Below are 227,066 nucleotides of genomic sequence, written 5' to 3'. Positions count from 1 at the left end.
TGTTGTGGACATGTACCGCCGCCACGTAGCCGGAGACGCGCGGAGAAACCGGCGTCACCACGCGCATCACGGTGGAGTCCGGCGTCAGCGGGATCCAGATATCCGCGACGACAAAATAGATAAACATCAGCAGGAAAGAGGCAATACTCACCCTTACCCAGCGGGCAAACTTTTGTTCAGGGGTCATTATTTTTCGGTCTTGTTGTCTTTTTCGCGGATTGTCCGCAAATTGCAGGCGATTTGATTCAACGTAGCGCTGAAAATCTCGATATGTTCCGGCGCGATGTGTTGCGATACGCGCGCCTGATAGGTCTCAATCACCTGAGTGAGCCTTTTTAATATGGCTTTTCCCTCAGGCGTCAGCGTCAGAAGCCGGATGCGCTTGTCATAAGGCGATGTGGTGCGCAGCAGGTAACCCTGTTTTTCCAGCTGTGTCAGGGTGCGCATCAGCGGCGGCAGTTCAATACCCTGCACCTCCGCCAGCTCACTCATTGAAACGTTATCCCCGAGCTGATGAAGCTGCATCATCACCGTCCAGCTCGACTGGGTTAACCCGGTATCGAGAATGGCGTCATCGATCACCGCACGCCACTGGCGCACGATCATCGCCATCCGCATGCCCATCGGCCTGCGGCTAAACAGTTCTTCTTCACCCATGGGGAAACCTCTCGTCACACGCGGCCAAGATAATAGTTATCAGGGTAAGCATCAAGAAACGAGAGGTAAAAGCGCAGGAATTGCGAAAAGGATGTTCCCGCTCTCCCTGTGGGCTGAGGGATCCCCACAAAAGAATGCCAGCACGGACGACCCCCTCTCCCTTGAGGGAGAGGGCTGGGGTGAGGGGGAACATACGGCTCTGGTGGTCATTCCGTTCACCTTATGTTCCTTGCTACTCTTTGATTCCTGTATCGGTGAACGTGCCAGGGCGGCTCAATCGCCGCCGCCCTGGCGACCCGGGCTCCCGGCGGTAAATCGCCGCTTCGCGGTGCCCTCGGCTTATTCCTTTCGGCTTATCGGGGACGGGCGGAGGCAACGTCCATGTAAAGCCCGCCCTCTCGGCGCATCCCTGCGCCTCGCCCCGGCCTGCAGGAAACGCCTCAGCGATTTACAGCCGGACCAGGGCGTCGCTGAAAGCCATTCATTTTCCTGAAGCAACATCCATCGCTTCAGGTAGAGAAATTACTGGGGATTCCTCAGCCCGCAGAGGAATTTAGCGGCTAAAATACTTCCTGACAGCAACCTTCCCCGACGCCGTCACTACCACCTCCCTGTACCCCGGCACCCGCTGTATCCACCCTTTACTTTCCAGATAAATGAGCAGCGCCGCACCCGCCTCGCCGCCAAGGTGAAACCGCCGCTCGCTCCAGTCCAGACAGGCGCAGCAGGCCTTGCGACGCGCTTGAGAATTTATCGGAATCCCAAGCTTCAGAAACTGCTCCCGGCCATACAGCGTGAGCGCTGAACCGTCTGCCTCCAGCCAGCCTTCCGCCTGCATGAAATCGTAGATCTGCACCGCGACCGTTCCGGCAAGATGGTCGTAGCAGGTCCGCGCTTCGCGCATGGCTTTCGGCGCGGTGGTTTCCAGCGGCGTAATGCGGCTCCAGGAGAGTCCCATCATCTGCTCGACCAACTCCGCCACGTCGTGCCCCGCCAGACGATAGTAGCGGTGCCGCCCCTGAGACAGGCAGGTGATCAACTTTCCCTCCACCAGCCGGGCGAGATGCCCGCTGGCGGTCGACGGCGCAACGTCTGCCGCGGTGCTCAGTTCGGTGGCGGTCCACGCCCGCCCGTCCATCAGCGCACACAGCATCTTCACGCGCGACGGATCGGCCATTGCCGCCGCCACCGCCGCAATGGCCTGCTCCAGCGCCGCGCTGTTATCAGGAGGTAGGCTCGTTTTTAACATATGTCGCCCAGGGTTTGGTGATCTCTGCGGCCAGCTTATCATTATCCGTCAGCAGAATAAGGTGAACGTCATACATCCGCGTGCCCTCCGGTTTCGGAACTGTACTCCCGCACCAGCTGCGCCACCCGAATACGGTAGAAAGTAAAAATCGACTCCCGCCCTTCGGCCTGCGCCGCCTGATGGAAAACGTTCTGCTTCCAGCGGCGGACGGCCTCTTCATCCCGCCACCAGGAAAGGGACAGGATTTTGCCGTCGGTCGTCAGGCTCTGGAACCGTTCGATATCAATAAAGCCGTCGATGTCGGCCAGCAAAGGCTTAAGCTCTGCGGCAAGCTGCAGGTAGCGCGCCTGATGGGCAGGCGCGGCTTTGGCTTCGAAAATGACTGCGATCATGAGGGTCTCTCCGCTGTGATGTTGAGGAGAGAATGCAGGATGGAAAAGCACAATGCTTCGGTAAAGAGCGAAGTTTTAGCCCAGGACCGACCTCGGCTCCATAAACGCCCTAATCCCCCACTCGCCCATCTCGCGCCCCACGCCGGAGTGCTTAAACCCGCCGAACGGCGCTTTCGGTTCATGGGCAAGGGTGTTCACCAGCACGCGACCGGAGACAATCTGCTGCGCTACGCGGCGCGCGCGCTCCGCATCGCCGCCCAGCACCATCGCGCTCAGGCCGTAGTCCGTGTCGTTGGCAATCGCAACAGCCTCCGCCTCGTCACGATAGGGGATGACGCACAGCACCGGGCCAAAAATCTCGTCACGGGCAATCGTCATCCGGTTGTTCACGTCGGTAAACAGCGTCGGGCGCACAAACCAGCCGTCTCGCGTCCCGTCCGGTCTCCCTTCACCACCCGCCAGCAGATGCGCCCCCTCTTCGATGCCTTTACGGATATAGCCCTGCACCCGCTGCCACTGCTTTTCGCTGACCATAGGGCCGACGTCCGTCGCGCTGTCGCGCGGGTCGCCGGATTTCACCGCCGCCACGGCCTGCGCCAGCGCGGTTTCAATCTCCGCCTTACGCGCCTGCGGCACCAGAATGCGCGTTCCGGCCACGCACGCCTGCCCGCTGTTCATAAACCCGGCCTGAATCACCAGCGGGATCGCCTGCGCCAGATCCACATCATCCAGCAGGATGGTCGGCGATTTACCGCCTAACTCCAGCGTTACGCGCTTAAAGCTCTCCGCCGCATTGCGCAGGATCGCTTTGCCGGTATTCGTGGAGCCGGTAAACGAGATTTTTGCCACGTCCGGATGGCGGCTGATGGTCTCACCTACCGTCTCGCCGCGTCCGGTGACGATGTTAAACACGCCCGGCGGCAGTGCGGCGTCGCGCAGCGCTTCGGTGACAATCTGCGTTTGCAGGGCGCTCATTTCGCTCGGCTTGATGACCGCCGTGCAGCCCGCCGCCAGCGCGGCCGCCAGCTTGCCGCAGATAAACCCGGCGTCGCTGTTCCAGGGTGTGATAAGCCCGGCCACCCCAAGCGGCGTCATCTGCACCGTTGCAGCGCCTGCGGAGGTGACGAACTCAAACGCCTCCAGCGCCTCGATGGCCTGAGCAATCACTTCCGCCGGATAGCTGGCCATCCACGCCGAGCGCGAGGCGGGGGCGCCGTACTCTTCGATGACCGCTTCCAGCAGATCGTCGTGACGAGCGGCCACGGCGGCGTGCATGCGCTTCAGCGCCGCGATGCGTTCCTGCTTTGTGGTCTTCGACCACGCCGGAAACGCCGCTTTTGCCGCCGCAACGGCGCGCTCTGCGTCAACCTCATCCGCCAGACGTACCTGCCCTATAACCTGCGCCGTCGCCGGGTTGTACAAATCAAACCACTCGGTGCCGTGCGGGGTAACAAATTCGCCGTTAATAAAGATCTGTTCGATGGTGTGCATATAAACCTCCTCAGGCTGTGTGAGCACAGTCTGGCACGGCTTCTCCGTTGCGATAATCCACGCTATGCTGCAAGGGTTGTTTCGATTTTCAGGATAATCTATGCATCGTTCAGGTCTGACAGAGCTGGAAGTGGTCATGGCGGTGGTGCGGCGCGGCAGCTTTCGCGGCGCGGCGCAGGAGCTGGGCATGTCCGCCACGGCGGTAAGCAACGCCATCGCCGGGCTGGAGAGCCGCCTTGATACCCGCCTCTTTAACCGCACCACCCGCAGCGTGGCGCTCACCGACGCCGGACAGCGCTACGTGGCGCGTATCGGCCCGGCCCTGCAGGAGATCCGTCTCGCCGGCGAGGAGATCCACAGCGACACCGGGGAACCCGCCGGCACGCTGCGTCTGAACGTGCCGAACCATATCGGCACCCTGTTTCTGGACCAACTGCTGATCGACTTTATGATCCGCTATCCGAAGATGCGCGTGGAAACGGTGAGCGAAGCGAAGATGATCGACATCGTCGCGGAAGGCTATGACGCGGGGATCCGCCTCGAAGAGTCCGTGCCGCAGGATATGATCGCCGTGCCGCTGACCGGAGAGATCCGCCAGCTGGTCACAGCCACGCCGGACTATTTTGCCCGTCACGGCATTCCGCAGACGCCGGACGATCTGCTTTCACATCAGGGGATCGGCATGCGCATGGCCCACGGCGGGATCTACCGCTGGGAGCTGGCGCGTCGGGGGGAAACGTACGCCCTTGCCGTACCGCCGCGCTTTGCGACATCCGATCTTTTTGCCTCGATCCGCGCTGTAAAAGCGGGATTAGGTGTGGGATTTTTGCCGGAACTGTATATCCGGGAAGAGCTTGAGCGTGGAGAACTGGTTAGCGTGTTAAACGACTGGGCGCAGCCCTTTGCCGGGCTGCGCCTCTATTACCCCGGCCATCGCCACGTCCCGCCTGGATTACGGGCGCTGGTGGCGATGATCCGCGAGCGCGGAACTATTCCAGGTTAGCCTTATTCAGCCCGTAAGCCGCGTCCAGCGAGCCCGGCGCCATGCGGGAGGTGATCCCCAGACGGTTCCAGGCGTTGATCGCCACGATGGCGAAGTTCAGTTCTGAAATCTCCACGTCCGAGAAGTGCTCCGCCACGCTGCGGTACAGCGCGTCGCTCACGCCGTGAACGCCAATCTGGGTCAGCGCTTCAGCGAAGGCCAGCGCTGCTTTCTCCCGGGCGCTGAACAGCGGGGACTCGCGCCAGGCCGCCAGATGGTACAGGCGCAGCTCGCGCTCGCCGGCAATTTTGGCCTCTTTCGAGTGCATATCCAGGCAGAAGGTACAGCCGTTCAGCTGCGATACGCGAATGTCGATCAGATGCTTCAGCGCCGGGTCGATGGAGGTTTTTGCTACCTCCATGCTCAGGGCAGACAGCGCGTTGGCGAGGGCAGGTGTAACTTTATGGTGGTTAACGCGAGTGCTCATTGTCTTTCCTCTTTTTGTGCGGCATGTGTCATGCGATGAAGCAAATCTACGCCGTTCATGACATAGTAAAAAGATACAAAAAGCGTGAAATGAGGTAGGACATGAAGCCGGGCTATCACGAGATTTATACCCGCTATCGCGACAACATCACGCGTGGGGTGCTGAAGCCGGGCGATAAGGTGCCTGCCATCCGCGTTCTGGCGGAAGAGTTGAAGGTGGCGCGTAAAACCGTCGAAACGGCGTATGCCATTCTGACGGGTGAAGGGTATCTGGTGAGCCAGGGCGCGCGCGGCACGCGGGTTAACCCCGATTTACTGCTGCCAGATAAGCCTGCCCCTGCGGAACAGCCCACCGGAGCGCTTCCGGCATCGCTCATTAGCCAGCGAGAGCGGGCGGGGTTTCTGCGCCCCGGCATCCCCGCCCTCGACAGCTTCCCGTATAAAAAATGGCTGCTGCTGGCGGGCCAGGCGACGCGCGCCATGCGTCAGGAAGAGATGCTCAACCCGCCGGTGCTGGGCTGGTATCCGCTGCGCCAGGCCATCGCCAGCTATCTCAACATTTCACGTGGGCTGTCCTGCAGCGCCGAACAGGTGCTGATCACCAGCGGCTACAGCGGCAGCCTGCGGCTGATCCTCGACACCCTCGCCAGCCGTAGCGACAAGGTGGTGTTTGAGGATCCGGGCTATTTTATGGGCCAGCAACTGCTCAAGCGGATCGTGCCGCGCCTGCACACGGTGCCGGTCGATCGTTCGGGTATCGATACCGAGTACCTGCTCCGTCACCATCGCGACGCGCGTTTTGCCATCGTCACCCCGTCGCACCAGAGCCCGCTGGCGGTGACGCTCTCGCTGCCGCGCAAGCAGCAGTTGCTCGACTGGGCCAGCCAGAACGAAGCGTGGATTATCGAAGATGATTATGACGGAGAGTTTCACTACACCCGCAAGGTGCTGCCGTCGCTGAAAAGCCTCGACCGGCATGACCGGGTGATTTTTATGGGCACCTTCAGTAAAACCATCATGCCGTCGCTGCGCATGGGCTACGTGGTGATGCCCGCCAGCACCGTCGGGGCTTTTACCGACTGCGCGGACATTACCACAAGCGGCCAGCCGGTGCTGACGCAAAAGATCCTCACCGCGTTTCTCAACGAAGGGCATTTTTTCCGTCATTTGAAAAAGATGCGCGCGCTGTATCAGACCCGCCGCGACTGGATGATTGCCGCCCTGCGCGAGGTGTATGGCGATCTGTTTTTCACCGAGCAAAACGACGGCGGAATGCATGTTGTGGCGTTCCTGACCAAAGGAAGCTGTGACCGGGAAGTGGCGCGCTGCTGGCAGGAACAGCAGCTGCAGGTGAACGCGCTTTCGGAGTGGTATCGCGGGTCGGGCAAACGCTACGGGCTGGTGATGGGCTATAACAACGTGCGGTCGTATCAGGAGGCGCTGGATTTGCTGGAAAGGCCGAAGCGGCAGACGCTTGCGCTGTTGAGCTGAACGTCGCCGGGTGGCGGCTACGCCTTACCCGGCCTGCGGTTTAAATATCATTGCGGGATAACCCAACGTCCTTGAGCTGCTCGTCGCTCATCTGGCTCAGGATGCGGCGGGTGCGGTTGATGCGATACCAGCTGCAGATCGTTTTGCCGATCCAGACAAACACAATAAACGGACGTTTTGAACGGTTTTCGTAGAATTCCATGATGCTCTCCTCGCTGTGCCAGTAGGGTTATCATCCTGGAAATCGGCCCGTGCAATACAGACTCAAAAACAACTTTTTTTTAACATACAGATCCGCTAAAACAGTATCTGCATGCCAATTTTTACGGCAATCTGTACTGGTTTTATAATCTGTATGGTGAAAACAAAGGATACAGCATGACGCGCTATCAACATCTGGCCAACCTTCTGGCAGAACGCATTGAACAAGGGCTGTACCGCAGCGGCGAACGTCTGCCGTCGGTGCGCGCGCTGAGCCAGGAGCACGGCGTGAGCATCAGCACCATACAGCAGGCCTACCAGATCCTCGAAAACCTCCAGCTCATCACACCCCAGCCGCGCTCCGGCTATTTTGTCTCGCAGCGCAAGGCCCAGCCGCCTGTCCCGGCCATGACCCGCCCGGTTCAGCGCCCGGTGGACGTCACCCAGTGGGACGAGGTGATGATGCTGCTGGACGCCCGCGCCGACAAAGAGATGATCTCCTTCGGCGGCGGCTCGCCGGACGTGAATCAGCCGAGCCTGAAGCCCCTGTGGCGCGAGATGAGCCGTATCGCGCAGCATAACCCGAGCGAGATGCTGAGCTATGACGTGCTCGACGGGCGCCTGGAGCTGCGCGAGCAGATCGCCCGCCTGATGCTGGACAGCGGCTCTACCGTGGCGGCGAACGAGATTGTCATCACCAACGGCTGCCACGGCGCGCTGTCGATCGCCCTGCTCTCGGTGTGTAAACCGGGGGACATCGTGGCGGTAGAATCGCCGTCTTTCCACGGCACCATGCAGATGCTGCGCGGGTTTGACATCAAGGCGATTGAAATTCCTACCGATCCCGAGACCGGGATCAGCATCGAGGCGCTCGAGCTGGCGCTGGAGCAGTGGCCGATCAAGGCGGTGATCCTGGTGCCCAACTGCAATAACCCGCTCGGCTTTATCATGCCCGAAGCGCGGAAAAAGCAGGTGTTAGCCCTCGCCCAGCGGCACGATATCGTGATTGTGGAGGATGACATTTACGGCGAGCTGGCGGCGGAGTACCCGCGCCCTCGCACCATTCATTCGATGGATATCGACGGCCGCGTGATCCTCTGCAGCTCATTCACCAAAACCGTGGCGCCGGGCCTGCGCGTCGGCTGGATCGTGCCGGGGCGCTATTACGACCGGGTGATGCACATGAAATACGCCGCGGGCGGGTTTAACGTGCCGGGCACCCAGATGGCGGTGGCGGCGTTTATTCGCGACGGGCATTATCATCGCCACGTGCGCCGTATGCGCCAGATTTATCAGCAGAATATGGAAACCTACACCTGCTGGGTGCGGCAGTATTTTCCGGCAGAGATTTGCGTCACGCGCCCGCAGGGTAGCTTCCTGCTGTGGATTGAGCTGCCGGAGAAGGTCGACATGGTGTGCGTCAGCAAGCAGCTGTGTCGGCTGAAGATCCAGGCCGCGGCCGGGTCGCTGTTTTCCGCCTCCGGGAAGTACCGCAACTGTCTGCGGATCAACGTGGCGCTGCCGCCGACGGAGAAAAATCGCGAGGCGTTGAAGAAGATGGGCGAAGCGATTGTGATTGCGATGGAGGAGGGCTAGTGCGGCCTGGTGCCCTCACTCCGACCCTCTCCCACAGGGAGAGGGATCCCCACAAAATAATGCCAGCACGGACGACCCCCTCTCCCTTGAGGGAGAGGGCTGGGGTGAGGGGGAACATACAGCTCTGGTGGTCATTCCGTTCACTTTATGTTCCTTGCTACTCTGTAACGACATGACCGGTGAACGTGCCAGGGTGGCTCAGTCGCCACCACCCTGGCGACCCGGGCTCCCGGCGGTAAATCGCCGCTTCGCGGTGCCCTCGGCTTATTCCTTCCGGCTTATCGGGTACGGGCGGAGGTAACGTCCCTGTAAAGCCCGCCCTCTCGGCGCATCCCTGCGCCTCGCCCCGGCCCGCAGGAAACGCCTCAGCGATTTACAGCCGGACCAGGGCGTCGCTGTAAGTCTTCAATCTTTCTGAAACAACGTTATTGCTTCTGTTTAATCATTACTGGGGATTCCTCAGCCCACAGGGAGAGGGAGAAAACCGTGCCGTACTACTCGTCGAAGTACCAGTACCCCTGATTAATCAGCCCGGTGAGTTCTTCAACAAACGCCGGGTTATTCAGCGCATCGCCCAACTCGGCCTGGCCGAGTTCGGTGTAGCGGCACAGCGCATCCGCCGCCTTCGCGTTCACCGTCTCCAGCTGCTCGCTGTTGATAAAGAAGCTGCCATTGACGTTCAGCACGCGCAGGCCGCTCAGGCGAGACAGCGTTTCGCCGCCCTGCAGCGCGTCCAGCACCTCTTCCGGCGCGTACGGCGGCTCGGCGGCAGCAATGTCCAGCTCGTGACGCGGCGTGGAGACAAAGCTGCCGAACCATTTTGTGAAATCTTCCGGCTTGCCGATCATGTCGATCATCATCTGACGAATGCGATCAAGCTCGTACTGCTCCACGCGGCCCGGGTGTTCGCGACAGGTCAGATCCGGATCGCTGTAGTGCTCGCCGCCCAGATCGTTTTCCAGCGCGTAATCGGCGAAGCTGCTGATCAGATCGCGACCATTCGGCCCGCGGAAGCCGACGGAGTAGTTGAGCGCTGTCTCATGGGTAAAGCCGTCGTGCGGGAATCCAGGCGGGATGTAGAGGATATCGCCCGGGGCCAGATCTTCGTCAATAATCGGCTCAAACGGATCGACATGCAGCAGCGCCGGATGCGGGCAGAACTGACGCATCGGCAGCTTGTCGCCCACGCGCCAGCGGCGGCTGCCCATCCCCTGAATAATAAACACGTCGTACTGATCGATATGCGGACCCACGCCGCCGCCCGGCACGGAGAAGGAGATCATCAGATCGTCCAGACGCCAGTCCGGCAGGACGCGGAACGGACGCACCAGCTCCGCCGCGGGCATATGCCAGTGGTTCACCGCCTGCGCCAACAGCGACCAGCCAGTTTCGCCCAGATCGTCAAAGTGCTCAAACGGACCATTGCTGGCCTGCCACTTGCCGTTGAAATGGCTCACCAGGCGACTATCGACTTCCGGCTCCATCGCCAGGCCAGCCAGCTCGTCCGGGGTAATCGGGTCGACAAAATTTGGGAAGGCATTTTTCAGCACTACGGGTTGTTTTTGCCAGTATTTCTCAAGAAATTCCGGCCAGTTCAGGTTCAGTTGATACGCCATGGGTAGCACCAGTGAGAGGGGAAACAGGCGCGATTATAGGCAAGAAGGCAGAGGGGGAACTTGTCATGGGTCAAACGAGGGCGTGTAGGTCGGGTATCACCCGACCTACACGCCGCGAAAACTTAATCCAGGTTCAGCTCGTCATAATGGGTAATCAGTTTACCCACGATGCCGTAGTCCAGCGCTTCTGCCGGAGACATCCAGTAGTTGCGGTCGGTGTCTTTTTTCACTTTTTCCAGCGGCTGGCCGGTGGCGTCGGCGATCAGCTTGTTCACGCGATCCAGCATGCGGATGATCTCGCGCGCTTCGATCTCAATATCCGTTGCCTGACCGCGCACGCCGCCCAGCGGCTGATGGATCATAAAGCGGGTATTCGGCAGCGAGTAGCGGTGCTCTTTTTTCGCCGCCAGGAAGATGGTGATCCCGGCGCTCGCCACCCAGCCGGTGCCGATGACGTGCACTTCCGGGCGAATGAATTTGATGAAGTCGTGGATGGTATCGCCCGCTTCCACGTGGCCGCCCTGGCTGTTGATGTACAGCTTGATTGGATCGTTGCTGACGCTTTGCAGCAGGATCATCTGGGTGATCACTTTCTGCGCCAGTTCCTGGTTGATCTCACCGGAGATAACAATCGAACGGGACTCCAGCAGTTTTTGCTGCAGAGCGCCCGCGCCGCTTGACCCTTCCGCTTTATCCTTGTCGCTTTCTTTCAGTGTGTAGTGCATTGTTACGTCCTCAGCATTTAGCGCTCAAAACCAGAGTGTAGCCTGTTTTACCCGTGAAAGTCCTCAGGCGCACACAATGCGAACATCCTGCGCCGCCAGCGCGTCAAAAACGCCCTGCTCCATCCCCTCTTCCACCACCAGCACGTCAATGTCGCGGCTCTTCGCTACCACAAAGCGCGCGACGCCAGGAAGCTTGTCTGCGGTCAGGGCCACAATGGTCTGGGTGCTCCGGGCAATCACGGCTTTTTTAAACTCGCAGTCGGCAAAATCAAACCCCGTAAGCCCCGCCTCAGGATCCATCGCACAGCCGCCGATAAAGGCCTGATCGAAGATAATGTCCTGAATCTGGCTCGCCGCCGTGGCGCCAACCGTTCCGCCGGACGCTCGCTGGATCTGCCCGCCGGTGACAATCACCTCACACAGAGGATGATGCAGCAGCTCCGCGGCAATCGCCGGAGAATTGGTCACCACCGTGACGTTAAGATCCGCCGGAAGGGCTTTTGCCAGCGCCAGGTTTGTTGTCCCTGCGTCGATAAAAATGCACCCACCTGCCTGAACCAGCGTTGCTGCTTTCTGCGCGATTGTGTGCTTTTCTGCACTTATTTTCTGCTCACGGCTGAAAAAACTGCCCGCATCCGGAAGCTGAAGTACCGCGCCGCCGTAGACCTTTTTACAATAGCCCTCTTTGCTAAGTTCATGTAAATCACGGCGAATAGTGTGCTCGGACACGTTCATCTGGCTCGCCAGCTCGGTACAGACCACCCTTCCGCTCTCCTGAAGGATCTGCCGGATCCGCTCTTGTCGCTGTTCAGGAAAAGCTGCATAATCGAGCATTTAAAGTCCTTTGAAAAGTCTAATCGAGTATCAATGCGCATAATGTTGCATAACCGCGCAACACAAACAACGAGGGTAACTATGAATATTGCACATGTCGCACTCTGGACCCGCAGCCTGAACGCACAGGTTCAGTTCTGGGAAACGGTTTTTAATGGCCGCAGCAACGAACGCTACGTCAGTAAAAATCGCCCCGGTTTCGAATCACACTTTATTACCCTGGATGACGGACCGACCATCGAGCTGATGACGCTGCCGGACCTGCCGGACGCCCCCGCGCACCCGGAGTTTATCGGCTGGGCGCATATCGCCATCAACGTCGGCAGCAAAGCGCAGGTGGACCGCATGGCAGCGCAGGCGCAGGCAAACGGCACGCTGCTCAGCGCCCCGCGCATGACCGGAGACGGCTTTTATGAAGCGGTGATCGCGGACCCGGACGGCAACCGCATTGAGCTTGTCGGTGCATAAAAACAGCGTTTCGCTCCTTCACCGCCCCTGCCCCGGCTCGCTATACTTCATATGGTTATCATATTGTTAAATGATAATGATAGTTAATGTGTTAAGATGAAAGGCAGCATAAACAGTCCCTTACGTACCCACCGGGACGGTTTGCATCCTCGACATTTAAATCTGCACCGGGGCGGTGAATGGAACACATTGTGTATGTGGTTGATGACGATGACGCAGTCAGGCAGTCCGTAATCGGGCTGCTGGAATCAGCGGGCCTGAACGCCGTCGGCTTTTCATCGGCAGAAACGTTTCTTCAGCATCGCTTTGAGGATCTGCCGTCGTGCGTGATCCTCGACATGCAAATGCCCGCCATCTCGGGCTTTGAGGTGGCTGACGCGCTCAAGGACAGTGGGCGCGAGATCCCGATTATTTTTCTCACCGGCCACGGCACTATTCCGATGTCGGTGCGCGCCATTAAAGGCGGCGCGTACGAATTTCTCACCAAGCCCGTCGAATCCACTGCGCTTATCGACGCCATTGAATCCGCGCTTCAGCTGGCGGAACACAACGCCGCACGCAATAAAGAGCACTACGCCCTGAAGCAGCGTCATCTGTCCCTTACGCCGCGCGAGCACGAGGTGCTTGAGCTTGCCATCACCGGCAAGCTCAACAAGCAGATTGCCGCCGAGCTGGGCGTAAGCGAGATCACGGTGAAGGTGCACCGCCGCCGCGTGATGGAAAAAATGCAGGTACGCTCCGTGGCGGAACTGGTCAGGGCCGTTGAGCGCCTGACCAAAAGCCAGCCCGCGGAGTAACGTTTACCCTTCCTGCGCCGCCAGCGGCAGCGCGAAGGTAAACACCGTGCCGTGCGGCTCCCGGCGGCGCGCGCTCAGCTTCCCGCAGTGGCGCTCGATGATGCTGGCGCTGATGGTCAGCCCCATCCCCATCCCCTGCGGCTTGGTGGAGTAGAACGAGTCAAAAATCTGCTCCAGCCGCTCGGGCTCAATGCCGCTGCCGGTGTCAGCGATCTCGACGATCACTTTCCCGTCCGCGTTGCCGGTGCTGAGGGTAATGGTGCTGGCGCGATCCTTCACCTCGGCCATCGCCTCTACCGCGTTCATCACCAGATTCAGCAGCACCTGCTGGATCTGCACGCTGTCGCCGGTGATAAAGCTGTCCTGCGCCTTTAACAGATAATCAACGCTAATGTGTCGCTGCTCCAGCTCGCTGCGGGAGAGCGTGAGGATATGGCGGATCAGGTAGTGCATGTCGATGCGCGAGAAGGTGGGATCCTGCTTGCGCGTCAGGGACTGAATGCTGCGAATGATCTCCCCCGCCCGCGCGCCTTCCGCGGCGATCTCCTCCAGCCCTTCACGCACTTTATCCAGCCGGGCGGGCTCGCGGCTGAGCCAGCGCAGGCTCGCCCCGGCGTTCGAGACGATGGACATCAGCGGCTGGTTGATCTCGTGGGCGATGGAGGAGGTCAGCTGTCCGACGGTGGTGGCCCGGGAAACGCGCGCCAGATCCGCCTGCGCGACCCGCATGGCATCCTCCGCGGCGCGCTGGCTGGTGATATCGGTGATGATGCCGTAGTACTCGTTCACCTCGCTGCCCACGCCCACCGGATCGCCAATGCCGAGGATGTAGCGCGTTGAGCCGTCGGGACGCTTAACGCGAAACTCCGCGCGCATGGAGAGCCCGTCGCGCACGCTCTGGGTAACGATGGCGCTTATGCGGGCGTAATCGTCCTCGTGAACGAAAGTCAAAAACTCCGCCATGGAGATCATCTTTTGCTGCTCGGGCAGGCCGAGAATGCGGGCGTACTCTTCCGAGACAAACATCAGATCCTGCTCCAGCTCCCAGCGCCAGCTGCCAGTGTGGCTGATCTGCTCGCCCAGCATCAGCGAGGTCTGGCTGGCACGCAGCTCTTTTTCCACCCGGCGGCGCTGGATGTTCTCCGCAAGCAGCTCGGCATAGAGCCGCGCCGTCTCCAGGGAGACCGCGGCCTGCGCGCCCAAGAGGCTCACCACGCGCGAGTGCTCGGCGGTGAAGACCTCCGGCATCAGGCGGTTTTCCAGGTAGAGCACGCCCACCAGCCGCGCCTGCTTGAACATCGGGACGCACATGACCGCTGCCCCCGAGGTCACCAGATAGGGATCCTGGCTGAAGGGATGAAACTCCTCCGGCTTACCGGTGCGGATCTCCTGCCCGGTGCGGATCACCGCTGCCAGCACCGACAGTGGCATGTCGGTCGCCGTCGGCACGTCTTTCAGGATCCGCACCCGCACGCCGTCGGTGCTGGTCCAGGCGCTGGCCTCGATCTCCGGGATCAGGTTATCGCTCACGCGAAGCAGCAGACCGCGCTGCGCCCCGGCGCGTTCGAGCAGGATCGTCATCAGGTTTTCGATCAGGCGCTCAAGATTGATCTCTTCCGACAGCGCGCGGGAAGCTTTGATCACGCTCTGCAGATCGCGGATCGTTTCATTCTGGGCGAACGCCACCGTGTCGTAGGCGCTGGCCTGCCCGGAGGCCAGCAGGTGCGGGAAATCCTGCTCCAGCTGGCGCACCTTAGCCTGCGCGCCCGCGCGGCCCCAGGCGGCAATCGAGCCGCGGAAGTGGGCGTCCGACGCGGTCGGGTAGCCGCAGGCCAGCGCGAAGCGGCCCGCCAGCTCGTGGGCCAGGGCGTTGATCGGGTTAAACCCGCCCTCGCGGGAGAGCCGGACCGCCTTCTCATACTGCTCAAGCGCAATGCTGTTCATCCCGTCCAGACGGACGATTTCGGCGTAGATCAGCGCCTCTTTATCCGCGAACGTGCCGGGATTAACGCGTGCCCAGAGGGCGATTTTGTCGTAGTGGGCGTGAATGCTGCGGCGGTGATTCGCCGAAAACGTCTCCGGCGTCAGCTGGCGGGAGAGCGCCAGCGCGCTGTAGAGATGGTAATCCAGCAGATGAATGTGCCCCGGCGCAGACCACGCGTACCAGCCCGCCATCTCGAGATCCGCCTGCGCGTCGGCATACTCGCCGCAGGTAAAGTGCGCCATGCCGCGGTAGAGCCAGTACCAGAACAGCATGGTCGAGGTCTGCTCCGGGGCCTGCTCCGGCGACGCGGGAAGCAGCGTCTCGGGCAGCGCCTGCGACGCGGTCCAGGTACCGATGACAGGCGTGCGCAAAAACTCCACGAAGGTGCGCTGGAGCATCAAAATGGTCTCAACGTCCTGGAAGTGGGTTTTACGCACAAACGCCAGGCCACGATCGATGCTGGTCAACACCCCGTCCAGGTGATCGCCCCGCGAGAGGAAGTTAATGACCTGATGGCAGGCCGCAAAGCAGGCTACCGTCATATCCCCGTGGGTCACTGCGGCGGTGAAGCAGGCCTTTGCGCACTCGATGGTAAACGATAAAGGCTGGGTCCAGACGCTGAGCTGGTCGAGGGGCAGCAGGGTTTTGGCTTCGAACGCGTCGTAGCCGTGGCGGTTCACCATCTCGCGGGCCAGGGTGCCGTACTGGAACCCGAGGCGATACTCGGCGTAGCGGTGGCCAATCAGCACGCCAAACCAGGCCATCGCCGTGGTGGAGGCGCCGGTGATGCCGTGGTCGAGCGTCAGGTGCATCATGCGGCAGAGCAGCAAAAAGTGCAGACGCGGGCAGATGAAGCCGGCGCAAATGCTGGCGCTGTAGAGCAGGTTCATCACCGCTTCGGTTTCCGGGTTATCCATCCGCGAGAGCTGGGCAAAAAGATTTTGCGGCGCGTCGCCCGTGCGGTTGCAAAAGAGCGCCCAGGCCTCGTCACAGTCGGCATCTTCCGGATAACGGCCAATCTGAATACCAAAAATCCCCAGCCAGCAGAGCGCCGCCTCCAGCGCCAGACGGCTGTCCGACTGGCGAGTGTAGACTTCCACCAGCAGGTTGGCCGCCAGCGCCTTTTCGGTCAGCCCGCCGGGGCAGCCGAGAATGGCGTCACACAGCTCGCGGGTCCGCTCCAGATGGCCCAGCGCAAACTCGCAGCCCGCCTCTTCGATATCGAGCATGAAGTCTGACACCGCCCCGGCGTTGCCCAGCGCTCTGGCGGTCTGGATATAGCCGAGCGCCGAAAGATAATCCCCCGTGCGCTTCGCCCGCCGCGCGGCCAGCAGGCTCAGCTCGCGGAACATCTGCCGCTGCGGCGCGGGCTGAATGCTGTCCAGCGCGGCCGTGACATGGTGAACGGCGCGGAACAGCAGTTCGTTCCCCGCCGCCTGACGCGCGGCGTCGGCCAGCAGGCTGGCTGTGGTCAGGTGAAGATGGCTTTTCTCATGCTGATCCAGCAGCGCAAAGGCGGCCTCCTGCACCCTGTCATGGGTGAAGGCGTACTCTTTTTCCGTTAGCACGATGAGCTGGGCCATCACCGCCGGGTGCAGCGCATAGCGCATTTCCGCCATCGACATGCCGACCACGCGGCATATCATCTCCATCTCACCCGTGCCGCCGAGGCAGGCGAGGCTGCCCAGCAGACGGCGCGTCTCGTCGGGCAGCTCTTCAAGCTGCTCCAGAACCAGAGTCACGACGTTCTCGGTGTAGTGTCGGGCGCGGATCGCCTGCAGATCGTAGTGCCACTTATCCTGATATTTGTTGTGCACCACCAGCCCGTCATCCACGATGCGGCGGAAAAACTCGTGCACAAAGAGCGGGTTGCCCCCGGTTTTTTCATGGATCAGCGTGGCGAGGTCGGTCGTCGCCGCGCTGCGGGTGCGAAATATCGTCGCCAGCCAGCGCGCCACCGCCTTCACGGACAGCGCCTGCGGGACAATTTCAGTCGCGTTTTGCGCTGCCTCCGGCAGGCTCGCCAGCTGCTGTTGCAGTGTCGGTTCGGACAACGAACCGATATCGCGGTGGGCGACTACCAGCAGCAGCGGGATAGCGCCGCAGGTCACCAGCAGATGTTTCAGCGTATGCAGGCTGGCGGCGTCGCTCCACTGAAGATCGTCAAGCACCAGCACCAGCGGGCAGCCCTGAGTGGCAAAGGTTTTGACCAGGGCCAGCACCATATGGCTGAAGCGCGCCCGGGCATCAATGGAAAACGTATCCGCCGAGAAGCGCGGCTTGCTTTCCAGCAGCAGGCCCAGCTCGGGCACCAGGCTGACGGCCAGCGCTTCGTACCCCTCAAGGGCGCGGGAGAGGCGGATTTTCCACTTCGCCACCTCGTCTGCGGGCAGCCCCAGCAGGTGCAGCGTCAGGGTGCGGAACGCGGAGCTTAATACGCCGTAGGGCAGGGACGGCGAAAACTGATCGACTTTCCCCACCGCCAGCAGCACCTTACGCTGCTGCAGCGTTTTGAGCGCCGTCGCGATGATCGACGATTTGCCGATCCCCGACGGCCCGCCGATCGTTACCAGCTCCGGCACCAGGCTCTGCCCCACCCGCTCAAACGCGGCAATGACGTCATTCGCCTGCGGATGCGTCGCGAACAGCGAGTCCGCCAGATGGATTGCCGGGGTGCGGTCCTGCTGGCCGGGGGTAAAGGCGACGATCTCGCCCTCGCAGGTCAGCGTCGCCTGGCAGCGGCGGAGGTCGGCAATCAGCCCGTCGACCGTCTGGTAGCGGTTATCGGGGTGCTTTTCCAGCAGCTTCAGGATAATGGTGGACAGCATTCCCGGCACGTCCGGGCGAATCACGTCCGGGGCCAGCGGCTCCGAGGCAATATGGTAGTGCGCCCAGTTGGTCTGATCGTCCTCCCCCAACTCAAACGGCAGGCGTCCGGTCAGGAGTTCATACAGCACCATGCCGAGGCTGTAGAGATCGCTGCGGCCGTCAACGGGGCGCCGGGTGCGGGTGGTGTGCTCCGGCGACATGTAGGCGGGCGTACCGCCTGAAACGGCAAGCCGGGTCTGGGAAAAGGCGCCGGAGAGGCTGCAGGAGAGGCCAAAGCTGCCCAGACGGCAGGCGCCATCGTGATGAACAAATATCGAGCCGGGCTTGATATCACCGTGGATCAGGTTTTGCAGGTGCATCTGGCGCAGGGGAGCGCAGATCTGGATCGCCAGTTCGATAAAGCGCGAGATCCCCGAGATAGCCCTGCCCGCGCGCCGCGCCAGCAGTTCAAACGAAAACGGCGCATACACCAGCGCGAAACGCCCCCGGTACTGGGTGGACGCGACGGCGCGGATGGCCCAGCTGTCCTGCAGCACATCGCGCAGGGCAAACTCATTTTTGAGCAGCCGTGTCGCCCGCTCCTCTTCTTCGTCACTCACCGCGGTGGCAATGATGAACGAGCCGCCGGAATGGGGATGGCGCGCGTTCATCCAGGAGATACCGCCCTCCTGCGCCAGCACGGTAAAAATCACATCCTCTTTAAGGACAAAAACCCGCCCCTGGTGAAGATTCCCCTGGGCGGGCCAGAATGCAGGCTGCTCGTGTTCGTTCATCCGCGATCCTTATCGTCGGCGGGCCAGCTCCCGCTGTATATGATCCAGCAGAATATCGATGTTAATGGGTTTACGCAAAAATGCAGCGGCGCCCAGCCTGAGAGCGTACCGCTGCATATTTTCATCAGCATGACCGGAGATAAAGATCACGGGCGGCGGGGGGACGGCCAGCAGCCGCAGCGTTTCAAACAGCTCCAGGCCGCTCATGCCCCGCAGCTTGATATCGGCGATCACCATCGCCGCGCCGGACAGGGCGAGCGGATGACTCAGAAATACCTCTGCCGAATCAAACGTGTCGGCGGCATAGCCTTCCGACTCCAGGAGATTACTCAGCCCGCTGCGGACGGAACGTTCGTCATCAATGATGGCAATGCGCCACGGCAGCGTCATGCTGTCTTTCCTCTAAAAATCATTAAACGTCGCGATCGTCCTTCGCGGGCGCAGGAGGCGCCGTGCCGCTGATTTTCGGTACGCATTCGTGACGAAACCAGGCGAGGGTAAGCGGTTCGCGACTCAGTAAACGCCGTCCCACCGGGATGAGCTGTTCGCCCACCAGCATGCCAAACAGGCCAAGCAGGGCGACAACCGGCGGCGCCGGGGAATGGACGTCGAGCAGAGCGTAAATTACCCCAGCACCCACGCCGCATACCAGAGAAATTATCCATGCTTTCATGAGGTCGCTCCCGTCTGCGATTTGGCCTGCGGAACCGTCACCTGAGGCGGCGGCGCGCCGTCGCGGGATAACAGATGGCGCGTCGCCTGTTCACCCGCCAGCATCCCCAGCAGGCCAATCAGCGCCAGCGCGGGCGGCGCGGGGGAGCGCACCTTCAGCACGGCATACATCAGGCCAATCAACACGCCTGCCGCAAGGGATATCAGCCCAGTACTCATTGTGAACTCCAGAGAAAGAGGCAGCGGCGAGCCGGATGAGGGACCAGCCCGCCAGCGGAACTTAGCGTGCCGGAACAGGCGCTAAGGTGCGGTGCTCGCTCTTCTGGCGAGACGGCGCTTTGTGCACCATGGTGTAGGCGTAATCTACGCCCATGCCGTACGCGCCGGAGTGCTCGCGCACGATATCCATCACCGCGGTGTAGGTCTCTTTACGCGCCCAGTCGCGCTGCCACTCCAGCATCACCTGCTGCCAGGTCACCGGGATCACGCCCGCCTGGATCATGCGCTGCATCGCGAAGTCGTGGGCTTCTTTGGAGGTGCCGCCGGACGCATCCGCCACCATATAAATTTCGTAGTCGCCTTCCAGCATCGCGCACAGGGCAAAGCTGTTGTTGCACACTTCGGTCCACAGGCCGGCAACCACCACCTTCTTCTTGCCGTTGGCCTTCAGCGCGTCACGTACCTTCTGGTCATCCCAGGAGTTCATGGAGGTACGCTCCAGGATGTCCTGGCCCGGGAAGACGTCCAGCAGCTCCGGATAGGTGTTACCGGAGAAGCTTTCGGTCTCAACGGTGGTGATGATGGTTGGAATGTTGAACACTTTGGCCGCTTTCGCCAGCGCCACGGTGTTGTTTTTCAGCACCTGGCGGTCAATAGACTGCACGCCAAACGCCATCTGTGGCTGGTGATCGATAAAGATTACCTGACAGTTCGCAGGGGTTAACACTTCGAGCTTTGAAGAGGTCATAGCATTTTCCAGTGGTTAAGGGTAGAAATCGCCGTGAGTGCCACGACGATAAAGTCACCCTCATCCTGCGGTTTTCCGTCGCCGCGCGTAATTATCTCTTCGTATAGTTAACCTTAGGTATAGTTATACCTTGGTATACCTATCCTATTGTATAACTGGATCTTTGCCGAAACCGGTTCCCATAATCCTGACCATTCCCCCTCTCAGTCAGGAGCAGTTATGGTTACCCTCGGTAAAGCCGATCTCATTCTGGTTAACGGCCAGTTTCACACCGTCGATCGCGAAAATCCTGTCGCGGAAGCCGTTGCCGTGCGCGACGGAAAATTTCTGGAAGTGGGTACCGTCGCCGAGGTGATGCAACACCACTGCGACGGCACCAAAGTGGTGGACCTGAAAGGCCACACCGCCATCCCCGGCCTGAACGACTCGCACCTGCACCTCATTCGCGGCGGGCTGAACTACAACCTTGAGCTGCGCTGGGAAGGCGTGCCGTCCCTGGCCGACGCCCTGCGGATGCTGAAAGAGCAGGCCCTGCGCACGCCATCGCCCCAGTGGGTGCGCGTGGTGGGCGGCTGGACCGAGTTCCAGTTTGCCGAGCGCCGCATGCCGACCCTGGACGAAATTAACGACGCCGCGCCGGATACCCCGGTCTTCATCCTGCACCTGTACGACCGCGCCCTGCTCAACCGCGCCGCGCTGAAGGTGGTCGGCTACACCAAAGACACGCCAAACCCGCCGGGCGGCGAGATCCAGCGCGACGCCAACGGCAACCCGACCGGGATGCTGATCGCCCGTCCGAACGCCATGATCCTCTACGCCACGCTGGCCAAAGGGCCGAAGCTGCCGCTGGAGCAGCAGGTCAACTCCACCCGTCAGTTCATGCGCGAGCTGAACCGCCTGGGGCTGACCAGCGCCATCGACGCGGGCGGCGGCTTCCAGAACTACCCGGAAGATTACGAGGTGATTGCCGAGCTGCACGAGAAAAAGCAGATGACCATCCGCATCGCCTACAACCTGTTTACCCAGCGTCCGGGCCACGAGCTTGAAGACTTTGAAAAATGGACCGATATGCTCACGCCGGGCCAGGGCAGCGACTTCTTCCGCCACAACGGCGCAGGGGAGATGCTGGTCTTCTCCGCCGCCGATTTTGAAGACTTCCTCGAACCGCGCCCGGACCTCGCGCCGGGCATGGAGGACGAGCTGGAGCGCGTGGTGCGCCATCTGGTGGAGCACCGCTGGCCGTTCCGCCTGCACGCCACCTACAACGAATCCATCAGCCGCATGCTGGACGTGTTCGAGAAGGTGAACCGCGACATTCCGTTCAACGGCCTGCACTGGTTCTTCGACCATGCGGAAACCGTTACCCAGGCCAACATCGACCGCATCAAAGCGCTGGGCGGCGGCATTGCCGTGCAGCACCGCATGGCCTTCCAGGGCGAGTACTTTGCCGAGCGTTACGGCATCGAAGCCACCCGCCACACGCCGCCGGTGGCGAAAATGCTGGAGACCGGCGTGCCGGTGGGCTTAGGAACGGACGCTACCCGCGTGGCGAGCTACAACCCGTGGACCGCGCTCTACTGGCTGGTCTCCGGCCGCACCGTCGGCGGAATGCAGATGTACGACCACAGTGCCCGTCTGGATCGCGATACCGCCCTGATGCTCTGGACTCAGGGCAGCGCGTGGTTCTCCAGCGAGCAGAACCAGAAGGGGCAGATCAAGGTCGGCCAGCTTGCCGATCTGGCCGTGCTGAGCAAAGACTACTTCCGCGTGCCGGAAGAGGAGATCAAGGGCATCGAGTCCGTCCTGACGGTGGTCAACGGCGACATCGTCTACGCCGCAGGCAGCTTTGGCCCGCTCGCGCCGCCGGCCATTCCGGTTCTGCCCGAGTGGTCCCCGGTGGTGAAGGTGCCGGGCCACTACCGCAGCGCGCCGCCGCAGGCCGCACGCGTCGGCTTGAGTGTGGCTCACCACTGCAGCGGCCCGTGCGGGGTTCACAGCCACCAGCATGATTTCGCCCGCACGTCAGAGATGCCGGTGTCCGACGATAACGCTTTCTGGGGGGCGCTGGGCTGCAGCTGCTTTGCATTCTGATGAAAAACACCACTATGCCGCCCCGGGTCGACCTGGGGCTGTTCTTCCTGCGCCTGACCGGCAGCCTGCTGCTGCTCTACGTGCACGGCCTGCCGAAGGTGCTGCACTTCAGCGAAGAGCTGACGCGCATTGAAGATCCGTTTGGCTTCGGGCCTTACGCCAGCCTGATCCCGGCAATATTCGCTGAGGTGATCTGCCCGCTGTTTATCATTGCGGGCGTGTACACCCGCCTGGCGTGCCTGCCGATTATCGCCGTGCTGCTGGTGGCGATGCTGGCGGTCCACCCGAACTGGTCGATTGCCGAAGGGCAGTTTGGCTGGCTGCTGCTGATTATCTTCACCGCCCTCGCCCTCACCGGGCCGGGCCAGTGGCGGCTGCAGCGTAAGGCAACGGAGAGGTTCGCATGACCCAGGTTAACGACGTTCGCGACGCACACGTCGAGACGACGCCCGCGCAGGCGGTTTCGCCGTGGCAACCGCTGAGCCAGCCGGTGTTCCGCATGCTGTGGATCGCCACGGTGGTCTCTAACGTCGGCTCATGGATGAGCGACGTCGGCATCAACTGGAGCATGCTGACCCTGAGCGCCGACCCGCTGGATATCGCGCTGGTACAGGCGGCCAGCAGCCTGCCGATGTTTCTCTTCGCCCTGCCGTCCGGGGTGATGGCGGACATCGTCGACCGACGTAAATACCTGCTCTTCTCCCAGCTGTGGGTGTTCATCGCCGCCGCCGTACTGACGGTGCTCTCCTTCACCGGACACGTCACCCCCACCGTGCTGCTGGTGGCAACGTTTCTGCTGAGCGTGGGCGCGGCGATGAGCTCGCCGCCGTTCCAGGCCGTGGTGCCCGATCTGGTGAGCAAGCCGGAGCTGGGTGCCGCCGTGGCGCTGAACTCGCTCGGGGTGAACATCAGCCGGGCGATTGGCCCCGCGCTGGGCGGTTTTCTGCTGTCGCTCGCCGGGCCGTGGATGGTGTTTGCCCTGAACGCGCTGTCCGTGGTCGGCGTGGCGTGGGTGCTGTGGCGCTGGCGTCCGGCGCCATCCGTGCAGCGCCTGCCGCCGGAGCACTTCTTCTCCGCGGTGCGCTCCGGCATTCGCTACGTGCACGCCGCCCCGGTGCTGCGCAACGTGCTGGTGCGCACCGTGGCCTTCTTCGTTTTCGGCAGTGCGGGCTGGGCGCTGCTGCCGCTGGTGGCGCGCCGCGAGCTGGGCTTAGGCCCGGCGGGCTACGGCGTGATGCTGGCGTGCATTGGCCTGGGGGCGATTGCCGGGGCGATCCTGCTGCCGCGCCTGCGCCAGCGGCTGGACGCCGACCGCCTGATGGTGGCCGCCAGCCTGACCTTTGCCCTCACCATGCTGGCGCTGGCGTTTGTGCGCCACGTCTGGCTGCTGAACCTGTTTGAGTTCTTCACCGGCTTCGCGTGGATTGCGGTGCTCTCCACCCTCAACCTCGGCGCGCAGCGCAGCGCCGCCCGCTGGGTGAAGGCCCGCGCGCTGGCGGTCTACCTGACGGTGTTCTTCGGCTCGATGACCACGGGCAGCGCCATCTGGGGGCAAATCGCCTCGCAGTTCGGCACCCCAACCTCGCTGGTGGTCGCCACGCTGGGGATGGTGCTGGCAAGCGCAACGGTGTTCCGCTGGAAGCTGGAGAAAGATCCGGACCTGAACCTCGACCTGAGCGGCCAACCGCTGGACGGCGTGGAGATTGAGCTGCCCAACGAGCGTGGCCCGGTGCTGGTATCGCACGAGTACATCATCGACCCGCACAACGCGAAGGCCTTCCTGGAGGCGGTACACGAGCTGCGCCGGGTGCGCCGCCGCGCCGGGGCGATGAGCTGGGCGGTGTACGAGGATATTGAGCGCCCCGGTCTGTTTATCGAGACCTTCCTGATGGGCTCCTGGATTGAGCATCTGCGCCAGCAGGAGCGCCACACCATGAATGACCTCCTGCTGCAGAGCCGCGTTCTGGCTTTTCATCAGGGCACAACATCACCGGCAATTCGCTATCTGGTCGCGCCGGTTTAAACATAACAATCACCTGTAGAGGAAGACACTATGGCAACGTTTAAGGCAAAAGACGGCACGCAGATTTACTACAAAGACTGCGGCGCGGGCAAACCAGTTCTCTTCAGCCACGGCTGGCCGCTGGACGGCGACATGTGGGACAGCCAGCTGAACTACCTGGCGGAGCGCGGCTTCCGCGCCATCGCCTTTGACCGTCGCGGCTTTGGCCGCTCGGATCAGCCGTGGAACGGCTACGACTACGACACCTTTGCGTCCGACATCAACGACCTGATTACCACTCTGGATCTACGCGACGTGACGCTGGTGGGCTTCTCCATGGGCGGCGGCGACGTGACGCGCTACATCAACAACTACGGCAGCGCGCGCGTGGCCGGTCTGGCGCTGCTGGGCGCGGTAACGCCAATCTTTGGCAAATCCGACTCCTTCCCGCAGGGTGTGGATCAGAGCGTGTTCGACGGCATTCGCGACGGACTGCGTAAAGATCGCGCCCAGTTCATCAGCGACTTCGCGACGCCGTTCTACGGCACCAACGCCGGGCAAACCGTCTCCGCCGGTGCCCTGACCCAGACGCTGAACATCGCCCTGCTGGCGTCGCTGAAGGGCACCATCGACTGCGTGACCGCCTTCGGCGAAACCGACTTCCGCCCGGATATGGCGAAAATCGACGTGCCGACGCTGGTTATTCACGGCAGCAACGACCAGATCGTGCCGTTTGAAAGCACCGGCAAGCTGGCGGCGGAGATGATCAAAAACGCCACGCTGAAGGTGTACGACAACGCGCCGCACGGCTTCGCGCTGACCCACCAGGATCAGCTCAACGAAGATCTGCTGGCGTTTGTGAAGTCGCTGTAATCCTTTAAATGCGAAGCCTGATGGCGCTTCGCTTATCAGGCCTACAAGGGCTGATCCTGTAGGCCGGGTAAGGCGCAGCCGCCACCCGGCGCTTTCGCAGACGCGTTCCGCTCCGCCAGCAGCCGACAAATCTCCGCATGCTTCTCCTCGGTGAAGGTAAAGCGCGACATAAAGCCCATGCGGATCAGCGACCCAATCGCCGGTAACAAACAAATCCCGAAGAACAGCCCCGACAGCACGCCTTGGCTCTGAATTTGCGCCTGCGGCACGTAGCCGATCATCGTCAGAAACACGCCGATTAACCCGCCGCCTACCGCCACCGACATCTTGCCGGTAAAGGTCTGCCCGGAGAAGGTAATCGCCGCGCAGCGCTTGTGGGTGTGGTACTCCGCGTACTCGATGGTGTCGGCAATCATCGACGAGGTGAGGATGTTAGTCATCATCACGAACAGCGTGCTCAGGCCGAGCAGAATAAACAGCATCGTCACCTGCTGATAGCCGACAAACCACATCACCACGCGCACCGCCACGTCCAGCCCGCAGAGGATCATAAACAGCTTCCGCTTCTGCATCCGGCGCGTCAGCATCGGGGCAACCAGGCACAGCACCGCCGCCACGATCCCCATCACACCAATCGCCATCTGCAGGCTGCCGTCGCCCAGGTTGTTGATAAAGAAGTAGATATACAGCCCGCCCGCCACGTTGTGGAACACGCAGAAAAAGAACGACAGCAGGACGATAAACAGCGGCTTGTTCTGGCGCAGGTTGTGGAAGGTGTCGCGGATGGTCACCTTCTCCGGGCTCGGCGGCACGCGCTCTTTGATCTGCATAAAACCGTTGAGCATCAGCGGCAGGCCCACCAGCATCATCACCAGCGCCGCCATAAAGTAGCCTTTATCGTTGCTGTACTGGGCGAAGAACGCCGCCAGCTTCGGGAAGAAGATGTTGGCGCAGGCAATCCCCGCGTTCACCCCGAGCATCGCCGCCGTCACCGCGCGGGTGCGCTGGGCGGAGTCATTGGTCATCACCGACGACATCGACCAGAACGGGATATCGGAGATGGCGTACAGCGTCCCCCACAGGATGTAGGTCACCCCGGCGTAGAGGATTTTAGTGGTCATGTCTGCTTCGATTTTATAGAACGACAGCAGCGTGACGCCGGTGATCAGCAGCGGCGCGATCAGCAAAAAGTGGCGAAACTTGCCGAACCGGCTGTTAATGGTGTCCATAATGCTGGCAAACAGCGGATCGTGAACCGCGTCCCACGCGCGGGCAATCAGGAAGATGGTGCTCGCCGCCAGCGCCGAGATCCCCAGCACGTCGGTGTAAAAATAGTTAATAAACGAACCCACTAAACCAAAGCTAAAACACTGACCTAAACCATAGCCAAAATAAGACCACAACTCGCGAGACGGTATTTTCATTGTCGTTGCCATTGATATATGCCTGCCTGGTTGCCCGGCGGTCGGCCGCCGGGTCGATATTATTAACCCTGAACTTTCGGGGCGATCTTGCGCAGCTGCTGCATTAATGCGATTTCACGGCGCGAGAACGGAATGCCGTTCTCCTCAAATACGTCGTGGAACCACAGGCGGCAGTAGTCCGTGGACTCCTTCATCACCACCGGCCACGGCAGCCACGTCTGGGTTTTGCCGCGCACCAGCCCCCACTGGTACGGCGCGACCTTCGCCGCGTACATCAGTGGAAGCTGCTCTTCGATGGTGCTGCCCACGTGACGCGCCAGCCATTCGGTGCAGAACAGCGGCCGACCGAGCTGTTGCAGCTGCTGGATAATCGCCGTCATCCGCCCGGTGTGGGTGTAGGCGTGGAAGCTCACCACGTCCGAGAGCGCCAGCGCGGTCTGGTCCAGCGGGTGCTGGAAGAACGTCTCGCCCTCCTCTTCCTGCGGCAGACGCCACGCGCAGACGGTGAGCGGCTGGGTTGGGTCTTCTTCACGCACCCACTGGAACGCCAGCTTCATCAACTCATGTGCGCAGGTCTCCAGCTTCGCGTCGTACTGCACCTCCTGCGTGCCCGTCGCGAAAATGCCGCGGTTGCCCGGCTCGTTGTAGAGATCCCACAGCAGCACGCGCTTATCGTCGCGGAACTGGCGAACAATGTCGCGGATATAACGCTCAATGTCTGCCCGGCAGTCGGGATCGCACACCCTGTCACGCCCCGGGCTCGCCGCCGCCTGGCTGTTGTGCTTGCCCGGCACCGGCGGCTTTTGCGGGCCGAGGTACGGCTCGTCGCCGGAGAAGCCGCAGTCGTCCATCAGAGTCAGCATGGTGCTGAACCCGTGACCGTCGGCAATCGTCAAAAACTGGTCGATGCGCGCCATCAGCCCGTCACGGTCGTGCTCCCAGACGATAAACGGCAGGTTGATGCGCAGGGTGTTATAGCCCGCGTCCGCCGCCCAGCCCAGCTCGCGCTCGATGGTTACGGCATCGAAGGTCTCTGCCTGCCAGATATCGGTCCAGTTCACCGCCGTCGACGGCAGATAGTTGAACCCGCACAGCCAGCCTTTTTGCTCGTACCACGCCTGTGCCTGCTCCCTGCTCCACTGCTCTTTCATTACGCGTCCTCTTACTGATAATATTTAGCTAATAAATATTAGTTGCGGGATAAATGCGCAAATCACGGCGCACCGAAAAGCGACGGCTCTCACAAAGTTCACGCTTCGATGAATGAGAAACGTGATCGACGGCGCTAAAGCGTGCGGTTAGGGTATGATGCGAAATCGCGAAAGGGAGAGGACGGATGAAGCGAAAAACGAAAGTGACGATGAACGATATTGCGCGGGCGGCAGGGGTGTCGCAGGCGACGGTATCGCTGGTGCTTAACCAGTCCCGCAACATCAAGCTCAGCGACGACACCCGCCAGCGGGTGATTAGCGTTGCCACCGAGCTCGGCTACGACCGCCTCCCCGCCGTTCACGCCCCGCGCAACCAGGAAGAGATCGCCCTGCTGGTCTGCTCCATGCAGAGCTTCGACCCGTTTATCGACGCCATCAGCCAGGCGCGGGAAGCGGCGTGGCGCAACGAGACCCTGCTCACCGTCTACGACTACGGCGACGACATCGAGCTGGCGCTGAACATCATCCGCCAGCTCGAGAAGCGTAACTGCATCGGGATTATTCTCGCGTCTCCGGTCACCACGCAGGTGGACATGACGGCCTTCCAGGACTGCACCCGCATCCCGCTGGTGCTGCTCAACCAGCGCGACCCCGGCTCGCCGCTGCTGCCGTCGTTTATCCCGGACGACTACGCCAACGCTTTTCAGGTGACTAAACACCTCATCGCCTGCGGGGCCACGCGCATCGCCCACATCACCGGGGAGAGCTGGATGGAGGCCTCGCGCCAGCGTCTGGCGGGCTACCAGGCGGCATTACAGCAGGCCGGACTGACGTGCGACGACGGCCTGGTGCGCCAGACCAACTGGCAGTTCAGCGAGTCCTTTACCGCCACGACTTCTCTGCTGGAGCTGACCGAGCGCCCGGACGCCATCTTCTGTGCCAGCGACTGGCTGGCGATTGGCTGCTATCAGGCGCTGGCGGTGAACGGCGTGCGCATCCCGCAGGACATGCTGCTGGCGGGCTACGACGACCAGAAGATTTCCGAGCAGCTCACCCCGCCGCTGACCAGTATCCAGCTGCCCTACAGCGAGCTGGGACGGCTGGCGGTGGAGTACCTGTGCAATCAGGAAGATGCCGCCACGCACGTGACGCTGGCGGGCAGGCTGAAGGTGCGCGCTTCAAGCCTCGTCTGAGGTAAACACCATGCCCGCATAGGGCTTCTCGCGACACGCCGCCAGCCGCGCGGCGAGGCTGCCCACGTGCAGCTCCAGCTTGTGCCCGTCCGGGTCGAGAAAATAGAACGACGCCCCCTCGCTTTTATTCTGCTTCCAGACGGTGACGCCCGCCTGCTCCAGCCTTTGCGAGAACGGTTCAAAATCCGCTTCCGCCACGGTAAACGCGTAGTGGGTATAGTCGCTCTCCTGCGGCGGCACGTACTGGCGCGCCTCGTCGTACGACAGGCAGACCCACAGTTCGCCACAGGTAAGATAGGCCCCGGTATTCCAGCGGGCGTGCAGCGTCAGGCCCAGCAGCTCGTGCCAGAAGGTGACGCTTTTTTGCAGGTCGCTGACCGCGAGGGTCAGGTGGTTGAGTGATTGCAGCATGACGTGCCCTTTTGTTTTTCGCGCCGGACGTGGTACGGTAAAAGCATGAACATAAACCACGCCGTGCTCACCGTAAACCGCTGGTGGCTGCCTTCTTAAAGGCGGCACGGAGTAGTTTTCCCCATTTTCAGATAGCCGCCGAAAGGCGGCTTTCTCACATCTAAGACCCCTTTCGGCAACTGCACATTAAGGAGTCTTTATGAACGCACCAACTATCCTCACCGGCGACCGCCCAACCGGCCCGCTGCACCTCGGCCACTTCGTCGGATCGCTGCGCCAGCGCGTGGCGCTGCAGCAGACGCACAACCAGTTTGTGCTGATAGCCGACCTGCAGGGGCTGACCGACAACGGCAGCAACCCGCAAAAAATTCGCGACAACATTCCCGAAGTGCTGGCCGACTACCTCGCCGCGGGCATCGACCCGAACCTGACCACCGTCTGCCTGCAGTCCGCCCTGCCCGCCCTCGCCGAGCTGACGATGCTGTATATGAACATCGTCACCGTCGCCCGCGTGGAGCGTAACCCGACGGTGAAAAACGAGATTGCCCAGAAAGGCTTTGCCCGCTCGCTGCCGGTCGGGTTTATGGCCTACCCCATCAGCCAGGCAGCGGACATCACCGCGTTTAAGGCCGAGTGCGTGCCCGTCGGCGACGACCAGCTGCCGATGATTGAGCAGACCAACGAGATTGTGCACAAGATGAACAGCCTGCTGCCCGCCCCGGTGCTGCGCCACTGCAAGGCGATGCTGAGCGACACCAGCCGCCTGCCCGGCATCGACGGCAGCGCCAAGATGTCAAAATCGCTGGGCAACACGCTGCACCTTTCGGCCAGCGAAGAGACCATTCATCGTGCGGTGAGCGCCATGTACACCGACCCGAACCACCTGAAGGTGAGCGACCCGGGGCAGATTGAGGGGAACGTGGTGTTTACGTATCTCGACGCGTTTCATCCGGACAAGGAGAAAGTGGCGGCGATGAAGGCGCACTATCAGGCGGGCGGGCTGGGCGACCGGGTTTGTAAGAACGAGCTGGAGGCGTGCCTGCAGGAGCTGATTGCGCCGATGCGGGAGCGGAGGGCGATATATATGCAGGACAAGGGGGAGCTGATGGCAATGCTGAAGCGCGGGACCGAACGGGCGCAGGGAGTGACGCAGGAGACGTTGAGGGAGGTGAAGGTTGGGCTGGGGGTGCCGGTGTTTAGTTAAGTTAGATTTAGCGGTGGAGTGCGTGGGATTGGCATGAAACCGCTGATTATCTCATTAAAGATGAAATTGATACCTCTAACAATTCTTAATTCCATATTTAGATAAGATAAATTGCTTCAATCACATTAATATTACATTGATAAATCCTTTATTGCGTATTTAAAGGATTATTATGGCTGATGTAGAAGATATAGCCCGGAGATTATGCAACATTATCGCTTCTCCTGATACAGTTACTGGGCTTATAAATGGAGGGTTATCTGTACCGCTAGATTATGGATATCTGGTTTATGGTATCTTTGACACGGATACCAGATATGCTCGTGAAACTCAACGCATACGAATGATTACTGCCATAAAAAATGACAGTTTGAATTACGAGAATATTGTCAGCGCCGTCAAAGTTATACTTAAAGAATTCAACAGATATTTAACGGAAGCGGAGCAGGATAAAATATACAGATCTGTAATGACTTCAATTGCAGGTAGAGTATCAACCAATTTTATTGCATCCACTATCGCGAAGCATGTTATTGAAAGAACATCTTTTACGTTTGTTGTTTTTAAAGGGAAAGGTAACCCAATCACAGCACTGAGCACACTTCTTTTATTTGGGGGAATGGCTGAACGATCAATTAGGACATCTGACAGACTCAAAGCAGAAGCCCCAGAGGTATATCAACTTCTGAGGTCCAGAGACTATGACCTGCTTTATTTTCTTTTCGCTGATGCCGTCCAGCCTTTCGTAGATGCTATCCATGCAGGTTATTCAAAAGGCAAACCTGTATTTAATCAGATCATGAAGAAAGTTAATGAAAAACTAACAACACACACTATGGCAGGCGCGTATGAGTAAGTTTATCATCCCAATTATAAATCTGCTTCTTTGCTCATATTTAGTTTTAGCCTATATCCTTTGCTGGGTAGAATTCGAAACCTGGCATGATAAAACAATCGCCTTTTGCATCATTACCATAAGTGCTTACATTATTTCATTTGTAATGAATAAATTCCTGCCAGGAAAGATACATATTTTTGGCGGGATCCTGGATGTGTTATCAGGTCCCTTACTGATCATCGGTGCATTTGCTTGTATAGCTGTCCTTGAACCATGGCCGCTGAAAATCATTGGTTTATTCATATGGGTCGTGGCGATGTTACGCCTGTCTTCTTTTGTAAATATAGATGAGGAATAATCATGTCAAATCCAGCATATCTTTGGTTAACCGATGCTAATGGCTCACCAGTCGTAGGAGGTTCCATGGTGTCCGGTAGGTTAGGCGCTATTGAATTAAAGGCGGTCGCTCATCACCTCACCATTCCTGTGAGTGGAAACACAGGCCGACTAACAGGTACCCGTGTACATACACCAATTGCCGTTCAGAAAGAGTTTGATAAAACAACACCGGTTCTCATCAGGGCACTGTGTGAAAACCAAACGCTAAAATCGGCTACGATAAAAATGTATCAAATTGATGATGCAGGAATCGAGAGAGAATATTTCAACATTATCCTGGAGAATGTAAAAATCACGGGTATCACGCCAAATCTTTTCCCGGGTTCTGGAACAGGAACGCATACAGAGACGATCGAGCTAAGATATGAGGCAATCACCTGGAAACATTGTGATGGGAATATAATTTACAGAGATGCCTGGAATCATATGGCAATAGCTTGAATCGACTTATAATTTCGCGGGCCAGTATATCTTTGTTCTTGCTGGCTCACACAAGCGGAGCACCGCCGGGAAGCGCTGGCGATTATTTCTACCGCTTTAATGGAGAGCATCATGTTGGAACCTACTCTCTCACAAGTCATTGAGGTTGTTCGAAACTCCTCAGGTGAGCATCGTAAACCTATCGATAGCAACACCTGGATTGAGGCCGATTTGCATATTTGCGGTATGGACGGCGAAGACCTACTGGAAGACTGCGAAGAAGCGTTTGACGTTCAGCTTGCCACGGAAGAAGATGGCTATATGAAAACATTCTCTCTCGCAGAGAATGAGTATCTGTTTACGGGTGAAGGTATAGACTTTTTTGGCATCTGTCGGTTTATCCGCTGGGTACGTGGCATACCCGAACCTGTTATACGCGATTTAACCGTCGGCGAACTTCATGCTGTGCTGGTTAAGGCTGTGAAAGAGCAGGTAAAGCACGAGTGATTTTTACTTACAACGGGCATGGGATGACATGCCCGTTTTATTACTTAAGAGTTACATTAGATGGGAAGCTTGGTTACTCCGACATCGCCTTCCCTGTTCCACGCTTAACAGCCGGTATATCACCGGTATTATTTAGCGCTCCCGGAAACGTCTTCAACCACTGCGCGACTTTCTGCTTATTTATATTCACCACGCTCATACCTTCCAGGCAACCCCATAATTCTCTTGTATGCTGTGGCGTAATCACAATGCAGTCTTTCATGGCGCGGATTTTTACCGGCATACCGTTGATAAAGCCCGCGCGGGTTAACCACTCGCCGCCCAGGAGAAGGTATTTCATGTCTATTCGTGCATACAGCTCGCAGCAGGCGGCACTGTCCTGCGGCGTTTCCGCGCGGGGATGGACGGGGGCTGCGTTGGGCTGGTTGCCGTGAAGACGGCGGGCGCTGTTTTTGCGTACCAGCTCGCGGTTTTCAATCATGCCGGTGAAAGCATCTGATTCTGTTTTGCAAACAGTAAACTCTGGCTTAAAATTCGTCGCAGCCATTTTCAACTCCTCGATAGTTGGTTGTGGTTAGCGGTATGGGGGTGTTGCAGCACCTTCATATCGCGAATTGTTCATTAAATATTCTTCAATATTTCCTTTGCCGTTCGGCGTAATTTCTGGTGCTCATTATACCGTGCTGAATATAAATACAGCGGTTTGGTGCGGGGTAAATTTAGAATTTGCAAGGGAGATTCAGGAAAAGGGTTGGGTCAGAGAAATTACGCAGCGAGGACTATCAGAATATAAGGTGAGCGCCCGCATGAACCTCAGAGCAACCATTCGCCGATCTGCGGGCTGGCAATGAGTCGTTTTATTATCAAGTTCGGTGACCGACTGAGCGATCACCTTTAATACAATGGCAGTTACACAGCATTACGGACAGGCTCCTTTGAGAGGATAAGCGTTAATAAAGAGGAGGCACTCAATGCCTCCTTTCTATTTGTTACGCTCTTACGTTCCAATCGTCCGTATACTGGACATTACCATCAACATAACGCCAGGTGATTTTGTCATACATCAGGGAAACAGATTCCATGTGGTTGATCTGCGAGTTTCCTGCCATTTTAGCGTTTGGCATCCCTGGGTTAATGCCCGTCACTTTCACACCCTCAATGGTCATGACGAAGTAGCACTCTTCTTGTCCTGCATGGTTAATGCGATACCAGCGAATCTCCGCACTTTTCAACGTTTGACCGGTGGCAACGGCTTTGTATAGGTACGGGCTGGAGCTATCAAACTCCTTTTCAATCATCATCGGAGAATGTGAACGCTTGCCAGTAATCTTGCCGTTGGCACTGTCTACTGGAATGTTCAGACCATGACTAAAGCCAACAATCTCTATACTCCCCTCATGATCCTGAACGTCTAAGGCTCCTTTGATGTCTGCGCCGCCATCGTCAGCCACATGTAAGCCGGAATAGGCATTTTACAAACTCCTTTTAGTTGTGATTTTCTTCGTGATGAACCAGTAGCAAACAATCGTTAAGAGCAACTGAAAGCCCACAATCGCCGCTATTGTGAAATTTGAATACGTTTGATCCGGGAATAAAGACTGATAAGGCAGTAAGCGAAATAACGCCCAAAACAGGAAGGTAAACCCGAAGATTTTAGCTAACCGTCGCAATGTTGAACTGAACCACTCTCTGGGGATACCAGCTGGACTAACTTTGTGAGTCGCGCCACGGTACGCCGTGGTAATAGCGCTCATGACAGGTACGCTGATTAATGTATTGATTAAGATGCTAAAGTAGCCGTCTAACGATTCCCAAACTTCTGAATCAGGTTCACCTAAAATGAAGCGGGTAAACTTGTCGGCGCTTTGGAAATCGAAAAGCTCCGTAATAGAATTAACTAATCCATCATACGGAACCATTTCAGCAACGATCAGCACAACAACAGCGAACAGCACTATCTTGATGAATAAACTAAGGGCATGTTTTGCCATTGGAGATCACCTCAATCGTGCCGTATGCCTGTAGCTTCCTCATGCAAGGAACATCTATTTTTTGGCTTCTCAACAGAGCATTACGCAACATGGCAAAATCAGAATCATGTGGGAGAGTGATACAACCTTCTGATAGTACGCCTGGATGCAAACGGAAATTGCCACGCTTAACGCTCTCAATCCATGTGTAATCATCGCTCCCCCAATCATCACGCCATAATGCGAACCATTCAGAATGTTTGAATGTTGCACCATTGGCGAAGTGATTATAAATGTCTCTTCCCACTGCGTTTAGCTGTGACTTGAGTCCACCCTGAGGGCGGTCAACAATCCAGTATTTACCGCTGGTACTGGCCCCTCTTTGGGGATCATTCCACATGCCCCACGATTACGGTAAGCACCATTACCAGAGAAAGCTAAAAAAGTGCCTATACCAGGAAACGATAACGGGGAGTAGTACGCATCATTAATTACAAACTTTCCATGTAGAGCCATAGATAACCCTTTTATCTATAATGACTTGTTGGCTTATCGTACTCCTACGCAATCGGACATAAGAAGGTTTTCTTCCGAGAGACTTCTGATTTTCAGATAATAGCCCGTTGGTGGTAAGACAACGTGTAAGGCCGTTAAGCGGTAACATCAGAGGTGTATTAGGAAGCTAAGTTTATCAAGTTGACCATGTGCCCTCAGGGGCGAGACCGAACCGCTGGCAGTGTAAGTATCCCGGCAAAAACGAACCATTCACTTTTAGAGATCTTCCGACATACTGATTATGTCCGCCTGAGGAGCCCGCCTTGCGTAAAGCCCGATTCACTGACCACTAGTTCATTGCCGTTCTGAAGTCCTTCGTAGCCGGACGTGCCGTTAAGGATGTCTGCCGCGAAGCCTGTATCTCTGAGGCCAGCTATTAAAATTGGAAAGCAAAATATGGCGGGATGGAAGTAGCTGATATTTAAAAAACCAAAGATCCGGAGGATGAAAATCGTCGCCCAAACAGATGTTTGCCTGTTTCAGCCTTGAATGCCGGGCTCTGAAAGACGTTACCAAATAAAAGCTTTAAAAACCGCGATAATCCGTGAACTCGCCAGCTATCTGACGGCGCAATTTGCCATGAGTTTACGCTAGGCCTGCAGAACATTATCGCTGAGCAGGAAGATTTATTTTTACCAGCTCGATGTCCGGGTGATGGAGCGGTGATCCAGGCACTGACTGAGCTGGTAGAGCGCTATCCGCGCTACGGTTTTAGAAGTTGTTTCAACTGCTGCGCAGGCGAGGCAATACCTGGAACCATAAACGCGTTCATCTGCATTACATTGAATATAAATACAGCGGTTTGGTGTGGGGTAAACTTGGAATTTGCGAGGGGGATTCAGGAAATAATGTTATGTACGGTAAGGTCATGTTTTTGTTGATTGCGAGTTGATTGGTCTGGGTTTTGCGATCATCATCGCAATTATTTACCTTCTACCGTAACGCGATGGCTTCCAGCACAACTCTCGAACAGGCAATTGACGACATCACCATCTGGCGCAAAGGCGAACAGCGGGCGCCACATAAGCCTTTATTGCTTCTATACGTGCTGGTGAACTATCAGCAGGGGCATGCGCGACTGTTTGATTATGGAACCGAGGTCCACGAGCAGCTGCTTGGCCTGTTAGAACGCTTTGGCCCATAGAGGAAAGCGCATTACCCGAATATGCCTTTCTGGCGGCTCAAAGGCGACGGTTTTTGGGATCTTCAGAATACTGAGTTCTACTCGACTACTGGCAGTAAGCAACCGCCTGTTAAAGAACTTGTAGAACATAACGTCGCAGGCGGATTTGATGAAGAACACTTTTCGCTACTGAGTAAGAACAAAAACCTGATCGGCTCGCTGGAGCAGCAGATCCTTGAAGCGCACTTTCCTGAAAGTATTCAGGAAGAGCTCGTGGATGAGATGGGTTTTGATATCCAGCAGATCCGTAAGGTTCGAGATCAGCTGTTCCGCTAGCAGGTGCTGCGAGCCTATAACTATGAGTGTGCAATCTGCGGGTTTAACATGCGACATGATAACGCCTCTGTTGGACTTGAAGCCGCGCATATCAAGTGGAAGCAGTCTGGTGGACCGAGTGAGATCCCGAGTGGACTGGCCCTGTGTGCAATTCATCATAAGGAGTTTGAAAAGGGATCGATTGGGCTGGATGAGAGTATGCGGGTACTCGTATCTGAGGCGGTGAAAGGGAATGGGATCGTTGGGCGGTTGTTCTGGGATTTTGCCGGGAAGCAAATTGCGCTGCCGGTGGTGAAAGGGAATTATCCAAGAGAAGGATTTGTGGAGTGGCATAGGAAGGAGGTGTTTAGAGAATGAGTGCGAAGGCCGGACTCAAACATCGCACTTACCTCATTGGTTTATATGCCATTTTATGAATACAATATAATCTATACCATCATAAATACCATCACGCAACATAGTCATTTAACCTCATAACGCAATTTTTTAGTGAAGTAAAGATAAAAATTGAACCGATACCCAAATGATGGTATTCTACAGGATGGTTTTCAATTCTAACATGGATTTAGGAAGCACTAATGCTTAACTTTGAACAAGTGCTAAACGACATCGAAAATCTTCTCTTTGGCAAACAGTTACAGCCAATAAACCCTGCCACGCCTCCGTTATGCATTATAAGCATTGATCGTGAAAACGGTAAATATAAAGTCTCCTCTAATTCTGAAACTAAGACACGTTCATTATCAGAGCTTGAAGCTATTTTTGCTAATTTAAATATTAGAGGTTTTTGTAATGTAGAACAGGTACTTTACGGTAGTTCTTCGAGCAGGAACCAACCAGAAACAATTTTTGCTAACTTACCTTACATTCAACATTTTAAATATGAAAAGAAAAAACATCTTTTATTACGTAACCATAATGTCCATGATGCAGCAACCTTGTCAGAAATTCAAGGTTCTGAGTTTAGAACAATAAGAAAAAAAATTGATAATTTTCTTAAACTGAATCTTGGAAAGATCTACGAGCAACAAATTTATTTAGTCAAAAGCCTTGACGAAGCTTACGAAACTGTTTTGAAAAAATATCCTTCAGAATTGGCATCAAGAAAGGTTGAGAGCACTCTAAATAGATTTAAAGAGCTATCAGCTGAGATGGCAAATTCAGTTGTTACACTTGATAATAATATTCAATTGCCAACATACAATGCTACCAACAATTCCACTCTGGAAGAGATTCTTGAGTCGTCTGAAACATATGGAGTTGATGATGGTGATAATAAGACAAGTTCATCTGAAATAAAAACACTACAAGCTAAATTAGGCGTAGCAAGAATAAGTTCAAAAACACCTGTTTTATCTTTAATATTTGATAGAGTTCAGTTTGGCGATATTGAACTACAACCTGATTTCCAAAGGAAAGATCGAATTTGGAATGATGAGAAAAAATCCAAATTGATTGAATCAATCCTTTTGAAACTACCATTACCAGTCTTCTATTTTGGGGAGCGAGTTTCAGATGAAAAATGGGTTGTTGTTGATGGTTTGCAACGTATTACTACAATCTACGATTTTATCAGTGGTGAATTTAAGCTTTCAAAGCTTGAAATCTTGAATGATTTAAACGGTAAAAATTTTAGAGAACTATCACGGACTGAACAGCGATCAATAAGAGAATATGAAATCACGGCATACTTTATTGAAATGAATAAAGATAGCACAGATCTCATAGTTGAATTATTCCATCGTATAAATACATATGGAGTAAAATTAAGTGATCAAGAAATACGTTCTGCCCTTAATCAAGGATCAAGCGTAAAATTCTTACGTTACTTGGCTTCTAAATATGAGTTCAAACAAGCAACCCATGGAAAAGTGAAGCCTGATAGACAGAAAGATATGGAGCTTTGCCTCTCGGCTCTTGCATTTATAACTATTGGTTTTGAAAATTATACCTTCAATTCTTACGATAAGTTTTTATCAAGAGCAATGGAAATACTGAACACCTACAAGTTAGATCTTTTGAATGAAAAAGAGATAGATTCAGGCAATGCATCTATATCCAAGGATAATTTTGAATATTCAAATATCGAAAAACGATATTTGAGAGCTTTAAACCTTGCATCTGATGTTTTTGGCGATTTAGCCTTTATTAAAGATCCAGGCTCAAACTCTTCTCCCATAAGTAAACAACTTTATGAAGTAATAATTTATTACTTTTACAAACTTTCTGATGAACAAGAAATGATGCTTCTTAAAAATTCGGAAAAATTAGTAGATACTTTATATTCTGCTATTGAACGAAATGCAAGGGAATATGCCCATTGGGACTCTCAAACTTATATTGAATTAGGGCGAGGTTTCAAAGATTCCATTTCTACTTCAACCGGTAAGAAAATCACAATACTGTATAGATTCAACTCCTTTGCGAAAATTCTCAAACAAAGCACTGGTATTGTTATAAAAGATATTAATAAGGACATCATGTAATGAATCAAATCAAGTCCATAAAACTGGAAAACTTCAAATCTTATAAAAATCAAAATTTCAACATTTCTGGACTCAATGTTTTTTGTGGCAATAACTCTGTGGGTAAAAGCACAGTTATGCAAGCTATAGCTATGATATTACAGTCTGATTTCGGTAGTAAAAGTGACTTAAAATTAAACGGTGACTTAATCAATATTGGTCGAATTGACGATATCTTCAATGATTTTACCTCTGCCGAAGACAAGTTAAGCATAACAATTTCTACCAGTAACTGTGAAGTGCGTTGGGGTATCACAAAAGAAGACTCTACAATTATACGTAATGAACTCCCTTGTATTTCAGGTTTAGAGGATATTATAACACTAAAAGACTTCGTAACCATAAGCAACTTCCAATATATTGAGGCTGAACGTATCGGCCCACGAGATAATATTCCCTTATCACAACATAATTTCCATAGTGATTGGTTAGGAAAAAAAGGGGAATATGTTATTGAAGTATTAGATACTATAATGAATAAACAAGATAGACTGATACTGGACAATGAAAAACCCAATAAAGATGATCCACGAATTCATCATAAATTAAATAGTGTACGAGTTGCGAGCAACATTCAGGCATGGATGGACGAAATATCTCCAAATTATAAAATCCAGCCTAAACTAGAAGTTAATGCAAACATTGCTTATAACACAATACAGGCTGAGTCTGGAAAACAAACTAAACCCAAAAACATTGGTTTTGGTTATAGCTATGCTTTGAGTATTGTTTCAGCATTACTATTAGCAAAACCGGGCGAATTAGTAGTATTAGAAAACCCAGAAGCACATTTGCACCCCAGAGGACAAAGCTATATGGGTAGATTGATAGCTTACACTGCTCAAGCGGGAGTACAGGTATTGATAGAAACTCATAGCGATCATCTCCTCAACGGAATTCGTGTCGTAGCAAGAACATCTCATGACTTTTCACCTGAACTAATTTCGTTATTTTATATTTCCCATGAGAATAATGAATCTACTGCAGAAAAGATAGCTATTGGCAAAGATGGAAAACTTTCAAGTTGGCCGAAAGGATTCTTTGACCAGCAATCAATTGATATGTATACAATTATGACAGGCTCTTTTGATACCCCTGACTCAATGAAATAAGGATATTCCATGAAAGCTGGCGTCTGCTTATTTTTAGAAAGTTTTTCTCTGGATAAAGATGAATATATTATTATCCAGCAGATTTCAGATTTAAAAAATTTAATGAAACGGATGAACTCTGAGTTTACGAAATTCTGCAAATCTAATGAGTTTGACTCAAAACTCGCACTTTCAATATGTTCGACCTCATCAGATATTGGCGGGTTAATGAGTCAATTTTATGATATGGGAAAAGTAGAAGTTTTATCTTTGGGTTGTGATGATTTGCTTAAAGTTATAAATAGAACTCCTCCGTTGTATAATAATAGGATGTTATATATGTACAATAGTAAGGATAATCTAATTTTAACTACAAGGCGTGATTCAACAGTAATTAATGAAGAAGAATTAGTCATGCATTGCCGTAAAATACTTGACGATTATCCCAGAGATAATGTCGAATACGGTAAAAACATTCAAGATATATTTAAAAATATTATATTCATGAATAATAAGGATCATGAGGAGTTTAAAACATTCAACTCCATGGATAAAATAGATGGTGGGTTTGAAAATTTCCATAAAAGTATAACTGAATTTCTTTTTTTCTGTAATAACTATGAAGTGATTCCTGGGGATTCTGCTCAAAATTTAAAAAAAATGAATTCAGCATTAATATATATTGTGTGTGAGGAAGGTGGTGGTAAGTCAGGCCGAAAGGCGGGAGAGCTAAATAGAGACTTCGTTATTGACAAAGTCAAATACACAGACATTAATTGTGAGTTCCATTATAAACTATTATATGAAGATGGCCAGAATAGAAAAGGTAAAAGATATAGTGGCAATCGCATATACTTTGGTTTCTTTAATAAAATTGTCGGTCAGCCCACCAGAATAGCCATTTCACATATTGGCAATCATCTTTGAAATCACATAAACTACCCTATTGGTGTTTTTATAAAGGAATGAAATGAATAATCATGATTGGTTGAACCATTATGAAATAGTATATATGAATGAGCTATTATCTGAAGAGTATATTAACAGGAAAGGAAAATGCCGCTTCTGTAATGGCATTGAACCTATAGCTCAGTTTAACCATATTTCACATGTTGTTCCTGAATTCTTAGGCAATAAATTCTTATTCTCCAATGATGAATGTGATGAATGCAATCGTAAGTTTGGAAATACTATTGAAAACGACCTTGCGAACTTCGTCGGCATACACAGGACATTAACGGCAATCAAAGGGAAAAATGGAATACCATCTAAAGAATACCAAAAAGAAAGAGAGAAAATTTATTATAACAAAGATAATATATTATCAATAGTAGCTCATGCTAATAGTGAGGCTATCAGCATAAGTTTAAAAGAAAAAACATTACGAATTGAATCACAGAAAGAGCCATATTACCCCATTGGTGTTTTCAAAGCCCTAACAAAAATAGCATTATCTGTCATGCCAGAAAATTATTTATCTGACTTTTCAAAAAATTTAAATTGGCTTAATGAAAGCAATGAAATAAATACTTTTTTACCCCCCCAGGTTATACGTGCATTGTATACATTTATCCCTGGATTTACGCCTTTTCCAGCCATACAGACTCTTCTTATCAAACGAAAAGACGGTATATTTGATATGCCGTATATGATATTTAGAATAGCTTTTAAAAATTTCATATACCAAATACCATTATTTCGAGATATTAATGATTTACCTCACATAGGAGAATCACATGATAAAATGATAATGCATTTGATACCAAACTATCATGATTATTGCGGCCGTAAGCATTTATTCGGAAGTTCGGAAAGCATAATATTAGATTTTTCTCTGTGTGAAAAATTAAAAGCGCAAAAAGAGAAATTTGAATTTTCATTCGGTGAACAGCTTTCTCTTGATACGACAGGAATGGCCTTCAATCATCGCAATGAAGTTACATATGCGAAATTAAATCCCTTTAGAGATGCCTAACAAATAATTATAATGTATTGACTTTTTGGAAAATAACCTGTACTGTTGCTGTGTTACTGAGGCACTCCTTTATAGGGTTTATAGCTGTTGGCTTTACGCCATTGGTTATAACTTACTAATAAAGGTGATCTTAATGAATCATTCTAATAGCCTCAAAGCTGTTGCTGTTCGTCAGTATCAACGTTATCGTTTCAATAAATGGGAAACGGTTTGCAAACATTTCCGTTCTCCTCCGAAACGTTAATGCCTCAGTGTCTCAGTAACCCTAATTATTATAATTATATCTTTTAAACCATATAAAGCCTCTAACTTCGCAGTGTTTTTCATTGACATTACCAAAAAAATATAGTATAAGAGTTGTGATAGTACGCAAAAGAGAGGAGATAAATTATGTTTAGAGAAGAAGATTTCGGGTTTTAACAACAAATTTTTTAATGGAGGCCTTCGGCCTCCATTTTTTATGTGGAATAGGTATGGAAACTACTTTAGCTTTCGAACTGCTCAAAACTTTTGCCACACCAATTACGGCTGGTTCAATCGCAATTTGGGGTATCTTATCTCAAAGAAAATCGGCCAGAGAAAAAAACACTTTAGATTTTGAAACAGCTTACCAGAATAATGAAAAGCTTCGAAAAGCCTCTTCAAATATAAGAAAAATTTACAACTTAAAAAAAAGTGAAAGAATAGATGTTTTTAATCGAATAGCAAGCAACGATTCAGATGATCCACTTCTCAATGACATAATTTATCTTTTAAATGTATGGGAAAGAGGTGCCAATGGTGTACGTAAGAATATATTAGATGAACAACTTATGTATAATATTTATGGCACGATTGTCATTTATCACTTCGAGCATCTTTCCGACTTAATTGATATTAGACGGGCAAGTAACAAAGGGGTAAATAAAAACAAAGTATGGATCAACTTTGAATGGTTAGCTGTCCGCTGGAAAATCCGTCGATACCAAGAAGATAAATATACAAGAAAATATAAAAGCCGCTCTGACATGATTGTGGAAGAAAGGAATAAAATTTTCGATAAACTCAAAGTTGAGGTTAATAAATCACAACTTGACGTAGATATAGAAACAACTCGCAGAAAGCTTGAAAGATTAAAAAAACCAAATGATAAAATCATAAGATGGTAAATTTACATGAAAAATGAAAAACTAGAATTAATTAAAAATATAGTAAGTACTGAGGTTGTGAGTGATGATATGACGATAGCTATAATGGAGGCGATGTCAAAATTAGGGGGGCAAGAAGCCCTTGATTTACTAATTCAGTTCTATAACAAAAGCTCGAAATCAGAAGATATTAGAATATCAGCTATTAAATCAATTGGTGAACTACCACTTCCGCATAAGCAAGAGCTAACCAAAAGAAGCGGAGCTTCTTTTGGTCGCCTTGCTTTTTCTGCTCTTCGATTGAAAAAGAAATAAGTAGAATTAATATGACTTGACCTCTTAACCATTCAATATTTGGTTCTAATTTTCATCGAAAACGGATCAATTCAGTTTGTATTATTTATCAAAATGAGATAGAGCCGTTTTACTATCATTACTATTGTAAGGACGATATTTGCAGTTACAAATATTATCAATGGAGATATTATTGTTGTTGCCCATGTAAATGTAAAACTAAAGTTTATACTAAAACCTCTAATTTTGTAATCTATAAAAACCCGGCTGTTATCTATTATTTCTGGAGTCACTGGTGGAAGAGTTGAATGTATAAAAGTTAAAACTACCAAGGCGAGTGAGCATAGAATCGCATAAGAAATGTTATGATATAGTTCCTTCAATAAAAGTAATTTATTTTGAGAAACCTCACCAACACTATCGGCATTATTTCTAACCTTTTCTATAGTTCTATTCTCTTGATCATAAATCAATACAATAACAGAAAGCAATAAAGCCGTAAAAATAGCTCCAAAATTCACTAAAAGGGAATCAAGGTCTTTATTAAGATTGAAGTTTTTATAAGCCGAAAAGAGAGACAGTGATATTGGCATAATAATAAACGTAGTAATATCTAACTTTGATATTCCTTTCTTTGAAATATCTTTCAATGTATTGAAGTGTGCTTTCACAATACATAATATGTTAATTTTATTACTCATTATAGAAGCCCTTTATAGACCAATTTGTTTACGTAAGTCTTTTATTAAATCAGATGCCCAGGAATCCAATGAGTCAAACTCAGGATTACCCGCAATTACTTTAACCTTTTCTAAATCAATCTCAATTTGGCACATAGTGCTTCTTTCTGATTTCCCAACATTGAAAGTTTTAGTTCCCCCTTCCATAACAACTTTAACTTTAATTTGAGTTGATTCTTCACTCAACATCTCGATCAGTTTGCCTTGCTCACTCCCTTTATTTTTGAACTTTTTAAATTTACCAAAGGTACCATTCTTTTTCGGTTTTAAAACATATTCTCTATCAATGTCACCAAGCGATGAAATACTATCTTCAATAGACCTGGGGGCAGTAAATCCAATAACTCTTATTTCTTTTGTTTCGGCTTCCAGCCAGGGAAGCACGGCTTTATCATATGTAAGTGGATTTATTTGAATGTTTTTATTTGTCATGGCATTGAAAAACTTAGAGAATTCTGTCTGGAAAATCGATTTTATACCATCCTTCTTATAAGCATATAATAGACAGATACCCTTTCTTGACTCTAAAGGAATATAAAACCGGAAATAATAGTTTTTGACATCAGCATGATTTTCTTCCTTAGAGAAAGCTAATTGATTATCATCAGTATTAATAATATCATTTTTAATACCATAATGGCCTAAACTCATCCAGCCCGAAATGAATCTTTCTTTAGGTTTCGAAGTGACATGATGAAACTTATATGTTTCTTTGCTATCGTCAATTTTTTCAAAATCTTTATGCAACAACATAAATTGTTCGAGTAAAGAGAATAAATCATACTGGCCTATTCTGTTCAAAAAATCGTAACGTTCTTCAACATTTTTCGATTCATTATTCTTGTTGTAGCAACGGATAAAGTAAGGGGCTAATGAGTACATTATATATCCTTGTAGAAGGTCATAGCTTGATAAGCACAACAATAAGCAAGCTAATAATTACCAACGAGAAATATTGCGTAGTCTTTTTCGATCAAAGTATGTCAATTTTCATCCAGAGGATTATTTATAACATCATTAAGATCAATGGTAAACATTTTTACTTGTACTAACCTTATCGATTGCTGTGATATGTCTCTATTGTGAATAACATACTATGAAAATAATTATGTGCTTAATTCGAAATCATTACTAAGTATAATTAATTACACATTATTGACAAGCTATTATTTAAACTATACTTTATATTATCATCACAATTAATTAGGATTATTGAAAATATAAAAAGGAGTTTATATAATGAGACAAGATAAAAATAATAAAAGCAGTAATGGAAAATTTCACTTTGATAAAAAAGATAAGGATATTGAGACTCAAAGCATTAGAAGTTTGAGAACTCACTGTATTAGTGTAAGGTTGAATGAAAAAGAATTAGATATACTCAACTCTCAGCGTAAAATATACAGTAAAGGTGAATGGCTCCGTATGGTATTACTTCAAAAATCACCTCCTGTTATACCAACTATCAATACCGAAGCCTGGAAAGCTTTAACTGACATATCACAAAAGCTAAATCGAGTTGCGATCCATATCGATGGTAAGAGCAAAGATAGCCAGCTTACTCATACAGAGCTTTTCGCAGTGAAGCGACTACTCGTAGAGCTTCGCAATAACCTTCTAAGAACTGATTTTGGGAGTATATATCGTGAAGGGTATGCGGAAGATCAAGAGGGGTAAGAGCTTCGCTGGTGTTGTTCGTTATGTATTGCAACCGGGAGCACATCATAAAAGCGATCCAGTCGTAATTGGCGGTAACATGTTAAGTGGATCTGTTCTTGAACTGATTTCCGAATTCAATGACACAAAACAGCTTCGGCCAGATGTTCAGAAACCGGTTTGGCACAACTCACTTCGCTTACCTGATGGTGAATCATTATCGAATGACCAATGGGTAACCATAGCTGACGACTATATGAAGAGGATGGGGTTCAGTGATACTCATCTTCGTTGCTATGTGCTACATGACGACGGAGGCCAGCATATCCACATTATCGCAAGCAGAATCGACATGCTCGGTGGTAAGCTTTACCTTGGCAGGAATGAGAACCTTATCAGTACTAGGATCATCACTGAACTCGAAATCGATCATGCTCTTACAGTGACCAAGGCAGCATCATCCCTCTCAAATACAAAACCAAAGCGGAAGAGAATCTCTCGCAACGAACAGATGTTATCAGAACGAACTGGCCTTCCCTCCCCCAAAGAAGCTCTCCAACAGATACTTGATAAAAGTTTGGCAGATACACCTGATCTTTTAACTTTTATCAAGAGGCTGGAAAAAGCAGAAGTCGGCTGGACGGCGAATGTCGCTTCTACCGGTAAGATGAACGGCTTCTCATTCGAATACCGCGAGATAGCTTTCAAAGCTTCACAGTTAGGCAAGGGTTACTCTTGGGCAAATCTTCAAAAGCAACTTAACTACAACCCCGACCACTTAGAAGCTTTACGAACCAACACACCGGCAAAAGACCACCCTGCTCCTGCTCCTGCTCCTGCTCCTGCTCCTGCTCCTGCTCCTGCTCCTGCTCCTGCAACAGTTTTGAAAACCGCTGAGAGAAAGGAAAGTATCGGTAAAAAAATTGCAGAACTGGAACTACGGCTCAGAGAAGACAAACGGAACGAAATCGTAGAAAAGATTCTTCAAAAGAATGCAGTCAAACAGCAAAAGCATCTCAGGCTCACCGGCTGGATTCCCTTTTTACAACGGCTCATAGAGCTTCTCAGAAAATATGGAAGGAGCATCCTCCACAAGGTTCCTACAAACTTCTCAGAAGTCTATTCAACACATCATCTGAAACCCGCAAGAAAAATTCGTTTATAGACAGCTAGTTGTAAACACCTTTCGTAACCACACTCTATTCTCTAGTAATAAATTTGTGTTTAGTCAAAAAAATATTGATCGTTATTACAGATCGATAAAGTAGTTATGATAGATATAAACTATCAAGCAACAACCATCGATCGGTACAAGCAATTTTACTAAAGCGAGCCGGTCATCGAGAATCTCTGTAAACGCACCATTTAATCTTCCACCCTGGGGTTGATATGAAAGACGAAACAATAAAGTGCCCGTTCTGCTTTACACAAAGTCCTCATGGTGTGCGGATTTGCAAAGGGTGTCATGCAAAGGTTGCTTACGGTGAAAGCCCGCTCAGTGTGGCATTCCTGTTTCAATTCGTGGCATTTGGTCTCGCGTGGTTAGCATTTTCGTGGACCGACAGCACTCTTGTATCAGTCATTACGTTTTTCGTAAGCATCATTATTCTTATCTATAAAATCAAAAGAATGTATGTAGACAGAGTTGTTTTTATACGGTGAAATTAATTTCACACAATCGCAAACATAAAATGAGAAAGTAAATGAACCGATTTATAACGTCCTCTTTTTTTATTATTGTCTTCCTGCTTTCTGGCTGTTCAACATCAGGGAACCAGAACCTTAAAAACGAAACACCACAAAGCCTCCAGTCAAAGATCATTAAAAACAAAACAACTAAGACGGAATTACTCTCTAAGTTAGGTGAGCCTGATACAAGAACCACACTCGATGACGGAAATGAGCAGTGGAAATATTTCATGACTAACAATCAGTTCAGTGCAACGACTTTCATTCCAGTTGTGGGGCTGTTTACTGGCGGTTCTCAGACTCAGTCTAAAACTCTTGAGATCGACTTCAAGGGAGAGACCGTAAGTAAATGGACTTTCTCCTCTGATAACAACAACACCAAGACTGGTATTCTTAATTAATTATTTCTGGATAAGAAAATGAAAATATACTCAATCCTCACAGTTTTCCTTACCACACTTCTTTTAACCGCATGTAACAGTGAGCCATCCCAAGACGATATATACACTGCTTTCAAAAGTGTCGTAGATAGATCAAATGCAAGTATGAAAGCTCTGAACTCAAGTATTCCCGAAAAAGACCTTTTGAAAATTGATTATGTAAAAAAAGTTAGTTGCACAGAAGAAGCAAATAATGTTTATAACTGCATTGTCGATGCCTCAATTAGCAATATGAAACAGACAAAGCCTGTTAAGCTTGTGAAAGCTGATGGTATCTGGAAAGAAGTTCAGTAGTAGCCTATATCAAGAAGTCTCTTTTAGCCCCTGCATAGGGGCTATTTATTGCCTATAACCTGACGGTTCTTACGCGAACTTCATGGGTTAACTCTTTCTCAATTACTTTCATTTCATATTGTGCTCTGACAGTAGCATAGATTTCCTCTGCTTTTTCTTGATTGTTATCTATGTAATTAACAAGCGAGTTTAGTTCCCTAATAACTCCTTCTTTATTATTTAATCGTTGTAGAAGATTGCTTGTCAGACTTTTGTATACCGAGCTAAACATAGTCATTATGTTATCAATATTACGATTGGATTTGGAATAAATCCTTTTAGGGTAGAAATACTTCAAATGGTATCCCACAAAAATTAAGTAAAGCTGGTATGAGAAATTTTTATCACCTGGCTGGTATCGTTTTGAGATATATTTATCGACGATAATGATAAGTTGCTCTTCCAGAGTAAACTCTGGATAGATAATGTTCTTGTCCATAAAATGCATCCTTGCATTAGTTAAATAGTCTTCCTGACCATATATTTATATTTATCGCATTTATTTAACTTGTCAATAGGTGTAACCTATCAAATATTATTTTTTATTAAATGGCCTATTCAACTGTTCCATAGTAAGACCGTGTCTATAAGCATTATACTGCCAATAGCTAAATTGCTCTTTGTATCTATTGTTCTGTTTTTTCAAAATTTCGTTTTCGGCTTTAAGGTTTATTATTTGTTGTGCCGCAATAGTTAAGTTAGCTGGTTTCTTTAGACCAGATTTTTTCAAATTGGACAAACTTTTCTTTATTCTATATGCTTCAACAACTTCATCATGAGCACTTAAAGATTGCCTTGTGATAGTTCTGTTTAGATTCTTATACACTGATTCACATAAATCACTCCATGTGATTTTACCGTCCCAAGTCAGTATAATGTGTTTAATTGCCTTTATTTCACTCCTGTTCAAATGTTTTGCCATAAGTATCTCCTGTTTTAATTATTCAAAAGCTTATTAATTCTTTCCAAATTTTTTTCATGGTGTTGCAACCATTTGTCTGCACCATAATCACCATTTTCATAAGCGATCTGAGTTATTCTCTTTAATTGCATTACTTTCTCTCGGACAGATTGCAGTCTAATTCTATCTACTGAGTTAATATCCGGTGTTTCATTATCACATTCAATAAGATGATTAATTTTTGCACAAGGCTTGATTAAATAGTTATGTACACAGTAACCAAATTCAGTTAAGTGTATTGCACCTTGATTAAGGTTATCAAAATCAATTGTCAATTCATTTGTGGATATTGACTCCCTTTGACAGTAATTACTCCTATTCAATTTAATAGCTTTGATTTTATCTAACATATCTTCTTCTGACACATGGTTATAAACTCTGTTCTGATTCGCATTGATACGACCAGACCATTTAGCTATATCCAGTTCAGGCATTTCACCATAATGGGCTATTGTGTTTAAAAGGTGCCGTGGCTGGTGTGAGCGAATAAGTAGTGGTTTACCTTCATTATCATAATACCCATATCGGGAAAATATATTTTTATAATTCATCTCATAGCTTTTTTTACTTTGTATGTCACTGAAAAAGAAACTTTTAGTAGGTTTGTAAAATGTGAAAATTGAAGTCATTCTTGATAAAGAAAATTGATCAGTATTGAGCAAGCATAAAGCATTACTAAATTTTATGGATTTTTCTTTATCATACCATGGAAAGTCTCTGCTAAAATTAGAACTAATAATTTCCCACAAATTACTCAATGAATAGTTGTAATCATTGTGGTTTAAGAAACTTTTCCCACCATCCAAACTCGTTCTTTTAATTTTTAAAACACATGATTTATGATCAAATAAATTATACCCCAGTGCCTGGCAAACTTGTACAACGGTCAATTTAGCTTTTTCATCGACTGTCGGGCAAAGCTCATGTCGGTAAAATTTATCCGGGTACTTTTCGCACCAGTAAGCAAGTGCTCTTGCATTTTGTGATAAGGAAAGTAATCTTCTAATTGCTTTCTTTGCAACTGGTATCATAACCCGTGGAATCCATTTGATATTAGGGCCATACCCTTTTACCGAATAAAATCTCAACCCATATCTTTCGATACCCTTGCCATCTATTTGTGTAATCTCACAATCAGCAGGTAAGGCTAAAATCTCAGAGATTCTGCTCGGACAACAAAGTAGAAGTGCAAATACTGAACTTGTGAACTTATCCCTTGGACTCAGTAACTCATCATTTTGAGAAAAAATATCAGCAATAGCGAGCAATGCCTCTTCATCTGGTAACTTATCGCTTCGGTGATAATCCTCAATCTCAGGAAGATAATTGTTTTTGACTTTCTGTTTTACATGGTTTTTCCATGAGATATATCCTGACTTCACAAGATTATGTTCATATAGAAACTTTGATATTTTTTCAAGCTGTATTCCACATTTAGCCAAAACGTTACCTTCAAAATATTTACTCCCGATCTGCATTGCCTCATCGAAAACAACGGCTGTAACATTATAAATGAGACCAGTGTTCTGAACCTGCAAAAGGGCCTGTTCGAGGCATCGCAAAGCCATCATAATAACCCCATAGTTTTTTAATGGTTTCAATGAGTGTTGATATCTGATATATGCTTTCGCAAAATTGATATAATCTTCGTGCATTGCATCAATGGAATCAAAGACTTTATTTCCAACCCCTATTTTTCTAAATGTGACATATCCTTTCCATGCATACTGCTCCCAATCCTGAGTTTGGGTTAGTCCGGGCAGTTGATAGCGACAAAATTTTATGAACTCATTATAATTTTCTTCTACAAGAATATGCTTTTTTGATTTGAACAAAATAATATTATTCATAGTTGATTCACCTCACTGCACTCAATCGGAATAAAAAACATACATTGATTGCAAGGAAATCCTGAATTCTGACTCTGGCATCTACTTGAAGAAAAAAATTTGAAATGACTACTCTTTTTAGATTTGATTCCGTTCATAAAAATATCAGCGACAAATGACAATTGTTCTGAAACAGCGGAATCAATCCTTTCAACACTGTCAGCATGATTTTTAATATAAATACCCGCACTTGAAGTAGAGGAATGATCCAATAACTCAGCTATAGTATTAACATTATGCCCATCCTTAGCCAGCATAGTTGCTATTGTATAACGAAGCCTACGAGGAGTAATATTTAGTATCGAACCGGTACGGTTGGATATTATATTCCCATTATTAACAATACCTTTCAATGCTACATTAGCAATTATAGGCTTCGCATATAATTTATTATATTCCAGAATAATTGAACCTGTTATGGATAAATCTGAGAGTTTTTCCTCATTTAAGAAAATAGGAACTTCTCGTTTAGAATAATCATCAAGAGTTTTTCCAAGAGCTTGCTCAACGAGTTTCACTGATTGATTAGCTTGCAATTGAACAATTGATGCAACCTCTGATATTATTGCAAGTTCTCGATATCGTAGTTCTTTACCCCGTTGTTTAACTCGTGGCACTGAAATTACATATTCTACTTTGCCATTATCTAAGTTCTTTTGAAGAAGGTCTTTATATTTCAACATAACTAACTGCTGAGGTCTTCTACCTGTAAGGCTGATCAATAGTGATATTGCATAATGTGGCAGTGACAGTTCACCTTTTCTATATGCATGATTCATAGCCTTAATCAAAGAAGTATGTTCTTCTTTAGTTAGTGGTCCCTCTGTTGGATCATCTTGAAGCACAGACTGACCAGATTTTTTTATCTTTAGGTCCAAATGCTTTAACAGTTCTACCGCACTTTCATCTATTCCTGGATATCCTAACTCAAACCATTTAATCAAAAATGGTCGTAAAACGCGAAGTGATGCTGGGGCTTTTGATAATTTCTTATTTTGATATTCAATTAGAACCTTATCATCAATATGAGTAGGAGATACTTTACAGATAAGACTCTCCATATTTCTAACAATATTTTTCACATACAAATAGCTGTTGCTATTAAAATAATATTGTACTGTATATACAAATCCACAAACCAAATTTTCGTTCATAGCATATATTAAGTTTGTAAGATTGATTCCATTGCTTTCAATCGAACTGACGATTTTATGCTCATGCAAAGACATTTTATCAGAGTTATATTTAATTAAATTATTCATCAAATTCTCCTTTGAATAGTTGCTCTTGTTGTTGAAGTGCAGTTTTTTTCGATAGCTCAAAAATATGCCTGCGATTATAAATCATTGAAGTTTCTGAACCCGGTTGCCATCCCATGAGATAAGAACGGATTTGTTGCTCTTTTTCATCGGATATGTCCTGATTCTTGTCTATTGCTTTCGAAAACTCATAATTCCATGTATGTCTGAGTTTGTGACCTGTCAATCCCCCTAGAAGTGAGGAGGATTGACGAACAACACTCACCACTTTGTGATATGAAGAAAATGAAATAGGTTGCCCTTGAGTTTTTCCTTCCTTATAAGTAATAAACAGGAAATCATGTTTGTTAGAATTTTTTATCTTTCTTCGATCATTCATAATATAATCTGAAATTTCAAACATGAGCTTTGTATCAGCAATTAATTTCCTCTCACAAGTTTTAACTAATGGCTGATACACTCGCGGATCTGTTTTATCATTTGCTCTTCTTCTTATTGCAATTGTCGATTCTGCAAAATCTATATCACCAATTCGCAGATTCAAAAGTTCACCTGCTCTCAGGCCAAAGCAGTATAATAGCAGGAATATTAGATTGTTTCTTTTTTGCACTTTTTCTGAAAAAGGATTTAATTTACTACCCGGTGCAAGAGTGCTAAACAAAGAATCCAATTGTTCTTTATCTAAGCTTTTTTCTATATCCATATTATATTTATCATTGTTTCTCGGTTTCTTTCGTTTTATGTTGTTAATGAAATCTAAAATATATTTGAGAGTATCCTTCTGTCCTGTATGAGAAAGATGTATTTTGCACAGCCATTCCAGATAGTTAGCTATGGTTGTAATCCGAAAGTACTTAGTTGGTTTTTTGACATTTGAACTCCTAAAATTATCATCATCGCCATCTCGGAAATTGAATGAAGTGAATTCAATCAAATCTTCAATTTCATGAGGAGCCAGAAATATTTTTTCCTGAATTCTTTCATCAATATTGATCTCTTTCCTCATAAAGAATCGATATAACAATGAAATGCTACCGGCAATAACCTTCATTGTTGATATAGACTCTGACCGATTCCTGACCTGTGTTGTTATATACAAGTTAGGATAATACAATGGTTCACCAGTATTTTTATTTACAATATGACAATATCTCTCACCATTTTCGAACATAAAAGAATCCACACAAATACTACGCATATTTTCCTCCTAAACTTTACAAAAAGTATAATTCCAATATATTAATAATAAGCATTTCGTAGATTTACAAATTTATTTGAATCGATTAAGTCATTTAGTTAAATTAAAACAGTGAGATAGACGATTATTCCTGTCAAATTATCATCTGGTAGATCTAGTTATTATTATGTACACCTAATACTTCGAAAACTATCTCACTGCCTTGCTAATAAACGGCAACCAAAATAATGTAAGTTATTTTGTAAGGTTTTAAGCCAAAATATGGGACCAAACTTTACATTTTTACAAAAGAGTTTTCAGCCCAATATGGTATTGGATTATTCGCTTTGAAAGACTTTTCATTTCTACAGGGCATTTAATTAGAGAGAACCATGTCTCGTAAACATAAAACTGCTCGAAAATATCAAGCTCAGAGATCGCGTCTAAAGGTTGTCTCAAATTTCCGACAAGATACTGACTGAGCCAGTAAATGATTTCTTTATTAAAATCGCTATTCGGCAAATCATAAATCGCTCCGGGTTCGAAGATCTTGCAAAAAAGATCCTCGCCTAAATTGCACATATGGTTTTCTTCATTCATAAATTCTTCGATATTCATAAAAATCTCTCCCAGGTTTAATTAAGCAACTTTAATTCTGTTTGTTTCGATAACTGATAGAATCCACTCGTCAACTTCACTCTCGACAAAAGCAACGGCACGAATTCCGATCTTAACGGGTGCCGGAAACCGACCTTCACTGATCAGACGATAGATCCAGGCCTTGCCGAAACCAGTTCGTTTCAAGACTTCTGGTAAACGAATTAAGCTTTGATTGGTTGTATTCATTTGGCTGTCTCCTCCGCTTCCGTTAAGGAGATATTAGCCACACAGATTTGTATCTATGAAGGGAGTGCTGATAACTGAAAATTTAGATGAGGGAAGAATGGAGAGAAATTTAGGGGAAGAAAAATATTTTCACCATCCCCTTGACAATTGCATGATGATTTATAGCTAGAGAGATCCGAGTTCTGAAATCGGTATGTTGGTGAGATGACTGTTTTTACTAAGAAAGTACTCCAAACTACGAGTTATCTCTCCATTTAAAGCCTTCTCAGCAATGGGCCTGTCTGTATCTTTAATGTGATCTTCGCCTCTAATCTCGTGAGTGAAATCAGGATACAACACACGAGACAAGACCATATTTGAGATTTTTGCTTTTTTGAATTTTGACCAAATTAGTAAGTCCATCATAGGAATAATGTTGTAATCGACAAGTTTTCTTATTTTTGCGAGCCCTATCTTTTCTGTTTTTACTGGGTCAATCTCGTATTCTTTCCTTAGAGTTGGAAGCATAGTTTGCAGGGCTGATATAATTTCCTCATCACTAGATAACCCCAAATCAAATGATACATACATCTTGCTGCTATTTTTGTTGAGAAAAAAGTCTCTCATGGTTTGTGTTATGGGTTTATTTTTTAATTCTTTCTTGAAATCACCATTCTGTTCAAAGAAATCCATATCAAACATTATTAGTTTTTTCTCTAATTTTTCTATATCACCGAAACTTATCTGTACAACATGTTTTTGTCCCTTAACATAGGGATCATAATAATTGTCTTGTCTACTTAAAATGGGATTACCGTCAAGAATTGACTTCAAATTTTGATTTTCATCTTCCCATTCAAAATTTATGCTATCAAAAATCACTTCTCTAAAGACAATTTCTCTATGTAGTTCCTTGATTGTAAACGATTTTATCGGTTCGTAGTTATCAAGATTAAACCAGTTCTTCAATTCCTCAAAGGGGCTAATTGCTCTCATAAACCGCTCTTAGAAATAATTATTGAAAATAACATTACATTTGATATTTATTTATAAAATAAACACCTTCAGATTTTAATACTAATTTTCAGTTAATCAACCAGAGCAAAGTAATTTGCTCCGGTAACTGATTATGGAGTACTAATGTGTCACACACTTTTCCATGAATGCATCGAGGAAATCGTCTGTAATTCCTTGAGGATTCCTTCTTGCACATAATGAATAGAGTTCCTCTACAGCAGAATAGGGGAAGAATCGAGTATCTAATTCTTTAAATTGTGGCATATTAGAAAACTCTATAACTTTATTTCTATATTCGTCAGGTGCCACAACGGTCCAACGTATATTTTTTAACTGTGGTGCATAATCATAAAATTGTTTCATCCTTACCAAACCACTTTTAATACCAGTGCTATGCTCAATCTCCATAACTGCAGGCATTAATTTTCCATTTCGAAACCAAATACAATCTATAAGCCGAGCTTCTTTGATAGCTTTATCATATGATTGAAGCACTTGTTCATTTCTTAAATTATCTATGACCCCATCCATTTGGGCTATAGATTTTCCATTATATTGGAGGCCTCGATCATTTGCTGCAACCCATGTCCGATAACCTAAGTAATGACCTATTTTTACTAATGAGATTTGAATTTGTGCATGACGTCTTTTTTCCTCAATCGTCATTCCTTTAGTAGGTAAGATTGTCTCTATATCAACTGATTGATGGACAACATCTAAATTCATTTCAGAAATTATAACATTAGTAGTATGTTCTATTGCTACACCATTTTCATGTGGGTCATTTGGTCTATAAATAAGGTGCTTGTGACCTTTTTTAATATTTTTCTGAGTGTTCATTACCTCAAGGCGATCAAGCTTACACCAATAAAACTCAGGAGTATGGGCCAAAAGGCTTTCGAGAACAGCACGTGTATTATAGCTTGCACCAAAAATACGATCCAAATTGACAGGGACATCTTCCTGTAAAGCATTAGCCAATCTCCACAACATTTGTGTGGAGATGCTTTCCGATTTAGAACTATGCAGTGTCTCACCCTTTTTTGGATCGAATCTTTTGAATTCTATTGGGCCTTCGGGAAGTTGAACATTCGTTACAATGATTCTTCCCGAATTTCGCACATTTACATAATTAAACTGCGTGTTTCTTGGTAGATTGGCAATCGCCTGTGCTAAGTTCGCCGCAGTTACTCTCATATTCGATTCCTAAATGCTCTATAATAGATTTGGCAATACCGGCCGCTGCTAAGTAGGGTACACCGTTACCGACAGTTTTAAACATATTAGACAGAGTCATATAAGCAGGTAATTCAAATTCTTTTGGTAAAGACTGAATTGCTAATGCTTCGGCAACAGTAATTCTTCTTGGTTTATAAGGATGTAAATGTACCTCATTATTACCGTAAGCAGCAGTTGGTGAAAATCTCCATCTATGCAACCTTTTATAGGATTTTTTACTATCATCCCCTTCTTCGACAGTCAAAAACCTCGCAAGCCCTGCTCTTGCCGCGAATACATGCTTTGCATTTGGATGATTATCAACCTGGTTTTTCTTGAACCAATGCTCTACTGTTAACTCTTCTGGGATACCCTTTGGTTTTATAACAGAAGTGTTTTCTGAAAATTGGTTTGTCGTCGGCCATTTATATTCAAATGCAGTTCTTTCAGGGTAGACTCTTTGCCCCCAATTGAATTGGCTTGCATATTTTTCATCAAGGAAACCAATCAATATGATTCGTTGCCTATCTTGAGGAGCACCATATTCAATAGAATTTATTAGTTTTTCATGCAAACAATAACCAACCGATTCTAATTGAGTTTTTAAATGGTCAAAAAATTCCCTATGTTTACTGGTACGGTATAGACCTTTAACATTCTCAAAAAGAAAGAAATCTGGTTTCATTTCAAGAATGATATCAATATAGCTTTGTGAAAGCCGACCGTTTTCACCATCTCGACCTTTATTTTTACCCGCTACAGAGAAATCCGGGCATGGTGGACCACCAATAAATCCAGTCAATCGCCCCTCATTTTTAAGTTGAAGCATAGAAGACTTAATTTTTTCATGTTCTACATCTTCAATACTGCACTCTGCATACCCAAAACGAGGTGGTGCTATATTTAATTTTTTCCTGGAATGTTTATATGCATCCATAAACGGAGCATGGTATTCATTCACGAAAACCACTTCATAACCATTTTTTTCAAATCCAAGATCAAGAAATCCTGAACCAGAGAAAAAAGAAAAAATTGCGGGGTTAATTGTGGACATTTTTTACCTATTAAATTTAAATTAAAAATATAGCCATTGTAATCATATCACACGGCTATGCCAGTGGATAGTTAATCGTTGATCAAGCTACTTTGTTGTAAAATCAAAGGGACTGATAAACCTATCTTTCAAGGCATTAAGGTAATCAGCCCACCACTGCAACATAAGCCTTCTTTCATCAAGGTGTTCTGCTTTATGAATGTAGGCAGCACGAACGGAGTTTCGCTCTTGGTGGCTCATCTGCCGTTCAACAGCATCCCTTGACCATTTTCCCGATTCGATCAACGCACTACATGCCATCGCACGAAAACCATGTCCACATACTTCAACCGTAGTGTCGTAGCCCATAGACCTTAAAGCCTTGTTTACCGTGTTTTCACTCATAGGCTTTCTAAAATCATGATCACCAATGAACACAAGTTCACATTCACCGCTGATTTCTTTGATAGCTTTGAGGAGTTCTATAGCCTGGCGACTTAACGGCACGAGGTGTGGGGTCTTCATTTTTGAGCCTCGATGAGAATGTTTGACCCCTGGCAATGGCTCACGTTCCCCAGGGATAGTCCACATGGCATTGTCGAAATCTATCTCTGACCAACGAGCAAACCTAAGTTCACTTGAACGAATGAAAATGAGCAATGTGAGTTTCACGGCTAACTTCGTGAGTTTTCTACCCTTGAAACTATCAATTCGTTCTAAAAGTTCTGAGAATCGTTCGAATGGCAAAGCTGGCCTGTGGACTCTTTTAGCTACCGCAATAGCTCCTGCCATCTCCTGAGCAGGGTTGTAATCTATCAGCCCGTTCTGGACAGCATATCTCATTACTGCCGTTGTTCTTTGCTGTAATCGGGAAGCAACTTCCAATCGCCCGGAAGCTTCAACAGCCTTGATAGGGGCAAGAAGATCTCTGGTATTAAGTTCAGATATTTTTCTTTTACCAATAGCAGTAAAGAGACCATCTTCCATGCTTTTTAGAACTCTCTCGCTGTGGGAATCAGACCATTTCCTTTTACAGGCAGTATGCCAGTCCCTTGCGACAGCCTCGAATGTCAGAGCTTCGCTCTGCTCGATCTTGTCTGTTTTTTTCTTCTCGGAAGGATCGATACCATCAGATACCAACTTTTTGGCCTCATCTCGTTTCCTGCGAGCTTCACCAAGAGAGACTATTGGATAAACTCCCAATGCTAAAACTTTCTGTTTGCCATCGAAACGGTATTGGAGTCGCCAGTATTTTGAACCATTGGGGTTGATCAGCAGGTGCATACCCTGCCCATCTGTAAGTTTGAAAGGTTTGTCGGAGGGCTTGGTAGTCCTAACTTTGATATCAGTAAGTGCCATCAGTTGATACCTCCGCTGTTGGTATCAAAATCAATCGAACCGAAGATACCACCAGTTATACCATCATTCGTTGGTATATGTGGATAGAAGTAAGTAGACGTGGACAGACTAAGAAAAGCAAAAAACCTGCTTAATTTACTGTTTTTATGGACTAAAGTAGACGTGAGTAGACTTGAAAAAAACTTTATATGGTGCCGAAGGCCGGACTCGAACCGGCATGTATTTCTACGGTTGATTTTGAATCAACTGCGTCTACCGATTTCGCCACTTCGGCACTGAAGGGGATGCGGAAACGTTGTGGATTATACCTGTCGCGCGCCGCCATGCAAGCGACGACGCGCTAAACCCGCGCTAAGTGCCCAAAAAACCAGCGCCCTTTCACTCCAGCTCAGACACCGCCAGACGAATCACCCCCGCCGCCTTCTGCTCCGGCAGCGCCAGCACCTTCGCCCACATCTCCTGCACCATATCGCAGGAGAGCTTCTCTTTGCCCGCCGCCTTCTCCGGCATCTGCAGCAGCTGGATGTCCTCGCCGTACTTATCGGCCAGCGCCTTCATAATCGGCCGCACGTCCTCGACAGCCGCCTCGCGTTCGGCCGGGGTCACGGTGTGGCGTTTTTTGCCGTAGGCCGCGCGCATCATGTCGGCGTCGGCCTGCATGCGCCGCGCCATCAGGTCTTTATCCAGCATGCGCATCGGGTTCACGCCGCCCTTCACCGTCGGGTAGAGGAAGCGGAAGCAGGCGTCGTCGCTCACCTTCTGGATGGCGGCGGTCTGCTCCATGTTGATGGTCATGTAGTTCACCACGTTGGCGTCCGGGGCGTTTTGCAGGCGCGACATCTGCAGATGCAGGATCTGCGGCTGGATGGTGTCGATAATCTGCTGCTCCGGCTCGCCCGCTTTTTGCAGGGCGGCCATCTGGTCGAGAATGCGCTGATGCAGCACAGGCTCCTGCTCCTTAATCACCTGCCAGGCGGGCATCGCGTTAAGGGCGTTATCCATCTGCTGTTCAGGAGCGCGCTGCCTGTCGAAGAACACCCAGAACGCCACGGCGGCGACCGCGACAACAACAATGACCGTACTGATCCACGATTTTTTCATCTCGCATCCTTATCCTTGCGTTATGCCGGTTTACACCGGCACGCCGCTGTGGAAGCGAAACTCGTGGTCCGGTGTCGAGATAAGTGTGGCTTCAATTTCACCAAAAAGCTGTATGCGCGGTGAGATATCGTCGTCGCTCACCTGCTGAGCCAGCGTCAGGTAGTCCTGATAGTGGCGCGCTTCCGAGCGCAGCAGCGAGAGATAGAACTTCTGCAGGTCGTCGTCGAGGAACGGGGCCAGCGCGGCAAAGCGTTCGCAGGAGCGGGCTTCGATGTAGGCGCCGCAGATAAGCTTGTCGATCAGCGTCAGCGGTTCGTGGGTGCGCACTTCCTTCAGCATCCCTTTGGCGTAGCGGCTGGCGGTGATTTTGACGTATGGAATGTCGCGGGCCAGCATCGCCTCGCGCACCTGCCAGAAATGGTGCAGCTCCTCTTTAATCAGCAGCACCATGCTGTCGATAAGCGCCTGGCCCCACGGGTCGTCGGTTTTGGGCATCACGCTTTTGCCAATCTGCCTGTGCAGGGCGATGAAGTCCGGCTCCGGGCCGTCGCGGAAGGTGAACTGTTCGTAGGGTTTGAGCCAGTCGAGCAGCGCGTCGGCACCGCTTTCGTCGGCGACGTATTTGCGCACCAGCAGCAGCGCGGTCTGGGCGGCCTTGAGCTCGCACACCATGTGGTCGGTAAGCAGCAGCGGCAGGTTCGCCGGGTCGCGGGCTTTATCAATCCATGCTTGCGGGGTCGGGCACTGGAGGAAGTTGAGTACGGGGGCGAGTATCTGCGGGTAATCCATGGTTCTGCCTTGAAAAAGCGGTGGCGCGCGCCACCGCCTGAAACGCTTAGTGACGCACGCCGTCGTCGTCTTCGTCGACGTAATCTTCGTCGTCGCCTTCTTCGCCGTCTTCACCGTTCGGATCTTCGAAGTAGGTTCCCCAGCCGTCGTATTCCACGTCAAACTTCTCGGCCAGGTTCATCAGCTGTTCTACCTGCGCGTCGATAAGCTCCGCCTTCAGCGCGCCTTCGCTCAGGATGTCGCAGCAGATGACGGTGTCGCCCTCTTCCACTTCCAGCTCTTCCGGCTCGGTCACTTCGTAACCCAGCTTGAAGGCTTCCACGGCCATTTTTTCCAGCGCGTCGAAATCATCCGCAGAGAAATGGTGCTCGATGGTGTACAGCGCGTCCGGATCGCTACCGTCTTCCAGCAGCTCTTCAATAATCAGACGCGTCTCTTCGCGTTGCTCTTCCAGGTGTTCCGGGTTTGCCATGGCTCAATCCTCTTTAAAGTGCGGCAGATACTTCTATTTTCACACACGGACGGGTTTGCCTCCACCTTTGTTGGAAAGATTTGTGAAACGGGGTTGCAAATGAATAATTACACATATAAAGTGAATTTTAATTCAATAAGTGGCGTTCGCCATGTGAGGATAAAATGTCCGATTTATACAAAAAACACTTTCTGAAACTGCTCGACTTTACCCCTGCACAGTTCACTTCTCTGCTGACCCTTGCCGCACAGCTCAAGGCCGATAAAAAAAATGGCAAGGAAGTACAGAAGCTTACCGGTAAAAACATCGCGCTCATCTTCGAAAAAGACTCGACCCGTACACGTTGCTCTTTCGAAGTTGCCGCATTTGACCAGGGCGCGCGCGTCACCTATTTAGGGCCGAGCGGCAGCCAGATTGGGCATAAAGAGTCAATTAAAGACACCGCGCGCGTGCTCGGGCGGATGTACGACGGCATTCAGTATCGCGGCCACGGCCAGGAAGTGGTCGAAACGCTGGCGCAGTACGCGGGCGTGCCGGTGTGGAACGGGCTGACCAACGAGTTCCACCCGACCCAGCTGCTGGCGGACCTGCTGACCATGCAGGAGCACCTGCCGGGCAAGGCGTTTAACGAGATGACGCTGGTCTACGCGGGCGACGCGCGCAACAACATGGGCAACTCGATGCTGGAAGCGGCGGCGCTGACCGGGCTGGATCTGCGTCTGGTGGCCCCGAAAGCCTGCTGGCCGGAAGAGAGCCTGGTGGCGGAGTGCAGCGCGCTGGCGGAGAAGCACGGCGGGAAGATCACCCTGACCGAAGACGTGGCGGCGGGCGTGAAGGGCGCGGACTTTATCTATACCGACGTGTGGGTGTCGATGGGCGAAGCCAAAGAGAAGTGGGCGGAGCGGATCGCGCTGCTGCGCGGGTATCAGGTGAACGCGCAGATGATGGCGCTGACCGGCAACCCGGACGTGAAGTTCCTGCACTGTCTGCCTGCGTTCCATGACGACCAGACCACGCTCGGCAAGCAGATGGCGAAAGAGTTCGATCTGCACGGCGGGATGGAAGTGACGGACGAGGTGTTTGAGTCGGCGGCAAGCATCGTGTTCGACCAGGCGGAAAACCGGATGCATACGATTAAGGCGGTGATGGTGGCGACGCTTGGGGAGTGATTGGGTCCTCTGCGCGTTGGTGCCCTCACCCCGGCCCTCTCCCACAGGGAGAGGGAGAACATCGGCTCCATTTCATTGATTTTTCACCCCGAAAAAGGTACGTTTTCGCCTTAATTCCAGCGTGGACATGCCAGCATTATGCCGATTATTCAGTCTGTTGAACGTGCGTTGCAGATCCTCGACCTGTTCAACGAGCAGGCCACCGAGCTTAAGATCACCGACATCAGCAAACTGATGGGGCTGAGCAAGAGTACCCTCCACTCGCTGCTGAAAACCCTGCAGCTTCACGGCTATATCGATCAGAACCCGGAGAACGGCAAGTATCGCCTCGGCATGAAGCTGGTCGAGCGCGGCCATTTTGTCGTGGGCTCCATCGATATTCGTCAGAAGGCGAAAGGCTGGCTGACGGAGCTGTCCCAACGTACCGGGCAGACCACCCATCTGGGGATCCTGGACGGGCGTGAAGGGGTCTATATCGAGAAGATTGAAGGCAAGCTGGCCGCCATCGCCTATTCGCGCATCGGCCGCCGTCTGCCGGTTCACGCCACCGCCATTGGCAAGGTGTTGATTGCCTGGCTGGGCGAGGCCGAGCTGAACGCCCTGCTGGAAGGCTATCAGTACACCACCTTTACGCCCGCTACCCTCGCCTCTCGCGAAGCATTAATGACCGCCCTGGCACAGACCCGCGAGCAGGGCTACGCCCTGGACCGCGAAGAGAACGAGCAGGGCGTGCGCTGCGTGGCGGTGCCGGTGTGGAACCACGAGTCCCGCGTCATCGCCGCCCTGAGCCTGTCGACGCTGACCTCACGCGTGGACGACGCCGAGCTGGCCCGCTTCCGCGAGCAGCTTCAGCAGGCCGGACTCGCGCTCTCACGCGCGCTGGGCTACCCGGCCTGAGCCGCTAGACAGGCTCGTAGGTGAAGTAGTCGAAGTCTGCGTGGCAGCCGTCGCCGCTGATGTCCTCGCAGTGCAGCCCCACAAACGCGCCGGTGAAGAAGCCGCGCCCACCGATGTAGTCGTCCGACAGCTTCCACGCCTCATACGTGACTGGCACGGCGTGCCACGTCTCCCCGTCGAACGAATAGCTGTAGCGGTAGACCAGCCTGTCCACGTCCACCCGCAGCCAGACGCTCTCCGCATGTTCCGGCACCGGAATGGGCTGCTCGTGCAGCGGCCACGACGGCACGTTGTGGTCGAGCTGAATAACCTTGATGGTTCTGCCCTGCCCCTCCTCGTAGTCCACAAAGCAGTAGCTCCAGTTTTTGCTGTTGTAGTAGCAGGTCAGCCCCGCGCTCTGCTGGAAGTGGACCGGCGAGAACTGCATCCGCGTCTCCGCCCGGAAGGCGAAGTGCTGCCAGCGGCGCGCCACGGTCGACTGGGTAAAGGTCGAGTTGAGCGAGTCGTTACCGTAGAGCCGTAAGTAGCCCGGGCGCGCGGTGAGCGAGCCGAGGGTGTCGTCGAACGGAATGCGCAGGGTCTGCAGCTCAGGGTCAAGCGTGTTGCCGTCGAAATCGTCCCGCCAGGTGGCCTGAACGGCTGCAGTCTGCTCCTCCACCTGCGGTCCTTTCACGGTCAGCAGCGCGTGCTTGCCGCCTTCCACGTACGGCCAGCCGTCGCGCCATTCAATGCGGGCGATGCCGGTCTCGCGCCCCAGCGGACAGTAGCCGCGTCCGCCGGAGGCCAGCAGCGGCACGCCGGGCAGGCGCAGCGGGCGGCTGGTGAGGTAGGCCATGTACCACTCCCCGGTGTGGGTCTGCAGCAGCGAGCCGTGGCCGCTCTTCTGCAGCGGGTTCTCCGGCAGGTGCCAGCTGGTCATCATCGTTACGTCCGGGTGCAGCTCGTATGGCCCGTCGATATTTTTGGAACGCAGCACCACGACGGCGTGCTCGTAGCTGGTGCCGCCCTCGGCCACCATCAGGTAGTACCATCCCGTGTGGCGATACAGATGAGCGCCTTCGGTGTAGCAGAGCGGCGTGCCGGTAAACAGGGTTTTGCGCTCGGGCGAGAGGGTGCCGGTCTGCGGGTCAAACGCCTGCAACACGATGGTGTTGTGCGGGTTGCTGTGGTGACGCGGCCCCCACGGGCGGTAGATATAGTATTTGCGGCCATCGTCGTCGTGGAACAGGGACGGGTCAAACCCGCCGTTGCCCATCGGGATCGGCTCGCTCCACGGTCCCTCAATCGAGGGCGCGGTAACCAGGAAGTTGCGGCCGTTTTTCCACGGCGAGTCGACAATCTTCACGTCGGTGTAGAGCAGCCAGAATTTGCCGTCGGCGTAGCTCAGGCACGGCGCCCAGATGCCGCCGGAGTCCGGGTTGCCCTTCATGTCCAGCATCGACACGCTGTCCAGCGGGGTGCTGACCAGCGACCAGTTTTTCAGGTCGCGGGAGTGGTAGATGCGCACACCCGGGAACCACTCGAACGTTGAGGTGGCGATGTAGTAGTCCTCGCCCTGGCGGCACAGGGACGGGTCCGGGTTGAAGCCGGTCAGGATTGGGTTAGTGATTTCCATATTGCCTCCGGTTAATGGGATGCGGCTGTCGCGGCGTCGGGAACGGCCTCGCCCTGCGCCGCGCGATGCTTGATCAGCTGCTGGCTGATGGCCTCCACGCGGGCGTCGGTGAGCTTGTAGAACGACAGCATGATGAACATGCCCGCGTAGAGCACCACCGGCACCACGCAGAACAGAATTTTGATGGTGGTCAGCACCTCAACCGGCTGCACGCTGCTGCTGGCGGAATAGTTCACGTACGCCAGGATCCAGCCCACCACCGCCCCGCCAATCGCCAGGCCAATCTTCAGGCTGAACAGGTAGGTGGAGAACACCAGCCCGTCGAGGCGGCGACCGCTGCGGCTCTCCTCGTAATCCACCACGTCAGAGGCCATCAGCCACTGCAGCGGCGTTGTGGTGTTGAAGACGAACAGGAACAGGATGTTGAGGGCAAAAATCAGCGCGATGTGCTCAGCCGGGGTGACGAAAATCAGCAGACTGATCAGCGAGTAGGCGACGATGATCCACTTGAAGGCGGTGACGCGGTCGAAGCGGCCCAGCAGGCGGGAGGAGCAGAGCGAGCCGAACATGGTGGCGAGGCTGCCGTAGAGTAAGAACTGGGTCGCCATCTCCGGGTGATCCATCACGTATTTCACGAAGTAGAGCGTCGCCCCGCCGCGCACCACGTTGGAACAGGTCGCCATCATCTTGAACGCGCACATGATGCGCCACTGGCCGTTGCCCAGCAGCAGCCTGAGATCTTTCGCCACCGACGAACCCGGCTGAACCTCAAAGGTGTAGCGCTCTTTGGTGGTGAAGAAGCAGACGTAGAGCAGCACCACGCCAACAAGCCCCAGCACGCACATGGCGCCGAAATAGCCCACCTGCTCATCCCCCTTGCCGATGATGCTCACCAGCGGCAGCGCGATGCCGCTGATGGCGAGCGAGCCCGCCGCCGCCAGGAAGAAGCGCCAGGACTGCAGGGCGTGACGCTCTTTCGGGTCGGCGGTGATGACGCCCGGCATGGCGCAGTACGGCACGTTAACGAAGGTGTAGACCAGGGTCAGGAGAATGTAGGTCACGCAGGCGTAGATGATTTTGCCCTGCGCGGAGAAGTCCGGCGTGTAGAAGGTCAGCACGCAGACGATGCCGAACGGGATGGCGCCCCACAGCAGGAACGGGCGGAACTGGCCGTGGCGCGTGCGGGTGCGGTCCACCAGCAGCCCCATCAGCGGGTCGGTGACGGCGTCGAGCACGCGGGAGATTAAAAACAGCGTGCCCATAATCCCCGCCGACAGGCCGAAGACGTCGGTGTAGAAGTAGGCCAGCAGAAACATCGTGGCCTGCCAGACGAAGCCGCAGGCGGTGTCACCCAGCCCGTAGCCAATTTTGTCTTTCATGGTTAATTGCGTCATCAGAATTACACCCTTATGTAGTGTGCTGAATTACAACATCGTGTTAATGGAGTGTAATGAGCTGTTCAATTAACCAGCAATGGTCATATCTTATTTCTGAATTACGTTATTTTGCTTTTGTGACGCCGACGATATATCTCAACCTATTGTTTATATTATTAAATAACAGAAATGGAAAAGCCGTCCGCGGAATATTTTCCGCAGACGGTTTTATCTCTGAAAATAATTAAATGCCGAGCGCTTTTTTACCGGCGTTAATTACCTCAATGATTTTATCGGTGTCATAAATACAGCCTTTCCAGGTGCCGCCGCTTACCGACTGCAGCGCCGCCCACAGCCGGGTATCGTCCGGCAAAAAGTCGTGGGCGTGCAGGTCCGGGTGCGTCTGCCGCCGCGCCAGCTCGCGCGCGCCCTCCTCCGGCGTCAGCGGGTTGTGCGCCGTGCCGATGAAGTTCACGCTGCCCGTAAGGGTCAGGCGGTCGACGCCGATCTCGATGATGTCATTATCGCGCAGCTTGCCAATCGGCCCGCCCGCCAGCGCCTCCGGCGACACGTGGCCGAAGCAGGCGCCCGTCGACACGCCCGAGAAGCGCGCATCGGTGATTAACGATACCGTCTTGCCCCACGAAATATGCTTCAGCGCGGAGGTAAGCTGGTAGGTCTCTTCCATGCCGGTGCCGGACGGCCCGCCGCCGATCACCACCATGATATCGCCCTGCGCAATTTCTTCCCGCTTGATGGCCTTGATCGCCTGCTCTTCCGAGACAAACACCCGCGCCCGGCCGGTGTGGCGGTATACGCCATCTTCACCCACCACCGACGGGTCGATCGCCGTGGCCTTGATCACCGACCCTTCCGGCGCGATGTTGCCCGTCGGGAAGCAGACCGTCGAGGTCAGCCCTTTCGCTTTTGCCTTCTCCGGCGGCAGGATCACGTCATCCGGATCCACGCCGTCCTGCTCGCGCAGGCACTGGCGGAAGCGCTCACGGCGCTCGGACGCCTGCCACCAGTCGAGGTTCTCACCCACCGTCTGGCCGGTCACGGTCATGGCGTCCAGATGCAGCAGGCCGAGATCGCGCAGGTGGAGCATGACTTCCGGCACGCCGCCCGCGAGGAAGGCGCGCACGGTCGGGTGATAGTCCGGGCCGTTGGGTAGCACGCTGACCAGGCGCGGCACCCTGCGGTTGACGCGCGTCCAGTGTTCAACGTCCGGGATCGTGCAGCCCGCCGCGTGGGCGATGGCCGGAATGTGCAGCAGTAAATTGGTGGAGCCGCCGAACGCCGCGTGGATCACCATCGCGTTTTCGATGGCTTTATCGGTGAGGATATCGCGCGTGGTAATGCCGCGGTTATCCAGCTCGCTGACCGCGCGCGCCGCCTGACGGGCGATCTCCAGCCACACCGCCTGCCCGGACGGCGCCAGCGCGGAATGCGGCAAAGCCAGGCCCAGCGCCTCCGCGACCACCTGCGAGGTGCCCGCCGTGCCGAGGAACTGACACCCACCGCCCGGCGACGCGCAGGCGCGACAGCCCAGCTCGGCGGCCTCCTGCAATGAGAGTTCGTGGTTGGCGAAGCGCGCGCCGATGGTCTGTACCTTGCCCGCGTCTTCCCCCACGGTCGGCGGCAGCGTCGCCCCGCCCGGCACCAGAATGGTCGGCAGGTCGTGCATCGAGGCCAGCGCAATCATGGTGGCGGGCAGCCCTTTATCGCAGGTTGCCACGCCGATCACCGCCCGCCGCGTGGGCAGGGAGCGGATCAAGCGGCGAAACACGATCGCCGCGTCGTTGCGGTACGGCAGGGAGTCGAACATGCCGTGCGTACCCTGCGAGCGCCCGTCGCACGGATCGCTGACAAAGGCCGCAAACGGGATCCCGCCGCTGCGGGTAATCTCCTTCGCCGCCGCCTGCATCTGCATGCCGATCTCCCAGTGGCCGGTGTGATAGCCCAGCGCGACCGGGCGCCCGTCTCCGGCGCGGATGCCGCCCTGGGTGCCGATGATCAGCACCTCTTTGCCGGTCAGCCTGTTGGCGTCCCAGCCCATCCCGGCGTTCTGCGTCATGCCGAACAGGTTGCCGCTGGGGGATTCCATCAGCATCTGCGGGGTCAGCGGCAGCGCGCCCTGCGGCCCCGCCGCGTGGGTGATCACCGCATAAAACGCGTCGTCCTGTGGGGTGAAAATTTTCTCAATGGTCATCGTTATCGTCCGGCTCAGCAGAGCTTGAGCTGTTGCAGCAGGGTTTTCAGCTGCGCCTTGCGCGGCTCGTCCAGCGGCGATGCGGGCGGCAGCACGTGCGTGGAGATCGGGCGGCCGCAGAGCACAATCGCCTCTTTAATCACGTTCACAAACGGCGTATCCAGCTGATACATCTGCGGTATTTGCAGTAAGGTCTGATGATACTCAGCCGCTTTCGCCACGTCCCCGTCGCGCCACGCTTTCAGAAGATTCACCGACACCTGCGGTGCAAAGTTGCCGCTGGCCGAGATCGCCCCGTCGCCGCCGAGCAGCAGGGTATTAAAGAGGTGATCGTCATAGCCGCAGAGCACGGTGAAGTGCGGATGGGCACCTTTGACGGTATGGATCATGCTGCGCAGGTGGGCGACGGAGTCGATGGTGTCTTTGATGCCGATAATATTGCTGCGCGAGTCGGCGAGTGTTTTCACCAGCGCCGGGGTCAGATCCTGCCCGGTCAGCGCCGGGAAGTTATAGAGCATCACCGGCAGCGTGACGCTGTCCGCCACCTGCTCGAAATAGCGGATCAGGTTCGCTTCCGACACCTTCCAGTAGTAGGGGTTAATCACCACGATGCCGTCCGCGCCCGCCTGCTGCGCGTGCTGGCTGAGCTCAATGGTTTCCCGGGCGTTGGTGCCGCCGGTGCCGATCAGAACCGGCACACGACGATCGACATGATCGATAGCAAAGCGGGCAATGGTTTTACGCTCTTCGGCACCGAGCTGGGAGAACTCGCCGCCGCTGCCCAGGAAGAACAGGCCGTCAACGCCTGCTTTGATCAGATCGTCGATCAGCGCGGCGGTGCCCGGCTTATCGAGCTGACCGTCGGCGGTAAAAATGGTGGAGACAGGGGGAATGATTCCCGTGAACAACGCGGACTGCGGCATGAGATCTCCTTGCTGAATCATTTTGTTCTACATTATAGAACAGCGTTCATTAATTTAACGATCATACTATGACGCAGAAAAAGGAGAGGTAAATGGGAAGGGAAGAGGGAGTGCGGGAAATTTAAGCTGGATCACATATTGCCCCTCACCCCGGCCCTCTCCCCAAAGGGGCGAGGGGGAAAAGATGGCTCGGTGCAGTCCCCTCTCCCCTGTGGGGAGAGGGTTAGGGTGAGGGGTGTGGGGTTACTCCATTAACATCTTAACCACAACTTTCCTGACCTTAGCAGGCGCCCCCACCGCGCACAGCGGCTTATGCACTTCGCCCGGCCAGAACACAACAAAATCCCCTTCGCTCAGCACCACGGTTTTCTCCTGCTCGCCTTCTGGCAGGAACGCGATGTCTTTGTCCGCCAGCCAGTCGGTGTCAGGCGCGCCGTGCGGCAGGGTGCTAAACGTCATCCCTTCCTGACCCTTCATCACGATCTGGATGTCCAGATAGCGCGCGTGGTACTCGGCGCGGCGCTCGGCGAACGGCTGGGTCATGTCCTCTGAGACCAGATAAAATAGGCTGTTGCCGTTGATGTCGTGTTTCCCGAGCGGCGTGGCGTCAGTGACGTGGGCTTTAACGTGCTCAATGGCCTGACGCAGATCGTCAGTCAGCCAGGACTGCAAATGGTGGATGTTGCCGATAATCATGTTTCAACCCTCAATATAAAACAATGTTTCATTTTTATATTTTATACGAGAATCCCCGCTGCCATACCAGCCCTTTTTCGTTGAGATTTGCGCGAGCGCATGTTTATCGGGAATGGTGTTAATTTGCTGTTAATCCTGCTCAGGCATTTATGCAGGGGTTATGCATAACATTGGCAAGTGCATATCGCACGGCTGAACTAACCCTCTGATCATTCAGGTTAATTAACAAAACTCGTTGCCACCTCACACTTTACCGTTCTGATAATGTGCTCAAAAAAGCCATAATTATTTAAGGATTTTTCTTAAGTCAAAAATAGTTAATTACGTGAATTGCATAGCCATTCCTACAGGCATAATTAAGCATTAAAAATCAGCAACATAACGGAATGTATCAAAAGATTAAAATCTACAAAATAATAACAACCTCAAATAATGCAACCGGATCCTGCTTAGTTATTCACCCTTCAATAATATGAAATTAATCATTATCTGATGCGAATCATGCAAATGGAAACAAACTCCTTAATATCCGATTTCGCGTGAGCAGCATCACAATAAGGATTATTTAACTGCCTAGTATGAATCACGAAATCAATTGAGCTTAGCCGCCATGTAATTAAACACAACGCATGGCGCATGCCCTTTTTATTCTGAAAAACAGTTAAAGGAATAATTATGGAAAAGCATTATGTCGGTTCTGAAATTGGTCAATTGCGTAGCGTTATGCTGCACCGCCCAAATTTAAGTCTGAAACGTTTAACGCCATCGAACTGTCAGGAGCTGCTTTTCGATGACGTGCTCTCGGTTGAGCGGGCGGGTGAGGAGCATGATATCTTCGCAAACACGCTGCGCGATCAGGGTGTGGAAGTCCTGCTGTTGACCGACCTTCTGACACAAACCCTTGATATTGCAGAGGCGAAAGCCTGGCTGCTGGATACGCAAATCTCCGACTATCGCCTCGGCCCAACCTTTGCCGGCGACGTACGCGGCTGGCTGGCGGATATGCCGCACCGCGAACTGGCGCGCAGACTGAGCGGCGGATTAACCTACGGTGAAATTCCGGCAGCCATTAAAAATATGGTGGTGGATACCCACACGGCGAATGATTTTATTATGAAGCCGCTGCCGAACCATTTATTTACCCGTGACACCTCGTGCTGGATTTATAACGGCGTCTCTATTAACCCCATGGCCAAACCGGCGCGTCAGCGTGAAACCAATAACCTGCGAGCAATATATCGCTGGCACCCGGCGTTTGCCGACGGCGATTTTATTAAGTATTTCGGCGACGAGAATATTAATTACGACCACGCCACCTTAGAGGGCGGCGACGTATTAGTAATTGGTCGCGGGGCGGTACTGATCGGCATGTCCGAACGCACGACGCCGCAGGGAGTGGAGTTCCTCGCCAACAGCCTGTTCAAACACCGTCAGGCCGAGCGCGTAATCGCCGTTGAGCTGCCCAAACACCGCTCCTGCATGCACCTCGACACCGTGATGACCCACATCGACGTGGACACCTTCTCCGTTTATCCGGAAGTGGTGCGCAAAGACGCCCAGTGCTGGACGCTCACCCCGGACGGACGCGGCGGCCTGCTGCGCACCCAGGAAACCGACCTGCTGCACGCCATCGAGAAAGCGCTCGGCATTAGCCAGGTGCGCCTGATCACCACCGGCGGCGACGCCTTTGAAGCCGAACGCGAGCAGTGGAACGATGCTAACAACGTCCTGACCATCCGCCCGGGCGTGGTAATCGGCTACGAGCGCAACGTCTGGACCAACGAGAAGTACGACAAAGCGGGCATCACCGTGCTGCCCATCCCTGGCGACGAGCTCGGACGCGGCCGCGGCGGCGCTCGCTGCATGAGCTGCCCGCTGGAACGCGACGGAATTTAAAGGAGCCATCATGGAACGAAAACCCACTCTGGTTGTGGCCCTGGGCGGCAACGCGCTGCTCAAGCGCGGCGAGCCGCTGGAAGCGGAGATCCAGCGCCAGAACATCGAGCAGGCCGCCCGCACCATCGCCGGACTGACGGCGCAGTGGCGCGTGGTGCTGGTTCACGGCAACGGCCCGCAGGTCGGGCTGCTGGCGCTGCAGAACAGCGCCTACGACAAAGTGACGCCCTACCCGCTGGACGTTCTCGGCGCCGAAAGCCAGGGAATGATCGGCTACATGCTCCAGCAGGCGCTGAAAAATAATCTGCCGCAGCGCGAGGTGAGCGTCCTGCTCACGCAGGTCGAAGTGGACGCCGCCGACCCGGCCTTCAGCAACCCGACCAAGTACATCGGCCCGGTGTACAGCGAAGCCCAGGCGAAAGCGCTGGCCGCGGAAAAAGGCTGGGTGTTCAAGGCCGACGGGAGCTACGTCCGCCGCGTGGTGCCGTCGCCGCAGCCGAAGCGCATCGTCGAGAGCGACGCCATCACCGCGCTGATTCAGCGCGACCACCTGGTGATCTGCAACGGCGGCGGCGGCGTGCCTGTGGTGGAAAACGCCAACGGCTATCGCGGGATTGAAGCGGTGATCGACAAAGACCTCTCCGCCGCCCTGCTGGCGAGGCAGATCGAGGCCGACGCCCTGCTGATCCTCACCGATGCCGACGCGGTGTACCTCGACTGGGGCAAGCCGACCCAGCGCCCGCTGGCGCAGGTGACGCCGGAGCTGCTCAGAGATATGCAGTTCGACGCCGGATCGATGGGGCCGAAAGTGGCCGCCTGCCGCGAGTTTGTTGAAGCCTGCAACGGCATTGCCGGGATCGGCGCGCTGGCCGACGGCGCGGAGATCCTCGCGGGCGAGAAAGGCACGTTGATTCGTAACTGAGAACACACACACCCCTCACCCTAACCCTCTCCCCAAAGGGGAGAGGGGACGATTACACCCTCTCCCCTTTGGGGAGAGGGCCGGGGTGAGGGGAAAGGTTTTTATAATTTTCAAAAGGATTTACCCATGACCATCAACCTGAAAAACCGCAACTTCCTGAAACTGCTGGACTACACCCCGGCGGAGATCCAGTACCTGATCGACCTCGCCATTGACCTGAAGGCGGCCAAAAAAGCCGGGCGTGAGAAGCAAACCCTGGTCGGGAAAAACATCGCCCTGATCTTTGAAAAAACCTCCACCCGCACCCGCTGCGCCTTCGAAGTGGGCGCGTTCGACCAGGGCGCGCAGGTCACCTACCTCGGCCCAAGCGGCTCGCAGATCGGCCATAAAGAGTCGATGAAGGACACCGCCCGCGTATTAGGCCGTATGTATGACGGCATCGAATACCGCGGCTACGGCCAGGCCATCGTCGAAGAGCTGGGCGAATATGCGGGCGTGCCGGTGTGGAACGGCCTGACCGACGAGTTCCACCCAACGCAAATCCTCGCCGACCTGATGACCATGCTGGAGCATTCGCCGGGCAAAACCCTGCCGGAGCTGAGCTTTGCTTATCTCGGCGACGCGCGCAACAACATGGGCAACTCGCTGATGGTCGGCGCGGCCAAGATGGGGATGGATATTCGCCTCGTCGCACCGAAATCCTTCTGGCCGGAAGCCGGGCTGGTTGAGCAGTGCCGCGCCATCGCCAAAGAAACAGGCGCGCGCATTACCCTCACCGACGACGTGGAAGAAGGCGTGCGGGGGACCGATTTCCTCTACACCGACGTGTGGGTCTCCATGGGCGAGCCGAAGGAAGCCTGGGCCGAGCGCGTCAGCCTGATGAAGCCGTATCAGATTAACGCGGACGTGATGAAGGCCACCGGCAACCCGAACGTCAAGTTTATGCACTGCCTCCCGGCGTTCCACAACGAGCACACCAAAGTGGGCCGAGAGATCGAGATGGCGTACGGCCTGAAGGGGCTGGAGGTGACGGAAGAGGTCTTCGAATCACCGAACTCCATCGTTTTCGACGAAGCAGAGAACCGCATGCACACCATTAAAGCGGTCATGGTGGCGACACTCGGCGACTAATCACCGCCCGGCGCGCCGCGGGGTGCGCCGGGTTTCAGGAGAACATCATGGGCAAGTTTAAGTTTCCCTCCGCTTACACCATTCTCTTTTTTCTGATTGCCGTGGTTGCCGTGCTGACGTGGATTGTGCCAGCCGGGCAGTACCATATGGCGATGAACGAGGCGCTCGGCAAGGACGTGCCGGTTGCCGGCACCTACGCGCACGTGGCGGCGCATCCGCAGGGGCTGGTTTCGGTGCTGATGGCGCCGATTGCCGGGCTCTACGATCCGGAATCCGGCCAGGCCGGGGCGATCGACGTGGCGCTGTTTATTCTGATCATCGGGGGCTTCCTCGGGATCGTCACCAAAACCGGGGCGATTGACGCCGGGATCGAGCGCGTCACCACTAAGTTGCGTGGCCGCGAGGAGTGGATGATCCCGATCCTGATGGCGCTGTTTGCCGCCGGCGGCACAATTTACGGCATGGCCGAGGAGTCGCTGCCGTTCTACACCCTGCTGGTACCGGTGATGCTGGCGGCGCGGTTCGATCCGGTCGTCGCCGCGTCCACGGTCCTGCTCGGGGCGGGGATCGGTACCCTCGGCTCTACTATTAACCCGTTCGCCACGGTGATCGCCGCCAACGCCGCCGGGATCCCCTTCACCAACGGCATCATGTTGCGCATCGCGCTGCTGGTGATTGGCTGGGTTATCTGCGTGGCGTGGGTGATGCGCTACGCCCGCAAGGTCCGCAAGGATCCGTCGCTGTCGATCGTGGCGGATAAGCAGGAAGAAAACCTCGCCCATTTCCTCGGCAACAAGGGCGAGCAGTCGCTGGAATTTACCCCGGTGCGCAAACTCATCCTGGTGATTTTCGCCCTCGCCTTCGCGGTGATGATCTACGGCGTGGCGGTGCTGGGCTGGTGGATGGCGGAGATCTCGGCGGTGTTTCTCGCCAGCGCGATTATCGTCGGGCTGATTGCGCGGATGAGCGAAGAGGAGCTGACCTCAACCTTTATCAACGGCGCGCGAGATTTGCTGGGCGTCGCGCTGATTATCGGCATCGCGCGCGGTATCGTAGTGATCATGGATAAGGGCATGATTACCCACACCATTTTGCACAGCGCCGAGGGGATGGTCACCGGGTTGTCGACGGTGGCGTTTATCAACGTGATGTACTGGCTGGAAGTGGTGCTGTCGTTTCTTGTGCCATCTTCGTCCGGCCTGGCCGTTCTGACGATGCCGATCATGGCGCCGCTTGCCGATTTCGCTAACGTCAACCGCGACCTGGTGGTAACGGCTTACCAGTCGGCGTCCGGCATCGTTAACCTTGTCACTCCCACCTCTGCCGTTGTGATGGGCGGGCTGGCTATTGCCCGCGTGCCCTACGTGCGCTATCTGAAATGGGTTGCGCCGCTGCTGGGGATATTAACGGTGGTGATTATGGTGGCGTTAAGCCTGGGTGCCATGTTGTGATTTGCCGGATGGCGCTGCGCTTATCCGGCCTACGGATCGGTGCAGTGCCACCGGTTATTTCGGGAACTGATATGGGAACTATGATGGATTACGAAGAGTACTCTCCCAAAGAGCAACTACAGCTAACGGTCTGCCAGCGTCTGATCGCGGAAAAGAGCTATCTCTCTCAGGAGGAGATCCGCCGCGACTTGCAGGAGCGGGGTTTTGAGACCATCAGCCAGTCCACCGTTTCACGTCTGCTCAAGTTGCTTGGTGTCATAAAAATTCGAAATGCCAAAGGTCTAAAAATTTATTCGCTGAACCCCCAGCTGCGCCCTGCCCCCGATGCCGCGCGCACCGTATCCGAAATGGTGGTGAGCGTGGAGCACAATAGCGAATTTATCCTTATCCATACCGTTGCCGGATATGGCCGCGCGGTGGCGCGTATTCTGGATTATCACCAGTTACCGGAAATTTTAGGCGTGGTGGCCGGAAGCAGTATCGTCTGGGTCGCACCCAGGGTCGTGAAGCGCACCGCGCTGGTGCATAAGCAAATTAATTATTTACTCAGAACGCATTAATATTCATAAAGAACCGTTTGCATTGAGTAAAGCGTGCATTAAATCGCTTGATCCGCAAAGCGAGCTGCGTATAATGCCCGACAATTTGCCGGGAGGAAGCATGGTCAAGCGTGTACGACATAACGTCTTACCGCGTCTGAAATCAGACGCTGGCCTGCCGTTTTTCTTCCCGTTGCTAAACCTATTCCCAGAGCCCCTCATTTGAGGGGCTTTTTTTTGCCCGGCGTCAGGAGATAAACATGAATCCGCTTTATCAAAAACACATCATTTCCATAAACGACCTCAGCCGCGAAGAGCTGGAACTGGTTCTGGAAACCGCGGCAAAACTGAAGGCCAATCCGCAACCGGAGCTGCTTAAGCACAAGGTGATTGCGAGCTGCTTCTTCGAAGCTTCAACCCGTACCCGCCTCTCCTTTGAAACCTCCATGCACCGCCTGGGCGCGAGCGTGGTGGGCTTCTCGGACAGCAGCAATACGTCGCTGGGTAAAAAAGGCGAGACCCTGGCGGACACCATTTCAGTCATCAGTACCTACGTGGACGCGATTGTGATGCGCCACCCGCAGGAAGGCGCGGCGCGTCTGGCGACGGAATTTTCCGGCGGCATTCCGGTGCTGAACGCCGGTGACGGTGCCAACCAGCATCCGACGCAGACCCTGCTGGATCTGTTCACCATTCAGGAGACGCAGGGCACGCTCGAGAACCTGAACATCGCCATGGTCGGCGACCTGAAGTACGGCCGCACCGTCCACTCCCTGACCCAGGCGCTGGCGAAATTTAACGGCAACCGCTTCTTCTTCATCGCCCCGGACGCGCTGGCGATGCCGCAGTACATTCTCGACATGCTGGACGAAAAAGGCATTCAGTGGAGCCTGCACGCCAGCATCGAAGAGGTGGTGGGCCACGTGGATATTCTCTACATGACCCGCGTGCAGAAAGAGCGTCTGGATCCGTCCGAATACGCCAACGTGAAGGCGCAGTTCGTGCTGCGCGCCAGCGACCTCGACGGTGCCCGCGACAACATGAAGGTGCTGCATCCGCTGCCGCGCATCGATGAAATCGCCACAGACGTGGACAAAACGCCGCACGCCTGGTACTTCCAGCAGGCCGGAAACGGCATCTTCGCCCGCCAGGCGTTACTGGCACTGGTTCTGAATCGCGAATTGGCACTGTAAGGGGAAACGACAATGACACACGATAACAAACTCCAGGTTGAAGCCATCAAGCGTGGCACCGTGATTGACCACATCCCTGCACAGGTGGGCTTTAAGCTGCTGACGCTGTTCAAACTGACCGAAACCGACCAGCGCATCACCATCGGCCTGAACCTGCCGTCGGGTGAAATGGGCCGCAAGGACCTGATTAAAATTGAGAACACCTTCCTGACCGACGAGCAGGTTAACCAGCTGTCGCTGTACGCGCCGGACGCCACGGTCAACCGCATCGACGAGTATGAAGTGGTCGGAAAATCCCGCCCGAGCCTGCCGGATCGCATCGAAAGCGTGCTGGTCTGTCCGAACAGCAACTGCATCAGTCACGCTGAGCCGGTTTCCTCCAGTTTTGCAGTGAAAAAACGCGCCGATGACATCGCGCTCAAATGCAAATACTGTGAAAAAGAGTTTTCTCATTATGTGGTGCTGGCCAACTAATTGAGGTTGGTAAAGGATCCCGGCCTCCCTATAATGGCAGGGAACATTTAATCAGCTGTTATTCTGGAGAAATCATGACCAAAGTACTCGCGACGGAAAGTGCACCAGCGGCTATCGGCCCTTACGTTCAGGGCGTCGATCTGGGCAGCATGATCATCACCTCTGGGCAGATCCCGGTGAACCCGAAAACCGGTGAAGTGCCGGCCGACGTAGCGGCACAGGCGCGTCAGTCGCTGGAAAACGTGCAGGCGATCGTTGAAGCTGCCGGTCTGAAAGTGGGCGATATCGTGAAAACCACCGTTTTCGTGAAAGATCTCAACGATTTCGCAACCGTTAATGCCACGTATGAAGCCTTCTTCAACGAGCACAACGCCTCCTTCCCGGCGCGCTCCTGCGTTGAAGTGGCCCGTCTGCCAAAAGACGTGAAAATTGAAATTGAAGCGATTGCCGTACGTCGCTAATTTATTTCAATAAAGAGAAGGCAGCTCCGGCTGCCTTTTTTATTTCGACCATTTTTACTCTCTGCAGGAAATGACGCATCCCCCACTCCATTAATAGACTGACGCTGCCTTGTTATATTCTAATTAATGGACAAAGAATGAAACTCTCAAAAATTGCGTTGGCCGTTGCCACACTAACGGCTGCGTCTTCAGCACTTGCACACGGATACATAGAATCTCCTGCCAGCCGCGCTTATATGTGTAAGCTAGGCCAGAATATTGACTGCGGCTCCGTTCAGTACGAACCGCAGAGCGTAGAAAAAGCTTCCGGATTCCCGACCGGCGCCATGCCCCCTGACGGCCAGCTCGCCAGCGCAGGCATTGCCAACTACTCCCAGCTTGATAAGCAGAGCCTGAACGCCTGGACCAAAACCCCCATGACGGCGGGGCCGCATGAATTTGTCTGGCACCATACCGCGCCGCATAAAACCACCAACTGGCGTTATTACATCACCAAACAAAACTGGGACCCAAATAAGCCTCTGACCCGCGACCAGTTTGAATTAACCCCGTTCTGTACCATTAACGGGAATGGTCAGGCACCGGCGATGACGAAATCCATGACCTGTAATGTGCCCGCACGCACGGGCTATCAGGTTATTTACGGCGTATGGGAAATTGCGGATACCGCAAACAGTTTCTATCAGGCCATTGACGTCGATTTCGGCAACGGCGGCAACGTTACGCCGGACGACACGCCTGCGGTGGTGTCCGAATGGAACAAAACGCTGAGCGGCCAGATTGCCGGTAATAACCTGAATGCAGGCGATAAAGTCATCGCGCGATTCTTCGATGCCAACGGCGAAGTTGCCGCTATGCGCACCGAGATGACCATTAGTTCAGCAGCCCAGGGGGATGCAAACCAGTGGGCATACGATCTGGCGCAGAAAATCAACGCAGCGCACAGCGACGTACGCGTCGGCGTGAAGGATGAAGCGGGTGAAATCAGCCCGGTCCACGGCGCGAACAGCGTCTTCGTCAAAGACGGCAGCGCCCTGCAGTCCGTTGCGATCTCGTATGAAGAGCAGAAGGCGGAAGTGCATGAAACCATTGCCGTTTCTAACCTGCAGTACAGCAAAATCGAGAACGGCAAGGCAACCGTCACCTTCCACGTAAACACCAAAGGTGACGTGAACCTTGAAGCACACGTGATGAACCACAGCGGTGCGGAAAAAGGCTACCTGAAGCAGGACATGAACAATGCCAACCAGGACGTGACCATGACCCTGAATGACGTGACGGCGGGTCACCACATGCTGAAATACTACGCGACCAACAAAGACGGCACGATGTTCGCCCAGGACGTGCTGAACCTGATGCTGGAAGGCGATTCAGCCGCAGACGGCACCGGTCAGCACGATTTTATCTTCCCGGACAGCATTGCGTCTTACAAAGCGGGTACCGTGGTACTGCAGCCTAAAGACGGTAAGACCTACGAGTGCAAGCCGTTCCCATACAGCGGTTACTGCGTGCAGTACAGCCCAACCGCAAACCAGTATGAGCCAGGCGTTGGCGCACACTGGAAAGAGGCGTGGATTTTGAAGAACTGAGTAGTCTTTTCCCCTCACCCTAACCCTCTCCCCACAGGGGAGAGGGAACCGATCGAGCCCCTCGCCCCTATGGGGAGAGGGGTTGGGGTGAGGGGTTACTGATTCCGCGTCGCCCGCAGCAGCGTCTCCAGCGGATATACCGCCGCAATCACCACCTCGTCCTGCACCTTCGCCGCGTTATCCAGCTCGCTCTGAATCGACGCGATCTCTTTATCATCCAGCGTGCCCTGGCGCGCCACCAGATCCGTCAGCCTCAGCCCAATCGAGGCCAGCTTATCCACCTCCTGAATCACTGGCTTCATCGCCTTTAGCTGATAGCTGTTTTCGCTTAGCGCCAGCGCGTCACTGGTGTTGCCCTGCCAGCGGTTAAAGACGTGGCGCAGCGCGTCGGCACTTTCTGTGTCTTCCGCGTCGCTCACCAGCCTGTCGGCCCATTTGTTCATCTGCCGCACCGTGGCGCTTTCGGCGTTCAGCGCATCCGCGAAGCGGTTGAGCGGTTCGAACTGATGATAATTTCCCGCCTGGAACTTCAGGTGCTGGCGGGTGTAATACTGCGCGGGCTCCACCGCCTGGGCGAGGATTTGCAGCGGCAGGGTGTCGGCACTGTTAGAAAGGCGCGTGAACTGCACCTGCTGCTGGGTATGCTGCTGCAGCCCGACGGACACCGTCGACCAGCTGTCCATCGCCTGCAGGCGGGTATACATGTTGTCGACATCGTTGACGTCCTTCGCTGACCACAGCCGCTCCGCCACCGCAAAGGCGCGCGGCCACAGGCGGATATCCAGCACCGGTGCGACCACGTTCTCCGCCCACAGCGCGGCTTCACCGCCGAGCAGGTTGGCCTGATTCGCCACGTCCGGCACGACGGGCGGAATGCCTTTCGGTACCTCGTCCAGACGCGAGCCGCTAATCGGGTAGCGCGTATTCCCCACCAGGAAGTAACCGGAAAGCTTGTCGTTATCAACGTTGACGACCGGGCGCGTCTCGCCCATCCATGTGTCGACGGTGAAGGTCACCTGATTGTCGTCACGCCATTCAATGTCCTGCACCGCGCGGCGGGATTTCCCGGCAAAATCAATAAATCCGCGCCAGCCGGCATCCCCTTTTACCAGCGTAAAGCTTCCCTCTACCGGCTTGCCCTTCAGGCGAGGCATGGTGAAGGCCCAGCTCTGGACGCTGTCGGTGTCTGCAATCACATCCACGCCGTTCAGCCCCTGCGGGACGATTTCATTGCGGTAGTGGTAGGCGGTGGACTGGGGCTGGTCGAGATAGAAGCCCGTCGAGAGAATGCCTTTGTAGCCGTTCTGCGCCACCTGCCCCAGCGCGTCCTGCCCCTGCCAGGACTGGATCAGAATGCTTTTCGGCAGGTCGGGATGGTAGATCTCGTCCCAGCCGACCATCTGCCGGTGATGCTTCTCAAGGATCGTTTCCAGCCTGCGGTTGAAATACGCCTGCAGCGCGTGGCTGTCGGCAAGCTTCTTATCGCGCATAAATTGCTGAATGGCCGGGTTCGCTTTCCACTGGCTGTCGTCCACCTCATCACCGCCGATATGCAGATACGGATCGGGGAAGATCGCCGCCAGTTCGCTGACCATCGCGTCGGCAAAGGCGTAGGTTGCGTCTTTTGTCGGATCCAGCACCGGCTTCAGCACGCCCCAGCTGCGCTCCATGCTGTATGGCCCCGGCGCGCTCATCAGCTCCGGATAGGCCACGGCAATCGCCGAGGCGTGGCCCGGCATGTCGATCTCCGGCACCACGCGAATGCCGCGCTCGGCGGCGTAACGCACCACCTCGCGCATCTGTTCAGGGGTGTAGAACAGCCCGTCGCTGGCAAGCTGCGTCAGCTTAGGGTAGCGCTTCGAGCTGAAGCGCCAGCCCTGATCGTCGGTCAGATGCCAGTGCAGGACGTTGAGCTTCGCCGCGGCCATACCGTCGATCTGGCGCTTGATATCCGGCAGCGGGATAAAGTGGCGCGCCGAGTCGAGCAGCAGTCCGCGCCACGGGAAGCGCGGCGAATCTTCAATGGTGACCCACGGCAGCGAGGTGTTTTCCGCGCCGTTCTGCATCAGCTGGAGCAGCGTTTCCATGGCGCGCAGCGCGCCGAAGCGGGTGTTTGCGGAGATATCGACGCCGTTGGCGTCCACCGTGAGCCTATAGCTTTCATCGCTGTCCGGCAGCGGCTGCGGCTTGACCTTTTTGGCAATCGCGATGCGGATGGTCGGTTTGTCTGGCTTTTCAGCCTGAGGCTGCAGCGTCCAGCCGGTTTGCAGGGCAATGCGCTGGCGCAGGCGGTTGACGGCGTCACCGAGATCGTCCCCGGTGACGCTAATGGATACGTTGTTGCTGAGCACCAGCGCGCCCTGGGTGGTCGGGCGTTCGACCTTAGCAGGCCAGGGCATCAAAGGGAGATCGCCTGCCGGAGCAGCAAAGGCAGAGGCGCCGAGCATCAGCCCGGCGGTTAAGAGACTGTACCGTAACATGAATGTTCCTTATCTGACGGGCCAAATAAAGGCAAAACATTCTGTTAACATGCGCTCAATTTGTCGTCAAGCGAATGCGCCGACGGAGATCACAGGTTGTTGAATTTGGGAGGAAAGCCAGTCCCCTCACCCCGGCCCTCTCCCCAAAGGGGAGAGGGTGAAAAACTTACTGCCACCCGTACCGACGCGCATAGAACCCTTTCACCATCTGCGTCAGCACCATGTAGCCCGCGAGGATCGCCACCAGCCACGGGAAGTAGCTCAGCGGCAGCGCCTGCAGCTGCAGGTAGCCTGCCAGCGGCGAAAACGGCAGCGCGATGCCGAGCGCCATCACAATCCCCGTCATCACAATCAGCGGCCACGCGGCACGGCTCTGGATGAACGGAATGCGGCGGGTGCGGATCATATGCACAATCAGTGTCTGCGACAGCAGACCTACCACGAACCAGCCGGACTGGAACAGCGTCTGATGTTCCGGGGTGTTGGCGTGGAATACAAACCACATCAGGCAGAAGGTCAGAATGTCAAAGATGGAGCTGATCGGCCCAAAGAACAGCATAAAGCGCCCCAGATCGGCGGGGTTCCAGCGCTGCGGCTTCTGGATCTGCTCGTCGTCCACGTTATCAAACGGAATCGCTACCTGAGACACGTCGTACATCAGGTTCTGGATCAGCAGATGCAGCGGCAGCATCGGCAGGAACGGCAGAAACGCGCTCGCCACCAGTACGCTGAAGACGTTACCGAAGTTGGAGCTGGCGGTCATTTTGATGTACTTGAGCATGTTGGCGAAAGTGCGGCGCCCTTCGATAACGCCCTCCTCCAGCACCATCAGGCTCTTTTCCAGCAGGATGATATCCGCCGCTTCGCGGGCGATATCCACCGCGCCATCGACGGAGATACCGATATCCGCCGCACGCAGCGCGGGCGCGTCGTTGATGCCGTCGCCCATAAAGCCCACCACGTGCCCTTCGCGACGCAGCAGGGTGACGATGCGCTCTTTGTGCATCGGGGTCAGGCGGGCAAACAGCGTGGTGCGCTGGGCAAGCTGCGCCAGTTCGTCGTCGGTGAGGTGCTCAATGTCGCTCCCCACCACCACGTCGCCCGCGTCAAGGCCGACCTCGTGGCACACTTTGGCGGCCACCAGCTCGCTGTCGCCGGTGAGGATTTTGACGGTAATACCGCTTGCCTTCAGCGCCTTCAGCGCCGGCGCGGTGGTCTCTTTCGGCGGATCGAGGAATGCGATGTAACCCTCAAGGATCAAATCGGATTCGTCGATACGCTGATAGTCCCCCTCACGCGCGGGCAGGAACTTGCTCGCCACCGCCACCACGCGCAGCCCCTGACGGTTCAGGTTATCGGTGACGCGCTTAATGCGGCGCAGCATGGTGTCGTCCAGCGGGACGATCTCACCGTTATAGCGAACCTGCGTCGATACGTTGAGGATCTCCTGCAGCGCCCCTTTGCAGATCAGCTGGTGCACGTCTGTCTGCTCGCTCACCACCACCGACATGCGGCGGCGCTCGAAGTCGAACGGGATTTCGTCCACCTTCTGCCAGCGGCCGGAGAGCGTGCGGGCGGCTTCCTCGTCCACGCCTTCCAGCACCGCCACGTCGAGCAGGTTTTTCAGCCCGGTCTGGTAGTGGCTGTTCAGCCACGCGCTGTGGAGCACGCGCTCGCTGGTTTTACCGGCGATATCGGTGTGGTTCTCCAGCACGATTTTGTCCTGCGTCAGGGTGCCGGTTTTATCGGTGCAGAGGATGTCCATCGCGCCAAAGTTCTGAATGGCGTCCAGGTGCTTGACGATCACTTTCTGTTTAGAGAGTTTCACCGCCCCGCGCGCCAGCGTGGAGGTGACAATCATCGGCAGCATTTCCGGCGTTAAGCCAACGGCCACGGAGAGCGCAAACAGCGCCGCCTCCCACCAGTCGCCCTTGGTGTAGCCGTTGATCAGCAGCACAATCGGCGTCATCACCATCATAAAGCGGATCAGCAGCATGCTGACGCGGCCAATCCCTTTCTGGAAGGCGTTCGGCTCGCTCTCCTGCTCGCTGACGCGCCCGGCAAGCTGTCCAAACCAGGTGTTGCCCCCGGTGGCGGTGACAATCGCCTGCGCGGTGCCGCTCACAACCGTGGTGCCCATAAAGCACAGGGTATCGCACTCGAGCGGGTTCATCTGCTGCGGGTCGCGGCTGCGCGCCACCTTTTCAACGGGCAGGGATTCCCCGGTCAGCGAGGCCTGCGCCACGAACAGATCGCGCGCCTGGATGATGCGTAAATCCGCCGGGATCATGTCCCCCGCCGCCAGCTTCACCAGATCGCCCGGCACCAGCTGGTCGATAGGCAGCTCCACCCAGGCGTTTTCGCCGAGATCGTTAATCACCCGCGAGACGGTCGCGGTGTTGCTGACCATCGCCTTCAGGGCATCCGCCGCTTTGGTGGAGCGAGCTTCCTGAATAAAGTTCAGCAACGTGGAGATGCCCACCATCAGGGCGATGACGCCCGCGGCGAACAGATCTTCCGTCGCGTAGGAGATAATGCCGAGCACGGTCAGCAGCAGGTTGAACGGGTTGCGGTAGCAGAGCCACAGGTGCACCCACCACGGAGAGGGCTTCTGCGCCGGGATCTGGTTATCGCCGTGCACGGCGCGGATTTTTTCCACTTCAGACGCGTTCAGCCCTTCAGGATGACCGCCAAAGGCGCGCCAGACTTCGTTTTCATCCATCGCCGCCACGTTCAGGCAGCGTTCGGTCAGGGACGCGGGGATCGCCGCCCCCGCCATGTTTTTGGCATTGGGCAGCGGGTCGCGCTGAACAAGACGGTGTGGCAGGTGGCGGCTCAGCAGCGCCTGCAGCTGCCGGGTGATATTTTTAAACATAGACATTCCTCCGCATCCGCCTGGGCGGACGCAGCATTCCCTTCAGGCGTGGCAAAGCCGTACCTGTCAGGCACTCAATTTTTCAAGCAGGAACGTTTGGGACGTTGCTGCCTCACATTACCGGTGAGACAGCAAAAGCTGGCTTACCGGAAAGAACGTGTTCTCCCGTTCAGGAGAGGTGTGGGATCGGGATCCATAAAGCCTCCGGTAAGTAAAAAAACAGGGTGTCGCCGCGCAGTATAAGGATTTAAGCGTACCCTTTGTGGCGATTCGGGCGATATTATACCCGCCTGCAAATAAACAGTACGTAAACCAGACTTTGCCCATAGCGAAATCGCGCTATAGCATTAGGCTCAATTGACCATTTTGTCGTTGTTACAGGGAAAACAGCATGCAGAACCGCCTTACGATTAAAGACATCGCGCGTTTAAGCGGTGTGGGGAAATCCACCGTGTCGCGCGTGCTGAACAACGAAAGTGGTGTCAGCGAACGCACCCGCGAACGCGTTGAGGCGGTCATGAATCAGCACGGTTTTTCCCCTTCCCGCTCCGCGCGCGCCATGCGCGGGCAGAGCGATAAAGTGGTCGCGATCATTGTTTCGCGTCTGGATTCACTCTCAGAGAACCTCGCTGTGCAGACCATGCTGCCCGCCTTCTACGAGCAGGGCTATGACCCGATCATGATGGAGAGCCAGTTCTCGCCGCAGCTGGTGGAAGAACATCTGGGCATGCTCCAGCGACGCAACATTGACGGCGTGGTGCTGTTTGGTTTTACCGGCATCAACGAAGAGATGCTGAAACACTGGCAGCCCTCTCTGGTGCTGCTGGCGCGCGATGCCCACGGTTTTGCCTCCGTCTGTTATGACGACGAGGGCGCGATTATCACCCTGATGCAGCGCCTGTTTGACGAAGGCCATCGCCACATCAGCTTCCTTGGGGTACCGCACGCAGACGTCACCACCGGCAAGCGCCGTCACGAGGCCTACCTGGCCTTTTGCAAAAAGCACAATCTCCCGGCCGTGGCCTCCCTGCCGGGGCTGGGCATGAAGCAGGGCTACGAGCAGGTCGCCAGCGTTCTGACGCCGCAGACCACCGCGCTGGTGTGCGCCACCGATACCCTGGCGCTGGGCGCCAGCAAATATCTGCAGGAGCAGCGCATCGATAGCCTGCAGGTGGCGAGCGTGGGTAGCACGCCGCTGATGAAGTTCCTGCATCCGGAGATCATCACCGTCGATCCGGGCTACGCCGAGTCCGGCAGACAGGCCGCCGCCCAGCTGATCGAGCAGATCAACGGGCGGAGCGAGCCGCGCCAGATCGTTATTCCCGCTCACCTTTCGTAACCCCTCTAAAACGGATTATTGTGATCTTCGCCTGATTTCGGGAACGTTCCCATTTTCGCCGTCACGCTGAAGGAGTAGGCTTGCGCTCAGGTCATTACACCCCTCTCACCATCTGTCATGAGGTTTCATGATGAGTAAAGTCAAACAAGCAGATATCGATCGGCTGATCGTCCTGGTCGGCGGCCGCGAGAACATCGCAACCGTCAGCCATTGCATTACCCGCCTGCGCTTCGTGCTGAACGATCCGGCCAAAGCCAATCCGAAGGCCATTGAAGAGCTTTCCATGGTTAAAGGCTGCTTCACCAACGCCGGACAGTTCCAGGTGGTTATTGGTACCGAAGTGGGCGATTACTATCAGGCTCTGCTGGCGACCACCGGGCACAGCGCGGCGGATAAAGAGCAGGCCAAGAAGGCCGCGCGCCAGAATATGAAATGGCACGAGCAGCTGATTTCCCACTTCGCGGAAATTTTCTTCCCACTGCTACCAGCGCTGATCAGCGGGGGCTTAATCTTAGGCTTCCGTAACGTCATCGGCGATGTGCCAATGAGCGACGGCAAAACCCTGGCGCAGATGTATCCGGCGCTGAAAACCATTTACGACTTCCTGTGGCTGATTGGCGAGGCGATCTTCTTCTATCTGCCGGTCGGGATTTGCTGGTCCGCGGTGCGCAAGATGGGCGGTACGCCGATTCTCGGTATCGTGCTGGGCGTCACGCTGGTCTCTCCGCAGTTAATGAACGCTTACTTACTTGGTCAACAGGTGCCTGAGGTGTGGAACTTCGGCCTGTTTACCATCGCCAAAGTGGGCTATCAGGCGCAGGTCATTCCGGCATTGCTGGCCGGTCTGGCGCTGGGCTTTATTGAAACGCGCCTGAAGCGCATCGTGCCGGATTACCTCTATCTGGTGGTGGTGCCGGTCTGCTCGCTGATTCTGGCGGTGTTCCTGGCGCACGCCTTTATCGGTCCGTTTGGCCGCATGATCGGCGACGGCGTGGCCTTCGCGGTCCGTCACCTGATGACCGGCAGCTTCGCGCCAGTCGGTGCCGCGCTGTTTGGCTTCCTGTACGCCCCGCTGGTGATCACCGGGGTGCACCAGACCACGCTGGCTATTGATATGCAGATGATCCAGAGCCTCGGCGGCACGCCGGTCTGGCCGATTATCGCCCTGTCTAACATTGCGCAGGCGTCGGCGGTTACGGGCATCATCATCGTCAGCCGTAAGCACAACGAGCGTGAGATCTCCGTTCCGGCGGCCATCTCTGCCTACCTCGGCGTCACCGAACCGGCGATGTACGGTATCAACCTGAAATACCGCTTCCCGATGCTCTGCGCGATGATCGGCTCCGGTCTGGCGGGCCTGCTGTGCGGCCTAAACGGCGTGATGGCAAACGGGATTGGCGTCGGCGGCCTGCCGGGCATCCTCTCCATCCAGCCCGCTTTCTGGCAGGTGTTTGCCCTGGCGATGGCGGTAGCGATTATCGTCCCCATGGCGCTCACCACCGTGGTTTACCAGCGTAAGTTCCGTCAGGGCACGCTGCAGATTGTTTAACTTCATCTTTCGGGGCGCAGTTGCGCCCCTTCGCATTTGCAGGAACGCACTATGAATACCCTTCCTCACTGGTGGCAGAACGGCGTCATCTATCAGATTTACCCAAAGAGTTTCCAGGACACCACCGGCAGCGGCACGGGCGATCTGCGCGGCGTGACCCAGCGCCTGGATTACCTGAAATCCCTCGGCATCGACGCCATCTGGCTGACGCCGTTTTATATCTCCCCGCAGGTGGATAACGGCTACGACGTGGCGAATTACACCGCCATCGACCCGTCCTATGGCACACTGGATGATTTCGACGAGCTGGTTGCCCGGGCGCACGAGCGCGGCATTCGCATTGTGCTCGATATGGTGTTTAACCACACCTCCACGCAGCACGCCTGGTTCCGCGAGTCGCTGAACAAAGCGAGTCCGTACCGACAGTTCTACATCTGGCGCGACGGCACGCCGGAGCAGCTTCCTAACAACTGGCGATCCAAGTTTGGCGGCAACGCCTGGCGCTGGCACGCCGAGAGCGAGCAGTACTACCTTCACCTTTTTGCCCCAGAGCAGGCGGATCTCAACTGGGAAAACCCGGCGGTGCGCGAAGAGCTGAAAAAGGTGTGCGAGTTCTGGGCCGATCGCGGCGTGGACGGCTTGCGCCTGGACGTGATTAACCTCATCTCTAAAGATCAGGATTTCCCGGACGACAGCATCGGCGACGGCCGCCGCTTCTACACCGATGGGCCGCGCATCCACGAATATCTGAAGGAGATGAGCCGCGACGTCTTCACCCCGCGCAACCTGATGACGGTGGGCGAGATGTCCTCGACCTCGCTGGAGAACTGCCAGCAGTACGCGTCGCTCGACGGTCGCGAGCTGTCGATGACCTTTAACTTCCATCATCTGAAGGTGGACTACCCCGGCGGCGAAAAGTGGACGAAGGCGAAGCCTGACTTCGTGGCGCTGAAAACCCTCTTCCGCCACTGGCAGCAGGGGATGCACAACAAAGCCTGGAACGCGCTGTTCTGGTGTAACCACGACCAGCCGCGCATCGTGTCGCGCTTTGGTGACGAAGGGGAACATCGTGTGGCTGCCGCGAAGATGCTCGGCATGGTGCTGCACGGCATGCAGGGCACGCCGTATATCTATCAGGGCGAAGAGCTGGGGATGACCAACCCGCACTTCAGCCGCATCACCGACTACCGCGACGTGGAGAGCCTGAACATGTTCGCGGAACTGCGGGCCAGCGGCCGCGAGCCGGATGAATTGCTGGCGATTCTGGCGAGCAAATCCCGCGATAACGGGCGCACGCCAATGCAGTGGGACGCGTCGCACAATGCGGGCTTTACCGAGGGCGAGCCGTGGATTGGTGTCTGCGACAACTACGAAACCGTGAACGCCCGCGCGGCGCTGGACGACCCTGATTCGGTGTTCTACACCTATCGGTCGCTGATTAGCCTGCGTAAAACCCTGCCGGTGCTGACGTGGGGAGACTATGACGATTTGCTCCCGGAACACCCTTCCCTGTGGTGCTATCGCCGCCGGTGGCAGGGCCAGACGCTGATGGTAGTGGCGAACCTGAGCGGCGAGCGCCAGCAGTGGCAGCCGGACCCGGTACAGGGCGCATGGCGGGTCGCCCTTAGCAACTATGAGGACGTCCCCTCCCGTCCCGATACGCTGCTATTGCGCCCGTTTGAAGCCATCTGGTGGGTGCAGGAATAAACGTCAGGAGATACAGCATGCTGTATCTCCTTTTTTATGTTTAGCGATACGCTAAATGTACGACGATAACTTTTACATCACGACGTACCCAAAATAAAAATAGCCCTGCCAATTAAATAACCTCGGCAGGACATTATGAAAAAGACAATTATTAAAGCAACGTGTATTAGCGCATTATTATTAAGTACGCAGGGATGGTGCGGAAATACGTCCGTCGACCTTCGTTTTGGGCATAATACGCGCTCAGACGTCAATGATTCACGTATTAAAGTGATGCACCAGGCGAATAACGGCTTTTACTTCTCCGTTGAAGCCGCACAAAACCACAACGATACCTTTTTTGGTGATACCGACCGTTATAATTCCGACGACAAGGGGTTAACGGAGGCGGCGCAGGAGATTGAAACGCGCTGGCGCTTCGATCTGGGAAATGGCTTCGCCGTTGCGCCTGGCATGGTGACGGTTTTCACCGCCAGCAATACCCATTACCGCCCCTTCATTCAGGGGTGGAAAGCGTTCGATAATGGTCTGAACCTCTCCGCCCGTTACCGTTACAACACCATCAATGACGCGCACAGCGACAAAGAACTCGACGGCAGCGGCTACACCCGCCGCCAGTCACACCAGTTCGACATTTGGTTCGCGTACAACATTGGCAAATTCGGCATGTCCTACAACCCGCGCTTCCGCTGGCAGGATAATGTCGATCAGGGAACCGGGGATGATACCTACTGGGAACATACCGTCGCATTCAACTACAAGCTCGACGATGGCTGGACGCCATACGTCGAACTGGTTTCGCTGGATAAAACCTATATCAACGATGACGGCAACCATGAAAATGATTATGCCGTACGTCTGGGGATAGTGAAGCAGCTCTGACGACCTGACTACACCGTATCGTGCTGCAGCAGCCTGCAGCCGATACGGTCCACGGCGCTTAACAGTTCAAGCTGGCCCTCCCGCTGATACAGCGACACCGCGTTAATGTCGATCGGTAACGGCCAGCATAGCGTTGAAATTGCCGCCAGTGCCGACCCCTCGCGGGTAATGGCAATAATCTTTAAGCCTTTACGCAGCGCGTTACGCGCCATTTCAATCAGCGACTGCGTCTCCCCGGATTTACTGATCAGCACCAGCGTCCCCTTCGATACCCGTGTCAGCTGGTGCATGTCATTCAAAATAAGGTGCGGCAGGCTCGCCAGCGATAAAAAGCGCGACAGGTAGTTGAGGCTGGTGAGCGAGGCGCCGCGCGCGTACAGATAGATATGGCTGGAATGGGCGAGCAACCTGGACACCTCCGCCACAATATCGTCCGCCTGTGGCCCTACGTCGGGCGCTACTGGCGCAGGGCTAAAATGATCGCGCAAAAAACGGTACCGGAGCTCGGTATAACTTTTATACCCCATTTTTTTACACACACGATTAACGGATGTTGTCGTTGTAAAGGTATCACGGGCAATCTCTTTTGCCGATATATTAGAAATATTACACGCGTGATGCTGAATGTATTCAAATATCAAACGTTCACTTCCCTGAAATGAATTCATAAATTACGCCCTGTTTAATCCCGACATGATATTAACACAACGGAAAAATAGTCTCTGGAAGGCGCTTCACACATTGCATTTACGCGTATCACGATACGTAATTAGTATTAGCAAACGTTAAAAACTGTTTTAGGTTCTCTTTATACTTTCCCTGTTTTCACATCCAGGGAATTATGACAATGACGAAACAAAAAGTTGTCGCGGTAACAGCCTGCCCGACGGGCATTGCACATACCTTTATGGCGGCGAATAAAATTATTGCATGGGCTAAAGCGCACAATATTGAGGTTAAGGTCGAAACGCAGGGCAGCGACGGCGTTAAAAACCGCTTAACGAAGCAGGACATCGCCTCCGCCACGGCCATTATTCTGGCAACCGACGTCCCCATTCAGGATGCCGAGCGCTTTGAAAACATTCCTCACCTTCAGACCCGTACGCAAGAGCTGATCAAGCATACCGATCGATATCTGCGCCAGGCGCTGGCCATGGAAAAAAGCGTCACCACTGTCGTACATGAAGACGATCTCCAGCGTTCGGCTTACCAGATTTTTATCGGCCATATCATGGCAGCCATCAGCTATATGCTGCCGGTGGTGGTCATGGGCGGGCTGATGATGGCAACGGCTAAAATTACCGGCCAGTTTATTAACATCGAACATTCGCCGTTCAGCGTGCTGGATAAAATGGGCTTTATGACCATCAAGTTCATGTATCCGGTTTTCGCTATGTATCTGGCATTTTCCATTGCCGGCAAACCGGCGCTGATCCCCGGGCTTATCGGCGGCATTATGTCCGACGAAGTCTACAAGCGCTTCTTTGATATCGAAGGTTTTATGCCGTCCGGCTTTTTCGGCGCGATCGGCATCGGCTTTTTTGTGGGCTATCTGGTGCGCTGGCTGAACGATGCTATTCACGTCCGCCAGCAACTGACCACCATTAAGACCATGCTGATCGTCCCGCTGATCACCGGCATTACGCTGGTGATGGTCATGGAGTATTTGATTAACCCCATTTTTGGCTCACTTAACCAGCTGATGGTGGTCTTTTTTACCTCGGCAGGTGACACCGGGCGCGGGTTCTATTCTGCGATGATAGCCGCAGGCACCGCGTTCGACCTGGGCGGCCCGGTTAACAAGGCGGCAGGTTCCGTCGCACTCGGCCTGAATGGCATGAGCGAGACGTTTGATTTAACCGCCCGTGAACTCTCCATCGTCATCCCCTCTATTGGCGTTGGCTTTGCCGCGTTCCTTAACGGCCGCTTTGGACTACCGGATGTCTTCAGCCGGGAAGAGAAGACCGTTGGCAGCACCTCGCTATTGCTGGGCGTTATTGGGATCTCGGAAGGTGCGATCCCGTTCATCCTGAAAAACCCACGCCTGATCCCGGTGTTCATGACCGGTGCCGTCGCTGGCGCGCTGGTCGCCATTGCACTCGGCGTGAAGCAGACGCTGCCGCTACCGGCCATCTGGGGCTGGCCGCTGGCAACCAACGTGGCGGGCTACCTGGCGAGCGTCTTTATTGGCGCACTGATTTGCGCCCTGGGCGTGCTTTACGTCAGCCCAAAGAACGCCAGGTAAGGGGAACGTCATGAATCAGATCCACGTCATTGCCCACACGCACTGGGATCAGGAGTGGTATTTCACCCGTCAGGACAGCATGGTACTGGCGTCATATAACTTTGCGGAAGTCATCGACACGCTGGAGCAGGACCCGGCATATAGCTGCTATCACCTTGACGGCCAGATGGCGGTGGTGGAGGACTTTCTCGCTATCAATCCCGATTATCGCGCCAGGCTGGAAACGCTGGTCAGAGACAAAAGGATCTTCGTGGGGCCATGGTATACCCAGACGGACACCTACAACGTGCATGGCGAATCCATCATCCGCAACCTCAAATACGGCATCTTCGCCGCCCGGACGCTGGGGCACGCCATGCAGGTTGGCTATCTTCCGGATACCTTCGGCCACAATGCGCAGATGCCGACGATCTTGCAGGGCTGCAATCTCGACAGCATCGTCTTCTGGCGCGGTATCGATCATGACAGGCACGCCAAAAGCAGCCAGTTCCTCTGGCGCGCGCCGTCAGGGGCGACCGTTATCGCCTGCGCGATGGCGTTCGGTTATGGCGCGGCGAAAAACATAGGGTCAGAAGCGAGCCATCTGGAGGACAAAATCTTTCCGATGGTCAATCACCTGCGTTCACGCGCCGGTATCAACGACCTGCTCCTGCCCTGCGGCGGGGATCAGGTCAGCATCGACCCGGCGCTGCCGAAAATCCTGGAGCTCGCCAGCGCACGCTCCCCAGACGAGGACCGGTACGTCCTCAGTTCGCTGGAGCGCTACGTCGACACCCTGCGCGCGCAGCGTGAGCAGTTTGAACTATGGGAAGGAGAGCTGAAATCACCGCGCTACACCCGCATTCATAAAACGATCGGCTCCGTGCGCTACGACATCAAAAAGAAAAATGATGAGGTTGAGCAGTTCCTCCTGCGACAGCTGGAGCCGACAATCGCCATGGCGCGTCATCAGGGCATCCCGGTCAACCTCTCAGTGGTCGATACCCTCTGGAAGAAGCTGTTGCGAAGCCACGCCCACGACTCCATTGGCGGTTGTAACAGTGATGCCACCAACCGCGACATCCTGCATCGGCTGGAGCAAACCGAACAGCTGTGCCACAGTCTGTGGAATCTGGTGGTGAAAACCCTGGCCGCCTGCATTCAGGACGGCGACCTGCTGATTTTCAACCCGCTGGCCGCGCAAACGCAACGCGTGGTGAAAACCACTCTCTACAGCCGCGCTGACAATATCGCGCTGACGTATCAGGGCCAGCCTATCCCCTTCGACGTCCTGAAAAGAGACGTGTTGCCCGGCGGAACGGCGATCTCCCTTACCGCTGAAGGCGAGTGTGAAACGCCCCTTCCCCCTTATTTCCGCTGGCAGGTTGCTTTGCAAACCCCGGTTCTGCCGTCGGTCGGCTACATCACGGTTAACGTGGAAGATGACCCTGCGCCGTTCCGCCAGCATGTACAGACAAAGGGAAGCGAGATAGTGAATGCGCACTATCGACTGTCGCTGGACGCCGGAACGCTAACCCTGGAAGACAAACGCAGCGGCAGGCGTATCCCCTCTCTCTTTACCCTTGAAGACTGCGCGGATGCGGGCGACAGCTACGATTTCTCGCCGCTTGCGGGCGACGTACCGACGCGCTGTTCGCATTTTACGCTCGTCGACAGCCTGAAAACGCCACTTGTTGAAAAGCTGATCGTTGAGGCCACGATGCTTCTTCCGCAGGATCTCGCAGGCCGTCAGAATACGGACCGAACGCCGCTATCCATTCGTCTGGTGTGCGAATTACGCCACGACGATCCGAACCTGTATGTCGAGAGTACGCTTGAAAACAGCCACTGCGATCACCGGCTACGTTTACTGATCGGCAGCGATATTCACACCCGTCACGCTATCGCCTCCCAGCCCTTCGCGATAATCGAGCGCGAAACGGGATGTGCCGGAGAAAACTGGCAGGAGCGCTATCGCGAGAATCCCGTGGATATCGAAACCACCGAAGGCATTATTGCCGTCGCGGAAGCGGGCAAAGCGCTGGTGGTGAATAGCCGAGGTATGAAAGAGTTTCAGATTATCGGCAGCGAACCGGCGGCGATTGCCCTGACATTGTTTAAAGCGACGGGCGTGCTCGGGCGCAACGATCTCGACTGGCGGCCAGGCCGGGCGTCCGGCATTAATAATACGGTGGTTGAAACCCCCGATGCCCAGTTGCTGAAACCGCTGCACTTTTCATTCACCGTCGCGCTGGCCGACAGCGCCGACCATCTCACGCTTCGTCGGCTGGAAAATCAGGCCGCCGGGCAGCCCTTCACCTATCAGCGGCAATCGTTGCACACGCTCGATCACCGTCTTGAGCGATTTTCGTTGCGCCTGCCCGACCGCCAGCTTCCGGCACAATTCTCACTATTGACCCTGCCGGAACCGCTCATCCTTTCTGCCCTGCCCCATGCGCAGCAGTCCCGCGGCACGATCGTCCGGGTGTTTAACGCCGGGACGCAGCCGGTTCCCGTCCCAGAAAGTCTGGCAGAGCTCCGTCAGATCAACTATCTGGAAGAGCCAGTGCAGTCGGTAACGGCGATCCCCCCTTCCGCGACCTGCGATTTTTTAATGGAGGCTTAATATGAACTTGCTTGCATTGACGCACCCCGATCTGGTTTTTATCAACCCGCCGCACCGTACGCCTGAAGCGCTGATCCGCTGGCTCGCCGAACCGCTCGCCGGGCGGAAAATCATCAGCGATCAAGAAACGTTTATCCAGAGCGTTTTACAACGCGAAAGCGAAGGCCCTACCGCGCTGGGTGAAGCGCTCGCCGTTCCGCACGGTAAAACCGAGGCGGTGCAGCAGGCGGCGTTTTGTCTGGCGCTCTTTGACGACCCGATACGCTGGCCGGGTCTGGAAGGGGATGAAGAGGTGAGAATGGTTTTTCTGCTCGCCATTCCGCCCGCAGAAGCAGGCAGTACCCATATGCAGCTGCTGACGACGCTGACCAGTTTATTGACGGAAGATCGGGTACGTGAGCAGCTTCTGGCGTCGCGCACCCGGGAAGAGGCGATGTCAGCCCTGAGTGCTAAAGAACCGCAAAAACAGGCTGCGTCCCTCGACCGCTCCCTTCTCATTCCGGTGATACTGGGCAGTATCGCTACCGCAGCCTTTATACAGGCAGGATTGAGCTGGGCCTGCGGAATGAGTTAACCGAACAGCGCTCAGCACGTACCGTGCTGAGCGCTTGTTTTTGTTGAATAATTAATCAGATTTTTCCTCTGCGTCTTTACAAAGGCTGAAGCGCCCGCCGTTTGTACTCTCGTCTTTTTACTTTGTTCTGCGTCAAATAAATCGCAAACTTGTTTGATGCAAATCACTATATGTAGCACTTAAAATGCACGCCGACCCAACATCTTGTATTTTTCGTCTACTATTCCAACAACAAGACGGCGCTGACGCTGGCCGGAACTGTGGATAACACGAGCTGGGAACGCGGGAAGTCTTTGGCCCGGCGGGGAATACGCCCGGTGAATACTTCTCCACCTCTGTGGATAACCTGTTTTCAAAAAATGGAGTGATCATGACACCGCATGTGATGAAACGTGATGGCTGTAAAGTGCCGTTTAAATCAGAGCGCATCCAGGAAGCCATTCTGCGTGCAGCTAAAGCAGCGGGAGTCGATGACGCAGATTACTGCGCCACCGTCGCAGAAGTCGTTAGCAGCCAGATGACTGAACGCAGCCAGGTCGATATCAACGAGATCCAGACCGCGGTTGAAAACCAGCTGATGGCGGGGCCTTACAAGCAGCTGGCGCGCGCCTACATTGAGTACCGCCACGATCGTGACGTGCAGCGTGAGAAGCGCGGTCGCCTGAACCAGGAGATCCGTGGCCTGGTGGAGCAGACCAACTCTGCCCTGCTCAATGAAAACGCCAACAAAGACAGCAAAGTGATCCCGACCCAGCGCGACCTGCTGGCCGGTATCGTCGCCAAACACTATGCCCGTCAGCACCTGCTGCCTCGCGATGTGGTGTCTGCGCACGAGCGCGGCGAGATCCACTATCACGATCTCGACTATTCGCCGTTCTTCCCGATGTTCAACTGCATGCTGATCGACCTGAAAGGCATGCTGACCCACGGTTTTAAAATGGGTAACGCCGAGATTGAACCGCCAAAATCCATCTCCACCGCCACCGCGGTTACGGCACAGATCATCGCCCAGGTGGCGAGCCATATTTACGGCGGGACCACCATTAACCGCATTGATGAAGTGCTGGCCCCGTTCGTAACGGCGAGCTTCAACAAGCACCGTAAAACCGCCGAAGAGTGGCAGATCCCGGACGCGGACGGCTATGCGCACTCCCGCACCGAAAAAGAGTGCTACGACGCGTTCCAGTCGCTGGAATATGAGGTGAACACGCTGCACACCGCCAACGGCCAGACGCCGTTTGTAACCTTCGGCTTTGGCCTGGGCACCAGCTGGGAATCACGCCTGATTCAACAGTCCATCCTGCGCAACCGTATTTCCGGCCTCGGCAAGAACCGCAAAACGGCGGTATTCCCGAAACTGGTGTTCGCGATTCGTGACGGCCTGAACCACAAGTTTGGCGACCCGAACTACGACATCAAACAGCTGGCGCTGGAGTGCGCGAGCAAGCGCATGTACCCGGACATCCTGAACTACGATCAGGTCGTTAAAGTGACCGGCTCGTTTAAAACGCCAATGGGCTGCCGCAGCTTCCTCGGCGTGTACGAAGATGAAAACGGCGAGCAGATCCACGACGGGCGTAACAACCTGGGCGTGATCAGCCTGAACCTGCCGCGCATCGCGCTGGAGGCCAAAGGCAATGAAGCTGAATTCTGGAAACTGCTGGATGAACGCCTGCAGCTGGCGCGTAAGGCGCTGATGACCCGTATTGCTCGCCTTGAAGGAGTGAAAGCCCGCGTCGCGCCAATCCTCTATATGGAAGGGGCCTGCGGCGTGCGCCTGAAGGCGGACGATGACGTGTCCGAGATCTTCAAAAACGGCCGCGCGTCGATTTCGCTGGGCTATATCGGCATCCACGAGACCATCAACGCACTGGCTGGCGATACGCATATGTACGACAGCGAGGCCCTGCGCGAAAAAGGCATTGCGATTGTTCAACGCCTGCGCGACGCGGTTGACCAGTGGAAAGAGGAAACCGGCTACGGATTTAGCCTCTACAGCACGCCGAGCGAGAACCTGTGCGACCGCTTCTGCCGTCTGGATACCGCCGAGTTCGGGATTGTGGAAGGCGTGACCGACAAAGGGTATTACACCAACAGCTTCCACCTCGACGTGGAGAAAAAGGTGAACCCGTACGATAAGATCGACTTCGAAGCGGCCTATCCGCCGATCGCCAGCGGCGGCTTCATCTGCTACGGCGAGTACCCGAACATTCAGCACAACCTGAAGGCGCTGGAAGACGTATGGGATTACAGCTATCAGCACGTGCCGTATTACGGGACCAACACGCCAATCGACGAGTGCTACGAGTGCGGCTTTACCGGTGAGTTCGAGTGTACGAGTAAAGGCTTCACCTGCCCGAAATGCGGCAACCACGATGCGGCCCGCGTCTCCGTGACCCGTCGCGTGTGCGGCTATCTCGGCAGCCCGGACGCGCGTCCGTTTAACGCCGGCAAGCAGGAAGAGGTGAAGCGCCGCGTGAAGCATTTGGGGAATGGGCAGATCGGGTAAGTTCTGCGCAGGGTTCTCCCCCTCACCCTACCCCTCTCCCTCAAGGGAGAGGGAACTCTTCTCCCTCTCCCTGTGGGAGAGGGCCGGGGTGAGGGCATCCGCGCGCACATTCTCTGGACATTTTCTATGCGATACCATCAATACTACCCCGTCGACATCGTCAACGGCCCCGGCACCCGCTGCACCCTGTTCGTCTCAGGCTGCGTCCACGAATGCCCCGGCTGCTACAACAAAAGCACCTGGCGTCTGAACTCCGGCATGCCGTTTACCGCTGAGATGGAAGACAAGATCGTCAACGACCTGAACGACACGCGCATTCACCGTCAGGGGATCTCACTTTCCGGCGGCGACCCCCTGCACCCGCAAAACGTGCCGGATATCCTGAAGCTGGTGAAGCGCATTCGGGCAGAGTGTACGGGAAAAGATATCTGGGTCTGGACAGGCTATAAGCTGGATGAGCTGAACGCGCAGCAAATGGAAGTGGTGGAACTGATTAACGTGCTGGTCGACGGCAAGTTCGTACAGGATTTAAAAGACCCGGCGCTGATTTGGCGCGGCAGCAGCAACCAGGTTGTGCATCATTTGCGTTGATAAAAGGCGGATGTTATCCGTCCGCCCTTACCTCAAAACCGGCTCAAACTCTCCATTGCCACCGCCTTAAACCCGGCAAAATCTCCGCACTGGCACAGGCGCGCCATCGCCCGTTCACGCAGGAAGGTGACGAAGATATCGTAAATCGCCATCGCCTCTTCGTACTCGCTTTTGCTGATGGCGAGCAGGAAAATGACGTGCGCGGTTTCATCCCCCCACGGGATGCCCTGCGGAGCCAGAACCGTGTAGACCACCGTTTTCTGCGCCAGCAGGCCGAGGGAGTGCGGCAGCGCGATGCCGTCGCCGAGCATGGTGCTGACGATAGCCTCACGCTCCACGACCGAATCCAGAAACTCCGCGCCAACAAAACCTTCGCGTTCAAGTTGGTCACACAGCTCGCGGAACAGCGTTTGCTGGTCAACGGGCTTGTCGAGAATGCGGAAATGGGCCGCGTCGAAGTATTTCTCCAGCATCCACGGACGGGTGCGGTCCACCAGCACCAGCTTGCCGATCTGCTCTAACTGATAGTCGGTCGGGAACGGGGCGATCGTCACCACCGGTTTGGATTTTTCGCTGACGCGGGCGGTAGAGATAACAAAGTCCTCGCCGATGGCATCCGCCAGCTCGTACTCGCGCAGGGTGAGCGTGCGCGTCACCTCGATCTGCGGATACTTGCGCTGAAGCACCGCCTCGATCATGCGCACCATCGCGTTACCGGCGTCGCACACCAGCAGCACGCGCGGCTGGCGCTGGTAGCCGATGTTGTAGTGGCGCTCCAGCCCGACGCCGATATGCAGCACCAGAAAGCCAATCTCGTTTTCGCTGATCGCATACGGCGTGTATTTGCCCCAGCTCGACACCGCCGCTAGCGTCATATCCCATGCCATCGGGTAATGCTGCTTGATGTTTTCCAGCAGCGGATTGGGGATCATGATTTGATACCGCACGCGGGTGATCATGGTTTTAATGTGCGTGAGCAGATCCGCGTGCAGCTGTGCGTCGCTGAGCAGGTTGTAGTTATAGTGGGTGTTGATGTAGCGCAGGATGTAGTTGACCAGCGCCTCGTCGTCGTCGGCGTTAATCGCGCTTGGGGCGATCTCCTGAATCTGCCGCGCCGCAATGTGCACGCACAGCCAGCTCTCTTCGGACGGCGACAGCGCTTTGCCCGCCAGCTCCTGAATGACCACCGCGATATCCTTCGCCGCCTCGCGCACGTTCTCTTCCACGTCTTCCGCATGAAATTCCGGCAGCGGAAAGCCTTCGCTGATACGACGCACCGACACCGCACAGTACAGACGCAGGAACAGCTCGCCTTCGTCAGTCAGGCGGATGTGGTGCCGGGTAAGCGCGTCGTGCAGCACGGCTACCATCTGCTCCGGTACCCCGGCGTTGAGCGCGACCTCCGTCACCAGCGGGTTGAGGCTGTCCTGCTGCGCCAGCTCCCACAGGAGATCGGTGAGGCAGGCGCGCACCGACATCTCGCTGCCAAACAGCTTCATGCCGTGGCGCGGGCGGGTTTCCAGCGTCAGGTTATAGCGCTGGAACCACTCGCGCACTTCCACCATGTCGCTTTGCAGCGTGGCGCGGCTGACAAACCACTCGTCAGCCAGATCTTCAAGCTTAAGCGAAAACGCCGACGTCAGAAAACGCACCACCAGATAGTGCACGCGCTCCGCTCCCGTTCGGGGAATTCGCAGCGCGCGCGGGTGCGATGCCTGCAGCTGCTGATAGCGCTCGGCATCATCAATTTTTAGCTGGTAGCCGTTGCCCCGGCTCAGAATAAACTGCGCGCCGTGGCTTGCCAGCAGCGCGTTCAGGGCGGTGATATCGGCGCGGACGGTTCGCGTGGAGACCGACAGCCGCTGCGCCAGCTCGTCCTGTGGCAGCGTCTCGTTTTGCAACAGATCGAAAAGTTGCGCTAAACGTTGGTTCGGAAATCGCACGGGTTTGTCCTCTTACAGCTTAAGGTGAAATGACCATCTGGGATGGGCTGCCGACCGGGGTATAGTCTGGCTCGAAGCTCAGCTTGCCATCCTGCGCCACGCGGAAACGGGTAATGTTGTCGCTGCGCTGGTTCATGACGTACAGCCAGCGTCCCTGTTTATCGAGCGTCAGGGTGCGCGGGTAGTCGCCGCGCGTCCACACGTCGTCCTGATGGGTCAGCGTGCCCTCCGCTGTTACGGTAAAGTGCCCGATGCTGTTATGCAAACGGTTAGCCACATACAGCTGCTTACCGTCGGCGCTTAATGCGAGCCCGGCTGCAAAGCTGGTGCCTTTATAGCCGTCCGGCAGGGCAGAGACCGTTTTGCCCTCTTTCAGTCTGCCGCTGCTGTCCAGCGCATAATGGGTGAGCGTAGACGCCTCTTCGTTAATCAGCCACAGGGCGTCCCCCTTTGGCGTAAAGACAAAGTGGCGCGGGCCGGCGCCTTTTGAGGAGGCGCTGATAAACGGCGGATCGTTCGGCGTCAGCTTTCCGGTTCGATCGTCAAAGCGGTACTGATAGATACGATCCAGCCCCAGATCGGTAGAAAAAACATATTTCCCGCTCGGATCGGCAGCGATCATGTGCGCATGGGGGCCGTTGTGATCGCTGATGGCAAAGCTACCTTCGACAGCCGCTTCCGGCTTCGCCGCGCCCGGTTCCCCCTGATCCTGATGTTTGTCCGTAGCGTCACCCAGGCTGCCGTCCGCGTTGACGGGCAACACGGCAATCGATCCGCTGACATAGTTCGCCACCAGCAGATGCTGGCCGCTCGGCGTCAGCGACAGGTACACCGGCCCCGCACCGCCGGAAGCCACCTGATTCAGTTCGCTTAGCTCGCCGTTATCCCCCACCCGCAGCGCCTGCACCACGCCCTGCTCCACTTCGCTTGCCAGATAGAGCGTTTTGCCGTCGTGCGAGACGGTCAGCTGCGCGGCGTTCGGCAGCTTGCTCACCAGCGTTTTATTCGCCAGCGCGCCGGTTTGTGGGTCAACGGTAAAGCGGTACAGCCCTTCCCCGTTGGGGTTGTAGGTGCCCACCCAGGCGTATTGCGTCTGGGCGACAGCGGCAGTGGCGAACATTGAGAGTGAAGCAACAAGCAGGGTACGGGTGTGCATGGTGGCTCCTTCAGGTGTGTGCGGTAAGGTTTTGTTCTACTTAACCAGCTTCTTCGTCATTTCCAGCAGCGTACGCACATCTTCCGGACGCGTATCGCCGCTGGCCTTGTCGATAATCGAGCTGTAGATATGCGGGATGATTTTGCTCACGCCCGCGTCGAGGGCGATCTGCAGGATCTCCTCATAGTTTTCCAGATCGATACCTCCGGTTGGCTCCAGCCAGAAGTCGTGACGGGCGCAGGCTTCCGCCACCGCTTTGTACTCGTCACGGCACTTCAGGCCGCCCATCGGGAAGTATTTGATGGAGCTGCCGCCGAAATCTTTCAGCAGGGCAATCGCCGTTTCAACCGGCACGATGCCGTCCGGTGCTGCGCTGCTCAGCGGACCGGTGGAGATTTTTACCATGCCGACGGTGCCGGTCGGAGAGACCAGACCGTTGACCACAGACTCATTCTGCCCCAGCAGCGCGCGGCTGGTGGCCACGCCGGTAAAGACCTGGTTGACGTGCTGCGGCTGCACCTGACGGGAGATTTCACTCACCATCGCCGACTGGTTCGGATCCCCCGCGCCGAGGCCGACGGAAAGCGCGTTATCAATCAGCGCGGCATATTCACGCATATCGGCAACGGCGCTCGCCACGTCCGGGTAATTTTTGGAGAGCACGCCCACCAGCACGTGGCCTTCCGCCGCCTCGTAAATGGCGCTGGCGTTAGCCTTTGAGCCGGCCAGCACGTTCAGACAGACGCGGTCACGGTAAAAGTTGGGGGTCAGTTTCATGCGTTTTTCTCCTGTCCTAATACTTCGCTAATGCGGCGGTAGACGATGTTCAGCTGGTCAGCGCTCACGCTGCGCACGTCCGCCTCGATAATCCCTTCGTTGGCCTTGTAGCCGCGGAAGTAAATGGCGTATTCCCCCTGCTTCAGCTTCGCCACCAGGTCACCCGTGCCGACGCCCGTTGCGGCTTCGTCGAACTTAATCTCGGTGCGCGCGATATCGCGACCGGCGCTGTCCCAGACCACGCGCGCGGTCACGCCATTCAGGGTATTGAGCGCGTCGATAAACGGCGTCATCTTCGCCACCATCTCGGCCCCGCTCTCTTTGGTCGCCGTCAGGTAATGTTCGATGGCGCAGGTCAGGCCGAGGATCCCCTCTTTACCCACCTTCATCGCGCGGCCAATGCCCGCGGTCTGGCGCTTCACCCACTCAACGTACTGGGTTTTGCCGATCACCAGCCCGCTGGTTGGGCCTTCAATCGCCTTCGCGCCGCTGTAGATCACCAGATCGGCACCGGATCGGTAGTAAGCGTGCAGATCTTCTTCCGCCGCCGCATCGACGATCAGCGGGAGATCGTGCTTGCGTGCCACGACCGCCGCCTGCTCGACGCTGAGCATGCTTTTCTGCACGCAGTGGTGTGATTTGATGTAGAGGATCGCCGCGGTGCGCGGAGTGATCGCCGCCGCCAGCTGATCGGCAGAGCATTCGTTGGCGTAGCCCGCCTCCACCAGCTTGCCGCCGCCCAGCGCCACCATGGTGCCCACCGGCGCGCCAAAGTTCACGTTGTGGCCTTTCGGCAGGACGATTTCGTTATTCTCAATCGGGGTCACGTGCAAGTTTTCCAGCAGCCAGTCGCTGTCTTTCACCAGCACCGCCGCCACGGACTGGGCAATGCCCGCCGACGCGCAGGAGACCACCGTCGCGCCCTCCACGTCCAGCAGCTTCGCGATGTACTCCCCGGTTTTGTTAACCAGATCCTTCATCTCGAAATAGTGATTCATGCCGTCCATCGCCGCCTGCACCACTTCCGGGCGCGGCGTGGAGACGCCCAGCGCCGTCATGCGGCCAGAGGTGTTGATAACCTGCTTTAAATTATACTTCTCATAAATCGAAGGCATGTTCCGTGCTCCCTTGTTCGGTCATGTAGCCCTTGCCCGCGCGGATCGCGGCAAGCGGCACCAGAATGTGTTCAGCCTGCAGGCTGTCGTTTTCAGCGTCTGTCAGCACCGTTGGCTGGCGTTTAATCGTGAACAGCGTCAGGTCGGCGTCGAGACCCTGCTGGATGCGACCCTTGCGCGTCAGGCGCAGGCCGTCGGCGGCGTTGGCGGTCACGCAGTCAATCACCTGCGGCAGCGACATGCCGATGGCGAGGAATTTCGACATCACGCTCGCCAGCGAGCCCACCGGGCCGTTGATGCGGTTGCGGCAGTAGATATCCGAGCTGATGGTGTGCGGCAAAATGCCCATGGCGATGGCGCGTTTCGCCACCTCAAAGCTGAAGCTCGCCGTGCCGTGGCCGACGTCCAGACGCACCCCGCGCTTCAGGGCGGAGATGATGGAGGCGCGCAGCTCGCCGGAGGGCGTCAGAATGCGGTTTGGCTTGCCGTTGTAGCAGTGGGTGATGATGTCGCCCGAGCTCAGCAGCTCGGCAATTTCGTCGAGGTTCGGCGGGTTGTTGCCAATGTGCACCATCAGCGGCAAGTCGCCGTTCTCTTTCTGAATGGCTTTGGCGCGCTCCAGCGGCGTAATGCCGTTTTCACCGACCACGCTGCTGCTCATGCGCGCCTTCAGGCCGACGATAAAATCAGGGTGGCGCTTCAACGCCTGCTTCACCGCCTCGGCGTCAATATTCGCCATGTTGGCCAGCTCGTTCTGGGCAATCAGCCCCACGCGGGAGATGTTCAGCAGGGCAAAGACTTCTGTGGAAGCTTTGCGGGTGATGTCGTAGAAATCGTCCACGTCGTCGGCCCCGGTACTGCCCGCGTCCACCACGGTGGTAACGCCGGTGGCAATGCCCACGCTGTCCGGCTCGTCGTGGTAAATCGGGGAGTTCGGGTAGCAGTGAACGTGGGAGTCAATCCAGCCTGCGCTGACGAACACGTCGCCATTCAGCTCAACCGTTTTATGCGCAGGGGCATCAATGTCGCCCGTCGCGGCGATCTTTCCGTCCTGAATGGCGATATCGGTCAGGGTATCGTCGGCGAGGCGCGCACGGCGCAGGAGTAAATCAAACATGAGGATCTCCTGATAAGGCGGGCGCCGGAGCGCCCGCGGGTATTAAAGGGCGACCGGGAACAGCCAGCCCAACAGCATTGCGCCGAGGATGGCGCCACCGGTAATCGGCTTCTGCCAGATGTAGAACACCAGCGCGCCCAGCAGGGAACCGACGCCGATAGGAATGGAGGCGGTCATGGCGCTGAGGATAATCAACGGCCCGAGGAAGCGGCCGGAGGCGTTGCCCGCGCCCATCATCACGTCTGCACCGTAGGTAGAGTTGCTCTGGTTGATGGTGAACTTACGCGCCAGGATGATGACGTAGCCGATCGCCAGACCAATCACCAGGCCGGTAATCAGCGAGGCGATGAAGTTGGTCACCGGGAACATGATCCCCGCGCCCAGCAGCAGCGCCGGAACGCCGAGGCCCACGCCGGTCTGGATCGCACCGCCGATATCAAGAATACCGACCAGCGACCCTTCGATAATGCGGGCGAACAGGAAGCTTGCGCCGAACGCCGCCACCGCGCCGTAGACGCCGGTATCAATCCCCGCTTTCAGCATCGCCACGAAGGCCACTTCGTTAAACGCGCCGATACCGTAGAGGTAGTACATGTGCGTCCCGGCGAAAACGCCGGAGGAGAGCAGGCCAACGAAGATCGGGAACGACCAGTCGGCATACCAAAAACCTTTATTCTGTTCCATGTAGAGGCTCCTGTTATTTACCGCTGAGCGAGTTGTGGATCATATCGAGCCAGTTCGGCACGGTCAGATGGAAGGATTCGATCATCTTCATGTCGAAGCCGCGGAAGAAGCCGCTCAGCACGAAGAGCAGGACGATAGCCGCCATCATCACTTTGGTGACGTGGTTCCAGCCGCTCTCTTCCACGCCTTTACCGATCAGGATCCCCAGCACCAGGCCCGGTACGGCGTTGCCCATAATCAGCTGCGCCGCGCCGCCGAAGATGGTGGCCCAGAAGCCCGATTTTTTACCCGCGTCGATAGCCGCCAGCCAGAAGATCACCGGCATGACGGTGTTCACCAGTAGGTTCGCGGCAGGCACCAGTACCTTCACGGCGGTGACCTGAAGCGCGGCCGGAACGGAGGAGGCGGTCAGGTTCAGGAAGGTCACGACGATCATGCCGATCACGCCGCAGGCAATCGCCATTTTGCGGGGATCGTGCAGCGTTTCGCCGACGTTACGGTTTTTGATCATCAGTGCAGCAGCACCCCAGTTCGGGATGATGCGGTGGTCAACGTCCTGTGTGAAGGCGCCTGCAGCCACGGAAGAGGCCCAGGCGTTAAAGAAGAAACCTAACCCAAAGGAGAAGTGAGAAGCCGGATCCCCTTCGCAGGAGTTCAGTTCCCCCAACGTACGAAACGCGCCCATACCCTGAGTGGTAGGCGCATGAAACATGCGTGCAGCCCCGGCGCCAACACCGACGCCTACCAGGCCGCCGATGATGAGCGATTTTATTAATATAATTAAGAACATCAGTCTGCCCTTTTTATGAATAATCAGCGTTGCGTGACGAAATCCACCCGGTCGAGATTGATGGCGGTCACGTTGACGGTCACATCCAGCTCCACGCTGTAGGTGCGTCTCTCCCGGCGCAAAAAGAAGAACAGAAACGCTTCTTTACGCACCGCTTCTTGCGCCTGAACAACCTGCACATCCTGTGGCTCAATACGCAGTAAGATATGCGGTGAGGCTTTCATCACCGCGGCCTGAACGTGGTTGAGCGCGTCAGCAAAGGCGCGCGCTTTGGCGTCGCCTTTGCCCTTCACTCTCACCGTGGTTGTGAACTGTTCTTTCATGCTTATGCGCCGTATTTCTTCTGCCACGCCTGTACCAGACGCTCGCCCAGCTCTTCTTTATCCATAAAGCCGAAGCCCAGCACGTTGCAGCCTTCGTTGATGGCGGTCACGCCCTCATCCACGGAACGCATGCCGTATTTGGCTTTGTAGCCATATTTGGTTTGGGCGGTGATGGCACCCGCGCCGCCGCTACCGCAGAAGGAGATGCCGAAAGTGGCATTTTCCGCTTTCATCACGTCGCCGAGCTTCATGTCAGCCGCCATGCCCGGCACAACCACCGCGCGTCCGCCTGCTTTTTCCACACCGGCAGCCACTTTCTGACCTTTGCCCAGGCGATCGCCAATCACGACTGTAATCTGTTCCATGTGTTGCTCCTTAAAGGTTGTCTTTCGCGACTTCAAAGTGAACGGAGAGCAGCCAGGCCTCTTCATCAGGAAGATTGCCAAACTGCGCTACCACTTCACGGGCAAGTTGCATTGAATCTGGTGAAATTTCGTCAAACAGCTCTGCTTCTACCTCCGGCAGCGGCTCGCCGGTCACGGACCGGTGCGCCATTGCGCGCACGTGGGAGGTGAGCATCTGCTCCTGTACCGCATTGGGGATGATGTTGTTTCGGGCCAGCAGGGCATAAACCTGCTGCAGCATGGTGGTCGCGAGCTGTTCTGTTTGCTCCGCCTGTTCCCCAACGTCGTTCATTACCGCTCCGTTAATCACTGGTCTTACCCCGTTAATGGCTCTGGAATAAAACTAACGTTGGGGGGGAATTGTTTGTAGCGAGTTGTTTTCCACTTCGAAGTGGAAAGGCGAGCCGCAGCAGTGATCTGTGCCACATAAATGCGGTGAATCTGGATTAATAACGGTATTTGCGTGATGAATATCACGTATTCCAGCGGCAAAACGCGCGCCGGGGAAACGAAAACGTTCAGGCGTGGTGACGCAAAAATGTGATGGCGATAGGGTTTACTTATTACCGCGTAAAAAAAACGGGAGCCACTGGCCCCCGCTGGTTGTTTGTCAGATGCGCGATCGATTAACGATATTTCTTGTGATACGTGTTACGCGTCGCCACAAACTGGTCAGCCGCCGCCTGGGCTTCCTTCACTTTGCCTTCGTTAGCCAGCTTCAGCGCACCGTCGATCTGACCGACCAGCACGTCAAAGCCGTGGCGATAGTCTTTCATCTCTGCGCTGTCTGCCGCTTTGCTTTCCAGCTTTGGCGGGGTCGCTTTTTGCGCGTCCAGCGCCGCTTCACGCATTTTGGTCAGTGCGCCTTTCATTTCGGCCGCATTGTCCGTTTTCTGCACTATCTTCAGGTTTTGACTGAGGATGTCCATGTTGTCTTCGAGATCGGCAGCAAACGCAGAAGAGCCAAGAACCAGCGTTGAAGCCGCGACGATCGCTAACAGGTGTTTACGCATTGCTCACTTCCTTTTTTATTATTAAAACGCTTTTCGGGTATTACTGGCCGGCGATTTTCATTTCCGGCAGTAATACAGAACCACACTGTATATTGCTACGTGTTTCAATATCGTTACCGACCGTAACGATATTGCGCCACATGTCCTTCAGGTTGCCGGCGATGGTAATTTCGCTCACCGGATACTGAATTTCGCCGTTTTCGACCCAGAAGCCTGCCGCACCGCGCGAGTAGTCGCCGGTGATGCCGCTCACGCCCTGCCCCATCAGCTCGGTGACCACCAGACCGGTGCCCATCTCTTTTAGCATTTGCTCGAAGTTAAGGCCCTGACCGGCAATGCGCCAGTTGTGGATGCCGCCCGCGTGACCGGTGCTTTTTAGCCCCAGCTTGCGCGCGGAGTAGTTGGTCAGCAGCCACTGGGTCAGAATGCCGTCTTTAACGATATCGCGGCGTTCCGTGCGTACGCCTTCGCTGTCGAACGGCGTGGAGGCCAGCCCTTTCAGCAGGTGCGGGTGCTCTTCAATCGTCAGCCATTCCGGCAGGATCTGCTTGCCCAGCGAGTCGAGCAGGAAGGTCGATTTACGGTACACCGAGCCGCCCGCGATAGCGCCCACCAGATGGCCAAACAGGCCGGTCGCCACTTCATTGGCAAAGATCACCGGGGCCTTCATGGTGGAGAGTTTACGCGGCGACAGGCGCGACAGCGTGCGTTCGGCACACTCTTTACCCACCCACTCAGGAGACTGCAAATCCCCCAGCGCGCGGCCAATGGTGTAGGCGTAGTCGCGCTCCATGTCGCCGTTCTCTTCAGCGATGACGCAGCTGGAGAGCGAGTGGCGGGTAGAGCAGTAGCCCTGCAGCATGCCGTGGCTGTTGCCGAACACTTTGATGCCGTAGTGGCTATTGAAGCTGCCGCCTTCGGTATTGGTGATGCGCTTGTCAGCCTGCAATGACGCCTGCTCGGCGCGCGCGGCCAGTTCAATGGCTTCATCCGGCGTCACTTCCGCCGGGTGGAAAAGATCGAGATCCGGCGCGTCAAACGCCAGCAGCTCTTTATCCGCCACGCCTGCGTAAGGATCCGGAGAGGTATAGCGGGCAATATCCAGCGCCGCCTGCACCGTACGGGCAATGGCATCCGGGCTGAGATCGGTGGATGACGCGCTGCCTTTGCGATTCTGGTGATACACCGTGATCCCAAGCGCGCCATCGCTGTTAAATTCTACATTCTCCACTTCGCCATAGCGGGTGCTCACGCTAATGCCGGTGGTTTTGCTGACCGCCACTTCGGCGCCATCTGATTTACCTGAAGCGAGCGTCAGCGCGGTGGAGACGGCTTCTTCCAGAATCTTACGCTGCGCTTCAACTTGTGAGGTTACTTTCATCGCAAATGCCATACTGTAAGAGAGAGTTAAGTGAAGTCTAACAGAGAACCGTTTTTCAGTGCGCGTCTTAACTGGTAACATTAGCCTCTTTTTTTAAGGAGCCTGACATGACTAAGCAGCCCGAAGACTGGCTCGACGACGTTCCCGGTGATGACATCGAAGACGAAGATGATGAGATCATCTGGGTCAGTAAAAGTGAAATTAAACGTGACGCCGAAGAGTTAAAACAGCTTGGCGCAGAAATGGTAGAACTGGGTAAAAACGCGCTGGACAAGATCCCGCTCGACCAGGATCTGCGTGATGCCATTGAACTGGCACAGAAAATCAAAAAAGAAGGCCGTCGTCGCCAGCTTCAGCTTATCGGTAAAATGCTGCGTCAGCGCGACGTGGATCCGATCCGTCAGGCGCTGGACAAGCTGAAAAACCGCCACAACCAGCAGGTTGCGCTGTTCCATAAGCTGGAGCAGATCCGCGATCGTCTGATTGAACAGGGTGATGATGCAGTACCGGAAGTACTGAACCTGTGGCCGGATGCCGACCGCCAGCAGCTGCGTTCTTTGATCCGCAACGCGAAGAAAGAGAAAGAAGGGAATAAGCCGCCGAAGTCCGCGCGCCTGATTTTCCAGTATCTGCGCGAGCTGTCTGAGAACGGCGAGTAATCTCTTCCCCTCACCCCAGCCCTCTCCCCGGAGGGGCGAGGGAGAAAACACGGGAAAGTAGGCCCGGTAAGCGCTAGCGCCACCGGGCTTTTTTTTACTCTGCAGCCGCCGCTTCCGCTTTCTTCGCCAGACCGTCCAGCAGCTTCTGATGGATCCCACCGAACCCGCCGTTGCTCATCACCAGAATGTGATCGCCAGGCTGAGCGGCTTTCACCACCATATCCGCGAGCACATCCACGTCCGCACTCCAGTGCGCAGGCTGAATGCAGGCATCCGCCACTTCAGCCACCTGCCACGGAATATGCTGCGGCTGCAGCAGGAAGACTTCGTCGGCACGTCCCAGGGACGGTGCGAGGTCGTCTTTGCAAATGCCCATTTTCATGGTGTTTGAGCGCGGTTCCAGCACCGCCAGAATGCGCGCGGTACCGCCAACCTTGCCGCGTAACGCGGCAAGCGTCGCCAGAATGGCGGTCGGGTGGTGCGCGAAATCGTCATAGACCGTCACGCCATTCGCTTCGCCGCGCAGTTCCAGGCGGCGGCGGGCGTTAATGAACGAGCCGAGCGCATTAGCGGCATCCGCAGGCAGCACGCCCACGTGGCGCGCCGCAGCAATCGCCATCAGGCCGTTGTGCATGTTGTGCTCGCCCACCAGGCCCCACTTCACCTCGCCCACTTTTTCACCGTCGAGCAGCACTTCCCACTCGGAGGCATCCGCGTTGAGCTTTTTCGCCTGCCAGTGGCCCTGCTCGCCCACCAGCTCCTGCTCGCTCCAGCAGCCCATCGCCATGGTCTGCTTCAGGTTGATGTCGTTCTCCGGCAGGATGATGCGGCCCTGACCCGGAACAATGCGCACCAGATGGTGGAACTGTTTCTGAATCGCTTTCAGATCGTCAAAGATGTCCGCGTGATCGAACTCAAGGTTGTTGAGGATCAGCGTGCGCGGGCAGTAATGCACGAACTTGGAGCGCTTGTCGAAGAATGCGCAGTCGTATTCATCCGCTTCAATCACAAAGAACGGGCTGTCGCCAAGACGCGCAGAGACGTCGAAGTTACCCGGCACGCCGCCGATCACAAAGCCCGGCTTGTAGCCGCAGGCTTCGAGGATCCAGGTCGCCATGCCGGCGGTAGTGGTTTTTCCGTGGGTACCGGCCACGGCAACTACCCAGCGGTCGCGCAGCACGAAGTCATGCAGCCACTGCGGGCCGGACATGAACGGAATATTGCGTTCCAGCACCGCTTCAACGCACGGGTTACCGCGGGTCATGGCGTTGCCAATAATGACCAGATCCGGCTCGGGATCCAGCTGGCTGGCATCGTAGCCCTGAATCAGCGAGATGCCCTGTTTTTCCAGAAGCGTGCTCATCGGCGGATACACATTGGCGTCCGAACCTGTCACTTCATGGCCCAGCGAGCGCGCCAGCATTGCCAGTCCGCCCATGAAAGTGCCACAAATCCCCAATATATGAATGCGCATACGTCACTATCCTTCTTCAATGTGGCGCACATTTTACTCACATGTTAGCGGCTGTGAAACGCATTTCAGGTAAATCCGTATGTTGCTGGCGCGATTCACCTCTGCGCTACTATTTGAATATTTGTTAAGATTGTTGGGCTTTAGTCGTTTTAGTGAACATACAATCGCTCTACTCACAAAGATGCAGGGAAAGTGTTATGAAAACGTTAGGTGAATTTATTGTCGAAAAGCAGCACGAGTTCTCTCATGCTACAGGTGAACTCACTGCTTTGCTGTCGGCAATAAAGCTGGGCGCTAAGATCATCCACCGTGATATCAACAAGGCCGGTCTGGTCGATATCCTGGGTGCCAGCGGTGCCGAAAACGTTCAGGGCGAGGTTCAGCAGAAACTCGATCTGTTCGCAAATGAAAAACTGAAAGCTGCACTGCGCGCGCGCGACATCGTTGCGGGTATCGCCTCTGAAGAAGAAGATGAAATTGTTGTTTTCGAAGGGTGTGAACACGCTAAATACGTTGTTCTGATGGATCCGCTCGACGGCTCTTCCAACATCGACGTTAACGTTTCTGTCGGTACCATTTTCTCCATCTACCGCCGCGTCACGCCTGTTGGCACGCCGGTGACCGAAGAAGATTTCCTGCAGCCTGGCATTAATCAGGTTGCAGCCGGTTACGTCGTTTATGGCTCCTCCACCATGCTGGTGTATACCACCGGGTGCGGGGTTCACGCCTTTACGTACGATCCGTCACTGGGCGTTTTCTGCCTGAGCCAGGAACGCATGCGCTTCCCGGAGAAAGGCAACACCTACTCCATCAACGAAGGCAACTACATCCGCTTCCCGAACGGCGTGAAGAAGTACATCAAATTCTGTCAGGAAGAAGATAAAGCGACCCAGCGCCCTTACACGTCCCGCTATATTGGCTCTCTGGTCGCGGATTTCCACCGTAACCTGCTGAAAGGCGGTATCTACCTCTACCCAAGCACCGCCAGCCACCCGGACGGGAAGCTGCGTCTGCTGTACGAATGCAACCCGATGGCGTTCCTGGCCGAACAGGCGGGCGGCAAGGCGAGCGACGGTAAAGAGCGTATTCTGGATATCGTGCCGGAAAGCCTTCACCAGCGCCGTTCATTCTTCGTCGGCAACAACCACATGGTTGAAGACGTTGAACGTTTTATCCGTGAGTATCCGGACGCGTAATCCCACTCCCCCGGGGAGCCAGTCTGGCTCCCCGACACATTTATATATTTTACCGTATAAGTGTTTATAAAAAACACGCTTTAATATTCACCCCTGCTCCTGCATTATTTCCATAACAGTTTGACAATTATTTCCTGGAGCAGAATTGCAATGAAAAATTATTCCCGGGCTAATACCGGCATTGATTTAAACCTTATTCCTGTATTTATTGAAGTCGTCCGCTGCGGCAGTATGGCAAAAGCCTCTTTGCGCCTGGAGATGTCCCGGCCTGCGGTGAGCCTGGCGTTGAAACGCTTTAATCAACTGTTTGATGAGCCTTTATTTTCCCGCAAAGGTTTATATCTTGAGCCGACGGAAAAAGCGTTAGCCTTAACCAGCTCGCTGGAAATATTAATGGGTGATATTCACGATAATATTGCGGCGGTAAATTCCGCGAGAAATAAAACCCCGGCACAGAATGCACCGGGGCCGGGGAATATTATGCCGCAGTCTGAGCCGTCACTTTGAACGATGACATGGCTTCCATCAGCTGACGCGACTGCTCCTCAAGGGAGCGGGTCGCGGCGGAGGATTGCTGCACCAGCGCCGCATTCTGCTGCGCGGTTTCGTCCATCTGATTCACCGCAATATTCACCTGCTCAATGCCGCGGCTCTGCTCCTGAGACGCGGTGGCAATTTCGCGCATCAGTTTAGTCATGCGCAGCACTTCTGTTGCGATCTCATCCATCGTTTCACCCGCCTGCTGGGCCAGCTCGCTGCCCTCGTTAACGTGGGTCTGCGAATCACTGATAAGCGAGCGGATCTCTTTCGCCGCGTCGGCGCTACGGCTGGCAAGGTTACGGACTTCACCCGCGACGACGGCAAACCCGCGTCCCTGCTCGCCCGCGCGCGCCGCTTCCACGGAGGCGTTAAGCGCCAGAATGTTGGTCTGGAAGGCAATACCGTCGATCACGCTCAGGATGTCGGCGATGCGCGCCGAGCTGCCGGAGATATCGCGCATTTTTTCAATCACGTAGCAGACCATTTCGCTGCCGTGATCGGCGGTGTCGGAAACGGACTTCGCCAGCTGGTGCGCCTGCTCGGCATTATCGGCGTTGAGCTTCACCGTCGCGGTGATCTGCTCCATGCTGGCGGCGGTCTGCTCCAGCGACGTGGCGGTAGATTCGGTGCGCTCGGCAAGATCCCGGTTCCCCGCCGTCAGCTCGCGGCTGCCGGTGTCAATTTGCGAGCTGGCATCGCGTACCCGCATAACCGAGCTCATCAGCGACTGGCGCATCTCCTCTATCGCCGCGTTGAGGCGGTTAAACTCCTGGCTCGCCGGCGCATTCAGCGTATGGGTTAAGTCCCCCGCCGCCACGTTCTCCAGCTGCGCAATGGAGGCCGACAGCGGCTTAAGCAGCATATGGCGCAGCACCAGCCAGGCGAGCACGATAATGCCCGCCGTCAGCAGCGCGGCGACGATAATCAGGATCAGCACGCGGGTTTTGCTCGCCTGCACAGCGCTCACTTCCGCCTGACCTCGCGCTTCGCTCCATTTTTGAAACGCCTGCATATCGTTATCAAACTGCTTCGCTACCGGGATCAGCGTGTTCTCCAGCAGATCGTAATAGCTGTCCGCGCTCTGGTCATTCAGGGTTTTCAGCATCGGGCCGATCCCCTGCTGGTTATACGTCGCCAGGCTGGCCGCGACTTTATCGAGGAGCTGCTGCCCCTGCTCGTCAGCCACGCCGCCGTCAATCACGCCTTTCAGCGTTTTCTGGGCCAGGGCAACTTCCTGATTGATGTTTTTTACCGCTTTGGCCGCATCGTCCAGCATGCCGATTTCCATCATCCGGACGGCCTGACCCGCCTCATTGCGCGCGCGCAGGATCAGCGTATAGCCTGAATTAAGCTGCACCATCTGCTCACCCTGAAGGTGATTAATGCGCTGCAGTGAAGAAGAACTCTGTGTGAGGGCATAAATGCCGATGCCGCTGACAATCAGCAGCAGAAGGGTCATAACGGCCAGTAAAGAGAGCAAGCCGGTACGAATCGATAGCGTTTTAAGCATGATATTATTTCCGGTAGCGAGATATTTCTGGGCATAAAAGAAGAGTATCGGCCGCTACCGGTAAATGTTTAGACTTTAAGTAAATTCAGAGTGTTATCGCTCTGTTACCGATGTGTTTACACGGGTAACAGGCGAGCTTTGTCGGTTCTCCCAGAGCACCGTCAGGCCGCGCTGGAGCGCGATAAAAATAAACAGCAGAATGCCGATGGCGATCTTCGTCCACCAGGAACTGAGCGTGCCGTCGAAGTTGATATAGGTTTGTATCAGTCCCTGGATGGCCACGCCGAACAGCGTCCCCAGCACCGTTCCTACCCCGCCGCTGAGCAGCGTGCCGCCGATAACCACAGAAGCAATCGCATCCAGCTCCACGCCTACGCCTGCAAGGGCATAGCCCGCCTGGGTATACACCGAGAAGACGATACCCGCCAGCGTCGCCAGGCCTGTCGAGAGCATATAGATGCGGATGGTGGTGCTGCGGGTTGAGATCCCCATCAGGTTGGCCGACGTAGCGTTGCCGCCGATGGCGTAAACCTGATTGCCGAACCGGGTGCGGTGGGCGAGGAAGATGCCAATCACTACCACGCCGAGCATCAGCAGCCCCATCGCGCTCAGGCGGCCGCCGCCGGGAATTTTCCACGCCAGGCTGGAGAGCGTGTCGTACACCGGGTGGTTAATGGGGATCGACTCTTCCGACACCAGATAGCTCACCCCGCGCAGGAAGAACATTCCCGCGAGGGTAATGATAAACGCCGGGATTTTTAACGCGTCGATCAGCAGCCCCATAAAAGCGCCAAACGCGCAGCCCATCGCCAGCACCAGCGGAAACGCCACCAGCGGAGAGATGCCCCAGAAGCCGATCGCCTTCGCGAGGAATACCCCCGTAAACGCGATCACCGAGCCAACGGAGAGATCGATCCCGCCGGAGAGGATCACAAAGGTCATCCCGACCGCGATGATGCCTAAAAAGGCGTTATCGGTCAGGATATTGCAGATCACGCGCGTCGAGGCAAAACCGGGGAATTGAGTGAGGCAGTAGAGATACCCCAGCACAAACACGCCCAGCGTGATCGTTAACGGTAAATTACGTTTTATCATGGCCACGGATCCCCTTAATGATGCTGACAAAGCGCGGCGACTGGACGATCAGCACGCAGAGCACGACCACCGCTTTTACCACCTGGTTGAGTTCCGGCTGGAACCCCGAAAGCAGGATCCCGGTGTTCATGCCCTGAATGATCAGCGCGCCTATCACCGAGAGCAGCAGGTTAAAACGCCCGCCCATCAGCGACCCGCCGCCGATCACCACCGCGAGGATCGCGTCCAGCTCCAGCCAGAGCCCGGCGTTGTTGGCATCGGCCCCGCGGATATCTGCCGCGACGATGACCCCGGCGATGGCGGCACACACGCCGCTCAGCACGTAGGTCAGCATCACCATCAGCCGGGTGTTGACCCCGGCATTTCGTGCCGCACGAATGTTGATCCCCACCGCCTCAATGAACATGCCGAGCGCCGTTTTACGGGTGAAGAGCCAGAACACCACTAACGTGACCAGCGCAACGATCACCGGTGTCGGGAAGAACAGGAGGTTGCCGCTGCCGATCCACGCCAGGCTCGGCGAGTTAAAGGTGACAATCTGTCCGGAGGTAATCAGCTGCGCCACCCCGCGTCCGGCCACCATTAAGATAAGGGTGGCGACAAAGGGCTGAATTTTCAGCACCGCGACCAGAATGCCGTTCCATAGTCCGGCCAGCACCCCGGTGCCCAATGCCGCCAGCAGTACCACCGGCAGGCTGTGTCCGGCCACGGTCATGGAGGCAGCGGTAGCGCCGGCGATTGCCATTACCGCGCCGACGGAGAGGTCAATCCCGCCGGTGGCGATCACCAGCGTCATCCCAATCGCCAGCAGCGCCACGGGCGCAGCACGGTTTAAAATATCGATCGGGCTGCCAAACAGGCGGCCATCCTGCACGACGATCTGAAAGAAATGCGGTGCGACAAGGCTATCTACCAGCAGCACTACCAGCAGCGCCGCAATTTGCGGCGTGCCGGTTGGCCAGCTAAAGCGGCGCTTTGACTCACCGGTTTGCGAAAGCGAACGGGACATCACGATTCACTCCTTACGCCGCGATGGCATTCATGATTGCCGGAACGGACAGCTTATCCAGCGGGATCTCTGCCACCTGTTTGCGATCGCGCATGATAATGACGCGATCGGCATAGCCCACCAGCTCTTCCAGCTCGGACGAAATAACCAGCAGGGCCAGCCCGTCCGCACAGAGCGTTTCGATAAGCCGGATAATTTCGGCGTGCGCGCCCACGTCGATACCGCGCGTCGGCTCGTCGAGGATCAGGAACTGGGGTTTGGTCAGCAGCCAGCGGGAGAGCAGCACCTTCTGCTGGTTACCGCCGGAGAGGAACTCAATCGGCTGTTCCGCGCTCGGGGTGCGGATGCCGAGCTGGCGTATAAAGCGCTCGGCGATCGCGTTTTGCTCTTTACGGGGGATCGGGCGTAGCCAGCCGCGCTGCGCCTGCAGGGCCAGGATGATATTTTCGCGCACCGAGGCGGCGGCAATAATTCCGTCCGTTTTCCGGTCTTCCGGGCAGAAGCCGACGCCCAGACACGACGCCTGATGCGGCGATCGCAGGGTTTGCGGTTTGCCTTTGATCATCGCGCTGCCGCTGTCCGCTGGCTTGATCCCGAAGATCACCTCGGCGGTTTCGGTTCGTCCTGAGCCTAACAGGCCCGCCAGTCCGACAATTTCACCGGGCCGCACTTCAAGGTTAAACGGCGAGATCACCCCTTTTTTACCGTAATCGCTGAACGCGGCGACCGGCTTCTCGCTCAGCAGCGTGCGCCCTGCGCGCTGAAGGGCGTTAGTTTCCAGCTCACGGCCCAACATCATTTTCACCAGCTCTATCTGCGGGAGCTCGCGGGTTTCGCGGCAGCCGACAAAGCTGCCGTTGCGCAGCACCGTAATGCGATCGCTCACCTCATACACCTGATCGAGGAAGTGCGTGACGAAGATCAGGCTCACGCCCCGATCGCGCAGCTGGCGCATCAGGGTAAAGAGCATCTCCACTTCCTGGGTATCGAGGCTGGCGGTGGGTTCGTCGAGGATCAGCACCTTTGCCGAGAGATCGATCGCCCGACAAATGGCGACGATCTGCTGCATCGCCACGGAAAAGCGGTTCAGCGGCTCGCGAACGTCGAGGGAGAAGCCGTACGACTCCATCAGTTGCGTGGCCCGCGCCTCCATCTCTTTGCGGCGCAGCAGGCCAAAGCGGCGTGGCTCGCGGCCAATAAACAGGTTATCCGCCACCGACATATTCGGCAGCAGGTTCACTTCCTGGTAAACCGTCCCGATCCCCAGCTGCTGGGCATGGGCGGTATTTTTTGGCGAAATGGCGTTACCTTCCAGCCAGATGGTGCCGCGATCGGCTTGATACACGCCGGTCAGAGATTTAATCAGCGTTGATTTGCCCGCGCCGTTCTCGCCCAGCAGCGCCATGATCTCACCGCGCCGCAGGCTGAAATCGACGTTATCCAGCGCCTTTACGCCAGGGAAGAATTTGCTTAAGCCCTCTGTGCGGAGGATTTCCTGGTGTTGTTCAGTTTTCATATTCACGTCCCCGCCACGTTCCCGTAGGCCGGGTAAGCGCAGCGCCACCCGGCAATTTCACTGGATCAGTAGCCCATATTTTTCTTCTTCTCTAACTCTTCTTTCGCCGTATCCGGCAGGTAGAGCGTGGACTTGGTGACGGTCACCTTCTCAGGCATCGTGCCGTCTTTCTTGAATTTCTCCAGCGCGTCGAATGCCGGGCCCGCCATGTTTGGCGTAAGCTCCACGCTGGCGTTGGCTTCACCATCGATCATTGCTTTATAGATGTCAGGCACGCCGTCGATAGAGCCGGTGAGGATGTCTTTGCCCGGCTTCAGGCCCGCTTCTTTAATGGCCTGAATTGCGCCGATCGCCATATCATCGTTGTGGGCGTAAACCATGCAGATGTTCTTGCCGTTGTTTTCAGCCTTGATAAAGCTCTCCATGACCTCTTTACCCTTACTGCGGGTAAAGTCGCCGGACTGGGAGCGGATAATCTTGATGTTTGGCGCTTTGGCAATGGCCTCAGCAAACCCTTTCTTACGGTCGATGGCCACGCTGGCACCGACGGTACCCTGCAGCTCAACGACGTTACACGGCTTGCCGTCGACCTGTTTAATCAGCCAGTCGCCAATTAACTGTCCTTCAAGCACGTTGTTGGCAGTGACGGTGGTCATATAGAGGGATTTGTCTTTGACGTCGATGGAACGGTCGAGCAGGAAGACCGGAATTTCAGCGTCTTTCGCTTCCTTCAGGACGGGTTCCCAGCCGGTCGCCACCACTGGTGCAATAAAGATGGCATCCACGCCCTGGGCGATAAAGGAGCGTACGGCTTTGATCTGATTCTCTTGTTTTTGCTGACCATCGGCGATTTTCAGGGTGATACCGCGTTTCTGAGCCTCGCTTTTCGCAACGTTAGTTTCTGCCGCACGCCAGCCGGATTCAGAGCCAACTTGCGAGAAACCTACGGTTAAGGGAGCGGCCATCGCCATAGACGACATGGCTGCCGAAACTGCTGTGACAAGAAGTAAGCGCTTCCACATATGAGCGTCCTCGTAGGGGTGTTTATTGTTGGTTAAAAGATGTTCTGCGAAATGACTATAGCCAATGAAATATGTAACGAATTGCGTTACATCACACTTCAGAAAAGTGAATAAAACGTTAATCACAAGTTTGTAATCGCTTTCATTTCACCATTAAAAATGCGGCTGAGTTTATGGACATTTCTGTCATGGAAACGGTCTGAAAAGTGGGGCTAGCGGGGAGAGAAAGCGAAAACAGGCGGAGACATTCGGCGTGAGTTGGCTATAATACCTGCCACTTGTTTACCATCCATTTTTAAGGACACCGACATGAGCTTACTCAACGTCCCTGCGGGTAAAGAACTGCCAGAAGACATCTACGTTGTTATCGAAATCCCGGCCAACGCAGATCCAATCAAATACGAAATCGACAAAGACACCGGTGCGCTGTTCGTTGACCGTTTCATGTCTACCGCAATGTTCTATCCGTGCAACTACGGCTACATCAACCACACCCTGTCTCTGGACGGTGACCCGGTTGACGTGCTGGTCCCAACGCCATACCCACTGCAGCCAGGCTCCGTCATTCGCTGCCGTCCTGTTGGCGTGCTGAAAATGACTGACGAAGCGGGTGAAGATGCGAAGCTGGTTGCGGTACCGCACACCAAGCTGAGCAAAGAGTACGATCACATTAAAGATGTGAACGACCTGCCAGAGCTGCTGAAAGCGCAGATCGCCCACTTCTTCGAGCACTACAAAGATCTCGAAAAAGGCAAATGGGTTAAGGTTGACGGCTGGGACAACGCAGAAGCGGCGAAAGCAGAAATCATCGCCTCCTTCGAACGCGCTGCTAAGAAGTAATTCTTACTGCCAGACACAAAAAACAACGCCACCTTACGGTGGCGTTGTCGTTTTTCAGTACTGGTCTCTGTCTAACCAGTTACCGCTTACAATCCGCGTTAACCCGTCGACCGGACGCTGGTAGACATACATCCACGCGCTTCCGTACGGCGTCTGGATCAACTGGCGAGCGTATTCACCGCCCCTGGTGCGCAAGGCATCAAGTTCGGCAAGTGTCGCGTTATCAATACGATAAACTTCACCCTGTACTGTTCCTTCGCCGGGAACCGCGCCTGGATAGTGGCCCAGGCTGTACAACTGGTAGTTCTCGATATTGTAATTCCCCAGTAGCTGGGCATTGGTCATCCAGTGACTGTTGCCTTGCCTGGTTCGTAAACTGCCGTAGACAAATATTCGCATTGCTAAAACTCAAACTGATAGAGCAGATCAAGTGCCTGGTCTACGCCGGACACTGCTTCCAGATATAGCTTAGGCATCAGGCGATAGCGTAACGTGAGTGTTGCCAGTGAGTCAAAGATCCCCACACCATATTTTACCTGCAGACCCGGCAGTACATAGCCGCTGACCACCACCTGCGAGGAGTCACCCACGCCCTGGGTGTCCAGCGCCAGATTGCTTACGCCGAACGTCTCGCCGATTTTACCCACAACCTGCCCACTTTGTGCAACCCCCAGGCCGACCAACATTGAGGTCATCGCCGCGCTGTCGCTCTGACCGCTGTCCAGACCTTGTCCGCGCAACAGGTAAGAGAGGGCTTCCTGCTGCGACATCGCCGGGTCAGAGAAGATCTCCGCCTTCGGTTCGTCGGCAGAGCCGGTAACGCGTACGCCAGCAATGACGTCGTTTTCCGTCGCTTCCGGGTTACGAATCGCTTCGATGTTCAACAATGGTTGATCCGGTGGACCGGAGAACAGCAGCTCGCCTTTGCGGACAATCAGATCCTGACCATAGGCGTGGAAACGCCCTTCAGGGATATTGATCTGCCCGTTCAGGCCAAGCCCTTGCTTATCCTGCGCCACTTTCAGGTCGCCCGTGAGCCTCGCCTTCAGCCCAAACGCATCCAACCGCACGTTATTCCCCACGTGCACGATAAGGTTACTATTAATCGGTATGCCAGCGCTCTTCTCTTCGGCAGGTTTCAGATTTTCATTGAGCATAACTTCATCACTGGAGACGCCGACCGCGCTTTCCGGTACCTCGTGAACCACGATGCGCGCCCACGGCACGTCCACGCGGCCATCCAGGGTGAAGAGGCTTGGCGTCGCTTCAAAGACCACGTCCGGCGAGACGTCCAGGCGCACCATTGGCGGTACGGTGATGCGCACCTTACTGCCTTTCGCAGCAATACGGGCTCGCCAGTTGTCGAGCTGGCTCCAGTCCGCGTCGCCGCTCAGGTTAATTTGCCCCTGCTGAGTTAATACCGAGCCGCTCAGCGTCGAGCTCATGCCGTTGAAGTTCATCGCGATCTGGCTGGGCTGCATATCAAACGGCATGAAGTTACCGTCGATATCCACACCGCTGAGCCGCAGCTGGCCGAACAGCTGAGGGCTTTGCGCGTCGCCAGCCAGACGCAGATTGGCATTCACCATGCCCTCGGCTTTTTCCCCGCGGGCGAAAATCGGGTTCACCATCGCCAGGTTGAAGTTCCGAATATTGACGTTACCGCCCAGATTGCGCCGTCCCTGCGGATCGGTGATCTGTATCTGCCCGTCCATCTGGCCGTTGTTGGTCAGTCGGATAAGCCATCCCAGCTCCGCACGGTTATTATGCAGGTCCGCGCTGACGTTCAGGGTATCGAAGGCCACCGGCAGCGGCGCATCGTTCACCTCCTGCGTCACCTTCACGTTGCGGCCGGAGAGCGTAACGCTGCCCTGTGGCAGCCCCTCTTTGGTGGTGTCCCAGGCGACATCGGCTTTCCCGCTGAAGACGCCGCTTGCCTGCGTGGTATCCGGCATAAACGGTTTAAGCATCGCCAGATCGAAACGGTTGAGGTTGATCTGCGCGCGCCCTTCCGCGCCCGCATCAATGGTCTGCGGCACGCACAGCTCCGCATTCGGGTTGGTCCAGCAGTGTGGCCCAATGCTGATCTTCTGCTCGGCGTTACGGTAGTCCAGCGCAATAGAGCGCGACAGCGCCAGCGGACCCACCGGGGTGTTGAAGCGGGTGTTGTCCAGCGTCCCTTTCCAGCGCGCTTCTTTGCGGTCGAAGCTGCCGGTCAGGTGAAGCTGGCCGGAAACCGGTTCGCCCTGCACACGCAGCTGGAGATCGTGCTGCTTCTCGTTCCCTTTGGCGTCCAGAGTCACCAGGCTAATGTTGACGTCCGGCTGGGAAATGCGCTCCACGCGCAGGTTCAGGTTGCCGCCGATCTGATCGGTGGATTTCACATCCCCTTCCACGCGGACGCGGGCGACGCTCAGTTCCTGCCAGCGCAGATTGTTGGCGGTAATGTCCGCCAGCAGCTGCGGCGCCTCCACGGTGCCGCGCACTTTCACGAGCCCTTTCGCCGTACCGCCCAGACCCGGCAGAGCGTTATCCAGATTCGGCGCGTCGATGGTGGCATCCAGATTGAGATCCTTCACCCCCAGCTCGCCTTTGATATCCGCCGTGTTGCGGCCCAGCGCCACATGCAGCCCCGGAATCACCCACTGCAGGTAGCTGTTGCCTTTCACCGAGCCTTCAACGTTCACCTTGTTCTGCTTCACGTTCCCGGTGAGCTTGATTTCCGGCACGTCCATCTGCCACGTACCGCCGTAGAGGCTGCCGCGGGTTTTAATCAAACCATCGAGCTTCGACGGCCAGTCCGGCACCTCTTTGGCGGTGTTGATCCCCGTCAGCTTCAGTTCGCCGCGCCAGCTGATCGCCTGCTGCCAGTCGAGCAGCGCGGTCAGCTCGGTCTTACCTTCCAGCGCCGCGACGGTCAGCTTGTCGAGGTTAACCTGCTGTTCGTTGCCTTTAGCATCCAGCGTGATAGTGGCGGGCGGCACGCCCTGCCCCTTCACCGCGGTGCGGAACGAGAGCGTGTAGTCGGTCATCTTGCCGCTCAGCTTCAGCTTCAGGTCATCGGCCTGATACTGTTTTTCGCCGGTAAACGGCCAGTAAAGCTGCTTACTGACCACCTCAAGATTGAGCGGCAGCCCGGCTTCCGCCAGCTGGGTTTGCGCACGCAGGGCCATGTCTACCGGGCCGGAAAGATTCACCCCGACATCCAGCTTCTCGCGCAGCGCCCCGCCCACTTTAACCTTCACTTTTTCGCCCTTCAGCGGGTCAATATTAAGCGAGCTGTTGAGGGTGATATCCACCGGCCAGTTGTCGCGCAGCAGGGCGTTGCCTGACGCGTTCACCGAGCCCTGGTTGGTGTCGATATCCAGCGCGTCGAGCTTCATGTTGCCGTCAATGCTGCTGACTTTCAGCAGCATGTTATAGACCGTCAGGTCGGTATCGCCGGTCAGGCGCAGCTGTTCGCCTTTGAACTCCTCAATGTTGAGGTTCAGCGGCAGATGCACGTCGGTCATTTCCGGCAGGACAGGCTTCGAGAAGAGATCTTTCAGCGTTTCGCCCAGCGGCTTCTCTTCCGGCTGCGGGTTCTGGATCTTCGGCTCGACGATCTCCTCCTGCGCCACGTCCGCCACTTTCGGCAGCGCGATCAGCAACCCCTGCAGTGAGGTTGGCGTCAGGGTGAGGTTTTTCTCCTGCCAGCGCAGACCGGAGGTGAAGTCCATGACGGACACGGTGGTGTCGTCGATTTTGATATTGACGTTATCCAGCGCCACCCGATAAAGCGCAATCGGGTACGGCGTGGAGAGGTTCAGCGGGCCGCTGTCCTCTTCCTCGGCCGGCGCAGACGGCGGCATCTTCTTTGAGTCTATCGCCACGTTGACGTCTTTTAGCGACAGATCGTTCACGCAGAGCTTACTGTCCCGAAGGCAGCCCAGCTTCACCGCGAGATGGAATTCCCCGGCGTTGACCGCCACGCCAGGTTGCTCGTAGCGGATGTTCTTCAGACGCAGATCGCGCCAGCCGCCCGTTACCTGGCCAATCTCCAGCCCCGGCACCCAGCGGTTCGCGGCGTTAAACAGCAGATGCAGCCCGGTCGTCGTTCCCACCAGAAACGCCACCGTACCGAGCAGCAGCACGATAAAAATCAGCACCCCGAGGCTTATTTTCTTCCATAAACTCATAATTCAGGCCCCAGACCGATGTAAAACTGTAATCCGTGTTCGTCTTTGTCGCCGACCGGAACGGCGAAATCGAGCTTGATGGGCCCGACGGGTGATTGCCAGCGTACGCCCACGCCCGCGCCGGTTTTGAAATCGCTGCGGCGGATATCGTTCACCGCTTCACCACCGTCAACAAACATGGCGCCCCACCACTTGCCGCTGACGTTGTACTGATACTCCAGCGATCCGGTCGCCAGTTTTGATGCCCCGGTCAGCTGGCCTTTTTCGTTTTCAGGCGAGATCGATTTGTACTTATACCCGCGAATGCTGCGGTCGCCCCCGGCGAAGAAGCGCAGGTCCGGCGGAACGCGCTCGAAATCGCCCGTTTCAATCCAGCCGAGATTGCCGCGCATGACAAAGCGGTGTTTGTCATACAGCGTGCGGATCCAGACGTTTTGCGCCTGCACCACCGTGAAGTCGACGTCAGAGCCCCACATCGTATTGGAGTAGTCGATAGAGTAACGCTGTGAATCCCCCCAGGTTGGCATCAGGCCACCGCGCGAGCGGGTGCGGCTGATCATCACCCCAGGATAGAGCAGCATGGTGGTGTTGGTGACGTTAGCCTGGGTAAAGTGGTCCAGGCTCCAGCGCAGGTTAATGGCGCGCTGCCAGCCGCTGGAGAGATCCCAGAAGCGGGAAACCGCGAGCGTGGTGGAGTCGGACTCCGTATCGTTCAGGTCGGTACGCTTAAAGCCCCCCTGGACCAGATAGTACTGCTCAAGCGGGTTTTTCAGCAGCGGCATTTTGTAGCTGAAATCAAGCTGCTGTTCCGGGGCGGAAATGCTGGCGCTGGTGGTCAGGCTGTGGCCGTAGGAGTTCATCCACGGCTTTTTCCAGGTGGCCTTCACGCGCGGGCCGACGTCTGTCGAGTAGCCAACACCGGTCTCAATGGTGTTCTCGGTGCGCGGCGAGACAACGCCATGCAGCGGCAACACCTTGGTTTTGCGAGACTTATCAAATTCCGGTGCGACAACCACGGAGTTAAACCAGCCGGTAGCGGAAAGACGACGGTTCAGCTCCGCCAGGTCGCTCGACTGGTAGTAATCGCCTTTTTTGAACGGCACGAGGTTTTGCAGGTACTCTTCACGAATTTGCGAACCTTCAAACGTCACATCGCCAAAGCGGTAGCGTTCTCCACTGTCGTAATCGATATCCCAGAAGGCCTGACGTCGATCCAGCGCAATGCCCAGCTGGCTTTTATTGAACTGGCTGTCGAAGTAGCCCTTGCGCAGGGAAACGCTCGTCAGCTCTTTTTTGAAGTGGTCGTAGTCGCCGTGATTGAGCACGGTGCCAACTTTTGGCCGCGTGCTGAGCAGATCCAGGTAATCCCGGTCGGTACGCGCGCCGCCGCGCAGGATGACGTTCGTGCCACCGATCAGCACCGGCTCACCCGGCGAGACGCGGGCAATAAGCACCTGACGCCCCTTCTTTGGCGGCGGGCGGAGATCGAAATCAATGGTGGGTTCGTAATACCCCAGCGCTTTTAGCCCTTCACGGATCGCATCATCCACGCGCGCACGAAAACGCCGGTCCGGCGTCACCTCATCACTCTGGATGGTCGACAGCTGCGCACGCACGTTTTTTTCCAGCGCCCCGGATAACCCCTCAACCTGCAAACGGACATTCGCCGCGCTGGCAACCCCGCTTGTCAGCAACACACTGACTAAACATAACTGGCGGATTTTTGTCACGTTTTCTCCTGAATATCCCTTTTCCACCCTGGAAGCAAATGAAGCGCCGCTGTGCGGCAAAATTCGGCCTGGTAGCCAAAAACCCAAATCGTGGGTTGAAAACGGGTGTAACACCCAAATATTTCTTATGATTAAATCTAGTCTCATTCAGCGCATTTATTGTGTTCAATTAAACGCTTCGTGACAACCTTAACCGAAACATCGCACCCCGGGAGGCCCCATCGTGAGTTTATTCGACAAAAAGCATCTGGTTTCACAAGCTGATGCATTACCGGGACGCAACACCCCTATGCCTGTGGCAACCTTACACGCCGTCAACAACCATTCAATGACCAACGTGCCGGATGGAATGGAAATCGCCCTGTTCGCCATGGGCTGCTTCTGGGGCGTTGAGCGCCTCTTCTGGCAGTTGCCCGGCGTGTACAGCACCGCGGCCGGCTACACGGGCGGTTACACGCCGAACCCAACCTACCGCGAAGTCTGCTCCGGCGAAACCGGGCATGCGGAAGCGGTCCGCGTGGTGTATGACCCTGCCGTCATTAGCTACGAACAGCTCCTGCAGGTCTTCTGGGAAAACCACGACCCGGCCCAGGGCATGCGTCAGGGCAACGACCACGGCACGCAGTACCGCTCGGCGATTTATCCGCTCACGCCTGAGCAGGATGCCGCCGCGCGCGCCAGCCTTGAGCGTTTCCAGCAGGCCATGCGTGAAGCGGGTGATACGCGCGACGTGACGACAGAGATCGCCGCCGCGAAACCGTTCTACTATGCCGAGGACGATCACCAGCAGTACCTGCACAAAAATCCGTACGGCTACTGCGGTATCGGGGGCATCGGCGTCTGTCTGCCGCCACAGCTGGCCTGATTAGCGTTCCAGCGCCACGCGAGCCGCGTGGCGCGTGGCGTTACTGACCGAACCGTAGTCCATTACCTTCCCCTGCAGCAGCAGGTTAAAGACCGGCGCCTGCGGCCGGTTGAGCCGCGTTTGCAGCAGGTGTACGGCTTCAATCCCCAGCTCGCGACAGGGCACCGTCACGCCCGTGACCGGTTTTTCCAGACGGTGCGCCAGGTTCCATGCAAAATCGGTCGTAATCAGCGAAATGTCTTCCGGAATGCGCAGCCCGTGGCGGGTTAACGCCCTGACTACCCCCTCCACCATACTGGTGCTGTTCGGGAAAATAACCTCCGGCCACTGGGATCTGTCATGATTCATCAGCCACGCATCCAGCGCCCGCTCGGCCTCCTCTGCGGTAAACCACTCCGTCACCAGCAAATCTCGCTGGGGATCAAAGGCCACGTGAAAATGGCGGTACGCCTCTTTAATGCCGTCCAGACGCGCATACAGCGTTTCTCGCCGCAGGCAGGTGAGCGTGAGTACCCGCCGATGTCCCTGCTCAAAAAGATACTGCATGGCGGTAAAGCCAATCGCCCGGTGATCGGGCGAAACGGCATCCAGCTCCCGATCCCGGTCAACGGAATTAATTAATACGCAGGGCTTATTCAGCGTGCTGGCGAGTTTAAATATGGTGGAATCATCAGTCCCAATAATAATTATCGCGTTGATATTCTTCTGGCTGGCCTTTTCCATAAATAATTTCACATCGGCGTGCTGCTCTTCTAATCCACAGCAGCTGACCCACACGTTGTGCCGCGCGCAGGCTTCAGCAATCCCTTTCGTCACCTCCAGATAAAAAATATCCCCGCGTCCCTGAAAGGTTCTTTCTGGTGCAAAAACAGCGATACCGTTAATTAATAGTCTGCCGCTCGCCATTGACTCCAGTACGCCTAATTCTCGTGCGGTGCGAACGATCGCCTCCCGGGCTTTATCGCTGGTATACGATTTGCCGCTTAACACCCGCGAAACCGTGCTGACGGAAAAGCCCGTCAGGACCGCAATTTCCTCCATTTTTAACCTGCCGGGCATAGTGTGACCTCGCTCTCATTCAGTTTTTGCAAATATTTGCAGAAACAGCCTTTTGATTTTAAAACCAAATTTCAAAAAGCCTGGAGATTACTTAACCACCTTGCGAGTATTCTCACAAAAACACATTGTCGCTGCGGCTCGCCTTTCCTATTTTCCGGTCATCACTTCTTTTCAACAGAAATTAAGGTGTGACATGGAGAAGGTACGTTTTGGCATTATTGGAATAGGTAATATCGGTACGGTCCACGCACGCTATTTACTGGCGGGTACGGTCAGCGACGCCTGCCTGACGGCAGTTTGCGATAATGCCGTTGAAAAGCATCCGGCTATTCGCCAACTGGTCGGCACCCTCCCGTTATTCAGCGACGCGCAGGAGATGCTCCAGAGCGGGCTTATCGACGCGGTGATTGTCGCGACGCCGCACTACGAACATCCGCGCCTGTCGATGCTGGCGATGCGCAACGGCATTCACACCCTGTGTGAAAAACCGGCAGGCGTATATACGGCGCAGGTGCAGGAGATGAACGCCTGCGCCCGGGAGTGCGACGTGGTGTTTGGCATCATGTACAACCAGCGCCCCAATCCGCTTTACCTGAAGGTGAAAGATCTTATCGACAGCGGCGAGCTGGGTGAGATCCGCCGCTCCAACTGGATCATCACCAACTGGTATCGCTCGCAGAGCTACTACAACTCCGGCGGCTGGCGCGCCACCTGGAAAGGAGAAGGCGGCGGCGTGCTGCTCAACCAGGACCCGCATCAGCTCGATCTCTGGCAGTGGCTGGTGGGGATGCCGGTCCGCCTGCGCGCGTTCTGTCAGTTCGGCAAGCATCGCGATATCGAAGTGGAAGACGAGGTCACCGCCTACGCTGAGTATGCCAACGGCGCGACCGGCGTGTTTATCACCACCGTGGCGGAAACGCCGGGTACCAACCGGCTGGAAATCGTCGGCGACCGCGGCAAGGTGGTCGTCGAAGAGGGCAAGCTGCGCTACTGGCGGCTGCGTGAGTCCGAAACCGCCTTCAACGCCCGCTGGCAAAACGGCTTCGGTGAACCTGAATGCTGGGAGGTGACGCTCCCCGTCGCCCCGGAATGCAGCGATCATCACGTTATTACCGCCAACTTCTGTGCCGCCATCCTTCGCGGCGAGCCGCTGATTGCGCCGGGTCTGGATGGGATCCGCGGGCTGACGCTCTCCAACGCCATGCACCTCTCCACCTGGACAGACGACTGGGTCGACCTGCCGCTCAACGAGAAACAGTATCTGCGCCTGCTTCAACAGCGTATCAGCACCTCAGTAGCTAAAGAGACCGCCAGCGTCACGCTGGACGCCTCTGGCACCTGGTAACTTCGGAGATAAAACGATGTTAAATGTCGCCATCGTGGGAACAGGGAATATCTCCCATAACCATATTCAGGGCTATTTGCAGTTTGACCAGCGCTGCCGGATCGTCGCGCTGGTCGATATCTACCCGGAAAAAGCCCACGAGAAAAAAACGCGCTACGGCCTGACGGATGCGCGCGTGTATGAAAGCCACCAGCAGATGCTGGCGTCAGAGGCGGATATTCACATCGTCGACGTATGCACCCCGCCTTACGTCCATGCAGAAATCAGCATTGATGCCCTGCACGCGGGTTGCCACGTGCTGTGCGAAAAACCGATGGCCGCCTCGCTGGAGGAGTGCGACGCGATGATCGCCGCACAAAAGGCCAGCGGCAAGACGCTCTCCATCATTGCCCAGAACCGTTTTACCGATGCCTTCTGGCGCTTAAAAGCCGCGCTGGAATCGGGGCTCGCCGGGAAGATTTGCCACGCGCAGGTGGATTCGCTCTGGTGGCGCGGACACTGCTACTACGACCTGTGGTGGCGCGGCACCTGGGAAAAAGAGGGCGGCGGCTGCACCCTGAACCACGCGGTACACCATATCGACGCCATTCAGTGGATGCTTGGCTTTCCATCAGAGGTGGTGGCGATGATGACCAACGTGGCACACGACAACGCCGAAGTGGAAGACCTCAGCGCGGCAATTTTCAAATACCCCGGCGGCGCGCTCGCGCAGCTTACCGCCTCCGTTGTGCACCACGGGGAAGATCAGAAGATCGTCATTCAGGGCGATAAGGCGCGCATCTCCGCGCCGTGGCAGGCCTTCGCCAGCGTCAGTGCCGATAATGGCTTCCCGCAGGAAACTAACGATCTGTCGCGAGAAGCGCAGCTCAATGCCGTTTTTCACGACACCCGGAAACTCGAATGGACGCTGCACGCCGGGCAGATTAACGATCTGCTTTATGCCATCGAGCACGGCACGGCGCCGTTAGTGGATGGGCTACAGGGCAAACGCTCGCTGGAGCTGATTACCGCGATCTATAAATCCGCCATTACCCGGAGCGTAGTTTCGCTGCCGATTCAGCGCGATGACCCGTTTTATCGCACCGGCGGGACCAACGCCCTCGCCCCCCGTTTTTATGAAAAATCTGCAAGCGTCGCCAACTTCAGCGAAGTGGGCGCTATCCCTCTGGGTAAAGATCTGGATCGAGGAGTATCAGCATGAACAAAAATGACGGAATGAACTACGCCCCGGTGGGCAAACCGCAGCCCGTTGTCAGGGAAGGAGAGTTTGTGTTTGCCGCCGCCGCGCTCGACCACGGCCATATCTACGGGATGAGTAACGGCCTGATTGAAGCCGGCGCCACGCTGAAGTGGGTGTACGACCCTGACCCGGCAAAAGTGGATAAATTTATCCAGCAGTACCCGCAGGCAAAAGTAGCGGAGTCGCTGGAGGTGATACTCAACGACGACGAGGTGCGTCTGGTTGCGGGTGCGGCCATCCCGTCCGAACGCTGCGCGCTGGGGCTGAAAGCGATGGCGGCGGGCAAGGACTACTTCACGGATAAAGCACCGCTCACCACCCTTGAACAGCTGGCCGACGCTAAAGCGATGGTGGAGAAAACCGGGAAGAAATACGCGGTGTACTACAGCGAACGCCTGCACGTAGAGAGCGCGGTTTTTGCCGGACAGCTGGTGCAGCAGGGCGCGATTGGCCGCGTCGTGCAAACCCTGGGAACCGGCCCGCACCGGGAAGGCACCGGTCGCCCGGACTGGTTCTACGATCGTCGTTACTTCGGCGGCATTTTGTGCGATATCGGCAGCCACCAGATTGAGCAGTTCCTGTTTTACACCGGAAACAGCGAGGCCTCCGTGGTGGCAAGCCAGGTTCGCAACGTTAAACACCCGCAGTACCCGGCATTTGAAGATTTTGGCGATGCCATGCTGAAAGGAGAAAACGGCGCCAGCGGCTATTTCCGCTGCGACTGGTTCACCCCGGACGGGCTCTCAACCTGGGGCGACGGCCGCCTGACGCTGCTCGGCACCGAAGGCTATATCGAAATCCGTAAATATGTCGATCTCACCCGTGGCGAGCAGGACGTGGTTTACCTGGTCAATAAAGAGGGGGAATTCCGTTATCCGGTGGCTGGGCAGGTCGGGTTCCCGTTCTTTGGGGAACTGATCCTCGACTGCCTGCACCGTACCGAAAACGCCATGACGCAGTCGCACGCCTTCAAGGCGGCGGAGCTCTGCGTGAAGGCACAGATGCTGGCCAACGCGACGGCATAACGGGAGGTAACTATGACGATCCTGAACACGGCGGTTATCGGCGCCGGCGCGATTCACGGCTGCCATGTGAACGCCTTACGCCAGATCCCCAACGTCGCGCTGCGCGCGCTGGTAGACATCGACAGCGTCAAAGGACTGAAGCTGGCGATGGATTACCAGTGCCGTTTTTATCAGGATTACCGGGAAATGCTGCGGGATGATGCCATCGACGTGGTCCATATCTGCACGCCGCATTTCGAACATAAACGTATGATCCTGGATGCACTCTCTGCCGGGAAGCATGTGTTCTGCGAAAAACCGGTAGGGATGAACAGCAGCGAACTCGACGATATCGCCCGCGCCGTTGAGCAGGCTCCAGGCCTGCTTGGCGTTTGCTATCAGAACCGGCTCAACCCCACCAGCCTGCGCATCCGTCAGGCGCTGAACGATGGCGAGCTGGGGAAGATGCTCAGTATGAAAGCGGTGCTGACGTGGTCACGCTCGGGGGCGTACTACACCGAAAGCCCGTGGCGTGGACGGCTGGCAACGGAAGGCGGCAGCCTGCTGATCAACCAGGCGATCCATACCCTTGACCTGATGCAGTGGTTCACCGGCGGCGTGACGCGTCTGAAAGGCGTGGTGGATAGCGGTGAACTGGCGGACGTCACCGAAGGGGAAGACAGCGCAATGGCGACGCTGCACTTTGCCAACGGCGCGCGCGGCCTGTTTTATGCCAGCAACTGCAATACCGTGGATTCCCCTCTCTGGCTGGAAATCCACTGCGAACGGGGTTCGCTGTTATTGAATGACAACGTGCTCTGGCGCATCACCCCCGGCGAGCGTCGCAGGCTGGTGAGCGATGACTCCCCTGACGGCTCGGTCAAAAGCTACTGGGGGCTGGGACATCAGCAGGCGATCCGCCGTTTTTATCACGCCATTAATCACTCGGGAGAAACGGACTACACCGATATCCATTCTGCCGGAAAATCACTCGCGCTTGTGGAGGCCCTTTATCGCTCATCTCAATTGAGACAATGGATAGATATCAATAATTAGAACGTAATGTGTCGTCCAGCAGTAAATAAAAATACGACCTGAAAACAGGTTAATCATTACCCTACACTGGATATTATTATGGTCAAACCAACTGAACGTAGAGTTGGTTATGGCGTAGCGCTTGGCTACGGCGTAACCGATCTGTTTGGCGGAGGCGCTTTCGCCATTATCGGCACCTGGCTGCTATTTTTTTACACCACCTATTGCGGGCTCTCGGTTATTGAAGCGGGTTCGATATTCGCGATTGCCCGCGTCATTGATGCACTCTTAAGCCCGATTATGGGCTATATCACCGATAATTTCGGCAATACCTGGCTCGGCCGTAAATTTGGTCGTCGCCGCTTCTTTTTATTACTCAGCGCCCCATTAATGTTTTTGTATGCCCTGCTGTGGCTGACGGATATGGGCTACTGGTATTACCTGGGAACCTATCTCTCGATCGAATTGCTGTCGGCGATGGTGCTGGTGCCCTGGGAGACGCTGGCGGCAGAAATGACAAACCGCTATGAAGAGCGTAGCCGCCTCTCCGGCGTGCGTATGATCTGCTCCCAGCTGGGTGGTTTCCTTGCGGTTTCCGTCCCCGGCGTGATCATGCAGTTCACGGGGAAAGATAATCCGTTTACCTATACCCTCACCGGGCTGATATTTTCCTGCGTATTTTGCATCGCGGTATTTATTACCTGGTACACCACCTGGGAAGCCAAAGATGTGCAGCAGGAATCCGATTTTAAGGTGGATAACCAGCGCAGCAGCGGAATACTCAATCACCTGAAATATCTGGTACTGGATCTCTTTTCCTCATTCCGCATTCGCGCGTTCCGCCTGCATATTATTATTTATATCTTTTCGTTTACGGCGATGGACGTATTCGGTTCGGTGTTTACCTATTACGTCGTGTACTGTCTGAGCCAGGATGCAGCTGCGGTATCCGGCTGGTTGAGCATTGCGGCCTTCGCCTCGGTACCCGGCACGTACGGGTTTATGCTGCTTCTAAACCGGCTGAACGTTACCCCTTCGGCCGCTCTGCGCCTCTCCTACGGCTGTATCTTCTGCGTGCTGGTATTCCTGTTTACGGTCTACCTCACCAAAACGCAGGTGCCGACGCTGCTGTTCTCGGCGGTCTTTATCCTGCTGGGCGCTTCCCGCTCTGGCCTCTACTATATTCCGTGGAACATCTACAGCTTTATTCCGGATATCGACGAGATGGTGACGCAGCAGCGCCGCGAAGGGATTTTTGCCGGCGTGATGGTTCTGACCCGCAAAAGCACCGTGGCAATTGCCATCATGATTATTGGCCTTGTGCTGCAGGAGTCCGGCTTCGTGAAGGGCAGCGGCGCACAGCCAGAAAGCGCGCTGGGGGCAATTATCGGCCTGATGATCTTCGCAACGGCAGCCCTTCTGGCGGTGAGCTTCTTTACCACCTACAAATTTAAGCTCACCCGCGAGACGCATAAGCTGCTGCTCAAGGAGATTGCCCGCCGGAAATTGGGCGGAGATTACCGCGACTGCGACGCCAAAACCCGCCTGATAATCAAGCAGTTGACGGGTTATGAGTATGACCAGGTGTGGGGAGGCGATGCCACAAGACGGACGGTGGGAAGCGCCAGCTTATCTCCCGTGAAATAACCTCGCGTACCGGGCAGCCCCCCGCTGTCCGGTCTGTTTTTATGCCAAAATGTGACCTCTGGCAGATTTACATCTCTTTACGCTATACTACCGCTGAAATAATCGGCTCAACGCTACGAGCTGACGTTCTACGTGTTTTCACACAAATGGTATCAACTCCCCTTCTGAGGATCTGGCGTGAAGCCGGATAAACTATGTTAAACAGTATTTTAGTAATACTTTGTCTGATTGCCGTCAGTGCATTTTTCTCGATATCTGAGATCTCGCTGGCCGCGTCCCGTAAAATCAAACTGAAGCTGCTTGCCGATGAAGGCAACATCAATGCCACCCGCATCCTGAAAATGCAGGAAAACCCCGGTATGTTCTTTACCGTGGTGCAGATTGGCCTGAACGCAGTCGCCATCCTCGGCGGTATCGTAGGGGATGCAGCGTTTTCTCCGGCGTTTTATAGCCTCTTTGTGAAGTACATGTCCGCTGAGCTTGCCGAACAGCTGAGCTTTATTCTCTCCTTCTCGCTGGTAACCGGCCTGTTCATCCTTTTTGCAGACCTGACCCCGAAACGCATCGGTATGATTGCGCCAGAAGCTGTGGCTTTGCGTATCATCAACCCGATGCGCTTCTGTCTGTACGTGTTTCGTCCGCTGGTGTGGTTCTTCAACGGCCTGGCGAACGTGATTTTCCGCATCTTTAAGCTGCCGATGGTGCGTAAAGACGACATCACCTCTGACGATATTTATGCGGTGGTGGAAGCCGGCGCACTGGCCGGGGTGCTGCGCAAGCAGGAACACGAGCTGATTGAGAACGTGTTTGAACTGGAATCCCGTACCGTGCCCTCTTCCATGACGGGCCGTGAAAACATTATCTGGTTCGATTTACATGAAGATGAGCAGAGCCTGAAGAACAAAGTGGCGCAGCATCCGCACTCCAAGTTCCTGGTCTGTAATGAAGATATCGACCACATCATCGGTTACGTCGACTCCAAAGACCTGCTGAACCGCGTGCTGGCAAACCAGAGCCTCGCGCTTAACAGCGGCGTACAGATCCGCAATACGCTGATTGTGCCGGACACCCTGACGCTCTCAGAAGCGCTGGAAAGTTTCAAAACCGCCGGGGAAGACTTCGCGGTGATCATGAACGAATACGCGCTGGTGGTGGGCATTATCACCCTGAACGACGTGATGACCACGCTGATGGGCGACCTGGTAGGCCAGGGTCTGGAAGAGCAGATTGTCCAGCGTGACGATAATTCATGGCTGATTGATGGCGGCACACCAATTGAAGACGTGATGCGTGTGCTGGATATCGACGAGTTCCCGCAGTCCGGCAACTACGAGACCATCGGCGGCTTTATGATGTTTATGCTGCGTAAAATCCCGAAACGTACCGACTCGGTGAAGTTCTCCGGCTACAAGTTTGAGGTGGTGGATATTGATAACTACCGCATCGACCAGCTACTGGTGACGCGCATCGACAACAAGCCGACCGTGCTGGTGCCGAAGCTGCCGGACGCGGAAGAGAAAGTGTCGGCGTAACGTTCCTGCCCCCACAAACATCAACGGCTCCCATCGGGAGCCGTTTTTCTAACTACTTACTGCATAGCACGTTGGTTAAGCCATCTCAGTTTGCAGACGCATAACCTGACGGTTGACTTCGGACATCACAGACAGGTGCTGTTTGTCCTTCACTTTTGGGACAAGGATCTTGCCCTTATCAAACTCAAAAGCGCCAACATCCTTGATGTACAACCGTCCACGGAACAGGATCTTCACGTACTTCGCCACCTGAAGCGGGTTGTAGCGTTGGAAAATTTTCATTCTTGTATCTCCTGCGAATCATACGCTCTTGCGGTGCCACAATCGGCCCGACTGTCCTGAGCGCAAATTTTGATGCCCAATGACTATAGACCAGAACTACGGTGTTACCCAGTGTGCATAAGTTTATTTACCGTTTGATTACAATTATTCAGAATAATCTTTGCAAAGCGTGATAGAGAGCAGTATAAGCCGTCGTTTTTTCATGGATATGTGCGTTCGCCCGCAAACTGGCATCGGGATTGCGGGAAAACCACATTGATCGCACTTATGATTAAAAGCGTATGACCAAGTGGTCGGATCACCTGCAAACAATAAGGAAACGCCATGACCCTACGTAACATCCTTGCAGCAGCTTGTCTGCTGCTGCCCCTGTGGGCTTGCGCTCACAACATTGAAAAAGGACAACGTGTACCGCCAGTCGGCATTGCAGACCGGGGAGAATTGATTCTCGACAATGATAAGTTTAGCTATAAAGCCTGGAATAGCGCGCAGCTTGCGGGCAAAGTGAGAGTTGTACAACATATTGCCGGTCGTACATCCGCAAAAGAGAAAAATGCCAACCTGGTGGAAGCGATCAAGGCCGCAAAATTCCCACATGACCGCTACCAGACCACCACGATCGTGAACACCGATGACGCTATTCCGGGCTCCGGGATGTTTGTGCGCTCGAGCCTTGAGAGCAATAAAAAGCTCTATCCGTGGTCGCAGTTTATCGTCGACAGCAACGGCATCACCCGTAAGGCCTGGCAACTGGAGGAAGAGAGCTCTGCGATTATCGTGCTGGACAAGAACGGTCGCGTACAGTGGGTGAAAGACGGGGCGTTAACCCAGGAAGAGGTGCAGCAGGTTGTCGACCTGCTGCATAAGCTGCTGGCTCAATAAATAGAGACGCGGAAGCCGGGGTTGAGGAAGGATTCGCGCGGGGTGTAGTCCAGCGGCTTGCCCTGCCAGTCATGAACGTGCGCCCCGGCGGCCGCAGCCACGGCGTGACCTGCCGCAGTATCCCAGACGTTGGTTGGCCCAAAGCGCGGATACAGCTGCGCCTGACCTTCCGCCACCAGGCAGAATTTCAGCGACGAGCCAATCGAGGTAGTCTGGTGTTCACCCAGCTGTTGCAGGTACTCCTGCAGCTCGCTGTCGCTGTGCGAGCGGCTAATCACCACCAGCGGTGGACGCGCATCGCGCACCTGGATCTGCTTCCGTACGCCGCACTCCTCTTTCCAGGCCTTGCCTTCTGCGGCGCTGTACATCACGTTCATCACCGGCGCGTAGACCACGCCGAGCACCGCTTTGCCCTTCTCAATCAGGGCGATATTGACGGTGAACTCACCGTTGCGCTTGATGAACTCTTTTGTCCCGTCCAGAGGATCGACCAGCCAGTAGCGCTGCCAGTGCTGGCGCTCGTCCCAGCTTTGCGGCGCTTCTTCTGACAGAACGGGGATCTCCGGCGTTAAAGCCTGTAATCCTTTCAGGATCACCTTATGCGCCGCAATATCCGCCGCCGTGACCGGAGAGTCGTCGGCTTTGCTGACAACCTCCATGGGTTTACTACCGTCATACACCTGCATGATGGCATCTCCCGCATCCCGTGCGAGCTGACAAATTTTATCTAGCATTCTCCACCTCTTTGTTAACGCAGTGAGGTTAACTCTTTGTTTTAGTTATATCGTAATGTGAACAATTCCGCTATCTGTGAAGCAATTCTGGTTTCAGGACGCTTTTTTCTGTCAGGATTCACATTTCTGTAAGCAACAAGCGATAGATACATACTCTTTTGTGGTCTGCATCGAAAAAGGACTCCTCTGATGATTAAGTTTAGTGCAACGCTCCTGGCAACGCTGGTTGCAGCAAGCGTACAGGCGGCGACGGTAGATCTGCGTATTCTGGAAACGACCGATCTGCACAGCAATATGATGGACTTCGATTACTACAAAGATACCCCTACGGAAAAATTCGGACTGGTACGCACAGCAAGTTTGATTAACGCCGCGCGCGGTGAAGTAAAAAATAGCGTGCTGGTGGACAACGGCGATCTCATTCAGGGCAGCCCGCTCGGTGATTACATGGCGGCGAAAGGCCTGAAGAAAGGCGAGATCCATCCGGTTTATAAAGCGATGAACACACTGGATTATGCCGTCGGTAACCTGGGCAACCATGAATTCAACTACGGCCTGACATACCTGCACGATGCGCTGGCCGGCGCGAAATTCCCGTACGTTAACGCCAATATCATTGACGTTAAGACCCGGAAACCGCTCTTTACCCCTTACCTGATAAAAGAGACTGACGTTGTCGATCAGGACGGTAAAAAGCAGACGCTGAAAATCGGCTATATCGGCTTCGTACCGCCGCAGATCATGACCTGGGATAAAGCCAATCTCGACGGTAAAGTGACCGTTAACGACATTACCGAAACCGCGCGCAAATACGTGCCGGAAATGCGCGAAAAAGGCGCGGATCTGGTCGTGGTTGTCGCCCACTCGGGCCTCTCCGCCGACCCGTACCAGGCCATGGCTGAAAACTCCGTTTATTATCTGAGTGAAGTTCCGGGCGTTGACGCGATCCTGTTCGGCCACGCCCACGCCGTCTTCCCGGGCAAAGATTTTGCCAGCATCAAAGGGGCTGATATTGAGAAAGGAACGCTCAACGGCGTGCCGTCGGTGATGCCGGGCATGTGGGGCGACCATCTTGGCGTGGTGGACCTGGTGCTGAATAACGACGGCGGCAGCTGGAAGGTGACGCAGTCAAAAGCCGAAGCGCGCCCGATTTACGACGCTGCGGCTAAAAAATCTCTGGCGGCTGAAGATAAAAAACTGGTCGACGTGCTGAAGCACGATCACGACGCCACCCGCGAATTCGTCAGCAAGCCGATCGGCAAATCCGCCGACAATATGTACAGCTTCCTGGCGCTGGTGCAGGACGACCCAACCGTTCAGGTGGTCAACATGGCGCAGAAAGCCTATGCCGAACACTTTGTGCAGGGCGATCCGGATCTGGCAAAACTGCCGGTTCTGTCTGCCGCTGCGCCATTCAAAGTGGGCGGGCGTAAGAATGACCCGGCAAGCTATGTTGAAGTCGAAAAGGGCCAGCTGACCTTCCGTAACGCCGCCGATCTCTATCTCTACCCGAACACGCTGGTGGTGGTTAAAGCCACAGGAAAGGAGGTGAAAGAGTGGCTGGAGTGCTCCGCCGGACAGTTTAACCAGATCGATCCGACAAGCAGCAAACCGCAGTCGCTGATTAACTGGGACGGCTTCCGCACCTACAACTTCGACGTGATCGACGGCGTGAATTACCAGATTGACGTCACCCAGCCGGCGAAATATGACGGCGAGTGCCAGGCCATTAATCCGCAGGCGGAGCGCATTAAAAACCTGACCTTCAACGGCAAGGCGATCGACCCGAATGCCACCTTCCTGGTGGTGACAAATAACTATCGCGCCTACGGCGGTAAGTTTGCCGGTACGGGGGATAGCCACATCGCTTTTGCGTCACCGGACGAAAACCGCTCGGTATTGGCGGCGTGGATCGGCGCAGAGTCGAAGAAGGCGGGCGAAATTCACCCGGCGGTGGATAACAACTGGCGTCTTGCGCCGATTCATAGCGAGACAAAACTGGATATCCGCTTTGAAACGTCACCGTCCGATAAGGCGGCCAGGTTCATTAAGGACAAGGCGCAGTATCCGATGAAGAAGGTTGCAACGGATGATATCGGGTTCGCGATTTATCAGGTGGATTTGAGCAGGTAAAAGCAAAACGGCAACGCGCGTTGCCGTTTATGGTGTTTGTTCCCTCTCCTTGTGGGAGAGGGCATCAGGCCGCACATACCCGGCTTTTACGCCGCACGCTCATCCCGATTCGCCATCACCTTCGGCGTATTGACCTCAATCCAGTCTGCCAGCGCGGCCACTTTCTCACTGACCTCAATCCCCATCGGCGTCAGGCTATACTCGACATGAGGCGGCACGACCGGATACGACACACGATCGACAAATCCGTCCTGCTCCAGCGCCTGAAGCGACTGGGACAGCATCTTTTCGCTCACCCCACCCATTTTACGGCGCAGATCGCTGAAGCGGTGCGTTCCCTCCTGCAGGGCCAGCAGAATCAGTACCCCCCAGCGGCTGGTAACGTGCTTGAGCACCTCCCGTGAAGGACACTGTTCCGCGAAAAGATTGCCATCGCGCATTTGTTCGCTGAGCGTTGGTATCGTTGTTTTCATACTTACCTTTTTGTACGTACTTACTAAAAGTTAGCTATGGTGCTAGTGTGCCACAACACCAGACAAACACGAAGGAGATTCATCATGATCGCGATTACCGGCGCTACTGGCCAGCTTGGCCATCTCGTTATCGAGCAGTTGTTAAATACCGTACCGGCCAGCCAGATTGTGGCTATCGTGCGTAACCCGGCGAAAGCTGAAGCGTTGAGCCAGCAGGGCATTGTGGTTCGTCAGGCGGATTACACCGACGAAGCCGCCTTCACCGCCGCGCTGAGCGGTGTGGATAAGCTGCTGCTGATCTCTTCCAGCGAAGTAGGCCAGCGCGCAACCCAGCACCAGAACGTCATTAACGCCGCCAAAACGGCAGGCGTGAAATTTATCGCCTACACCAGCCTGCTGCATGCGGACAAATCACCACTGGGTCTGCACGTTGAACACGTCGCGACGGAAAAAGCGCTGGCGGCGTCCGGCATTCCTCATGCCCTGCTGCGCAACGGCTGGTATACCGAAAACTACCTGGCGAGCGCGCCGCCCGCGCTGGAACACGGCGTGTTTATCGGTGCCGCAGGCGAAGGCAAAATTGCCTCTGCGACCCGTGCAGACTATGCAGCGGCGGCCGCCAAAGTCATCGCTGAAGAGGGTCATGCGGGCAAAGTATACGAACTGGCAGGCGACCACGGCTGGACGCTGAGCGAGCTGGCGGCGGAGCTCAGCAAGCAGAGCGGAAAGCCGGTAACCTATCAGAATCTCAGCGAGGCAGATTTCGCCGCCGCGCTGAAAAGCGTCGGCTTGCCTGCCGGGCTGGCAGATATGCTCGCGGACTCCGATGTGGGCGCGTCCAAAGGCGGCCTGTTTGACGACAGCCGTACCCTCAGCAAGCTGATTGGCCGTCCAACCACGCCGCTGGCGGAGAGCGTCAAAGCCATTCTGTAATTGTTACGGATTGGTTATTTTTTGTGGCATCCCCTCGGGTCATCTCTGATAATGAAACGATGACCCATGAGGAGGCTCACCGTGCAAGGCGTACCGGAACAGTTTATTGATGAGAGAGACAGCGCGCGCTTTCGCCACCTGGCGCAGCTGCCGGGCCTTGAACTCTATCACGCGCATATCTCTGACTACGCCTTTGAGCCTCACACCCATGAAGCCTTCGGGATCGGCACGATTGAAACCGGTGCCGAACGCTTTCGCTATCGCGGTACCCAGCATCTCGCACCTGAAAAATCCGTTGTTACCATGAACCCGGATGAGATCCATACCGGGGAGTCCGCCACTGAAGACGGCTGGCGCTACCGGATGGTTTACATCGAGCCTGACCTGCTGGAAGAGGTAACCGGCCTGCGCCACTGGTGGTTCAGCGACGTAACCCGCTATGACCCGCTGCGCTCGCAGCAAATCGGCAGGCTGATTTACGGCCTGTGGCATACGGACGACCCGCTGGCGCAAAAAGGCTTATTGCTGGATTTGATTGAGACCTTTCAGCCGTTAGCCCATCACGCGCCGGTAGTTCAGGAAGGTGCACACCGGTTCGAACGCGTGCGCGAGTATCTGCACGACAACTATATGCACGCCCTGACGCTGGACGAGCTGGCGAACGTTGTCTCGCTCAGCCCGTACCATTTTCAGCGTCAGTTCAAAGCCCATTTCCACGTTACGCCGCACCAGATGCTGATGGCCATCCGCCTGTGGCGCGCCAAAGCGTTCCTCACCCACGGCATGCCCGCAGCTGAGGTCGCCGCCGCGACCGGGTTGACCGACCAGTCGCATTTAACCCGCGCGTTTACCCGCCGCTACGGCATTACTCCCGTTCGCTACCAGAAGCAGGTCACCCGGCGCTAAAGCGCAATCTCATACAATACGCGCGTATTTGTCCCTCCTACACTGAGTGCAACGTGAATCAAACAGGATGGAAAAATGATTAGTGGCGTGTTGTATGCCCTGCTGGCAGGGATGATGTGGGGGCTGATTTTTGTCGGCCCGCTGATCGTACCCGAGTATCCGGCCATACTGCAGTCGACCGGACGTTACCTGGCGCTGGGGCTGATTGCCCTGCCCCTGGCGTGGCTGGGACGCGCGCGCTTGCGTCAGCTCAGCCGTCAGGACTGGGGTACCGCGCTGGCACTGACCATGATGGGTAACCTGATCTATTACGTCTGTCTGGCAAGCGCCATTCAGCGTACCGGTGCGCCGGTTTCCACCATGATTATCGGCACGCTGCCGGTGGTCATCCCCATCTTCGCGAATCTGCTCTATAGCCACCGGGACGGCAGGCTGGCGTGGTCAAAAATGGCCCCGGCGCTGATGTGCACCGCAGTGGGACTGGTGTGCGTCAATATCGCCGAGCTGCGCCACGGGCTGGGCGATTTCAGCTTATGGCGTTACGGTTCGGGGATCGTTTTAGCGTTCATCTCGGTGGCGTGCTGGGCCTGGTACGCCCTGCGCAATGCGCGCTGGCTGCGGGAAAACCCGGACAAGCACCCGATGATGTGGGCGACGGCGCAGGCGCTGGTCACCTTGCCCGTGTCACTGGTGGGGTATGTCGGCGCGTGCCTCTGGTTAGGCCATCAACAGCCAGACTTCGCCCAGCCCTTCGGGCCGAGGCCGTGGGTGTTTATTGGCTTAATGGTTGCGATTGCGGTGCTGTGCTCCTGGGTGGGTGCGCTGTGCTGGAACATTGCCAGCCAGAAGCTGCCGACGGTGATTTTAGGGCCGCTGATTGTCTTCGAAACCCTTGCGGGACTGCTTTATACCTTCCTGATGCGCCAGAGCGTGCCGCCGCTTTTAACAGCCTGTGGAATATTATTGCTGGTCGTGGGGGTGGTGATTGCGGTGAGAGCGAAGCCGGAAAAACCAAGGGTCGTTCCGGCGTCGGAGATGTGAGCATTGCCCGGCGGCGCTGCGCTTGCAGGGCCTACAAAATCGTAGGCCCGGTAAGGCGTAGCCGCCACCGGGCAAGTCCTTAAAACGTTTCCCAGTTCCCTTCTGACGCCGCCGCTGCGGGCTGCGCTTTTGGCACATAGGTTTTCACCGGTGCCGCTTTGACCACCTGGTTGCGGGTGATTTTGAACACCGCCACCGCTTCGTTCAGGCGTGCAGCCTGATCTTCCAGCGCGGCCGCAGCAGCCGCCGACTCTTCCACCAGCGAGGCGTTCTGCTGGGTCACGCGGTCCATCTCGGCGACCGCCTGGCCCACCTGGTCGATACCGCGGCTCTGCTCGTCAGAGGCAGAGGCAATTTCGCCCATGATGTCGGTCACGCGGGTGACTGCGTTGACGATCTCCGCCATCGTCGCGCCCGCTTCATTCACCAGCTGCGAGCCTGCGTTGACGCGCTCGCCGGAATCATCGATCAGCGCCTTAATCTCTTTCGCCGCCTGTGCGCTGCGCTGGGCAAGCGTTCGAACTTCCCCTGCGACTACCGCAAAGCCACGGCCCTGTTCGCCCGCGCGCGCCGCTTCCACCGCCGCGTTCAGTGCCAAAATATTGGTCTGGAAGGCAATACCGTCGATCACGTTTGTAATTTGCGCAATTTTGCTGGAACTGGTCGCGATTTCGTCCATCGTACGCACGACGCCTTCTACTACATTCCCACCCTTCTTCGCCGTTGAGGAGGCATCCAGCGCCAGACGGGAAGCCTGACGTGCGTTATCGGCGTTCTGCTTCACGGTTGCCGTCAGCTGTTCCATGCTGGCTGCCGTTTCTTCCAGAGACGCGGCCTGCTGCTCGGTACGGGAAGAGAGGTCGTTACTCCCGGCAGAAATTTCACCGGCGCCGGTGTAGATGGTATCCGCACCTTCACGCACCACGCCCACGGTGTTCGCCAGCGAGGTTTGCATCTCCTGAACGTTGCGCGCCAGAATAGCCATTTCATTCTTACCTTCAGCCTGAATCGGCTGGGTTAAATCCCCCGCCGCAATGGCGCGAATATGGTTAATCACCTCTTCCAGAGGCAGCAGCAGCACGCGGCGCATAGCGATCCAGCTGGAGACAATCACCACAATCACCAGCAGCATCACCGCAGAGAGGATCCACAGGATGCGTTTGTAGTCGCTTTCATTATCCTGGATGCCTTTATCGGTAAGCATTGCCTGCGCTTCGCGCCACTCGCGGTAAACCGCCTGCATCGCGGTCTGTTTATGCTCCGCGTTCTGCTTGAACATGTCCTCCAGATTGCCCTGGCTCAGCAGGACGTTCATTTGCGTCAGCGTGGAGGAGTAAATGCGGTACTGCTCTTCGAGACGCTTGGCCAGATTCTCATCCAGCCCCGGCGTATTCGGCAGGGCGTAGTATTTATCGTAATGGACCTGCGCATCGGCCAGCAGATTCTTCGCCGTGTTGACCAGCTCATTGAGCTGCCCACCGTTAATCTGAGAGGCCATGCTGCTTTGCAGGCGCAGCATCCCGCGGTTCAGCGTCACCCGCGCCTGATTCAGGCTGATCCACGCATCGGTAAACTCCGCGACGTTTTTACTGGAGAGCTGCGACACGGTGAAGTTGTCTTTATCGTTATTCAGCGCGTTAATAAAAATACCCGCGGAAATCACTTGCATGATGCCGAGCACAAGCAGCACCGAGATAAGAAGAGTAATGACTTTTATACGTTTAAACATACGTTGCCTTTGTTATATGCAGGTTTCTCTGACGAGTATCTATCGGCACGCGCGGCGGGTTGTTTACTGTTTCTCCACCTTTAAAAAGTTTCTAAACCACTTTCCTAAGTCCATTCAGGGAGTTAAACGGGACATTTTTTTGTGATCCCCGTCGCACTTTTCCCCTTCCCTCTAAAGGGTTATAGCGTCGTCATAAAGATGCATTTAATATGCACCTTATATTCTTGATGACGAGGTAACTGCTATGGCCTTTCGCGACCAACCCCTTGGCGAGCTGGCGCTCTCCATCCCTCGCGCTTCTGCGCTGTTCCGTAAATACGATATGGATTACTGCTGCGGCGGTAAGCAGACCCTGGCGCGAGCGGCCTCGCGTAAAGAGCTGAACGTGGAGGTTATCGAAGCGGAACTGGCACTTCTGGCCGAACAGCCTGTCGACAAAGACTGGCGCACCGCCCCGCTCGCGGAAATCATCGACCATATCATTGTGCGTTACCACGACCGCCACCGTGAGCAGCTGCCTGAGCTGATCCTGCAGGCGACGAAAGTTGAGCGCGTCCACGCCGACAAGCCTTCCGTACCGCGCGGTCTGGCAAAATACCTGACCATGCTGCACGAAGAGCTTTCCAGCCACATGATGAAAGAAGAGCAGATCCTCTTCCCGATGATTAAACAGGGAATGGGCAGCCAGGCGATGGGGCCCATCAGCGTGATGGAAAGCGAACATGATGATGCGGGCGAACTGCTGGACGTGATCAAACACACCACCGACAACGTCACGCCGCCGCCAGAAGCGTGCACCACCTGGAAAGCGATGTACAACGGCATTAACGAGATGATTGACGACCTGATGGAACACATCAGTCTTGAGAATAACGTGCTGTTTCCGCGGGCATTGGCGGGGGAATAAAAAAGCCCGGTGGCGCTAGCGCTTACCGGGCCTACAACGTCCTCGAACATAGGCCGGGTAAGCGTCAGCGCCACCCGGCAACATGCTTAACGCATGCCTGCTATACGTTTCTTGCCGATAAACAGCCAGCCCAGCCCCAGCGCGATGAACCACAGCGGCGTGACGATCAGCGCCTGACGGGTATCGTCTTCCAGCGTCAGCAGCACCAGAACGAACACGAAGAACGCCATGCACACCCAGCACATCAGCTTGCCCAGCGGCATCTTGTAGATCGATTTCTCATGCAGGTGTGGACGCTGTTTGCGGTACACCAGGTACGAGCACAGGATAATGGTCCAGACGAACATGAACAGGATCGCCGAGACCGTGGTGATCATAGTGAACGCGCCAATCACGCTTGGGTTCACGTAGAGCATCACCACGCCACCCAACAGGCACATGCATGAGAAGGTCAGCCCTTTCGCCGGCACCGCACGTTTAGACAGTTTCGCAAAGGCGCTCGGCGCCACGCCCTCCTGCGCCAGACCAAATAGCATACGGCTGGTGGAGAACACGCCGCTGTTCGCAGACGATGCCGCTGAGGTCAGTACCACGAAGTTAATCAGGCTAGCGGCAGCGGGCAGCCCTACCAGCACGAACAGCTCAACGAACGGGCTCTTGCTGGGCACCACGGAGCTCCACGGCGTCACGGACATAATAATGATCAGCGCGAAGACGTAGAACATAATAATGCGCAGCGGAATAGAGTTGATGGCACGCGGCAGGGATTTCTCCGGGTCTTTGGTTTCCGCAGCCGTAGTCCCCACCAGCTCAATCCCTACAAACGCAAACACCGCAATCTGGAAGCCAGCAAAGAAGCCGCTGATGCCTTTCGGGAACCAGCCGCCGTCGTTCCACAGATGGGTAAAGGACGCCTGAACGCCCGTTGGCGACTGGAAGTGCGTCAATACCATCACCAGGCCCACAACAATCAGCCCCACGATAGCGACGATCTTGATCATCGCGAACCAGAACTCCATCTCACCGAACATTTTCACGGTGGCGAGGTTGAGGCTCAGCAGCAGAATAATCACCGCCAGCGAGGCGACCCAGTCCGACAGCCCCGGGAACCAGAACTGCGCGTAGGCGGTAATCGCCACGACGTCCGCCATTCCGGTGACTACCCAGCAGAACCAGTAGGTCCACCCGGTAAAATAGCCCGCCCATGGCCCGAGCAGGTCAGACGCGAAGTCGCTGAAGGATTTGTATTCGAGGTTCGAGAGCAGCAATTCACCCATTGCACGCATCACGAAGAAGAGCATAAAACCGATGATCATATAAACGAAAATGATCGACGGCCCGGCAAGACTGATGGTTTTGCCCGATCCCATAAACAGCCCGGTGCCGATGGCACCGCCAATGGCGATAAGCTGTATATGACGGTTTGTGAGATTGCGCCGTAGCGACTGTTCAGACGTCGCCTCTTCTGCAGCGGCGACTTTGACCTGATCTACCATGTAATTTTTCCTGTTTATGCCTGTCTGTGTTGTTAAGGCTCTTCTGGCCTTTAAAAACGTCAAATAAATGACGGTCCCTTTGTAAGGGTTTATCGATATTAGGTAAGAATCGGCGGGATGAATACTATGATTTAGATATTATGTTAATAATATGTTGAAAGTGAGTGTCATATCACTCATACAGCGCGAAACAGCTCACAAAAATACACGCAACAGTTTCGTTTGCAAGATAAAATATTGATTCTGTCATAACTATAGGTTTTATCACTATTTCCTCTCCCCGGACGGAGAGAGGAAATAAGAAAAGTCGATTACACGATTTCCAGCAGTTCGACTTCAAATACCAGGGTGCTGAATGGCGGAATGGACGCGCCAGCGCCACGCTCGCCGTAGGCCAGGTTGTGCGGGATGGTCAGTTCCCATTTGGAACCGACTGGCATCAGGGTCAGGGCTTCGATCCAACCCGCGATAACGCCGTTGACCGGGAATTCAGCCGGTTCGCCGCGCGCCACGGAGCTGTCGAACACGGTACCGTCGATCAGTTTACCGGTGTAGTGAACGCGAACGTGGTCGGTACGCGCCGGGATAGCGCCGTCGCCCTGGTTGATCACGCGGAACTGCAGGCCAGACTCGGTGCTGTTCACGCCTTCACGCTCGCGGTTCTCTTCCAGATATTTCACGCCTTCGGCTGCCATCTCTTCGAAACGCGCGCGACGCACGGCGTCAGCACGTTCGTGAATTTCACGCAGCGCACGGTGCACAACGTCAACCGGAACGGCAGGCTGTTTACCTTCCAGCGCGTCAGCGATACCCGCCACCAGCGCTTCAGGTAACAGACCTTCCAGGCCGGATTCGCTCAGCTGCTGTCCTACCTGCAAGCCGATACCGTAACTTGCCTGCGCTTCGATAGTGTCAAAAGTCGGGGTGGTCATGGGTTTTCCTTCCATCACATTTAAAGTAGCGGGCAGCATATCAGCCATGCCCTTATGGGTAAAACTTTGTCTTAAGTTAGGGTGACAAACCGCGACGAAACAGAAACAATAGAGGCAACCAGGATTAATCCCGAACTGATGTCACGGAAGTCGGGTTTGTTACGTCGTTCAGGCAGTTAGCGAACTATACTTCGAAGCACAGGATATAAAAGACGCGGAGCAGGAGGAGAGCCATGCCCGGGCGATTTGAACTGAAACCTACCCTGGCGAAAATCTGGCAGGCGCCGGACAATTTTCGCATTATGGACCCGCTGCCTCCTCTGCACCGCAGGGGGATCATCATTGGTGCGCTGATGGTCATCGTGGGCTTCCTGCTTCCTTCCGGCGGTGATGATGTCGATACCGCGCCTGTCACCCGCAATGCACAGCTGGATATTCAGTCGCAAACGCGGCCGCAGCCTGACGCGCAGCCCATGCAGACACAGCTGGTGACCCCGTCTAACGATCCAGGCCAGGTCGCGCCGGTTGAACCTGAACCCGTTCAGGATGAACAGCCGCAGGAGCAGGCCGCGGCCCCGTCTGAGCCGCAAACCCAGCAGCCTACCGGCATTGAGCAGCAGTGGCGTTCCTATCGCGTGGAGCCGGGCAAAACGCTGGCACAGCTTTTCCGCGACCACAACCTGCCACCAACCGACGTGTATGCCATGGCTAAGGTTGAAGGTGCAGGTAAGCCGCTCAGTAACCTGCAGAATGGCCAGATGGTGCAGATTCGCCAGAATGCCAGCGGCGTGGTCACCGGGCTGACGATTGATACCGGAAATGGGCAGCAGGTACTGTTTACCCGCCAGCCGGACGGTAGTTTCATCAGAGCACGTTAATGGCATAGGCCGGGTAAGGCGAAGCCGCCACCCGGCACTTTGTTCTCAGGCACTCCGTTTATTCACCCACCAGATCCCCGAGCAGACCAGCACCAGCGCAATCGCATATTTGATATCCAGAATATTTTCGCCGAGAAAGATTGCGGAAAGCACCGTCCCTGCAACCGGAATGACAAAGTTGAACGGGGCAATCATGCTCACCCGGTTCACTTTCAGCAGTGCACTCCACAGGGCGAACGCCACGGATGAGAGCAGCGTCAGATACCCCAGCACCGCGACAGCCTTCATGCTGTGCACTTCCAGCGTCCCGCCCGTGGCATAGCCTCCTGCAACCAGCGCAGCCCCGCCTATCGCCAGCTGCCAGCCGGTCATCACCGTTGGGTCGACGGTCTGGGAAATACGTTTCCCGTAAAGCGTGGCGGCAGAGAGAATAAAGGCCGCCAGCACCACGAAGCCGTCACCTTTCCAGACAAACTGGAAATCGCTTAACCCACTGTGGAAGTTCACCAGCATCACCCCGGCAAACCCGAGAATACAGCCCAGCGTTTTGTTATAGCTGAGTTTGTCGTTGTGATAGATAAAGTGCGCCAGCAGCACGCTGAAGAAGGTGCCGGTGGCGTTCATGATTGAGCCATTCACCCCCGTCGTGTAGGCAAGCCCTACATAGAAGAAGGTGTACTGGATTGTCGTCTGGGTCAATCCGAGGATCGTGAGCTGGCCAAACTGCGTGGGCGTGAGCCTGCCAATCGGTTTTCGCTGAGCCAGAGCAAACAGCAGCAGCAGCGCACCGGCAAACAGAAAGCGGTATCCGGCAAAAACAACTTTGGATGGGATGTCATCGGTCGCAATCTGAAAGAGTTCATAACCATTTTTAATGGCCGGGTACGAGCTTCCCCAGAGTAAACAGCAGAGCGTGGCGCAGGCATAGGCCACATTTCGACGGGCAAAGACGGGCGTGGGCGGAGCGGTATCCATGACAAATCTCATAAATAAAATTGCGTTTCATTTTATTATCTGAGAATGCGTCAGGAATAGCTACCATACAAGATAAAAAGAGAATGGCCGGTAGCCTTAAAAAAGCAAAACGCCGGCACAAGGCCGGCGCTTCGACGCGAGCAGAGTAAAATTACTCAGCTACAACGTTAACAACCAGTTTAGCGAACACTTCGCTGTGAACCTGGAAGTCAACTTCGTGCTCACCAGTGGTACGCAGAACGCCGTTCGGCATGCGAACTTCGCTCTTAGCCACTTTAACGCCTGCTGCAGTAACTGCATCAGCGATATCGCGGGTACCGATGGAACCGAACAGTTTACCTTCGTCGCCAGCTTTGGAAGCGATGGTAACAGTGCCCAGTGCGTTGATTGCTTCAGCGCGAGCGTTAGCAGCCGCCAGAACGTCAGCCAGTTTGGCTTCCAGTTCAGCACGACGTGCTTCGAAAAACTCTACGTTTTTCTTAGTAGCTGGAACAGCTTTACCCTGTGGAACCAGGAAGTTACGAGCGTAGCCCGCTTTAACGTTTACCTGATCACCCAGGCTGCCCAGGTTTGCTACTTTATCAAGCAGAATAACTTGCATTACCTTATCCTCTTAAAGTCGTATTAATGGACCGTGCCCGATTACTGATGACGATCAGTGTACGGCAGCAGGGACAGGTAGCGAGCGCGTTTGATAGCGCGAGCCAGCTGACGCTGATATTTTGCACGAGTACCGGTGATACGGCTTGGGACAATCTTACCGCTTTCGGTGATGTAGTTTTTCAGCGTTGCGATATCTTTATAGTCGATCTCTTGAACGCCTTCCGCGGTGAAACGGCAGAACTTGCGACGACGGAAATAACGTGCCATATGGCTAGTCTCCAGTATCTATCAAATCAATCTGCTCGGCATGCAGAACCATTTTGCTCAGGCCGTTCTTTGCCTTATGGCAAGAGATGAACCCCTGAACGATTACTGCGCTACCGACCGTTAAACTGTGAGTAATGGCCTGGTTTTCGTGTCCGCTAATAATAACGGGCATTTGGCACCACGCCTGCCGGTGAAACCCGGCTTCCTCTTGCACAGAACGATGCTCAAGCACGAACTGGCAATGCGGAATTCCTGATGGACTGACCTTTCGAAGGGGAGCCCTGCATACGATGCCGGACAACGCCAGACGGTTGGTCATCAGAAATTACTCTTCAGAATCCCCAGCATCAGAATCATCTGCGGTTTCGTTTGCGAAATCATCGCGACGCTCACGGCGCTCGTCTTTCGCTTTAACCATCGGAGATGCTTCGGTAACTGCGTTTTTGGTACGCATAACCATGCTGCGGATAACGGCATCGTTGAAGCGGAAGGTAGTTTCCAGCTCATCGATCACTTCCTGCGGCGCTTCAACGTTCATCAGAACGTAGTGTGCTTTGTGCAGTTTGTTGATCGGGTAAGCCAGCTGACGGCGGCCCCAGTCTTCCAGACGGTGGATCGTACCTTCTGCACCAGTGATGGCAGCAGAATAACGCTCGATCATACCCGGAACCTGTTCGCTCTGGTCAGGATGGACCATAAAAACGATTTCGTAATGACGCATCGAATTGCTCCTTACGGATTATTCAGCCTCCTGTCTGGGTCAGCCGAGGCCCGGGGAGGCAAGGAACGTGTTAAAGGTCGGCTGAAAAATTGACGCGTCATAATACTTGCGCGCCCCTGGAAACTCAAGCTGATTGCACAAATAATTCGCACAAAGCGTAAAGCTGGTCTAAGTGGGTGATTTAATATTAAACGCATCCGGAAGCGTTGCTTTTTTGAACAACTGCATCAGAAATGGTCACGTATCCCCGCCGGATGAGTGATTACACTTTAATCAGAGACCCACTGAATTAAAGAAGGAGCATTCCCCTCTCACAGCACGCAGTCGTGGAGCGCATATCATGAAAAAAATCGCATTAGCCATAATGGCTGCGCTTTTGCTCAGTGCAAACGCGATGGCAGCCATCAAAATAGACGGCCGGCAGGCCAGAAACATGGATGATGTGCACAGCTTAGGCGTAATCTATATCAATCATAATTTCGCCACTGAAAGCGAAGCAGATCAGGCACTAAATGAAGAGACCGATGCCCAGGGCGCAACCTATTACCATGTGATGTTAACCCGTGAGCCCGGCAGCAACGGCAATATGCACGCCAGTGCAGATATCTACCGGTAACGCCTTAACGCTAGCACCAGGAAAGCCAACAACGAAAACATAGCCATAGTTGACGTTGCCCCCTGCCCGGGGGCTTTTTTTTGTGAATGGCTCCGGAATACCACCGGTTACAACTGTTTTTTGGTATTCCAGAGCACTTATTCACTTCTGCCCGTAGTAGGCATTTGGGCCGTGCTTGCGCATGAAATGCTTGTTCATCAGGTAATCATCAATGCCCTGAAGCTGCGGATTAATGCCGCGGGCAATCCACGCCATTTTAGCCACCTCTTCCATCACGACAGCATTGTGTACCGCGTCGTGAGCATCTTTACCCCAGGAGAATGGACCGTGCTGATACACCACAATCCCCGGCGTATGCAGCGGTTCCGTTTCACCCAGTGTTTCGATAATCACCTTGCCGGTGTTGCGTTCGTACTCCCCTTCTACTTCAGCCTGCGTTAACGCTCGCGTGCAGGGAATGTCGCCAAAGAAGTAGTCCGCGTGGGTCGTGCCCAGCGCCGGGATGGGCAGCCCCGCCTGTGCCCAGGCCGTCGCGTGCGTGGAGTGGGTATGCACCACGCCGCCAAGGGACGGATATCGCCGGTACAGCGCCAGATGGGTTGCGGTATCTGAAGAGGGACGCCATTTTCCCTCCACGACGTTTCCGTCGAGATCCACCACCACCATATCGTCTGCTTTCATGGTGTCATACGCCACGCCGCTCGGCTTAATCACGATTAGCCCCTGCTCGCGGTCGATAGCGCTCACGTTGCCCCAGGTGAACGTGACCAGGCCATAGCGCGGCAGATCCATATTGGCTTCAAAGACCTGCTGTTTCAGCTTAAGCATGTTCAACCTCCAGCAAACCCGCCCGCACCATCCGCTCGCGCACCCAGTCCCGCGCTTTTGCTACTTCCGCAGCCGGGTCGTCTGACGTTTCGCTCCACATCTCAATCAGGTAAGGCCCGCAATAGCCTGTCTGCCTGAGCGTCTCGAAGCACCGTTCGAAATCCACCACCCCGGTGCCAAACGGTACGTTTTTAAATACGCCAGGACGGGTATCTTTAACATGCACCGCCACGATATGCCCGATGCCCGCCTGCAGCTCCATCTGCACGTCGTTATCCCATGCCGACAGGTTGCCGATATCCGGATAAAGCTGGAACCATGGGTTATTCAGATAGTGCGCATAGCCCAGCGCTTTGCTGATGGAGTTCATCAACGGGTAGTCCATGATCTCCATCGCCAGCGTAACCTGCGCGCGGCTTGCCATCTCAACGCTCTCTTTCAGGCCGTCACGGAAACGACGGCGCGTTTCATCGTTGGCTTCCTGATAGTAAACGTCATAACCCGCCAGTTGGATCACGCGGATACCCACGTCCTGGGCAAAGCGAATGGCTTTGCCCATGATCTCCAGACCTTCAGCACGCACGGCATCATCTTCACATCCCAGAGGGAAACGACGATGGGCGCTCAGGCACATGGACGGCACGCGCACGCCGGTCTCGGCAATGGCGCTCACCAGCGCCAGACGCTGTTCGCGGCTCCAGTCCAGGCGAGAGAGACGCTCGTCCGTCTCATCCACTGACATTTCGACAAAATCGAAACCCAGCTGTTTTGCCAGCTGTAACCGCTCCAGCCAGCACTCCCCCGCAGGGAGTGCCTTTTCATAGATGCCAAGCGGGACCTGTTTTGACAACATACCCGCTCCTTAGCCCCAAAGCTGAGCGATTGAGCGTTTGAACTGACGCGCCGCTTCCACCGGAGAGGCCGCGTCGCGAATGCTGCGGCCGGCAATAAAGACATGAATAGGGATGCCCTGGAACAGCGGCAGATCTTCCAGCGCCAGGCCACCGGTGACGGTGACTTTGAAGCCCATATCCGCCAGACGTTTAATCGCGCTGATATCCGCTTCGCCCCACGCCACGCCTGCGGCCTGGGCATCGCGGCTGCGGTGGTAAACCACCTGCTGGATGCCCGCTTCGCGCCACTCCTGCGCCTGCTCCCAGGTCCAGAAGCCGGTCAGCTCAATCTGCACGTCGCCGTTAAACTCTTTTGCCACGTCCAGCGCGCCTTTGGCGGTGTTGATATCCGCACAGCAGATCACGGTGACCCAGTCGGCGTTGGCTTCAAAGCACATGCGGGAAAGGATTTTGCCTGCGTCGGCAATTTTGGCATCCGCCAGCACGATTTTGTGCGGATAGAGCGCCTTCAGGTCGCGAACGGCGCGCACGCCTTCGCCCACGCACAGAATGGTCCCCACTTCGATGATATCCACCTCTTCCGCAATCAGGCGGGTGGTTTCGTAAGCGTGAGACAGCGTCTGGTTATCCAGCGCAACTTGCAACATTGGTAATGACATGTTCAATTCCTCTTAAACGGCCGCCGCAGTGGCGTTATCAATTAAATCCAGCACGTCCTGCGCGGTGCGGCAGGCGCGTAAACGGTCAAAGTTGGCTTCGTCATCAAACAGATTGACGATCTGCATAATGCCGACCTCCTGGTGGGTGTTGGCATCAACGGCCGCCATGGTGATGAGAATATCGACCGGGTCGTTATCTTCGTGGTTAAACACCAGCGGCGTTTTCAGCGTCACCAGCGCGAAGCCGGTTTTCTTGACGCCCTCTTCCGGGCGGCCGTGCGGCATTGCCAGGCCCGGCGCAATCACAAAGTAGGGGCCGTGCTGCGCCACGCCATCGAGAATGGCCTGGTAATAGCGCGGCTCGACAACGTCCGCCTTAACCAGCAGATCCACACTCAGCTTTACCGCTTCCTGCCAGGTGCTGGCGTCGGCCTGTAAAAGGATGGAGTTATTCTCTGCCAGCGAATCACGTAGTTTCATGTGGCGTCCTTACTTCACGTCTTGTGGGAAGTGCTCTTTGATCACTTCCAGCAGTTTTGGCCCGAAATCCGCAGGCGACAGCATGTTGCGTACGCCTACCACATATTTGTTGCCCGACACGCTAATCTCACCGGCAATGTGAGTTGAAGCGATGATGATGTCCGCGCCGTTCAGTTCACTTTTGTATTCACCCACTGCGCAGCTGTTCACCGTGTGGTCGATGTTTGACTGGGTTAAAAACTGGTCCACTTTCATCTTCATGATCATGGAACTACCTTGCCCATTGCCACACACAGCCAGGATACGTACGGTCATAATCGATACTCCTTAGTGAGCAGAAACTTCTGCTGTTTGTTTTTCCGCATCTTCTTCTGCTCGCAGCGAACGGCCAGCGAAGAACATATAAGCCAGAGCAATCAGGATGATGACGGCCATAAAGACCAGCCCGACGGAGGCAAAGCCCTGCATCATCGGCGGTGCCAGAATTGACCAGTCCGCCATACCCATCCAGGCGCTCATACCGGTGAGCTTGACCGCCCACACGCAACCGAAGATTTCCACCATGCCCATCACCAGTCAGATCTTGAGCGCCGCGCGCCAGCCGCCGAAGTGGTTAGCAAACACGCCGATGGTGGCGTTGGAGAAGAACATCGGGATAAAGCCAGGAATAATCAGGATTGAGGAACCGCAACCCACCAGAATGCCCACCGCAATCAGCTGGCCGATGGTGCCCCACATAAAGCCCCAGACGACGGCGTTTGGCGCAAAGCTATAGATAGCCGCACAGTCAATCGCCAGTACCGCACCAGGGATCAGGCGCTGAGAGATACCGTTGAAGGCTTCCGACAGTTCGGCGACGAACATACGTACGCCCTGAGTGATGATGAAAATCGCCACCGCGAAGGAGAAGCCGGTCTGCAGGATATAGACCGTCCAGTGGGTTTTCCCTGCCATCGCCTGCACCACGTCAATACCGAAGGAGAGCAGAATGGCGCCGAAGAAGATGGTCATCACAATCGCGGTCGAAACGATGTTGTCATGGAAGATATTGAGCCAGCCCGGCAGCTTAAGGTCTTCAACACTCTCTTCTTTTTTGCCCAGGTACGGCGCAACTTTATAAGCAAGCCAGGCGGCAAACTGCTGCTGGTGACCGATGGAGAAGCCGCAGCCGTCAGTCACTATCTGCGTTGGCTTATACATCATGTTGGAGGTGATACCCCAGTAGAGCGAGACCAGCACGGCGGTGCAGATGATTGTGGTCCACATGGGGTAGCCGAAGATGTAGAGAGAAACCGCGATCAGCCCCGCCTGCTGGAACATAATGTGCCCGGTGAGCATGATGGTGCGAATACCGGTAATGCGGCGCAGCAGAACATAGATAATGTTCAGCGCCAGCGCGAGCAGAACCGCATATCCCACCCAGCTATAGGCGTCGCCCATGCGATCGATGGTCGCCATCATTGAGGCGTAGGTATCAGAGATAGCCCCGTTAATGCCGTACACTTCCGACATTTTGGCGACAACTGGCTTAAACGTGCTGGTCAGAATGCCTGACCCCGCCTGTAACAACATGAAACCGATAATGGTTTTGATGGTGCCTTTAATAATCACGCTGACGCTTTTGCGCAGCAGGATGTACCCCAGGCACGTCACGATACCCAGCAACAGCGGGGCGTTGGTCATTACCTGATTAAAGAAAACGGTAAAGACGTTGTAGAGGATCTCCATAACTCTCTCCAGAAATGAGAACACAAGGGCAATCCCTGTGCGGTTGGTGTCATCACTCTATTAATCACAAATAATCACCACAAGATTGCATTTGATTATTTGTGACGCATCACGCAATTTATTTCCATGCTGTTAGTAATGATTTTCACTACCGTACCATGAAAATAAATTAATCCTTATAATTCATTAGATTAATGTTTAATATGCGATACTCTAACAAGTAAATAGCGGAGAGTCCGTGAAGTCGCGCAGATAAAATTCCTCATTTTTACCATTGCAAAGCGCGTTAAATGGTGCCAGCATTAATCACAACAAATCACCATATGATTACTTTTGATTAAACCCAGGAGTCAAAACGATGAGTAAAGTGAAAACCATCACCCGTGAATCATGGATTCTGAGCACATTCCCGGAGTGGGGTAGCTGGCTGAACGAAGAGATCGAGCAGGAACAGGTTGCTCCTGGCACGTTTGCAATGTGGTGGCTGGGCTGCACCGGTATCTGGCTGAAATCAGAAGGCGGCGCCAATATCTGCGTTGATTTCTGGTGCGGCACCGGCAAGCAGAGCCACGGTAATCCGCTGATGAAAAAAGGCCACCAGATGCAGCGCATGGCCGGCGTTGAAAAACTGCAGCCGAACCTGCGCACCACGCCGTTTGTGCTTGATCCGTTTGCCATTCGTCAGATCGACGCTGTGCTTTCTACCCACGATCATAACGATCATATTGACGTGAACGTGGCGGCCGCGGTAATGCAAAACTGCGCGGACGACGTACCCTTTATCGGGCCGCAAACCTGCGTAGATCTCTGGATTGGCTGGGGCGTGCCGAAAGAGCGCTGCATCGTAATGAAGCCTGGCGACGTGGTGAAAATCAAAGACATTGAAATCCACGCCCTGGATGCCTTTGACCGTACCGCACTGATTACCCTGCCGGCCGACCAGAAAGCTGCGGGCGTACTGCCGGACGGCATGGACGAGCGCGCGGTGAACTACCTGTTCAAGACGCCGGGCGGCTCCCTGTACCACAGCGGTGACTCCCACTACTCCAACTATTACGCGAAGCACGGCAACGAACATCAGATTGACGTAGCGCTGGGCTCGTACGGCGAAAACCCGCGCGGTATTACGGATAAAATGACCAGCGCCGACATGCTGCGTATGGCGGAAGCGCTTAATACCAAAGTGGTTATTCCGTTCCACCACGATATCTGGTCAAACTTCCAGGCCGATCCGCAGGAAATCCGCGTGCTGTGGGAGATGAAAAAAGACCGCCTGAAGTATGGCTTTAAGCCGTTTATCTGGCAGGTCGGCGGCAAGTTCACCTGGCCTCTGGACAAAGACAATCTCGAATATCACTACCCACGCGGTTTCGATGATTGCTTCACCATTGAGCCCGATCTTCCGTTCAAGTCCTTCCTCTGATTATGAGGCCACATCGCCAGACCCTGAGTCTGGCGATTTCATATTTATTTTAGTAATTTCACGCTATTTCAAATATCATCTTTTCAAATCAATTCTTATCGGAATAGCTCATGACGGAAGCGCAACGGCATCAAATTTTACTGGAACTCCTGGCGCAAACAGGGTTTATCACCGTCGAGAAAGTGATCGAACGTTTAGGCATCTCCCCCGCTACCGCGCGGCGGGACATCAACAAGCTGGATGAGAGCGGCAAGCTGAAAAAAGTCCGCAACGGCGCGGAAGCCATCAGCCAGCAGCGTCCACGCTGGTCGCCGATGAATATCCATCAGGCGCAGAATCACGATGAAAAGGTACGGATTGCCAGAGCGGCATCGCAGCTGGTGAACCCCGGTGAGAGCGTCGTCATCAACTGCGGCTCCACGGCGTTTTTGCTGGGTCGCGAGATGTGCGGCAAGCCGGTGCAAATCATCACCAACTATTTGCCGCTGGCTAACTACCTGATCGATCAGGAACATGAGAGCGTGGTGATCATGGGCGGCCAGTACAATAAAAGCCAGTCCATCACGCTCAGCCCACAGGACAGCGAAAACAGTCTCTACGCCGGGCACTGGATGTTTACCAGCGGCAAAGGCCTGACCGCTGACGGTTTGTATAAAACCGATATGCTGACCGCAATGGCGGAACAAAACATGCTTAACGTTGTGGGCAAGCTCGTAGTGCTGGTCGACAGCAGCAAAGTCGGTGAACGCGCAGGCATGCTGTTCAGCCGCGCAGAACAGATCGACATGGTGATCACCGGCAAAGGGGCGAACCCGGAGATCCTCCAGAAGCTGGAAGATCAGGGCGTCAAAGTCCTGCGCGTTTAAAGGTGCTGGCGGAAAAATGCCACCGTGGCGTCCAGCGCCGTTGGCGTGATGCGGTGGCGGACGCCCGATTCCCACAAACAGGTCAGATTAGCGTCCAGTCCTTCATTCTTTAACGCCTGTTGCAGGCGGAAGGTTCCGTCCGGCGGCACCACATCATCCGCATCACCGTGCCACAGCAGCAGCGGGCGATCGGCAAGGCGCGGCAATGCCCGGGTCACTTCCCACTCTGCCAGCATCGCCGCAATTTGCGTTAAATCCTGAGGGGGGAAAAGCGTCTTCGCCAGCGAGGTAAAATAGCCCGAGCCCATCAGACAGGCGACAGACCTCACGTCAGGATGATGCGTCATAATCCCCAGCGCCGTCATACCGCCCATCGACGCCCCGGCCACCGCCAGCCGATTATCGGCCACCAGCCCTGCCTCATAAAGCGCATCGCGCAGCCCGGCAAACTCGGTCAGGCTGCCGTGCAGAATGTGCCAGAACTGCCCAAGCCGCGCATGTCCATCGCCCGTGAAGCGCGCCCCGTGGTCAGGGGCATCCGGCATTACCACGCGAAAACCCGCCTGCGCCAGCGCCACCGCAAAATAGCTGTAAACCAGTTTAGATGAGGTAAACCCATGATAAAAAACCACAACCGGCAGCGGTTTATCACGTTTTCCTGCCGGCACGGCATGTAAAATTTCATGTTCACCGAGATGGCGTATTTCAATTTCAATCATTGTCGACCCTGTACGAATGAATGATTCATAATGTTGAGAACTGGGTTACGGTTTGACGCTATTTTCATTCGAAAATAGCGTACCAGATAACACTTCGGGAACATTCCCCCAAAACTAAATTCGCAGACAACTACACTATGGCTAACAGGAAACGAGATATGGTTATGCACAGGTTTGCTGCTTTATTGCTGGTGTTTCTGCTCAGCGGCTGTAGCGCACTGCAGGGTACACCGCAACCCGCTCCCCCGGTTGCCGATCATCCGCAGGAGATTCGTCGTAATCAGACGGAAGGATTACAGCGAATGGGCACTGTCTCCGCGCTGGTTCGCGGTTCGCCGGATGACGCAGAAGACGCAATAAAGGCACAAGCCGTCGCCGCTAAAGCAGATTATTACGTCATTATTATGATCGACGAAACCATCATAACGGGACAGTGGTATTCACAAGCCATTTTGTACCGAAAATAATGGTTTACCTTTGAACGAGATTTACACTGCTTTGCGTCCATAGACATTTTCCTGTCCACAATAAACTCCATGCCAGCGACAAGGAATGGGAGTTTATTCGCGAAGGATTGCCCGGCGGATACCGGAAATATGTGAAATGGAGCTGACGATGAAACGAACTCTTGCTTTGACCTCTCTGTTGCTCTCAGCAGGCCTTGTGAGCACCACCGCGCAGCCAGCAGAATTCGCCAGTGCGGATTGCGTAACGGGTCTGAATGAAATAGGCCATATCTCCGTCAATAACATTTCGGGGAGCCCGCAAGACGTTGAACGTATCGTGGCATTAAAGGCCGATGAACAGGGCGCGTCATGGTATCGCATCATCCAGATGCAGGAAGATAACCATATCGATCACTGGCGGGTACAGGCCATTCTCTACGTATAAGTCCTTCCTGATAAAAGCCACTTATTTTTAGTGGCTTTTCGTTTTTGCAAATTTTTTATCTATTTTTAAACCACTCAAAAACAATAAACTAACATTTTGTTACATTAATTCAGTAAACGTAATCTCCGCTCTGCCGTTGAAGAACCATACCTTTTCAATGATGAGCAATTTATGATCAATTTTTTCCGCCGTGCGGGCCTTGGAACAAAGCTGTCGCTGCTGACGGGCGTCAGTGTCGCCACGCTGTTTCTGCTTTTCACTTTCCTGCTCAGCCAAAAAGCCAGCCAGCAGCTTGAAGCCCTCGCGGTAGAAGATCTGCATAATCAGTCCACCGGTATGGTCGACATGGTGCAGATGTTTAATACCAGCCTGAGCGAGGAAGTCGAAAGCTATACCAGACTGTTTACGACATTTCTGCCTCAGCCGTTTAGCGTCGATACTAATCAGACCCGGACCATTAACGGGCTCACCGTTCCCCTGCTGAAAGGGGGCGACGCTGAACTCCATGAAAACACGACATTTTCTGATGACTTTCTGAGTCGTACAGGAGCAATCTCCACGCTGTTTGTTCGCAGCGGTAACGACTTCATTCGCGTTGCCACTTCCCTGCGCAAAGAGAACGGCGATCGCGCCATGGGAACCGTTCTGGACGCGAGCAGCCCGGCGTTTGCCGCCGTCAGCAAAGGTGAAGTCTACCGCGGCCTGGCGCTCCTGTTTGGCAAACGCTACATCACCCAGTACCAGCCCGTTAAGGATAGTGAAGGCCAGGTCATTGGGATCATCTTCGTTGGGGTGGATATCACTCACTCCTGGAACGTCATGCGCGAGAAAATCCTTAACCGCCGCCTGGGCGAGAGCGGGCACTTCTTTGTGCTGGACCGCAGCAACGGCAAAACGCGCGGTCAGTATCTGTTCCATGCCAGCGAAGAGGGAAAACAGCCGAAGTGGGATAGCGCCACCCAACAGCAGCTGCTGAGCGATTCCTCAGGTACGCTGGAACGCGTAAGCGACGACGGCCGCACGCTGAAAATGGCCTATACGCCGCTGCCCGGCTGGAACTGGACCATCGTCGGTGAAGTGGATAAATCAGTCCTGCTCGCGAGCGTTAACGCCATGCGCGACCGTTTCCTGCTGGCCGGCGTAGCGTTGTCAGTCCTCTTCGCGGGCCTGTTTGTAGTGCTTATTCGCCGGATGCTGACCCGTCCGCTGCGTAACGTGATTGACCTGGCCCGCCAGTATGCCGCTGGCGATTTGCGCTCCAGCCTGCCCGTCACTCGTCAGGATGAGGTTGGCCAGCTGGTCGATGCCATCAACGGTATTGGCGATGGGCTACAAAAAATTGTCCTGCAGGTCCGTGAAGCCGCGGGCGAGATACATCTGGGCACCAATGCGCTGGCCTCCGATACCGGAGACATCTCCGAGCAGATCAACAAGCAGGCCAGCAGCGTGGAAGAAACCTCCGCCAGCATGGAGCAACTGGCCGCGACCGTGCAGCAAAATGCCGCCAACATGGAGCAAACGCAGCAGCTGGTAGGTGAAACCTCACGCGCGGTTCATCAGGGTGGTGAAACGGTAACCCATGCGGTTGCCACGATGGACGACATTCGCGAAGCATCAAAACGCATCGAAGACATCACGCGCGTAATCGAGTCCATCGCGTTCCAGACCAATATTCTGGCGCTGAATGCGGCGGTTGAAGCAGCACGCGCAGGGGAGCACGGAAAAGGGTTTGCGGTGGTCGCGCAGGAAGTTCGCGCCCTGGCAGGACGCAGCGCTAACGCGGTGAAGGAGATTGAACAGCTGATTGGCGATACGCTACGAAAAGTGGGCGAAGGCCACGCGCTGTCTGAACAGACGCGTCTGGCGATGGATTCCATCATCGTTCATATCGACAACATCAGCCAGCTGGTCACGGAGATTAACCATGCGTCACGCGAGCAGTCCGCGGGGATCGGCCAGGTCAATCTTGCGATGACCCACATTGGCGAAGCGTCGCATATCAACGCCGATCGCATCTCACGCAGCGAGCAAACCGCACGCACGCTGCGCGAGAAAGGGTCACACCTTACCCAACTGGTCAGCCTGTTCCAGCTTAAACGCTAGCCAACCCTGCCCGTGGCGCGCAGCAGCAGATCGCTTTGCACCTGCTCGCTCATCAGCGTACCGCCACGGGTATCCAGCATCATGCGGCACCACGCCTGCGCCACGGGCGGCGATGCGTGCCGCAGCATCTGGCTTCCGGCGCCCAGCAAAAAGAGCTGCCGCGCGATCTCCCTCCCCTGTGCCTCCTGCGGTTTACGCAGCTTTTGCTGAAGCTGCCGCCAGCTGCGGTCAAAGTGTCGGTCCTGTCCTTTCACCTGGGCAAACTCATCGGCAAGCAGGTCGTGGATCCCTGGCTGCTTCGCCAGCACGCGCAGCACGTCCAGGCACATGATATTTCCCGATCCTTCCCAGATGCTGTTCACCGGCATCTCGCGATACAGGCGCGGAAGTTCACTCTCCTCGCAATACCCTACGCCGCCCAACACCTCCATCGCCTCCGCGACAAACGGAATGCCCGCTTTGCACACGCTAAATTTTGCAGCCGGGGTAAAAAGCCTTGCCCAGGCGGCCTCCTGCGGATCGGTACGGTTATCCCACGCCCTGGCCAGGCGGAACAGCAGCGCCGTTTGCCCCTCCAGCACCAGCGCCATGCGGCTTAACGCTTCGCGCATTAACGGCTGATCGATAAGATTTTTGCCGAAGGTCTGACGTTGATGGGCATGGTACAGCGCCACGGATAACGCCCGGCGCATTAGCCCGTGGCTGCCCAGGGCGCAGTCGAAGCGCGTCAGACCGCCCATTTTGAGGATCTGCCGTACCCCTTCGCCCTCTTCCCCCAGCAGCCAGCCGGAAGCGTCGAGGAACTCCGCCTCACTGCTGGCGTTGGAGCGGTTGCCAAGCTTCTCTTTCAGACGCTCAAGGCGCACGGCGTTGCGCTGTCCGTCCGGCAAGAAACGCGGAACAAAAAAGCAGGAAAGGCCGCCTTTCGCCTGGGCCAGCACCAGATGCGCATCGCTTTGTGGTACGGAGAAAAACCATTTATGCCCCACCAGCCGGTAGCTGCCGTCGCTGCATTTTTCCGCTCTGGTGGTGTTGCTGAGCACGTCCGAGCCGCCCTGCTTTTCCGTCATCCCCATGCCGATCAGCAGGCCGCGCTTTTGCCCACCCGGCGCGAGATGGGGATCGTAGCGATCGCTCATCAGCGGCGTTAACCAGCCATGAAACGGTTTGGGCAGCGACTGCTGCAACAGCGGCGTGGCGGCAAAGGTCATGGTCACCGGGCATAACGTCCCCGCTTCTACCTGAGCATGGAGCACAAAGCGTGCGGCCCTGGCGACAAACGACCCTTTACGCGCCTCCTCTTCCCAGGCCAGATTATGTACCCGGTTGGCGCAGAGCCCCTGCATCAGCAGGTGCCACGCGGGGTGAAAGCGAACGTCATCCAGCCGCTCTCCGGTGGCGTCGTAGCGTAATAGCTCCGGTGGATTCACGTTCGCGAGCCTGCCCAGCTCCAGCGATTCCGCCGTACCCAACTGCTGACCAATGCTGGCGAGGAGTTCTATATCCCACTCGGCCCCTTCACGCGCCACCGCATCACGCAGGGCACAGTCTGAAAGGAAAAGGTTGCTGTTAGAGAGTGGGGCAGGTTGATTAAAAACGGTATGGGTCTGCCAGTGCATGCTGTCTCCCTCCTTCAGTGGCAATGAAGGTAAGTATGGACAGACCGCGTGCACGCTGCATGGGAGTGAGGTCACACGGTGGTGATCCCGCTGATATCATTCGTGAAATAGCTCACAGAACATAAGAATAAACTATTTCATTACCCCGCTTATGTTGAATAATTTATTCTTAACCCGTCTTTGTGAGGATCGTTATGCAACAGGATGCGCACAAGCGTGCATTAATTGCAGGCTCCATTGGTAACTTCATCGAGTGGTATGAGTTTGCGGTCTACGGTTTTCTGGCGACCGTGATTGCGAAGAACTTCTTCCAGCTTGAGGGAGAGGCGGGACTGACCAGTCTGATCCTCACCTGGGCCTCGTTTGCCATCGCCTTCTTCTTCCGTCCGCTGGGTGCGGTGATATTTGGCCGTATTGGCGACAAGATTGGGCGAAAACCGACGCTGATTATTGTGCTGGTGCTGATGACGCTCGCCACCACGGCCATCGGCATCGTGCCCGTCTACGCCAGTATCGGCATTACTGCGCCGTTAATCATTACGCTGCTGCGCATCCTGCAGGGGCTGTTCGCGGGCGGCGAGTACGGTGGTGCGGTCTCGCTGATGACCGAGTTCGCCCCGCGCGGCAAGCGCGGCCTGTACGGCGCGTGGCAGTCCTTTACCGTAGCGCTCGGGCTGTTAGCGGGCGCTGCTATTGTCGCGCTGCTCTCTGCCGTTCTTACCCCTGAAGACCTGCATGACTGGGGCTGGCGCATTCCGTTCTTCCTTGCCCTGCCGATGGGTGCGGTCGCGCTATGGCTGCGGGTGAGTATGGAAGAGACGCCGAGCTTTGTGCAGCAGCAGGAAAAACCGGCTGCTGCTCAGGCCAGCACTTCCGCCACGCTCAAAACCATCCTGATGGGCATTGGGCGCGTGATGGTCTGGTCCGCGGCGGGATATACCTATCTGGTAATTATGCCAACCTACCTGCAGTCAGCGCTGCACACCGGCTTTAACCAGGCGCTGCTGATCGCGGTGATTTCAAATATCGGCTTTGCGCTGACGATTATCCCGGCCGGGATCCTGAGCGACAGGATTGGCCGCCGCACGGTGATGATTATCGCTACCGCGCTGCTGCTGATCCTCGCCCTGCCGCTGCTGAAAATTCTTCAGGCGGAGTCGAGCACGCTGGCGGTGAAGGCTGGTGTGGTACTCATTGCAGGCGGTCTGGTGGGCATGCTGGCGGGGCCGGGCCCGGCAATGCTATCTGAGATGTTCCCGACTCGCGTGCGCTATACGGGGCTGGGGCTGGCCTACTCTTTGTCGAACGCACTTTTCTCGGGATGTGCAGGGCTAATCATTACCGGGCTGATTAAGCAGACGGGCAACCTGGATATTCCGGCGTATTACGTGATGGCGACGGCGGTAGTGAGTATTTTCGCGCTGATGACGCTGAGGAAGGATGACCATTTGCGGTCGCTAGAAGAGTGAGTTTGTCACCGTCTGGTGCCTCACCCCGGCCCTCTCCCACGGGGAGAGGGAGAAAACACAAAAGGCCGTCCTGTGGACGGCCTTGCTGTTTATGCTCCCCGCTGGCGCACCGCTTCAAACAGGCAGATGCCCGTCGCAACGGAAACGTTCAGAGACGACACGCTGCCCGCCATCGGGATACTAATCAGCTCGTCGCAGTGTTCGCGGGTCAGACGACGCATGCCTTCGCCTTCCGCTCCCATAACCAGCGCCAGACGGCCGGTCATTTTGCTCTGGTACAGAGTATGATCCGCTTCACCGGCGGTACCGACGATCCAGATGTTCTCTTCCTGCAGCATACGCATGGTGCGCGCCAGGTTGGTCACGCGGATCAGCGGAACGTTTTCCGCCGCGCCGCAGGCCACTTTCTTCGCAGTCGCGTTCAGCTGCGCGGAGCGATCTTTCGGCACGATCACCGCGTGCACGCCCGCCGCATCGGCGCTGCGCAGGCACGCGCCGAGGTTATGCGGATCGGTTACGCCATCGAGGATCAGGAAGAACGGGTTATCCAGCCCGGCAATCAAATCCGGCAGATCATTTTCCTGATACTGACGGCCAGGCTTCACGCGGGCAATGATTCCCTGGTGAACCGCGCCTTCGCTTTTCTCATCCAGGAACTGGCGGTTAGCCAGCTGGATCACCACGCCCTGCGCTTCCAGCGCGTGGATCAGCGGCATCAGACGCTTATCTTCACGCCCTTTCAGAATAAAGACTTCCTGAAAACGCTCCGGTGCGCGCTCGAGAAGGGCCTGCACCGCGTGGATGCCGTAAATCATTTCACTCATTGATGGTTCTCGTAATAAGTATTTCCCCTCTCCCGGTTGGGGAGAGGGTCAGGGTGAGGGGAGAATTACTCCGCCTGCTTTTTCTTGGCCGCGCGCTTCGCTTTGGTGGCGGCAGCAATTTTCTGCGTTTTCGCGGAAGGCTTTTTAGCTGAACGGGCTTCTTTCTTCGCCGCCTTCGGCTTCTGTTTCTTCTCGCCGCGGAACGCGCTGTCCGGCTCGAAGTTTACCTTTTTGCCTGCCTGGCGACGTTTACCGCTCGCTTTACCGTTGCCGCCCTTTTTCGCCCTTTCACGCTCGGTTTTACCGACGTTACGCGGCGCGCGCTCGCTGGAGATCAGGCTGAAGTCGATTTTACGGTCGTCCATATTCACGGCTTCAACCTTCACTTCCACACGGTCGCCCAGACGATAGGTCTGGCCGCCAGATTCGCCAATCAGGCGCTGGCCGACCTGGTCGAAGCGGTAGTAGTCGTTATCCAGGCTGGAGACGTGCACCAGGCCGTCGATGAACAGCTCATCCAGACGAACGAAGAAACCAAAGCCGGTAACGCTGGCAATCACGCCTTTAAAGACGTTGCCCACCTGGTCCAGCATAAAGTCACACTTCAGCCAGTCCGCAACGTCACGCGTGGCTTCATCAGCACGACGTTCGGTCATGGAGCAGTGCTGGCCCAGCTGCAGCATCTCTTCCATCGAATAGTGATACCCGCCGGTTTCGGTGGTGTTCCCTTTATGACCCTGCTCCTGCGCCAGCAGATACTTGATCGCACGATGCAGGGACAGGTCAGGATAGCGGCGGATCGGCGAGGTAAAGTGCGCGTAAGACTGCAGCGCCAGGCCGAAGTGCCCCCGGTTTTCCGGATCGTAAATAGCCTGCTTCATAGAGCGCAGCAGCATCGTCTGCAGCATTTCTGCATCAGGACGGTCGCCAATGGACTCCAGCAGCTCGGCGTAATCACGCGGCTCTGGCTTGTTACCGCCTGGCAGCTCCAGACCCAGTTCAGCCAGCACGGAGCGGAACGCGGTGATGGCTTCCGTCGACGGCTTATCGTGGATACGGAACAGCGCAGGCTCTTTGGCTTTCTCAACAAATCTCGCCGCCGAGATGTTCGCCAGAATCATACACTCTTCGATCAGCTTGTGCGCATCGTTACGCTGGGTCTGCTCGATACGCTCAATGCGGCGTTCCGCATTGAAGATAAACTTCGCTTCTTCGCTCTCAAAGGAGATCCCGCCGCGCTCTTCGCGCGCCTGATCCAGCGTTTTGTAGAGGTTATGCAGCTCTTCGATGTGCTTAACCAGCGGCGCGTACTGCTCGCGAAGATCCTGGTCGCCCTGCAGCATATGCCAGACCTTGGTATAGGTCAGACGCGCGTGCGAGCTCATCACCGCTTCGTAGAATTTGTAGCCCGTTAAGCGCCCTTTGGTGGAGATAGTCATCTCGCAAACCATACAGAGGCGGTCAACCTGCGGGTTCAGGGAACACAGGCCGTTTGAGAGCACTTCCGGCAGCATCGGTACAACCTGAGACGGGAAGTAGACCGACGTACCGCGGCTGCGCGCTTCGTTATCCAGCGGCGTGTGCGGACGAACGTAGTAGCTTACGTCAGCAATCGCCACCCACAGACGCCAGCCGCCGCCGCGTTTTTTCTCGCAGTAGACGGCGTCATCGAAGTCGCGGGCATCTTCACCATCAATGGTGACCAGCGGCAGGGAGCGCAGATCCACACGGCCCGCTTTGGACTCTTCCGGCACTTCTTCACGCAGGTTTTCAATCTGCTCCTCGACCGCTTTCGGCCAGACGTACGGGATCTCATGCGTGCGCAGCGCCATATCGACGGCCATGCCGGTGCCCATGTTATCGCCCAGCACTTCGACGATTTTCCCGACCGCTTTGGTGCGACGGGTTGGGCGCTGGGTAAGTTCCACCACCACCACAAAGCCCATGCGCGCGCCCATCACCTCTTCAGGTGGGATCAGAATATCGAAGCTCAGACGGCTGTCGTCCGGCACAACAAAACCCACGCCCGCATCGGTAAAGTAGCGGCCCACAATCTGGCTGGTTTTCGGCACCAGCACGCGAACCACACGCGCCTCGCGGCGGCCTTTACGGTCGGCACCCAGCGGCTGCGCCAGGATCTGGTCGCCGTGGATACACATTTTCATCTGTTCGGATGAGAGATACAGATCGTCTTTACGACCTTCCACTCGCAGGAAGCCAAAGCCGTCACGGTGACCAATCACGGTGCCTTTCAGCAGGTCGAGGCGTTCAGGCAGCGCGTAGCACTGGCGGCGGGTAAAGACCAACTGCCCGTCGCGCTCCATGGCGCGCAGGCGGCGGCGAAGGGCTTCAATTTGCTCTTCACCTTCAATATTTAATTCAACGGCAAGTTCTTCACGATTGGCGGGTTTTTCGCGTTTTGTTAAGTGTTCAATGATGAACTCGCGGCTGGGAATAGGATTCGCGTATTTTTCGGCTTCGCGTTCCTGGAAAGGATCTTGTGACATGTCGGTTCCTCCGTTGTCAGCTCCGGTGGAAATTTTCTTCATTCCACCAGCAATAATTTATAAAGCGGTTGATTCTCTTCAACCAAATCGGCCAGCGTGTAGTTATCCAGTTCCTTGAGAAAACTTTGCACGGCCTTAGAAAGCGCCTGTTTCAGGCGGCAAGCGGGCGTAATGTGGCAGAACTCGCTGCTGCAGTTCACCAGAGACAAGGGCTCCAGCTCGCGTACCACATCCCCGATACGAATACTCTGTGCCGGTTTACCAAGACGGATCCCTCCATTCTTCCCGCGGACGGCAGCAACGTATCCGGCACGGCTAAGTTGATTGATTATTTTGACCATATGATTACGGGATACACCGTATACCTCTGTCACTTCAGAGATACTGGTCATCTTCCCTTCGGGTAACGACGCCATGTAAATCAGCGCGCGTAAGCCGTAATCGGTGAAACTTGTTAACTGCACATCAACCTCAGGAAAAAGGGAAAACGCGGTCAAACCGCTGAGATATTCATTAATGATGATAAACCAGCCAGATAGTTAGGGGCTAATTTATTTGACAGACGGGGCGAAAAAGCGGAGATCCAGGAGCGGTCGCCGGTTGGCGCTACGCTTATCCGGCCTGCGGGTCTCCCCGCAGGCCAGCAGTCACGAAGATTATGCGTCGAACGGGTCGCGCAGAATCATCGTTTCAGTACGATCCGGGCCGGTAGAAATAATATCGATCGGCACTTCGGTCAGTTCTTCGATGCGCTTGATGTAATCCAGCGCCGCCTGCGGCAGGCCGCTACGCTCTTTCACACCGAAGGTGGTCTCAGACCAGCCCGGCATGGTTTCGTAGATTGGCTCGATGCCTTCCCAGTCATCAGCGGCCAGCGGAGTGGTGGTCACTTCACGGCCATCTGGCATACGGTAGCCTACGCAGATTTTCACTTCTTTCAGGCCGTCCAACACGTCCAGCTTGGTCAGGCAGAAGCCAGACAAGGAGTTGATCTGCACTGCACGACGCACTGCAACCGCATCCAGCCAGCCGGTACGACGACGACGACCGGTAGTCGCGCCAAACTCGTTACCCTGCTTGCACAGGAACTCGCCGGTTTCATCAAACAGTTCGGTCGGGAATGGACCCGCACCCACGCGAGTGGAGTACGCTTTGATGATACCCAGAACGTAATCCACATAACGTGGGCCCAGGCCGGAGCCGGTCGCCACGCCACCCGCGGTGGTGTTAGAGGAGGTTACGTACGGATAGGTACCGTGGTCGATGTCCAGCAGCGTACCCTGCGCACCTTCGAACATGACGAAATCGCCACGCTTGCGCGCCTGGTCCAGCAGATCGGACACATCAACAACCATACCGGTCAGAATGTCTGCAATCGCCATGACGTCATCCAGCACTTTCTGGTAGTCAACAGCGTCAGCTTTGTAGAAGTTCACCAGCTGGAAGTTGTGATATTCCATCACTTCTTTCAGTTTTTCAGCGAAGGTCGCTTTGTCGAAGAGGTCGCCCACGCGCAGACCGCGACGTGCAACTTTATCTTCGTAAGCCGGGCCGATACCACGACCGGTGGTGCCGATTGCTTTCGCGCCGCGCGCTTTTTCACGTGCTACGTCCAGCGCCACGTGATAGTCCAGGATCAGCGGGCAGGCTTCGGAGAGCAGCAGACGCTCACGAACAGGGATACCACGGTCTTCCAGACCTTTCATCTCTTTCATCAGCGCAGCAGGAGACAGCACAACGCCGTTACCGATGATGCTGGTGACGTTATCGCGAAGAATGCCTGATGGAATAAGATGGAGGACGGTTTTTTCACCGTTGATTACGAGAGTATGGCCTGCGTTGTGACCGCCCTGGTAGCGTACAACATATTTAGCCCGTTCAGTCAGAAGATCAACAATCTTCCCTTTACCTTCGTCACCCCATTGGGTGCCCAGTACGACGACGTTGTTACCCATTTTTTTCAAAATCACCGTTTGCTTAAAAATGGATTCTACCATCGCTTTTTCAGATATACAGCACTTTTTGACCCTAAAATATGCCAACTGCGGCTAGTTTTTGATCAGCCAATCGTTTTCCTCAACATGTAGTAGATAACGATACCGGCAACCACAAGACCGCCGCCGAAACGACGCAAGATATTATCCGGCAGCTGGCTCATGGTCGCGATCATACGACGCCATGCGCGCGGATAGAGCATCGGACCGAGGCCTTCCAGCACCAGAACCAGGGCCAGCGCAAGCAAGATCGTTGAATTCATTTTTCATCCTTATAAAAGAAAACCACCGCTCCGTTGGGAGCGGTGGTTTGAATACTCAAACGAGCTGAGTTTATCGCGTTGCGTTGGTCGGCGTCTTCATATAACGGAAGAAATCGCTGTCCGGGCTGAGCACCATCACATCCTGGTTGCTCTTGAAGCTATTCTCGTACGCGCGCAGGCTACGGATAAAGGCGTAGAAGTCTGGATCCTGGCTGAAGGCATCGGCGAACAGCTTCGCGGCTTCCGCATCGCCTTCACCGCGCAGGATACGGCCCTGACGCTCAGATTCCGCCAGCGTCTTGGTCACTTCATAGTCCGCTGCCGCACGCAGTTTTTCGGCCTCTTCCTGGCCCTGTGAACGGTGACGACGGGCTACCGCTTCACGCTCGGCGCGCATACGGTTGTAGATCGCCTCGGACACTTCAGCTGGCAGGTTGATCTGCTTGATACGCACGTCAACCACTTCGATACCCAGCGCTGCCATACTGTTCGGGTTGATCACCGGAACTTTACCGTTGGTTTCAGCCTGAACGCGTTCAGCGGCTTTAGCAATCGCGTCATCCGCTGCTGGCGTTTCCACTTCGTCTTCCGTGCCCGCAGTACCGGAGTTCAGCGCATCGCGTACTTCCAGCGTCAGACGACCACGGGAGTCGGTCACGATGTCTTTCACATCCAGACGACCAATCTCAGAACGCAGACGGTCAGAGAACTTACGTTTCAGCAGCACTTCCGCCTGAGAAACGTCACCACCGCCCGTTGCCAAGAAGTAGCGGCTGAAATCGCTGATGCGCCATTTGATATAAGAATCAACGATCAGGTCTTTCTTCTCTTTGGTCACGAAACGGTCAGCCTGGTTATCCATGGTCTGGATACGCGCATCCAGCGTTTTCACTGACTGAATAAACGGCACCTTGAAGTGCAGACCCGGCTCGTAAATCACCGGACGTTTGTCACTGTCACGCACGACGCTGCTGAACTGGAATTTGATCCCACGCTCGCCCTCTTTCACCACAAAGATCGAGGTATACAGCACGACCAGTACGATGACGACGATCGCAATAACTGACTTACGCATCCTTATTCCCCCTGACGCTGGTAGTCGTTACGCTGCGCGTTAGCACGGCGTTGGTCCATAATGTCACCATCGTTCGAAGAAGGCGTTGTGTTCGCGCTGGAGCTGCCTGATGAGGCTGGCGGCAGACGCAGCAGGTTGTTCGCTCCGCTGGTGTCTTTCGCTGCCGGCGCAGAACCGCCTTTCAGCATCTGATCCAGCGGCAGAACCATCAGGTTTCCACCTTTGCTGTCGTTAACCAACACTTTGCGGGTGTGGCTCAGCACTTTTTCCATGGTCTCGATATACAGACGCTCGCGGGTAATTTCCGGCGCGGCTTTGTATTCCGGCAGGATGCGCGCAAAACGAGCCACTTCACCCTGAGCTTCCAGGATGGTCTGGGTCTTATACGCACGCGCCTCTTCCAGAATACGCTGCGCCTGACCGTTAGCACGCGGCTGCACTTCGTTGGTGTACGCCTCTGCTTCGCGGATGTACTGCTGTTCGTTTTCACGGGCGGCAATCGCATCATCAAACGCGGCCTTCACCTCTTCCGGCGGACGCGCAGCCTGGAAGTTGACGTCCAGCAGGGTGATACCCATGTTGTACGGACGAATCGTCTCCTCCAGCTCGCGCTGGGTATCGCTACGAATAACGGTACGACCTTCGGTCAGGATGCGGTCCATCGTGTATTTGCCGATTACACCACGCAGGGCGCTGTCGGTCGCCTGACGCAGACTGTCATCGGCGCTGGTCACGCTAAACAGATAACGCTCAGGATCGGTCACGCGGTACTGCACGTTCATCTCGACGCGCACCACGTTTTCGTCAGAGGTCAGCATCACGCCGGAGGCGGCCAGTTCACGGACGGACTCCACGTTGACTGCAGTAACGTCGTCAATGAAGGTCGGTTTCCAGTTCAGGCCCGGCTCAACCAGATGGCTGAACTTACCGAAACGGGTGACCACGCCGCGTTCTGCTTCTTTAATGGTGTAGAACCCGCTGGCTGCCCAGACGATCACCAGCCCGGCAGCAACGATGCCCACCAGGCGGCCACCTAATTGCGGGCGAGGTCCCTGGCTGGAACTGCCACCCGAGCCTGAACCTTTTCCTCCGCCAAGGCCACCAAGCTTTTTGCTCAGCTTGCGGAAGATATCATCCAGATCCGGCGGCCCCTGCTCGCGACCACCTTTGTTGCCATTTCCCCCAGAGTTGCCGCCTTGATTATTGCTGCTTCCCCACGGGTCGCGGTCTTGTCCGTTATTACCGGGCTGATTCCACGCCATGTATATGCTCCATATTTGTTATGCAAGGGCGAATTTTTCAGGCTTCCCCTTTCTGATCAGACGATATAGTCCGCCAGCGCAGGTTCTTGTTTACAGAGGCGACGCCAGTCAACGATCGGCATACGCACCTGCATCCCCACGCTGCCGTCATCCTCCATCCACTCTTTTTCTATCGCCTGAAGCTGATAAAACCGGCTGCGCAGCCTGCCTTCCTGTGGCGGCAGTCGCAGCGTGTGCTGAGCTACCTCACCGGAAAGACGTTCTGTCAAAGCCTGGAAAAGCAGTGGCACACCAATACCGGCCTGAGCAGAAAGCCAGACCCGAATCGGTTTGTTCTCTTCATCTCGGTCGATACGCGGTTCGAAATCCTCCAGCATATCGATCTTATTCATCACCAACAGCGTGGGAATTTCGTGGGCGTCAATTTCTTCCAGCACCACGTTCACCGCGTCGATGTTCTCCTGCACGCGTACGTCAGCCGCATCAATCACGTGCAGCAGCAGGGTCGCCTGACGCGTCTCCTGCAACGTCGCCTTAAACGCCGCCACCAGATCGTGCGGCAGATGGCGGATAAACCCTACGGTATCCGCCAGCACTGTTTCACCCACGTCTGCAACGTCAATGCGGCGCAGCGTCGGGTCCAGGGTCGCAAACAGCTGGTCTGCGGCATACACCTGGGCCTCGGTTATCTGGTTAAACAGGGTGGATTTACCGGCGTTGGTATAGCCCACCAGCGACACCGTTGGGATGTCGGCTTTGGTTCGCGCCCGACGCCCCTGTTCACGCTGTTTCTCTACACGTTCCAGACGTGAGAGGATCTGGGTAATACGGCCACGCAGCAAACGGCGGTCGGTTTCGAGCTGGGTTTCACCCGGACCGCGCAAACCAATCCCGCCTTTTTGTCTTTCAAGGTGGGTCCAGCCACGCACCAGACGCGTCGCCAGATGGCGCAACTGCGCCAGCTCAACCTGCAGTTTCCCCTCGTGGGTTCGGGCACGCTGAGCAAAAATATCTAAAATCAATCCCGTGCGATCGATAACACGGCATTCGCAGAGAGCTTCCAGGTTGCGCTCCTGGGCTGGAGACAGCGCATGATCAAACAACACGACTGACGCGCCGGTTGCTTTTACGGCATCCGCAATTTCTACTGCTTTACCTTCACCAACAAAATACTTTGGGTGCGGCGCTTTACGGCTACCGGTAATCACCTGCATTGCTTCGACACCGGCGGAAGAGACCAGAGATTCAAACTCCTGGAGGTCTTCCATATCTTTGTCTTGCGAAAAATAGATGTGTACCAGCACCGCCTGCTCACCGGCATCATAACGGTCAAACAAGCGTAAACCTCTCTAAAAAGATCAGCGGGGAACGCAGGATCCCTGGCTCCCCGTGTGGATAACAGCTGAAACCTTATTCGGTCTCGTCGCTGTCCTGCGCTGGCGTTGAAGAACCCTGCGCGTTGCTGCCGTGATGGTAGTTACTGCCTGTGCCGCCGCCAGCGTTATTGCTGTGATGAGAGACCGGACGGGACGGAACAACAGTAGAGATAGCGTGCTTGTAGACCATCTGGCTGACCGTGTTTTTCAACAGGATCACGAACTGATCGAAAGACTCAATCTGACCTTGCAGCTTAATACCATTCACCAAATAAATAGAAACTGGAACACGTTCCCGACGCAATGCGTTCAGGAACGGATCTTGTAAAGATTGCCCCTTAGCCATTCTATCTTTTCCTTATATGCTTGTTTTGTACTTAGAACCTTGCGATTCTGAAAAATTGCGCACGATACGTCTCAATTGTACACATTCAGTGGGCGATATCACCAACAACCTCAATCACCTCGTTTAACGCCTGTTGCGGTTTTTCACTGTCTAACCAGTGAACTCCCTCCCAACCGCGCAACCAGGTGATCTGGCGCTTCGCTAACTGTCTCGTGGCGCAAACACCTCGATAAACCATTTCATCGTATGAAATCTCACCTTCAAGATACGACCACATCTGGCGGTATCCCACACAACGAACGGAAGGCATATCCGTATGCAAATCTCCACGGGCAAATAGCGCCCGCACTTCTGCTTCAAAATCTGAAGCCAACATCTGATGAAAACGCTGCTCAATTCGTTGATGGAGCAGTTCACGGCTCGCCGGGGCGATGGCGAACTGATGCACCTGATACGGCAGAGCGTCTCCTGACGTTTGCGTCAGTTCCGTTAAAGTTTTACCCGAAATGAAAAAAACTTCCAGTGCCCGGGAAAGCCTTTGCGGATCATTTGGATGGATCCGCGCTGCCGCAACCGGGTCAACCTCCGCCAGTTGCTTATGCAATACGTCCCATCCCTGCTCTGCCGCCTGCTGCTCAATCTTTGCTCTCACCTCAGGGTCCGCGGAAGGTAAAGGAGACAACCCTTCAAGCAGCGCCTTGAAGTAGAGCATGGTTCCGCCAACCAACAGCGGTATACGCCCCGCGGCGGTGATCTCGGCCATCTCGGCTAAGGCATCCCGGCGGAAATCCGCTGCTGAGTAAGCCTCTGCCGGGTCGAGAATATCCAGCAAACGGTGCGGTGCCGCACGCAGTTCATCTGCGCCGGGCTTCGCCGTGCCGATGTCCATCCCTCGATAGATGAGGGCGGAATCAACGCTAATCAACTCTACAGGCAAAACTTTACGTAACTCAATGGCTAACGCCGTTTTGCCCGAGGCCGTTGGGCCCATTAAAAAAATTGCCTTTGGCAGGCTCGCCTTACTTACGTCAGTCATGTTTCAGGGCGGTCATCGCCGTTTTTAAATCAACAGGTTGTAATAACCCACCCGGCGGCGCTTTCACCAGCTGTGGGCAGAGGCGTTCCACCTCCGCAAGCACGGTAATCGCCTGCGCCATACTCCACGGTGAATGTTCGCTGGCCAGATGGCGGGCGATCCACTGCGCGGTGTTGGCAGCCTCAAACGATGTCTGCTGCGCCAGGTAGCCTATCAGTTCAGGAATCAAGTTTTGTAAATTTTGTTGGCGTAAGGGTAAAGGCACTGCGCGAATTGTCACATGTTGTGGTTCAAGCACAATTTCAATGCCCATTTGCGCCAGCTGGGCCTCTGCACGCTGCAATACCCTTGTTTCTTCATGGGATATTTTCAGGCGAACCGGGATTAACAGCGGCTGCGCACAGGCCACATTTTCCCCCGGCGTCAGCTGCGCCTGCTTGAGCCAGCGTTCGGCAACCGGCAGCGCCAGAAGCAACAGTTTGCCGTCGCGCTCAAGCAGCGCCATATCCGGTGTGATAATCGTCAGCACCCGGCCAAAACTCTGGCTATGGCCTTCAAGGGAAGGTGTCGCCACCGCAACGTGTTCTTTGCGCTCGACAGCCGGCGTTTCCAGCAGTTTACGGTACAGCGCCCCCTGCTGCTTTTGATAGCCGGACTGAGCGTTCGGGTAGTTCGCGCCCGTCGGACGCGGTGCGGCCCCTGCTGAGGAGAAACGCGGGGCGTCCGGTTCACGCGCGACGGCAGGCTCCGCAAAATGGTTGCGACCCGCAGCGACACGGTTTTCCGGAATGGGGCGCGGTGCGGAGTCTTCTTTTTCCAGCGGCAGTGTGGGTTCAAGCTGCTGTTGCAGTACGCTCAGCACGCCCTGGTAGATAAAATCATGTACCAGACGCGACTGATGGAACCGCACCTCATGCTTGGCAGGATGGACGTTGACATCCACCTGATGCGGGTCGATCTCCAGATAAAGTACAAAGGCAGGTTGCTGATCTGCCCCGAGCTTATCTTCGCAGGCCTGGCGAATGGCGTGGTTAATGAGGCGGTCGCGCATCATACGGCCGTTAACGTAGCAATACTGAATTTCAGAGAACGCCGCGCTGCTGGCATGCGGATCGGCCACCCAGCCACGTAAAGCCAGATCGCCGTGCTGCCACTCGATAGCCAGCGCCTGTTCCAGGAATGGCGTCCCGCAGATAGCGCCTAAACGTCGCTCTTTCTGCCCACCTTCAGCCACCGCGCGGTACTGGCGCATTACCTTGCCGTTATGGCTGAGGTTGATGGTGACGTCGAAACGGGCGAGCGCAATTCGGCGGATGATCTCGTCGATATGGCCGAACTCGGTTTTTTCGGTACGCATAAACTTGCGGCGGGCGGGAGTGTTGTAGAACAGATCCAGAACTTCCAGCGTGGTACCGACAGGGTGCGCCGCGGGTTTGACCGTCACGTCCATATCCCGCCCTTCAGCGTAGGCCTGCCAGGCTTCCTGCTGTTCAGCGGTGCGGGAGGTCAGCGTTAAACGAGACACCGAACTGATACTGGCCAGCGCTTCGCCGCGAAAACCGAGGCTGATAATCGCTTCCAGGTCATCCAGAGAGGCAATTTTACTGGTGGCATGACGCGCCAGCGCCAGCGCCAGCTCCTCTTTTTTGATCCCGCAGCCGTTGTCGCGAATGCGGATAAGCTTCGCGCCGCCGCGTTCAATATCAATATCAATGCGGGTTGCGCCCGCATCGAGGCTGTTTTCCACCAGCTCTTTCACTACCGACGCAGGGCGTTCCACCACCTCACCGGCGGCGATTTGGTTCGCGAGCTGCGGCGGCAGAACCTGAATCGGCATGAATTCTCCTTAATTTGTGGCGGTCAACTCACCCGGCTGCGCGGCGCTGGCCGTCTGGGCTGCCCCGCCCTGCGGCGCGGACTGCAGAGGATGCGCCTCAAAATATTTACGTAAACCGTTGTATATCGCTTCGGCAATTTGCTGCTGGTAGCTGTCGCTGCCCAGCAGGCGCTCTTCGCTGTTATTGCTGATAAAGCCCGTCTCCACCAAAATTGACGGAATATCCGGCGAACGCAGGACGCCCAGGCTCGCATGTTCCGGGCGACGCTTATGCAATGCTCCGATGCCCTGCAGCTGATTCAATACGTTAGTGGCGACATCATACCCGACGCGCTGAGAATGACCGAACTGTAAATCCAGCACCGCCTGGCTGAGATACGGGTCAGACTGGCTGTTAGCCAGCACATCACCCGCGCCGCCTAACAGTTCAGACTGTTTCTCATGCTCTTCCAGCCAGTTTGCCATTTCGCTGTTCGCCCGACGGTTCGACAGGACCCATACCGAGGCGCCCGTCGCGTTACGGTTCGGTGCGGCATCCGCGTGAATGGAGACCAGGAAATTGGCGTTTTGCTTACGCGCCACGTCTGAGCGGCCCATCACAGAGATAAAATAGTCGCCGTCGCGCGTCAGTACGCCTTTAAACATCGGATCGTCGTTTAACAACGTCCGCAGCTTGCGGGCCACTGCAATAGTGACATTTTTCTCTCGCGTGCCGCCCGGGCCAATCGCACCAGGGTCCTGACCACCGTGCCCGGCATCAATGGCGATAATCACTTTATCACCGCTGACCGCACGCCGCGCGCTGGACGCCGGACGCGTTACCGTATTGCTGCTGGTTGCCGCGGTGATGCGATCGTTCTGCGATTTAAACGGATTACGCGCAGGTTCCGATGGGCGCGGCGTATAGACCGGCTCTTCCACGCGTTTCGCGACAACCGGTGGCGGCGGAGGCGGCGGAACATCGGCATTGATGGTAAAGACCACCGTATAGTTCGCCCCGTTTTGCTGCTTCACCGCCTTCGTTTTACCCTTTTCGGTCAGATCGACCACCAGACGCAGCGACTGGCTGTCCTGCGGGGTACCCGAACGGATACTTTTCACCAGGTTGTTACCGCTGAACCGCAGCGGTAACCCCTGGATCACGCCAGTCTGTTTGATATCCAGCGCCACGCTGCGGCTGTCTGGCTGTGAAAACGCATATTCAGGGTCACCCATAAAGCTGAACGTGATCCGGGCCTGGCTTTCGCCGTTTGACACCTGAATATCCGAAAGGCTTGCCGCCCCGGCCTGCGCGCACAGCAGCACCGTCGCAGCCAACACCCAACCTTTAACGCGACTAATCATCCCGTCATCCCTACTCTTAACCGGCGAGACGCGCCAGTAAGGAACACCCTGATGAGGAAACCGCACTGATGCGAGCCTCACGCCCTTGCGCCTGGTAATCTAAGTGAATTTCGACATCCGGGTCAGGTAACACACCCGCACCTTGTTGCGGCCACTCCACCAGGCAGATGGCGTCGTTGGCAAAATAATCACGGATCCCCATAAATTCCAGCTCCTCAGGATCCGCAAGGCGATATAAATCAAAGTGGTACACCATAAGATTGTCGAGGGTGTACGGCTCGACCAGCGTGTAGGTTGGGCTTTTCACATTCCCGTTATGCCCTAACGCCTGCAAAAAACCCCGGCTGAAGGTGGTCTTACCCGCACCTAAATCACCATACAGATAAATGACGGTTGCCCCCTGACAGGCCTGCGCCACGCGCTTGCCGAGATCTAAAGTGGCTTGTTCATCAGGTAAAGGAATCGCTCGATTAGTCATTTTCTACGTCAATCACATCCGGGTTAACAACACGCCGCAGCGTGCAAAAGAGATCGGTGGCCAGCATACCGCGTGTACCCTCTCGCGCAGCAAGCCTGTCAGCTGCCGCGCCGTGGGCCACGCAGCCCGCACAGGCTGCATCATAAAGGGGAAGTTTCTGTCCAAGCAATGCGCCAATGATGCCTGAAAGCACATCGCCCATGCCGCCGCTCGCCATGCCCGCATTTCCGGCATCAATAATGCCCTGCGTCTCGTCACTGGCGACAACGGTTCCTGCCCCTTTCAAAACGGCAACACCTCCGTAACGTTTTACCAGACGCTGAGCAGAAAGTAAGCGATCGCTTTCAATTTCTGCCACGCTGCAGTTAAGCAGGCGCGCGGCTTCGCCGGGGTGTGGCGTCAGAATGCGATTGTGACGCTTATCCGGGTTTATTGCCAGAAGGTTAAGCGCGTCGGCATCCCACAGCATCGGTTTACGAAAATTTTCGACCTTTTGCAGGGCCTGTTTACCCCATGCCTGCTGTCCAAGACCGGGACCAATGACCACCACATCCGCCCATTCGAGGCTTTCTTCAAGCGTCTGGGGCGTAAGCTCATGGACCATCAGCTCCGGTCGAGCTGTAATGATTGGCGTAATGTTCTCGATGCGAGTGAGTACTCGCACTAATCCGGCACCGCTGCGCAGTGCCGCCTCACCGGCCATGCGAACCGCACCTGCCGTACCGCGATCGCCACCAATAATCACCAGCCTGCCGTGGTCGCCCTTATGGGACGTTGGGCGGCGCGGCGGAAGCCACTCTTTTAGCTGCGAGGCATCAAAGCGCGACAGGCGCGTTTCCTGCCCTGCGAGCCAGCTCTCCAGCCCCAGGGCGTTATGGTGCAATACGCCAACCACATCCCGCGCCTTTCCGGTTAACAAGCCCGGCTTCAGAGCGATAAAGGTCACGGTGTGCGCAGCCTGAATAACGGCGCCAGGCGTCGCGCCGGTCTGCGCGATCAGGCCCGACGGAATGTCCAGCGCCACTACCGGCGCGGAGTGCCCGTTAGCGTGTTCAATAAGCGCGGCGATGTTCTCGCGAGGCGCGCTGCGTAGCCCGGTCCCCAGCAGACCATCAACAATCAGATCAACATCTTCCGGCCAGACGATATCAGGGGCATGAATCACGCCGCCTGCATTCAGCCATGCCTCCCGCGCCGCGCCGGCCTCTTCCGGCAGGGGCTTATCACTTTCCAGCGCCAGCAAGGTAACGCGGATACCGGCCGCAACCGCGAGACGCGCAGCAACGTAGCCGTCGCCGCCGTTATTGCCGTGCCCACACAAAATCAGCCAGTGAGTGGATTGCGGGTACGCGCCGCGAGCAACGTTAAACGCCGCCTCCCCCGCGCGCTGCATCAGTTCATAAAGAGTAATGCCGAGGCTGTCTGCGGCCTCTTTTTCGGCGCACCGGAGGTCATCCGCATGCCAGATGGAATGTGGTATACTTGCGGGGTTTTTCTTCACCGTATGGTCCGTCATGTCACAGCCCCTCGATCTCAATGAATTAGCGCAAAAAATAAAACAGTGGGGTGCTGAGCTTGGCTTCCAGAAGGTAGGCATTACCGATACCGACCTCTCTGCCAGCGAGCCAAAACTGCAGGCCTGGCTGGACAAACAATACCACGGCGAAATGGAGTGGATGGCGCGTCACGGCATGATGCGTGCCCGTCCACATGAGCTTTTACCGGGTACATTGCGCGTCATCAGCGTGCGCATGAACTACCTGCCTGCCAACGCGGCCTTTGCGCGCACGCTAAAAAATCCCTCTTTGGGTTACGTCAGCCGGTACGCCCTGGGGCGTGATTACCATAAGCTACTGCGTAACCGTTTAAAAAAACTCGGGGAAACTATTCAGCAGCACTGTGTTTCGCTGAATTTTAGACCCTTTGTCGATTCCGCGCCTATTCTTGAGCGCCCGATCGCCGAAAAAGCCGGGCTTGGCTGGACAGGTAAGCACTCACTTATCCTTAGCCGCGACGCCGGATCGTTCTTCTTCCTCGGTGAACTGCTGATTGATTTACCCCTGCCGGTAGACGGCCCGGTAGAGGAAGGCTGTGGCCGCTGCGTGGCCTGCATGACCATCTGCCCGACTGGCGCCATCGTTGAGCCGTATACTGTTGATGCGCGCCGCTGCATTTCCTATCTCACCATCGAGCTCGAAGGAGCGATCCCGGAAGAATTTCGTCCACTTATCGGCAACCGCATCTACGGCTGCGACGACTGCCAGCTGATCTGCCCGTGGAACCGCTATTCGCAGCTGACGGATGAAGAAGACTTCAGTCCCCGCAAGGCGTTACATGCCCCCCAGTTGATCGAACTGTTCACCTGGACCGAAGCCTGGTTCCTGAAAGTGACGGAAGGTTCCGCCATTCGGCGTATCGGCCACCTGCGCTGGCTGCGAAACGTGGCCGTCGCGCTGGGCAATGCCCCGTGGGATAAAGCAAATATTCAGGCGCTTGAAAGTCGTAGAGGTGAGCACCCACTTCTTGATGAACACATAGAATGGGCGATTGCGCAGCAAATCGAGAAGCGCAATGCCTGCGTGGTCGAGGTGCAGCTTCCTCAGAAACAGCGGCTGGTGAGGGTGATTGAAAAAGGGCTCACGCGGGATGCGTGATATATTCACAGCCTGTGAATAAAAATAAAAACTCAAGCGCCATCTGGACTTGAGAAGAGGTCAAGTGATCTTGCTAACATTTTGAAATGAAAATTTATCCATTAAATACAATGGATTGCAAAGATACTATTCACCCTGCTAACTTTCTGTACGGTTTGGGTAAAGCGCGAATTCTGTGGATAACTCTGTTTACAAGAGTATTTCAGATGCAATAGAAAACGTCCCCAGCGCATCTTTTCGCTGTGGATATTTTAGAGATGAAGAAGAATTTGGAGCGGGAAACGAGACTCGAACTCGCGACCCCGACCTTGGCAAGGTCGTGCTCTACCAACTGAGCTATTCCCGCTTGGGTGGTCCGTGCTTTAGAAGCACTTTCAAATTTTGGAGCGGGAAACGAGACTCGAACTCGCGACCCCGACCTTGGCAAGGTCGTGCTCTACCAACTGAGCTATTCCCGCTTGGGCAGTCCGTGCTTGAGAAGCACTTTTCAAATTTTGGAGCGGGAAACGAGACTCGAACTCGCGACCCCGACCTTGGCAAGGTCGTGCTCTACCAACTGAGCTATTCCCGCAAATCTGTACTGCTTTTGTTGCTGTCGTAACGTGTAATTCTCTGTCGTTACGGGAGGCGCATTATACGAGAAATCCTTTTAGCTGCAACCCCCCTGAAAGTGATTTTTTCGAAATTCAGTTCAAATGCTTATTTAATCGGCAAGCTGAACAATTTAACGACAAAATCCCGGCCACGCAAGGCGCCGGATCTCAAAATCACAGCTTAATAAAGTTTTCGCGGTAGTACGCGAGTTCCGCCACAGACTCGCGGATATCGTCCATCGCCTGGTGCGTTCCTTGCTTTTTGAAGCCATCAAGGATTTCTGGTTTCCAGCGACGCGCCAGCTCTTTCAGGGTACTGACATCCAGATAGCGGTAGTGAAAGTAAGACTCCAGCTCCGGCATATACTTAAACAGGAAACGGCGATCCTGGCCGATGCTGTTCCCGCAGATCGGCGATTTACCCGCCGGCACCCACTGCTTCAGAAATTCGAGCGTCGCCAGTTCCGCCTCGCGGTCACCCAACGTGCTGGCCTTCACGCGCTCCACCAGCCCGCTTCCGGTATGGGTGCGCACGTTCCACTCGTCCATCAGCGCCAGCTGGTCGTCGGACTGATGCACCGCAATCGTTGGCCCTTCGGCCAGGATATTCAGGTTGGCATCGGTGACCAGGGTTGCAATCTCAATAATGCGATCGCGCTCGGGATCCAGCCCGGTCATTTCGAGATCGATCCAAATCAGGTTGTTTTCATCCGCGCTCATGTTATTTTCCACCCTTCTCGCATAACCGGCAGTAGCAGGTTAACTAGTATTAATTAGAGTGTATCATAGAGGTTTTGCCCCTTACGGGCGACCAGGAGCCAGTGCGATTGAGTAAAAATAAACTCTCCAAAGGGCAGCAGCGCCGTGTGAATGCCAATCACCAGCGCCGTCTTAAAACCACTTCGGAGAAGGTCGATTACGACGACAACCTGTTTGGCGAACCAACGGAAGGCGTAGTCATCAGCCGTTTCGGTATGCACGCTGACGTGGAATCCGCCGATGGTGAAATCCACCGCTGCAACATCCGCCGGACCATTCGTTCTCTGGTGACCGGTGACCGCGTCGTCTGGCGTCCGGGTAAAGAGGCGGCGGAAGGCGTTACGGTAAAAGGTATCGTTGAAGCGGTTCATGAACGTACGTCCGTGTTAACCCGTCCCGATTTTTACGACGGGGTGAAGCCGATTGCCGCCAACATTAACCAGATTGTTATCGTATCGGCGATTTTGCCTGAACTTTCGCTCAATATTATCGACCGATACCTCGTCGCGTGCGAAACGCTGCAGGTTGAACCGATTATCGTGCTGAACAAAATCGATCTGCTGGATGACGAAGGCATGGCTTTCGTTAATGAACAGATGGATATCTATCGCAAGATTGGCTATCGCGTCCTGATGGTCTCCAGCCATACCAAAGATGGCCTCAAACCGCTGGAAGAGGCGCTTACCGATCGCATCAGCATTTTTGCGGGCCAGTCCGGCGTAGGTAAATCGAGCCTGCTGAACAATCTGCTCGGCCTCCAGCAGGAGATCCTCACCAACGATGTGTCTGACGTCTCGGGTCTGGGCCAGCACACCACTACCGCCTCGCGTCTGTATCACTTCCCGCACGGCGGCGATGTCATCGACTCCCCGGGCGTGCGTGAATTCGGTTTATGGCATCTTGAGCCGGAACAAATCTTTAATGGATTTGTCGAATTCCATGATTATTTAGGCGCTTGCAAATACCGCGACTGTAAACACGATAACGATCCAGGCTGCGCTATCCGCGAAGCGGTTGAGAAAGGTGAGATTGCGGAGACCCGCTTCGACAATTACCACCGCATTCTTGAGAGCATGGATCAGGTAAAAACGCGTAAAAACTTTTCTGATTCTGACAACTGACAACTAAGCTAAGCATCGCTAAAATCGTCCCCTTTTTTCAGGTTCCGGCGGCTTACCGCCGGATCAGGAACGACAAAACAATGGCCTGGAGGCTACCTTGTTAAACGCATTTAAACTTTCGCTTCAATACATTCTGCCAAAACTGTGGCTCACTCGCCTGGCGGGCTGGGGCGCAAGCAAACGCGCGGGCTGGCTGACCAAACTGGTCATCGACCTTTTCGTGAAGTATTACAAGGTCGACATGAAAGAAGCGCAGAAGCCGGACACCGCCAGCTACCGCACGTTCAACGAGTTTTTCGTGCGCCCGCTACGCGACGAAGTGCGCCCGCTGAACACCGATCCTAACGTCCTGGTGATGCCAGCAGACGGGGTGATCAGCCAGCTGGGTAACATCGAAGACGACAAAATCCTGCAGGCGAAAGGCCATAACTACAGCCTGGAAGCGCTGCTGGCGGGCAATTACCTGATGGCGGATCTGTTCCGCAACGGCACCTTTGCCACCACCTATCTGTCACCGCGCGACTACCACCGCGTGCATATGCCGTGTAACGGTATCCTGCGTGAGATGATCTACGTGCCGGGCGATCTGTTCTCCGTAAACCACCTGACCGCGCAAAACGTACCGAACCTGTTTGCCCGTAACGAGCGCGTCATCTGCCTGTTCGATACTGAATTCGGCCCTATGGCGCAGATTCTGGTGGGCGCGACCATTGTCGGCAGTATTGAAACCGTCTGGGCTGGCACCATCACCCCTCCGCGTGAAGGCGTAATCAAGCGCTGGACGTGGCCTGCCGGTGAAGAGGAAGGCTCTGTCGCCCTGCTGAAAGGTCAGGAGATGGGCCGCTTCAAGCTGGGTTCGACCGTCATCAACCTGTTTGCACCGGGTAAAGTGAAGCTGGCTGAACAGCTCGAAAGCCTGTCGGTCACTAAACTTGGCCAACCGCTGGCGGTCTCTACCGAAACCTTCGTGACGCCGGACGCAGAACCTGCTCCGCTGCCGCAAGAAGAGATTGACGCCGAGCACGACGCCAGCCCGCTGGTTGACGACAAAAAAGACGAAGGCTAACAACAGAAGGATCGCTGACGTGCGCCCGATTATCGTTTTACTGATGGCCTGGTGCCTCAGCATGGGGGCGTACGCAGCGACAGCCCCCGACGCCAAACAGATAACCCAGGAACTGGAGCAGGCGAAAGCGGCCAAACCCGCTCAGCCAGAGACCGTTGAGTCGCTCCAGTCCGCACTGAACGCGCTTGAAGAGCGGAAAGGCTCGCTTGAGCGCGCTCAGCAGTATCAGCAGGTTATCGACAACTTCCCTAAACTCTCGCAAACGCTGCGCGCGCAGCTCGCTAATCTGCGCGATGAGCCGCGCAATGTGCCGGAAGGCATGACCACCGACGCCCTGAATCAGGAAATCCTGCAGGTGAGCAGCCAGCTTCTGGAAAAGAGCCGCCAGGCTCAGCAGGAGCAGGAGCGGGCGCGTGAAATTGCCGACTCCCTCAGTCAGCTTCCGCAGCAGCAAACCGACGCCCGCCGCCAGCTTAACGACGTTGAGCGTCGCGTGGGGACGCAAAGCGGCAATACGCCGCAGGCTCAGGCGCAAAATCTGGGTCTGCAGGCGGAATCAGCTCGTCTGAAGGCCCTTGTGGATGAGCTGGAGCTGGCGCAGCTTTCCGCCAACAACCGCCAGGAGCTGGCGCGGATGCGCTCTGAACTCGCTCAGAAGCAGAGCGAGCAGCTGGATGCGTATCTTCAGGCCCTGCGTAATTTGCTTAACAGCCAGCGTCAGCGCGAAGCCGAGCGTGCGCTTGAAAGCACCGAGCTGCTGGCCGAAAACAGTGCCAATCTGCCAGAAGGTATCGTCGATCAGTTTAAGGTCAACCGCGAGCTTTCTGCCGCACTGAATCAGCAGGCGCAGCGTATGGATCTGGTTGCCTCCCAGCAGCGCCAGGCGACGAATCAAACCCTGCAGGTGCGCCAGGCGCTCAACACCCTGCGCGAGCAGTCCCAGTGGCTCGGGTCATCAAACCTGCTGGGCGAAGCGTTACGCGCCCAGGTCGCACGCCTGCCGGAAATGCCGAAGCCGCAGCAGCTGGATACCGAGATGGCCCAGCTGCGCGTGCAGCGACTGCACTTTGAAGATCTTCTCAATAAGCAGCCGCAAATTCGCCAGATCCGTCAGGCTGACGGACAACCCCTGACCAGCGAGCAAAACCGTATTCTGGAAGCCCAGCTGCGCACCCAGCGCGAGCTGCTGAACTCCCTGCTGCAGGGCGGGGATACGCTGATTCTGGAACTGACTAAGCTTAAGGTCTCTAACAGCCAGCTGGAAGACGCGCTGAAAGAGGTGAACGAGGCGACGCACCGTTATCTCTTCTGGACGTCCGACGTGCGTCCGATGACCTTCTCGTGGCCAATTGAGATCGTTCAGGATCTGCGCCGCCTGATTTCGCTGGACACCTTCAGTCAGCTCGGACAGGCCAGCGTGATGATGCTGACCAGTAAAGAGACGATAATCCCGCTGCTGGGCGCGTTGGTTCTGGTGGGCTTCAGCATTTACTCGCGCAGACATTTCACCCGCTTCCTGGAGCGTTCCAGCGCGCGGGTGGGGAAAGTCACTCAGGATCACTTCTGGCTGACGTTGCGCACCGTGTTCTGGTCGATTCTCGTCGCGTCTCCGCTGCCGGTGCTGTGGATGACGCTTGGCTACGGCCTGCGGGAAGCCTGGCCCTATCCGCTCGCGGTCGCCATTGGCGATGGCGTCACCGCTACGGTGCCGCTGCTGTGGGTGGTGATGATTTGCGCCACGTTCGCACGGCCGAATGGCCTGTTCATTGCCCACTTTGGCTGGCCGCGTAACCGCGTGGCGCGCGCCATGCGCTACTACCTGATGAGCATCGGGCTGATTGTGCCGCTGATTATGGCGCTGATCATGTTTGATAATCTCAACGACCGGGAATTTTCAGGCTCGCTGGGCCGCCTCTGCTTTATGCTGATCTGCGGCGCGCTGGCCATCGTGACGCTCAGCCTGAAACGCGCGGGGATACCGCTCTATCTGGATAAATCTGGCAGCGGCGAAAACATGTTCAACCGGCTGCTCTGGAACCTCCTGCTGAGCGCCCCTTTGATTGCGATGCTGGCAGCCGCGGTAGGTTACCTGGCAACCTCGCAGGCACTTCTGGCGCGACTGGAAACGTCGGTGGCGATCTGGTTCCTGCTGCTGGTGGTGTATCACGTGATCCGTCGCGGGATGCTGATCCAGCGCCGTCGTCTGGCCTTCGACCGCGCCAAGCATCGCCGGGCGGAGATCCTCGCTCAGCGTGCCCGGGGTGAGGAAGAGCCAACCCATGTCAACAGCACGGAAGGCACGATGGATGCCGACGAGGTCGAACTGGATCTGGATGCAATCAGTACCCAGTCTCTGCGCCTGGTGCGCTCCCTCCTGATGCTGATTGCCCTTCTGTCGGTGATTTTCCTGTGGTCAGAAATTCATTCCGCGTTTGGCTTCCTGGAGAATATCTCTCTGTGGGACGTGACGTCCACGGTGCAGGGCGTTGAAAGCCTGGAGCCGATCACCTTAGGCGCGGTGCTGATTGCCATTCTGGTGCTGATCATCACCACCCAACTGGTGCGTAACTTCCCGGCACTGCTGGAGCTGGCGCTGCTGCAGCATCTGGATTTAACCCCCGGCACGGGATACGCCATTACGACCATTACGAAATACCTGATACTGCTGTTTGGCGGGATGGTTGGTTTCTCAATGATTGGTATTGAGTGGTCTAAACTGCAATGGCTGGTAGCCGCGCTGACGTTTGGCCTTGGCTTTGGCATGCAGGAGATTTTCGCTAACTTTGTGTCCGGCCTGATCATCCTGTTTGAAAAGCCGATTCGTATTGGCGATACGGTGACGATCCGCGATCTGACCGGGAGCGTAACGAAGATCAACACCCGTGCCACCACGATCAGCGACTGGGACCGTAAAGAGATCATCGTGCCGAACAAGGCGTTTATTACCGAGCAGTTTATCAACTGGTCGCTGTCGGACTCCGTTACGCGCGTGGTTCTGACGGTACCGGCGCCGTCGGATGCCAACAGCGAAGAGGTCACGCAGATCCTCTACACCGCCGCCGAACGCTGTACGCTGGTGCTCGATAATCCCGTACCGGAAGTGTTCCTGGTCGATTTACAGCAGGGGATCCAGATTTTCGAACTGCGTATTTACGCTGCCGAAATGGGGCACCGTATGCCGCTGCGCCATGAGATCCACCAGCTGATTCTGGCGGGCTTCCGCGAGCACGGTATTGATATGCCGTTCCCACCGTTCCAGATGCGTCTGGAAAGTATGGACGGACGCAAGATGGGTAAAACGCTCACGTCGGCAGCAAGATCGCGCCCGGCGGGCAGCTTGTAATCTTTCTCCCCTCCCTTTCGGGAGGGGCATTTTACCGCTACGCCACTTCCGCGACGTACGCCATTGAACGCCGACGGTAATTCTCATAAATTCCCATCGCCAGCAGCGAGAAGAAGATCGGCCCACCGACCATCCACAGCGCGCTGTTCCAGTCGTTTGCCTCAACCACGGGCTGAATAACGGTAAAGATGTTGGCAAACGCCACGACCAGCACCACCACCGTTGTTGCCAGCAGCGTTGCCGCGCGGGTTTTGAAGATCACAAACGGACGCTCAAGGTCCCGCTTCGCCTTAAAGAACGGGAACGCCAGGGTGAGGAACAGGTACGGCAGCGTCATCGACACGTTCGCCATCAGGGTCAGCTTGTTATAGAACGCAGACGCGGTATCACCGCCAAATGACACCAGCAGAATGAACACGCACACCAGCAGACACTGCATCCACATGGCGTTGGCAGGCATTCCTGCGGTATTCAGCTGCGTCATGCGTGCCGGCCACAGCGCTTTTGGCGTGCCCTGAATGATCGCTTTCAGCGGCGAGTAGATCAGCGTAAAGAACGCGCCGGTATAGGCAAGGAACATCGACAGGCCGGTAATGCGCGCAAACCATATCCCCATGGTGGCCGATGCTTCCGGCGTCAGGTGCATGGCGTTACCCAACGTCATCCCCAGGCTTTTCATCAGCACGTAGGTGATGTTCCCGAGGTTAGTGGTGTCGTTACTCAACACCTGCTGCCAGCTGGTACTGACGCCCCAGAGGAAAATCGCCAGCGAGTAGCCGATGGAGATGACGATGGCGGCAAAAATAATCCCTTTGGCGAAATTCTTTTCCGGGTTCTCGGTCTTATCGACCAGCCCGCCTACCGCTTCAATACCGCCGTAGGCAAAAATGGCAAACACCACGAAGGAGAGCATGGCCAGCCCTGACTGGTAGCCCGGATTAGGCGATGATACGAAGTTCACCTCCTGCGCGAAGTGCCCGCCGTTCAGGTACAGAATGGCGATACTCGCCAGCAGCAGCACCAGGTTCAGGCACATCACGGAAATACCGCCAACGGCGGTGATACGGGCAATTTTGTTGATGCCTTTTGCCGCTACCAGCGTGACCACCACCATCCAGCACACCGCCAGAATACCGACCACCTGCGTGGAGCTTAGCCCCGCCAGAGACCATATCTGCGTTTTATCCGCCCCGAAAAGAAACGTTGAGAACGGCACCCAGACTTTGGCCGCCGTGCTGACCATCCAGACGACGTAGGAGGAGAACCACATAAACGTGCCGATAAATGCGTAACGCGGACCGATGCTGTTGTTCATCCATGAATAGATACCGCCCTCTTCTTTCCGGTAAGCCGAGCCCATCTCCGCCATCATCAGCGCAAACGGGATAAAGAAGAACAGAGCAGAAACGATATAAAACGGCGTCGCGCTGTAGCCCATCAGATAGAAAGCCGACGGGCTATTGGCAAAGCCAAAGACTGACGTAAAAATCATCAGGATGAGCCCGGTGAGGGTCATCTTTTTGAGTGAGTGGGACATATAACCATCCGAAGAGGAATTAAACTGCGCGGATGGTAGCAGATGACCAGACTAATATTGTGGCTATACGAGGCAATTTAAGAAAAAGACCTGTGTACAGAGAAAATGGCAGTTTTTAATGTTGCCGTGCGGAAATGGAAAGGAATATTGCCACAGGTAATGTATGCCGGGTAAGCGCTGCGCCACCCGGCATTTTTTCAGGCGCGATCGACCGTAAAGGCAATCACATCGCCGAGATGCTCGGCGTCCAGCGCCAGCATGACCAGACGGTCAACCCCCAGCGCCACGCCGGAGCAATCCGGCAGGCCCGCTTTTAAGGCTTCCAGCAGGTTAGTATCAATCGGCTGCTGCGGCAGACCGCGCGCGGCGCGCTTGCGGTTATCCTGCTCGAAACGCTGCTGCTGTTCGCGCGCGTCGGTCAGCTCGTGGAAGCCGTTCGCCAGCTCGATGCCTTTGTAATAGACCTCAAAACGCTCTGCCACGCGGTGATCTTCGGTGCTGATCTGCGCCAGAGACGCCTGGCTTGCGGGGAAGTGATAGACAAACGTCGGACGTTCTTTACCAATCTGCGGTTCCACGCCGAAGGTGAACAGCAGCTGCAGCAGCGTGTCGCGATCCTCCTCGGTATCCGCCACGTTGCTCAGATCCAGTTTTGCCGCCACTTCACGCAGCTGAGCTTTGTCCGCCGACAGCGGATCGATTTCCAGATGGCGCTGGAAGGCCTGTTGATAGGAGAGCGTTTCGGCTTCTGAACAGTCCAGCACCTGCTGCAGCAGATCGTCCACCTCGTTCATCAGGCGGTACATATCATAATGCGGGCGGTACCACTCCAGCATGGTGAATTCCGGGTTATGGTGACGCCCCATCTCTTCATTACGGAAGCTGCGGCACAGCTGATACACCGGACCACACCCCGCCGCCAGCAGGCGCTTCATGTGATATTCCGGGCTGGTCATCAGATACAGATTCATGCCCTGAGAGTGGCCAGGGCCAACAAAACGGGTTTCAAACGGGACCAGATGAATATCCGTTACCGTTGCCTGACTCATGCACGGGGTTTCCACCTCCAGGACGCCGCGGTCGGCAAAGAAACGGCGGATCTCCGTCATAATTGCGGCGCGTTTTAACAGATTTGGGATGGATGCGCTCGGCTGCCAGGTGGCCGTTTCGCTCATGAGTTTTTCTCCGATTTCAGACAAGGGCACGAAGTCTACTCGTTAGCAGGGACAGAGACAAATTTTGCGCAGTAAAAAAGCGCATTTCATTTAAGTGGATTATTTCGTGACGCAATTCATCAATCACAATGATAAATCACCGCACAGAACAGCAAAAAAATCGAACACGTCAAATTTCCCTGACGTCTACACGGTTATACTCTTTTACCCATAAAGGAGCAGTGGAAACGCTTTCGCAATCGTCCGCGTGGACGGGTGAACTACCTTTAGTTTGTCGCGTTGCGAAATAACAAAAATCTGGAGGAATGTCGTGCAAACTTTTCAAGCCGATCTTGCCGTAATAGGCGCTGGCGGGGCTGGATTACGTGCTGCGATTGCTGCAGCACAAGCTAATCCTGACGCTAAAATCGCATTGATTTCAAAAGTCTATCCAATGCGCAGCCACACGGTGGCAGCAGAAGGAGGGTCCGCCGCCGTTGCGCAGGATCATGACAGCTTCGAATACCATTTCCACGACACGGTTGCAGGGGGCGACTGGCTTTGCGAACAGGATGTCGTTGACTACTTCGTGCACCATTGTCCAACTGAAATGACCCAGCTTGAACAGTGGGGATGTCCGTGGAGCCGCCGTCCGGACGGCAGCGTCAACGTTCGTCGCTTCGGGGGGATGAAAATCGAACGTACCTGGTTCGCCGCCGATAAGACCGGCTTCCACATGCTGCACACCCTGTTCCAGACCTCTCTTCAGTTCCCACAAATCCAGCGCTTTGATGAACATTTCGTCCTCGACATTCTGGTCGATGACGGTCATGCACGTGGCCTGGTGGCGATGAACATGATGGAAGGCACCCTCGTCCAGATCCGTGCCAATGCGGTGGTGATGGCAACGGGCGGTGCGGGACGCGTCTATCGCTACAACACCAACGGCGGCATCGTCACCGGTGACGGCATGGGCATGGCGCTGAGCCACGGCGTGCCGCTGCGCGATATGGAGTTTGTACAGTATCACCCAACCGGTCTGCCGGGCTCGGGCATTCTGATGACGGAAGGCTGCCGCGGCGAAGGCGGTATCCTGGTCAACAAAAACGGCTACCGCTATCTGCAGGATTACGGCATGGGCCCGGAAACCCCTCTCGGCGAGCCGAAGAACAAATACATGGAACTCGGCCCGCGCGACAAAGTCTCTCAGGCCTTCTGGCACGAGTGGCGCAAGGGCAACACCATCTCCACGCCGCGCGGCGACGTGGTCTATCTCGATCTGCGTCACCTGGGCGAGAAGAAACTGCTGGAGCGTCTGCCGTTCATCTGCGAACTGGCGAAAGCTTACGTCGGCGTCGATCCGGTGAAAGAGCCGATTCCGGTACGCCCAACCGCGCACTACACCATGGGCGGGATTGAAACCGACCAACAGTGTGAAACCCGCATTAAAGGGCTGTTCGCCGTAGGCGAGTGTTCCTCCGTCGGCCTGCACGGCGCCAACCGCCTGGGCTCTAACTCGCTGGCAGAGCTGGTCGTCTTTGGCCGCATGGCGGGCGAGCGTGCGATGGAGCGTGCGGCGACCGCAGGCGAAGCAAACGGCGCAGCGCTGGATGCGCAGGTCACAGACGTTGAAAAACGCCTGAAGGATCTGGTGAACCAGGAAGGTAACGAGAACTGGTCGAAGATCCGCGACGAGATGGGCCTGTCGATGGAAGAAGGCTGCGGTATCTACCGTACGCCGGAACTGATGCAGAAAACCGTCGACAAGCTGGCGGAACTGCAGGAGCGCTTCAAGCGCGTGCGCATCACCGACACCTCCAGCGTCTTCAATACCGACCTGCTCTATACCATTGAGCTGGGCCACGGCCTGAACGTCGCAGAATGTATGGCGCACTCTGCGCTGGCGCGTAAAGAGTCTCGCGGCGCACACCAGCGTCTGGACGAAGGCTGTACCGAACGTGACGACGTCAATTTCCTGAAACACACTCTCGCCTGGCGCGATGCGGATGGCACCACGCGTCTGGATTACAGCGACGTGAAAATCACCACGCTGCCACCGGCTAAACGCGTGTACGGCGCAGAAGCAGAAGCCGCCGAGAAGAAGGAGAAGGCGAATGGCTGAGATGCAAAAACTGAAAGTTGAAGTGGTGCGCTACAACCCGGAAGTGGATACCGCCCCCCACAGCGCTTTCTATGAAGTGCCCTATGACGAGCAAACCTCCCTGCTGGATGCGCTCGGCTATATCAAAGACAACCTGGCGCCGGACCTGAGCTACCGCTGGTCCTGCCGCATGGCGATCTGTGGCTCCTGCGGCATGATGGTCAACAAGGTACCGAAGCTGGCGTGTAAAACCTTCCTGCGCGATTACACTAAGGGCATCAAGGTTGAAGCGCTGGGCAACTTCCCGATCGAGCGCGATCTGGTGGTCGATATGACCCACTTTATCGAAAGTCTGGAAGCGATTAAGCCGTACATCATCGGCAACCCACGCACGCCGGACCAGGGTCCGAACACCCAGACGCCGGCGCAGATGGCGAAATACCATCAGTTCTCTGGCTGCATCAACTGCGGCCTGTGCTACGCCGCCTGTCCACAGTTTGGCCTGAACCCGGAGTTCATCGGCCCGGCCGCCATTACCCTGGCGCACCGCTATAACGAAGACAGCCGCGACCACGGTAAAAAAGAACGTATGGCGCAGCTTAACGGTCAGAACGGCGTCTGGACCTGTACCTTTGTGGGCTACTGCTCCGAAGTCTGTCCAAAGCACGTCGACCCGGCCGCCGCCATTCAACAGGGTAAAGTGGAAAGCTCGAAAGACTTTCTTATCGCTACCCTGAAACCACGCTAAGGAGTGCATAATGACGACTAAACGCAAAGCCTACGTGCGGCCAGTGCCGTCCACCTGGTGGAAAAACCTGCCGTTTTATCGCTTCTATATGCTGCGTGAAGGCACGGCGGTACCGGCGGTCTGGTTCAGCCTTGAGCTGATGTACGGCGTTTTCGCCCTCAAACACGGGCCGGAAACCTGGGCCAGCTTTGTGGGGTTCCTGCAAAACCCAATCATCGTAGTTCTGAACCTGATCGCGCTCGCGGCGGCGCTGCTTCATACCAAAACCTGGTTTGAACTGGCGCCAAAAGCGGCGAATATCATCATAAAAGACGAAAAAATGGGGCCGGAGCCAGTCATTAAAGGGCTGTGGGCAGTGACGATCCTGGTCACTGTGGTCGTTCTGTTTGTCGCACTGTTCTGGTAAGGAGACTACTGTGATCAATCCAAATCCAAAACGTTCAGACGAGCCGGTCTTCTGGGGCCTGTTTGGCGCAGGCGGCATGTGGAGTGCCATCATCGCCCCGGTTATCATCCTGCTGGTCGGCATTATGCTGCCGCTGGGGCTGTTCCCGGGCGATGCGCTGAGCTACGAGCGCGTGCTGGCGTTTGCGAGCAGCTTTATCGGCCGCGTGTTCATCTTTCTGATGATCGTCCTGCCATTGTGGTGCGGTCTGCACCGTATTCACCATGCGATGCATGACCTGAAAATCCATGTGCCGAGCGGTAAATGGGTATTCTACGGGCTGGCAACCATCCTGACCGTGGTGACGCTGATTGCGGTTGTCACTATCTGACGCTTCTGGCCCGCCATCAGGCGGGCCTTTTATTTCTTCATCTTTCCCACCAGCCACTGGGCAAATTCACGCATTGCGGACGTTTCAGCCCGCGACTGCAGTCTCGTTAACCAGTAACTGCCCAGATCAATTTGCGTTGTAAACGGCTGCACAATACGCTCGCTGTTCAGCAAATGGGTAAACATATCGACAGGCGCAATGGCAATGCCCATACCTGCCTGCGCGGCTTCCAGCATGGTGACAGACGAATCAAATACCATCACCCGGTGCGTTGGCGAGGGAGGATGCTCGCCTGCCGCCTGCATCCATGCCGACCATTCGTCGCGTCGGTAAGAGCGCAGCAGGGTAAACTTCAGGATGTCGGTCGGAGAGTGGAGCACGGCGGCGATTTCGGGCGAGCAAAGCGGCGCCAGCGGTGCGGGGCACAGGAAGTGCGCCTCGGTGCCGTGCCACGCTCCACCGCCGTAGCGGATCGTATAATCAAGCCCTTCAGCCGCCGGATCGACGCGGTTGTTATGGGTGGAAAGATGGAGATCGATATGCGGATAACAGCGGCGAAAGTCTGCGAGCTGAGAGAATAAAACACCCGTAGCAAAAGTCCCAACCACGCCGATTTTTAGCTTCTCCTGGGCGCGCTGGCTGGCAAAGCGATCCAGCATTCCGGCGATACGATCGAATGAATCATTCAGCACCGGCAGCAGATTTTCCCCCTCCGTGGTCAGCATCAGGCCGCGCGAAACGCGGACAAACAGCTGACAATTCAGATGCTGTTCCAGCGCCTTAACGTGCTGACTGATGGCTGAATGGGTGACATTCAGCTCTATCGCGGCATGCGTAAAACTGAGATGCCGGGCGGCCGCTTCGAAGGCGCGAAGCGAATTAAGCGGGAGATAGCTGCGGGTCATCGTTCCATCCGTTAGAAAAATTAACAGCTCATGCTAAATTTAACCGTTTGTCAGCCATAGTCAAATCCAACAGACTACAGCGGTCTGTCGGGCCCGGACACTCCCTTGACCTGCTATTACGGAAGATAAATGATGATGACAAAATCCCTTTGCTGCGCCCTGCTGCTCAGCACCTCCTGCTTGGTATTAGCTGCCCCGATGTCAGAAAAACAGCTGGCTGACGTGGTGGAACGTACCGTTACGCCGCTGATGAAAGCGCAGGCCATTCCTGGCATGGCGGTGGCCGTGATTTATCAGGGCCAGCCACGCTACTTTACCTTCGGAAAAGCCGACATCGCGGCGAACAAGCCCGTCACCCCGCAAACCCTGTTCGAGCTGGGCTCTATAAGTAAAACCTTCACCGGCGTGCTGGGAGGCGATGCCATTGCCCGCGGCGAAATATCGCTGGGCGATCCGGTAACCAAATATTGGCCTGAACTGACAGGCAAGCAGTGGCAGGGAATTCGCATGCTGGATCTAGCAACCTATACAGCAGGAGGCCTGCCGTTACAGGTACCGGATGAGGTCACGGATAACGCCTCCCTGCTGCGCTTCTATCAAAACTGGCAGCCGCAGTGGAAACCGGGCACCACGCGTCTTTATGCCAATGCCAGCATCGGTTTGTTTGGCGCGCTGGCGATCAAACCTTCCGGCATGAGCTATGAGCAGGCCATGACGACGCGGGTCTTTAAGCCGCTCAAGCTCGACCATACCTGGATTAATGTTCCGAAAGCGGAGGAGGCGCATTACGCCTGGGGATATCGTGACGGTAAAGCGGTCCACGTTTCACCGGGCATGCTGGACGCAGAGGCGTATGGCGTGAAAACCAACGTGCAGGATATGGCAAGCTGGGTGATGGCCAACATGGCCCCTGACGCGCTGCAGGATACGTCCCTGAAGCAAGGCATTACGCTGGCGCAGTCCCGCTACTGGCGCGTGGGTGCTATGTATCAGGGGCTGGGCTGGGAGATGCTCAACTGGCCGGTCGATGTAAAAACCGTTGTCGGAGGCAGCGATAACAAGGTTGCTCTGGCACCGTTGCCCGCGAGAGAAGTGAATCCTCCGGCGCCTCCGGTAAAAGCCTCATGGGTGCATAAAACCGGCTCAACCGGCGGGTTTGGCAGCTACGTGGCATTTATTCCTGAAAAGCAGCTCGGCATTGTGATGCTGGCAAATAAAAGCTATCCGAACCCGGCGCGAGTTGAGGCGGCATACCGTATTCTTGACGCGATGCAGTAAAACATTGCCGGGTAGCGCTAACGCTTACCCGGCGAAACACCCGCACTTTGCTCCGCTTTTTTCCTGCTGTCATCTACACTTAACAAAAAACAGTAAGGAAACTCCTATGCGCATTCTGCCTGTTATCGCCGCGGTGACGGCCGCGTTTTTAGTTGTTGCCTGCAGTTCCCCTACCCCACCGCCTGGCGTCACCGTCGTCACGCCTTTTGATGCACAACGCTTCCTTGGAACATGGTACGAAATCGCACGCCTCGATCACCGGTTTGAGCAAGGTCTGGAGAAGGTCACGGCACATTACAGCCTGATGGATGATGGCAGTATTCAGGTGATCAACCGGGGTTATAATCCCGATCGAGAGATGTGGCAGCAGTCGGTTGGGAAAGCCTACTTCACTGGAGACCCGCGACGGGCCGCGCTCAAAGTCTCTTTCTTCGGCCCGTTTTATGGCGGCTATAACGTAATAGCGCTCGACAGAGAGTACCGTCACGCGCTGGTCTGCGGGCCGGATCGCGACTATCTGTGGATACTTTCCCGCACGCCAACTATTTCGTCAGAAATGAAACAGCAGATGCTGGACGTCGCGACCCGGCAGGGGTTTGATGTATCGAAACTCATCTGGGTAAAACAGCCCCATTAATGGGTGCTGAGCTTCAGTCCAATGATACCGGCCACAATCAGAGCGAGGCTGGCAATGCGCGCCAGGCTCGCTGACTCACCCAGCAGCAAAATGCCGGTAATCGCCGCGCCTACGGCACCGATCCCCGTCCAGACGGCATAGGCCGTTCCCACCGGCAGGGAACGCATCGCCCACGAGAGCAGAACAATACTCACGATCATCGCAGTAACGGTAATGACGCTGGGCGTCAGGCGGGTAAATCCGTGCGTGTACTTGAGACCAATCGCCCACACCACTTCGAGCAGGCCAGCAATCAAAAGAATAATCCAGGACATATCAGGCTCCTTAACTTAAAAAAGTTGGGGCCGTCCCCGATGAAGGAAGCGCTTACGGGTCGTCCCGCAAGGCAGATAACACCCCATATTTTGGTTAGTGTGCGATTTTTTTTCAATCAATTTCTGCTGATCGCGTTAAGCCCAGAAATAGCCGCAGTAAGGCGCGGAGTTCAGGCATTTATTACTCATCGGACTTCTCTATGATGATGTGCTTTCTGATGGCAGGAAGCCAAACCACTAGCCGATTGCGAATAAAATATGTTCAAAATTCTTTTGATTGACCGTTGTCACTTCACCCGTACCGGGTTCGAAGCATGGCTCAATCATTCCGGTTTGTTCCCGGGGCACTACGTTGTGACCGGGCTGAACAATCTCTTCCTTGCCAGAGAACACATTCTGCAATGGAAACCCGCGCTGGTTATCGCTGACCTGCATGGTTTCCGCCAGGATATTCACCATTTTCAGCAATTCTCGTCCTTGCTGAACGCCAGCGAAAAATTACCCTTTATTATGCTGCAATCAGGAGAGGACAGGGACATGACGGCCTGGCTGGAGAACTTCCCAGTCTGGTCTTCACTGATGAAAAATGCCCGTCTTGAGGAACTCGCGGCGGTTATTAACGACGCGTTAATCTCGGGCGCAAGCACGCACAGACCTACTGTGGCCGCTCCCTTGCTAACCCGACAGGAAGAGAAAGTGCTGACATTGTGGATGGACGGCGCGAGCAATCAAAAAATTGCTGCTCACCTGAGTATCAATGGCAAAACGGTTTATACCTATAAACGAAATATCCGCATGAAACTGCATATGGATACGCGCTTTTCACCCTTTTTATCCTTGCAGGAGTCAGAAAGCTGACGGTACGAAACCCATTCGGTCCCGTACCGTGTGTTCATTACTGCTGAGCTTTCGTTGCCGCACCAGAGATCGCGCTACCGCCTTCAGAAATATCCTGACCGACGCCGCGCGTGGTATTACAGGCCGTTAACACTGAAGAAAGCACTAGGACTGAAAAGATCGCTGCAATTGTCTTCTTAACCATAATATCTTCCTTTTATAGCCAAAGTTGTTTTGTGTATAGCAACTTAAGAATAGACAAGATCCCGTCGGTTGACGGAAAAGGAAGCATTTTTAGGAAAATTAGACGAGCCTAGCTGGCTGCGTGGGAAATGATATGTCCAAGGTCCTGGATATCTTCCCCCATGCCACGCGCGGTGTTACAGCCGGAAAGCAGTACGCTGGAGAGCGCTAACAGAAGCAGAATTTTAACGATACGTTTCATCATCCCTGCCTGCAAAAATCAGGCGCAGCGGGCGCTGCGCCTCGAATCATGACGTAAATTACTTCACGCGGGATACGTATTCGCCGGAGCGAGTATCCACTTTGATCACTTCACCGATCTGAACGAACAGTGGCACTTTCACCACAGCGCCAGTGGAGAGCGTTGCTGGCTTGCCGCCAGTACCCGCGGTATCACCTTTCAGACCTGGATCGGTTTCAACGATTTCCAGCTCAACAAAGTTTGGTGGGGTAACAGCGATAGGCTGGCCGTTCCACAGGGTCACGATGCACTCAGCCTGATCCAGCAACCACTTCGCGTTATCGCCAATTGCTTTCGCGTCAGCAGACAGCTGCTCGAACGTTTCGTTGTTCATGAAGTGCCAGAACTCACCGTCGTTGTACAGGTAAGTCAGGTTCATATCGACAACATCAGCGCCTTCAGCGGAGTCAGTAGATTTGAAGGTTTTCTCAACACGGGTACCGGTCAGCAGGCGGCGCAGCTTAACGCGTGCGAATGCCTGGCCTTTACCTGGTTTAACGAATTCGCTGGCTTCAACCGCGTACGGTTCGCCGTCCATCATGATTTTAAGACCAGCACGAAAATCGTTGCTATAGTACGTTGCCATAAGGCCCTCTAAATTTGTTAACTGGTAGCTAAGCCACAAAATGGCGCATATTGTAACCCTAAACACCCCGTCCAGAGAAGATTGGTTATCGCAACTTGCCGATGTAATCACCAGTCCTGATGAATTGCTGCGTCTTTTAGACCTCGATCAGCATCCGGAGTTGCTTGCAGGCCGCGAGGCAAAGCGACTTTTCGCCCTGCGCGTTCCCCGCGCGTTTGTTGCGCGCATGGAAAAAGGCAATCCAGACGATCCTTTATTAAAACAAACGCTTACGTCACAGGATGAGTTTATTACAGCGCCGGGATACAGCACCGATCCGCTGGAAGAGCAGAACAGCGTGGTGCCGGGTTTACTGCACAAATATCTCAATCGCGCCCTGCTGCTGGTAAAAGGCGGCTGCGCGGTTAATTGTCGTTATTGCTTCCGTCGGCACTTCCCGTACGCCGAAAACCAGGGAAATAAGCGTAACTGGCAGGTTGCGCTGGACTATATCGCCGCCCATCCAGAGCTGGATGAGATTATTTTTTCCGGCGGTGACCCGCTGATGGCAAAAGATCATGAGCTGGACTGGCTTTTGACGCAGCTTGAAGCCATCCCGCACATCAAACGTCTGCGCATTCACAGCCGTTTACCGATTGTCATTCCGGCACGTATCACCGACGGCCTGGTTGCGCGCCTGGAGCAGTCCCGTCTGCAGGTGCTGTTGGTAAACCATATCAACCACGCGAACGAAATCGACGATGAATTTCGCGCGGCGATGGCGCGTCTGCGTAAGGCGGGCGTCACGCTGCTCAACCAAAGCGTCCTGCTGCGCGGCGTGAATGATAGTGCCCGCGTGCTGGCCGATCTCAGCAACGCCTTGTTTGACGCAGGCGTGATGCCCTATTACCTGCACGTACTGGATCGCGTGCAGGGTGCGGCACACTTCATGGTGACGGATGAGGAAGCCCGACAGATTATGCGCGAGCTGTTAACGCTGGTTTCAGGGTATATGGTGCCGAAACTGGCACGCGAGATTGGCGGAGAGCCGAGTAAGACGCCGCTGGATTTGCAGCTGCGGCAGCGCTAAAAGGCAGGTGGCGCTACGCTTACCTGCCCTACGAGGTGGGGCGCAGCGCCATCAGCAAGTAAACTCAGTTCGGGCACTTATAAACCTGGCCGCTCATCTGGCTGGCCGTCGGCACGAAGCTGGAAAGCATTCCTTGCGTCGGGCTGCTCACGCCGTAAATCACATTCCCCCCCATAGCTGCAGCCTGGTTACGCAGGGCATTCGCCGCGCCGCGCATAGAGCCGCCTTCTTCACCGTGCTGACCCGACATCCAGTTACTTTGTTCACCGGTGGCCGTGCCTAACAGCTGGCATTCGCTGCCTGGCTTATCTTCCACAAAGCGAACGCCCTGGCCCGCTGCCGACAGTTCATTGCTGGAGCTACAACCCGCCAGCAGCAATGCTGCTCCTACGATCCCTGCACAGACTTTTACGCGCATGTTATTCCTCGTTTTCAATAAGCTGGACAGTAATTGTCCGTGTGTAAATCTTATACCTAAAAGATGACTAAAAGAAAAATCCCCGCGCATTTCTGCGAGCCAGATTCCGTACGCTACTCCTCCGATATCATAAATGAATTCTGATAATGCCCTTTGGGATATCGTGTTTTAGCCCCCGATCGTTTTTAGTGTTGCGACGTACAACTTTTGTACGCGATTAAAACAGGGGGTTTCATGAGTGCATCATCCTCAGGAGAGGAAAAGGTAACATGGGTGGGCTATCTGGCGTTTGTGCTCACCATCGTATTTTTCTCAGGCTTTTTCGCCAAAAGTACCGAATGGTGGCGCGTGCTGGATTTTACCGTCTTAAACGGCAGCTTTGGTCCGGTGAACGGCGCACTAACATTTCGCGGCGAGGGCGGTACGGGGGCGAAAGACGGTTTCTTATTTGCCCTTGAACTGGCACCTTCGGTCATTTTGTCGCTCGGGATCATTGCCGTCACCGAGGGGCTGGGCGGGCTGCGTGCCGCACAACAGCTGATGACGCCCATTTTGCGCCCACTGCTTGGCGTACCGGGCATCTGCTCTCTGGCCCTCATCGCCAACCTGCAAAATACCGATGCCGCGGCAGGGATGACCAAAGAGTTGACCGACGAAGGGGCAATTACCGATCGCGAGCGCGCCATTTTCGCCACCTTCCAGACCAGCGGTAGCGCCATCATTACCAACTATTTTTCTTCCGGTGCCGCACTTTTTACCTTCATTACCGTCCCGGTGATTACGCCGCTTGCCGTCATACTGGTGTTTAAATTTGTTGGCGCGAACTTCCTGCGCCTGTGGATCGCCCACATGGAAGATCGTTGTATTCAGGAGGAAAAAAATGATCGCCCAGCCGCGTAAAAATATCATGGACATGTTTATTGATGGCGCCCGCCGAGGCTTTACCATCGCCACCACCAGCCTGCTGCCTAACGTGGTTATGGCGTTTGTCATCATTCAGGCGCTCAAGGTGACCGGCCTGCTGGATATTGTTGGCAATATTTGCGAGCCGATCATGGCGCTGTGGGGGCTTCCGGGCGCGGCGGCAACGGTCCTTCTGGCCTCAGTGATGAGTATGGGAGGCGGCGTGGGGGTCTGCGCCAGCCTGGTGGCTGCCGGCACGCTCAACGGCCACGATGCCACCGTCCTGCTTCCCGCCATCTATCTGATGGGCAATCCGGTACAAAACACGGGCCGCTGCCTGGGTACCGCAGGGGTGAACCCCAAATATTACCCGCACATCATTACTGTCTGCGTCATTAACGCCCTGCTCTCAATGTGGGTAATGCAGCTACTCTTCTGAGGAGATAAAAATGGATTTTTCAGTGCTGGAACCCCATCTTTTCCGCAATGTGCACCTTTACGCGCCGGAGGATCGGGGACGTTGCGATCTGCTGGTCGCCGGGGGAAAAATCGTCGCGATTGAAAAAACGGATCGCGCAACAACGCAGCTTAACTGTCCTGAAAGCGATCTCGCCGGGGCGGTGGTTTGCCCGGGCTTTATCGATCAGCACGTGCACCTGATCGGCGGCGGCGGTGAAGCTGGCCCGCACACCCGGACGCCGGAGGTGCGGTTATCCGCGCTTGTGGCGGCGGGCATCACCTCCGTTGTTGGACTGCTGGGTACCGACGGCGTAACCCGCCATCCCGAATCCCTGCTGGCAAAAACGCGGGCGCTTGAGCACGAAGGGATCAGCGCGTGGATGCTGACAGGCGCGTACGGGCTGCCTTCTCCGACGATTACCGGCAGTGTCGAAAAGGATGTGGCACTGATTGATAAAATCATCGGCGTGAAATGCGCGATTTCCGACCATCGCTCCTCCGCACCGACGGATGACCAGCTCGCGAATATGGCCGCCCAGTCGCGCGTCGGCGGGCTGCTGGGTGCCAAAGCGGGCATATCCGTGTTTCACCTCGGCAACAGCCCGAAGCTGCTGGAGCCGCTGTATAACATCCTCGATAACGCCGACATTCCCCGCACGAAGCTGCTGCCAACCCACGTTAACCGCGACCAGACGCTGTTCCTCGCCGCGCTGAACTATGCCCGCGAAGGGGGTTATATCGACATTACCACCAGCATCCGAGAACCCATTGATGCCGCCACCGCCATCGTGACGGCCCGTGAAGCGCAGGTGCCGTTTAACCGGCTTACGCTCAGCTCGGACGGTAACGGCAGCCAGCCGATTTTTGATGCAAACGGCAATCTGGTGGGCATTGGCGTAGCGGGCTTCGAGTCCCTGCCCGAAACCCTACAGCAGCTGGTCAGCCGGTATCACCTGCCGCTGGAGGAGGCGCTTCTGCCGTTTACGCGTAACGTGGCGGAGTTTCTCGGGCTGGAGCATAAGGGGCGGATCGCGCCCGGATGCGATGCCGATTTCCTGGTGCTGACGGATGACCTGAAGATCCGCGAGGTCTGGGCGAAAGGCCGCCAGATGGTGCGCGAAGGCGTAGCGTGCGTGAAAGGAACATTTGAGTAGCGGCAATAAAAAACCCCGGGCATTTCTGCCCGGGGTTCGTTCTGAGAGGTTCAGAACAACATGATTACATCATGCCGCCCATTCCACCCATGCCGCCCATACCAGCAGCACCTAAGTCAGGCGCGTCGCCTTTTGGCAGGTCGGTCACCATGCACTCGGTAGTGATCATCAGGCCAGCTACAGATGCCGCGTACTGCAGAGCAGAACGGGTCACTTTAGTTGGGTCCAGGATACCGAAGTCGATCATGTTGCCGTATTCTTCAGTTGCAGCGTTGTAACCGTAGTTACCTTCGCCCGCTTTCACGTTGTTTGCAACCACAGACGGCTCTTCACCGGCGTTGGACACGATCTGACGCAGAGGGGCTTCCATTGCGCGCAGCGCAACTTTGATACCCACGTTCTGATCTTCGTTCTGTGCGGTCAGGCCAGCCAGTTTAGCAGCTACACGCACCAGCGCGACACCACCACCAGCAACTACGCCTTCTTCTACCGCAGCACGGGTCGCGTGCAGGGCATCGTCAACGCGTGCTTTCTTCTCTTTCATTTCAACTTCGGTCGCCGCACCGACTTTGATTACCGCAACGCCACCAGCCAGTTTCGCTACGCGCTCCTGCAGTTTTTCACGGTCGTAATCGGAAGTGGCTTCTTCGATCTGCTTACGGATCTGACCAACACGGCCCTGAATAGCGGCTTCTTCACCCACACCATCGATGATGGTGGTGGTGTCTTTGTTGATCACAACGCGTTTTGCCTGGCCCAGGTCTTCCAGGGTCGCTTTTTCCAGCTCCATACCGATCTCTTCAGAGATCACGGTACCGCCGGTCAGGGTAGCGATATCCTGCAGCATTGCTTTACGGCGATCGCCGAAGCCAGGTGCTTTAACCGCAGCCACCTTCACGATGCCGCGCATGGTGTTAACCACCAGAGTCGCCAGCGCTTCGCCTTCAACGTCTTCAGCGATGATAACCAGCGGCTTGCCTGCTTTCGCAACGGCTTCCAGCACTGGCAGCATTTCGCGGATGTTGGAGATTTTCTTGTCAGCCAGCAGGATGAACGGGCTTTCCAGCTCAACAGCGCCAGTTTCCGGCTTGTTGATGAAGTATGGGGACAGGTAACCGCGGTCGAACTGCATACCTTCAACCACGTCCAGTTCGTCTTCCAGACCGGTACCGTCTTCAACGGTGATCACGCCTTCTTTACCGACTTTATCCATCGCTTCAGCGATCAGTTTACCTACGGTTTCGTCGGAGTTAGCGGAGATGGTACCAACCTGTGCAATGGCTTTAGAGTCAGAGCAAGGTACGGACAGCGCTTTCAGTTCTTCAACAGCGGATGCGACAGCTTTGTCGATACCACGTTTCAGATCCATTGGGTTCATGCCCGCAGCAACGGCTTTCAGACCTTCGGTGATGATTGCCTGCGCCAGAACGGTCGCGGTGGTGGTACCGTCACCCGCAGCGTCGTTCGCTTTGGAGGCAACTTCTTTCACCATCTGCGCGCCCATGTTTTCGAACTTGTCTTCCAGCTCGATTTCACGTGCTACAGAAACACCATCTTTAGTGATGGTTGGCGCGCCGAAGGATTTATCCAGCACTACGTTACGGCCTTTCGGGCCCAGGGTCACTTTAACTGCATCTGCCAGTACGTTTACGCCGCGGAGCATTTTTACACGAGCGTCGTTACCGAATTTTACGTCTTTAGCTGCCATGTTCTTATTTCCTCAAATTCTCGTGCGTAAATTACGCTTCAACAATTGCCAGAATGTCGCTCTCGGACATGATCAACACTTCTTCATTGTCGATCTTCTCGGATTTCACGCCGTAGCCATCGTTGAAAATTACGATGTCACCAACTTTAACGTCCAGCGGCTGCACAGTTCCGTTTTCCAGGATGCGGCCCTTACCGACAGCGATGATTTCGCCACGCGTTGATTTGGCTGCTGCAGAACCGGTCAGAACGATGCCGCCAGCAGACTTGGTTTCAACTTCTTTACGTTTGACGATCACACGATCATGTAACGGACGAATACTCATTGATAGCTCTCCTTTGAGAAAGTCATTATCAGTTATGGATGACGCCGGCCCGCATGCGGTTTTCCGACTAGTGCCCTGAGAGATGGGGATAGCTTTTTACCCCTTCAAGGGGGAATCGAAAAAAAATTTGCGAAAGTGTTACCATCCACTCTCTTTTGATGGCGGCAGGACAGGGTAAATGAGTGGACTCAGGCAGGAGCTGGGGCTGGCGCAGGGCGTTGGCCTGCTTTCAACCTCCTTGTTAGGGACGGGCGTGTTTGCCGTACCGGCACTGGCGGCGCTGGTCGCCGGAAATAATAGCCTTTGGGCATGGCCGGTGCTGATCCTGCTGGTGTTCCCGGTGGCGATTGTGTTTGCCATCCTTGGACGACATTTCCCCAGCGCAGGCGGCGTGGCGCATTTTGTCGGCATGGCGTTTGGTCCGCGTATGGAGCGCGTGACCGGCTGGCTGTTTTTGTCGGTCATACCCGTTGGCCTTCCGGCAGCCCTGCATATCGCCACCGGCTTTGGACAGGCGCTGTTTGGCTGGCACGACGAACAGCTGCTGTTGGCTGAACTGGGTACGCTGGCGATTGTCTGGTGGGTGGGCTCGCGCGGGGCCAGTTCAAGCGCGAATCTGCAAACGCTGGTTGCCGTGTTGATCGTCGCGCTGATCGTCGCCATCTGGTTTGCGGGTGACATTACCGTGGCGGATATCCCTTTCCCTGCGATAAACGATATCGACCATTCTCAGCTTTTCGCTGCGTTATCCGTCATGTTCTGGTGTTTCGTTGGTCTTGAAGCGTTCGCGCACCTGGCCTCCGAGTTTAAACAGCCCGAGCGTGATTTTCCTCGCGCCCTGATGATTGGCCTGCTGCTGGCGGGCACCGTATATTGGGCCTGTACCGTGCTGGTGCTGCACTTCAACGCGTTCGGCGAAGATAAAGCCGCTGCCGCATCGCTACCGGGTATCGTGGTTGAACTGTTCGGTGTGAAGGCGCTATGGGTGGCCTGCGTGATTGGCTATCTCGCCTGCTTCGCCAGCCTCAATATTTATATCCAGAGCTTCGCCCGTCTGGTGTGGTCGCAGGCACTCTACAAACCGGAGAGCCGTCTTGCACGTTTGTCTAAACGTCGACTCCCGGTTAATGCGCTGAATGCCGTGCTGGGCTGCTGTGTGCTGAGCTCGCTGTGCATTTATATTCTCGACATCAACCTTGATGCGCTGATCGTCTACGCCAACGGCATTTTCATCATGATCTACCTGCTGTGCATGCTGGCGGGTTGTCGTCTGCTGAAAGGGCGCTATAAGGCACTGGCGGTTTTCGGGGGGGTGCTTTGCCTGCTGCTGCTGGCGATGGTGGGATGGAAGAGTGTGTACGCCATCGTCATGCTGGCGGGGCTGTGGGCGTTTTTACCGAAGCGGTAAAATCTGCAGGCCCGGTAAGCGACGCGTCACCGGGCCAAAAAAATCAACGATCGTCTTTATGATCTAAACGATCGCGCTGGTCATCCTTACGCTGATACTCCCCTTCGAAAGTATCGCCTGGCCCTGTGCTGAACCCGCCGCCCGGCATGCGGCTAAAGCGCAGATGCGGCAGCAGCTTCATGGTCAGGTGCTTCTGAACCGGCGGCAACAGCAACAGCAGGCCGAGGAAGTCGGTGAAGAACCCCGGCAGGATCAGCAGCAGGCCCGCAATAATCAGCGACACGCTTTTGATCATCTCTTCTGCCGGGCTTTCGCCTGCGGCCATCTTCTGCTGCATTATCAGGAAATTTTTGAAACCCTGGTTACGCACCAGTGACATACCAATCACCGAGGTGAAAATCACCAGAATCAGCGTCAGCAGGACGCCCAGCACGTGGGCAACCTGGATAAAAATTGTAATCTCAATGTAAACATAGAGAAAGAAGGCAATAAACGGTATCCAGCGCACTGGCATCTCCTGTTGGGCAGGTGCCGTCGGGCCCCTGTCTTAATGTGTTCGCGACGCGCGTTTGTATGAGATGGTGACGGTTAGCGAAAATTCAATCGGTTTGCACGGATATTTTTTTTGGAAATATTAAAGCGGTGACCCATTTCACAGATTAATAATTATCATGGAATCGGCTCGATAATAAGTGATCCAGCTTACGGCAATTCGCTATCATCAGCATATGATCTCGAACATCTGGCTGATTGAGGGAATAATCGTCGGCCAGAAAATATTCAAAACCACATAAATACTGTGTGTTTAGTACAATCCATCGGCAGCTTGAAAAGAAGGTTCACATGTTAAACAACATTCGTATCGAAGAAGACTTGTTGGGTACCAGGGAAGTTCCAGCGGATGCCTACTATGGTGTTCACACTCTGAGAGCGATTGAAAACTTCTACATCAGCAACAGCAAAATCAGCGACATCCCTGAGTTTGTCCGTGGCATGGTGATGGTGAAGAAAGCCGCAGCGCTAGCGAACAAAGAGCTGCAAACCATTCCTAAAAGCGCGGCAAATGCGATTATCGCTGCCTGCGATGAAGTGCTGAACAACGGCAAATGTATGGACCAGTTCCCGGTTGACGTCTATCAGGGCGGCGCGGGTACCTCCGTCAACATGAATACGAACGAAGTACTGGCAAACATTGGCCTGGAGCTGATGGGTCACCAGAAAGGTGAATACCAGTACCTGAACCCGAACGACCACGTTAACAAATGCCAGTCCACCAACGACGCCTACCCTACCGGCTTCCGTATCGCGGTGTATGCCTCTGTAGTGAAACTGGTAGATGCTATCAACCAACTGGGTGATGGCTTCCAGCGTAAAGCGGTTGAGTTCCAGGACATCCTGAAAATGGGTCGCACCCAGCTGCAGGACGCGGTGCCAATGACGCTGGGCCAGGAGTTCCACGCGTTTAACGTGCTGCTGAATGAAGAAACTAAAAACCTGCTGCGCACCTCCGAGCTGCTGCTGGAAGTGAACCTGGGCGCAACCGCCATCGGTACGCGTCTGAACACCCCGGATGGCTATCAGCAGCTGGCGGTTCAGAAGCTGGCGGAAGTGTCTAACCTGCCGGTTGTGCCTGCGGAAGACCTGATTGAAGCCACCTCCGACTGCGGTGCCTACGTGATGGTACACAGCGCCCTGAAACGTCTGGCGGTGAAACTGTCCAAAATCTGTAACGACCTGCGCCTGCTATCTTCCGGTCCGCGCGCTGGCCTGAACGAAATCAACCTGCCAGAACTGCAGGCCGGTTCGTCCATCATGCCAGCCAAGGTGAACCCGGTTGTGCCAGAAGTGGTGAACCAGGTGTGCTTCAAAGTCATCGGTAACGATACGACCGTGACCATGGCCTCTGAAGCGGGTCAGCTGCAGCTGAACGTGATGGAGCCGGTAATTGGCCAGGCGATGTTTGAATCTATTCACATCCTGACCAACGCCTGCTACAACCTGCTGGAAAAATGCATTAACGGCATCACGGCGAATAAAGAAGTCTGTGAAGGTTATGTTTATAACTCCATCGGGATCGTCACTTACCTCAACCCGTTCATCGGCCACCACAACGGCGACATCGTTGGTAAGATTTGTGCCGAAACCGGTAAGAGCGTTCGTGAAGTCGTGCTGGAGCGCGGGCTGTTGACCGAAGCTGAGCTTGACGATATCTTCTCGGCCCAGAACCTGATGCACCCGGCATATAAAGCGAAACGATATACCGATGAAAGCGAACAGTAACAGTTCAGGCTAGGCTTCCGAAAGGCACGTCACAAGTGACGTGCCTTTTTTCTTTTTAGGCGTTACCTAAATACAACAATTCAATATCAACTTGTTAATAAGCAAGGCAGGTCTTTATGTTTGGAGCAGAACTCGTCATCGTCCTGTTGGCGATTTATTTGGGCGCGCGACTCGGGGGTATCGGCATTGGTTTTGCCGGCGGCCTCGGGGTGCTCGTGCTTACCCTTATCTTTCAGATTAAACCCGGCGCAATCCCTTTTGACGTTATTGAAATCATCATGGCGGTTATTGCTGCTATTGCGGCCATGCAGGTCGCAGGCGGTATGGACTACCTGGTGAGCCTGGCGGAGCGCATGCTGCGCCGCCATCCGAAATATATAACCTTCCTTGCCCCGCTGGTGACCTGGTTTATGACCATTCTCGCGGGAACCGGCCACACGGCATTTTCCACGCTGCCGGTGATTACTGAAGTGGCAAAAGAGCAGGGTATTCGCCCGTCTCGTCCGCTCTCTATTGCTGTAGTGGCGTCTCAGATTGCCATTACCGCGTCGCCAATCTCTGCCGCCGTAGTCTTCTTCGCGGGTATCCTTGAGCCAATGGGCGTGAGCTACCTGACGCTGCTGGCGATCTGTATTCCGGTTACGCTGATTGCGGTGATGATTACCGCCGTGCTGTGTAACTTCCTCGGCGCCGAGCTGAAAGACGATCCGGTTTACCAGGAGCGTCTGGCAAAAGGTGAAGTGAGCCTGCGCGGTAGCCAGGTCTTCGAACTGAAGCCGCACGCGAAACGCTCCGTGCTGCTGTTCCTGATCGGTATTGTCGCCGTGATGTTCTACGCGACCGCCATCAGCGACACCGTGGGGCTGATTCAGAACCCGGTGCTGCCGCGTAACGAAGCGATTGTGGTGTTCATGCTGACCATTGCGACGCTGATTAGCATCACCTGTAAAATCGACACCAGCGAAGTGCTGAACGCCAGTACCTTCAAGTCCGGCATGAGCGCCTGCGTGTGCGTACTGGGCGTGGCGTGGCTCGGTGACACCTTCGTGAAAGCGCATATTAGCGATATCCAGACCGTGGCGGGTGACCTGCTGCACAACTACCCGTGGCTGCTGGCAGTGGTACTGTTCTTTGCCGCGACGCTGCTTTACTCCCAGGCCGCCACCACCAAAGCGTTGATGCCTGCTGCACTGATGTTAGGCGTCACACCGCTGACGGCGATTGCCTCTTTTGCCGCCGTTTCTGCGCTGTTCGTTCTGCCAACCTACCCAACCCTGCTGGCGGCGGTTGAGATGGACGATACCGGCTCAACCCGCATCGGTAAGTACGTGTTTAACCACGCGTTCCTGATCCCGGGAGTGGTGGCGATTACGCTTTGCGTCGTCCTCGGCTTTATCATCGGCGGCATTGTGCTGTAAACGGTTAGCCGTTGTAAAAATAGTTAAAATCGGGCCGCTCTGCGGCCCGTTTCATTAATGACCAATCGCCTTGCGTGATATAGTGAAGACTTTCGTGATGAGGAGGTCGACTTGTGAACACGCCTGATGCTGTTGTTGTACTGTGTACCGCCCCTGATGAAGCCTCTGCCCAGGATCTCGCCGCCAAAGTGCTGGCCGAAAAACTGGCAGCCTGCGTAACGCTGCTCCCCGGCGCGACCTCCCTCTATTACTGGGAAGGCAAGCTGGAGCAGGAGTATGAAGTCCAGATGTTACTTAAAACTAATCTGGCGAATCAGCAGGCGCTCCTTGACTGCCTCAAGTCTCATCATCCTTACCAAACCCCGGAGCTGCTGGTGCTGCCAGTGGTCCACGGCGATAACGACTATCTCTCATGGCTCAACGCTTCTTTACGCTGATCCTGCTGCTGTGCAGCACGTCAGTATTTGCCGGGTTGTTTGACGCACCCGGCCGTTCAAACTTTATTCCTGCCGACCAGGCGTTTGTTTTCGATTTTCAGCAGGACCAGCACGATCTCAATCTGACCTGGCAGGTGAAAGAGGGCTACTATCTCTACCGCAAGCAGGTCAGCATCACGCCTGCAAAGGCTAGCGTCGGCGCGCTGCAGATGCCCGCTGGCGAGTGGCACGAGGACGAATTCTACGGTAAAAGTGAAATCTATCGCCAACGCCTGAGCGTGCCCGTCACGGTGAATCAGGCGGATAAGGACGCCACGCTGACGGTGACCTATCAGGGCTGTGCCGACGCGGGCTTCTGCTACCCACCTGAAACGAAGGTCGTTCCGCTTAGTGAAGTTAAAGCGGCTGCCTCCCCCCTCCCCTCAGGGGAGAGGGCCAGGGTGAGGGGTGAAGGCGAAACCGCTTCCGACCTTCCTTTCTCAGCGCTTTGGGCCTTACTGATTGGCATCGGCATTGCCTTTACCCCGTGTGTGCTGCCGATGTATCCGCTTATCTCCGGGATTGTGCTGGGCGGCAAACAGCGTCTTTCTACCGCCCGCGCCCTGCTGCTGGCGTTTATCTACGTGCAGGGTATGGCGCTCACCTACACGGCACTCGGGCTCGTGGTCGCCGCGGCCGGGCTACAGTTCCAGGCGGCGCTCCAGCACCCTTACGTGCTTATCGGCCTGTCCGTCGTATTTATCCTGCTGGCGCTGTCGATGTTTGGCCTGTTCACGCTACAGCTGCCCTCTTCGCTGCAAACCCGCTTAACGCTGATGAGCAATCGCCAGCAGGGCGGCTCTGCGGGCGGCGTATTCGCAATGGGTGCCATCGCCGGGTTGATTTGCTCCCCCTGCACCACCGCGCCGCTCAGCGCTATCCTGCTGTACATTGCCCAGAGCGGCAACATGTGGCTCGGCGGCGGTACGCTGTATCTCTATGCGCTCGGTATGGGCCTGCCGCTGATTCTGGTGACGGTATTTGGCAACCGCCTGCTGCCGAAGAGCGGCCCGTGGATGGAGACGGTGAAAACCGCGTTTGGCTTTGTCATTCTGGCGCTCCCGGTGTTCCTGCTGGAGCGTATTATTGGTGACACGTGGGGTCTGCGCCTGTGGGCCATGCTCGGCGTGGCGTTCTTCTCATGGGCGTTTATCGTCAGCCTGGGAGCCAAAAAAGCGTGGATGCGTCTGGTGCAAATTCTCCTGCTCGCCGCCGCGTTGGTGAGTGTGCGTCCGCTTCAGGACTGGGCGTTCGGCTCGCCGGTGGGCCAGACTCAGGCACATTTACACTTTATACACGTTAAGAACGTCGATGAGCTCAACAGCGCGCTGGCGCAGGCAAAAGGCAAACCGGTGATGCTCGATCTCTATGCCGACTGGTGTGTCGCCTGCAAAGAGTTTGAAAAATACACCTTTAGCGATCCTCAGGTGCAAAATGCCCTGAAAGAAACGGTGTTGCTTCAGGCAAACGTCACGGCCAACAATGCGCAGGATAAGGCCCTGCTTAAACACCTTACCGTGCTCGGGCTGCCGACCATTCTGTTCTTTAATGAACAAGGGGAAGAGCAGCCAGAACAGCGTGTAACCGGGTTTATGGATGCAACAGCATTCAGCGCGCATTTGCGCAATCGCCAACCGTAAACAACACTTTAGACGGGACATACCGTTGGGAATAGCGGAGGAGACAACCGTGCAACGCGAAGACGTACTGGGACAAGCCCTGCAACTACTTGAGATTCAAGGGATCGCCAGCACCACGCTTGAGATGGTAGCCGACCGTATCGATTACCCTCTGGATGAGCTAAAGCGCTTCTGGCCGGATAAAGAGGCGCTGCTTTATGATGCCCTACGCTATCTTAGCCAGCAGGTGGATATCTGGCGCAGGCAGCTAATGTTGAATGAAGATCTGACGGCTGAGCAAAAGCTGCTGGCGCGCTACACCGCCCTGACAGAATGCGTCAGCAACAATCGTTATCCGGGCTGCCTGTTTATTGCTGCCTGTACGTTTTACCCCGATCCTGGCCATCCAATACACCAGCTGGCGGATCAGCAAAAACGTGCGGCGCATGACTTCACCCATGAACTGCTGACAACGCTTGAAGTGGATGACCCGGCAATGGTCGCTAAGCAGATGGAGCTCGTACTGGAGGGCTGTTTGAGCCGCATGCTGGTGAACCGTAGCCAGGCCGATGTGGATACGGCGCACCGTCTGGCGGAAGACATTCTGCGCTTTGCCCAGTGTCGTATGGGTGGGGCGTTGACCTAGACCAGCATGCCCGCCCAGGCAGAGATGAGAAGACATAGCGCCATCAGGCGCTGAAACCGCACCATCGCCACGGTGGTGCGAAACACCCGGCTTACCGCCTTCCCCAGCCACGCCCAGCACATCAAACACATCACAGAAATCAGTAAGAACCATAGCGCCATCAGCGCAATATCTCTTAACGGGTGAATGCTCGCGGGGGCAAAAAGACTCACTACCGCCAGCGCCATCATCCACGTTTTCGGATTCACCAGCTGCAGCAGCGCTGCAGCTTGCGCCGTGAAACGATGAGGCGCCTTCTCAGCAATATTCGCCGCAGGTGCGCGATACAGCTGCCAGCTCATCCAGGTGAGCCACAGTACGCCTGCCCAGCTCATTGCCTGGCGTATCAGAGGAAACTGGCGCAACACCTCCCCGGCGCCGGCGCCCGATACCAGCACAATCAGACTCGCCGTAATACATCCCCCCAAAATGGCAGGGACGGTATTTTTCACGCCAAAGTGCTGGCTGTTGGTGAGAACAAGAATATTCGTCGGACCAGGCGTTATCGATGCGACAAAGGCAAACAGCAGATAAGGCATCAGGCTCACAGGGGGCTCCTTTTTTCTTAGAGCCCTCACTGTGCCGTTATTTTCTGGAAACGTCTGGAAGGTTTGTGCACAACCGGCGGTAGTGGGCGGGGGAAATGCGGTATGCGCGCTGGAACCAGCGTCCCAGATGGCTCTGGTCTGCAAAGCCGAGCGCTGTAGCGACATTAACAGGCTGCTCGCCGTGCGCCAGCAGCTGTCGCGCCTTTGCCAGACGCAGCTGAATAAGCCAGGCGTGCGGCGCCAGGTTGAACTCACGCTTAAAACAGCGCGTCAGCGTAAAGCGATCCGTGCCCGTCTCGCGCGCAAGGTCTGACAGCCCCACGTTCTCGCCGATATGCGCATAAAGATAGTCACGTGCGCGGTGCGCCACGGCAGCGCTTTGTAGCTGCGACGGGAGTTTCTTACGCCAGTGGCAATGGGAGGTGATCTGAGAGAGCAGTTTATCCATTGTGCTTTGCTGCACAATTTTCATCTCATCGCTATGCAGCGCGTTAAACGTCTCACCGATAGAACGGACCAGCTGAGGTTCTCGCGTTAGCGTTTGAGCAAAGTGAAGCGAGTAGCGGTCCGGCGTGGCTTCATATAATCCCCGGAGGGTGCGCGTCAGCCATTGCTCGTCAAGATAGAAGGTCAGATAGGTAAAGCCCCCTTCCACAGGCGCGTCGCCGTCGTGAATTTCACCCGGCTCCAGTAAGAACGCATCACCCGGATGGCTGCGGTGACGTTCGCGACGACAGTGGAACTGCTGGGTGCCTGAAAGGGTAATCCCGACCAGATAGCTATCGTGCCAGTGGGGATCGAAGGCATGGCCTTCGAAGTGCGCTTTAATCGTTTCAATACCGGTATCCGCATGCTGACGGAGCTCAAGCCAGTCTTTTGCCATACTGCCCTCCTGTTGTTATCAGCATTGCCTCACAGGCTGGTATTGTCTGGAAGATTTGTGCATTTTCACGGCGAAAACGAACAGATTGCCGCAAACTTAAGCAGTTGAACAGCTTTTCCTGAAATAATGTTGACGATAAGGCGCGATTGCGGTTTAATGCGCTCCGTTGCCCGGATAGCTCAGTCGGTAGAGCAGGGGATTGAAAATCCCCGTGTCCTTGGTTCGATTCCGAGTCCGGGCACCACTATTTAAAGAACCCAGCCTATGGCTGGGTTTTTGCTTTTCTGTGTTTATAAATCCCTTCTTTATATTCTTGCTTCTCTTTGCCGTGGGATCGTGCGGTCTGCATTGCCGGATGGTACTGTTTTTACCGGTCCTGCGGATCCTGGCCGGGTAAGGCGAAGCCGTCTCCCGGCATTTTTGGCATCCAAAGCAAAAAACCCCGCACCTTACGGTACGGGGTTCTTCTTGTTTGATGCCTGGCAGTTCCCTACTCTCACATGGGGAGACCCCACACTACCATCGGCGCTACGGCGTTTCACTTCTGAGTTCGGCATGGGGTCAGGTGGGACCACCGCGCTAAAGCCGCCAGGCAAATTCTGTTAATCTGTATCAGGCTGAATATTGATTGTTCTGTCTCTTCCGCCAAAACACCTTCGGCGTTGTAAGGTTAAGCCTCACGGTTCATTAGTATCGGTTAGCTCAACGCATCGCTGCGCTTACACACCCGACCTATCAACGTCGTCGTCTTCAACGTTCCTTCAGGAGACTTAAAGTCTCAGGGAGAACTCATCTCGGGGCAAGTTTCGTGCTTAGATGCTTTCAGCACTTATCTCTTCCGCATTTAGCTACCGGGCAGTGCCATTGGCATGACAACCCGAACACCAGTGATGCGTCCACTCCGGTCCTCTCGTACTAGGAGCAGCCCCCCTCAATTCTCCAGCGCCCACGGCAGATAGGGACCGAACTGTCTCACGACGTTCTAAACCCAGCTCGCGTACCACTTTAAATGGCGAACAGCCATACCCTTGGGACCTACTTCAGCCCCAGGATGTGATGAGCCGACATCGAGGTGCCAAACACCGCCGTCGATATGAACTCTTGGGCGGTATCAGCCTGTTATCCCCGGAGTACCTTTTATCCGTTGAGCGATGGCCCTTCCATTCAGAACCACCGGATCACTATGACCTGCTTTCGCACCTGCTCGAGCCGTCACTCTCGCAGTCAAGCTAGCTTATGCCATTGCACTAACCTCCTGATGTCCGACCAGGATTAGCTAACCTTCGTGCTCCTCCGTTACTCTTTGGGAGGAGACCGCCCCAGTCAAACTACCCACCAGACACTGTCCGCAACCCGGATCACGGGTCCACGTTAGAACACCAGCCATTAAAGGGTGGTATTTCAAGGACGGCTCCACGCAGACTGGCGTCCACGCTTCAAAGCCTCCCACCTATCCTACACATCAAGGACCAGTGTTCAGTGTCAAGCTATAGTAAAGGTTCACGGGGTCTTTCCGTCTTGCCGCGGGTACACTGCATCTTCACAGCGAGTTCAATTTCACTGAGTCTCGGGTGGAGACAGCCTGGCCATCATTACGCCATTCGTGCAGGTCGGAACTTACCCGACAAGGAATTTCGCTACCTTAGGACCGTTATAGTTACGGCCGCCGTTTACCGGGGCTTCGATCAAGAGCTTCGCGTTGCCGCTAACCCCATCAATTAACCTTCCGGCACCGGGCAGGCGTCACACCGTATACGTCCACTTTCGTGTTTGCACAGTGCTGTGTTTTTAATAAACAGTTGCAGCCAGCTGGTATCTTCGACTGATTTCAGCTCCACCCGCAGGGGCTTCACCTACATATCAGCGTGCCTTCTCCCGAAGTTACGGCACCATTTTGCCTAGTTCCTTCACCCGAGTTCTCTCAAGCGCCTTGGTATTCTCTACCTGACCACCTGTGTCGGTTTGGGGTACGATTTCGTGTTACCTGATGCTTAGAGGCTTTTCCTGGAAGCAGGGCATTTATCACTTCAGCACCGTAGTGCCTCGTCATCACGCCTCAGTGTTAAAGTGAACCGGATTTGCCTGGAACACACACCTACACGCTTAAACCGGGACAACCGTCGCCCGGCTGACATAGCCTTCTCCGTCCCCCCTTCGCAGTAACACCAAGTACAGGAATATTAACCTGTTTCCCATCGACTACGCCTTTCGGCCTCGCCTTAGGGGTCGACTCACCCTGCCCCGATTAACGTTGGACAGGAACCCTTGGTCTTCCGGCGAGCGGGCTTTTCACCCGCTTTATCGTTACTTATGTCAGCATTCGCACTTCTGATACCTCCAGCAGCCCTCACAGGCCACCTTCGACGGCTTACAGAACGCTCCCCTACCCAACAACACATAGTGTCGCTGCCGCAGCTTCGGTGCATGGTTTAGCCCCGTTACATCTTCCGCGCAGGCCGACTCGACCAGTGAGCTATTACGCTTTCTTTAAATGATGGCTGCTTCTAAGCCAACATCCTGGCTGTCTGTGCCTTCCCACATCGTTTCCCACTTAACCATGACTTTGGGACCTTAGCTGGCGGTCTGGGTTGTTTCCCTCTTCACGACGGACGTTAGCACCCGCCGTGTGTCTCCCGTGATAACATTCTTCGGTATTCGTAGTTTGCATCGGGTTGGTAAGCCGGGATGGCCCCCTAGCCGAAACAGTGCTCTACCCCCGAAGATGAGTTCACGAGGCGCTACCTAAATAGCTTTCGGGGAGAACCAGCTATCTCCCGGTTTGATTGGCCTTTCACCCCCAGCCACAGGTCATCCGCTAATTTTTCAACATTAGTCGGTTCGGTCCTCCAGTTAGTGTTACCCAACCTTCAACCTGCCCATGGCTAGATCACCGGGTTTCGGGTCTATACCCTGCAACTTAACGCCCAGTTAAGACTCGGTTTCCCTTCGGCTCCCCTATACGGTTAACCTTGCTACAGAATATAAGTCGCTGACCCATTATACAAAAGGTACGCAGTCACACCACGAAGGTGCTCCCACTGCTTGTACGTACACGGTTTCAGGTTCTTTTTCACTCCCCTCGCCGGGGTTCTTTTCGCCTTTCCCTCACGGTACTGGTTCACTATCGGTCAGTCAGGAGTATTTAGCCTTGGAGGATGGTCCCCCCATATTCAGACAGGATACCACGTGTCCCGCCCTACTCTTCGAGTTCACAGCCTGTGCATTTTCGTGTACGGGAGTATCACCCTGTACCCTGCGACTTTCCAGACGCTTCCACTAACACACAAGCTGATTCAGACTCCGGGCTGCTCCCCGTTCGCTCGCCGCTACTGGGGGAATCTCGGTTGATTTCTTTTCCTCGGGGTACTTAGATGTTTCAGTTCCCCCGGTTCGCCTCGTTAACCTATGTATTCAGTTAACGATAGTGCAACGAATTGCACTGGGTTTCCCCATTCGGACATCGCCGGGTCAAAGGTTCATATCACCTCGCCGGCGCTTTTCGCAGATTAGCACGTCCTTCATCGCCTCTGACTGCCAGGGCATCCACCGTGTACGCTTAGTCGCTTAACCTCACAACCCGAAGATGTTTCACTTCTGATTGCGAAAATTTGAGAGACTCGAACACACATTAACTGTGTGTCGTTTCAATTTTCAGCTTGATCCAGATTTTTAAAGAGCAAAACTTCGCAGTGCACCTTTTCAGGTTCACTCTGAAGTTTTCTTGTATTCGCAGTAAAAGATGGTGGAGCTATGCGGGATCGAACCGCAGACCTCCTGCGTGCAAAGCAGGCGCTCTCCCAGCTGAGCTATAGCCCCATCGTATTACAAATCTCTGTACCGGTAATTTTTCCTGAGACAAGGCGTGGAAACGCGAAGCATACATCAGTATGTGAGCGTTGCCGCAACGCAGTATCAGGGAAAATTTGGTAGGCCTGAGTGGACTTGAACCACCGACCTCACCCTTATCAGGGGTGCGCTCTAACCACCTGAGCTACAAGCCTGCAGAGATTTTTACTGCTGTTTTTCATCAGACAATCTGTGTGAGCACTGCAAAGGCAGGTTCTTTAAGGTAAGGAGGTGATCCAACCGCAGGTTCCCCTACGGTTACCTTGTTACGACTTCACCCCAGTCATGAATCACAAAGTGGTAAGCGCCCTCCCGAAGGTTAAGCTACCTACTTCTTTTGCAACCCACTCCCATGGTGTGACGGGCGGTGTGTACAAGGCCCGGGAACGTATTCACCGTGGCATTCTGATCCACGATTACTAGCGATTCCGACTTCATGGAGTCGAGTTGCAGACTCCAATCCGGACTACGACGCACTTTATGAGGTCCGCTTGCTCTCGCGAGGTCGCTTCTCTTTGTATGCGCCATTGTAGCACGTGTGTAGCCCTACTCGTAAGGGCCATGATGACTTGACGTCATCCCCACCTTCCTCCAGTTTATCACTGGCAGTCTCCTTTGAGTTCCCGGCCTAACCGCTGGCAACAAAGGATAAGGGTTGCGCTCGTTGCGGGACTTAACCCAACATTTCACAACACGAGCTGACGACAGCCATGCAGCACCTGTCTCAGAGTTCCCGAAGGCACCAAAGCATCTCTGCTAAGTTCTCTGGATGTCAAGAGTAGGTAAGGTTCTTCGCGTTGCATCGAATTAAACCACATGCTCCACCGCTTGTGCGGGCCCCCGTCAATTCATTTGAGTTTTAACCTTGCGGCCGTACTCCCCAGGCGGTCGACTTAACGCGTTAGCTCCGGAAGCCACGCCTCAAGGGCACAACCTCCAAGTCGACATCGTTTACGGCGTGGACTACCAGGGTATCTAATCCTGTTTGCTCCCCACGCTTTCGCACCTGAGCGTCAGTCTTTGTCCAGGGGGCCGCCTTCGCCACCGGTATTCCTCCAGATCTCTACGCATTTCACCGCTACACCTGGAATTCTACCCCCCTCTACAAGACTCTAGCCTGCCAGTTTCGAATGCAGTTCCCAGGTTGAGCCCGGGGATTTCACATCCGACTTGACAGACCGCCTGCGTGCGCTTTACGCCCAGTAATTCCGATTAACGCTTGCACCCTCCGTATTACCGCGGCTGCTGGCACGGAGTTAGCCGGTGCTTCTTCTGCGGGTAACGTCAATTGCTGAGGTTATTAACCTCAACACCTTCCTCCCCGCTGAAAGTACTTTACAACCCGAAGGCCTTCTTCATACACGCGGCATGGCTGCATCAGGCTTGCGCCCATTGTGCAATATTCCCCACTGCTGCCTCCCGTAGGAGTCTGGACCGTGTCTCAGTTCCAGTGTGGCTGGTCATCCTCTCAGACCAGCTAGGGATCGTCGCCTAGGTGAGCCGTTACCCCACCTACTAGCTAATCCCATCTGGGCACATCTGATGGCAAGAGGCCCGAAGGTCCCCCTCTTTGGTCTTGCGACGTTATGCGGTATTAGCTACCGTTTCCAGTAGTTATCCCCCTCCATCAGGCAGTTTCCCAGACATTACTCACCCGTCCGCCACTCGTCACCCGAGAGCAAGCTCTCTGTGCTACCGTTCGACTTGCATGTGTTAGGCCTGCCGCCAGCGTTCAATCTGAGCCATGATCAAACTCTTCAATTTAAGTTTGATGCTCGTGAATTAAACTTCGTAATGAATTACGTATGTTCACTCAGAGACTTGGTATTCATTTATTGTCCGAAGACATTAAGAATCCATGTCACTTTGAGTGCCCACACAGATTGTCTGATAAATTGTTAAAGAGCAGTTGCAACGCGGCTTTCAGCTCACCGTTGCGAGGTGGCGTATATTACGCTTTCCTTTTTCAGAGTCAACCCGTTATTTCAGGATTTTTTCTCTTCAACCGACCGGGGTGTCTGTGAAGTGATTCACATCCGCCGTGTCGATGGAGGCGCATTATAGGGAGTTCTCCGCAGGCCGCAACCGTTAAATAACAGAAAAATGACTGACTGCTGCATTCCACAGCAAAACCCCGCCTTATACCTTTTTACACACAGACTTATCCACAATTACATCAGGATCCCGGTGCGATCCTGCGAACTGAAAGGGAAGATCATCTATACTAGCGGCAAATATTCTTCTCCGCAGAGCCCCCTTCATGAATACACAACGCCTGCGCCGCGACTGGCACCTTCCTGGAGCCGGGTTAATATTGCTGGCAATCCTCTTCGCGGGATTTACCCTGCATACGCACTGGAACGCCTTTATCCAGTGGTGTCTTGCCACGCAAATTACCCTGCACCGTTATCTGGTGATGTATCTGCTGCAGCTTAACAACCACCAGTACAGCGGCGGATTATGGCTCTTAACGGGCGCTTTCCTCTATGGCGTCCTTCACGCCATCGGGCCGGGGCATGGAAAATTCATAATGACGACCTATCTGACCACCAATAAGGAGAGCGAGCTGGCCGCCCGCGTGGTCCCCTTCATTGGCAGCCTGATGCAGGGCGTTAGCGCGATTCTGTTCGTCTTTATTCTGGCGGTGGGGTTTAACCTCGCGTCAGGCGATATCAGTACCAGCCGCTGGTACGTTGAGAAGATAAGCGCCGTGCTGATTGGCGCGTTTGGTGCTTTCATCATTTACCAGGCGCTGAAGAGCCTGCGTCCGCGCAGAATGACGGTCTTCACCATTAATCCGCTCCATCAGCATAATGAACGCTGTGGCTGTGGCCATCATGGCGTGGGCGTAGATCTGACACAAGGTGACTGGAAAACGCGTCTGGGCGTCATTCTGGCTATTGGCGCACGCCCGTGCAGCGGTGCGATCATGATTCTGATGTTTTCGAACGCGCTGGGCATTGTCACCTGGGGGATGGCGGCCGTTATGACCATGTCTTTAGGAACGGCACTCTCTATTATGGGGCTATCACTGGCGGTTCGTTATGCCCGTGAACGCACGGTGGCATGGTTCGGAGGAAATAGCTCGTTAAGATGGCTGGTGCCGGCAGTTAAAATTGCCGGAGGGGTCGTCCTGATCCTGTTCGCGACCATTCTTTTCCTGACGGTCATCCCCATCAGCGCCAACGGCGACTACATCGCCGCCGGATGCTAATAAAAGAAAACCCGCCGTTGGCGGGTTTCTTTATTACTCGTTAATCCGAGGATGTTGATCAACAAGACGGGAGCGTTTCTTCTGCAGCTCTTCAATCTCTGCGTCGATATCCTCAATCTTCTGCTCAACGTTGTCGTAATGCTCGCGCAGGATCTCTTTCGCTTCCTGAATATCGGATGCCGCAGGCGTCGCCCCTTTCAGAGGACGGTTTGCCGTCTCCTTCATGGTCAGGCCGGTCGCCAGACCGACTACCGCGATAACCATCAGGTAATAGGCTGGCATCATCAGATTCTGCGTGCTTTCCACCAGAGAGGCAGCAAGCGTAGGCGTCAGGCCAGCAATCAGAACAGAGATGTTGAACGCTGCCGCCAGCGCGCTATAACGAATGTGCGTCGGGAACATCGCAGGTAACGTAGATGCCATCACCCCGATAAAGCAGTTCAGGATCACCGCCAGCATCAACAGACCCGCGAAAATCAAACCCAGCACGTTACTGTTGATCAGAATAAAGGCCGGGATCGCCAGCGCAAACAACGCCACACTCCCCAGGATGATAAACGGTCGACGGCCAAAGCGGTCGCTCAGCAGACCCATAATTGGCTGCACGAACAGCATACCCACCATGATGGCGATAATGATCAGCACGCCGTGATCTTCCGAGTAGTGCAGGTTATGCGACAGATAGCTCGGCATGTAGGTCAGCAGCATGTAATAAGTGACGTTGGTGGAAATCACCAGACCAATACAGGTCAGCAGGCTGCGCCAGTGCTTCGTCGCAATCTCTTTAAAGGAGACTTTCGGACCATCCTGCAGGCCTTCGCGGTCACCTTGCTCCAGTTTCTCAACGTGCTGCTGGAAGGCAGGCGTCTCTTCCAGCGCGTGACGCAGGTAAAGACCGATAATACCCAGCGGAAGCGCGATAAAGAACGGGATACGCCAGCCCCAGTCGAGGAAGTTCTCCTCACCGACCACGGTTGAAATCAGAACCACGACGCCCGCGCCCATCACAAATCCGGCAATCGAACCAAAGTCCAGCCAGCTGCCCATGAAGCCGCGCTTACGGTCAGGGGAATACTCCGCGACGAAGATCGACGCACCGGTATACTCGCCCCCGACGGAGAAGCCCTGCGCCATCTTACAGAGCAACAGCAGAATAGGTGCCCAGATGCCGATCGTGGCATAGGACGGAATCAGGCCGATACAGAACGTACTGATCGACATAATGACAATGGTGATAGCAAGTATTTTCTGGCGACCGTATTTGTCACCGAGCATACCGAAGAACAGACCGCCCAGCGGGCGAATGAGGAAGGGAACGGAGAACGTACCCAGTGCGGCAATCATCTGCAGGCTGGGGTCAGCCCCGGGGAAGAACACTTTACCTAACGCGTAGGCGACAAAGCCATAGACACCAAAATCGAACCATTCCATCGCATTACCAAGCGAGGCTGCAGTAATGGCTTTACGCAGTTTTGCGTCATCAATAATGGTGACGTCGCGCAGTGTGATGGGTTTAACCTTTTTCCTTCTTAGCATAGCTATCCTCGTTGACTCGGCCCTGTCTGTTTCACAGTCCAGTTAGCGTGCTGCGAACCATGGGATCCGCTCCATGCGAATCGCCTTATTCAAGCGTAGCAGGTTTACTTACATTGACGTTTTCCGTCGATACAACCGAACCTGTTGACGCCTGTCTGGGCAGTTAATGACCTTTTTACCCTACCAGCGTTTATATTTGTGATCAACTTCACACATATATTTATGCTGCGTAAAGTGAAGACAGCATTTGTCAACTTCCGCAAATAAGACCTTTCTCAACTCTTCCCTTGATAATGATTTTCAGCATGATCCGTTTTCTTTTTATCCCGGAATATAAAGGCAAATTTTTACAAGAGATTTACATAAAACCTCACCTGACAGAACGCGTCGTAAAGTTTACATTCAATATGTGATACAGATAACTAAAACATCGTTTTATTTTCATTGAATCATTATTCCAGTGATCGCATGATAATTCCCGAAACATAGCACCAGGTGCTTTCTGGCAAGAGAAAAGAAGAGCACTTACTGCATTTTGGTTGCGGGGTTATCAAATACAAACCATCAAAAAACCCTTCATCAAGTTGAATTTATTGATTTTTTATTTACACCTGCCGCTCGCCACGAGTGGTAAAAATTATGAGGGTTGTATATGAAGATTAAAGCCACGATAGAACGTATACCGGGTGGTATGATGCTGGTGCCGCTGGTACTCGGCGCCATTCTGAATACATTAGCACCTGATACCGGGGCTTATTTTGGTGGTTTCACAAAAGGGATGATTACGGGTACCGTTCCCATCCTGGCCGTCTGGTTCTTTTGTATCGGCGCATCCATTAATTTACGCGCTACGGGTACCGTATTACGCAAATCCGGAACGCTGGTGATAACCAAAATAGCGGTCGCCTGGGTTGTCGCAATGATATGCGCGATGTTCATTCCGGAAAATGGAATTCAGA

At 54.9% G+C, this 227,066-nt stretch carries 209 protein-coding genes, 7 tRNA genes, 3 rRNA genes and 6 pseudogenes (2 of these 225 running past the window's edge); 99 read left to right on the top strand and 126 right to left on the bottom strand.

Annotated features, from left to right (window positions below; translation table 11 throughout):
- From AC4ICF_RS02910 to AC4ICF_RS02890, 5 genes are all read right to left on the bottom strand, one after another.
- A protein-coding gene (locus AC4ICF_RS02910) for an HlyD family secretion protein (protein ID WP_491466211.1) crosses the window boundary here: on the bottom strand, nt 1-190 show its 5' end (the start). It extends 878 nt beyond the left edge of the window; only the first 190 of its 1,068 coding nucleotides appear in the window; the start codon lies at nt 188-190; the stop codon falls past the left edge of the window.
- The gene (locus AC4ICF_RS02905) at nt 187-657 is read right to left on the bottom strand and encodes a MarR family transcriptional regulator (RefSeq protein WP_316379762.1); all 471 of its coding nucleotides are present in this window, start codon (nt 655-657) and stop codon (nt 187-189) included. The genes AC4ICF_RS02910 and AC4ICF_RS02905 overlap by 4 nt, the downstream gene beginning before the upstream one ends.
- A 553-nt stretch (nt 658-1,210) precedes the next feature.
- Nucleotides 1,211-1,906: an ArsR/SmtB family transcription factor gene (locus tag AC4ICF_RS02900; protein WP_316379763.1), complete on the bottom strand. Its 696-nt coding sequence runs from the start codon at nt 1,904-1,906 to the stop codon at nt 1,211-1,213.
- A 68-nt stretch (nt 1,907-1,974) separates the two neighbouring features.
- Entirely contained in the window at nt 1,975-2,298 is a 324-nt protein-coding gene (locus AC4ICF_RS02895) for an antibiotic biosynthesis monooxygenase family protein (RefSeq protein WP_163330745.1), read from the bottom strand.
- Nucleotides 2,299-2,373: 75 nt separating this feature from the next.
- Nucleotides 2,374-3,789: an aldehyde dehydrogenase family protein gene (locus AC4ICF_RS02890; RefSeq protein ID WP_316379764.1), complete on the bottom strand. Its 1,416-nt coding sequence runs from the start codon at nt 3,787-3,789 to the stop codon at nt 2,374-2,376.
- Between the two features lie 100 nt (nt 3,790-3,889).
- On the opposite strand from AC4ICF_RS02890, the gene AC4ICF_RS02885 reads away from it, so the two are divergent.
- Complete coding sequence (locus AC4ICF_RS02885) at nt 3,890-4,792, top strand: LysR family transcriptional regulator (RefSeq protein ID WP_316379765.1); 903 nt, start codon at nt 3,890-3,892, stop codon at nt 4,790-4,792.
- On the opposite strand, the gene AC4ICF_RS02880 is transcribed toward AC4ICF_RS02885, so the two are convergent.
- Nucleotides 4,779-5,258 carry a carboxymuconolactone decarboxylase family protein gene (locus tag AC4ICF_RS02880; RefSeq protein ID WP_013095424.1) on the bottom strand — a complete coding sequence of 160 codons (480 nt, stop codon included), beginning with the start codon at nt 5,256-5,258 and terminating at the stop codon, nt 4,779-4,781. The genes AC4ICF_RS02885 and AC4ICF_RS02880 overlap by 14 nt on opposite strands.
- Nucleotides 5,259-5,359: 101 nt before the next feature.
- On the opposite strand from AC4ICF_RS02880, the gene pdxR reads away from it, so the two are divergent.
- A complete protein-coding gene (gene pdxR, locus AC4ICF_RS02875) occupies nt 5,360-6,748 on the top strand; it encodes a MocR-like pyridoxine biosynthesis transcription factor PdxR (protein ID WP_163330743.1) in 1,389 nt (462 codons plus the stop codon).
- 40 nt (nt 6,749-6,788) lie between these two features.
- On the opposite strand, the gene AC4ICF_RS02870 is transcribed toward pdxR, so the two are convergent.
- On the bottom strand, nt 6,789-6,950 hold the full coding sequence (locus AC4ICF_RS02870; protein WP_116342282.1) for a DUF1127 domain-containing protein: 162 nt from the start codon (nt 6,948-6,950) through the stop codon (nt 6,789-6,791).
- Nucleotides 6,951-7,126: 176 nt separating this feature from the next.
- Between AC4ICF_RS02870 and AC4ICF_RS02865 the strand changes: the two genes are divergently transcribed.
- A complete protein-coding gene (locus tag AC4ICF_RS02865) occupies nt 7,127-8,545 on the top strand; it encodes an aminotransferase-like domain-containing protein (RefSeq protein ID WP_116342280.1) in 1,419 nt (472 codons plus the stop codon).
- A gap of 494 nt (nt 8,546-9,039) precedes the next feature.
- Here the strand turns inward: AC4ICF_RS02865 and AC4ICF_RS02860 are convergent, their stop codons facing one another.
- The 3 genes from AC4ICF_RS02860 to AC4ICF_RS02850 all read right to left on the bottom strand — a co-directional run bounded on the left by AC4ICF_RS02860 (nt 9,040) and on the right by AC4ICF_RS02850 (nt 11,720).
- A complete protein-coding gene (locus AC4ICF_RS02860; RefSeq protein WP_316379766.1) occupies nt 9,040-10,161 on the bottom strand; it encodes a ribosomal protein uL16 3-hydroxylase in 1,122 nt (373 codons plus the stop codon).
- A gap of 122 nt (nt 10,162-10,283) precedes the next feature.
- Nucleotides 10,284-10,886: an ATP-dependent Clp protease proteolytic subunit gene (locus AC4ICF_RS02855; RefSeq protein WP_028015368.1), complete on the bottom strand. Its 603-nt coding sequence runs from the start codon at nt 10,884-10,886 to the stop codon at nt 10,284-10,286.
- Nucleotides 10,887-10,949: 63 nt separating this feature from the next.
- Nucleotides 10,950-11,720, bottom strand: coding sequence for a DeoR/GlpR family DNA-binding transcription regulator (locus tag AC4ICF_RS02850; protein ID WP_163330741.1), 771 nt, complete (start codon nt 11,718-11,720; stop codon nt 10,950-10,952).
- An 81-nt stretch (nt 11,721-11,801) separates the two neighbouring features.
- On the opposite strand from AC4ICF_RS02850, the gene AC4ICF_RS02845 reads away from it, so the two are divergent.
- Both AC4ICF_RS02845 and AC4ICF_RS02840 read left to right on the top strand, forming a co-directional pair.
- Complete coding sequence (locus tag AC4ICF_RS02845) at nt 11,802-12,188, top strand: VOC family protein (RefSeq protein ID WP_192981879.1); 387 nt, start codon at nt 11,802-11,804, stop codon at nt 12,186-12,188.
- A 179-nt stretch (nt 12,189-12,367) separates the two neighbouring features.
- Entirely contained in the window at nt 12,368-12,985 is a 618-nt protein-coding gene (locus tag AC4ICF_RS02840) for a response regulator transcription factor (protein ID WP_116343923.1), read from the top strand.
- Between the two features lie 3 nt (nt 12,986-12,988).
- Here the strand turns inward: AC4ICF_RS02840 and AC4ICF_RS02835 are convergent, their stop codons facing one another.
- The 5 genes from AC4ICF_RS02835 to AC4ICF_RS02815 form a co-directional block, all read right to left on the bottom strand.
- Nucleotides 12,989-18,571, bottom strand: coding sequence for a trifunctional serine/threonine-protein kinase/ATP-binding protein/sensor histidine kinase (locus tag AC4ICF_RS02835; protein ID WP_316379767.1), 5,583 nt, complete (start codon nt 18,569-18,571; stop codon nt 12,989-12,991).
- A 9-nt stretch (nt 18,572-18,580) separates the two neighbouring features.
- Complete coding sequence (locus AC4ICF_RS02830; protein ID WP_316379768.1) at nt 18,581-18,961, bottom strand: response regulator transcription factor; 381 nt, start codon at nt 18,959-18,961, stop codon at nt 18,581-18,583.
- A gap of 22 nt (nt 18,962-18,983) precedes the next feature.
- Nucleotides 18,984-19,244 carry a XapX domain-containing protein gene (locus tag AC4ICF_RS02825; protein ID WP_116343926.1) on the bottom strand — a complete coding sequence of 87 codons (261 nt, stop codon included), beginning with the start codon at nt 19,242-19,244 and terminating at the stop codon, nt 18,984-18,986.
- A complete protein-coding gene (locus tag AC4ICF_RS02820) occupies nt 19,241-19,462 on the bottom strand; it encodes a DUF1427 family protein (RefSeq protein WP_252002870.1) in 222 nt (73 codons plus the stop codon). The genes AC4ICF_RS02825 and AC4ICF_RS02820 overlap by 4 nt, the downstream gene beginning before the upstream one ends.
- 61 nt (nt 19,463-19,523) lie before the next feature.
- Complete coding sequence (locus AC4ICF_RS02815) at nt 19,524-20,210, bottom strand: hydrolase (RefSeq protein ID WP_028015361.1); 687 nt, start codon at nt 20,208-20,210, stop codon at nt 19,524-19,526.
- Between the two features lie 219 nt (nt 20,211-20,429).
- Between AC4ICF_RS02815 and AC4ICF_RS02810 the strand changes: the two genes are divergently transcribed.
- The 4 genes from AC4ICF_RS02810 to AC4ICF_RS02795 are packed head-to-tail and all read left to right on the top strand — an operon-like array spanning nt 20,430 to nt 25,176.
- Nucleotides 20,430-22,301 carry an amidohydrolase gene (locus AC4ICF_RS02810; RefSeq protein ID WP_163330736.1) on the top strand — a complete coding sequence of 624 codons (1,872 nt, stop codon included), beginning with the start codon at nt 20,430-20,432 and terminating at the stop codon, nt 22,299-22,301.
- Entirely contained in the window at nt 22,301-22,708 is a 408-nt protein-coding gene (locus AC4ICF_RS02805; protein ID WP_316379769.1) for a DoxX family protein, read from the top strand. Before AC4ICF_RS02810 ends, AC4ICF_RS02805 begins: the two co-directional genes overlap by 1 nt.
- The gene (locus AC4ICF_RS02800) at nt 22,705-24,324 is read left to right on the top strand and encodes an MFS transporter (protein ID WP_316379770.1); all 1,620 of its coding nucleotides are present in this window, start codon (nt 22,705-22,707) and stop codon (nt 24,322-24,324) included. The genes AC4ICF_RS02805 and AC4ICF_RS02800 overlap by 4 nt, the downstream gene beginning before the upstream one ends.
- 30 nt (nt 24,325-24,354) lie before the next feature.
- Complete coding sequence (locus AC4ICF_RS02795) at nt 24,355-25,176, top strand: alpha/beta fold hydrolase (protein ID WP_069601666.1); 822 nt, start codon at nt 24,355-24,357, stop codon at nt 25,174-25,176.
- Nucleotides 25,177-25,217: 41 nt separating this feature from the next.
- Here AC4ICF_RS02795 and AC4ICF_RS02790 read toward each other — a convergent pair whose 3' ends face one another.
- Both AC4ICF_RS02790 and AC4ICF_RS02785 read right to left on the bottom strand, forming a co-directional pair.
- A complete protein-coding gene (locus tag AC4ICF_RS02790; RefSeq protein WP_100122295.1) occupies nt 25,218-26,612 on the bottom strand; it encodes an MFS transporter in 1,395 nt (464 codons plus the stop codon).
- 50 nt (nt 26,613-26,662) lie between these two features.
- Nucleotides 26,663-27,751 (bottom strand): cellulase family glycosylhydrolase, encoded by a 1,089-nt coding sequence (locus tag AC4ICF_RS02785; protein ID WP_316379771.1) that lies wholly within the window; start codon nt 27,749-27,751, stop codon nt 26,663-26,665.
- A gap of 185 nt (nt 27,752-27,936) precedes the next feature.
- Here AC4ICF_RS02785 and AC4ICF_RS02780 point away from each other — a divergent pair, with 185 nt between their 5' ends.
- Nucleotides 27,937-28,944 carry a LacI family DNA-binding transcriptional regulator gene (locus tag AC4ICF_RS02780; protein ID WP_316379772.1) on the top strand — a complete coding sequence of 336 codons (1,008 nt, stop codon included), beginning with the start codon at nt 27,937-27,939 and terminating at the stop codon, nt 28,942-28,944.
- On the opposite strand, the gene fosA is transcribed toward AC4ICF_RS02780, so the two are convergent.
- On the bottom strand, nt 28,930-29,355 hold the full coding sequence (fosA, locus tag AC4ICF_RS02775) for a FosA/FosA2 family fosfomycin resistance glutathione transferase (protein ID WP_193532435.1): 426 nt from the start codon (nt 29,353-29,355) through the stop codon (nt 28,930-28,932). The genes AC4ICF_RS02780 and fosA overlap by 15 nt on opposite strands.
- 199 nt (nt 29,356-29,554) lie before the next feature.
- Between fosA and trpS the strand changes: the two genes are divergently transcribed.
- The 5 genes from trpS (at nt 29,555) to AC4ICF_RS02750 (ending at nt 32,723) form a co-directional block, all read left to right on the top strand.
- The gene (trpS, locus tag AC4ICF_RS02770) at nt 29,555-30,559 is read left to right on the top strand and encodes a tryptophan--tRNA ligase (RefSeq protein ID WP_439210010.1); all 1,005 of its coding nucleotides are present in this window, start codon (nt 29,555-29,557) and stop codon (nt 30,557-30,559) included.
- A 172-nt stretch (nt 30,560-30,731) separates the two neighbouring features.
- Nucleotides 30,732-31,415, top strand: a complete 684-nt coding sequence (locus AC4ICF_RS02765; RefSeq protein ID WP_316379774.1) for a hypothetical protein — start codon at nt 30,732-30,734, stop codon at nt 31,413-31,415.
- A complete protein-coding gene (locus AC4ICF_RS02760) occupies nt 31,408-31,755 on the top strand; it encodes a hypothetical protein (protein WP_194515314.1) in 348 nt (115 codons plus the stop codon). Before AC4ICF_RS02765 ends, AC4ICF_RS02760 begins: the two co-directional genes overlap by 8 nt.
- A 2-nt stretch (nt 31,756-31,757) precedes the next feature.
- Nucleotides 31,758-32,237 carry an Hcp family type VI secretion system effector gene (locus AC4ICF_RS02755; RefSeq protein ID WP_194515313.1) on the top strand — a complete coding sequence of 160 codons (480 nt, stop codon included), beginning with the start codon at nt 31,758-31,760 and terminating at the stop codon, nt 32,235-32,237.
- A 114-nt stretch (nt 32,238-32,351) separates the two neighbouring features.
- The gene (locus AC4ICF_RS02750) at nt 32,352-32,723 is read left to right on the top strand and encodes a hypothetical protein (RefSeq protein ID WP_316379827.1); all 372 of its coding nucleotides are present in this window, start codon (nt 32,352-32,354) and stop codon (nt 32,721-32,723) included.
- A gap of 73 nt (nt 32,724-32,796) precedes the next feature.
- Here the strand turns inward: AC4ICF_RS02750 and AC4ICF_RS02745 are convergent, their stop codons facing one another.
- The 4 genes and pseudogenes from AC4ICF_RS02745 to AC4ICF_RS02730 form a co-directional block, all read right to left on the bottom strand.
- Nucleotides 32,797-33,270, bottom strand: coding sequence for a SymE family type I addiction module toxin (locus AC4ICF_RS02745; protein WP_316379775.1), 474 nt, complete (start codon nt 33,268-33,270; stop codon nt 32,797-32,799).
- Between the two features lie 442 nt (nt 33,271-33,712).
- Nucleotides 33,713-34,194: pseudogene (locus tag AC4ICF_RS02740) on the bottom strand (Hcp family type VI secretion system effector).
- A gap of 1 nt (nt 34,195) precedes the next feature.
- Nucleotides 34,196-34,714, bottom strand: coding sequence for a hypothetical protein (locus tag AC4ICF_RS02735; protein WP_316379776.1), 519 nt, complete (start codon nt 34,712-34,714; stop codon nt 34,196-34,198).
- A pseudogene (locus AC4ICF_RS02730) lies at nt 34,695-35,209 on the bottom strand (DUF2778 domain-containing protein). Before AC4ICF_RS02730 ends, AC4ICF_RS02735 begins: the two are co-directional and overlap by 20 nt.
- Nucleotides 35,210-35,544: 335 nt before the next feature.
- Here AC4ICF_RS02730 and AC4ICF_RS02725 point away from each other — a divergent pair.
- The 8 genes and pseudogenes from AC4ICF_RS02725 to AC4ICF_RS02690 form a co-directional block, all read left to right on the top strand.
- Nucleotides 35,545-36,029: pseudogene (locus tag AC4ICF_RS02725) on the top strand (transposase); the annotation flags it as partial.
- Nucleotides 36,030-36,194: 165 nt separating this feature from the next.
- A pseudogene (locus AC4ICF_RS02720) lies at nt 36,195-37,064 on the top strand (phosphorothioated DNA-binding restriction endonuclease).
- Nucleotides 37,065-37,285: 221 nt separating this feature from the next.
- Nucleotides 37,286-39,193 carry a DUF262 domain-containing protein gene (locus AC4ICF_RS02715; protein WP_049102098.1) on the top strand — a complete coding sequence of 636 codons (1,908 nt, stop codon included), beginning with the start codon at nt 37,286-37,288 and terminating at the stop codon, nt 39,191-39,193.
- Nucleotides 39,193-40,344 carry a DUF3696 domain-containing protein gene (locus AC4ICF_RS02710; protein ID WP_061380453.1) on the top strand — a complete coding sequence of 384 codons (1,152 nt, stop codon included), beginning with the start codon at nt 39,193-39,195 and terminating at the stop codon, nt 40,342-40,344. The genes AC4ICF_RS02715 and AC4ICF_RS02710 overlap by 1 nt, the downstream gene beginning before the upstream one ends.
- A gap of 9 nt (nt 40,345-40,353) precedes the next feature.
- Nucleotides 40,354-41,250 carry a hypothetical protein gene (locus AC4ICF_RS02705; RefSeq protein WP_491466147.1) on the top strand — a complete coding sequence of 299 codons (897 nt, stop codon included), beginning with the start codon at nt 40,354-40,356 and terminating at the stop codon, nt 41,248-41,250.
- Nucleotides 41,251-41,293: 43 nt separating this feature from the next.
- Nucleotides 41,294-42,298, top strand: a complete 1,005-nt coding sequence (locus AC4ICF_RS02700; protein ID WP_049102088.1) for an HNH endonuclease — start codon at nt 41,294-41,296, stop codon at nt 42,296-42,298.
- A gap of 473 nt (nt 42,299-42,771) precedes the next feature.
- Nucleotides 42,772-43,446, top strand: coding sequence for a DUF4760 domain-containing protein (locus tag AC4ICF_RS02695; RefSeq protein WP_049102086.1), 675 nt, complete (start codon nt 42,772-42,774; stop codon nt 43,444-43,446).
- Between the two features lie 6 nt (nt 43,447-43,452).
- The gene (locus AC4ICF_RS02690; RefSeq protein WP_049102085.1) at nt 43,453-43,740 is read left to right on the top strand and encodes a HEAT repeat domain-containing protein; all 288 of its coding nucleotides are present in this window, start codon (nt 43,453-43,455) and stop codon (nt 43,738-43,740) included.
- 71 nt (nt 43,741-43,811) lie between these two features.
- Here AC4ICF_RS02690 and AC4ICF_RS02685 read toward each other — a convergent pair whose 3' ends face one another.
- Together AC4ICF_RS02685 and AC4ICF_RS02680 are read right to left on the bottom strand one after the other, a co-directional pair.
- Entirely contained in the window at nt 43,812-44,420 is a 609-nt protein-coding gene (locus tag AC4ICF_RS02685; RefSeq protein WP_049102081.1) for a hypothetical protein, read from the bottom strand.
- Nucleotides 44,421-44,432: 12 nt separating this feature from the next.
- Nucleotides 44,433-45,341, bottom strand: coding sequence for a hypothetical protein (locus AC4ICF_RS02680; protein WP_024623163.1), 909 nt, complete (start codon nt 45,339-45,341; stop codon nt 44,433-44,435).
- Nucleotides 45,342-45,698: 357 nt separating this feature from the next.
- On the opposite strand from AC4ICF_RS02680, the gene AC4ICF_RS02675 reads away from it, so the two are divergent.
- From AC4ICF_RS02675 to AC4ICF_RS02655, 5 genes are all read left to right on the top strand, one after another.
- Entirely contained in the window at nt 45,699-46,136 is a 438-nt protein-coding gene (locus AC4ICF_RS02675) for a hypothetical protein (RefSeq protein ID WP_371440864.1), read from the top strand.
- Nucleotides 46,105-47,280 (top strand): relaxase/mobilization nuclease domain-containing protein, encoded by a 1,176-nt coding sequence (locus AC4ICF_RS02670; protein WP_491466146.1) that lies wholly within the window; start codon nt 46,105-46,107, stop codon nt 47,278-47,280. The genes AC4ICF_RS02675 and AC4ICF_RS02670 overlap by 32 nt, the downstream gene beginning before the upstream one ends.
- A 224-nt stretch (nt 47,281-47,504) precedes the next feature.
- Entirely contained in the window at nt 47,505-47,777 is a 273-nt protein-coding gene (locus AC4ICF_RS02665) for a hypothetical protein (protein WP_061379605.1), read from the top strand.
- Nucleotides 47,778-47,818: 41 nt separating this feature from the next.
- Nucleotides 47,819-48,205: a hypothetical protein gene (locus tag AC4ICF_RS02660; RefSeq protein ID WP_024170863.1), complete on the top strand. Its 387-nt coding sequence runs from the start codon at nt 47,819-47,821 to the stop codon at nt 48,203-48,205.
- Nucleotides 48,206-48,223: 18 nt separating this feature from the next.
- The gene (locus AC4ICF_RS02655) at nt 48,224-48,538 is read left to right on the top strand and encodes a hypothetical protein (protein ID WP_061379606.1); all 315 of its coding nucleotides are present in this window, start codon (nt 48,224-48,226) and stop codon (nt 48,536-48,538) included.
- Nucleotides 48,539-48,590: 52 nt separating this feature from the next.
- Here AC4ICF_RS02655 and AC4ICF_RS02650 read toward each other — a convergent pair whose 3' ends face one another.
- The 15 genes from AC4ICF_RS02650 to rraB all read right to left on the bottom strand — a co-directional run bounded on the left by AC4ICF_RS02650 (nt 48,591) and on the right by rraB (nt 61,677).
- Nucleotides 48,591-49,016: a hypothetical protein gene (locus AC4ICF_RS02650; RefSeq protein WP_022065655.1), complete on the bottom strand. Its 426-nt coding sequence runs from the start codon at nt 49,014-49,016 to the stop codon at nt 48,591-48,593.
- Between the two features lie 96 nt (nt 49,017-49,112).
- Nucleotides 49,113-49,499 (bottom strand): hypothetical protein, encoded by a 387-nt coding sequence (locus AC4ICF_RS02645; RefSeq protein WP_117267028.1) that lies wholly within the window; start codon nt 49,497-49,499, stop codon nt 49,113-49,115.
- 14 nt (nt 49,500-49,513) lie between these two features.
- Nucleotides 49,514-51,388 (bottom strand): DNA-binding protein, encoded by a 1,875-nt coding sequence (locus AC4ICF_RS02640; protein ID WP_491466145.1) that lies wholly within the window; start codon nt 51,386-51,388, stop codon nt 49,514-49,516.
- Nucleotides 51,385-52,689 carry a tyrosine-type recombinase/integrase gene (locus AC4ICF_RS02635; protein ID WP_160890572.1) on the bottom strand — a complete coding sequence of 435 codons (1,305 nt, stop codon included), beginning with the start codon at nt 52,687-52,689 and terminating at the stop codon, nt 51,385-51,387. The genes AC4ICF_RS02640 and AC4ICF_RS02635 overlap by 4 nt, the downstream gene beginning before the upstream one ends.
- Nucleotides 52,682-53,884, bottom strand: coding sequence for a tyrosine-type recombinase/integrase (locus AC4ICF_RS02630; RefSeq protein WP_061379671.1), 1,203 nt, complete (start codon nt 53,882-53,884; stop codon nt 52,682-52,684). Before AC4ICF_RS02630 ends, AC4ICF_RS02635 begins: the two co-directional genes overlap by 8 nt.
- Before the next feature lie 282 nt (nt 53,885-54,166).
- Nucleotides 54,167-54,481, bottom strand: a complete 315-nt coding sequence (locus AC4ICF_RS02625) for a hypothetical protein (RefSeq protein WP_049102052.1) — start codon at nt 54,479-54,481, stop codon at nt 54,167-54,169.
- A gap of 21 nt (nt 54,482-54,502) precedes the next feature.
- Nucleotides 54,503-54,709, bottom strand: a complete 207-nt coding sequence (locus AC4ICF_RS02620; protein ID WP_004200782.1) for a helix-turn-helix transcriptional regulator — start codon at nt 54,707-54,709, stop codon at nt 54,503-54,505.
- Between the two features lie 165 nt (nt 54,710-54,874).
- Nucleotides 54,875-55,684: a DUF6387 family protein gene (locus tag AC4ICF_RS02615; protein WP_049102051.1), complete on the bottom strand. Its 810-nt coding sequence runs from the start codon at nt 55,682-55,684 to the stop codon at nt 54,875-54,877.
- 141 nt (nt 55,685-55,825) lie between these two features.
- Nucleotides 55,826-56,902, bottom strand: a complete 1,077-nt coding sequence (locus AC4ICF_RS02610; protein ID WP_004171733.1) for a type II restriction enzyme NmeDI-related protein — start codon at nt 56,900-56,902, stop codon at nt 55,826-55,828.
- The gene (locus AC4ICF_RS02605) at nt 56,838-57,977 is read right to left on the bottom strand and encodes a DNA cytosine methyltransferase (protein ID WP_001399625.1); all 1,140 of its coding nucleotides are present in this window, start codon (nt 57,975-57,977) and stop codon (nt 56,838-56,840) included. The genes AC4ICF_RS02610 and AC4ICF_RS02605 overlap by 65 nt, the downstream gene beginning before the upstream one ends.
- Before the next feature lie 87 nt (nt 57,978-58,064).
- Nucleotides 58,065-59,315, bottom strand: a complete 1,251-nt coding sequence (locus AC4ICF_RS02600) for a tyrosine-type recombinase/integrase (RefSeq protein ID WP_049102050.1) — start codon at nt 59,313-59,315, stop codon at nt 58,065-58,067.
- A 189-nt stretch (nt 59,316-59,504) separates the two neighbouring features.
- A tRNA-Leu gene (locus AC4ICF_RS02595) sits at nt 59,505-59,589 on the bottom strand.
- A gap of 104 nt (nt 59,590-59,693) precedes the next feature.
- The gene (locus tag AC4ICF_RS02590) at nt 59,694-60,416 is read right to left on the bottom strand and encodes a topoisomerase II (RefSeq protein ID WP_316379780.1); all 723 of its coding nucleotides are present in this window, start codon (nt 60,414-60,416) and stop codon (nt 59,694-59,696) included.
- Between the two features lie 30 nt (nt 60,417-60,446).
- On the bottom strand, nt 60,447-61,205 hold the full coding sequence (gene miaE / locus AC4ICF_RS02585; protein ID WP_022646893.1) for a tRNA isopentenyl-2-thiomethyl-A-37 hydroxylase MiaE: 759 nt from the start codon (nt 61,203-61,205) through the stop codon (nt 60,447-60,449).
- A 46-nt stretch (nt 61,206-61,251) separates the two neighbouring features.
- Nucleotides 61,252-61,677, bottom strand: a complete 426-nt coding sequence (gene rraB / locus AC4ICF_RS02580) for a ribonuclease E inhibitor RraB (protein ID WP_006810300.1) — start codon at nt 61,675-61,677, stop codon at nt 61,252-61,254.
- Nucleotides 61,678-61,776: 99 nt separating this feature from the next.
- On the opposite strand from rraB, the gene argL reads away from it, so the two are divergent.
- From argL to xynR, 3 genes are all read left to right on the top strand, one after another.
- Nucleotides 61,777-61,872, top strand: coding sequence for a putative translational regulatory protein ArgL (gene argL, locus AC4ICF_RS02575; protein ID WP_213375672.1), 96 nt, complete (start codon nt 61,777-61,779; stop codon nt 61,870-61,872).
- The gene (gene argF / locus AC4ICF_RS02570; protein WP_010427327.1) at nt 61,842-62,846 is read left to right on the top strand and encodes an ornithine carbamoyltransferase; all 1,005 of its coding nucleotides are present in this window, start codon (nt 61,842-61,844) and stop codon (nt 62,844-62,846) included. Before argL ends, argF (AC4ICF_RS02570) begins: the two co-directional genes overlap by 31 nt.
- Nucleotides 62,847-62,984: 138 nt before the next feature.
- Nucleotides 62,985-63,743: a DNA-binding transcriptional repressor XynR gene (gene xynR / locus AC4ICF_RS02565; RefSeq protein ID WP_316379781.1), complete on the top strand. Its 759-nt coding sequence runs from the start codon at nt 62,985-62,987 to the stop codon at nt 63,741-63,743.
- A gap of 4 nt (nt 63,744-63,747) precedes the next feature.
- Here xynR and AC4ICF_RS02560 read toward each other — a convergent pair whose 3' ends face one another.
- The 5 genes from AC4ICF_RS02560 to AC4ICF_RS02540 form a co-directional block, all read right to left on the bottom strand.
- Nucleotides 63,748-65,358 (bottom strand): glycoside hydrolase family 43 protein, encoded by a 1,611-nt coding sequence (locus tag AC4ICF_RS02560; protein ID WP_316379782.1) that lies wholly within the window; start codon nt 65,356-65,358, stop codon nt 63,748-63,750.
- An 11-nt stretch (nt 65,359-65,369) separates the two neighbouring features.
- Entirely contained in the window at nt 65,370-66,752 is a 1,383-nt protein-coding gene (locus tag AC4ICF_RS02555) for an MFS transporter (protein ID WP_163330717.1), read from the bottom strand.
- Nucleotides 66,753-66,978: 226 nt separating this feature from the next.
- Nucleotides 66,979-68,946 carry a xylonate dehydratase YagF gene (gene yagF, locus AC4ICF_RS02550; RefSeq protein WP_316379783.1) on the bottom strand — a complete coding sequence of 656 codons (1,968 nt, stop codon included), beginning with the start codon at nt 68,944-68,946 and terminating at the stop codon, nt 66,979-66,981.
- A 14-nt stretch (nt 68,947-68,960) separates the two neighbouring features.
- A complete protein-coding gene (gene yagE, locus AC4ICF_RS02545; protein ID WP_116343957.1) occupies nt 68,961-69,869 on the bottom strand; it encodes a 2-keto-3-deoxygluconate aldolase in 909 nt (302 codons plus the stop codon).
- Between the two features lie 243 nt (nt 69,870-70,112).
- Entirely contained in the window at nt 70,113-70,565 is a 453-nt protein-coding gene (locus tag AC4ICF_RS02540) for a YhcH/YjgK/YiaL family protein (RefSeq protein WP_316379784.1), read from the bottom strand.
- A 675-nt stretch (nt 70,566-71,240) separates the two neighbouring features.
- On the opposite strand from AC4ICF_RS02540, the gene arcA reads away from it, so the two are divergent.
- From arcA to AC4ICF_RS02515, 5 genes are all read left to right on the top strand, one after another.
- Entirely contained in the window at nt 71,241-72,461 is a 1,221-nt protein-coding gene (arcA, locus tag AC4ICF_RS02535) for an arginine deiminase (RefSeq protein ID WP_166709959.1), read from the top strand.
- Nucleotides 72,462-72,471: 10 nt separating this feature from the next.
- Nucleotides 72,472-73,383: a carbamate kinase gene (arcC, locus tag AC4ICF_RS02530; protein WP_116343960.1), complete on the top strand. Its 912-nt coding sequence runs from the start codon at nt 72,472-72,474 to the stop codon at nt 73,381-73,383.
- Between the two features lie 126 nt (nt 73,384-73,509).
- Nucleotides 73,510-74,514 carry an ornithine carbamoyltransferase gene (argF, locus tag AC4ICF_RS02525; RefSeq protein ID WP_116343961.1) on the top strand — a complete coding sequence of 335 codons (1,005 nt, stop codon included), beginning with the start codon at nt 73,510-73,512 and terminating at the stop codon, nt 74,512-74,514.
- Nucleotides 74,515-74,561: 47 nt separating this feature from the next.
- Nucleotides 74,562-75,965, top strand: coding sequence for a YfcC family protein (locus tag AC4ICF_RS02520; RefSeq protein ID WP_166709957.1), 1,404 nt, complete (start codon nt 74,562-74,564; stop codon nt 75,963-75,965).
- Between the two features lie 80 nt (nt 75,966-76,045).
- On the top strand, nt 76,046-76,525 hold the full coding sequence (locus tag AC4ICF_RS02515) for an arginine repressor (RefSeq protein ID WP_003863366.1): 480 nt from the start codon (nt 76,046-76,048) through the stop codon (nt 76,523-76,525).
- A gap of 3 nt (nt 76,526-76,528) precedes the next feature.
- Here AC4ICF_RS02515 and AC4ICF_RS02510 read toward each other — a convergent pair.
- A pseudogene (locus AC4ICF_RS02510) lies at nt 76,529-76,646 on the bottom strand (hypothetical protein).
- Between AC4ICF_RS02510 and AC4ICF_RS02505 the strand changes: the two are divergent.
- The 5 genes from AC4ICF_RS02505 to gbpA all read left to right on the top strand — a co-directional run bounded on the left by AC4ICF_RS02505 (nt 76,626) and on the right by gbpA (nt 80,221).
- Nucleotides 76,626-76,730 carry a pyrBI operon leader peptide gene (locus AC4ICF_RS02505; protein WP_022646880.1) on the top strand — a complete coding sequence of 35 codons (105 nt, stop codon included), beginning with the start codon at nt 76,626-76,628 and terminating at the stop codon, nt 76,728-76,730. The pseudogene AC4ICF_RS02510 and the gene AC4ICF_RS02505 overlap by 21 nt on opposite strands.
- A 34-nt stretch (nt 76,731-76,764) precedes the next feature.
- Nucleotides 76,765-77,697 carry an aspartate carbamoyltransferase gene (gene pyrB, locus AC4ICF_RS02500; protein WP_116343964.1) on the top strand — a complete coding sequence of 311 codons (933 nt, stop codon included), beginning with the start codon at nt 76,765-76,767 and terminating at the stop codon, nt 77,695-77,697.
- A gap of 12 nt (nt 77,698-77,709) precedes the next feature.
- Nucleotides 77,710-78,171 carry an aspartate carbamoyltransferase regulatory subunit gene (pyrI, locus tag AC4ICF_RS02495; RefSeq protein WP_023310197.1) on the top strand — a complete coding sequence of 154 codons (462 nt, stop codon included), beginning with the start codon at nt 77,710-77,712 and terminating at the stop codon, nt 78,169-78,171.
- A 74-nt stretch (nt 78,172-78,245) separates the two neighbouring features.
- A complete protein-coding gene (gene ridA / locus AC4ICF_RS02490; protein WP_116343965.1) occupies nt 78,246-78,632 on the top strand; it encodes a 2-iminobutanoate/2-iminopropanoate deaminase in 387 nt (128 codons plus the stop codon).
- 137 nt (nt 78,633-78,769) lie between these two features.
- On the top strand, nt 78,770-80,221 hold the full coding sequence (gene gbpA / locus AC4ICF_RS02485; RefSeq protein WP_316379785.1) for an N-acetylglucosamine-binding protein GbpA: 1,452 nt from the start codon (nt 78,770-78,772) through the stop codon (nt 80,219-80,221).
- Nucleotides 80,222-80,316: 95 nt separating this feature from the next.
- Here gbpA and AC4ICF_RS02480 read toward each other — a convergent pair whose 3' ends face one another.
- Both AC4ICF_RS02480 and mgtA read right to left on the bottom strand, forming a co-directional pair.
- A complete protein-coding gene (locus AC4ICF_RS02480) occupies nt 80,317-82,701 on the bottom strand; it encodes a beta-N-acetylhexosaminidase (RefSeq protein WP_316379786.1) in 2,385 nt (794 codons plus the stop codon).
- Between the two features lie 166 nt (nt 82,702-82,867).
- A complete protein-coding gene (gene mgtA, locus AC4ICF_RS02475; RefSeq protein WP_233003426.1) occupies nt 82,868-85,576 on the bottom strand; it encodes a magnesium-translocating P-type ATPase in 2,709 nt (902 codons plus the stop codon).
- A 391-nt stretch (nt 85,577-85,967) separates the two neighbouring features.
- Here mgtA and treR point away from each other — a divergent pair, with 391 nt between their 5' ends.
- The 4 genes from treR (at nt 85,968) to AC4ICF_RS02455 (ending at nt 91,053) form a co-directional block, all read left to right on the top strand.
- Nucleotides 85,968-86,915 carry a trehalose operon repressor TreR gene (gene treR, locus AC4ICF_RS02470; protein ID WP_116343559.1) on the top strand — a complete coding sequence of 316 codons (948 nt, stop codon included), beginning with the start codon at nt 85,968-85,970 and terminating at the stop codon, nt 86,913-86,915.
- Between the two features lie 130 nt (nt 86,916-87,045).
- Entirely contained in the window at nt 87,046-88,464 is a 1,419-nt protein-coding gene (treB, locus tag AC4ICF_RS02465) for a PTS trehalose transporter subunit IIBC (RefSeq protein WP_116343620.1), read from the top strand.
- Nucleotides 88,465-88,515: 51 nt separating this feature from the next.
- On the top strand, nt 88,516-90,171 hold the full coding sequence (treC, locus tag AC4ICF_RS02460) for an alpha,alpha-phosphotrehalase (protein ID WP_316379787.1): 1,656 nt from the start codon (nt 88,516-88,518) through the stop codon (nt 90,169-90,171).
- A 135-nt stretch (nt 90,172-90,306) separates the two neighbouring features.
- Nucleotides 90,307-91,053 carry an oligogalacturonate-specific porin KdgM family protein gene (locus AC4ICF_RS02455; RefSeq protein WP_316379788.1) on the top strand — a complete coding sequence of 249 codons (747 nt, stop codon included), beginning with the start codon at nt 90,307-90,309 and terminating at the stop codon, nt 91,051-91,053.
- An 8-nt stretch (nt 91,054-91,061) separates the two neighbouring features.
- On the opposite strand, the gene AC4ICF_RS02450 is transcribed toward AC4ICF_RS02455, so the two are convergent.
- Nucleotides 91,062-91,721 carry a MurR/RpiR family transcriptional regulator gene (locus AC4ICF_RS02450; RefSeq protein WP_316379789.1) on the bottom strand — a complete coding sequence of 220 codons (660 nt, stop codon included), beginning with the start codon at nt 91,719-91,721 and terminating at the stop codon, nt 91,062-91,064.
- A gap of 179 nt (nt 91,722-91,900) precedes the next feature.
- Here AC4ICF_RS02450 and AC4ICF_RS02445 point away from each other — a divergent pair, with 179 nt between their 5' ends.
- The 5 genes from AC4ICF_RS02445 (at nt 91,901) to nrdG (ending at nt 99,577) form a co-directional block, all read left to right on the top strand.
- Nucleotides 91,901-93,298, top strand: coding sequence for a PTS fructose transporter subunit IIC (locus tag AC4ICF_RS02445; RefSeq protein ID WP_316379790.1), 1,398 nt, complete (start codon nt 91,901-91,903; stop codon nt 93,296-93,298).
- A gap of 10 nt (nt 93,299-93,308) precedes the next feature.
- Complete coding sequence (locus AC4ICF_RS02440) at nt 93,309-95,903, top strand: glycoside hydrolase family 38 N-terminal domain-containing protein (protein ID WP_316379791.1); 2,595 nt, start codon at nt 93,309-93,311, stop codon at nt 95,901-95,903.
- Between the two features lies 1 nt (nt 95,904).
- On the top strand, nt 95,905-96,477 hold the full coding sequence (locus AC4ICF_RS02435) for a PTS sugar transporter subunit IIA (protein ID WP_116343564.1): 573 nt from the start codon (nt 95,905-95,907) through the stop codon (nt 96,475-96,477).
- 370 nt (nt 96,478-96,847) lie between these two features.
- Entirely contained in the window at nt 96,848-98,986 is a 2,139-nt protein-coding gene (gene nrdD, locus AC4ICF_RS02430; RefSeq protein WP_163330705.1) for an anaerobic ribonucleoside-triphosphate reductase, read from the top strand.
- Nucleotides 98,987-99,112: 126 nt separating this feature from the next.
- Nucleotides 99,113-99,577 (top strand): anaerobic ribonucleoside-triphosphate reductase-activating protein, encoded by a 465-nt coding sequence (gene nrdG / locus AC4ICF_RS02425; protein WP_163330704.1) that lies wholly within the window; start codon nt 99,113-99,115, stop codon nt 99,575-99,577.
- 32 nt (nt 99,578-99,609) lie between these two features.
- Here nrdG and AC4ICF_RS02420 read toward each other — a convergent pair whose 3' ends face one another.
- The 12 genes from AC4ICF_RS02420 to pmbA all read right to left on the bottom strand — a co-directional run bounded on the left by AC4ICF_RS02420 (nt 99,610) and on the right by pmbA (nt 110,292).
- On the bottom strand, nt 99,610-101,520 hold the full coding sequence (locus AC4ICF_RS02420; protein ID WP_116343569.1) for a BglG family transcription antiterminator: 1,911 nt from the start codon (nt 101,518-101,520) through the stop codon (nt 99,610-99,612).
- A gap of 19 nt (nt 101,521-101,539) precedes the next feature.
- Nucleotides 101,540-102,676 (bottom strand): lactonase family protein, encoded by a 1,137-nt coding sequence (locus AC4ICF_RS02415; protein ID WP_316379792.1) that lies wholly within the window; start codon nt 102,674-102,676, stop codon nt 101,540-101,542.
- 36 nt (nt 102,677-102,712) lie between these two features.
- Nucleotides 102,713-103,453, bottom strand: a complete 741-nt coding sequence (gene dagF, locus AC4ICF_RS02410; protein WP_316379793.1) for a 2-dehydro-3-deoxy-phosphogluconate aldolase — start codon at nt 103,451-103,453, stop codon at nt 102,713-102,715.
- Nucleotides 103,450-104,568, bottom strand: a complete 1,119-nt coding sequence (locus AC4ICF_RS02405; protein WP_316379794.1) for a DgaE family pyridoxal phosphate-dependent ammonia lyase — start codon at nt 104,566-104,568, stop codon at nt 103,450-103,452. The genes dagF and AC4ICF_RS02405 overlap by 4 nt, the downstream gene beginning before the upstream one ends.
- Nucleotides 104,552-105,685: an amidohydrolase/deacetylase family metallohydrolase gene (locus tag AC4ICF_RS02400; protein ID WP_316379795.1), complete on the bottom strand. Its 1,134-nt coding sequence runs from the start codon at nt 105,683-105,685 to the stop codon at nt 104,552-104,554. The genes AC4ICF_RS02405 and AC4ICF_RS02400 overlap by 17 nt, the downstream gene beginning before the upstream one ends.
- Before the next feature lie 42 nt (nt 105,686-105,727).
- A complete protein-coding gene (locus tag AC4ICF_RS02395; RefSeq protein ID WP_024907276.1) occupies nt 105,728-106,369 on the bottom strand; it encodes a DUF4310 family protein in 642 nt (213 codons plus the stop codon).
- A 13-nt stretch (nt 106,370-106,382) separates the two neighbouring features.
- The gene (locus AC4ICF_RS02390; protein WP_008501408.1) at nt 106,383-107,159 is read right to left on the bottom strand and encodes a DUF4311 domain-containing protein; all 777 of its coding nucleotides are present in this window, start codon (nt 107,157-107,159) and stop codon (nt 106,383-106,385) included.
- 23 nt (nt 107,160-107,182) lie between these two features.
- Nucleotides 107,183-107,482, bottom strand: coding sequence for a DUF4312 family protein (locus tag AC4ICF_RS02385; RefSeq protein ID WP_008501409.1), 300 nt, complete (start codon nt 107,480-107,482; stop codon nt 107,183-107,185).
- A gap of 2 nt (nt 107,483-107,484) precedes the next feature.
- Nucleotides 107,485-107,847, bottom strand: coding sequence for an SFCGS family glycine-rich protein (locus AC4ICF_RS02380; protein ID WP_006810339.1), 363 nt, complete (start codon nt 107,845-107,847; stop codon nt 107,485-107,487).
- Nucleotides 107,848-107,857: 10 nt separating this feature from the next.
- The gene (locus AC4ICF_RS02375; RefSeq protein WP_116343574.1) at nt 107,858-108,196 is read right to left on the bottom strand and encodes a glycine dehydrogenase; all 339 of its coding nucleotides are present in this window, start codon (nt 108,194-108,196) and stop codon (nt 107,858-107,860) included.
- A 316-nt stretch (nt 108,197-108,512) separates the two neighbouring features.
- A complete protein-coding gene (gene cybC, locus AC4ICF_RS02370) occupies nt 108,513-108,899 on the bottom strand; it encodes a cytochrome b562 (protein ID WP_116343575.1) in 387 nt (128 codons plus the stop codon).
- A 40-nt stretch (nt 108,900-108,939) separates the two neighbouring features.
- Nucleotides 108,940-110,292, bottom strand: coding sequence for a metalloprotease PmbA (gene pmbA, locus AC4ICF_RS02365; RefSeq protein WP_059354955.1), 1,353 nt, complete (start codon nt 110,290-110,292; stop codon nt 108,940-108,942).
- A gap of 95 nt (nt 110,293-110,387) precedes the next feature.
- Here pmbA and yjgA point away from each other — a divergent pair, with 95 nt between their 5' ends.
- On the top strand, nt 110,388-110,939 hold the full coding sequence (gene yjgA, locus AC4ICF_RS02360; RefSeq protein ID WP_116343576.1) for a ribosome biogenesis factor YjgA: 552 nt from the start codon (nt 110,388-110,390) through the stop codon (nt 110,937-110,939).
- Nucleotides 110,940-111,033: 94 nt separating this feature from the next.
- Here yjgA and mpl read toward each other — a convergent pair whose 3' ends face one another.
- Complete coding sequence (gene mpl, locus AC4ICF_RS02355) at nt 111,034-112,413, bottom strand: UDP-N-acetylmuramate:L-alanyl-gamma-D-glutamyl-meso-diaminopimelate ligase (protein ID WP_163330696.1); 1,380 nt, start codon at nt 112,411-112,413, stop codon at nt 111,034-111,036.
- 197 nt (nt 112,414-112,610) lie between these two features.
- Between mpl and fbp the strand changes: the two genes are divergently transcribed.
- Together fbp and AC4ICF_RS02345 are read left to right on the top strand one after the other, a co-directional pair.
- Nucleotides 112,611-113,609 (top strand): class 1 fructose-bisphosphatase, encoded by a 999-nt coding sequence (gene fbp, locus AC4ICF_RS02350; protein WP_023310178.1) that lies wholly within the window; start codon nt 112,611-112,613, stop codon nt 113,607-113,609.
- A 150-nt stretch (nt 113,610-113,759) separates the two neighbouring features.
- On the top strand, nt 113,760-114,116 hold the full coding sequence (locus tag AC4ICF_RS02345) for a helix-turn-helix domain-containing protein (RefSeq protein ID WP_116343578.1): 357 nt from the start codon (nt 113,760-113,762) through the stop codon (nt 114,114-114,116).
- On the opposite strand, the gene AC4ICF_RS02340 is transcribed toward AC4ICF_RS02345, so the two are convergent.
- The 5 genes from AC4ICF_RS02340 to ytfQ all read right to left on the bottom strand — a co-directional run bounded on the left by AC4ICF_RS02340 (nt 114,088) and on the right by ytfQ (nt 120,301).
- Nucleotides 114,088-115,659, bottom strand: a complete 1,572-nt coding sequence (locus AC4ICF_RS02340) for a methyl-accepting chemotaxis protein (protein ID WP_316379796.1) — start codon at nt 115,657-115,659, stop codon at nt 114,088-114,090. The two genes, AC4ICF_RS02345 and AC4ICF_RS02340, sit on opposite strands and share 29 nt — an antisense overlap.
- Nucleotides 115,660-115,752: 93 nt before the next feature.
- On the bottom strand, nt 115,753-116,754 hold the full coding sequence (yjfF, locus tag AC4ICF_RS02335) for a galactofuranose ABC transporter, permease protein YjfF (protein ID WP_166709927.1): 1,002 nt from the start codon (nt 116,752-116,754) through the stop codon (nt 115,753-115,755).
- Nucleotides 116,741-117,766 (bottom strand): galactofuranose ABC transporter, ATP-binding protein YtfT, encoded by a 1,026-nt coding sequence (gene ytfT, locus AC4ICF_RS02330; protein ID WP_166709925.1) that lies wholly within the window; start codon nt 117,764-117,766, stop codon nt 116,741-116,743. The genes yjfF and ytfT overlap by 14 nt, the downstream gene beginning before the upstream one ends.
- A gap of 10 nt (nt 117,767-117,776) precedes the next feature.
- The gene (gene ytfR, locus AC4ICF_RS02325) at nt 117,777-119,279 is read right to left on the bottom strand and encodes a galactofuranose ABC transporter, ATP-binding protein YtfR (RefSeq protein ID WP_166709923.1); all 1,503 of its coding nucleotides are present in this window, start codon (nt 119,277-119,279) and stop codon (nt 117,777-117,779) included.
- Between the two features lie 65 nt (nt 119,280-119,344).
- Complete coding sequence (gene ytfQ / locus AC4ICF_RS02320; RefSeq protein WP_021240696.1) at nt 119,345-120,301, bottom strand: galactofuranose ABC transporter substrate-binding protein YtfQ; 957 nt, start codon at nt 120,299-120,301, stop codon at nt 119,345-119,347.
- Nucleotides 120,302-120,610: 309 nt separating this feature from the next.
- On the opposite strand from ytfQ, the gene ppa reads away from it, so the two are divergent.
- The gene (gene ppa, locus AC4ICF_RS02315) at nt 120,611-121,141 is read left to right on the top strand and encodes an inorganic diphosphatase (RefSeq protein ID WP_041911466.1); all 531 of its coding nucleotides are present in this window, start codon (nt 120,611-120,613) and stop codon (nt 121,139-121,141) included.
- Between the two features lie 54 nt (nt 121,142-121,195).
- Here the strand turns inward: ppa and AC4ICF_RS02310 are convergent, their stop codons facing one another.
- From AC4ICF_RS02310 to tamA, 3 genes are read right to left on the bottom strand one after another with little or no spacing between them, the layout of a single operon-like run.
- A complete protein-coding gene (locus tag AC4ICF_RS02310) occupies nt 121,196-121,540 on the bottom strand; it encodes a gamma-glutamylcyclotransferase family protein (RefSeq protein ID WP_008501424.1) in 345 nt (114 codons plus the stop codon).
- 2 nt (nt 121,541-121,542) lie between these two features.
- A complete protein-coding gene (gene tamB / locus AC4ICF_RS02305; RefSeq protein WP_316379797.1) occupies nt 121,543-125,319 on the bottom strand; it encodes an autotransporter assembly complex protein TamB in 3,777 nt (1,258 codons plus the stop codon).
- Nucleotides 125,316-127,049, bottom strand: coding sequence for an autotransporter assembly complex protein TamA (tamA, locus tag AC4ICF_RS02300; RefSeq protein WP_116343584.1), 1,734 nt, complete (start codon nt 127,047-127,049; stop codon nt 125,316-125,318). The genes tamB and tamA overlap by 4 nt, the downstream gene beginning before the upstream one ends.
- 223 nt (nt 127,050-127,272) lie before the next feature.
- Here tamA and msrA point away from each other — a divergent pair, with 223 nt between their 5' ends.
- Nucleotides 127,273-127,914, top strand: coding sequence for a peptide-methionine (S)-S-oxide reductase MsrA (gene msrA / locus AC4ICF_RS02295; RefSeq protein ID WP_116343585.1), 642 nt, complete (start codon nt 127,273-127,275; stop codon nt 127,912-127,914).
- Here msrA and AC4ICF_RS02290 read toward each other — a convergent pair whose 3' ends face one another.
- The gene (locus AC4ICF_RS02290; RefSeq protein WP_316379798.1) at nt 127,915-128,973 is read right to left on the bottom strand and encodes a LacI family DNA-binding transcriptional regulator; all 1,059 of its coding nucleotides are present in this window, start codon (nt 128,971-128,973) and stop codon (nt 127,915-127,917) included.
- A gap of 193 nt (nt 128,974-129,166) precedes the next feature.
- On the opposite strand from AC4ICF_RS02290, the gene AC4ICF_RS02285 reads away from it, so the two are divergent.
- The 6 genes from AC4ICF_RS02285 to paeA all read left to right on the top strand — a co-directional run bounded on the left by AC4ICF_RS02285 (nt 129,167) and on the right by paeA (nt 136,776).
- On the top strand, nt 129,167-130,318 hold the full coding sequence (locus AC4ICF_RS02285; protein ID WP_316379799.1) for a Gfo/Idh/MocA family protein: 1,152 nt from the start codon (nt 129,167-129,169) through the stop codon (nt 130,316-130,318).
- A gap of 16 nt (nt 130,319-130,334) precedes the next feature.
- Entirely contained in the window at nt 130,335-131,519 is a 1,185-nt protein-coding gene (locus AC4ICF_RS02280; protein WP_116343588.1) for a Gfo/Idh/MocA family protein, read from the top strand.
- Nucleotides 131,516-132,583: a Gfo/Idh/MocA family protein gene (locus AC4ICF_RS02275; RefSeq protein WP_192981773.1), complete on the top strand. Its 1,068-nt coding sequence runs from the start codon at nt 131,516-131,518 to the stop codon at nt 132,581-132,583. Before AC4ICF_RS02280 ends, AC4ICF_RS02275 begins: the two co-directional genes overlap by 4 nt.
- Nucleotides 132,584-132,595: 12 nt before the next feature.
- Nucleotides 132,596-133,618, top strand: coding sequence for a Gfo/Idh/MocA family protein (locus AC4ICF_RS02270; protein ID WP_116343590.1), 1,023 nt, complete (start codon nt 132,596-132,598; stop codon nt 133,616-133,618).
- Between the two features lie 78 nt (nt 133,619-133,696).
- On the top strand, nt 133,697-135,244 hold the full coding sequence (locus AC4ICF_RS02265; RefSeq protein WP_116343591.1) for an MFS transporter: 1,548 nt from the start codon (nt 133,697-133,699) through the stop codon (nt 135,242-135,244).
- Nucleotides 135,245-135,438: 194 nt separating this feature from the next.
- Nucleotides 135,439-136,776 carry a polyamine export protein PaeA gene (gene paeA, locus AC4ICF_RS02260; RefSeq protein WP_028015283.1) on the top strand — a complete coding sequence of 446 codons (1,338 nt, stop codon included), beginning with the start codon at nt 135,439-135,441 and terminating at the stop codon, nt 136,774-136,776.
- A gap of 75 nt (nt 136,777-136,851) precedes the next feature.
- Here paeA and AC4ICF_RS02255 read toward each other — a convergent pair whose 3' ends face one another.
- Entirely contained in the window at nt 136,852-137,058 is a 207-nt protein-coding gene (locus tag AC4ICF_RS02255; protein ID WP_008501430.1) for a DUF1107 domain-containing protein, read from the bottom strand.
- A 324-nt stretch (nt 137,059-137,382) separates the two neighbouring features.
- On the opposite strand from AC4ICF_RS02255, the gene AC4ICF_RS02250 reads away from it, so the two are divergent.
- Nucleotides 137,383-137,940 (top strand): YtfJ family protein, encoded by a 558-nt coding sequence (locus AC4ICF_RS02250; RefSeq protein ID WP_316379801.1) that lies wholly within the window; start codon nt 137,383-137,385, stop codon nt 137,938-137,940.
- Here the strand turns inward: AC4ICF_RS02250 and cysQ are convergent.
- The gene (cysQ, locus tag AC4ICF_RS02245) at nt 137,934-138,674 is read right to left on the bottom strand and encodes a 3'(2'),5'-bisphosphate nucleotidase CysQ (protein ID WP_116343593.1); all 741 of its coding nucleotides are present in this window, start codon (nt 138,672-138,674) and stop codon (nt 137,934-137,936) included. The two genes, AC4ICF_RS02250 and cysQ, sit on opposite strands and share 7 nt — an antisense overlap.
- Before the next feature lie 189 nt (nt 138,675-138,863).
- On the opposite strand from cysQ, the gene AC4ICF_RS02240 reads away from it, so the two are divergent.
- Nucleotides 138,864-140,807, top strand: coding sequence for a bifunctional 2',3'-cyclic-nucleotide 2'-phosphodiesterase/3'-nucleotidase (locus AC4ICF_RS02240; protein WP_316379802.1), 1,944 nt, complete (start codon nt 138,864-138,866; stop codon nt 140,805-140,807).
- Nucleotides 140,808-140,893: 86 nt separating this feature from the next.
- Here AC4ICF_RS02240 and AC4ICF_RS02235 read toward each other — a convergent pair whose 3' ends face one another.
- Nucleotides 140,894-141,280 carry a winged helix-turn-helix transcriptional regulator gene (locus AC4ICF_RS02235; protein ID WP_116343595.1) on the bottom strand — a complete coding sequence of 129 codons (387 nt, stop codon included), beginning with the start codon at nt 141,278-141,280 and terminating at the stop codon, nt 140,894-140,896.
- Nucleotides 141,281-141,364: 84 nt separating this feature from the next.
- Between AC4ICF_RS02235 and AC4ICF_RS02230 the strand changes: the two genes are divergently transcribed.
- The 3 genes from AC4ICF_RS02230 to AC4ICF_RS02220 all read left to right on the top strand — a co-directional run bounded on the left by AC4ICF_RS02230 (nt 141,365) and on the right by AC4ICF_RS02220 (nt 144,160).
- Nucleotides 141,365-142,213 carry an SDR family oxidoreductase gene (locus tag AC4ICF_RS02230; protein WP_163330684.1) on the top strand — a complete coding sequence of 283 codons (849 nt, stop codon included), beginning with the start codon at nt 141,365-141,367 and terminating at the stop codon, nt 142,211-142,213.
- Nucleotides 142,214-142,294: 81 nt separating this feature from the next.
- Nucleotides 142,295-143,119 carry an AraC family transcriptional regulator gene (locus AC4ICF_RS02225; RefSeq protein WP_302219146.1) on the top strand — a complete coding sequence of 275 codons (825 nt, stop codon included), beginning with the start codon at nt 142,295-142,297 and terminating at the stop codon, nt 143,117-143,119.
- Between the two features lie 75 nt (nt 143,120-143,194).
- Complete coding sequence (locus AC4ICF_RS02220) at nt 143,195-144,160, top strand: DMT family transporter (RefSeq protein WP_316379803.1); 966 nt, start codon at nt 143,195-143,197, stop codon at nt 144,158-144,160.
- Between the two features lie 79 nt (nt 144,161-144,239).
- Here the strand turns inward: AC4ICF_RS02220 and AC4ICF_RS02215 are convergent, their stop codons facing one another.
- Complete coding sequence (locus tag AC4ICF_RS02215; RefSeq protein ID WP_316379804.1) at nt 144,240-145,889, bottom strand: methyl-accepting chemotaxis protein; 1,650 nt, start codon at nt 145,887-145,889, stop codon at nt 144,240-144,242.
- Nucleotides 145,890-146,133: 244 nt separating this feature from the next.
- On the opposite strand from AC4ICF_RS02215, the gene ytfE reads away from it, so the two are divergent.
- The gene (gene ytfE / locus AC4ICF_RS02210; RefSeq protein ID WP_316379805.1) at nt 146,134-146,796 is read left to right on the top strand and encodes an iron-sulfur cluster repair protein YtfE; all 663 of its coding nucleotides are present in this window, start codon (nt 146,134-146,136) and stop codon (nt 146,794-146,796) included.
- 86 nt (nt 146,797-146,882) lie between these two features.
- On the opposite strand, the gene cycA is transcribed toward ytfE, so the two are convergent.
- Nucleotides 146,883-148,292, bottom strand: a complete 1,410-nt coding sequence (gene cycA, locus AC4ICF_RS02205) for a D-serine/D-alanine/glycine transporter (protein WP_316379806.1) — start codon at nt 148,290-148,292, stop codon at nt 146,883-146,885.
- Nucleotides 148,293-148,603: 311 nt separating this feature from the next.
- A complete protein-coding gene (bamJ, locus tag AC4ICF_RS02200; RefSeq protein ID WP_316379807.1) occupies nt 148,604-149,224 on the bottom strand; it encodes a BamJ family beta-barrel-assembly machinery protein in 621 nt (206 codons plus the stop codon).
- A gap of 233 nt (nt 149,225-149,457) precedes the next feature.
- On the opposite strand from bamJ, the gene AC4ICF_RS02195 reads away from it, so the two are divergent.
- Complete coding sequence (locus tag AC4ICF_RS02195; protein WP_163330679.1) at nt 149,458-150,102, top strand: OapA family protein; 645 nt, start codon at nt 149,458-149,460, stop codon at nt 150,100-150,102.
- 45 nt (nt 150,103-150,147) lie between these two features.
- Here the strand turns inward: AC4ICF_RS02195 and AC4ICF_RS02190 are convergent, their stop codons facing one another.
- From AC4ICF_RS02190 to rpsF, 5 genes are all read right to left on the bottom strand, one after another.
- Nucleotides 150,148-151,077, bottom strand: coding sequence for a DMT family transporter (locus AC4ICF_RS02190; RefSeq protein ID WP_316379808.1), 930 nt, complete (start codon nt 151,075-151,077; stop codon nt 150,148-150,150).
- 151 nt (nt 151,078-151,228) lie between these two features.
- Nucleotides 151,229-151,678, bottom strand: a complete 450-nt coding sequence (gene rplI / locus AC4ICF_RS02185; RefSeq protein ID WP_006810372.1) for a 50S ribosomal protein L9 — start codon at nt 151,676-151,678, stop codon at nt 151,229-151,231.
- A 41-nt stretch (nt 151,679-151,719) separates the two neighbouring features.
- Nucleotides 151,720-151,947, bottom strand: coding sequence for a 30S ribosomal protein S18 (gene rpsR, locus AC4ICF_RS02180; protein ID WP_000135199.1), 228 nt, complete (start codon nt 151,945-151,947; stop codon nt 151,720-151,722).
- A 4-nt stretch (nt 151,948-151,951) separates the two neighbouring features.
- Nucleotides 151,952-152,266: a primosomal replication protein N gene (gene priB, locus AC4ICF_RS02175; protein WP_028015270.1), complete on the bottom strand. Its 315-nt coding sequence runs from the start codon at nt 152,264-152,266 to the stop codon at nt 151,952-151,954.
- A gap of 6 nt (nt 152,267-152,272) precedes the next feature.
- On the bottom strand, nt 152,273-152,668 hold the full coding sequence (gene rpsF / locus AC4ICF_RS02170) for a 30S ribosomal protein S6 (RefSeq protein ID WP_014068637.1): 396 nt from the start codon (nt 152,666-152,668) through the stop codon (nt 152,273-152,275).
- A 340-nt stretch (nt 152,669-153,008) separates the two neighbouring features.
- Between rpsF and yjfY the strand changes: the two genes are divergently transcribed.
- Nucleotides 153,009-153,284, top strand: a complete 276-nt coding sequence (gene yjfY, locus AC4ICF_RS02165) for a DUF1471 family protein YjfY (RefSeq protein WP_116343604.1) — start codon at nt 153,009-153,011, stop codon at nt 153,282-153,284.
- A gap of 141 nt (nt 153,285-153,425) precedes the next feature.
- Here yjfY and AC4ICF_RS02160 read toward each other — a convergent pair whose 3' ends face one another.
- From AC4ICF_RS02160 to ulaA, 6 genes and pseudogenes are all read right to left on the bottom strand, one after another.
- Complete coding sequence (locus tag AC4ICF_RS02160) at nt 153,426-154,112, bottom strand: L-ribulose-5-phosphate 4-epimerase (protein WP_316379809.1); 687 nt, start codon at nt 154,110-154,112, stop codon at nt 153,426-153,428.
- Nucleotides 154,105-154,965: an L-ribulose-5-phosphate 3-epimerase gene (locus AC4ICF_RS02155; protein WP_316379810.1), complete on the bottom strand. Its 861-nt coding sequence runs from the start codon at nt 154,963-154,965 to the stop codon at nt 154,105-154,107. The genes AC4ICF_RS02160 and AC4ICF_RS02155 overlap by 8 nt, the downstream gene beginning before the upstream one ends.
- Nucleotides 154,966-154,974: 9 nt before the next feature.
- The gene (gene ulaD / locus AC4ICF_RS02150; RefSeq protein WP_017694667.1) at nt 154,975-155,625 is read right to left on the bottom strand and encodes a 3-keto-L-gulonate-6-phosphate decarboxylase UlaD; all 651 of its coding nucleotides are present in this window, start codon (nt 155,623-155,625) and stop codon (nt 154,975-154,977) included.
- Nucleotides 155,626-155,637: 12 nt separating this feature from the next.
- The gene (ulaC, locus tag AC4ICF_RS02145) at nt 155,638-156,105 is read right to left on the bottom strand and encodes a PTS ascorbate transporter subunit IIA (RefSeq protein WP_061099468.1); all 468 of its coding nucleotides are present in this window, start codon (nt 156,103-156,105) and stop codon (nt 155,638-155,640) included.
- A gap of 9 nt (nt 156,106-156,114) precedes the next feature.
- Nucleotides 156,115-156,420, bottom strand: coding sequence for a PTS ascorbate transporter subunit IIB (gene ulaB, locus AC4ICF_RS02140; protein WP_003856022.1), 306 nt, complete (start codon nt 156,418-156,420; stop codon nt 156,115-156,117).
- 12 nt (nt 156,421-156,432) lie between these two features.
- Nucleotides 156,433-157,833: pseudogene (ulaA, locus tag AC4ICF_RS02135) on the bottom strand (PTS ascorbate transporter subunit IIC).
- Nucleotides 157,834-158,191: 358 nt separating this feature from the next.
- On the opposite strand from ulaA, the gene ulaG reads away from it, so the two are divergent.
- Complete coding sequence (ulaG, locus tag AC4ICF_RS02130; protein ID WP_006810379.1) at nt 158,192-159,256, top strand: L-ascorbate 6-phosphate lactonase; 1,065 nt, start codon at nt 158,192-158,194, stop codon at nt 159,254-159,256.
- Between the two features lie 110 nt (nt 159,257-159,366).
- A complete protein-coding gene (ulaR, locus tag AC4ICF_RS02125; RefSeq protein ID WP_024907324.1) occupies nt 159,367-160,122 on the top strand; it encodes an HTH-type transcriptional regulator UlaR in 756 nt (251 codons plus the stop codon).
- Here the strand turns inward: ulaR and yjfP are convergent.
- Nucleotides 160,119-160,841, bottom strand: coding sequence for an esterase (gene yjfP, locus AC4ICF_RS02120; RefSeq protein WP_116343608.1), 723 nt, complete (start codon nt 160,839-160,841; stop codon nt 160,119-160,121). The genes ulaR and yjfP overlap by 4 nt on opposite strands.
- Before the next feature lie 137 nt (nt 160,842-160,978).
- Between yjfP and bsmA the strand changes: the two genes are divergently transcribed.
- From bsmA to AC4ICF_RS02105, 3 genes are all read left to right on the top strand, one after another.
- Nucleotides 160,979-161,308 carry a biofilm peroxide resistance protein BsmA gene (bsmA, locus tag AC4ICF_RS02115; RefSeq protein ID WP_028015263.1) on the top strand — a complete coding sequence of 110 codons (330 nt, stop codon included), beginning with the start codon at nt 160,979-160,981 and terminating at the stop codon, nt 161,306-161,308.
- 136 nt (nt 161,309-161,444) lie between these two features.
- The gene (gene yjfN, locus AC4ICF_RS02110) at nt 161,445-161,732 is read left to right on the top strand and encodes a DUF1471 family protease activator YjfN (protein ID WP_439209967.1); all 288 of its coding nucleotides are present in this window, start codon (nt 161,445-161,447) and stop codon (nt 161,730-161,732) included.
- A 171-nt stretch (nt 161,733-161,903) separates the two neighbouring features.
- Nucleotides 161,904-163,835, top strand: coding sequence for a methyl-accepting chemotaxis protein (locus AC4ICF_RS02105; RefSeq protein WP_166709862.1), 1,932 nt, complete (start codon nt 161,904-161,906; stop codon nt 163,833-163,835).
- Here AC4ICF_RS02105 and AC4ICF_RS02100 read toward each other — a convergent pair.
- Entirely contained in the window at nt 163,832-165,454 is a 1,623-nt protein-coding gene (locus AC4ICF_RS02100; RefSeq protein ID WP_302219127.1) for an isovaleryl-CoA dehydrogenase, read from the bottom strand. The genes AC4ICF_RS02105 and AC4ICF_RS02100 overlap by 4 nt on opposite strands.
- A 194-nt stretch (nt 165,455-165,648) precedes the next feature.
- Between AC4ICF_RS02100 and AC4ICF_RS02095 the strand changes: the two genes are divergently transcribed.
- Entirely contained in the window at nt 165,649-166,923 is a 1,275-nt protein-coding gene (locus AC4ICF_RS02095) for an MFS transporter (RefSeq protein WP_491466144.1), read from the top strand.
- Between the two features lie 89 nt (nt 166,924-167,012).
- Here AC4ICF_RS02095 and rlmB read toward each other — a convergent pair whose 3' ends face one another.
- From rlmB to nnr, 14 genes are all read right to left on the bottom strand, one after another.
- Nucleotides 167,013-167,747 (bottom strand): 23S rRNA (guanosine(2251)-2'-O)-methyltransferase RlmB, encoded by a 735-nt coding sequence (rlmB, locus tag AC4ICF_RS02090; RefSeq protein ID WP_116343612.1) that lies wholly within the window; start codon nt 167,745-167,747, stop codon nt 167,013-167,015.
- A gap of 65 nt (nt 167,748-167,812) precedes the next feature.
- Nucleotides 167,813-170,254 (bottom strand): ribonuclease R, encoded by a 2,442-nt coding sequence (gene rnr / locus AC4ICF_RS02085; RefSeq protein WP_163330671.1) that lies wholly within the window; start codon nt 170,252-170,254, stop codon nt 167,813-167,815.
- Between the two features lie 38 nt (nt 170,255-170,292).
- The gene (gene nsrR / locus AC4ICF_RS02080) at nt 170,293-170,718 is read right to left on the bottom strand and encodes a nitric oxide-sensing transcriptional repressor NsrR (protein ID WP_061099476.1); all 426 of its coding nucleotides are present in this window, start codon (nt 170,716-170,718) and stop codon (nt 170,293-170,295) included.
- Nucleotides 170,719-170,910: 192 nt separating this feature from the next.
- Entirely contained in the window at nt 170,911-172,209 is a 1,299-nt protein-coding gene (locus AC4ICF_RS02075) for an adenylosuccinate synthase (protein ID WP_024907332.1), read from the bottom strand.
- Nucleotides 172,210-172,313: 104 nt separating this feature from the next.
- Nucleotides 172,314-172,511 carry a DUF2065 domain-containing protein gene (locus AC4ICF_RS02070; protein WP_011915620.1) on the bottom strand — a complete coding sequence of 66 codons (198 nt, stop codon included), beginning with the start codon at nt 172,509-172,511 and terminating at the stop codon, nt 172,314-172,316.
- A gap of 70 nt (nt 172,512-172,581) precedes the next feature.
- A complete protein-coding gene (hflC, locus tag AC4ICF_RS02065; protein ID WP_061099477.1) occupies nt 172,582-173,586 on the bottom strand; it encodes a protease modulator HflC in 1,005 nt (334 codons plus the stop codon).
- A 2-nt stretch (nt 173,587-173,588) separates the two neighbouring features.
- Nucleotides 173,589-174,848: an FtsH protease activity modulator HflK gene (gene hflK / locus AC4ICF_RS02060; RefSeq protein ID WP_028015254.1), complete on the bottom strand. Its 1,260-nt coding sequence runs from the start codon at nt 174,846-174,848 to the stop codon at nt 173,589-173,591.
- Between the two features lie 56 nt (nt 174,849-174,904).
- Nucleotides 174,905-176,185, bottom strand: coding sequence for a ribosome rescue GTPase HflX (hflX, locus tag AC4ICF_RS02055; RefSeq protein WP_023331851.1), 1,281 nt, complete (start codon nt 176,183-176,185; stop codon nt 174,905-174,907).
- Between the two features lie 73 nt (nt 176,186-176,258).
- Complete coding sequence (gene hfq / locus AC4ICF_RS02050; RefSeq protein ID WP_008502919.1) at nt 176,259-176,570, bottom strand: RNA chaperone Hfq; 312 nt, start codon at nt 176,568-176,570, stop codon at nt 176,259-176,261.
- Nucleotides 176,571-176,655: 85 nt separating this feature from the next.
- Nucleotides 176,656-177,606 carry a tRNA (adenosine(37)-N6)-dimethylallyltransferase MiaA gene (gene miaA, locus AC4ICF_RS02045; RefSeq protein ID WP_116343615.1) on the bottom strand — a complete coding sequence of 317 codons (951 nt, stop codon included), beginning with the start codon at nt 177,604-177,606 and terminating at the stop codon, nt 176,656-176,658.
- Nucleotides 177,599-179,443: a DNA mismatch repair endonuclease MutL gene (mutL, locus tag AC4ICF_RS02040; RefSeq protein WP_316379813.1), complete on the bottom strand. Its 1,845-nt coding sequence runs from the start codon at nt 179,441-179,443 to the stop codon at nt 177,599-177,601. The genes miaA and mutL overlap by 8 nt, the downstream gene beginning before the upstream one ends.
- 9 nt (nt 179,444-179,452) lie before the next feature.
- Complete coding sequence (gene amiB, locus AC4ICF_RS02035) at nt 179,453-180,787, bottom strand: N-acetylmuramoyl-L-alanine amidase AmiB (protein ID WP_116343617.1); 1,335 nt, start codon at nt 180,785-180,787, stop codon at nt 179,453-179,455.
- Between the two features lie 16 nt (nt 180,788-180,803).
- Entirely contained in the window at nt 180,804-181,265 is a 462-nt protein-coding gene (gene tsaE, locus AC4ICF_RS02030) for a tRNA (adenosine(37)-N6)-threonylcarbamoyltransferase complex ATPase subunit type 1 TsaE (protein WP_028015250.1), read from the bottom strand.
- Entirely contained in the window at nt 181,258-182,781 is a 1,524-nt protein-coding gene (gene nnr, locus AC4ICF_RS02025; protein WP_316379814.1) for a bifunctional ADP-dependent NAD(P)H-hydrate dehydratase/NAD(P)H-hydrate epimerase, read from the bottom strand. The genes tsaE and nnr overlap by 8 nt, the downstream gene beginning before the upstream one ends.
- Between nnr and queG the strand changes: the two genes are divergently transcribed.
- Complete coding sequence (gene queG / locus AC4ICF_RS02020) at nt 182,780-183,919, top strand: tRNA epoxyqueuosine(34) reductase QueG (protein ID WP_316379815.1); 1,140 nt, start codon at nt 182,780-182,782, stop codon at nt 183,917-183,919. The genes nnr and queG overlap by 2 nt on opposite strands.
- Nucleotides 183,920-184,189: 270 nt before the next feature.
- Here the strand turns inward: queG and AC4ICF_RS02015 are convergent.
- The 4 genes from AC4ICF_RS02015 to orn form a co-directional block, all read right to left on the bottom strand.
- A tRNA-Gly gene (locus AC4ICF_RS02015) sits at nt 184,190-184,265 on the bottom strand.
- Between the two features lie 36 nt (nt 184,266-184,301).
- A tRNA-Gly gene (locus AC4ICF_RS02010) sits at nt 184,302-184,377 on the bottom strand.
- A 37-nt stretch (nt 184,378-184,414) separates the two neighbouring features.
- A tRNA-Gly gene (locus AC4ICF_RS02005) sits at nt 184,415-184,490 on the bottom strand.
- A 196-nt stretch (nt 184,491-184,686) separates the two neighbouring features.
- The gene (gene orn, locus AC4ICF_RS02000) at nt 184,687-185,232 is read right to left on the bottom strand and encodes an oligoribonuclease (protein ID WP_028015247.1); all 546 of its coding nucleotides are present in this window, start codon (nt 185,230-185,232) and stop codon (nt 184,687-184,689) included.
- Between the two features lie 107 nt (nt 185,233-185,339).
- Between orn and rsgA the strand changes: the two genes are divergently transcribed.
- The 3 genes from rsgA to mscM all read left to right on the top strand — a co-directional run bounded on the left by rsgA (nt 185,340) and on the right by mscM (nt 190,801).
- Nucleotides 185,340-186,392 (top strand): small ribosomal subunit biogenesis GTPase RsgA, encoded by a 1,053-nt coding sequence (rsgA, locus tag AC4ICF_RS01995; protein WP_204320753.1) that lies wholly within the window; start codon nt 185,340-185,342, stop codon nt 186,390-186,392.
- Between the two features lie 97 nt (nt 186,393-186,489).
- A complete protein-coding gene (asd, locus tag AC4ICF_RS01990) occupies nt 186,490-187,458 on the top strand; it encodes an archaetidylserine decarboxylase (protein ID WP_028015245.1) in 969 nt (322 codons plus the stop codon).
- A 19-nt stretch (nt 187,459-187,477) separates the two neighbouring features.
- Nucleotides 187,478-190,801, top strand: coding sequence for a miniconductance mechanosensitive channel MscM (mscM, locus tag AC4ICF_RS01985; protein ID WP_316379817.1), 3,324 nt, complete (start codon nt 187,478-187,480; stop codon nt 190,799-190,801).
- A 37-nt stretch (nt 190,802-190,838) separates the two neighbouring features.
- On the opposite strand, the gene yjeM is transcribed toward mscM, so the two are convergent.
- Together yjeM and epmA are read right to left on the bottom strand one after the other, a co-directional pair.
- Nucleotides 190,839-192,338 carry a glutamate/gamma-aminobutyrate family transporter YjeM gene (gene yjeM, locus AC4ICF_RS01980; RefSeq protein WP_316379818.1) on the bottom strand — a complete coding sequence of 500 codons (1,500 nt, stop codon included), beginning with the start codon at nt 192,336-192,338 and terminating at the stop codon, nt 190,839-190,841.
- Between the two features lie 197 nt (nt 192,339-192,535).
- Nucleotides 192,536-193,513 (bottom strand): elongation factor P--(R)-beta-lysine ligase, encoded by a 978-nt coding sequence (gene epmA / locus AC4ICF_RS01975; RefSeq protein ID WP_163331116.1) that lies wholly within the window; start codon nt 193,511-193,513, stop codon nt 192,536-192,538.
- A 310-nt stretch (nt 193,514-193,823) separates the two neighbouring features.
- Between epmA and frdA the strand changes: the two genes are divergently transcribed.
- From frdA to frdD, 4 genes are read left to right on the top strand one after another with little or no spacing between them, the layout of a single operon-like run.
- Nucleotides 193,824-195,614, top strand: coding sequence for a fumarate reductase (quinol) flavoprotein subunit (gene frdA, locus AC4ICF_RS01970; protein ID WP_116344014.1), 1,791 nt, complete (start codon nt 193,824-193,826; stop codon nt 195,612-195,614).
- Nucleotides 195,607-196,341 carry a succinate dehydrogenase/fumarate reductase iron-sulfur subunit gene (locus AC4ICF_RS01965; protein WP_041911494.1) on the top strand — a complete coding sequence of 245 codons (735 nt, stop codon included), beginning with the start codon at nt 195,607-195,609 and terminating at the stop codon, nt 196,339-196,341. Before frdA ends, AC4ICF_RS01965 begins: the two co-directional genes overlap by 8 nt.
- 10 nt (nt 196,342-196,351) lie before the next feature.
- The gene (frdC, locus tag AC4ICF_RS01960; protein WP_116344015.1) at nt 196,352-196,747 is read left to right on the top strand and encodes a fumarate reductase subunit FrdC; all 396 of its coding nucleotides are present in this window, start codon (nt 196,352-196,354) and stop codon (nt 196,745-196,747) included.
- A gap of 10 nt (nt 196,748-196,757) precedes the next feature.
- On the top strand, nt 196,758-197,117 hold the full coding sequence (gene frdD, locus AC4ICF_RS01955) for a fumarate reductase subunit FrdD (RefSeq protein ID WP_000609653.1): 360 nt from the start codon (nt 196,758-196,760) through the stop codon (nt 197,115-197,117).
- A gap of 29 nt (nt 197,118-197,146) precedes the next feature.
- Here the strand turns inward: frdD and ampR are convergent, their stop codons facing one another.
- Nucleotides 197,147-198,022, bottom strand: a complete 876-nt coding sequence (gene ampR / locus AC4ICF_RS01950) for a LysR family transcriptional regulator AmpR (protein WP_116344016.1) — start codon at nt 198,020-198,022, stop codon at nt 197,147-197,149.
- Between the two features lie 132 nt (nt 198,023-198,154).
- Here ampR and blaACT point away from each other — a divergent pair, with 132 nt between their 5' ends.
- On the top strand, nt 198,155-199,300 hold the full coding sequence (blaACT, locus tag AC4ICF_RS01945) for an ACT family cephalosporin-hydrolyzing class C beta-lactamase (protein WP_316379828.1): 1,146 nt from the start codon (nt 198,155-198,157) through the stop codon (nt 199,298-199,300).
- Nucleotides 199,301-199,406: 106 nt separating this feature from the next.
- Nucleotides 199,407-199,937 (top strand): lipocalin family protein, encoded by a 531-nt coding sequence (locus tag AC4ICF_RS01940; RefSeq protein WP_316379819.1) that lies wholly within the window; start codon nt 199,407-199,409, stop codon nt 199,935-199,937.
- Here the strand turns inward: AC4ICF_RS01940 and sugE are convergent.
- A complete protein-coding gene (sugE, locus tag AC4ICF_RS01935) occupies nt 199,934-200,251 on the bottom strand; it encodes a quaternary ammonium compound efflux SMR transporter SugE (protein WP_061099494.1) in 318 nt (105 codons plus the stop codon). The two genes, AC4ICF_RS01940 and sugE, sit on opposite strands and share 4 nt — an antisense overlap.
- Nucleotides 200,252-200,509: 258 nt before the next feature.
- On the opposite strand from sugE, the gene AC4ICF_RS01930 reads away from it, so the two are divergent.
- The gene (locus AC4ICF_RS01930) at nt 200,510-201,109 is read left to right on the top strand and encodes a helix-turn-helix transcriptional regulator (protein WP_116344018.1); all 600 of its coding nucleotides are present in this window, start codon (nt 200,510-200,512) and stop codon (nt 201,107-201,109) included.
- A 37-nt stretch (nt 201,110-201,146) separates the two neighbouring features.
- Here the strand turns inward: AC4ICF_RS01930 and ecnB are convergent, their stop codons facing one another.
- From ecnB to efp, 3 genes are all read right to left on the bottom strand, one after another.
- Entirely contained in the window at nt 201,147-201,293 is a 147-nt protein-coding gene (gene ecnB / locus AC4ICF_RS01925) for a lipoprotein toxin entericidin B (RefSeq protein ID WP_003025482.1), read from the bottom strand.
- Between the two features lie 108 nt (nt 201,294-201,401).
- A complete protein-coding gene (locus tag AC4ICF_RS01920; protein ID WP_049138508.1) occupies nt 201,402-201,533 on the bottom strand; it encodes an entericidin A/B family lipoprotein in 132 nt (43 codons plus the stop codon).
- A gap of 58 nt (nt 201,534-201,591) precedes the next feature.
- The gene (gene efp, locus AC4ICF_RS01915) at nt 201,592-202,158 is read right to left on the bottom strand and encodes an elongation factor P (RefSeq protein ID WP_003855940.1); all 567 of its coding nucleotides are present in this window, start codon (nt 202,156-202,158) and stop codon (nt 201,592-201,594) included.
- 40 nt (nt 202,159-202,198) lie between these two features.
- Here efp and epmB point away from each other — a divergent pair, with 40 nt between their 5' ends.
- Entirely contained in the window at nt 202,199-203,227 is a 1,029-nt protein-coding gene (epmB, locus tag AC4ICF_RS01910; RefSeq protein ID WP_126326199.1) for an EF-P beta-lysylation protein EpmB, read from the top strand.
- A gap of 64 nt (nt 203,228-203,291) precedes the next feature.
- On the opposite strand, the gene AC4ICF_RS01905 is transcribed toward epmB, so the two are convergent.
- Nucleotides 203,292-203,645 carry a DUF4156 domain-containing protein gene (locus tag AC4ICF_RS01905; protein WP_014882205.1) on the bottom strand — a complete coding sequence of 118 codons (354 nt, stop codon included), beginning with the start codon at nt 203,643-203,645 and terminating at the stop codon, nt 203,292-203,294.
- A gap of 234 nt (nt 203,646-203,879) precedes the next feature.
- Between AC4ICF_RS01905 and AC4ICF_RS01900 the strand changes: the two genes are divergently transcribed.
- The 3 genes from AC4ICF_RS01900 to iadA are packed head-to-tail and all read left to right on the top strand — an operon-like array spanning nt 203,880 to nt 206,161.
- Nucleotides 203,880-204,545, top strand: a complete 666-nt coding sequence (locus AC4ICF_RS01900) for a nucleoside recognition domain-containing protein (RefSeq protein ID WP_116344020.1) — start codon at nt 203,880-203,882, stop codon at nt 204,543-204,545.
- Nucleotides 204,526-204,987 (top strand): YjiG family protein, encoded by a 462-nt coding sequence (locus AC4ICF_RS01895; RefSeq protein ID WP_028015231.1) that lies wholly within the window; start codon nt 204,526-204,528, stop codon nt 204,985-204,987. Before AC4ICF_RS01900 ends, AC4ICF_RS01895 begins: the two co-directional genes overlap by 20 nt.
- A 10-nt stretch (nt 204,988-204,997) precedes the next feature.
- On the top strand, nt 204,998-206,161 hold the full coding sequence (gene iadA, locus AC4ICF_RS01890) for a beta-aspartyl-peptidase (protein WP_316379820.1): 1,164 nt from the start codon (nt 204,998-205,000) through the stop codon (nt 206,159-206,161).
- Nucleotides 206,162-206,225: 64 nt separating this feature from the next.
- On the opposite strand, the gene groL is transcribed toward iadA, so the two are convergent.
- Complete coding sequence (groL, locus tag AC4ICF_RS01885; protein WP_023310114.1) at nt 206,226-207,869, bottom strand: chaperonin GroEL; 1,644 nt, start codon at nt 207,867-207,869, stop codon at nt 206,226-206,228.
- A 31-nt stretch (nt 207,870-207,900) separates the two neighbouring features.
- A complete protein-coding gene (locus AC4ICF_RS01880) occupies nt 207,901-208,194 on the bottom strand; it encodes a co-chaperone GroES (RefSeq protein ID WP_003855929.1) in 294 nt (97 codons plus the stop codon).
- Nucleotides 208,195-208,372: 178 nt separating this feature from the next.
- On the opposite strand from AC4ICF_RS01880, the gene yjeH reads away from it, so the two are divergent.
- Nucleotides 208,373-209,602 (top strand): L-methionine/branched-chain amino acid transporter, encoded by a 1,230-nt coding sequence (gene yjeH, locus AC4ICF_RS01875; protein ID WP_116344022.1) that lies wholly within the window; start codon nt 208,373-208,375, stop codon nt 209,600-209,602.
- Nucleotides 209,603-209,645: 43 nt separating this feature from the next.
- Here yjeH and AC4ICF_RS01870 read toward each other — a convergent pair whose 3' ends face one another.
- Nucleotides 209,646-210,110 carry an FxsA family protein gene (locus AC4ICF_RS01870; protein WP_316379821.1) on the bottom strand — a complete coding sequence of 155 codons (465 nt, stop codon included), beginning with the start codon at nt 210,108-210,110 and terminating at the stop codon, nt 209,646-209,648.
- A gap of 335 nt (nt 210,111-210,445) precedes the next feature.
- On the opposite strand from AC4ICF_RS01870, the gene aspA reads away from it, so the two are divergent.
- The 5 genes from aspA to AC4ICF_RS01845 all read left to right on the top strand — a co-directional run bounded on the left by aspA (nt 210,446) and on the right by AC4ICF_RS01845 (nt 216,041).
- The gene (gene aspA, locus AC4ICF_RS01865; protein ID WP_003855923.1) at nt 210,446-211,882 is read left to right on the top strand and encodes an aspartate ammonia-lyase; all 1,437 of its coding nucleotides are present in this window, start codon (nt 210,446-210,448) and stop codon (nt 211,880-211,882) included.
- Nucleotides 211,883-211,998: 116 nt separating this feature from the next.
- A complete protein-coding gene (locus AC4ICF_RS01860; protein ID WP_008502949.1) occupies nt 211,999-213,300 on the top strand; it encodes an anaerobic C4-dicarboxylate transporter in 1,302 nt (433 codons plus the stop codon).
- Between the two features lie 113 nt (nt 213,301-213,413).
- Nucleotides 213,414-213,737: a divalent cation tolerance protein CutA gene (gene cutA / locus AC4ICF_RS01855; protein WP_014168278.1), complete on the top strand. Its 324-nt coding sequence runs from the start codon at nt 213,414-213,416 to the stop codon at nt 213,735-213,737.
- Nucleotides 213,713-215,416: a protein-disulfide reductase DsbD gene (locus tag AC4ICF_RS01850; protein ID WP_316379822.1), complete on the top strand. Its 1,704-nt coding sequence runs from the start codon at nt 213,713-213,715 to the stop codon at nt 215,414-215,416. The genes cutA and AC4ICF_RS01850 overlap by 25 nt, the downstream gene beginning before the upstream one ends.
- A gap of 49 nt (nt 215,417-215,465) precedes the next feature.
- Complete coding sequence (locus tag AC4ICF_RS01845) at nt 215,466-216,041, top strand: transcriptional regulator (RefSeq protein WP_316379823.1); 576 nt, start codon at nt 215,466-215,468, stop codon at nt 216,039-216,041.
- Here AC4ICF_RS01845 and AC4ICF_RS01840 read toward each other — a convergent pair.
- Together AC4ICF_RS01840 and AC4ICF_RS01835 are read right to left on the bottom strand one after the other, a co-directional pair.
- Nucleotides 216,038-216,628, bottom strand: a complete 591-nt coding sequence (locus AC4ICF_RS01840; RefSeq protein ID WP_316379824.1) for a LysE family translocator — start codon at nt 216,626-216,628, stop codon at nt 216,038-216,040. The genes AC4ICF_RS01845 and AC4ICF_RS01840 overlap by 4 nt on opposite strands.
- A gap of 37 nt (nt 216,629-216,665) precedes the next feature.
- Nucleotides 216,666-217,511: an AraC family transcriptional regulator gene (locus AC4ICF_RS01835; protein ID WP_116344027.1), complete on the bottom strand. Its 846-nt coding sequence runs from the start codon at nt 217,509-217,511 to the stop codon at nt 216,666-216,668.
- A gap of 168 nt (nt 217,512-217,679) precedes the next feature.
- On the opposite strand from AC4ICF_RS01835, the gene AC4ICF_RS01830 reads away from it, so the two are divergent.
- Nucleotides 217,680-217,755, top strand: a tRNA-Phe gene (locus AC4ICF_RS01830).
- Between the two features lie 233 nt (nt 217,756-217,988).
- Here AC4ICF_RS01830 and rrf read toward each other — a convergent pair.
- From rrf to AC4ICF_RS01805, 5 genes are all read right to left on the bottom strand, one after another.
- Nucleotides 217,989-218,104: ribosomal RNA gene (rrf, locus tag AC4ICF_RS01825) — 5S ribosomal RNA — on the bottom strand.
- A 73-nt stretch (nt 218,105-218,177) separates the two neighbouring features.
- Nucleotides 218,178-221,081, bottom strand: a 23S ribosomal RNA gene (locus AC4ICF_RS01820).
- Between the two features lie 170 nt (nt 221,082-221,251).
- Nucleotides 221,252-221,327: transfer RNA gene (locus AC4ICF_RS01815), tRNA-Ala, on the bottom strand.
- A 108-nt stretch (nt 221,328-221,435) separates the two neighbouring features.
- Nucleotides 221,436-221,512: transfer RNA gene (locus tag AC4ICF_RS01810), tRNA-Ile, on the bottom strand.
- 69 nt (nt 221,513-221,581) lie between these two features.
- A 16S ribosomal RNA gene (locus AC4ICF_RS01805) occupies nt 221,582-223,121 on the bottom strand.
- Together the 16S, 23S and 5S rRNA genes with 2 tRNA genes alongside form the textbook arrangement of a ribosomal RNA operon.
- A 496-nt stretch (nt 223,122-223,617) precedes the next feature.
- Here AC4ICF_RS01805 and AC4ICF_RS01800 point away from each other — a divergent pair.
- Nucleotides 223,618-224,571, top strand: coding sequence for a nickel/cobalt transporter (locus AC4ICF_RS01800; protein ID WP_316380608.1), 954 nt, complete (start codon nt 223,618-223,620; stop codon nt 224,569-224,571).
- Nucleotides 224,572-224,604: 33 nt separating this feature from the next.
- Here the strand turns inward: AC4ICF_RS01800 and proP are convergent, their stop codons facing one another.
- Nucleotides 224,605-226,107: a glycine betaine/L-proline transporter ProP gene (gene proP / locus AC4ICF_RS01795; RefSeq protein WP_041911505.1), complete on the bottom strand. Its 1,503-nt coding sequence runs from the start codon at nt 226,105-226,107 to the stop codon at nt 224,605-224,607.
- A 652-nt stretch (nt 226,108-226,759) separates the two neighbouring features.
- Between proP and kdgT the strand changes: the two genes are divergently transcribed.
- On the top strand, nt 226,760-227,066 hold the beginning of the coding sequence (gene kdgT / locus AC4ICF_RS01790) for a 2-keto-3-deoxygluconate transporter (RefSeq protein WP_080330013.1). 686 nt of this gene lie beyond the right edge of the window; 307 of the gene's 993 nt are visible here — the first part of the coding sequence; it begins with the start codon at nt 226,760-226,762; its stop codon lies beyond the right edge, outside the window.

It is taken from the genome of Enterobacter sp. ECC_219_Taxon_10 (assembly GCF_058354905.1).
Note: the sequence above shows the minus strand (reverse complement) of the source record. Positions and strands in the feature narration are given on the sequence as shown.

What these genes read in the sequence shown, in the direction of transcription:
- AC4ICF_RS02905 (WP_316379762.1), bottom strand. Translation starts at nt 657, where the DNA reads ATGGGTGAAGAAGAACTGTTTAGCCGCAGGCCGATGGGCATGCGGATG.
- AC4ICF_RS02900 (WP_316379763.1), bottom strand. Translation starts at nt 1,906, where the DNA reads ATGTTAAAAACGAGCCTACCTCCTGATAACAGCGCGGCGCTGGAGCAG.
- AC4ICF_RS02895 (WP_163330745.1), bottom strand. Translation starts at nt 2,298, where the DNA reads ATGATCGCAGTCATTTTCGAAGCCAAAGCCGCGCCTGCCCATCAGGCG.
- AC4ICF_RS02890 (WP_316379764.1), bottom strand. Translation starts at nt 3,789, where the DNA reads ATGCACACCATCGAACAGATCTTTATTAACGGCGAATTTGTTACCCCG.
- AC4ICF_RS02885 (WP_316379765.1), top strand. Translation starts at nt 3,890, where the DNA reads ATGCATCGTTCAGGTCTGACAGAGCTGGAAGTGGTCATGGCGGTGGTG.
- AC4ICF_RS02880 (WP_013095424.1), bottom strand. Translation starts at nt 5,258, where the DNA reads ATGAGCACTCGCGTTAACCACCATAAAGTTACACCTGCCCTCGCCAAC.
- pdxR (WP_163330743.1), top strand. Translation starts at nt 5,360, where the DNA reads ATGAAGCCGGGCTATCACGAGATTTATACCCGCTATCGCGACAACATC.
- AC4ICF_RS02870 (WP_116342282.1), bottom strand. Translation starts at nt 6,950, where the DNA reads ATGGAATTCTACGAAAACCGTTCAAAACGTCCGTTTATTGTGTTTGTC.
- AC4ICF_RS02865 (WP_116342280.1), top strand. Translation starts at nt 7,127, where the DNA reads ATGACGCGCTATCAACATCTGGCCAACCTTCTGGCAGAACGCATTGAA.
- AC4ICF_RS02860 (WP_316379766.1), bottom strand. Translation starts at nt 10,161, where the DNA reads ATGGCGTATCAACTGAACCTGAACTGGCCGGAATTTCTTGAGAAATAC.
- AC4ICF_RS02855 (WP_028015368.1), bottom strand. Translation starts at nt 10,886, where the DNA reads ATGCACTACACACTGAAAGAAAGCGACAAGGATAAAGCGGAAGGGTCA.
- AC4ICF_RS02850 (WP_163330741.1), bottom strand. Translation starts at nt 11,720, where the DNA reads ATGCTCGATTATGCAGCTTTTCCTGAACAGCGACAAGAGCGGATCCGG.
- AC4ICF_RS02845 (WP_192981879.1), top strand. Translation starts at nt 11,802, where the DNA reads ATGAATATTGCACATGTCGCACTCTGGACCCGCAGCCTGAACGCACAG.
- AC4ICF_RS02840 (WP_116343923.1), top strand. Translation starts at nt 12,368, where the DNA reads ATGGAACACATTGTGTATGTGGTTGATGACGATGACGCAGTCAGGCAG.
- AC4ICF_RS02835 (WP_316379767.1), bottom strand. Translation starts at nt 18,571, where the DNA reads ATGAACGAACACGAGCAGCCTGCATTCTGGCCCGCCCAGGGGAATCTT.
- AC4ICF_RS02830 (WP_316379768.1), bottom strand. Translation starts at nt 18,961, where the DNA reads ATGACGCTGCCGTGGCGCATTGCCATCATTGATGACGAACGTTCCGTC.
- AC4ICF_RS02825 (WP_116343926.1), bottom strand. Translation starts at nt 19,244, where the DNA reads ATGAAAGCATGGATAATTTCTCTGGTATGCGGCGTGGGTGCTGGGGTA.
- AC4ICF_RS02820 (WP_252002870.1), bottom strand. Translation starts at nt 19,462, where the DNA reads ATGAGTACTGGGCTGATATCCCTTGCGGCAGGCGTGTTGATTGGCCTG.
- AC4ICF_RS02815 (WP_028015361.1), bottom strand. Translation starts at nt 20,210, where the DNA reads ATGACCTCTTCAAAGCTCGAAGTGTTAACCCCTGCGAACTGTCAGGTA.
- AC4ICF_RS02810 (WP_163330736.1), top strand. Translation starts at nt 20,430, where the DNA reads ATGGTTACCCTCGGTAAAGCCGATCTCATTCTGGTTAACGGCCAGTTT.
- AC4ICF_RS02805 (WP_316379769.1), top strand. Translation starts at nt 22,301, where the DNA reads ATGAAAAACACCACTATGCCGCCCCGGGTCGACCTGGGGCTGTTCTTC.
- AC4ICF_RS02800 (WP_316379770.1), top strand. Translation starts at nt 22,705, where the DNA reads ATGACCCAGGTTAACGACGTTCGCGACGCACACGTCGAGACGACGCCC.
- AC4ICF_RS02795 (WP_069601666.1), top strand. Translation starts at nt 24,355, where the DNA reads ATGGCAACGTTTAAGGCAAAAGACGGCACGCAGATTTACTACAAAGAC.
- AC4ICF_RS02790 (WP_100122295.1), bottom strand. Translation starts at nt 26,612, where the DNA reads ATGGCAACGACAATGAAAATACCGTCTCGCGAGTTGTGGTCTTATTTT.
- AC4ICF_RS02785 (WP_316379771.1), bottom strand. Translation starts at nt 27,751, where the DNA reads ATGAAAGAGCAGTGGAGCAGGGAGCAGGCACAGGCGTGGTACGAGCAA.
- AC4ICF_RS02780 (WP_316379772.1), top strand. Translation starts at nt 27,937, where the DNA reads ATGAAGCGAAAAACGAAAGTGACGATGAACGATATTGCGCGGGCGGCA.
- fosA (WP_193532435.1), bottom strand. Translation starts at nt 29,355, where the DNA reads ATGCTGCAATCACTCAACCACCTGACCCTCGCGGTCAGCGACCTGCAA.
- trpS (WP_439210010.1), top strand. Translation starts at nt 29,555, where the DNA reads ATGAACGCACCAACTATCCTCACCGGCGACCGCCCAACCGGCCCGCTG.
- AC4ICF_RS02765 (WP_316379774.1), top strand. Translation starts at nt 30,732, where the DNA reads ATGGCTGATGTAGAAGATATAGCCCGGAGATTATGCAACATTATCGCT.
- AC4ICF_RS02760 (WP_194515314.1), top strand. Translation starts at nt 31,408, where the DNA reads ATGAGTAAGTTTATCATCCCAATTATAAATCTGCTTCTTTGCTCATAT.
- AC4ICF_RS02755 (WP_194515313.1), top strand. Translation starts at nt 31,758, where the DNA reads ATGTCAAATCCAGCATATCTTTGGTTAACCGATGCTAATGGCTCACCA.
- AC4ICF_RS02745 (WP_316379775.1), bottom strand. Translation starts at nt 33,270, where the DNA reads ATGGCTGCGACGAATTTTAAGCCAGAGTTTACTGTTTGCAAAACAGAA.
- AC4ICF_RS02735 (WP_316379776.1), bottom strand. Translation starts at nt 34,714, where the DNA reads ATGGCAAAACATGCCCTTAGTTTATTCATCAAGATAGTGCTGTTCGCT.
- AC4ICF_RS02715 (WP_049102098.1), top strand. Translation starts at nt 37,286, where the DNA reads ATGCTTAACTTTGAACAAGTGCTAAACGACATCGAAAATCTTCTCTTT.
- AC4ICF_RS02710 (WP_061380453.1), top strand. Translation starts at nt 39,193, where the DNA reads ATGAATCAAATCAAGTCCATAAAACTGGAAAACTTCAAATCTTATAAA.
- AC4ICF_RS02705 (WP_491466147.1), top strand. Translation starts at nt 40,354, where the DNA reads ATGAAAGCTGGCGTCTGCTTATTTTTAGAAAGTTTTTCTCTGGATAAA.
- AC4ICF_RS02700 (WP_049102088.1), top strand. Translation starts at nt 41,294, where the DNA reads ATGAATAATCATGATTGGTTGAACCATTATGAAATAGTATATATGAAT.
- AC4ICF_RS02695 (WP_049102086.1), top strand. Translation starts at nt 42,772, where the DNA reads ATGGAAACTACTTTAGCTTTCGAACTGCTCAAAACTTTTGCCACACCA.
- AC4ICF_RS02690 (WP_049102085.1), top strand. Translation starts at nt 43,453, where the DNA reads ATGAAAAATGAAAAACTAGAATTAATTAAAAATATAGTAAGTACTGAG.
- AC4ICF_RS02685 (WP_049102081.1), bottom strand. Translation starts at nt 44,420, where the DNA reads ATGAGTAATAAAATTAACATATTATGTATTGTGAAAGCACACTTCAAT.
- AC4ICF_RS02680 (WP_024623163.1), bottom strand. Translation starts at nt 45,341, where the DNA reads ATGTACTCATTAGCCCCTTACTTTATCCGTTGCTACAACAAGAATAAT.
- AC4ICF_RS02675 (WP_371440864.1), top strand. Translation starts at nt 45,699, where the DNA reads ATGAGACAAGATAAAAATAATAAAAGCAGTAATGGAAAATTTCACTTT.
- AC4ICF_RS02665 (WP_061379605.1), top strand. Translation starts at nt 47,505, where the DNA reads ATGAAAGACGAAACAATAAAGTGCCCGTTCTGCTTTACACAAAGTCCT.
- AC4ICF_RS02660 (WP_024170863.1), top strand. Translation starts at nt 47,819, where the DNA reads ATGAACCGATTTATAACGTCCTCTTTTTTTATTATTGTCTTCCTGCTT.
- AC4ICF_RS02655 (WP_061379606.1), top strand. Translation starts at nt 48,224, where the DNA reads ATGAAAATATACTCAATCCTCACAGTTTTCCTTACCACACTTCTTTTA.
- AC4ICF_RS02650 (WP_022065655.1), bottom strand. Translation starts at nt 49,016, where the DNA reads ATGGACAAGAACATTATCTATCCAGAGTTTACTCTGGAAGAGCAACTT.
- AC4ICF_RS02645 (WP_117267028.1), bottom strand. Translation starts at nt 49,499, where the DNA reads ATGGCAAAACATTTGAACAGGAGTGAAATAAAGGCAATTAAACACATT.
- AC4ICF_RS02640 (WP_491466145.1), bottom strand. Translation starts at nt 51,388, where the DNA reads ATGAATAATATTATTTTGTTCAAATCAAAAAAGCATATTCTTGTAGAA.
- AC4ICF_RS02635 (WP_160890572.1), bottom strand. Translation starts at nt 52,689, where the DNA reads ATGAATAATTTAATTAAATATAACTCTGATAAAATGTCTTTGCATGAG.
- AC4ICF_RS02630 (WP_061379671.1), bottom strand. Translation starts at nt 53,884, where the DNA reads ATGCGTAGTATTTGTGTGGATTCTTTTATGTTCGAAAATGGTGAGAGA.
- AC4ICF_RS02625 (WP_049102052.1), bottom strand. Translation starts at nt 54,481, where the DNA reads ATGAATATCGAAGAATTTATGAATGAAGAAAACCATATGTGCAATTTA.
- AC4ICF_RS02620 (WP_004200782.1), bottom strand. Translation starts at nt 54,709, where the DNA reads ATGAATACAACCAATCAAAGCTTAATTCGTTTACCAGAAGTCTTGAAA.
- AC4ICF_RS02615 (WP_049102051.1), bottom strand. Translation starts at nt 55,684, where the DNA reads ATGAGAGCAATTAGCCCCTTTGAGGAATTGAAGAACTGGTTTAATCTT.
- AC4ICF_RS02610 (WP_004171733.1), bottom strand. Translation starts at nt 56,902, where the DNA reads ATGAGAGTAACTGCGGCGAACTTAGCACAGGCGATTGCCAATCTACCA.
- AC4ICF_RS02605 (WP_001399625.1), bottom strand. Translation starts at nt 57,977, where the DNA reads ATGTCCACAATTAACCCCGCAATTTTTTCTTTTTTCTCTGGTTCAGGA.
- AC4ICF_RS02600 (WP_049102050.1), bottom strand. Translation starts at nt 59,315, where the DNA reads ATGGCACTTACTGATATCAAAGTTAGGACTACCAAGCCCTCCGACAAA.
- AC4ICF_RS02590 (WP_316379780.1), bottom strand. Translation starts at nt 60,416, where the DNA reads ATGAAAAAATCGTGGATCAGTACGGTCATTGTTGTTGTCGCGGTCGCC.
- miaE (WP_022646893.1), bottom strand. Translation starts at nt 61,205, where the DNA reads ATGGATTACCCGCAGATACTCGCCCCCGTACTCAACTTCCTCCAGTGC.
- rraB (WP_006810300.1), bottom strand. Translation starts at nt 61,677, where the DNA reads ATGGCAAACCCGGAACACCTGGAAGAGCAACGCGAAGAGACGCGTCTG.
- argL (WP_213375672.1), top strand. Translation starts at nt 61,777, where the DNA reads ATGAATAATTACACATATAAAGTGAATTTTAATTCAATAAGTGGCGTT.
- argF (WP_010427327.1), top strand. Translation starts at nt 61,842, where the DNA reads ATGTCCGATTTATACAAAAAACACTTTCTGAAACTGCTCGACTTTACC.
- xynR (WP_316379781.1), top strand. Translation starts at nt 62,985, where the DNA reads ATGCCGATTATTCAGTCTGTTGAACGTGCGTTGCAGATCCTCGACCTG.
- AC4ICF_RS02560 (WP_316379782.1), bottom strand. Translation starts at nt 65,358, where the DNA reads ATGGAAATCACTAACCCAATCCTGACCGGCTTCAACCCGGACCCGTCC.
- AC4ICF_RS02555 (WP_163330717.1), bottom strand. Translation starts at nt 66,752, where the DNA reads ATGACGCAATTAACCATGAAAGACAAAATTGGCTACGGGCTGGGTGAC.
- yagF (WP_316379783.1), bottom strand. Translation starts at nt 68,946, where the DNA reads ATGACCATTGAGAAAATTTTCACCCCACAGGACGACGCGTTTTATGCG.
- yagE (WP_116343957.1), bottom strand. Translation starts at nt 69,869, where the DNA reads ATGCCGCAGTCCGCGTTGTTCACGGGAATCATTCCCCCTGTCTCCACC.
- AC4ICF_RS02540 (WP_316379784.1), bottom strand. Translation starts at nt 70,565, where the DNA reads ATGATTATCGGCAACATCCACCATTTGCAGTCCTGGCTGACTGACGAT.
- arcA (WP_166709959.1), top strand. Translation starts at nt 71,241, where the DNA reads ATGGAAAAGCATTATGTCGGTTCTGAAATTGGTCAATTGCGTAGCGTT.
- arcC (WP_116343960.1), top strand. Translation starts at nt 72,472, where the DNA reads ATGGAACGAAAACCCACTCTGGTTGTGGCCCTGGGCGGCAACGCGCTG.
- argF (WP_116343961.1), top strand. Translation starts at nt 73,510, where the DNA reads ATGACCATCAACCTGAAAAACCGCAACTTCCTGAAACTGCTGGACTAC.
- AC4ICF_RS02520 (WP_166709957.1), top strand. Translation starts at nt 74,562, where the DNA reads ATGGGCAAGTTTAAGTTTCCCTCCGCTTACACCATTCTCTTTTTTCTG.
- AC4ICF_RS02515 (WP_003863366.1), top strand. Translation starts at nt 76,046, where the DNA reads ATGATGGATTACGAAGAGTACTCTCCCAAAGAGCAACTACAGCTAACG.
- AC4ICF_RS02505 (WP_022646880.1), top strand. Translation starts at nt 76,626, where the DNA reads ATGGTCAAGCGTGTACGACATAACGTCTTACCGCGTCTGAAATCAGAC.
- pyrB (WP_116343964.1), top strand. Translation starts at nt 76,765, where the DNA reads ATGAATCCGCTTTATCAAAAACACATCATTTCCATAAACGACCTCAGC.
- pyrI (WP_023310197.1), top strand. Translation starts at nt 77,710, where the DNA reads ATGACACACGATAACAAACTCCAGGTTGAAGCCATCAAGCGTGGCACC.
- ridA (WP_116343965.1), top strand. Translation starts at nt 78,246, where the DNA reads ATGACCAAAGTACTCGCGACGGAAAGTGCACCAGCGGCTATCGGCCCT.
- gbpA (WP_316379785.1), top strand. Translation starts at nt 78,770, where the DNA reads ATGAAACTCTCAAAAATTGCGTTGGCCGTTGCCACACTAACGGCTGCG.
- AC4ICF_RS02480 (WP_316379786.1), bottom strand. Translation starts at nt 82,701, where the DNA reads ATGTTACGGTACAGTCTCTTAACCGCCGGGCTGATGCTCGGCGCCTCT.
- mgtA (WP_233003426.1), bottom strand. Translation starts at nt 85,576, where the DNA reads ATGTTTAAAAATATCACCCGGCAGCTGCAGGCGCTGCTGAGCCGCCAC.
- treR (WP_116343559.1), top strand. Translation starts at nt 85,968, where the DNA reads ATGCAGAACCGCCTTACGATTAAAGACATCGCGCGTTTAAGCGGTGTG.
- treB (WP_116343620.1), top strand. Translation starts at nt 87,046, where the DNA reads ATGAGTAAAGTCAAACAAGCAGATATCGATCGGCTGATCGTCCTGGTC.
- treC (WP_316379787.1), top strand. Translation starts at nt 88,516, where the DNA reads ATGAATACCCTTCCTCACTGGTGGCAGAACGGCGTCATCTATCAGATT.
- AC4ICF_RS02455 (WP_316379788.1), top strand. Translation starts at nt 90,307, where the DNA reads ATGAAAAAGACAATTATTAAAGCAACGTGTATTAGCGCATTATTATTA.
- AC4ICF_RS02450 (WP_316379789.1), bottom strand. Translation starts at nt 91,721, where the DNA reads ATGAATTCATTTCAGGGAAGTGAACGTTTGATATTTGAATACATTCAG.
- AC4ICF_RS02445 (WP_316379790.1), top strand. Translation starts at nt 91,901, where the DNA reads ATGACGAAACAAAAAGTTGTCGCGGTAACAGCCTGCCCGACGGGCATT.
- AC4ICF_RS02440 (WP_316379791.1), top strand. Translation starts at nt 93,309, where the DNA reads ATGAATCAGATCCACGTCATTGCCCACACGCACTGGGATCAGGAGTGG.
- AC4ICF_RS02435 (WP_116343564.1), top strand. Translation starts at nt 95,905, where the DNA reads ATGAACTTGCTTGCATTGACGCACCCCGATCTGGTTTTTATCAACCCG.
- nrdD (WP_163330705.1), top strand. Translation starts at nt 96,848, where the DNA reads ATGACACCGCATGTGATGAAACGTGATGGCTGTAAAGTGCCGTTTAAA.
- nrdG (WP_163330704.1), top strand. Translation starts at nt 99,113, where the DNA reads ATGCGATACCATCAATACTACCCCGTCGACATCGTCAACGGCCCCGGC.
- AC4ICF_RS02415 (WP_316379792.1), bottom strand. Translation starts at nt 102,676, where the DNA reads ATGCACACCCGTACCCTGCTTGTTGCTTCACTCTCAATGTTCGCCACT.
- dagF (WP_316379793.1), bottom strand. Translation starts at nt 103,453, where the DNA reads ATGAAACTGACCCCCAACTTTTACCGTGACCGCGTCTGTCTGAACGTG.
- AC4ICF_RS02405 (WP_316379794.1), bottom strand. Translation starts at nt 104,568, where the DNA reads ATGCCTTCGATTTATGAGAAGTATAATTTAAAGCAGGTTATCAACACC.
- AC4ICF_RS02400 (WP_316379795.1), bottom strand. Translation starts at nt 105,685, where the DNA reads ATGTTTGATTTACTCCTGCGCCGTGCGCGCCTCGCCGACGATACCCTG.
- AC4ICF_RS02395 (WP_024907276.1), bottom strand. Translation starts at nt 106,369, where the DNA reads ATGGAACAGAATAAAGGTTTTTGGTATGCCGACTGGTCGTTCCCGATC.
- AC4ICF_RS02390 (WP_008501408.1), bottom strand. Translation starts at nt 107,159, where the DNA reads ATGTTCTTAATTATATTAATAAAATCGCTCATCATCGGCGGCCTGGTA.
- AC4ICF_RS02385 (WP_008501409.1), bottom strand. Translation starts at nt 107,482, where the DNA reads ATGAAAGAACAGTTCACAACCACGGTGAGAGTGAAGGGCAAAGGCGAC.
- AC4ICF_RS02380 (WP_006810339.1), bottom strand. Translation starts at nt 107,847, where the DNA reads ATGGAACAGATTACAGTCGTGATTGGCGATCGCCTGGGCAAAGGTCAG.
- cybC (WP_116343575.1), bottom strand. Translation starts at nt 108,899, where the DNA reads ATGCGTAAACACCTGTTAGCGATCGTCGCGGCTTCAACGCTGGTTCTT.
- pmbA (WP_059354955.1), bottom strand. Translation starts at nt 110,292, where the DNA reads ATGGCATTTGCGATGAAAGTAACCTCACAAGTTGAAGCGCAGCGTAAG.
- yjgA (WP_116343576.1), top strand. Translation starts at nt 110,388, where the DNA reads ATGACTAAGCAGCCCGAAGACTGGCTCGACGACGTTCCCGGTGATGAC.
- mpl (WP_163330696.1), bottom strand. Translation starts at nt 112,413, where the DNA reads ATGCGCATTCATATATTGGGGATTTGTGGCACTTTCATGGGCGGACTG.
- fbp (WP_023310178.1), top strand. Translation starts at nt 112,611, where the DNA reads ATGAAAACGTTAGGTGAATTTATTGTCGAAAAGCAGCACGAGTTCTCT.
- AC4ICF_RS02345 (WP_116343578.1), top strand. Translation starts at nt 113,760, where the DNA reads ATGAAAAATTATTCCCGGGCTAATACCGGCATTGATTTAAACCTTATT.
- AC4ICF_RS02340 (WP_316379796.1), bottom strand. Translation starts at nt 115,659, where the DNA reads ATGCTTAAAACGCTATCGATTCGTACCGGCTTGCTCTCTTTACTGGCC.
- yjfF (WP_166709927.1), bottom strand. Translation starts at nt 116,754, where the DNA reads ATGATAAAACGTAATTTACCGTTAACGATCACGCTGGGCGTGTTTGTG.
- ytfR (WP_166709923.1), bottom strand. Translation starts at nt 119,279, where the DNA reads ATGAAAACTGAACAACACCAGGAAATCCTCCGCACAGAGGGCTTAAGC.
- ytfQ (WP_021240696.1), bottom strand. Translation starts at nt 120,301, where the DNA reads ATGTGGAAGCGCTTACTTCTTGTCACAGCAGTTTCGGCAGCCATGTCG.
- ppa (WP_041911466.1), top strand. Translation starts at nt 120,611, where the DNA reads ATGAGCTTACTCAACGTCCCTGCGGGTAAAGAACTGCCAGAAGACATC.
- AC4ICF_RS02310 (WP_008501424.1), bottom strand. Translation starts at nt 121,540, where the DNA reads ATGCGAATATTTGTCTACGGCAGTTTACGAACCAGGCAAGGCAACAGT.
- tamB (WP_316379797.1), bottom strand. Translation starts at nt 125,319, where the DNA reads ATGAGTTTATGGAAGAAAATAAGCCTCGGGGTGCTGATTTTTATCGTG.
- AC4ICF_RS02290 (WP_316379798.1), bottom strand. Translation starts at nt 128,973, where the DNA reads ATGCCCGGCAGGTTAAAAATGGAGGAAATTGCGGTCCTGACGGGCTTT.
- AC4ICF_RS02285 (WP_316379799.1), top strand. Translation starts at nt 129,167, where the DNA reads ATGGAGAAGGTACGTTTTGGCATTATTGGAATAGGTAATATCGGTACG.
- AC4ICF_RS02280 (WP_116343588.1), top strand. Translation starts at nt 130,335, where the DNA reads ATGTTAAATGTCGCCATCGTGGGAACAGGGAATATCTCCCATAACCAT.
- AC4ICF_RS02275 (WP_192981773.1), top strand. Translation starts at nt 131,516, where the DNA reads ATGAACAAAAATGACGGAATGAACTACGCCCCGGTGGGCAAACCGCAG.
- AC4ICF_RS02270 (WP_116343590.1), top strand. Translation starts at nt 132,596, where the DNA reads ATGACGATCCTGAACACGGCGGTTATCGGCGCCGGCGCGATTCACGGC.
- AC4ICF_RS02265 (WP_116343591.1), top strand. Translation starts at nt 133,697, where the DNA reads ATGGTCAAACCAACTGAACGTAGAGTTGGTTATGGCGTAGCGCTTGGC.
- paeA (WP_028015283.1), top strand. Translation starts at nt 135,439, where the DNA reads ATGTTAAACAGTATTTTAGTAATACTTTGTCTGATTGCCGTCAGTGCA.
- AC4ICF_RS02255 (WP_008501430.1), bottom strand. Translation starts at nt 137,058, where the DNA reads ATGAAAATTTTCCAACGCTACAACCCGCTTCAGGTGGCGAAGTACGTG.
- AC4ICF_RS02250 (WP_316379801.1), top strand. Translation starts at nt 137,383, where the DNA reads ATGACCCTACGTAACATCCTTGCAGCAGCTTGTCTGCTGCTGCCCCTG.
- cysQ (WP_116343593.1), bottom strand. Translation starts at nt 138,674, where the DNA reads ATGCTAGATAAAATTTGTCAGCTCGCACGGGATGCGGGAGATGCCATC.
- AC4ICF_RS02240 (WP_316379802.1), top strand. Translation starts at nt 138,864, where the DNA reads ATGATTAAGTTTAGTGCAACGCTCCTGGCAACGCTGGTTGCAGCAAGC.
- AC4ICF_RS02235 (WP_116343595.1), bottom strand. Translation starts at nt 141,280, where the DNA reads ATGAAAACAACGATACCAACGCTCAGCGAACAAATGCGCGATGGCAAT.
- AC4ICF_RS02230 (WP_163330684.1), top strand. Translation starts at nt 141,365, where the DNA reads ATGATCGCGATTACCGGCGCTACTGGCCAGCTTGGCCATCTCGTTATC.
- AC4ICF_RS02220 (WP_316379803.1), top strand. Translation starts at nt 143,195, where the DNA reads ATGATTAGTGGCGTGTTGTATGCCCTGCTGGCAGGGATGATGTGGGGG.
- AC4ICF_RS02215 (WP_316379804.1), bottom strand. Translation starts at nt 145,889, where the DNA reads ATGTTTAAACGTATAAAAGTCATTACTCTTCTTATCTCGGTGCTGCTT.
- ytfE (WP_316379805.1), top strand. Translation starts at nt 146,134, where the DNA reads ATGGCCTTTCGCGACCAACCCCTTGGCGAGCTGGCGCTCTCCATCCCT.
- cycA (WP_316379806.1), bottom strand. Translation starts at nt 148,292, where the DNA reads ATGGTAGATCAGGTCAAAGTCGCCGCTGCAGAAGAGGCGACGTCTGAA.
- bamJ (WP_316379807.1), bottom strand. Translation starts at nt 149,224, where the DNA reads ATGACCACCCCGACTTTTGACACTATCGAAGCGCAGGCAAGTTACGGT.
- AC4ICF_RS02195 (WP_163330679.1), top strand. Translation starts at nt 149,458, where the DNA reads ATGCCCGGGCGATTTGAACTGAAACCTACCCTGGCGAAAATCTGGCAG.
- AC4ICF_RS02190 (WP_316379808.1), bottom strand. Translation starts at nt 151,077, where the DNA reads ATGGATACCGCTCCGCCCACGCCCGTCTTTGCCCGTCGAAATGTGGCC.
- rplI (WP_006810372.1), bottom strand. Translation starts at nt 151,678, where the DNA reads ATGCAAGTTATTCTGCTTGATAAAGTAGCAAACCTGGGCAGCCTGGGT.
- rpsR (WP_000135199.1), bottom strand. Translation starts at nt 151,947, where the DNA reads ATGGCACGTTATTTCCGTCGTCGCAAGTTCTGCCGTTTCACCGCGGAA.
- priB (WP_028015270.1), bottom strand. Translation starts at nt 152,266, where the DNA reads ATGACCAACCGTCTGGCGTTGTCCGGCATCGTATGCAGGGCTCCCCTT.
- rpsF (WP_014068637.1), bottom strand. Translation starts at nt 152,668, where the DNA reads ATGCGTCATTACGAAATCGTTTTTATGGTCCATCCTGACCAGAGCGAA.
- yjfY (WP_116343604.1), top strand. Translation starts at nt 153,009, where the DNA reads ATGAAAAAAATCGCATTAGCCATAATGGCTGCGCTTTTGCTCAGTGCA.
- AC4ICF_RS02160 (WP_316379809.1), bottom strand. Translation starts at nt 154,112, where the DNA reads ATGCTTAAGCTGAAACAGCAGGTCTTTGAAGCCAATATGGATCTGCCG.
- AC4ICF_RS02155 (WP_316379810.1), bottom strand. Translation starts at nt 154,965, where the DNA reads ATGTTGTCAAAACAGGTCCCGCTTGGCATCTATGAAAAGGCACTCCCT.
- ulaD (WP_017694667.1), bottom strand. Translation starts at nt 155,625, where the DNA reads ATGTCATTACCAATGTTGCAAGTTGCGCTGGATAACCAGACGCTGTCT.
- ulaC (WP_061099468.1), bottom strand. Translation starts at nt 156,105, where the DNA reads ATGAAACTACGTGATTCGCTGGCAGAGAATAACTCCATCCTTTTACAG.
- ulaB (WP_003856022.1), bottom strand. Translation starts at nt 156,420, where the DNA reads ATGACCGTACGTATCCTGGCTGTGTGTGGCAATGGGCAAGGTAGTTCC.
- ulaG (WP_006810379.1), top strand. Translation starts at nt 158,192, where the DNA reads ATGAGTAAAGTGAAAACCATCACCCGTGAATCATGGATTCTGAGCACA.
- ulaR (WP_024907324.1), top strand. Translation starts at nt 159,367, where the DNA reads ATGACGGAAGCGCAACGGCATCAAATTTTACTGGAACTCCTGGCGCAA.
- yjfP (WP_116343608.1), bottom strand. Translation starts at nt 160,841, where the DNA reads ATGATTGAAATTGAAATACGCCATCTCGGTGAACATGAAATTTTACAT.
- bsmA (WP_028015263.1), top strand. Translation starts at nt 160,979, where the DNA reads ATGGCTAACAGGAAACGAGATATGGTTATGCACAGGTTTGCTGCTTTA.
- yjfN (WP_439209967.1), top strand. Translation starts at nt 161,445, where the DNA reads ATGGAGCTGACGATGAAACGAACTCTTGCTTTGACCTCTCTGTTGCTC.
- AC4ICF_RS02105 (WP_166709862.1), top strand. Translation starts at nt 161,904, where the DNA reads ATGATCAATTTTTTCCGCCGTGCGGGCCTTGGAACAAAGCTGTCGCTG.
- AC4ICF_RS02100 (WP_302219127.1), bottom strand. Translation starts at nt 165,454, where the DNA reads ATGCACTGGCAGACCCATACCGTTTTTAATCAACCTGCCCCACTCTCT.
- AC4ICF_RS02095 (WP_491466144.1), top strand. Translation starts at nt 165,649, where the DNA reads ATGCAACAGGATGCGCACAAGCGTGCATTAATTGCAGGCTCCATTGGT.
- rlmB (WP_116343612.1), bottom strand. Translation starts at nt 167,747, where the DNA reads ATGAGTGAAATGATTTACGGCATCCACGCGGTGCAGGCCCTTCTCGAG.
- rnr (WP_163330671.1), bottom strand. Translation starts at nt 170,254, where the DNA reads ATGTCACAAGATCCTTTCCAGGAACGCGAAGCCGAAAAATACGCGAAT.
- AC4ICF_RS02075 (WP_024907332.1), bottom strand. Translation starts at nt 172,209, where the DNA reads ATGGGTAACAACGTCGTCGTACTGGGCACCCAATGGGGTGACGAAGGT.
- AC4ICF_RS02070 (WP_011915620.1), bottom strand. Translation starts at nt 172,511, where the DNA reads ATGAATTCAACGATCTTGCTTGCGCTGGCCCTGGTTCTGGTGCTGGAA.
- hflC (WP_061099477.1), bottom strand. Translation starts at nt 173,586, where the DNA reads ATGCGTAAGTCAGTTATTGCGATCGTCGTCATCGTACTGGTCGTGCTG.
- hflK (WP_028015254.1), bottom strand. Translation starts at nt 174,848, where the DNA reads ATGGCGTGGAATCAGCCCGGTAATAACGGACAAGACCGCGACCCGTGG.
- hfq (WP_008502919.1), bottom strand. Translation starts at nt 176,570, where the DNA reads ATGGCTAAGGGGCAATCTTTACAAGATCCGTTCCTGAACGCATTGCGT.
- miaA (WP_116343615.1), bottom strand. Translation starts at nt 177,606, where the DNA reads ATGACTGACGTAAGTAAGGCGAGCCTGCCAAAGGCAATTTTTTTAATG.
- mutL (WP_316379813.1), bottom strand. Translation starts at nt 179,443, where the DNA reads ATGCCGATTCAGGTTCTGCCGCCGCAGCTCGCGAACCAAATCGCCGCC.
- amiB (WP_116343617.1), bottom strand. Translation starts at nt 180,787, where the DNA reads ATGATTAGTCGCGTTAAAGGTTGGGTGTTGGCTGCGACGGTGCTGCTG.
- tsaE (WP_028015250.1), bottom strand. Translation starts at nt 181,265, where the DNA reads ATGACTAATCGAGCGATTCCTTTACCTGATGAACAAGCCACTTTAGAT.
- queG (WP_316379815.1), top strand. Translation starts at nt 182,780, where the DNA reads ATGTCACAGCCCCTCGATCTCAATGAATTAGCGCAAAAAATAAAACAG.
- nnr (WP_316379814.1), bottom strand. Translation starts at nt 182,781, where the DNA reads ATGACGGACCATACGGTGAAGAAAAACCCCGCAAGTATACCACATTCC.
- orn (WP_028015247.1), bottom strand. Translation starts at nt 185,232, where the DNA reads ATGAGCGCGGATGAAAACAACCTGATTTGGATCGATCTCGAAATGACC.
- yjeM (WP_316379818.1), bottom strand. Translation starts at nt 192,338, where the DNA reads ATGTCCCACTCACTCAAAAAGATGACCCTCACCGGGCTCATCCTGATG.
- epmA (WP_163331116.1), bottom strand. Translation starts at nt 193,513, where the DNA reads ATGAGCGAAACGGCCACCTGGCAGCCGAGCGCATCCATCCCAAATCTG.
- AC4ICF_RS01965 (WP_041911494.1), top strand. Translation starts at nt 195,607, where the DNA reads ATGGCTGAGATGCAAAAACTGAAAGTTGAAGTGGTGCGCTACAACCCG.
- frdC (WP_116344015.1), top strand. Translation starts at nt 196,352, where the DNA reads ATGACGACTAAACGCAAAGCCTACGTGCGGCCAGTGCCGTCCACCTGG.
- ampR (WP_116344016.1), bottom strand. Translation starts at nt 198,022, where the DNA reads ATGACCCGCAGCTATCTCCCGCTTAATTCGCTTCGCGCCTTCGAAGCG.
- blaACT (WP_316379828.1), top strand. Translation starts at nt 198,155, where the DNA reads ATGATGACAAAATCCCTTTGCTGCGCCCTGCTGCTCAGCACCTCCTGC.
- AC4ICF_RS01940 (WP_316379819.1), top strand. Translation starts at nt 199,407, where the DNA reads ATGCGCATTCTGCCTGTTATCGCCGCGGTGACGGCCGCGTTTTTAGTT.
- sugE (WP_061099494.1), bottom strand. Translation starts at nt 200,251, where the DNA reads ATGTCCTGGATTATTCTTTTGATTGCTGGCCTGCTCGAAGTGGTGTGG.
- AC4ICF_RS01930 (WP_116344018.1), top strand. Translation starts at nt 200,510, where the DNA reads ATGTTCAAAATTCTTTTGATTGACCGTTGTCACTTCACCCGTACCGGG.
- ecnB (WP_003025482.1), bottom strand. Translation starts at nt 201,293, where the DNA reads ATGGTTAAGAAGACAATTGCAGCGATCTTTTCAGTCCTAGTGCTTTCT.
- AC4ICF_RS01920 (WP_049138508.1), bottom strand. Translation starts at nt 201,533, where the DNA reads ATGAAACGTATCGTTAAAATTCTGCTTCTGTTAGCGCTCTCCAGCGTA.
- efp (WP_003855940.1), bottom strand. Translation starts at nt 202,158, where the DNA reads ATGGCAACGTACTATAGCAACGATTTTCGTGCTGGTCTTAAAATCATG.
- epmB (WP_126326199.1), top strand. Translation starts at nt 202,199, where the DNA reads ATGGCGCATATTGTAACCCTAAACACCCCGTCCAGAGAAGATTGGTTA.
- AC4ICF_RS01905 (WP_014882205.1), bottom strand. Translation starts at nt 203,645, where the DNA reads ATGCGCGTAAAAGTCTGTGCAGGGATCGTAGGAGCAGCATTGCTGCTG.
- AC4ICF_RS01900 (WP_116344020.1), top strand. Translation starts at nt 203,880, where the DNA reads ATGAGTGCATCATCCTCAGGAGAGGAAAAGGTAACATGGGTGGGCTAT.
- AC4ICF_RS01895 (WP_028015231.1), top strand. Translation starts at nt 204,526, where the DNA reads ATGATCGCCCAGCCGCGTAAAAATATCATGGACATGTTTATTGATGGC.
- iadA (WP_316379820.1), top strand. Translation starts at nt 204,998, where the DNA reads ATGGATTTTTCAGTGCTGGAACCCCATCTTTTCCGCAATGTGCACCTT.
- groL (WP_023310114.1), bottom strand. Translation starts at nt 207,869, where the DNA reads ATGGCAGCTAAAGACGTAAAATTCGGTAACGACGCTCGTGTAAAAATG.
- AC4ICF_RS01880 (WP_003855929.1), bottom strand. Translation starts at nt 208,194, where the DNA reads ATGAGTATTCGTCCGTTACATGATCGTGTGATCGTCAAACGTAAAGAA.
- yjeH (WP_116344022.1), top strand. Translation starts at nt 208,373, where the DNA reads ATGAGTGGACTCAGGCAGGAGCTGGGGCTGGCGCAGGGCGTTGGCCTG.
- aspA (WP_003855923.1), top strand. Translation starts at nt 210,446, where the DNA reads ATGTTAAACAACATTCGTATCGAAGAAGACTTGTTGGGTACCAGGGAA.
- AC4ICF_RS01860 (WP_008502949.1), top strand. Translation starts at nt 211,999, where the DNA reads ATGTTTGGAGCAGAACTCGTCATCGTCCTGTTGGCGATTTATTTGGGC.
- AC4ICF_RS01850 (WP_316379822.1), top strand. Translation starts at nt 213,713, where the DNA reads ATGGCTCAACGCTTCTTTACGCTGATCCTGCTGCTGTGCAGCACGTCA.
- AC4ICF_RS01835 (WP_116344027.1), bottom strand. Translation starts at nt 217,511, where the DNA reads ATGGCAAAAGACTGGCTTGAGCTCCGTCAGCATGCGGATACCGGTATT.
- AC4ICF_RS01800 (WP_316380608.1), top strand. Translation starts at nt 223,618, where the DNA reads ATGAATACACAACGCCTGCGCCGCGACTGGCACCTTCCTGGAGCCGGG.
- proP (WP_041911505.1), bottom strand. Translation starts at nt 226,107, where the DNA reads ATGCTAAGAAGGAAAAAGGTTAAACCCATCACACTGCGCGACGTCACC.